This window comes from Nonomuraea sp. B5E05 (assembly GCF_039880665.1).
In the GTDB taxonomy this organism is placed as follows: domain Bacteria; phylum Actinomycetota; class Actinomycetes; order Streptosporangiales; family Streptosporangiaceae; genus Nonomuraea.
Genome location: NZ_JBDPMJ010000002.1, coordinates 282900 through 513585 on the forward strand (window position 1 = coordinate 282900; position 230686 = coordinate 513585).

Consider the following 230686-nt stretch of genomic DNA (forward strand, 5'->3'; position numbering starts at 1 on the left):
GGCGAAGCCCACCGGCTCGCCGGAGGCGATCCGCAGTTGCGCCGCGACGAGGTCGACGCCGAACACGGCTTCGGTGACCGGATGCTCCACCTGCAGGCGGGTGTTCATCTCCAGGAAGAAGAACTCCCCCGTGCGCGGGTCGACGAGGAACTCGACCGTGCCCGCGTTGCGGTAGTGCACCGACTCACCGGCCGCAACGGCCGCCTCGGCGAGCGCGGCTCGCAACGTGCCGTCGAGCCCGGGCGCCGGCGCCTCCTCGAGCAGCTTCTGGTTACGGCGCTGCACCGAGCAGTCGCGATCGCCGAGTGCGATCACACGCCCGTCCGCGAGGCCGAGGATCTGCACCTCGACGTGCCTCGCGCTGGGCAGATACCGCTCCACGAAGATTCTGTCGTCGCCGAACAGCCGCATCGTCTTGTCGATCAGCGACTGGTAGGCCCTGGCCGCCGCCGCCCGATCATGCGCGACGACCATGCCCATGCCTCCGCCCCCGGCCGACGCCTTCATCATCAGCGGGAAGCCGACGGACTCAGCGGCCTCATCGACCTCATCGAGGCTGCGGACCGCGCCGGGCGAGCTGGGCAACACGGGCACGCCGGCGGCGGCGACCCTGGCCCTCGCCTCGATCTTGTCCCCCATCGCGGCGATGGTCTCCGGCTCAGGCCCGACCCACCCGCAGCCGGCGCGGAGCACGGCCGCGGCGAAGTCCGCGTTCTCGGAGAGGAAGCCGTAGCCGGGGTGGACCGCCTGCGCTCCGCTCTCCCGCAGCGCGGCGAGCACGGCGTCGGCGTCACCGTAACCGGCGGTCGTGCCGGACACGAGCTCATAGGCCTGATCCGCCTCGCCGACGAAGGGCAGGTCCTTGTCCACGGGGGAATGAACGGCGACCGTGCGCACGCCCAGCCCGCGCGCGGTGCGGATGATCCGGCGCGCGATCTCGCCACGGTTGGCGACGAGCAACGAGTCGATCAACGTTCCTCCTTGTGTGCCCGGCCGCTCGCGGCGGCCGTCACGCGGTCCAGCATTCGCTGACGAAGGCGGTGCTCCTCGACCGCCTCTCCGGTCGAGCACAGCCGGAATCGAACACCGTCACCAGGGCGTAGCTGCCCCGCGACGGACAGGCCCGCGGTCGTGACGACCGCGAGGATCGGATAACCGGCGGTGATGCTGCGTCCCCTGTGCAACACGATCAGCTCCTCGGACGGAGTGAGCTCCACCGCCCCTATCGCGACGCCGCGGGAGGTCAGCTCGCCGGGCATGGACAAGGGTGGAAGCTCGCCGTTCAGCCTGATCCCGACGTGGTTGCTTCTCGTGTCCACGACGTACGCACCGCGCAGGATCTCGTCCCGTACGCCGGCGAAGGCGTCCCATTCCGGTCCGGTGCAGACGGGCAGGGTCGCCGGGTCGCCGTAGGTGGCGACGAAGCCGTCCGGCAGTTCGGGCTCCATGCAGGCCTGGCGGGGAGACGGGACGAAGGGGATCTCGTCGCCGCGCCGGAGGCGAGCGCCGAAGCCCAGCGCCGGGTCGGGCGCCACGCTGCCGAGGAACGCCGGCACGTCGAGCCGCCCGCGCACCCCCACATAGCAGCGCAGCCCCTGCCGGATGTCGCGGATCTCGATGTCGGCGTCCGCCGGGACGGTCGTCGCGCGCCACTGGCCGATCGGCTGCCCGCCGACCCGCACGTTCGCGACGGCACCGGTCACCGCGATGGTCGTGCCGGCCGACACCGAGAACGTGAACGGCATCGCGGTGATCTCGAGCAACGGGTTCGCCGGGGAGTTGCCCAGCAGCGCGTTGGCCGCCCGCGCCGAGTAGGCGTCCGCGGCTCCGTTGCTGGAGACCCCGAGACGTGCCGTGCCGCTGCGGCCGAGGTCCTGCACCGAGGCTATGCCCGCGCGGCGCACGGAGACGCGGTCACCCATGGCTCACCCGCACCGCGGTTCCGCGCAGGTCGTGCCATTCGTCGGCGGTGATCGCCTCGAAGCGGATCTCGTCGCCGGGGCGCCAGGGCACCAGCGGGTCCGCGTCGATGTCGATCAGCCGGAAGGGGGTGTGGCCGATGATCTGCCAGCCGCCCGGCCCGTCCATGGTCTTCACGAAGCCCTGCGTGCCCGCCAGCAGAACGGCGCCCGCCCGCACCTTGGGCCGCGGGCTCCGCTGCCGCGGCACGGGCGCCGGCAGGTCGGGCCCGTCCATCATGGGCCCGCCTATCGGGCCGGCCAGGCAGCGCACGCGGTAAGGGGCGCGCGTGTGGCATTCGATCAACGCGGCGGGCGACAGGCCGAGCGACGCGGCCAGCGACTCGAGGTCGGGGCCGTGCTCGCCGCCGTAGCAGGTCGGCAGCACGAACCGGCGTACGGGGGGCATGGACGTGCCGTCCATGCGGGACAGTTCGCCGACGAGTTGCTCCACGCGGTGGCGTACCGAGGGGTAGTCCGTGACGACGCAGTCGAACTCGATGAGGACATGCCGGTATGTCGGTATGGAGTTCAGCACTCCGGGCACCGGACGGTCGTCGACGGCCCGGCCCAGCAACTGCGTGGCCCGCCAGACCTCGTCCTTCGTCCCGCCTGACAACTCCACCAGGACGGCCGAGTCACCGAAGGGGTCGACGCGCGCGGCAATGCTCATCGGCTGCCCAGGCCCTCGACGGCGATTCCGGCGTCGTCGAAGGCGCGCCGGACCCCACGGGCCAGCTCGACCGCACCGGCGGTGTCGCCGTGCAGCAGGATCGTGTCGCAACGGACCGGCACGTCCTTGCCGGACACCGTCCGAACCACCTTCTCGGTGACCATGCGGATCGCGCGGGCGATGACCTGGTCCCTGTCGTGGATGACGGCGCCCGGGACGTGCCGGGGGACCAGCTCTCCGTCATCGCCGTAGGCCCGGTCGGCGAAGCCGGAGAAGCCGCAGGCCAGCCCGCGCTTCTGCGCGGCGTCGGTCAGCCCGCCCTCACGGGTGACGATCCTGAGCGCCGGGTCGAAGTCCGCGACCGCACTGGCCACGGCGTCGGCGTAGTCGGACCGTTTTCGCGTGAGGTTCCCCAGCTTGCCGTGGGGCGAAAGATGGGTGAGACGTGCGCCGTTCGCGCGGACGAACGCGGCCAGCGCGCCCAGCTGGTAGAGGACGTCGGTGTAGACCTCGTCCGGCGTGCAGTCGATCGCACGCCGCCCGAAGCCCGCGAGGTCGGGAAAGCCGGGATGGGCGCCGATGTCGACACCGTTCTCGACGCAGCGCCGCACCGTGCGGTTCATGATGCGGGGGTCGCCGGCGTGAAACCCGCAGGCGACGTTGGCCGAGCTGACCACCTCGAGCATCGCGGCGTCGTCGCCCATCGTGTAGGCACCGAAACCTTCGCCCAGGTCGGCGGCGAGATTGATTCGAGTCGGCACGCTGGAAGCCTCCTTCTGGCCAATGCTTGTCACCCCGGCGCGGCAACGGTCGACGAGGTAGGCTCACGTACCCACCGGATACTTATAGTATACCGATGTATACAGCTTCTGCCAAGAGTGTCGGAGCTCCTGAACAGCGCAGCGAGCCGGCCGGGCCATCACGGGGGTGTGGCGCACGACAGTATGTATACCGTCGTGCGCAGGGCGGGGCGGCCGATGATCCTGGGGTGCAGGCCGACCGACATCATCCGCGGGTGCCGCGCGCTCTCGGCCAGCAGGATCGAGATCGCCGGTCGGTGTGCCCGGCGCCAGAAGGACGACCCCGGAACGGGCAGCGGCGGCCGTCAGCAGCGAGGTGGCCGTGTTACTCAGGCCCGGCCCGTGCGTCGCGCTCGCCACTCCGGGCTTGCCGGAGAACCGCGCGTAACCGTCGGTTATGGCGACGGCGCTCGTTACGTTTTTCACATTCTCGCGTATGGCATGCAAGTGTACGCAGATGAATTCACAGCCCACAACAGTTGCCCGCCCGAAATCGAGAAACCTTCGTCGTACTGGCTATATAGGCTTCTGATCGATACGTTCGACACCTTCGCCGCACGGCCGCTAGAGCCGCGATCACCCTCACGCGCCGACCGCTCCGCCAGCTGGCAGCTTTAGTGAGTACGGTTGTGTACACAGGTACACTGAGCGCTCAAAGGCCGGCACGAGTGTTCGCCTCCCCCGCGATGCGCTCCCGGTCGCACCACCGCTCCACCGCCGGCTGACGAACCCGGGCCGACCAGAAAGGCTCCCTCCATGGACAATCAGGCAGATGTCATCGTCGTAGGCACCGGCAACGCCGGGTTCTGTGCCGCGCACGCGGCCGCCCGGCGCGGCGCGCGCGTGCTCATGCTCGAGAAGGGGCCGGCAGGAGCGATCGGTGGCAACACCTACTTCACCGCCGGCGCGATCCGCACGACGTATGAGAGCCTCGACGAGCTGACGCGGCTGGTCGTGAGCGACGAACGCCACTCCCGCACCGACATCGCCCCGTACACGACCGCCGACTTCGGCAGCGACATGGCCCGTGTCACGCTCGGGCGCTGCGATCCCTCCCTGACCCACACGATGGTGCACGACATCGCGGACGCCCTGCGCTGGATGCGCGATCTCGGAATCCGCTTCCGCCTCCAGTACGAGAGGCAGGCGTACGAAGTAGACGGACGCTACCGGTTCTGGGGCGGCCTGCCGCTGGCCGTCGTCGACGGCGGAAAAGGGCTGGTGGCCCAGCATCGGCTCATCGCCGAGCGGGAAGGCGTCACGATCCGCTGCTCGGCCGCCGTGGACCGGTTGCTGCGCGATGCCGGCGGCGGGGTCATCGGCGTGGGGGCCGGCGACGAGGAGTTCCGTGCGAGCGCGGTCGTCCTGGCCGCCGGCGGCTTCCAGGCCAACCGGCTGCTGCGCGCCCAGTACCTCGGCCCGAGCTGGGATCTCGCCAAGGTGCGCGGCACGCCCCACAACACCGGCATCGCCCTGATGGCCGCGCTGGACGCGGGCGCCCAGCCGGCCGGCCACTGGAGCGGCTGCCATGCGGTGGCCTGGGACTCCAACGCTCCCGAGACCGGTGACTTCGAGCTGACCAACCGGCACACCAAGCAGTCGTATCCCCTGAGCATCGTCGTCAACACCGAGGGCAAGCGCTTCCTCGACGAGGGCGCCGACCTGCGCAACTACACCTACGCCAAGTACGGCTCCCAGATCCTGCTCCAGCCGGGCGCCCGCGCCTTCCAGCTCTTCGACGCCAAGACGGCGCCGCTGCTGCGCGAGGCGGAATACCAGGTCCCCGGCGTCACGCGGTTCGAGGCGAACTCGATCGGCGAGCTCGCCGAGCTCGCCGGCATCGACGCCGCGGGGCTGGCAGGCACGGTCGAGGAGTACAACGCAGCGACCCGGCCGGGGCACTTCGACCCCTCCGTCAAGGACGGGCTGAGCACGGCCGGGCTCCACCCCCCGAAGAGCAACTGGGCCCTTCCTCTCGACGAGCCGCCCTACCTGGCCTACGGCGTGACCTGCGGCATCACGTTCACCTTCGGCGGGGTCAAGATCGACGACTCCGGACGCGTACTCGACCAGGAAGGCGAGGCGATCACCGGGTTGTTCGCCGCGGGAGAGATGGTCGGCGGTCTCTTCTACCACAACTACCCGGGCGGCAGCGGCCTGGCGGCAGGCACGGTGTTCGGCCGCAGGGCGGGAACGGAAGCGGCCCGGTCGGCCGCCGCGCCGGCGGCGGCCACCTGACGGTCACCGGTCCCGGCGCTGCCGGCGCACGTTCGCATGCGCCCATGCCGGGACCCATGCCGGGACCCATGCCGGGTCAGTACGCCTCGGCGCTGCCGTTCACGCGCAGCTTGCGCCGGGCCCGGTCGTAGAAGGTGGTGCCCAGCCGCACCACCTGGGCCGCCCCCGGCCAGGCGGCGACCGTGACGCGGTCACCCGGGCACAGGTCCCCGACCACGGCCCCGTCGACCTCGACCGCGAGCCGCCCGCTGGTGGGCAGCACCTGGAGCGTCACCTCCTCGTCGGCGGGCAGCACCAGGGCCCGGTTGAAGGCCGAGTGGGCGGCGGAGGGCACGACGAGCACGGCCTCCACGCGGGGCGACACGATGGGCCCGCCGGCGGAGAAGCTGTAGGCGGTGGAGCCGGTGGAGGTCGCCACGATCACGGCGTCGGCGGCGAAACGCACGAAGTCGCTGCCGGCCGGGCTCACCGCGATGCCGGCCAGCCCCTCTCCGGGGATCCGTACGAGGGCGATGTCGTTGAACGCGGTCACGTCCGCGCCCCCGACCTTGCTCCTGATCGCCATGCGCGGCTCGATCGTGTAGCGGTGGTCGTCGATCGCCGACAGCGTCTCTGCCAGCTCGCTCACGTCGATCTCCGCGAGGAACCCGAGCCGCCCCACGTTGACCCCCAGGATGGGCGTGCGCCGCCCGGCGAGCAGCCGCATCGTGCGCAGCATCGTGCCGTCGCCGCCGAGCCCGACCAGCAGGTCGGACCGCTCGACGAGCGTGTCGGCGTCGACCGGCACGGCGCTGCAGTCGATGCGGCCCACCTCCTCGGGCAGGCCGAGCACGGTGGCGTCGTTGCCGGCCGCCCAGCGCAGGATGGTGTCGATCGCCTTCCTTGAGTCGCGCTGGGGGTGCAGCACCAGCCCGACCGTCGTGACCATGCCCATGGGGCCACCCTAGGTCAGCGGTCGAGGCAGGGGCGTTTCGGGTCGAACACCCAGTCCTTCACGAGATACCGCATGGCCACGGCGTCGTCGCGGGCGCCGAGCCCGTGGCGGAGGTAGAGCTCGTGGGCCTCGTCGAGGGCCGCGCGGTCGAGTTCGACGCCGAGCCCGGGGGCGGTGGGCACGTCGATGGCGCCGTCCACGATCTTCAGCGGCCTGGTGGTGAGGGCCTGGCCGTCCTGCCAGATCCAGTGGGTGTCCAGGGCGGTGATCTCGCCCGGGGCGGCGGCTCCGACGTGCGTGAACATCGCCAGCGAGATGTCGAAGTGGTTGTTGGAGTGCGAGCCCCAGGTCAGGCCGAAGTCGTGGCAGAGCTGGGCGACCCTGACGGAACCGGACATGGTCCAGAAGTGCGGGTCGGCGAGCGGGATGTCGACGGCGTTCGCGCGTACGGCGTGCGCCATCTCCCGCCAGTCGGTGGCGATCATGTTCGTGGCGGTGCGCAGGCCGGTGGCGCGCCGGAACTCCGCCATCGTCTCCCGGCCGGAGAAGCGGCCCTCGGCCCCGCACGGGTCCTCGGCGTAGGCGAGCACGCCGCCGAGCCCCGCGCACAGCCGGACGGCGTCGGCCAGCAGCCAGCCGCCGTTGGGGTCGACGGTGATCCGTGCCCCGGGGAACCTGCCGGCCAGCGCCCTGACCGTCTCGATCTCCTCCGCGCCGGGCAGCACCCCGCCCTTGAGCTTGAAGTCGGCGAACCCGTAGCGCTCCTGGGCGGCCTCGGCCAGCGCGACCACCGCGTCCGGGGTCAGGGCCTCGCGGCGGCGCAGCCGCGACCAGGCGTCGTCGCCGCCGTCATCGACGCGGTAGGGCAGGTCGGTCCTGCCCGGGTCGCCGACGTAGAAGAGGTAACCCAGCATCGGCACCCGGTCGCGCTGCTGCCCGTCGCCGAGCAGCTCCGCCACCGGGACGCCGAGGTGCTGGCCGTGCAGGTCGAGCAGGCTGGACTCCAGCCCGGTGACCGCGTGCACCGTGGTGCGCAGGTCGAAGGTCTGCGCGCCCCGCCCTCCGGCGTCCCGGTCGGCGAACCGGGCGGCCACCGAGCGCAGCAGGCTGCGGTGGCGCGCCACGGGCTCGCCGGCCAGCAGCGCGGCCGCCTCCTCGACGGTGCGGCGGATCGCCTCGCCGCCCGGCACCTCGCCGAGGCCCGTGCGCCCGTCGGAATCGGTCGTGATGACGACGTTGCGGGTGAAGAACGGTCCGTGGGCGCCGCTGAGGTTGAGCAGCATGCTGTCGTACCCGGCCACCGGGACGACCTCGACGCTTCGGATGGTGGGAGACACCGGCGGGAACCCTCTCAGCTGATCTTGTTGACGAGGGCGGTCAGCTCGGCGAGCTCGTCCTCGGTGAGGTTCTGCAACGGCGGCCGCACGGGCCCGCCATGGCGTCCCGCGGCGGTCAGCCCGGCCTTGATGATGGACACGGCGTACCCCTTCTGGCGGTCGCGGATGTCCAGGTAGGGGACCACGAACTCCCTGATGCGGCGGTAGACCGCCTCCCGGTCCTGGGCGCGGACGTCGGCGTAGAAGTCGAGCGCGTACTGCGGGACGAAGTTGAAGATGGCCGAGGAGTACGTGCTCATGCCGAGCTGGAGCAGCGGCAGCGCGAAGGTCTCCGCGGTCGGGAGGCCGCCGATGTAGGCCAGGCGGTCGCCGACGCCGGCGTAGATGCGGGCGAGGTTCTCGATGTTGCCGACGCCGTCCTTGAAGCCGACGAGGGTCTCGTTCCTGTCGGCCAGGATCTCGACGGAACGGTCGGTCAGGACGGCGTTGGCGCGGCTGTAGACGACCACGCCGAGCCCCGTGCTGCGGCAGACCGCGCTGACGTGCTCGATCAGACCCGCCTGACCGGCCTCCGTGAGGTAGGGGGGCATGAGCAGCAGCCCGTCGGCGCCCGCGGCCTCGGCGGCCTGGGCCTGCGCGACGGCGTTGGCGGTGCCGCCGGTGGCGGGGGCCACGACCGGCAGCCTGCCGCCGACCTCGTCGACCGCCGCGCGGACCACCTGGTCGATCTCGGCGGAGGTCAGCGAGAAACCCTCGCCGGTGCCCCCGGCGGTGAACAGGCCTGCCACGGGGAAGCTGCTCAGCCAGGCGAGGTGCTCGCGGTAGCGCGCCTCGTCGAACTGGAGGTCCTCGGTGAAGTGGGTGACGGGGAAGGACAGCAGGCCGCTTTTGAGCTGGGTCGCGAGCTCTTGCGGGGTGAAGCTGGGCATGGCGGTCCTTTGCTTTGCATGCGGCCGTGGGATCCCCCGTGCGCCGCAGGTCAGGTCTGTTGCCGCCAGGCTAGAGAGCAGGGGCGATTCCTGTCCAAGTGCATTTTCGTATCCGGCGATGCCATCAGGGCATCGAAGACCGGTCCGGGAGCGAGGCGCTCAGATCGGGCAGCAGGTCGAGCACGCGCCAGAGCGCGGGGTTGGTCGAGTCGCGGTCCCAGATCACGTGCAGCTCGACCGGCTCGCCCGTGGCGTTCTCGTCGCTCTCCAGCGGATCTCCGCCGCCGCGCGCCAGCTCGCAGAAGGTGACGCCGTCCACGCCGAGCGAGCGCGCGCTGGCGGGCGCCAGCGCGACGCCGCGTCCGGCCGCCACGAGGAGCACCGCGGTGAGGATCTGGTGCACCTGCTGTTCGATCCTGGGGTGGGCGTTGGTGAGGAAGTGCACGGTGAGCTCGTGGAAGTAACGCGACTGCACCGGGTTGTAGCTGATCACCGGCAGGCCGTCGAAGTCGTCGGGGACGAGCGGCCGGCCGAGAGCGGCGAGCGGATGCCCGATGGGCAGCACGGCGCACAGCGGCTCGCGGAAGACGACCCGCGAGTCGAGCGTGGCGATGTCGAACGGCGGGCGTGCGAGCCCCAGATCCAGCTCGCCGCGGAGCAGGCCGTCGACCTGCCCGGCGGTGACCCGTTCGTGCAGGATGACGTCGATCTCGGGCAGCTGCTCGGACAGCCTCCGCAGCAGCGCGCCCAGCATGCTGATCGCCGAGACGGCCGTGAAGCCGAGCCGCACGGTGCCGGCGGCGCCGCTGGCGATCCTGCGCGCGCGGTCACCCGCCGTGTCGACGAGCGTGAGCATGCGACGCGCGTCGTCCAGGAAGGAGCGGCCGGCGTCGGTGAGGACCACGCGCCGGTTGTCGCGTTCCAGCAGGGTCACGCCGACCACCCGCTCCAGCTTCTGGATGTGGCGGCTGAGCGGAGGTTGGGTCATGCGCAGCCGATCAGCGGCCCGGCCGAAGTGGAGCTCCTCGGCGACTGCCACGAATGCCCGGATCTGATCAAGTGTTGGCGTGATGCGGAAAGAGTATCACTTGATACCGAATTGAGCCTGGACAGGCATCGAAGCTGGTCCCTAGTCTCCGGAGACTACAGGGAACGGAATAAAACCCCATCTGACGTCCGTCTGAATCCCCGCTTCCGCTCCCCACGCGCACCCCACGCGGGGCATCGCCCGCACGAAGGAGAAGTCCATGCCGGCATCCCGGACAGCCCCCCGCCGCGTTCTCGCGGGAGTCCTCGGCACCGTCGCCGCCATCGCGCTGACCGCGTGCGGAGGGGTCAAGACGACCTCCACCGGAGGTGACGGCGGCGAATATCCGTGCTCGGCGTCCTGCTGATCTCGTCGGTGGGCAACGGCCACAAGCTCAAGGCCATCATCGCCGCCTGCGCCGGGCTGCTGCTCGCGACCGTGGGCCGCGACACCTTCACAGGCGCGGAGCGCTTCACCTTCGACAGCCTCAACCTGGCCGAGGGCATCGACTTCGTGCCGCTCGCCATGGGCCTGTTCGGGCTCAGCGAGATCCTCTACCACATCGAGGAACGCCACAACCAGGTCCACTCCCCCGCCAAGGTCGCAACGTCTGGCCGTCCCGCAAGGACCTCGGCCAGTCCAAGGGCGCGATCGGGCGGGGCTCGCTCAGCGGCTTCTTCCCCGGAGTCCTGCCCGGCGGCGGCGCGACGTTGTCCTCCCTGGCCGCGTACGCGTTCGAGAAGCGGCGCGCGAAGCGGCCCGAGCGCTTCGGCAGGGGCGCCGTCGAGGGCGTGGCCGCGCCGGAGACCGCCAACAACGCCGCCGCCACCTCGTCGTTCATCCCGCTGCTGACCCTCGGCATCCCGGCCAACGCCACGATGGCCCTCATCTTCGGCGCGCTGCTCATCCAGGGCATCCAGGCGGGCCCGCAACTCCTCGCCCAGCACCCCGACGTCTTCTGGGGCGTCATCAACTCGATGTACATCGGCAACGTCCTGCTGCTCATCATGAGCATCCCCATGGTCGGCGTCTTCGTGCGGATCCTGCGGGTCCGGCCCGCGATCCTGGCGCCGATCACGGTGCTCATCACGCTGCTCGGCGCGTACACGGTGAACAACCAGGTCTACGACATCTTCCTGGTCATCGTCTTCGGCCTGCTCGGCTACCTGATGAAGAAGCTCGGCTTCGAGCCGGGACCGCTCGTGCTGGCGTTCGTGCTCGGTTCGATGATCGAGAACTCCTCGCGGCAGTCGCTGCTCATCTTCGGCGGCGACCCGACCGGCTTCTTCACCCGCCCGATCTCGGGCACGGTGCTCGCGCTGGTCCTGCTGGTCGCCCTCCTGCCCCTGATCCGCCCCCTGATCCGCCCCCTGATCCGCCCCCTGATCCGCCCCCTGATCCGCCCCCTGATCCGCAAGGCCGTGCGCCGCGAACCCGCCGGGGAACCGGCCGGGCGCGCGGACGACTCCGTGGAGGAGAACACGCGATGACCACCAGCGCCGGACACCGGACGCCGGACGGAGACCCTGCCACGGGCGGCCGGGTCAGCCGGGTCTCCGTCACCCCCGTCGCCTTCCGCGACCCGCCGCTGCTCAACGTCGTCGGCGTGCACCAGCCGTTCGTGCTGCGCGCCATCGTCCAGGTGCACACGGACGCCGGGCTGGTCGGGCTCGGGGAGACGTACGCCGACCGGGCCCACCTCCAGCGCCTCGAAGCCGTGGCCGCCGCCCTTCCCGGCCTCGACGCGTTCGACCTCAACGGGCTGCGCCACGCGGTCGTGACGGCGCTGGGTGCGTCCACCGGCGGCGCGGGAGCCAGCTTCGGCGGCATGCTCGACCTGTCGAGCGCGGTCGACACCGTGGCGGCGCCCTTCGAGGTGGCCCTGCTCGACGTGCAGGGCAGGGCACTCGGCCGCCCGGTCAGCGACCTGCTCGGCGGCGCCGTACGCGAGCGCGTGCCGTACTCGGCGTACCTGTTCTACAAGTGGGCCGGCCATCCGGACCGGGACGACGACCCGTGGGGCGAGGGCCGCACGCCCGAGCAGATGGTCGCCCAGGCGCGGCGCATGGTCGACGAGTACGGCTTCGGCGCGATCAAGCTCAAAGGCGGTGTGTACGAGCCCCGCCACGAGATCGAGACCGTCGAGGCGCTGGCCGCGGCGTTCCCCGGGCATGCGCTGCGCATCGACCCCAACGGCGCCTGGACCGTCGAGACCTCGGTCGAGGTCGCGGGCCGACTCTCCGGCGTGCTCGAGTATCTCGAGGACCCCACGCCGGGCATCGACGGCATGGCGGCCGTCGCCCGGCGCAGCGACCTGCCGCTCGCGACCAACATGTGCGTCATCGCCTTCGAGCATCTCCGGCCCGCCGTCGCCGCCGGCGCCGTGCAGGTCGTGTTGTCGGACCATCACCTGTGGGGCGGCCTGCGGCGCTCGGCGCTGCTGGGCGGCATCTGCGAGACGTTCGGCATGGGCCTGTCGATGCACTCCAACTCGCATCTCGGCGTGAGCCTGGCGGCGATGACGCACCTGGCCGCCGCGACCCCCAACCTCACCTACGCCTGCGACACGCACTACCCGTGGAAGGCCGAGGAGGTCATCAGGCCGGGGGTGCTGGAGTTCCGCGACGGGAGCGTGGCCGTGCCGACCGGGCCGGGCCTCGGCGTGGAGCTGGACGAGGACGCGCTCGCGGCCCTGCACGAGCAGTACGTCACGTGCGGGCAGCGCGGCCGCGAGGACACCGCCTACATGCGGACGGTCGTGCCGGACTTCACGCCCAACACGGCCCGCTGGTAGCTAGGGCGCCTGCAGCCGGGCGCGCGAGTTGGACAGGTGCAGCCGCATCGCGGCCCGCGCCGCCGCCGCGTCCTGGTCGGCGACGGCGCGGTAGACGTTCTCGTGTTCGAGCGTCACCCGGGTGAGGTGGGTGGCGTCGGAGACCGTGTAGCCGTGCGCCAGCCGCGTGCGCGGCAACATGATCATCATGGGGCCGAGCGAGGCGAGCAGGTCGGAGTAGAACCGGTTGCCGGAGGCCAGCGCGACCTTGAGGTGGAACCGGAAGTCGGCCTCGACGGCGTGGCCGGGGTGCCGGTCGGAGCTCCCGAGATCGACAAGGGCGCGTTCGATGGCCTTGAGCTGCAGGTCGGTGCGGCGCTCCGCGGCCAGCCCCGCCGACTCGGACTCGACCCCGATGCGGAAGTCGATCATGTCGAGGACATCGCGGTGCGTGCGGACCCGCGAGGCCTCCACGGAGAACGGCGCGGGGGCGGGCAGGTCGAGCACGAACGAGCCGCGGCCCTGGAAGGTCTCGACGAGCCCTGCCGCCTGCAGCCGTGAGATGGCCTCGCGGACCACCGTGCGGCTCACGCCGAACTCCTCGACCAGCGAGGACTCGGTCGGCAACTTCTGGCCGGGGGCGATCTCACCGGCCAGGATGCGGGCCTTCAGCCGTTCGACGAGCTCATGGGCGAGGCCACGCCCGGTGTCGCGATCGAGCTTTCTGTCCGGCGGCACGGGTGACAATCTACCCGCCCGCCGCGCGGAACTCGACGGCGTCGAGGCGCCAGGCCGCGGCCTCGTCCGCGACGCTGAGCCCGAGGCCGGGCCGGTCGGGGACCCGCATGCGGCCGCCCTCGATCGTGAGCCGCTCGTTGAACAGCGGCGACAGCCACTCGATGTGCTCGACCCAGGAGTCGCGCGGATGCGCGGCGGCCAGGTGCACGTGGATCTCCATCACGAAGTGCGGCGCGATCTGGAGGCCGGCGTGGTCGGCCAGCGCGGCGACCTTGAGGTAGGGGGTGATGCCGCCCGCGCGGGGCACGTCGGGCTGGAGGACGTCGCAGGCGCGCAGGTCGATGAGGCGCACCAGGTCGGGGACGCTGGAGAGCATCTCGCCGGTGGCGATGGGGGTGTCGAGGGCCTCGGCGAGCCGGGCGTGGCCTTCGGCGTCGTACGCGTCGAGCGGCTCCTCGATCCAGACCAGCCCCAGCTCCTCCACCGCACGCCCGAACCGCAGCGCCGAGTGGCGATCCCACTGCTGGTTGGCGTCCACCATGAGCGGAACGCCCTCGCCCAGATGCTCACGCACCGCCGCCAGCCTGCGCAGATCCTCCCGCATGTCCGGCTGACCGACCTTGATCTTGATCCCGCCGATGCCGCTCTCGATCGACTCCGAGGCCCGCGCCTTGACCTCCTCGATCGGGGCGTGCAGGAACCCGCCGGAGGTGTTGTACGTCCTGACCGAGTCGCGATAGGAGCCCAGCAGCTTCGCCAGCGGCAACCCCGCCCGCCTGGCCTTCAAATCCCAGAGCGCGATGTCGATCGCGGCCAGGGCCTGAGTGGCCACGCCCGAACGCCCGACGGACGCCCCCGCCCACAACAGCATGTCGTAGATCCTGCCGACGTCGGACGGGTCCTGGCCCAGCAGGCGCTCCCCTATCTCCTTGGCGTGGGCGAACTGGGCGGCGGTGCCGGCGCGGGTGGTGTAGGAGAAGCCCAGCCCTCCCAGGCCGCCGGCCGTGGTGACCTCGCAGGTCAGCACGTCGACCCGGGACAGCGGGCGCTGGCGTCCCGTGGCGACCTTGGCGTCGCTCACGGGGGACGGCAGGGGCACGGCGTAGCGGCGGAACCGTACGGACTCGACGCGGTCGCCCGGCGGCATCACGGTCACGCCCGCCCGAACTCGACGCTGTCGACCACCCAGGCGCGGCACTGCTCGCTCAGCGTGAAACCGAGACCGGGACGGTCGGGGACGATCATGCGGCCGTCACGGGTTTCCAGACGCTCGTCGAACAGGGGGTTGAGCCATTCGAAGTGCTCGACCCACGGCTCGCGCGGGTAGGCGGCGGCCAGGTGGAGGTGGATCTCCATGGCGAAGTGCGGCGCGAGGTGCAGGCCGGCGTGGTCGGCGAGGGTGGCCAGGCGCAGGAAGGGGGTGATGCCGCCGACGCGCGGGGCGTCGGGCTGGATGATGTCGGCGGCGCGGGCCTCGATGAGCCGGACGTGCTCGGCGACGCTGGAGAGCATCTCGCCGGTGGCGATGGGGGTGTCGAGGGCCTCGGCGAGCCGGGCGTGGCCTTCGGCGTCGTACGCGTCGAGCGGCTCCTCGATCCAGACCAGCCCCAGCTCCTCCACCGCACGCCCGAACCGCAGCGCCGAGTGGCGATCCCACTGCTGGTTGGCGTCCACCATGAGCGGAACGCCCTCGCCCAGATGCTCACGCACCGCCGCCAGCCTGCGCAGATCCTCCCGCATGTCCGGCTGACCGACCTTGATCTTGATCCCGCCGATGCCGCTCTCGATCGACTCCGAGGCCCGCGCCTTGACCTCCTCGATCGGGGCGTGCAGGAACCCGCCGGAGGTGTTGTACGTCCTGACCGAGTCGCGATAGGAGCCCAGCAGCTTCGCCAGCGGCAACCCCGCCCGCCTGGCCTTCAAATCCCAGAGCGCGATGTCGATCGCGGCCAGGGCCTGAGTGGCCACGCCCGAACGCCCGACGGACGCCCCCGCCCACAACAGCATGTCGTAGATCCTGCCGACGTCGGACGGGTCCTGGCCCAGCAGGTTCTCCGCGACCTCCTTGGCGTGGGCGTACTGCGCGGGGCCGCCCGCCCGCTTGGAGTAGCTGAAGCCGGTGCCGCTGTGACCCTCCTCCGTCGTGATCTCGGCGAACAGGAAGACGATCTCGGTCATCGGCTTCTGCCGGCCGGTGAGGACCTTGGCGTCGCTGACGGGGACGGCCAGCGGGAGCGTGACGGAGGAGAGCGAGACGTGGCGGATCTGGTCGGCGGCCATGGCGGTCCCAAGGGTCGGCTTGCTGAAGTCGCTCGTCATCATACGAATCTAGAAGTCGTATGACAACATGGCATCGGTGTGCGCCGATCTTCGATAACGTCGCGTTCATGCGGCTTCATGTGGGATGCGCGATGTGGACCCACGCGCGCTGGCAGGGACGGCTCCTGCCCGCCGGGCTTCCTCCGGGTGAGCGCCTGCGCGCCTACGCGACCTGGTGCGACGCGGTGGAGGGCAACACGACCTTCTACGCCACCCCGTCGAGGAGCACGGTGGAGTCGTGGGCCGGGCAGACCGGCCCCGGCTTCCGCTTCGTCGTCAAGCTGCCCAAGGCGATCACCCACGAGCGCCGCCTCACCGGCGCCGAGGAGGATCTGCACACGTTCCTGGAGGCGATGGAGCCGCTGGGCTCGCGGATCCACGCGCTCTGGCTGCAGTTGCCCGGCTCGTTCTCGCCTGCCGACCTCGGCGCCCTCGCCGCCTTCCTGCACCGGCTGCCCCGCTCGCACCGATACGCCGTCGAGGTGCGGCACCGCGCGTTCTTCGAGGACGAGCGGTCGCAACGCCCGCTCGAACGCCTGCTGGCCGGCTTCGACGCCGAATGGGTGCCCTTCGACACCACCGTGCTCTTCCAGAGCCCGCCCACCAGCGACGCCGAGCGCGACGCGTGGACGAAGAAACCGCGCGTGCCGCGCCGCACGCGCGCCCTCACCGCCCACCCGATCGTGCGCTACCTCGGCAGGGACGACGAGGCGCGCACGATCGACGGCTGGGGCCCGTGGGCCGGCACGGTGGCGGGCTGGCTGCGCGAGGGGCGCTCGCCGACCGTGTTCATCCACACGCCGGACAACGCGGACGCCCCGGCGCTCGCCCGCCGCTTCCACGACGACGTACGCGCCCGCGTACCCGAGCTGGAGCCCCTGCCGGAGCCGATGCCCAGCGAGCCGCTGACCCTCTTCTGAACACGTCCCGCCCGTTACGCGGCTCGCCCCGCGTGTCCACGCGCCGGACGGCAACCTGCGGGGGTTCCACCTCTTCACGTTCAACGAGCTCGGGAAGACCGAGTCCTGGCGGCGCGGGACGCTGGCCAGAGCCGGGCAGCCCTTCGGCAGCCTGGAGCTCCCATGACCGCCGCGGCAATGGCCCGGTCCGCCGGGCAGTGCCTCTCGCGTCACCCGTGCCCGACCATGCGGATCCTCTCCCCCGAGCTGTGCAAGCACCTCGAGGGCAGGGCCAGCTTCAAGGGCGCGCGGCCCTACCGGCAGGCGTACGAGCGCGGCGTCAAGCTGGTCGGCGTCACCGCGCACTACGTCACGGCCGAGGAGTGCCGGGCCCGTGCCCACCGGCGGGCGGCCCGGGGGCGGCGCGGCGGGCGGCCAGGCGGTCGGGATCCGGCCAGCGTACGGAGTGCGCCCAGCCCGCGCGCTCGAACCAGCGGATCAGCCGCGCGCTCGGGTCGATCTGGCCCTTCAGCACCCCGTGCCGGGCGCAGGCCGGCTCGACGTGGTGCCAGTTGTGCCAGCCCTCGCCCAGCGTCAGCATCGCCACCCACCACACGTTCGACGAGCGGTCCCTGACAGGGAACGGCCGTTCGCCGAACGTGTGCGCGACGGAGTTCACCGACCACGTGACGTGGTGCACCACCGCGTAGCGGACCAGGCCGCCCCAGAAGAAGGCGGACCAGGCGCCCTCCCACGACATCGACCACAACCCGCCTGCCGCCGCGGGCAGCACGAACGACAGCACCACGACGGCCGGGTAGGCGGCGTCGAACCGCCGGACGTCCGGATCGGCCAGCAGGTCCGGCACCCAGTGGCGCCTGCTGGAGCGCCGGCGCGCGGTGAAGAACCAGCCGACGTGAGCGTGCGCCATGCCGCGCAGCAGGGCCAGGCCGCCGTCGCCGTAGCGCCACGGCGAGTGCGGGTCGCCCTCGCGGTCGGCGTACTTGTGGTGGCGCCGGTGCTCGGCCGCCCACAGGGAGACGGGGCCCTCGACGGCCATGCCGCCGGCGAGCATGAGCGCGACCCGCAGCGGCCTGCGGCACTTGAAGGCGCGATGGGTGAAGAGCCGGTGATAGCCGATGGCGATCCCGAAGATGCTCACGAGGTACATCACGACGGCGATGACCAGGTCGCGCGGGCCGATGCCCCACCCCCACACGGCGGGCACGGCGACGGCGAGGAGCAGCACGGGCAGCACCACGAGGACGACCAGGTAGACCGCTCGGCGGCCGGTGGTGAGCGTCACCGTCTCCGAAGTGCCCGAGCCCGCCCGCGGGGTGGGTAACGCGTTCACAGTGCCTCCGTGATCGGTGCAGACGACAGGGCCTCCCCATTGATGACCGGCCCCCGGGGCTCCGGCAATGGCCTGGAAGTGACGAGCACGTCACCAAGAGGAGTCAAAACACTCCGCACGGTAGCAGCAACATTCTGTCTAGATTGTGGCTACACAACGTGATGATCTCTGTTCGCTCCGGCCTCAGCGGAAGGTGGGCAAACGGCATGGGTGCTGCCGATCAGGCGACCACGAGCGGCCATCTGGAGAGATACGACGAGGCGCTGGCCCGCGACCCGATGGCGGCGCTGGGGCTCGTCCAGCAGTGGATGCGCACCGAGTGGCGCACCCTGTTCGCCGAGCTGCGCGAGCGGCGGCCCGTCTTCGTCACGCCCGCCTTCACGGTCGTGACGCGCTTCGCCGACGTGATCGAGGTGCTCTCCCAGGAGTCGGTCTTCTCGGTCCGCGCCTTCGGGCCGCGCCTGGACGCCGCGCTGGGCGGCCCGTACATGCTGGGCCGGGACGCCACCCCGATGAACTGGCGGGACAAGGGCCTGATGCGGGTCATGCTCGACCCGGGCGACACCGCCCGGGTGCGGGCGCTCGCGGGGCGCCTGGCCGACGAGGCCCTCGACGCCGCGCTGCCGAGCGGCCGCGTCGAAGCGGTCCACGCGCTGTTCCGCCACGTCGCCCTGGGCGTGTGCGCCGAATACTTCGGGCTTCCCGGGCCTGACCCCGGCACCCTGTCGCGCTGGACGCGTTCCATCGTCACCGACGGCTTCGCCAACTACGCGGGCGACCCGGCGATCCAGGAGGAGTCGGTGCGCGCGGGCGCCGAGATGACGGCCTACCTGCGCGACCGGCTCGCCGAACTCCGGGCCGCGCTGCGCGCCGGGCGTGACCTGCCGGACGACGTCTTCACCCGGCTCGCCCGTACGAACCTGCCTCCCGGCCTCGGCCTGGAGGACGACGAGCGCATCGTCATCAACATGGCTGGCCTGCCGCTCGGCTTCGTCGAGAGCGGGCCAGGAGCCATGGCCGAGGCGGTCGAACAACTGCTCCTGCGCCCGCAGGTGCTGGCGAAGGCCGCCGAGGCCGCCGCCGACCCCGCCGGCTTCGACCCGTACGTGTGGGAGGCGCTGCGCTTCAACCCGTTCTTCAAGCTGCTTCCCCGCATGTGCGAGCGCGCCCACGTCCTGGCCGCCGGCACCCCGCGCGGCACGGTGATCCCCGCGGGCACGCTCGTGCTCGCCGCGCCTGCCTCGGCCATGTTCGACGCGGACGTGGTGCCGGAGCCCGGCGAGTTCCGCCTCGACCGGCCGCGCCACCACCATCTGTTCTTCGGCCACGGTCACCACTCCTGCCTGGGCGTGCACCCCGCCGCCGCGGTGGTCTGCGAGGTCGTACGCCGCCTGCTGCTGCGCCCCGGCCTGCGCCCTGTCCCGCCGCCGGAAGGGACCCTCGTCCGATCGGGCGGCATCTTCCCCGACCGGTTCGTTCTCGCGTTCGGCCCCGCGGGCCAGGAAGGGTGACGATGGCGACGAGCACGGCGCGCAGCGCCGCAACCGACGGGGTCGTCAACCGGCTCAGGTTCCTGGCGCTGACCGGCGGCAGGCCTGTCTGGGACGTCGTACAGGCCGTCCCGGCGCTGCGGCGGCGGGTCAACGCCGCGCTGATCGACAGCGCGATCCGGGAGATGCCGCCCCGGCCCGAGCCGCTCAGCACGATGGCCGGCTACACGTCGTGGCCCTCACTGACCGACCGCACCTACAGCGGCAGGCACCTGCCCCCGCTCCCCCTGCCCGAGGCGAACCGGCCGGCCCCCGAGCGCGCCGCCGACCTGTTCGCCCGTGGCGACACCATGATCCCCTGCCCGCGCTCCTCCGTGTTGTTCGCCTACTTCGCCCAGTGGTTCACCGACGGCTTCCTGCGCGGCGACACCAACATCCCGCGCGATCCCCGTAAGAACACCTCCAACCACCACATCGACCTGAACCAGCTCTACGGCCTGGACGAGACGGCCACGGCGGCGCTGCGCACGTTCGACGGGGGCCTGCTCAAGAGCCAGACCATCAACGGCGGGGAGTTCCCGCCCCACCTGTGCGAGAACGGCAAGATCAAGCCGGAGTTCGCCCCGCTGAGCGTGATCCGCTTCGACGAGCTCACCGACGCGCAGCGCGACACCCTGTTCGCGACGGGGAGCGACCGGGGCAACATCCAGATCGGGTTCACCATGCTCACGGTGCTGTTCCTGCGCGAGCACAACAGGGTGGCGCGGCTGCTCGCCGCACGCCATCCGCGCTGGGACGACGAGCGCGTCTTCCAGACGGCGCGCAACATCCTCATCGTGCTGCTGATCAAGCTGGTGGTCGAGGAGTACATCAACCACATCACCCCCTACCACTTCCGGTTCACCCTCGATCCGCGGCTGACGGCGATGCTGGCCCACGCGCCCTGGCACCGCGAGAACTGGGCCTCGGTGGAGTTCAACCTCGTCTACCGCTGGCACAGCCTGATCCCGTCCCGCCTGTCGGTGGGCGGTCGTGACCTGCCGATGGCGCAGACCATGGCCGGCGGCGCGCTGATCCCCGAGCCCGGCCTCGGCCGGCTCTTCGAGGACGCCTCCCTCCAGCGCGCCGGGCGCATCGGCCTGTTCAACACCGACCCGCTCCTGAGGCAGGTCGACGTGGCCAGCATCGCCGACTCGCGGGTGCTCGGCCTGGCGCCGTACAACAGTTACCGGCAACACTGCCGCTTTCCGCGGGTGCGCCGGTTCGAGCAGGTCTCCGGCGACGCGCGGGTCAGCGGCGCGCTGCGCGACCTCTACCGCGACGTCGACGACCTCGACCTGTACGTCGGCCTGTTCGCCGAGGAGCCCGGCTCGCCCGACGCCATCCTGCCGCCGCTGCTCACGAAAATCATCGCCATCGACGCGTTCTCCCAGGCGCTGACCAATCCCCTGCTGGCCCCGAGGGTGTTCAACGCCGCGACCTTCTCCCCGGAGGGCATGCGGATCATCGCGACCACGAGAACGTTGTCGGACGTGCTGCACCGCAACGTCCCGGAGGACCCGCGCCCCCGTTTCGTCAGCATGACCCGGCGGCCGCCCCGGTGACCGCCCCGGAGAACAGACCGGAGAACAGACCGTCCAGCAGAACGGCGGACGCGCCGGAGGGCGGACCGGGCAGCGGGACGGCGGACGCGCCGGTGGGCGGCGGGGCGGGAGCCGCGGGCGGGCCGCTGCGGGGGGCGGCCCGCGAGCTCGTCGACATCGCCATCGCCATCAGGCAGGCCGGAGTGCACGCCACGGCCGCGCTGACCGACGGCGCCCTGCTCACGGCCATGCCCCACGCCCCCGCGGCGGGTCTCCTGGCCCACCGCACGCTCCTGCACGCCCTCACCGACGGCGAAGGGCTCGGGTACGCGCCCGCCGGCGGCCGGGTGGGCACCCTGGCGGCGCGGCTGGGCGCGCTGGCGGGCCAGGAGAGCCTGGCCGTCCGCGTGCTGGCCACCTCGCTGCGCCTGCGCATCGCCGCCGTCGCCACCGAGCACCCTGAGCTGGCGCGCGACCCGCTCATCGTCCGGCTCGTCGAGGCGGCCGCCGCCGACCGCGATCTGGAGGCCGTACGCGCGCTGCGCGCCCTGCTCAAGGACCGCGGCGTGGTACGCGCGCTCAGCCAGATCGCCCCGGTCTTCGGCGAGGTCCTCGCCCTGCGGGCACTCCTGGACGAGAACCCGCTGAACGACCGCACCGCCTGGCTGATCGCGACCGGCACCGGCCACGCCACCGCCGACCCGATCACCGGCATCAGCAACCGGGCCGTCGCCGCGCTGGACACGGGGGCGGGCGCCGCGCGCAGGACGGGCCTGACCGCGGCCGAGACCGCCCGGCTCGGCTCCGAGGCGTCGCTGCTCGGCTTCCTGCGCAACATCAGCGTGCTCGGCACGACGGGCCGGGTGCTCATCCAGAGCGTCGAAGGCCCCGACGGGGTCGTGCGCCACGTCGTCCAGGCGCCCGGCATGCGCGCCGGGCGCCCCGATCACGACTCGCCCCAGGACCTGCTCGGAGCCTTCAGCAGCACCGTGCTCGACAGCAACCCGTACAGCCGCGCGCTGGCCGCGGCCGTACGCGACTACGGCCTGCCGCAGGGCGCCGAGGTGGCCCTCATCGGTCACAGCGCGGGCGGCGCGGCCATCATGAACCTGGCCCAGGACGCCGGGTTCTGCGCCCGCCACACCGTCACCCACGCCGTCGCCGTCGGCGCGCCCGTCGACTTCAAACGGCCCGCCGACCCTCGCACCTGGGTCGCCAGCGTCACCAACCAGCACGACATCATCCCCACCCTCGACGGGCAGGGCGCGGGAGCCTGCTTCGACCTGCACCCCGACTGGTACGTGGTGGACTACTCCGACGCCACGCACCTGTTCCCGCTCTGCCACGGCATCGACCGCTACATCGCCAACCTCGCCGAGGACCTGCCCGAGGCCCGTGACCTGATGGACGCGCGGCTCGCGCCGTACCGGGGGCCGGTCGTGCGCTCGCAGGCGTACCGGCTGTTCGACCACGCGCCGCGCCCCGGCGGCTTCCCCTTCCTCACCGTGCCCACCCACGCGGTGGACGGCCCTGACGGGCCGGTCGAGCTGCCGATCAGGTGCGAGGACGGCAGCGCTCTGACGGCGTACTTCGCCGCCGACACCGCCGCGGTCGCACGCCTGCTGCACGGGACGGGCCTCGGCCGGGCCGTCGGGGTCGCGGGCCGCGCGCTCGTCACCGTGCACGCCTCCTGGAACCGGCGCACCAGCGTGGGCGGCTACCGCGAGCTCCACGTCGGGCTCGTCGTGGCGGACCCGTGGCGCCCCCGGCCATCCCGCCTCGGCCTGCTCGGGGGTGCGGACCTGCTGCGCAGGGCCGACCGGCGGTGTTCGGGCGCTTTCATGGCGGGCTCCGTGGTCGACACCGCCGCCGTCCACGCCGTGGCGCCGAGAGTGTGGGGCGCCTGGCCGTACCTGGCGCCGCTGGAGTTCGGGCTCACCGCCAGGAGCGTCCGCGTCGCCGTCGGCGGCCCTGACGACCGGCTGCTCACCCTGCACGGCCTGCTCGGGCCCGGGCTGCCCGTGAACGCCCCCGACCTGGTCGGCTACGCGCGGGGAGCGGCGGGCGAGAGGCTGCGCTCCTGCGCGCGCGCCCGCGGGCGCGCGCGCCTGCACCCCCTTCCCCGGCTGCGGCTGGCCGTTCAGCCGGGGTCGGCGCACCCGCTGGCCGGCCGGCTTCGCGAGCTGGGCCTCGACGGTGCCCGTCCGCTGCTGTGCCTGTCGGCCGGCACCCGCCAGCTGCTTCAGGACGCCGCCGTACCGTTGCCCGCCCCCTGACCATCCGGAGGAGCCATGCCGGCCGATCCCGCGGTGATCGCCGCCCACGCCAAGGTCCTGCAGTCCGACGCCCGCGCGCTCGCCGACTGCGCCGAACGCCTGCGGACGATCGGGGCGAGGTTGGAGGCCGACGGCATCGCGCCTCCTTGGTTGCGCGAGGCGGTCAACGCCCACCTCGCCGCCTGCACCGCCGCCGCCGCGGACCTGAGCGCGGCGGCGGCCCACCTCGGCGGCTACGCCGGTCGGGCGCGCCGCTGACGGGCCGCGCTCAGCTCGCCCCGTGGACAGCGGCCCGTGCTCAGATCGCCTCGTGGACGGCGCGGGCGGCGCTCAGCCCTGACTCCAGGGCGCCCTCGATCCACGCGTGCCACAACGAGCAGTGCTCTCCGGCGAAGTGCACGCGGCCCTCCGGCGCGATGATCGCGTCATGCAGGCTGCTCTGCTGGTGCGGCTCGAACAGGGCGAAGGCGCCGGCCGCGTAGGGGTCGTTGTACCAGGCGTGCGTGACCCCGAACTCGAAGTGGTCGTGGATCTCCGGGTGGATCTTCGCGACGTCTTCCAGGGCCTGGTCGATCCGCTTCTGCGGCGGCATCGCGCCCCACCGCAGCGCGTCCTGGCCCCAGGTGTAGCTGGCCAGCAGGACCGAGCGGTCCTCGCCGGGAACCGGGTGCGAGGGATAGCAGACGCGCCGGATCGGCAGGTCGGTGACCGTGGTGCCGCCGACGATCCCGTCGGTCTGCTCCCAGAACGCCCGGCGTACCTGGAAGAGGATCTTGGTGGAGGCGTTGTAGTTGAGCTCGCGGATCGCGCGCTGCTTGCGGCGGGAGAACGCGGGCCTGGTCTCGATGTCGCGCAACACCGAGAACGGGATCGTGCAGATGGCGTGGTCACCGGTGAGCGTCGTCCGGCCGGAACCCGATCTGACGTGCAGGGTGACCGCGCGGTCGTCCTGCTCGATGGCGGTGACCTCGTGGCCGAACCTGATGTGGGCCTTGAGCTCCTGGTAGAAGGCGGCCGGCAGCCGGTCGGCGCCGCCCTCGATCTCCTGCATGTCCTCGAACGCCCGCCCGATGATCTCGCGGAACTGCTCGATGATCGCCGCGTTGAGATTGGACTCCCTGAAGCTCATCACGCCGTAGAGCTCGATGGCCCCCTCGGAGAACCCGCGCTCACGCAGGAAGCTGCGGATGGAGTAGCGGTCGTACTCGGCGCAGATCCGGTCGAGCGCGTCCTCACCCTCCTGCGCGTACAGATCGTGGATCTCCTGCGTGGCCGTGCGCCACAGATCCTCGTAGGTGCGGCCGCGTTCGTGCTCGGCCAGGTCGAAGTCGACGAGCCCGGGGTCGGCGTTCAGCTTCCCCATCGTGGTCCTGACGCCCTGGAGGTAGGCGAGGGCGCTGGGGTTGCCCATGACGAACGGGCGCAGGGTCAGACCGAACTTCGCGCAGTAGGCGAGGGTGAGGTCGTGCACGCGGGGGATCCGCATCGCGCCCGCCTCGGCGTACAGGCCGGGGGCGAAGCCGCGCAGGGTGAGCACGCGCCCGCCCACCCGCTGCTGCGCCTCCAGGACGACGGGCTCGTGCCCCTGGCGCATCAGCTCGTAGGCGGCGACCAGCCCGGCCATCCCCGCTCCGATGACGAGCACGCGCTTGCCGGGGCGGCCTCCGCCGGCAAGCCCTTGCTCGGCCGTGGCGACCACCTCCGCCGGCACCCTGAGGTCGTGACTCGGTCTCGGCGCTCCCGCGTCGGCCGGCTCCGGCATGGCCGCTGACTCCATCCACACTCCTTCATGGTCACGCAAAGAACATCCATGCTCACGCAAAGCGATGATACTCGCCGACGGTCGATCTCCTGGAGTGCTCGGTCGCGGGCGAGGCGGGTCACAGCTTCGGCCAGACGTGGGACCCCATCATCTAGGCCAATATGGGTGATTGCAGCATGTGAGGCCGGATGTGCCCCACAATGGTGTGATGGCACACCCGCAGCAACCCCCGCCCCATGGGCCCTGGGGGCAACAGGGGCAGCAGGGGTACGGGCCGCCATCAGGCCAGGGCACCCCGGCGCCCGGATACGGTCCCCCTGGCCACCAGCAACACGGCCAGCCCGGTCACCCCGGCCGGCAGGGTCCCGGGCCGCACCCCGGTCAAGGCGCCCCGCCGCCCGGCTACGGGCAACCGCCCGCCCAGGGGCCTACGCCGTACGACCCGGGCGCGGGCCAGTACGGCCAGAACCCGGGCGGCCAGGACCCCGGCCAGTACGGTCAAGATGCGGGCCAGTACGGCCAGGGCGCGGGTCACGGCCAGGGCCGGCCGCCTTACGGCCAGAACCCGGGACAGTACGGCCAGGGCTCCGGCCAGCAGTACGGCCAAGGGCCTGGACAGTACGGCTACGGCAACCAGGCGGGTGCGCCGCCCTACAGCTCCCCGCCGCCGGGCGGCCGGAACAACAACGCCGTGCTCATCGGCGTGATCGTCGTCCTGTCGGTGCTCCTCCTCGGCGGCGGCGCGTTCGGCGCGTACAGCTATCTCAACACCCCCGGCCCCGCACCCACCACCATCGCCCAGCCGAGCACCTCACCGTCCGCGCCACCCACCTCCGCGCCACCCACCTCCGCGCCACCCACCTCCGCACCGCCGACGGCCACGCCGACCGACACCCCTGAGCCTTCCAGCACGTCCAGCGACAGTCCGGACACGCCGCTCGACCACACCGAGTTCGACGACTGGAACTTCTCCCTGAAGGGCGAGAAGTACGCGGCGCGCAAGGTCGGCGGCTGGACGTACGACTCGTGCGACCCGGTGGACGCCGAAGGCGTGATGGCCGACAACCACTGCGAGAGCGCCGTCCAGCTCGCCTACACCGCCTACGGAGGGAACCTCAAGGCGGTGCAGATCATCCTGGCGTTCCCCTCCAGCACCGACGCCAGGAACACCGCGAAGCGGCTGAAGAACACCGCCGACAAGAACGTGGCCTGGCGCAGGAGCAGCGCCCACAGGAGCTACTCGTACGGCAAGATCTACACGGGCGCGTACGTCAAGCACCTGGTCATCACGATCGTCACCGCCAACTCGTCGGCCAAGTCGAAGGCCGGGAAGTTCCACACGGCCATGCAGACCGACCGCGGCGTCTACTTCTTCATGGGCCGCCAGAGCGAACGGCCCGTCACCAGTTAGCCCGGGGCCCCGACGTCAGACGAAATCGGCAGCCGTCATGCCCGCCGGATGTCCGGGCGGCCACTGCACGAGCTCGATCCTGTGGCCGTCAGGATCGGTCAGCCATGACGTCCGTATCCCCGGCCCCGGCTCCGCCGGCGGCCCGGCCGTGACGCCCCTGGCCGCGAGCTCGGCGATCGTGGCCTCGAGGTCGTCCACCTGGACGACGAGGTGGTTGACGGCGCTGACGTCCTTGACCGGTCGTGCGGGGTCGTGCACGAGCTCGAGGCTGACGAACGGGTCGTCGGGCAGCTTGAGCATCGTCAGGCTGCCGAACCCCGTCTCGGGGACCCGGCCGAGTTCGGCGTACCCGAGCGCGGTGTAGAAGGCGAGCGAGCGTTCCAGGTCGGTGACCCGCAGCCCGAGGTGCAACATACGCATGCCGGGCAGACTAGCGCCGGCGAGGGCCACGATCGCGCCCGTCAGGGACTGAACGGTGCGTCCGGACTCGTGGCCCGCTGCCCGGCGGAGGACGAGGCGGCGGTCACGACCGCCACCCCCTCGACGGACAGGACCTGGCGGCCTGATCTCAGCCCGGCCCAGCCGCCGGCGACCGGACGAAGCTCGTCGACCTGCTGTGCCCCTGGATACGGCACGATGCGGGCGATCTCGACGACGTCGCCTGTCACCGGCCCCGCCCGGCGCACCATGACGTCGAGCGCGGCGGGGGCGATTCCGTGCTCCGGCGGGAACGGCGACGTCCACAGGTCGGCTGCGGTCACCGTGGGCAGCGCGTCTCCCGCGCCGAGGACCAGCCCTGACCAGTCCAGCCGGCCGCCGGAAGGGGCCACGCCGTGCGTGACCGTCGGCGGCATGGGCTGCGGAGGCACCGGCGGCGACGACCTGTAGAGCAGCCGCAGCGACGCGGCCGTCTCCCCGGTCTCGGCCGTGATCGTGACCTGGACGCTCCAGCCTTGCTCCGTGGTCTCGCCCAGCGCCCGGGTGGTGAACCGGCTACCGCTCGGGGCCAGGATCAGCGCGGGCAGCCGGACCTTCACGTCCCGCGCCTCGGCCAGGTGCTGGGGCGGGCGGTCCGGCGGCACGACCCAGTCGGCGACCGAGCACGCCTGCTCGATCAACACCGAGATCGGCAACGCGGCACGTCCGTCGACGGTGAACTCGGCCAGGCACGGATGAGCGCCCGGTGTGTGGACCACGCTGCTGCGCAGCTCGCGAGACGGCTCGAACAGCTCGACCGCACCCAGGAAGTGCGCGAGCCCGTGCAACCTGGGCAGGTCCGGATGCCCGGTGAAGAGCCTGAAGCCACGGAGCTGGGTGGGCACCAGCGCGCTGCCGATCTGGCCGATGAACATGACCTCCCCGGTGCCGCCTGAGCGCAGTTCGCGGATCCACCGCCTGACTCCCTCAGCCGGGTCGACAGTGGACACGTAGCGGACCGCCGCGTCATAGTTGGCGATCACCCCGAGCCGCTCCCAGGTCGGCCAGCACAATGTCTGCACAGGCAGCCCGTGGGTGTTGCGCGCCCAGAACCCGAGCCTGGTCAGGGCCTCGTTGCCCGCGGCGTAGTCGATCTGCCCGATCATGCCGCCCATCCGCCCGGCCAGCGAGCCGACGTTGCAGAACACCTTGACCGTGTCCCGCCGCGCGCGGAGCACCGCGCGGGTGAGGTTGGCGAAGCCCGTCACCTTCACGTCGACCGTTCGGACCACCTCTTCCGGGCTCTTGTTGTCGAGCCTGGTCGGCAGGTCGATGCCCGCGTTGTGGATGATCACGCTGGGCTCGGGGATGCGGGCGAACAACGCGTCGACCTGTTCCGGCCGCACGCAGTCGCACGGCTCGTAGGTGATGCGCAGGCCGTCCCGCCGGGCAGCCGCCAGGTTCGCGCCGACCTGCCGCAGCTCGGTCTCGCGTTTGAGCGCGGCGCGTACGTCCCGCAGTTCCCTGGCGGTGCGGGCGGAGCGCACTCTGGCCCGGCAGTACTCGGAGTAGCCGGCGTCGTCCATGGTCAGCCAGCGGGCGTCGGCCGGAAGTTCGCCGCGGCCGGTCACCACGATCCGGCAGCCGAACTCCTCCGCGACCCCGCGGGCCAGCGCGAAGCCGACGCCACGGGCGCCTCCCGAGATCAGCACCACGTCATCGGAACCCAGCTCGACGCGGGGCGGCGGTTCCGGGCTCGGCCGCGCGGCCAAGGCATGGCGGACCCCCTGCCGGTAGCCGATCTCGAACAGATCCCAGGCCGCCAGCTCGGCCGTCAGCAGCTCCGACAGGCGGGCCTGCCCGGCGGCGTCCACGTCCAGGACTTTCACCGCGAGGTTGGGCAGCTCGCGGGGCAGGCACTTGGCGAATCCGGCCCAGATCCCGCCCAGCGGGGAGCCGATCGGCCCATCGTGGTAGCCCATCAGCCCGCCCATGGCGGTGACGGCGACGTAGCAGGACCGGTCGGCGCGCGGGTCGGCTCCCCAGGCACCGTATCTGCGCTGCACCATCCGGGTCGTCCTGGCCAGCGCGTCCCGCCATTCCCCGCCGTCGAACCGGTAGGGGACGCCCACGACGTTCAGGTCGACGATCCCGTCCCAGTCGTCCCGCTCGGGTTCGCGGCCGGGCACACAGAGGTCCGCGTCGAGCGCGCTCGCCACCTCTGCGGCCAGCTCCGCGTCGGAGCCGATGACCAGCAGCCGCCGCGCCACGGGGGTGGAAGGCGGAAGCGGGTGCGGCACAGGCTCCCAGACCATGCGGTGAACGGGCCGGACGAAGGAGTCGGTGTCGAAGGACACCAGGTGCGGGCGGACCGGCTCGGGGGTCGTCACGTCCGCTCCTGCACGACCGCGGGGATCCCGCCGCTGGGGAACAGGGTGACGTAGTGTCCGCTGCGGACGGTGTGCGTGCCGGAAAGCCGCAGCCGGTAGCGCTGCGACAGCATGGCCACCGCGGTCACCAGCGTGGCCATCGCCAGCCCTTTGCCGATGCACATGCGCCGCCCGCCGCCGAACGGCAGGAAGGCGTGCTTGTGCCGCTTGCTCTGGGTGTCGTCGAGGAAACGCCGGGGATCGTAGGTCTCCGGGTCGGACCAGTGCTCGGGTGAGCGGTGCGTGCCGTACACGCTGAGCAGGACCGTCGTCCCCGCCGGAACCTCGCGACCGGCCAGGGAGTCCGGCTCGACGGCGTCGCGGGGGAACTGCCAGACCGGCGGGTGCAGGCGCAGCGCCTCGTTGATCGCGGCCGTGGTCTGCACCAGGTCGCCCAACTGATCGGGGGCGGGCGCCTGTCCCCGGAGCACCTCGTCCACCTCGCGCTCGACGGCGCGGCGGGCCTGGGGGTGCCTGGCCAGCTCGTACATGGTCCAGGCGAGCGCCTGGCCGGTGGTGTCGGAGCCGGCCAGCAGCAGGGTGCGGAGGTTGTCCGACACCTCGGCCTCGGACAGGCCGGCGCCGAGCAGTTGACCTGCGGCGTCGTCGCCGTACTCGCCGCCGGCGCGGCGTGAGCGGATCACCCCGTGGATGATGCCGTCGAGCACCCGGTTCGCCCACCTCCGTTCGCGGTGGTGCCGGGTGGGCACGAAGGCAGGGATCATGGTGGGCAACGCCATGATCGTGCGGTTGTAGATGACCTTGTTGGCGATCGCGGAGGCTCGTGCGTAGTCGGTGCCCGACAGGTCTCGGCTGATCAGCGCCATGCCCAGGACCCTGGAGGCGACGTCCATCAGGTCGGGCGCCACGTCCACGACGACGCCGGAGTCCGCGTGCGCCGTCCAGCGGCGGATGATCTCCTCGACGGCGCCGACGGCTTCGCGCGCGTTGCCGCGGACGCGTTCCGGGCTGAACGCGGGCTGGACCGCCCTGCGTGGCCTGCGCCACTGGTCGGTGTCGAGCGTCAGCAGACCGGAGCCCATGACGCCGGAGAATCCGCGGTAGAGCTTGCCCCGCACATAGTTGTCCGGGTTGGTACGCAACACCCGCTCGATCGCCTCTGGCTCGGTGACCTGCACGAACGGGATGGGCAGCTTGACCGACACGACCGAGTCGCGTTCCTGCATGCGCAGGGTGTAGGTCAGCGGGTCCCTGAAGTAGGAGATGGCGTCACCGATCACCGGCAGCCCGGCAGGGCCGTGGGCGACAGGGCAGGTTCCCTGGCGTGTCATGAGCGCTCCTCGCGGTCGAATCGTTCCCTGTCGACGTATTCGCCGGTCTCCTGGTCCACGTAGCCGACGATGGCGCCCGAGATGTCCTTGACCTGGAGCAGCACCTCGCCGTCGGCGGCCACCGCGATCGCCCGGTTCTCGGGCTCGGGATCCTCCAGGTCGAGGTCGACGGGGGTGACGTAGAGCTCGACCGGTTCGGCCAGCGCGGCGAGCGTCAGGTCGGTGTGGCCGCCGTACAGGTCGATACGCCGGACCGTGCGCGGAATCGCGACGGGCGTCCAGCGGTCCGCGACGGTGTGCAGAACGGCCACGCGCACCAGGCCGTCCAGCGAGACGGAGGGGACGAGCAGGCCGGGGAACCAGCGTCGCAATGCGGGCACGTCGAGCGCGAGCCGCCCTCGCCGTCCCAGCGGGTGCGTCCGGGTGTCGGTGGTCGACCGGAACACCTCGCGCAGGAGCACGTCCGACCCTGGCACATGGTAGGGGTCGCGGAGGGGCTTGCCGCCGTGCTCGTCCCAGTGCGTCCACCTCGGGCCGGGTACGGGAGCGTCGCGCAGCCGTACGGTGACCGAGAAGTGCAGCCTGTCGCGGGCGACGGTGACGCCGTTCGGCGCCACCACGTCGCCCTGCACGCGGACGGCGACCACCGACTCGCGCTCGTCGGTGCGCAACAGCGTGGCGGTGAGCCGTTTGACCTCGGGCCGGTCCTTCCGGTAGATCCGCAGGAACGACTCCAGCCGCAGGTCTTCGAAGACGACCGGGACCCGGTTCGGCACCAGTGACACCGCGGCTTGCGCGGCCAACTCGGGCACGAAGGTGCCAGGCAGGGTCGGATAGCCGTTCACCTGGTGAAACTCCAGATAACCGTCCCTGTCGAGGGTGAACGTACGCTCGGCGACCAGCTCCGTGGTGTCGCGGCGCAGCACCGTGTCGATGTACGGCAGCGCTCGCACCTCGCCCATGCAGAAGTCCAGGAACTCCGGACGGATGCCCCTGACGAGCTCGCGTTCCTTGTCGCCCAGGAACACCGTGGCCGGCGCGTCCCGCACGGCGCTCAGCTCGGTGAGGAAGTGGTCGACGCCTTCCTCGGTCGGCATCGGGGTGTACGCGTCGATCTCGTCGAGGAAGGCCCGCATCAGCGGGGTGGCGCCGAGCCCGACGTCCCGCCAGAGGGTCCAGCCGATGGTGAACTCGTTCTCGGCGCTCATCGCGGCCATGTTGAGGAAGTCGTTGGCCGCGGCGTAGTCGGTCTCGCCGCGCTGGCCGGTCAGCCCGATGAACGAGCCGAAGTTGCACCAGCGGCGCGGTTCCCGCCCGCGCAGCGCCTCCTTGAGGTTCAGGTACGTGTGCACCTTGAGGTCACGCACCGCGCGGAAGTCGGCGACCGACTTCGCGGTGACATCGGAGGCCCGGTTGGTGCCGGCGATGTTGAGCAGGAGGTCGATGGGGCCGCTCACAGCGTCGACGGCCCGCCGCACCGCGGCCGGGTCCCGCAGGTCGCAGCGCAGGTAGCGGACCCGCCCGGGCCCGGACAGCCGTTCCAGCTCGGTGAGTGTGTCGCGGACCTGCCGCTGCTCGAGCAGCCGGTCGTACCTGGCGTTCGCCTCGGCCACGCCGACCCGGTTCGGCCCGTTGAGCCGGGCCCTGATGAACGTGCTGCGCTCGGGCAGCTTCTGGGAGTCGCCGGGCGGCTCGGAGCTGCCCAGGATCACGATGCGCGGGCGGTGTCGCACGGCCAGCGCCGTGAGGATCGGTGCGCCGATGCCGCGCGCCCCGCCCGCGGCCACCACCAAGGAGTCCTCGCTCAGCGCCGGCATCCCGTCCGGCGTCGCCTCGGCGGGCACCGCTCGCGGGGTGAGCCGGCGACCGCCGGCGTGATAGGTCACCGGGAGGAGCTGGGCGGCGCCCAGCTCGGCGCTCACTGTGGCCAGCACCTCCTCCAAAGGCGCCGCCTCGTGCACGGTGGCGAGTACGCAGGTGTCCGGCAGCTCCAGCGCCAGGCTCTTGACCAGGCCCGTGAACAACCCGGTGAGGGGCAGCGGCACCCCCGCCGCGGTGACGCCGCCCACCACGCTCACGACGAACGAGCCGCCCGCCAGGCGCGGCGCGCACTCCTTGGCCGTCATGAACGTGCGCTCGTGCAACTCGAGCAGCTCCCGCACCCGGTCGGACCACCGGTCCTCGCGCAGGCTGGGGTCGGTGGCGTCCACCAGCACCCGTACGTGCCGGGGTGCCTGACCGTCCTGGTGGGCCAGCGCGGCGCGGAATGCGGCGGAGTTGGTGAGCACCACCGCGTCCTCCGGGATCGCGGGCGGGGCGGAGCGGACGGGCCTGCGCGGGGCGGGCGCCAGCTCGATCACGTGGCGGTCCAGCAGAGGAGCAGCTTTCTGCTGCCTGCTGAGCCGGATCACCCGGGGGCTCGACAGCCGGTCGGCCCTGAGCTCGATCGTCGTCTGGCTCTGCTCGCCGCTCAGGAAGGCGATCAGCTCGCGCCCGCCCTGCGCGCCCAGGAAGTTCGGGCGGGTCATGCGATCGCCTCCAGCATCTCCTTCACGGCGGACTCCACGGACACCTCGGCGAGCACCGGGAGACCCTCGGCCAGCGCCAGCGACTTCCGGGTGATCGCGAACAGGAACGTCCCCTCGCCGATCTCCCCGCTACCCAGCAGGCGGCCCCAGGACGCAAGACTGTTGCCGTTGCTCCCGGCGACCAGGACCACGTCCACGTCGCCGGAGTCCAGGTAGCACTCGGCGACCTCGAAGGCGTCGGCGAGCGACGCTCCGCCGCCGTCCACGGCGATGTTGAGCCCACGCAGGTCGAAGTAGCTGCACAGCCGCGCCGGGATGACGTTGGGCATCTCGCCGGGGAAGGAGTCCTCGTCAGGAGCGGCGATCAGCCCGGTGACGCGTTCACGCAGTTCCCGCGCGTTGGGGACGGCTTGGCGGTCGAGCTCGTCCAGGTGGGCGCGGATCGCGTAGAGGACCGCGTTCCTGGTGGGCCCGGTGTGGCCCACCACCACCCCGGTGGTACGGCTGTGCCGCCGGCAGAATTCGCGCACCCGGAGGTCCATCCGGTGCATGCACTCGATGATCATGAGCTGGGTGCGGTCGGTCGCCCGGATCGTGGAGGCCGGCAGGCGCAGCCGGGCGAACGGCGGGCTCGGGTAGCGGTCGCCGAACGAGTTCGGCAGGATGTTCCTGCCCTGCGCCCACTCCGCGACCTGCGCGTTGCCCTCGGCGCCGGGCACGTGCGCCGACCAGTCGACGATCACCATGGGCTCGCCGGTTCTGGCCCCGTAGCCGGCCTTGCCGCGACAGTCCGGCCGGAACTCCTGGATCAGCATGTGCGCGTTGGTGCCGCCGAAGCCGAAGCCGGACACGGCCACGGTGCGCGGCCGGTCGGGCCGCGCCGGCCAGGGCACAGGTCGCGCGGGGATCTCCAGGTTGCACGACTCCAGGCCGAAGCTGTCCGGGGCCGCCGAGAAGCGGTGCTGGGCGGGGATGACCTCGTGCCGCAGCCCCAGAAGGGCGTGGATGACCGACACCACCCCGGCCGCCCAGCCCGTGTGGCCGATCAGGGACTTGTTCGAGGTCACCTGCACCGGATGCGTCCCGGTGTAGGCAGCGCGCAGGCTCAGGAACTCGGCCTCGTCGCCCGCAGGGGTTCCGGTGGCGTGCGCGATCACCCAGTCGACGTCTCCGGCTTCGACGTGCGACTTGGCCAGTGCGCGGGCGACGGCCAGTTCCTGGCCCGCGCTGGACGGCGCGTAGATGGCCTTGCCCTTGCCGTCGGCGGACAGGCCGACCCCGGCGATCAGGCCGTACACGGTGTCGCCGTCGGCAAGGGCCCTGGACAGCCGCTTCAGCACCACGGCGCCCGCTCCGTCGGAGAACAGCACGCCGTCGGCGGTCCTGTCGAGCGCGCGCACCTCTCCGCTCCTGGACAGCCCGTACAGCTTGGAGAACAGCACCGACCCGCTGGGGACCAGCGCGAACGCTCCGCCGCACACGGCGACGTCGGCGCGGCCGGACAGCAGGTCACGCAGTCCCAGGTCGATCGCGTACAACGAGGACGAGCACGCCGTGTCCACCATGAGCAGCCGGGTCCCCGCAGGCAGCAGGCCCTCGATGGCGCTGGCGCCGATCCGGTGCGGGAACGGCTGCGATCGGTTGGCGTCACCGTGCCACAGCACGGAGTCGGGAACCTCACCCAGTTCCTCGCGGATGAGCGCTTCCTGCAGGTGCTGGCTGCCGTCGGGGGTGAAGCCGAAACAGGCGGTGTACGTGTCGCCGTCCCGCCTGGCCACGCCCTCCAGCGCCTGGTGAACGCTGTGCCTCAGCCACAGCGTGGTGAAGTCGAGCCCGTCGTCCGGCTGCTCGGCGGCCAGCTCGGAGTGCGGCGTGAAGCCGGTGATGAAGCCCGAGCGACGCTGGTAGCTCTTGTCGGCGGCGCTCGGGTCTTCGTCGTGGAAGCCCGCCATCGACCAGCGATCGGCCGGGACGTCGACGAACAGTTCCGCACCCTCCATGAGCAGCGACCAGAACGCGTCCGGGTCACTGGCCCCCGGCACGGCCAGCCCCATGCCGACCACCGCGATCGGATCCGCGTCCTGATCGGAGTACGCCTCCGGTTCGGCTCCTGGCTCCGGTTCCGGCACCGGTTCCGGTTCCGGTTCCGGTCCCGGTTCCGGTTCCGGTTCCGGTCCCGGTTCTGGTCCCGGCTCCGGGTCCGGGGACGTGGCGCGGCGCTGCAACGACATGCCGCCGTCCGCCACCACGGTCTGCCCGGTGATCCATCCCGCGCCGGAAGAGGCCAGCAGCAGGACCAGGTCGGCCAGATCCTCCGGAGTGGCCAGCCGCCCCAGCGGGGTGGCCGCCACCAGATTGGCGCTCACCGACTCGAATCCCGGGAACATACGGCCGACCGGATTGTCCATGAGCGCGACGGAGGCGGTGTTCACGCGGATGCCGTCCGGGGCGAACTCCGCCGCCAAATAGCGGGTCAGCGCCTCCAGAGCCGCCTTGGACAGCCCGATCGGCAGGTAGTTGGCCGGGGCGTACAACGCGCCGAGCGAGGAGACGTTGACGATGCAGCCCGCGCGGGATCGGGCCAGCAGCGGGCGGGCCGCCCTCGCGCACCAGAGCGCGCCCTTGACGTTGACGTCGAACGCCTGGTCCAGGTGCTCCTCCGTCAGCTCGTCCCAGGCGGCGAACGTCCCGCCGGCGGCGTTGTTCACCAGCAGATCCAGCCGTCCGTGGGTGGCGTCGACCTGGTCGAACATCCGCCGGACCTGGTCCGGCTTGGCCACGGACGCCCTGATCACCTCGACGCCGTCGCCCAGGTCGGCCGCGAGGGTCCTGGCCTCGTCGTACGAGTGGAAGCAGTTGACGACCACCTTGGCTCCGGCCTCGGCGAGCGAGCGTACGATGCGCGCGCCCACGCTGCCCGCGCCGCCGGTGACGAGAGCGACACGGCCCTGGAAGCCCCTCATGTCGTGCCCGCCCTGGCAAGCGAGTCGATGACGAAGTCCACCACTTGGCCGAACGTCCGGTAGTCGGCCATCCGCATGTCGTCAGGCGGCGGGCCCAGCTGGAACAGCACGCCGAGCCTTCCCATCAGCTCCACCCGCTTGACCGAGTCGACGCCGAGGTCGGCCTCCAGCTCGGCGCCGTCCTCGAAGACCTCCTCGGGGTACTCCAGCGTGGTGGCGTAGAGATCACGTACCCGGGCGGCGACCGCTTCCCTCGCCGGTGGCCCCGCGGACGTCTCCACCGGCGGCGTCGGCGCGGGCGGCACGGACGTCCGCTGCGTCGGAACGGACGCGAAGGGCGTGCTCGTCTCCCGCGGCGGTGTCGCGGGAGACGTGCCCGTCTCCGGTGTCATGGCCGCGGGCGCGGGCGGGTTCGCGGCGGTCGCGCCGGTGTGCCGGGCCGTCCGTGACTCGGCTGCGGGGGCCAGGTACTGTCCGGTCTCGCGGAGCGTGTCCAGGTCCGGCAGCAGCGGCGTGTGCACGGAGGCGGCCGGCTCAATCGAGCGGACCAGGGAGGTCAGCGCGCGCCCCGCGCCCACTTCCACCCAGACGCCGGCGCCCGAGCGGTGCAGCCGCTCCACAGTGGGCCCGAACCGCACCGGTGTGACGAGGTGCGAGGCGAGCAACTCGCCGAGGTCGTCGGAGTCACGGTAGTAGCGGCCGAGCACAGGTGAGAAGACCGGAACGCGCAGGGGCCTCCTGCTGTATCCGCTGAGCCGGCTGGCCAGTTCCTGCCGCGCCTGGGCGAGCAGCGGACTGTGGAACGGATGCGGCGAGTGCAGTGCGGTTGACGGCAGCCCGATCGCGGCGGCGATCGTCGCCGTGCGGCGCAGCGCGTCGGCCGTCCCCGTGACCACCGTCTGTCCCGGCCCGTTGTCCACCGCAACGACTGTGCCGGAGGTCGGGAGCAGATCGAGGATGCGCTGGGCCCGGTCGGGCGCGCAGCCCAGCGCCAGCAGCCCGCCCCCACTGGTGTCATGCTCCCGCAGCACGGTGATCCGGTGGCAGAGGATCTCTGCGCCCTCGGCGACGTCCAGCGCGCCACCGGCGACCAGGGCCGCGATCTCGCCGAGACTGTGCCCGACGAGCACGCTGAACCTCGCCCCCTGATCGGACAGCGTACGAAAGGCCGCGACCGACGTGGCGAAAACAGCGAGTTGCAACACGTCCGGCGCCGCATCAAGCAATTGGCCGGCGGTATTATCGGAGAAGGCCTGGCTCAGACCTTTTCCGATAATGCCGTCGGCCACCGCGTCAATGGTTTCGATCGCCTGAGCGGCCTCGGGATCATGCGCGCGTAACCGAGCTAAAGCACCCGGAATATATGCCCCCTGGCCTGGGAAAAGACCAACAACAATCTCAACGGAGCTCAGCATTATGATCCCCCTAAGAGCACGGTGTCGACGAGATTCCCATTCCTGGGATTGGCGTTGCATATTCCGCGTGCGAGCTCGATGAAGCCAAGGCTAATCGCGCTCGTACAGCGCGGACACCCCTAAACCATGCGCCGAATCAGGGGTGATCGCGAGGCTGCGGAATGGGCATCGGGCACGTCCGGCGGCGTTCCACTGGACGCTCACCGACGGCGACATGACCGCCTTCGCCTTGTCGGACCGCCTGGCCATCTTGATAGGTCACGGCATGCCCACTGGCAGCTTGTTTCTCTGACCGCATCCGTCCTGGATCCCGCATGAGACGAACGCGGCGTGCGGGACCCCAGCCGGGTCCCGCACGCCGCGACGTCCCCAGCGCCTCAGGTCCCTGCCCGCGGTGGATCCGGGCGCGGTCGAGGGACCGCTCGGCCGGGGGCGTCTAGAGGTTGAAGCCGCCCGAGATCCCGATGTTCTGAGCGGTGACCCAGCGGCTCTCGTCGGAGACCAGTGCGGCGATCATCGCGCCGATGTCGTCGGGTTCGCCGGCCCGGCCGAACGCGGTTTTCGCGGCGAGGGCCGAGACGACCTCGGGGAACCGGGTGAAGGCGTCGCCGCCGAGCCGGGTGCGGGTCGGACCGGGTGAGACGGCGTTGACGCGGATGCCTCTCGTGGCGAATTCCTTGGCCATGTACCGGGTCAGCACGTCAAGCCCGCCCTTCATCGACGCGTAGGCCGAGTAGCCGGGCTCCAAGCCCGCCGTACCCGACGAACTGCTGCTCGTGTTGACGATGGCCCCGCCGTCCGCCATCAGGGGCAGCAGCCGCTGCGTGAGGAAGTACGGCCCCTTGAGCAGGACCCGCATGAGCCTGTCGAAGGTCTCCTCGGTCGTGTCCTCGATCAACGACATTTCGGCGTGACCGGCGTTGTTCACCAGGTGGTCGAAGGTGTCGCGCTGCCAGGTGTCGCGCAGCACGCCGGCCACCGTGTCGCGGAAGGCCGCGAAGGTGCCGACATCGCCGAGGTCCAGCGGCAGCGCGACGGCCCTGCCGCCCTCCTTCTCGATGGCGGCGGCCGTATCCAGCCCTGCTCGCGCGTTGGTGCCGTAGGTCAGGATGACCCCGGTTCCGCGCTTGGCGATCTCGATGGCGGCGCTCTGTCCGATGCCGGAGCTGGCGCCCGTGATGACGGCGACCTTCATGGTGTGTTCCTCCTGCGTACGTGTCCGTGCCTGAACAACAAGGCGGCGCCATGCGGCGGGGGCGGGGTCTCGGGCGAGCCGATCGGTGCCCGGTCCGTGGCGGTGGTGGAATGAGGTGATTCCATTCAACCGGCTTGACCTGCGAGAACGTTAGAACGATCCTCGCCCGTACTTGCACGATCCTCTCGCGTACGGGAACCATGCCCCGGAATCGTGTTGCAATGGCCACATGCGGCTCGAAGAACTCCGCGATCAGCTGGCCCGGCATGCCCGGCCCGACTGGACCACCGCCATCGACGGTGTCCTCGTCTCGAAGATCGACCGTTCTGACCCGCCGGCGCTCTCGATGTCCGGCACGGTGCTGGCGGTCATCGCCCAGGGCGCCAAGCGCCTCGCGCTGGGCGACCGGATCTTCGAGTACGGCGCCGGACAGTACCTGGTAGCGTCGGTCGACCTGCCGATCACCGGCCAGTTCCTTCAGGCGAACCCCGAGCAGCCGGCGCTGGGCTTCGGGCTCACCCTGGAACCGTCCGCCGTCGCCGAGTTGCTGCTGGCGGCCGGGCCTGGCGACCTTCCCCCCACCGGTGGCGGCGCGTCGCCGGGGATCGCCGTCAGCGACGCTCCGGCCGAGTTGCTCGACGCGGTGGTCCGGCTGCTGCGCCTGCTCGACGAGCCTCGCGACCGGGCCGTGCTGGCCCCGCTGATCAAGCGCGAGATCCTGTGGCGCGTGATCACCGGCGAGCAGGGTGCGACGGTCCGCCAGCTCGGCCTCGCCGACAGCGGTCTGAGCCACATCTCCCGTGCCGTGCGCTGGATCCGCGAGCACTACGCGCAACGCTTCCGGGTCGAGGACGTGGCGAGGCTGTCCGGCATGAGCGTCTCGGCCTTCTACCGCAACTTCCACGCGGTGACCGCGATGAGCCCCATCCAGTTCCAGAAGCAGATCCGGCTGCAGGAGGCCCGGCTGCTGCTCGCCGTCCACCCGAACGACGTCACGGGAGTCTGCCACCGGGTCGGCTATGACAACCCGTCACAGTTCAGCCGGGAATACCGCCGCCAGTTCGGCATGCCCCCCAGCCAGGACGCCGCCCGCCTGCATCACGCCGCGCGTACCCCTGCGAGTGTCCTCCCCTGAGCCGTCTCGGACGGGTGCTCCTCGCGTGTGACCTCGGAAGGGCGCGTCAGATGGGGGCGACGGGCCCGCCTCGCAGGATTCGGCGGAAACTGTGCTTCCGGGCAGATCACACGACACCCGCCAGCAGCAGCCCCGCCAACACGATCAGGGCGACGGCGAGGACGCCGAGCAGGAGCCAGGCGATCGGATGGCCGAGGTTGAGGGTCCACGATGAGGAGCCGAGACGATCGTGCACGAGCAGGGCCGGATCGCGGCGGTTGACGTAGACGGCGCCGGCCAGGAACCAGTGGTGGTCGTCGTCGCGCTGGCCGAGCCCCGAGTCCTCCTGCTCCTCGCCCGGCAGGGCGGGCAGCCGGTGCCCGGCCTGGCCCACCCTGATCTCCCACGTCACCCAGCCGCCCACCAGCACGACGAGGGGGGCATAGACGGTCACCTGCCAGACGATCGTGGGAGGGACGATCTCCCACAGGTGCAGCGCCCCGAGAAGCAGGCTGAGGTTCAGGCAGGCCGCGCTCAGCAGCGACATCACCGCCATGCCGCGCAGGTAGACGCGGTAGCGGCGGGCCGAGCCCTTGGGCCTGGCGGCATCGAGGTCGGGACGGGCGCGCAGCACGACCAGGACCACGGCGACGACGATCAGGATGAGGGCGAGCTGGAAGATCACCGGCTGGAACGCGCTCAGCACGGTCGTGGGCTCACGCCGCGCGGGTTCGGTGGCGTACCCGAACAGCGGTGGCAGCGTGGCCGGCAGGGTGCCGTAACGCGCCCAGCCGATGCCCGCGGTGAGGAGGACGACGGCCAGGGCGGGAAGGGCCCACGGCCACGGCACCCGGACCGGGTCGGTACGGAAGGTGGTGTCCACGGCGACGCCCTGGCGTCGCTCGGCAGCCCACCCTCCGGTGAGCTTGGCGGTGCGGATCATGCGATGGGCGCGGTGGAACACCAGCACGTCCAGGACCGCCAGCACCGACGTGGTGACGCCGATCCCGGCGGCGGACCGCGTGACCAGCAGCACCGGGATCGTGACCACCGCGACGAGCGCGCCCGCCGCCACGGTCAGGCGCGCGTAGGAACGACGCGCGGCGATGACGGCCGGATCGTCCACCCGCTCGGCGCTCACGCGCACTCCGAACGGCAGGGTGGGCCTGGCCAGCGCGGGAAGCACCAGCACCAGGGCCGTGACCAGCGCGATGACGACCAGGCCGGTGCAGAGGATCACGATCATGTGTGCTCCTCGAAACCCAACAGCAGCGCCTCGCACCGGCGCAGCACCTCCTGCCGGGTCATGCCCTGAACGGTGGCCTCCGCCAGCAGCACGCGCACGCGTTCCTCCCAGTCGTCGATGAAGGCCGCCTCGGGCGGTCCGGTCGTGGCGTCCCGCCGTACGACCGCCCCGCTCTTGCGGTTGATCCGGATGACGCCCTCTGTCGCAGGAGGTCGTAGGCCTAGGCCTTGTTCACGGTGTGGAAGTTGATGCCGAAATCGGCGGCCAGTTGCCGCGTGGAAGGTAACGGATCACCTTCGCCCGCCTGCCGTCTGGCGATCCCCTCCACGATCCGGTCCCGGATCTGCTGATAGATCGGGACCTCGCTGTCAAGGTCAAGGGTCAGCTGCACGTCGTGACCGCCTGCGCCGGTTCCTGTCGGCGCACGCCTTCACCGTCTACGTCATCCACCCGGCCGTCCTGGTCGGCCTGGGCTACGCCCTGAGCGGCGTGGAGGCGCCCGCGATCGCGAAGGCCGCGCTGCTCACCGCCATCGGACTGCCGCTGTGCTGGGCGACGGCATACCTGGTGCGCGCCCTGCCGGGAGCCCGGAAGGTGCTCTAGACCGTACGTGTGCCCGAAGGCTGAGTCACGCCCTGGAACGCATGGAACCTGATCCCAGGCAGCCGGCTCGCCTCTCGATCTGGCTTCAGCATCGCCTCGATCAGCATTCGGCGCATGCAGGCTTCTCGCGTCCTGCAGTCCCACCCATCGCAGCACCATGGTGCATGAGCTGATGTTTTTCATGCGTTAAAAAATTGCATTCAATGCTGTTTTATGGCGATGGAGCTCGGAAGGAGCCAGAACATGCCCGAACTGACCCTGCCCACCGTCCGCCAGCGCCCGCTCGACCCGCCCGACGAAGTCACATCACTCCGGCAACAGGGGGCGATACACCGTCTGACGTTCGCCGACGGCCACCAAGGCTGGCTCGTGACCGGCCACACGGCTGCCCGCGCGGTCCTGGCGAGCCCGCACTTCAGCAACCGGCCGGAGGGAGCGCACCCGGTGATCCCGGCCCGGATGGAGCTGGTCAAGGAGTTCCGGGTCCCGCCCGGGTTCTTCCTGCGCATGGACGCCCCCGAGCACACGCGCTTCCGCAAGCTGCTGGCCGGGCACTTCACCGTACGCAGGATGAAGCTGCTCGAACCCAGGATCGAGGAGACCACCAACGCCTGCCTGGACGAGATGGAGGCCGCCGGCGGCACCATGGACCTCGTGCAGGCGTTCGCGCTGCCGATTCCGTCGCTGGTGATCTGTGAGCTGCTCGGGGTGCCGTACGAAGATCGTGCGCAGTTCCAGGAGGACTCCAACGTCCTGGTCAACCTCGAGACCAAGGCCGACGACGCCCGGGCGGCGATGCGGCGGATCTGGGCCTACCTGGGCGCACTCATCCAGCACAAGCGCAAGGAACCGGCCGACGACCTGCTCAGCGGACTCGTCGAGAGCGGAGAGCTGAACGACGAGGAGCTCGCCGGGGTCGGGGTCCTGCTGCTGGCCGCCGGACACGAGACGACCGCCAACATGCTGGGCCTGGGCACCTACGCGCTGCTCACCAACCCCGACCAGCTCGCCGCCATGCGCGACGACCCCTCGGCCGTGGACAACGGCGTCGAGGAACTGTTGCGCCACCTCACGATCATCCACCCCGGCCCGGTACGCACCGCGCTGGAGGACACGGAGATCGAGGGCGTCGCCATCGAGGCGGGCGAGAACGTCGCCATCCATCTGCCCGCCACCAACCGCGACCCCTCCCGCTTCCCCGACGGCGAACGGCTCGACCTCACCCGGCCCGCCGGCGGGCACCTCGCCTTCGGCCACGGCATCCACCAGTGCCTCGGCCAGCAGCTCGCCCGCGCCGAGATGCGCATCGCCTACCCTGCGCTGCTGCGGCGCCTGCCTGGCCTGCGCCTGGCGGTAACACCCGAGGAGGTGCCGATGCGCTCGGACATGAGCATCTATGGAGTGCACCGCCTCCCTGTAACCTGGTAGGTCGTGAAGATCCCCGACTCCGGCGGATCGACGGTGACCGGTGACCGGACCGGGAACGACGAAAGCCCGTCATCTTGGAGAACTCTCCAGATGACGGGCTTTGCCCTACCGTCGGGACGACAGGATTTGAACCTGCGACCCCTTGACCCCCAGTCAAGTGCGCTACCAAGCTGCGCTACGTCCCGGTTGTGTCGGCCGCCCCCTGCGGGGCGGGACGTCATAACCTTAGCGCACATCGAAGGTGCACGCGTACACGGAGAGCGGGAGCGGAGGGGGCCGGTGGGGCGTAAGCCGACCATTGATCGGGATGAGCTGGCCAGGCTGGTCGCCGAGGGGAGGAGCGTGCAGGAGCTGGCCGCTCACTTCGGTGTCAGCACGTCCGGGGTGTTGCAGGCCAAGCGGGCCGCCGGGCTGGCCAAGCCGATGCTCGACCACCGCGCCGCCGTCCCGTGGAAGCTGGCCCGCGCGCACGTCCAGTCAGGGCCCGCCACCAATCTGCGTAATCTGTCGGCGGCCGCTCAGGGGAAGCCGCCGGCGTCCGACCGGCTGAACACGGCGCTGCGCTGGGCGCAGCGGCTGGTGGACGAAGGGCTGGACGTGCGGTACGACGCCGATGCGGGATTCAGCGAGGTCCCCGCTTCACCAGCGGGCTCACATGTCGCAACGGTGCTGGCCGCGGCGCGAAGGGCGCTCGAAGCCAACTGAGGGCAAAAGTTTCGGCACGGCTCTACCGGGAAGTCGCTGGTCTCGACAAAGAGACCGGAGGCGAACATCATGACCACCTACATCTGGGTGGCCGTCGTCGTCATCGCGGTGGTGGCGCTCGCCGCAGTTGCCTACGTCGTGCAGCAGCAGAAGCGCCGTAATCATCTCCGTGAGCGTTTCGGCCCCGAGTACGAGCGCATAGTCGCAGACCATGACAACCGCCGCGACGCCGAGCAGGAGCTGCTCGACCGCGAGCAGCGGCATTCCGAGCTCGACATCCGTCCCCTGCCGCAGGAGTCGCGAGAGACGTACGCCAACCGGTGGACCGAGGTGCAGGAGCGCTTCGTGGACGCGCCGGGCTTCGCGGTGACCGAGGCGGACCAGCTGGTCACCGCGGTCATGGCGGAGCGGGGTTATCCGACGGAGGACTTCGAGCAGCGGCTGTCCGACCTGTCGGTGGGGCATGGGGAGACCCTCGATCACTACAGGGCGGCTCACGAGATCAGCGGGCGGGCGGCCAAGAAGCAGGCCTCCACGGAGGAGCTCCGGCAGGCCATGGTCCACTACCGCGCGCTGTTCGAGGAGCTGCTGCACGAGACCACGCGAGGACGGTGAGGGTGATGAGGAACAGCCACGATGAGCTGAAGGTGCCGTCGCAACGCGCTGACGGGGTCCGCGGCGACGACCGTGACGACGACCGTGACGACGACCGGGCGGTCGCGGACCGCAGGCCCGGCGAGGAGGCCGGAGGGCCGGTCGCCGGCCGTCCCGAGAGCACGGGGCGCTCCGACGGCCGCCCCGAAGGGCTGGAGCGCTCCGCCGACGCGTACGACTCCGCCGTTCCCGGCGCTGCCCCTTCGGCCGAGCCGGGTGACGACGCCGCCCACCGGGACCCGTACGCGAGGACCGGCGGCGACATGCCGGCCGGGCCCGGCCCGGTCGACGTCCAGGCCGCGCCCGAGGAGGTCCCGGCGCACGCGGCTCCCCAGGACGTCGTCCTGTTCGACCAGGACCCCACTCAGGTGCAGGCGCGCTGGCGCGATCTGCAGGCGTCGTTCGTGGACGACCCCGGCGAGGCCGTACGGCGCGCCGACGGTCTGCTCGGCGAGGTGGTGGAGTCGTTCACCAGCAGCCTCACGAGCCGCACGGACGCCCTGCGGGACGGCTGGAAGGACACCGGTGCGCAGGACACCGAGCATCTGCGGCTGGCGCTGCGCGACTACCGGAACGTCCTGGAGCGCCTGCTCGCCCTGACCGGTGCCCCCGGCCAGGGCACCGGTCAGGCGCCCGGACAGACGCACGACCAGGGCCACAGCCACGGGATGAGGTGATCTGACATGCTCGCGATAGTCGCGGCGATCGTCTTCGGGCTGGGCTTACTGCTCGACCTGCTGGGCGTGAACATTCCCGGAGGAGTCTCCGGTATGACGTTCGTCCTGCTGGGGCTGACCCTGCTGGCTCTGCACCAGGCGGGCATCGGCACGGCGAGCGTACGCAGCTCCGGCAGCTGGCGTGGCCGCGCCAGGCGCTGATGGCGCGCGGTCCGCGCGCCGCCCGGGTGATGTGGCGGCGCGCGGTGTCGCGCGTCGCCCTTCCCCGGGTCACCCCTTGCCGGGGAAGCGCATGACGACGCTGCTGCCGGTTTCTCCGGCGTGCACGGTCAGCTCCGCGGAGAGCAGGCGGGCCACCCAGAGCCCCATGCCGCCCACGGCCCCCGGCAGGGGTCCGGGTTTCCAGGTGCCCTTGTCGTGAACCTCGACGACCAGGTCGCCGCCGGCCGCCCAGGTGCGCAGGAGGGCCTGATCGCCGCCGTGGGTGACGGCGTTGGTGGCGATCTCGTTGATCGCGATGACGAAGTCGGCGACGGCGTCCTCCGCCATGCCGGCCTCGCGGGCCTCCTCTTCGGCGAACTGCCGGACCTGGGGCAGGTCCGGCAGCCGGAAGCGTAGTCGTTTCACGGGCGCGCCGGGGGGCGGGCCCGTGTGGCCCGGCTGGGGCTCCACGTCCTCGTTCACCCGGCGACCGTCCCCTGTTCAGCCGACGAGTTCGGCGCGTAGTTGATCGAGTACTTTGCGCAGGATGCGTGACACGTGCATCTGCGAGATCCCGAACTCGGCGGCGATCTCGGCCTGCGTCATGTTGCCGAAGAAGCGCAGCAGCAGGATGTGCTTCTCCCGGGAGGGCAGGGCGTCGATGAGCGGCTTGACGGCCTCCCTGTCGACCATGGTGCTCAGCGTGTCGTCGTCCTCGGGGATGACGTCGCCGAGCGAGGCCGCGTCGTCGTCGGTGCCGAGCGGGGCGTCGAGCGACAGGGTGCTGTAGGCGGCGGAGGCGTCGAGCGTGAGCAGGACGTCCTCTTCGGTGATGTTCATCTTGGCCGCCAGTTCGGCGACGGTGGGCGACCTGCCGAGGTCCTGGCTGAGATCGGCGACGAGCCTGTTGAGCTCGGAGCGGCGTTCCTGGTAGAGGCGCGGCACCCGGATGGCCCAGGTGCGGTCGCGGAAGTGCCGTTTGACCTCACCGGTCATGGTCACGACCGCGTAACCCCTGAACGCGTGCCCGAGGCTGGGGTCGAAGCCGTTGACGGCTTTCATCAGACCAACATATGCGGCTTGGAGAAGGTCCTCCAGTGGTTCGCCCCGGTAGCGGTATCGCCTGGCGATCTCCATGGCGAGCGGACGGTGCATTTCGACGATGCGCTCGCGCAGCCGCTCGCGGTGGCTGCTGGAGGTGCTTTCCCTGACCATCTCGGCCAGGAGCTCTTCCGCGCTCATCTCCTCGAGGATGTACTCCTGCACAGCCATGGCTGCTCCTCGTATGGCTCGCAGGCGGCCTCCACCCAAGCGAAAAAGCCCAGGCAGAGGCACGCCTCGCTCAACTCTCGAGACGGAAGCCCTCTGCTGGACCTCGCGAGAAGTGTCCCCCGTGCCGCCAGAAGTATTCCTCTCTGGCGTGGTGACAGTAGGGTTGCTCCGTGACAATGCCGGAAAACGGCGACGGGCCCGCGGCGGCTCTGAGCCTGACGTCATCGACCGTCGATTCGGTCACCGTGGTGCGGGTCGATGGCGTGCTCGACGCCACGACGCGCGAGCAGTTCGCCGACTACCTGTCGTTGGCGGGCACCGACCTGATCCTCGATCTGGCCGGAGTGACGTTCATGGACTCGCGCGCGCTCGGCCTGATCGTGCACCACTGGCAGACGAGTCTGGCCTCGAGCGCGAAGTTCGCGCTGATCGGGGTCGAATACTCCAAGTCGAAGGTGATGTGGATCACAGGGCTGGCCCAGCGCCTGCCGATCTACGACACGCTCGACGACGCCCTGGCCGCCATCGGGTGAGGCTCAGCCCTTCGACTTGCGCTGGTGCTCCTCGACCAGGAGCCTGGCCAGGTCGGCCACCTTGACCTGGTGGTGCTGGGAGATCCTGCGCAGTTCCTCGAAGGCGGCCTCGGCCGTGCATCCGCTGGTCTGCATGATGATGCCCTTGGCCTGGTCGATCACCGACCGGCCGGCGAGGGCCTCCTGCAGCTGGGCGGCGTCCGTACGCACCTCGTCGAATTCCGAGAGGTTGGCCATGGCCACCCCGAGTTGCTCGGTGAGCATGTCGGAGAGCGAGTGGGCGCCCTGCGGCGAGAACGCGCCGGGGCGCACCGAGTAGAGGCCGACGACCAGCACGGCGGGCGCCACGTCGATGGGGACGGCCAGCACCGAGCGCACGCCCCAGCGGGTGGCCAGCGCGTCGTAGCGCGGCCAGCGGGTCTCGGTGAGCACGTCGGCGACGGTGGCCCGCCCGCCGCTCTGCCTGGCCTCGGTGGACGGCCCCTCCCCCAGCTCGTGCTCGCCTTCGACCAGCATGATGAGCTCGCTGTGCGAGCCGGAGACCAGGACCCGGTGGTCGCGCCAGTGCTCGGCGGAGGCTCCGGAGCAGCCGGGCACTCCTGCGGTCAGCGCGGTCGTCAGGCCGCGCAGCACGCTCTCTGTCGAGGTGTCCTCACCGAGGCGGCCCAATGCCGCCAGGTCACGAGCGAGTCCGGGGGTGAGCATCGCGGTGGATTCCATCAGAGCCTCCTGAGGGGACCGTCGCCTTCAGGCGATGGGGGAATCGGAAGCGGGAGGGCCGCCAAGGCCCGGGCGTTCGGTGACAGAACCCCAGACACCGTCGCCTCCTGCGGATAGGATGGTGCTTGTGCTTTCGGGCATCGGTCAGGGCTTGGCCGTCGTCTCCCGCGCAAGCGGGGCGAGAAGCCGCTTCCTTCAGGGAGCGGAGGAGTCACAGCAACAAGCCTCTACCCCTTATGGCTAGCATTATCCCGCGTGGCGTAGCGTCAGACCATGACCACGCCGGACTTCGAACACGCGCTGGACGCGCTGGCCGGGCGCGTCTCATCGCTGCGTGCGGCGAGGGCCGCCTATCCCTCGGACCTCGCGCCCACGCTGGACGCGGCGCTCGCGGAGCTCGACACCGCCACCGAGCTGCTGGCCGAGGCCAGGGAGCAGTTGCGCAAGTCCCCGAAGCGGGGAGGGGCGAAGAAGGACGGCGGCGCGCAGCGCGAGCTGAAGTTGCTGCGCCAGGTGTTCAGGGCCTTCCCCGTGCCCGTCATCGTGCTCGACGGCGGCGGCGTGGTGCGGCGGATCAACCCGGAGACCTCACGGATGCTGGGCAGCCCCGACGGCTACCTGGTGGGCCGGTCGTTCCCGCTGCTGGTGGACGTGTCGCGGCGGGCGGCGTTCCGGTCGCACCTGACGTCGGCGCTGCAGACCGGGCAGCCGTCGGCGTTCGAGACCCGGCTGGCGCACCAGGGGCGCACGCACACCGTGCAGCTGGCGATGATCAGGCTGACCATGCCGGGCGAGCCGCAGCAGATGGTGGCGGCGATCGCGCTGCCGATCGAGGTGCAGTTGCCCGAGCCGGGCGCGCGCAGGCCCGAGCAGTCCGACGGAGCGCTGCTGCTGGCGGCGGCCAAGCGGCAGGACCTGCTGGTCAAGATGGCCACGTTGCTGCTCGACGAGGAGGCGCTGCGGCGTCCGGTCGCGCTGCCGCGGGCGACGCGGCTGCTGGCGGCCGAGTGGGCCGACTGGGTGATCGCCGACGTGGTGCGCGACGGGGTGCCGCATCGTTCGGCCGTGATGGCGCCGAAGGACCAGCCTCTCGGTGAGCTCGTCCGCCAGGTGGAGTCCGCCGACCCGGCGACCAGCCAGGTGGTGCTGCAGGTTCTCGACCGGGGCTCCGGCGTGGTGCACGAGATGGTCGAGGACGAGACGTTGCTCGGTTTCTGCGCCGACGGACCGGTGCTGACGGCGATGGGCGCGAGCTCGCTGCTGAGCGTCCCGATCGGGGGCGCCGACGGCGTGCTGACGCTCGTACGCACGCACGACAGGCAGCCGTTCGCGCTGGCCGACCTGGCCGTCATGCAGGAGGTGGGGCTGCAGCTGGGCCTGGCGGTGCGCGCGCAGAGCAGTTTCCAGAGCCGCGCGCGGGCGGCCGACGCGCTGTCGGCGAGCGTCGCGCCGCGCAACCTGCCCGACATCCCCGGCTACGAGGCGGCGGCCGTCTACCACCCGGGGTCGTCGGTGGGCGCGGAGTTCTACGACGTGTTCCCGGTCGCCGGCGGGTGGGGGTTCGCGTTCGGCGGCGCGGCGGGCAAGGGCGAGGAGGCCGCGTCGGTCACCGCTATGGTGCGGGGCGGCCTGCGGGTGCTGAGCGTCTGGGAGTCCGACCCCGACCTGGTGATGCGGAAGGTCAACGAGGCCCTGGTCGCCCAGGGTTCCGGCCTGTTCGTGATGGCCGTGGCGGGGTTCGTGCAGGGCCGTACGATCCGGCTGTCGTCGGCGGGGCACCATCCGGCGGCGCGGGTGCGCAACGACGGCACCGTGCGCTTCGTCGCGGGCGGCGGGGTGCCGCTGGGCATCGCGGCCGAGGCGGAGACGCAGGTCGAGACGCTGACGGTCCCCCCTGGCGAGACGCTGGTGCTCTATTCGGAGGGCCTGGTCTCCTCCAGGAACGCCGGGGGCGAGCCGTACGGCGACGAGCGGCTGGCCGACGTGCTCGGCCGGTGCGCGGGCCAGTCGCCGTCCACCGTGGTCAAGGCGGTGGAGGCGGACCGGCACGCGTTCTCGGAGGGCCAGGTGTGGGATGAAATCGTGGTGTTCGCGCTCCGAGGTGTCTGATCTGTAGGGGTTTGCGTTTGCGCCGAACCTGGGTATGGTCGATGCAGAACGACGTGCCTAAGACGCAGGCACACCTTTGAAGCTTTTCCACGCTGGGGTGTGCCATGAATATCGCGATCGTCGCTTCGTCCAACGGAAACCAGCGCCACCGCATCATGTCGGTCGCACGTGAGCTGGGGCGCGAACACCACGTCACGATCTACTCCCGCCGTGACGACGCCGAGGGCAAGCCCAGGACGCGGGTGGCCCCGGGAGTCACCCTGGAGCACATCGACGTGGGCCCTGCCTGTGATCTTTCCGCTGACGACGTCGTTCCCTACCTCAACGACGTCGGCGCCCACCTGAAGAAGCGCTGGCGCCAGGACAGGCCCGACATCATCCATGCCCACTCGTGGACCAGCGGCCTGGCCGCCGTGGCGGGCGCCAAGGGGCTTGACGTGCCGGTCACGCAGACGTTCCACACGGTCGACATCGCCCACCAGAAGCTGGAGCGGGCGCTGGGCCGCCGGGCCAACGCGGTCATCGCCGGCTCGGGTGACGAGGAGTCGGCGCTGATCCGGCTCGGGGTCCCCCGCCACAACATCGCCATCGTCCCCTACGGGATCGACACCGAACGTTTCCAGCGTCGCGGCGCGGTCGCCACGAAGGGCTCGCGCAAGCGGCTCCTGCACGTCGGCCCTCTCTCGACCGAACGCGGCGCGCACACCATCGTGCGGGCGCTGCAGGGTCTCGGCGACGTGGAGCTGGTCATCGCCGGCGGCCCCGACCCCGAGGAGCTGGAGAACGACCAGGACGCGCAGCGCCTGCGGGACCTGGCCGAGCAGCTCGGCGTGGCCGACCGGGTCACGCTCCTCGGTCAGGTGAAGCGGACCTCCGTACCGAAGCTGATGCGCAGCGCGGACGCCGTGGTGTCGGTGCCGCGGGAGGCCGTCACGGGGATCGTCGCCCTGGAGGCGATGGCCTGTGGCGTGCCGGTGATCGCCTCGGCCGTCGGCGCCCACCTGGACTCCATCGTCGACGGCGTCACCGGCCTGCTGGTGCCGCCCGACCAGCCGGCGCGCACCGCGCGCCTGGCACGCGAGCTGCTGTGGGACCCGACGTTGCGGACCGCGCTCGGCTACGCGGGGGCCGACCGGGCGCGCTCGCGCTACTCCTGGGAGCGGGTCAGCCAGGAGCTGGTACGCGTCTACGAGGCGGCCTGCGCCTGACACACCCCCATCACTCCGGCAGGCGGCGCAAGCCGCCTGCCGGCACCATGTCGGGAGCGTTGTGTGACGAAACTGACTGATGTGACGGATGGGGTGTTATCAGAGCGAAATCTTTGCTTCGATGGAGCGCATGTCCCAACGCAGTCCGATCTTGGCGGCCGCGGCGCTCGCATGCGTCGCCGCCCTCCCCCAGACCGCGCAGGCACAGACGACGCGCTGGGGCGACCCGGTCCTCGTGGAGAACTTCAACGGCTCGTCGATCAACACCAAGAAGTGGATGATCTACCACTCCCCCCAGGCCGAGCGGAACCCCCGCACCGGCAAGGCCGCGTCCATCTCGAACGGCGTGCTGCGCCTCAAGGGCGGCAGGTACGGCGGCAAGGACCTGTCGGGCGGCGTGGCCACCCGGCTCGCGCAGGAGTACGGCCGGTGGGAGGTCAGGTTCAAGGCCGAGGCGGGCGCCGGGTACACGCCGGTGGCGCTGCTGTGGCCGACGCGGCAGGGTGAGGGCGACGGCTACGCCGAGGTCGACTTCGCCGAGATCGTCGACCCGAAGCGGCAGGGCGGCGGCATCTTCGTGCACGACGGGCACAGCCGGGCGCGCAAGACGCTGAAGGCCGACTTCACCAAGTGGCACACGGTGGCGGTCGACTGGCTGCCGGGCAGGCTGACGGTCTGGCTGGACGGCGAGAAGTACTGGGACTACCGCGGCGCGCACGTGCCCAACGGCCGCCGCATGGGCCTGGCGCTGCAGAACGACGTGGTGTGCGAGCCCCGCTGCCGCGACTCCTCCACGCCCCGCACCGTGTCGATGTACGTCGACTGGGTGAAGGTCTACCGGGCGTCCTGACCGCTCAGCCTGGCGGCCTTGAGACCGAGGTGCACGGCCAGGCGGTCGTCGCCGTCCGACAGATCCCTGTGGGTGAGGCGCTCGGCCTTGCCCAGTCGGTAGTAGAGCGTCTGGCGGTGGATGCCGAGCTCGGCGGCGGTCTTCTGGGCGTGGCCGCCGCGGTCGAGATAGGCCTCCACCGTGTGGGCCAGCTCCCCGTCGAGGGCCGCGGTCTCGGCCGCCAGCTCGCGCAGGTCGGACGGGCCGAGCCGGGCCAGCAGGCGGTGCACGCCGAGGTCCTCCCACCGGGCGACCGGCGCGTGGCGGGGGAAGTGCTCGGCGATGCGCAGGGCGTGGCGGGCCTCGCGCCAGCTCAGCCAGGCCTCGCCCGGGTCGTTCCGTGGTCCGCCGACGCCGGCCGCGGTGCCGTACGCGCTCTGGAGGGTCTGCGCGACCTCGCCCGCGAGGTGCGCGGGGGCGAGGAGGGCGACGGGTGAGCCGGCGCGGGCGAGCACGCCGCGCGGCAACGTCCAGAGGGCGGCCACGCGCTCGTGCGACTCGCGTACGGCGACGGCCGCGACCGGCCCGGGAACCTCGATGGCGGCCTCGGCGCGCTCCTCGGGATCGGGCGAGAACAGGCCGAGCAGCCCGCGCCCGACGTCCTGCCGGCTCCTGGCCTCCTGGGCGAGCACGGCGGCCGCCCTGGCGACGAGCGGCGCGACGGCGTGCAGGGTCGCGTCGCCCAGCTCGCCCGAGTCGAGCAGCCACAGGTAGCCGTAGGTGACGCCGCGGTGGCGCAGCGGCCAGCAGACCCTCGCCAGGACCTGCAGCTCGGCGTCCGCGGGGATCCGGACCGGGCCATCGGCCCCGGCGATGCCGTAGCGCTCGAAGTAGTCGCGCACCTCGCCCGTCGCGCGCCTGCGCAGGATGGACTCCTGGCGGACCGTGTCGATGGCGCCGTGCTGCGCGCCGTAGGCCAGCAGCCGGAACGAGCGGTCCTCCAGCGTCGCCGACGCCCCCAGCCGGGCGGCGATCTCGTCGACGATCTCTTGCAGGTCTGCCGATTTGTGCATGTGTATGACAGCCTGCCACATCCGGCGTTACGCGCGTCGATGGCCCCCGCTGAGCTGGGTTTTTAGACTGAACGCATGCTCCGTCAACTGCTGCTCACCGCCTCCAGGAGCGGTGCCGTCCGCCGCGCCGTGTCGGGCTTCCCGCTCACCAGGAGAGTGGTCGGGAGGTTCGTCGCCGGAGAGGGTGTCGAGGAGGCTCGCGACACGGTCGAACGGCTGCGCGACACCGGGCTCGCCGTGACCGTCGACCATCTCGGCGAGGAGACGCGCGACGCGCGGGCCGCGGCCGCCACCACGGACGCCTACCTCACCCTGCTCCGCGCGATCAGGCCGCTGGAGCTCGGCGCGAGGGGCGAGGTGTCGGTGAAGTTGTCGGCACTCGGGCAGCGGTTCGACGAGACCATGGCGCTGGAGCACGCCCGCGAGATCTGCGCCGCCGCCGCGGTCACCGGCTCGGCCGTCACGCTCGACATGGAGGACCACACCACCGTCGACTCCACCCTGGCCGTCCTGCGCAAGCTGCGCGAGGACCATCCGTCGACGGGCGTGGCGATCCAGGCCTACCTGTTCCGCAGCGAGCAGGACTGCCGCGACCTGTCCTCGGAGGGTTCCCGGGTGCGCCTGGTCAAGGGCGCCTACCGCGAGCCCGCCTCGGTCGCCCACCAGGGCCGGACCGCCGTGGACAAAGCGTACGTACGATGCCTGCGCATCCTCATGGCGGGGAAGGGTTACCCCATGGTGGCGACGCACGACGATCGCATGATCGCGATCACGGAGCTGCTCGCCGACCGGTTCGGGCGGACGATCGGCGACCACGAGTTCCAGATGCTCTACGGAATCAGGACAGACCTGCAGGAGGCCCTGGCGGGGGCCGGCCACACGGTCCGCGTGTACGTGCCCTACGGCGACGACTGGTACGGCTACTTCATGCGCCGTCTCGCGGAGCGCCCGGCCAACGTCGCCTTCTTCCTTCGTGCCCTTGGGGGTAAGTAAATGGATGCCATCAGCAACGTCCCCGTCCCCGCCAACGAGCGGGTGTACGGCTACGCGCCCGGCAGCGCCGAGCGGACCACGCTGGAGGACCGCATCAAGGAGCTGGCCGGGTCGCAGATCGACCTGACCATGACCATCGGAGGCGAGCAGCGCCTCGGCGGCGGCGCTCCCATCGACGTGGTGCAGCCGCACAACCACGCCCACGTCCTGGGCCGTACCAACGACGCTACGGCTCAGGACGTGCAGGACGCCGTCGACAGCGCGCTGCGGGCGGCGCCCGCCTGGCAGGCGCTGCCGTTCGACGAGCGGGCCGCGATCTTCCTGAAGGCCGCCGACCTGCTGGCGGGGCCGTGGCGGGCCACGATCAACGGGGCGACCATCCTGGGCCAGTCGAAGTCGGTGCACCAGGCGGAGATCGACGCCGCCTGCGAGCTGATCGACTTCCTGCGGTTCAACGTGTCCTACGCGCGGCAGCTCTACGCCCAGCAGCCGAACTCGTCGCCCGGCGTGTGGAACAGGATGGAGTACCGCCCGCTCGAAGGGTTCGTGCTGGCGATCACGCCGTTCAACTTCACCGCCATCGCCGGGAACCTGCCGACGTCGGCGGCCCTGATGGGCAACGTCGTCGTCTGGAAGCCGTCGCCCACCCAGCAGCTCGCGGCGCACTACACGATGCGGCTGCTGGAGGCCGCGGGGCTCCCGCCCGGCGTCATCAACCTCGTCACCGGCAACGGCCAGGCCGTCTCGGAGGTGGCGCTCGCCCACCCTGCGCTGGCGGGCATCCACTTCACCGGCTCGACCGGCACGTTCCAGCACCTGTGGCGCACGATCGGGGCCAACATCGCTTCCTACCACGGCTATCCGCGCATCGTCGGCGAGACCGGCGGCAAGGACTTCGTGCTCGCCCACCCGTCGGCCGACCCCGACGTGGTCTCGACGGCGCTGATCAGGGGCGCGTTCGAATACCAGGGGCAGAAATGCTCGGCCGCCTCGCGGGCGTACGTGCCGCGCTCGGTCTGGAACCGCATGCGCGACGACTTCGTCTCCGTGACCGAGTCGCTGAGCGTGGGCGACGTGGCGAGCGACCTGTCGACGTTCATGGGCGCGGTCATCGACGGGCGGGCCTTCGCCAAGCACAAGGAGGCCATCGACCGGGCCAGGGCGTCCTCGACCATCGACGTGCTGACCGGCTCGTACGACGACTCCGTCGGCTATTTCGTGAAGCCGACCATCATGGAGTGCGCCGACCCGGCGGACGAGATCTTCGTCAAGGAGTACTTCGGGCCGATTCTCGGCGTGCACGTCTACGACGACGGCGACTTCGACGCGGTGCTCGACCAGATGGAGGGCATCGCCCCGTACGCGCTGACCGGGGCGGTCATCGCCCAGGACCGCTACGCCATCAAGGCGGCCAGCGACCGGCTGCGCTTCGCGGCGGGCAACTTCTACGTCAACGACAAGCCGACGGGCTCCGTCGTCGGCCAGCAGCCGTTCGGCGGCGCGCGCGCCTCGGGCACCAACGACAAGGCGGGCTCGATCTTCAACCTGATCCGCTGGGCGAACGTCCGCACGATCAAGGAGACCTTCGTCCCGCCGACCGACCACCGCTATCCGCACATGGGCTGATCGTCCTCCGAACGCCCCCGGCCACCGCGTGTGCCGGGGGCGTTCGTCGTGCGGGGGGCCGGACGGATGGCGTGATCTGCAATGGATGTGTCGTTGACGCCACCGTGCCGCGCGACCAGCATGAAAGCATGCAGCGACGCATCCTGGTGGTCGTCTTTCCGGGCTTCCAACTGCTCGACATGGCCGGGCCCGCCGACGTGTTCGCGACGGCGGCCCTGATCGCGCGCGGCGGCTACCGGGTCGAGGTGGCGGCCGTGGGCGGTGGCTCCGTGCCGGCGGGAAACGGCGTCACCGTCATGGCCGCGCCGCTCGGCGAGGTCGAGGGGCCGGTCGACACGCTGCTGGTGGCGGGCGGGTGGTCCGTGCCGCAGCAGATCGCGGACGGCGAACTGGTCGCGCAGGTCGCCCGGCTGGCCGGCTCCGCCCGGCGGGTCGCCTCCGTCTGCAACGGCGCGTTCGTGCTGGCCGAGGCCGGGCTGCTGGACCAGCGGCGGGCCACCACGCACTGGCTGGCCGCGGACGAGCTCGCGGCCCGCTACGCGTGCGTCGAGGTGGACCCCGATCCGCTCTACATCGAGGACGGCCACGTCTGGACGTCCGCGGGCGTCCTGTCCGGCGTGGACCTCGCGCTGGCGCTGGTGGCCAGGGACCACGGCCACGAGCTGGCCCGCGACGTCGCCCGCGGGCTCGTGGTCTACCTGCACCGGCCGGGCGGGCAGAGCCAGTTCAGCACGCCGATGCGGGCCATGACGCCGCGCAGCGAGCCGATCAGGGAACTGCAGGCCCACATCGACGCCAACCCCGCGGCCGACCTCAGCGTGGCCGCGCTCGCCGCGCTCGCCGGCATGAGCGAGCGCCACTTCTCCCGCGTCTTCACCGAGCAGACGGGCCTGTCACCCGGCCGGTACGTCGAGCGCAGCCGAGCCGACGCCGCCAGGCGGCTCCTGGAGGTCACCGGTCACCCGCTGGCCACGGTGGCGAGGGAGTCAGGGCTCGGGACGCCGGAGACGCTCTACCGCGTCTTCCGCCGCCACTGGCGGATCTCACCCGGCGACCACCGTCGCCGGTTCCAGTCGAAGGAGAGTTGACCATGCAGGTGGCCATCCCGCTCTATCCCCGTTTCACCGCACTGGACGCGGTCGGGCCGTACACCGTGATGGCCTTCGCGCCGGGCTGGACGGTCACGTTCGTCGCGGAGGAGCCCGGCCCCGTCACCGACGACCAGGGCACGCTCACGCTGGCCGCCACGGCCTCCTACGCCGACATGCCCAGGCCCGACGTGATCGTCGTCCCTGGCGGCCTCGGCACCCTGGACGTCATGGGCGACACCGCGCTGACCGGCTGGATCCGGCAGGCGCACGAGCACACCATGTGGACGACCTCGGTGTGCAGCGGCTCGCTCCTCCTGGGCGCGGCGGGGCTGCTGGAGGGGCTGAAGGCGACCACGCACTGGGCCCTGCTCGACTTCCTCAAGCAGGTCGGCGCCCAGCCGGTCAGCGAGCGTGTGGTCACGGAAGGCAAGATCGTGACCGCGGCCGGGGTGTCCGCGGGCATCGACATGGCGCTGACGCTGCTGGCGCAGGCCACGGACGAGGCGACCGCGCAGAGCGTGCAGCTGGTGATCGAGTATGATCCGCAGCCGCCCTTCACGAGCGGCTCGCCGAAGACGGCGCCCGAGGGCGTGGCCGAGCGCGCGCTCCGCCTTCTCGCCTGACCGGCGCGCGGGCGCCGCCGTCCCGCCTTGGGGACGGCGGCGCCCGAGTGCGAGCCCGGGTCGTGCGCCCTCCACGTGCGCACGTGTCAGGCACTCTCCTCGCCCGCGCCCAGCGGGAGCAGCGCTCTACCCGACCGCCGTCCTGTGGGGCCTGGTGGGCGCCGCCTGCGTATGCCTGGCAGCGGTCGGGGTGGTGTGGCGCGCTGTGTCGGAGCGAATTTCTAGGCCGTTGACCAGCACACCCGCACATTCCGACATATCCAGATCACGTTAGGCACCCTAAGGCCTGTGTTGAGGTGACATGATTATCCCCGAGCTTGAGGGGATGGTATGCGGGAGATCGGCGGACGGTACCTCCTGAACGAGGAGGCCGGTCGTGGGGGTATGGGCGTCGTCTGGCGCGCGTTCGATCAGCTCCTCCACCGTACGGTGGCGCTTAAGGAGTTGACCTTGGCCGGCGAGGCCGAGATGGTGCGCCGCCGGGTGCTGCGTGAGGCCAGGATGGCTGCCGGGCTGACGCACCCCAACATCGTCACGGTGCACGACCTGATCGAGGAGGGCGGCAAGCTCTGGATCGTGATGGAATATCTCGACGGGCTCTCGTTGCACCAGTTGCTCTCCCAGGTGGGCACACTGCCCGCGCAGTCGGTGGCGGCCATCGGCCAGCACCTGCTCGCCGCGCTGCGCACCGCCCACCAGGCCGGCGTGCTGCACCGCGACGTGAAGCCGGCCAACGTCATGCTGACCGGTGACCGGGTGGTGCTGACCGACTTCGGCATAGCGACCGCCGAGGGCGACATCCGCATGACGACGTCGCGGCGTCTGCGCGGCACGCCCGCCTTCATGGCGCCCGAGCGGCTGCACGGCGGGCCGGCCAGCAAGGAGGCCGACATGTGGTCCTTCGGCGCCACCCTCTACAGCGCCGTCGAGGGCCAGCCTCCCTATCCGGGTCAGGACGCGGCGACCGTGCTCGGCATGGCCCGCAGCGGGCCCTATCCGCCGCCGCGGCGGGCGGGCGTGATGCGCCCGCTGATCGAAGGGCTGCTCCACCATGACCCCGTGCGCCGCTACACCCTGGAGCAGACGGCGGGTTTATTGGCGGGCATGCGCGCCAGCGCCTACCAAGCAGCCATCTGACACCCCCGCTCCGATCACCGGGCGGGGGTCACGCGCGTCGGCGGTCAGTCCTTCTTGGCCCGGGCCTCCGCCTCGGCCGCGTCCATGGCCGCCGCCTCCTCGGGGGTCGGCGCGGTGCCGCCGAGATGGGCGGGCTGCCACCACACGCCCTGCGGCACCTCCGGATAGGTGCGCTGCGCCCGGTCGACCAGCTCCGACAACCGCGCGTGCAGGTCCGTCACGTGATCGCTGACGTTCTCGCCGCGCTTGGGGTGCATCGGCTCGCCCACCAGGATGGTGAGCGGCACGTGCCGCTGCAGGAGCTTCTTCGGCCGCCCCTTGGTCCACAGCCGCTGGCTGCCCCACAGCGCCACCGGGATCACCGGCACCTTGGTCGCCTGGGCCATCCGGATCGCGCCGTTCTTGATCTCCTTGACGGTGAACGACCGGCTGATCGTGGCCTCCGCGAAGACGCCCACGATCTCACCGGCCTTGAGCATGCGCAGCGCCGTCGCGTACGAGCCCGCGCCCGCCCCCCGGTCGACGGGGATGTGGTGCATGCCCCGCATCAGCGGGCCGGAGATCCGGTGCTCGAACACGTCCTGCTTGGCCATGAAGCGCACCAGCCGCTTCGACGGCTGCGCGGCGAACCCGGCGAAGATGAAGTCGAGGTAGCTGATGTGGTTGCTCACCAGCACCGCTCCCCCCGTCTGCGGCACGTGTTCGGTCCCTTCCATGTGGAAGCGGATGTCGAGCACACGAAAGAGGGTCCGCGCGGCGGCGATCACCGGCGGGTACACGATCTCAGCCATGACCAGAAGGTAGCTGTTCAGGCGGGTCTCACGGTAGTCGGGGCCCGAGGCGCCGGGTGACGCCGCTCCTGGCCGCGGCCCGGGCGCGCGTGCTCGCGTGGGCGCCGGGCGGCCTCCGCCCGGGCGCCCACGCTTGCGTGGTCGTCAAAACGGGCAGATGTACACACCATGAAGAAGCTCATCAACGCTGCGGACTCCGCCGTCGAGGACGCGCTGAAGGGCATGGCCGCGGCCCATCCCACGCTGCGGATCCGCGACCAGGTGGTCTACCGGGCCGATGGCCCGCGCCGGGGAAAGGTCGGCCTGGTGTCGGGAGGTGGCTCGGGGCATGAGCCGCTGCACGCCGGCTTCGTCGGGTACGGCATGCTCGACGCGGCCTGCCCCGGTGAGATCTTCACCTCACCGGTGCCCGACCAGATCATCGAGGCGACCAAGGCCGTGGACGGCGGCGCCGGCGTGCTGCACATCGTCAAGAACTACACCGGCGACGTGCTCAACTTCGAGATGGCCGCCGAGCTGGCCGAGGACGTCGAGGTGGCCAGCGTGCTGGTCGACGACGACGTGGCCGTCCAGGACTCGCTCTACACGGCGGGCCGCCGGGGCACCGGCGCGACCCTGTTCGTCGAGAAGATCGCGGGGGCGCTGGCCGAGGAGGGCGCGCCGCTGGACGACGTGGCCGCCGTGGCCGGCGCGGTCGACGAACGCAGCAGGTCGTTCGGCATCGCGCTGACCTCGTGCACGACGCCGCACGCGGGCAAGCCGACGTTCGACCTGCCGGAGACGGACGTGGAGCTGGGCATCGGCATCCACGGCGAGCCCGGCAGGGCCAGGGTGCCGATGGCGCCGGCGCGCGAGCTGGCGGCCACCGCCATGGACGCGGTCCACGGCGACCTGCCGTTGCAGGGCGACCTGCTCGTCATGGTGAACGGCATGGGCGGCACGCCCCTCATGGAGCTGTACGTGGTCTTCGCGGAGGTGGCGGCGTACGTGAAGGGCAAGGGAGCGCGGATCTCACGGTCACTGGTCGGCAACTATGTGACGAGCCTCGACATGCAGGGCTTCTCCGTCACCGTCTGCCGGCTCGACGACACGCTGACCCGCCTGTGGGACGCCCCGGTCGACACGCCGGGCCTGCGATGGTGACGTCTCCGGTCCGCGCCGGAGCGCACCGTGCGGCAAACGATTCGCCAGGACACCTGTGGAAGGGAGGGAGCGCGGACTCCCCCGCCGGCTGAGGCAGGCGGGGCGCTCCGCGCGCATCCGATGGACACCGACCTGTTCGTGGCCTGGTTCGAGGAGACGGCCCGGCTCGTACGCCGCGACCGCGACCGCCTGACCCGGCTCGACGCGGCGATCGGCGACGCCGACCACGGCACCAACCTCGACCGCGGGCTCACCGAGGTCTGCAAGGCGCTCACCGAATGGCCGCCCGAGTCGCCGGTGCAGGTGCTGACCTCGGCGGGCACGGCGCTGATCCGCCGCGTCGGCGGCGCTTCCGGGCCGCTGTACGGGTCGGTGTTCCGGCAGATGGGCAAGGTGCTGGAGTCGCCGGTGACGCTGGCCGGCTTCTCGGCGGCGTTCGAGGAGGGCGTCGTGGCGGTCGAGCGGCTGGGCAAGGCCGCGCCGGGCGACAAGACCATGGTGGACGCGCTGGCGCCGGCCTCGCGGGCCCTGGCACTGGCCGTACGCGACGGGGTGGGGGTGCGCGAGGCGTTCGAGCAGGCGGCACGGGCGGCCGCGGAGGGGGCCGAGGCCACGATCCCGATGCAGGCGCGCAAGGGCCGTGCCAGCTACCTGGGTGAGCGCAGCATCGGGCACGAGGATCCGGGGGCGGCGTCGTCGGCGCTGTTCATGGCGGCGCTGGCGAACGTGGCGTCATGACGGGCCGCACGGGAGACGCCAGGGCCGGTCACACGGGAGGCGCCAGGACCACGGACGCGGAAGGCACCACGACCGGTGAGGCGGGAGGCGCCAGGGCCGGGCACAGTGGAGGCGTGACGGGGCGGACACGGGTGTGCGCCGCTGGTGGGGTGGCGTGATGGTGGGGCTGGTGCTGGTCTCGCACAGTGCCGGGCTGGCGGCGGAGGCCGTGGCGCTGGCGAAGGGGATCGCGGGTGCCGGGGTGCCCGTCGCGGGGGCCGGGGGCACGGAGGACGGCGGTCTCGGCACGAGCGTGGACCTCGTCGAGGAGGCGGTGCGCGGCGTCGACCAGGGGGACGGGGTGGTGCTCATCCCCGACCTGGGCAGCTCGGTGCTGACCGCCCGCCTGCTTGAGGAGGACGGGCGCATCGTGGTGGCGGACGTCCCGTTCGTGGAGGGCGCGATCGCGGCCGCGGTGGCGGCCGGCGCTGACGCACCACTCGCCGACGTACTCGCCTCGGCCGAGGAGTCCCGCACCTTCCGCAAGCTCTGACCCGCCGGCCCAGCCGTGGGAGGTCCCACGTGACCGCCCATGGGAGGCGTGGGCGGTCAGTGGGACTTGAAGGCGTTCTCCAGCCACCAGGAGGCGTGGTCGCGGGTGATCTTGGCGTGGACCAGCAGCGGACGTTCCCGGGAGCCGTTGAGCCAGGCGGCCACGCCCGCCAGGTCGGCCTGCTCGGTGACCGTGACCGCGTCGAGCCCGTGCCCCCTGGCGATGGCGGCGAAGTCGGCGGGCGGGAAGGTGACCGTGCCCAGCGGGTGCCCGTGGGGGCCGAAGTGGTGGACCTCGGCGCCGTACGCCTCGTCGTCGTAGATCACGATCACCATGGGCAGGCCCAGCCGGACGACGGTCTCGAGGTCGGCGAGGCCCATGAGGGCGCCGCCGTCGCCGAGCGCCGCCACCGGCAGCCGGTCGGGGCGGGCCACGGCCGCGCCGATCGCGGTCGCGAGGCCCAGCCCGATCGACTGGAACGCCTGGGTGAAGCAGAACCCGAATTGGTCAGGGACATCCATCAGCATTGAGGGGTATCCCATGAAATTTCCGGAATCGGGAGAGACGATCCGCTCGTGCGGCAGCAGGTCGTCCAGCCCGATGGTGAGCGTCCTCGGGTCGATCCGGCCGCCCGCGCTCTCGTCGGCGTACGGGACGTCCCGCCAGCGCCCCTCGGCCTGGATGCGCCGCCCGATCTCGGGCGAGCGGTAGCCGCCCGCTTCGGCGACGCGGGCGGTCACGGCTCTCGCCACGGCCGCCACGTCGCCGACCACGCCGAGGTCGGGGGACGTGTACGCCGTGAAGACGCCCGGGTCGAGATCGACCTTCACCACCTTCGTCCCCGGCGAGATCAGGCCGCCGTGGCCGGTGGTCCACATGTTGAGCGCGCATCCCCATCCGACGACGAGGTCGGCGCCCCTGATCAGCTCGGTGGCGAGCGGGGTGGCGAAGCCGCCGCTCACGTCGAGGTCCCAGGGACTGCCGCGGAACAGGCCCTTGGCCACCGCGGAGGTCGCCAGCAGCGCGCCCACCCGGCCGGCCAGCCCTTCGAGCTCGTCACGCCCGTGCCGGGCTCCGCGCCCGGCGATGAACACCGGCCGCCGGGCCGCGCCCAGCAGCCGCGCCAGGTCGTCGAACGCCTCGCCGTCCTCCGGCCGGTCCGCCGCCAGGGCGGCGGGCGCGGATGTGGGCCCGAATGTGGGCCCGGTGAGCGGCCGTACGGCGTCATCCCAGGTCGAAGGGGGGCCGAAGGGGGCGGCCTGGACGGGGAGCGGCAGGTTCAGCAGGACCGTACGCCGCTCCTCCACGGCCACCCGGAAGGCCTCGGCGGCCTGGGCGACCGCGGTGCCCGCCGAGGTGACCCGCATCGGCACCGCCCCCACTGCCGTGGCCAGCGCGTCCTGGTCGACGTGGAAGTTGGAGCGCACGTCGGTGGCCTCCCCGGCGAGCACGATGAGCGGCGTACGGCTCTTGGCCGCCTCGGTGATGCCGGTCATCGCGTTCGTCAGCCCCGGGCCCTGGTGCACCGACACCACCGGGACGCGCCCGCTCATGCGGGCGTACGCGTCGGCCATGGTGGCGGCCCCGCCCTCGTGGCGGGCGGCGATGTAACGCACGCCGTGGGCCACGAGCGCGTTGGTGACGTGGAAGTTGCCGCTGCCGACCACCCCGAAGGCGGTCTCGACCCCGCAGGCGGCCAGGGCGCGGCCCACGGCCTCCGCGACGATCAACGTTCGACCAGGGCGAGCACGCGCACCGGGCTGCCGGAGCCGCCCACGATGGGCAGCGGCGGCGCGAGCACCACGGCCCCGGTCACGGGCAGGCGGTCGAGGTTGCGCAGCTGGGTGAGCCCGTATTTGCCGGCGCCGAGCAGGAAGGAGTGGCAGGGGAAGGGCGGGGTGAAGGAGTGGGCGGCGCCCGCGTCGGTGCCGACGGTCTCGACGCCGAGCCCGACGATCGGCGTCTCGGCGGCCAGCCACTCGGCGCACTCCACGGAGATGCCGGGCGTGTGGGAGCCGTTCAGGAAGTCGTCCTGGTCGCCGGAGCGGGTGTCCCAGCCGGTGCGGTAGAGCAGCCAGCCGCCGTCGGGGAGCGGGCCGTTGGCGCGCTCCCACTCCTTGACGTGGTCGATGCCCAGCAGGAAGTCGGGGTCCTTCGCCGCCTCGTCGGCGAAGTCGAGCACGACGGCGGGCGCGATCAGGCTGCGCGGGGGCACCTGGGAGACGTCCTCGCCGTCGCGCCCGGTGATCCAGTGCACGGGCGCGTCGAAGTGTGTGCCGGTGTGCTCGCCGGTGTGGATGTCGTTCCAGTACCAGGCGGGGCCGCGGTCGTCGTAGTGGCTGATCTCCTCGAGAGAGAAGCGGATCGTGTTGCTGAACGGCTCGGGCAACTGGAGGATCGGCGTCTGCGACGACAGGGGCGCGGTGAGGTCGACCACCTCGATCGCACCGCCACGCACACCGTCGACCAGGCTCTTCAACACCGACATGACCTTCTCCTTCGTGGGGCTGTGCGCATCCTCCTACGCACGCCCTACCCGCGCAAACCTGCCATGTTCAGCCCTGAACAGGGTCATACAGGAGTCCACTCCGCGCATCCGCCGGTCTGGAACGCCTTGTCCGTGGCCTCGATGGTGACCGTGGCGGCGCCCGTCGGCATGCCGGTCGCGATCACATCGCCGTCCGCGCTCCTCATGCGGGCCCAGTAACACATCGTGAACCCGGCCGCCGGCCCGGACGTTCTGTAGGTGCCTGGCTGGACGTCCCTGCCCACGACGAGGGTCCGCAGGGACGCGGGATTGCCGGCCGGCGCGGTGCTCGCGCCGCCGGTCTGCGCGGGCCCGGTCGGCGCGGGCCCTGTCTGCGAGGGAACGGGCTGCGAGGGAACGGGCTGCGAGGGAACGGGCTGCGAGGGCGCCGTCTCGGACGGCGCGGGCTGCGACGTGGCCGTCCGGGTGGGCGCTGTGGGCCCGGGCGCGCCCGTCACCTCGGTCGTCACCGTGATCCTGGGCGGGGGCGCGTCCGTCGACGTGCTCGCGCCGAATCCCACGAACACCCCCAGCAGGAACCCGAGAAGGGCGGCGAGCCCCGACACGAGCAGGATGATCGTCGGACTGCTCGTCGCCCGGGGATACTCAGGTGGAGGAGGCCCGTACATCACGGACCAAGCGTCCCATCACTGTCAACGATGCAGATAGTCGACGAGCGACGCCTTCTCCGTCTCCAGCTCCTCGATCGCGCTCTTGACCACGTCGCCGATGCTGACGATGCCCACGAGCCGGCCGCCGTCGACCACGGGCATGTGCCGGACCCGCTCGGTGGTCATGGTGCGCCGCAGCGACTCGACGTTCTCGCCGGGGCCGACCGTGTGGACCTCGGTGGTCATGATCGCGGACACGGGGAGGTCCAGCACCATGGCGCCACGGTCGTGGAGGCGGCGTACGACGTCGCGCTCCGACACGATGCCCTCGATGACGGCGCCGTCGCCGGAGACCACGACGGCCCCGATGTTGTGCTCGGCGAGCTTGGCGAGCAGCTCCCGCACGGTCGCCGCCGGGGTCACGGTCGTGACCTCACTGCCCTTGTCGCGAAGGATCGTCCCGATGAGCATCTGCATCACCTCTGCACCTCAGTGTTCCAACCACTGCGCCAAGGCAAACTGCCCGCCGAGGAAGGAGTCAAGCGCTCACGTAGGCTGCCTGCCATAGAGCACGTCCGGCACGAAGGGGACCGCCGCATGACCGAGCCGCTCAACATCGGAAGCCACGACCTGCCCGTCACCGACGAGCTGGCCGCGTTCATGCGGACCGGCTGGGGGCCGGCCCGGCGGGACGACGTGCGCGCGCGGCCGATCGCGCCGTGGGCGGCCAAGCGCCGCGCCGCGCTGGCCGCGCGCTTCCCCGGCGAGCGGCTCGTGATCCCGTCGGGCACGCTCAAGGTGCGCAGCAACGACAGCGACTACCGGTTCAGGCCGCACAGCGCGTACTCCTACCTGACGGGCGCGGGAGAATCCGACGACGTGCTGGTGATCGAGCCGTCCGGCGAGGCGGTGTTGTACGTCAGGCCGCGCGCGTCGCGCGAGGAGGGCCAGGAGTTCTACCGTGACCGCCGCTACGGCGAGTTCTGGGCCGGTCCCAGGCCGGACCTGGCGGAGGCCGAGGAGCTCTACCAGTTGCGCTGCGCGCACATCCGCGATCTGGAGCTGGAGGGCCGCCCGGCCAGGGTGCTGCGCGGCGTGGACGCCGCAGTGGATGCCGCAGTGGATGCCGCAGTGGATGCCGCAGGGGACGCGCGGGGGACGCGCGGCGACGCCGAGCTGGCGTCCTTCCTGTCGGAGATGCGGCTGGTCAAGGACGAGTGGGAGCTGGGCGAGCTGCGGCACGCCGTGGACGCGACGGCACGCGGATTCGAGGACGTGGTCCGCGCGCTGCCGCGGGCGCTCGGGCACCCGCGCGGCGAGCGTTACCTGGAGGGCGTGTTCGGGCTGCGGGCGCGGCTGGAGGGCAACGCGACCGGCTATGACAGCATCGTGGCCGCCGGGTCGCACGCCTGCGTGCTGCACTGGATCCGCAACGACGGCCGGCTGTCGCCCGGCGACCTGCTGCTGATGGACGCGGGCGTCGAGGCCGACACGCTCTACACCGCCGACGTCACCCGTACGATTCCGCTGTCGGGACGGTTCAGCCCGATCCAGCGGCAGGCGTACAAGCTGGTGTACGAAGCGCAGACGGCGGCCATCGCCACGCTCAGGCCGGGGGCCCGCTTCCGCGACTTCCACCTGGCGGCCATGCGCGTCATCTGTGACGGCCTGCGCGACTGGGGCCTGCTGAAGGGCTCCACCGACGCGCTCATGGACAGCGGCCTCTACCGGCGTTACACGCTGTGCAGCAGCGGCCACATGCTCGGTCTCGACGTGCACGACTGCGCGCGTGCGCGGGCGGAGGTCTATCTGGACGGCGTGCTGGAGGAGGGCCACGTGCTCACCGTGGAGCCCGGCCTGTACTTCCAGCCCGACGACCTGACGCTGCCCGAGGAGCTGCGCGGCATCGGCATCCGCATCGAGGACGACCTGGTCGTCACCGCCGGAGGCGCCACCCTGCTGTCCGGCGGGCTGCCCCGTCACCCGGACGAGATCGAGTCCTGGATGGCCACCCTGGCGTAACGGGCCGGTCACGTTTCGTGCGGAGCTGACAAGGTGTGAGCTGCGTCTCATACCTTTTCCTCAAATTACCGGCAGAGCATCGACTGCTGGACAACCCGTCAGTAGGGTGACTGATCCGTAGGCGGCGGAGGTGGTCAGCTGATGGCCTTGTCCGGGTTCGTCGGACGTAGGGCCGGGTCGGTGCTCGGCCAGGTCGGTGACCTGTTCGTCATCGTTCTGGAGGGGCTGCGCCGCAGCTGGGACGTGCGCCGCTGGTGGTGGGAGTTCGTCGACCAGTGCTGGTTCCTGGCCCGCGTCACCAGCGTGCCCGTGCTGCTCGTCTCCCTGCCGCTCGGCGCGACCGTGGCACTCCAGGTGGGCGAGCTGGCCTGGCAGCTGGGCGCGGGCTCGGCCACCGGCAGCGCCGTCTTCGTCGGCCTCATCCGCGAGGTGGCGCCGCTGGCCAGCGCGCTGCTGATCGCCGGCGCCGGGGGCAGCGCGATGACGTCCGACATCGGTGCGCGCAACATTCGCGACGAGCTGAGCGCGATGGAGGTCATGTCGGTCAACCCGATCCACCGGCTGGTCACTCCGCGCATGTGGGCGGCCAGCACGATCGCGGTGTGCCTGTGCCCGCTGGTCATCCTGGCGGGCGCGAGCGGCGGCTACTTCTTCAACGTCATCGTGCAGGGTGTCACGCCGGGCGCGTACTTCGACGGCGCGCTGTCGCTGGTCGTCGCCTCCGACCTGTACGTCACCCTGTTCAAGGCGTGGATCTTCGGGTTCATCGCGGCGGCGGTCGCCTGCTACAAGGGCATGACCTGCGCGACCAGCCCGGTCGGCGTGGGCCGGGCGGTCAACCAGTCGACCGTGGTGACGTTCATGCTGGTGTTCACGTTCAACTACGTGATCTCCGCCGTCTATTTCCTGGCCTACCCGCCGAGGTCGCTCTGATGGCCATGACGCGCACGGCAGGTCCCAGGCTCGCCTTACGTGGCCGGGACATCGCCGAGCGGTTCGCGACGCTGGCCGACTGGCCGCTGTTCGTGTGGAAGGTGCTCTTCTACTCCGTACGCGACGTGGTGTTGCGGCTGAAGTACGCCAAGGTCGTCGTCCGGCAGGTCAGCGACGTCGTGGTCGGCGTCGGGGCGACGGTCATCGGCGGCGGCATGATCTTCGTGGTGTTCACGATGGCGTTCGTCGTGGGCGCGACCGTCGGCCTGCAGGGCTACCAGGGGCTGCAGGCGATCGGCGCCGAGTCGTTCATGGGCCTGGTGGGCTCGTTCGCCAACGTCCGCGAGATCACCCCGATCATCGCCGCCACTGCGCTCGCGGCGCAGGTGGGCTCGTCGTTCACGGCGGAGCTGGGCGCGATGCGCATCTCGGAGGAGATCGACGCGCTGGAGGTGATGGGCATCAACGCCTTCACCTACCTCGTCTGCACCCGTGTGGTGGCGGCGCTGCTGGCGCTGATGCCGATCTATCTCATCGCGTTGTTCGCCAGCTTCTTCGCCACCCGGCTGATGTGCACGGCGCTCTTCGGGCTGGCGCCCGGGGTGTACGACTACTACTTCTACCTGTACCTGCCGGTCAGCGACATCGTGTTCAGCGTCGCCAAGGTGGGCGTGTTCGCCTTCGCCGTCATCGTGATCCACTGCTTCTACGGCTTCCACGCCACCGGAGGGCCGGTGGGCGTGGGCGTGGCGGCGGGGCGCGCCATCCGCCAGTCGATCGTCACGATCGTGCTGCTCAACCTGCTGCTGTCGTACCTGTTCTGGGGCGGCGGGGGCAACATCCCGCTGACGGGGTGAGCCGGTGAGCCGATCCGAACTCTCCCTCCCCGCCCGGGCCGGCGTCGCGCTCGCCGTCCTCGTGGTGCTCGCCGCGGCCACGCTGTACGTCGTACGCACCGCCACCGAGATCAGCGGCACCAGGATCGACGCCGTGTTCGCCCGGGCCGGGCAGGGCCTGGACACCAACTCCCCCGTCAAGATCCGCGGCATCACGGTCGGCGACGTGACGAGCGTGGCGCTGGACGCCAAGGGCGACGCCGTGGTGACCATGCACGTCGAGCCCGGCGTCAGGGTGCCCGCGTCCACGGTCGCCTCCGTCGAGCCGACGTCGGTGTTCGGCCCCAAGTACGTCAACCTCAAGCCCGGATCCGGCGAGACCACCGGCCCCTACCTGAGCGGCGGCGCGGTCATCACCGACACCGAGGGGCCGCTCGACCTGTCGGACACGCTCGGCGCCGCCTACCGCGGCCTGGACGCCGTCGACCCTCGCGAGGTCACGGTCATCGTGCACACCCTGGCGAAGGGACTCGACGGGAAGGGCGAGCACCTGCGCGAGCTGATCGGCGACGCCGGCGACCTCGTCGGCGTCGCGCACCGGCACCGGGACCGGGCCAGGCGGTTCCTGCGCGACGGCGCCCTGCTCGGCACCACGCTGTCGGACAAGGGCGACGAGATCGTCGGGATCGCGTCCGACGTGAACGTGATCACCCCCGATCTGCTGGAGCGGGCCGGCAAGGTGCGCGCGCTGCTGCAGGAGGTCACCTCGGTCAGCGGCCAGACCGCGCACGGGCTGGCCGAGCACCGGCGCAACCTGCGGGCCGGCGTGCAGTCCGGCGAGCGGGTCGCCGCGCTCATCTACGCCCAGCTCGGGCTGGCCGGTGACGGCGTTCGCGGCCTGAACCGGCTGGTCGACCTGCTCAACGAGCTGATCGAGGCGCCGGGCCCGGGCGGCACCCGTCAGCTCCAGGTGGAGGCGTTCGTCGCGACCGACGTCTGCGAGCTGATCGTCGGCGTCTGCGGCCCCACCGACGGGAGGCGCTGATGGAGCGCACCCGCCGCTGGTGGACGTTCGTCAAGTTCGTGCTCTTCGTCGGCCTGACCGTGGCGCTGATCGTGGTGATCAGCGTGCAGATCGCGCGGGTGAGCACGGGCGGCGGCTACCGGCTCGTCGCCACCTTCGACGACGTGTCAGGGCTGGTGGAAGGCGACCAGGTCAAGATCGCCGGCGCGCCCGTCGGCCAGGTGGACACCATCCGGGTGGTCGACGGCCGGGCCGAGGTGACCATGGAGGTACGGGACGCGGTCAGGGTGCCCGCCGACACCGAGGCCGCCGTCCGCTGGCGCAACGCCATCGGCCAGCGGGTGATCTACCTGCTGCCCGGCACCGCGCCCGGCATGTTGCCGCCCGGGTCGCGCATCGCGCGTACCTCCTCGCTCGTGGACATCGGCGAGCTGGTCAGCGACCTCGGCCCGCTCACCCGGAGCCTCGACCCCGACCAGATCAACCAGCTGCTCACCGCCGCCGCCACGTCGCTCAAGGGCAACGACAGGAACATCCCGAGGCTGCTCGACAACGTCAACGCCATCACCACCACGGTCAACGCGCGCAAGAAGACCATCGAGCAGCTCCTGCGGGACTACGCCACCGTCACCGGCGTGGTCGCCAGGCGTGACAAGCAGCTCGAGCAGCTCGTCGACAACCTCGTCACGCTGACGGAGGCGTTCGCCGACAACCGCGAGCTCATCGACGACGCGCTGGTGGAGCTGTCGGCGACCGTGCGCACCTCCAACGAGGTGCTCGGCAAGAACGCCGACGAGCTCGGCGCCCTGGTCGACAACCTGTCCGGCCTGACCGGCGGCATCAGGAGGAACGTGGACGCCATCGGCAGGACGGTCCGCACCTTCCCGCCGCTGTTCACCCGCGCCCGCTCCACCGTCGACCGCGGCCACTACTTCATCACCGCGGTCCCATGCGTGGCGCTGGGGCCCGCGCCCTGCCCCTACCCGATGAAGAAGCCGCCGCCGCTGCGCAACACCCGGGTGCAGAGCACCAAGGACCTCCGGAAGCTGCTGGTGGGCGACTGATGGCGCTCAAGTCCTTCCGCGACCGCAACAAGATCGCCGTCGGCCTGGTGTCGGTGGCCACGCTCGCCACGCTGCTCGTCGCGACCTTCCTGGTCGGCAACCTGGGGCTGCTGGAGAGCGGCTACCACATGTCCGGGATCTTCGTGGACTCCGGCGGCGTGCGCACCGGCAACGACGTACGGGTGGCGGGCGTGCGCGTCGGCAAGGTCACCGAGGTGCGCCCCGACTACACGCGCGGGCACGTGGTCGTCACCTGGAAGGTCGACAGCGACGTCCGCCTCGGCCGCGGCACCCGCGCCGACATCGCGCTGTCCAACCTGCTCGGCGGCCGCTACGTCAAGCTCACGGGCCCTGTCTCGCCCCCGTACCTCGACCAGCTGCCCGAGGCCCAGCGGCGCGTCCCCGTGACGCGGACCGGCGTGCCCACCCTGATCAACGACGCCATCAACGACGCGACCCGGCTCGTCGAGCGGCTCGACACCGACGCCGTGGACGAGCTGCTCACCGAGCTCGGCAAGATCGACACGTTCAAGCGCGGCCGCGTCACCCGGCTGCTGGAGAACGTCGGCGACCTGTCGGACACCATCAGCAAGAGCGAGCCGCAACTGCGGCGGCTGCTCGACAACGGCACCAGGATCATGAAGGTCATCGAGAGGAAGGACGAGCAGCTCGCCCGGCTCGTCGACGCCATCGAGGTCATGCTGGCCGAGCTGCGCCACCGCCGCGCCGAGCTGCGCACGCTGCTCGGCGACGGCAGCGACCTGGTACGCAGCACGACACGCCTGATCGAGCGGCACGAGAAGAGCCTCGTGCGGGTCCTCGACGACAACGCGGCGATCACCACCAGGCTCGGCGACGACAACAAGCAGCTCAACTCCCTGCTGGCGTGGGCGGGCCCGACGTTCTCCGGCCTGTCCACGATGGGCGGCCAGGGCCCGTGGCTCGAGGCCATCGCCACGGGCCTCGGCCCCATCAACCCCGAGGTGCTCGCCGCCATCGCCAAGGACAGGAGGGCCGCCCGATGACCCGGCTGGTCACGGCGCTGCTGGCCTGGGCGCTGCTGGCGTCGGGCTGTTCCGTGCTGGGCGCGGAGCCGTACCGGCTGGAGGCGATCTTCAGCAAGGCGCCCTCCCTCTACGAGGAGGCGCGGGTGAAGGTGATGGGGCTCGACGCCGGGTACGTCGACGACATCCGCATCGAGGGCGACCGCGTACGGGTCTCCCTCCGCGTCGACCGCCACGTACCGCTCCCCGCGGACGTCAAGGCCGTGGTCGCGCCGCAGAACACGCTCGGCGAACGCAACGTCGTGCTCTATCCCCCCTGGAAGCCCGGCGACCGGCGCATCCAGCCGGGGACGACGATCCCGCTGAAGCGCACCGAACTGCCGGTGGAGATCGACGACGCGCTCGACGCGTTCACCAAGCTGACCGACGCGCTCGACGACGAGAAACTCGGCGACGTGGCCGGCGACCTGGCCGACGGGGTGAGGGGACGCGGCAGGACCATCGGCGACGCCGTCTCCGACACCTCCAAGCTCACCGGCGTCCTGGCCGAGCAGGACCAGCAGCTCGTCGCTCTGGCCAAGGGGCTGAACCGGCTGGCCGCCGGCCTCAACAAGCGGGAACGCCAGGTGACGGGCGCGATCGACTCCTTCGCCGAGGCGAGCGCGATCCTGGCGGAGGAGCGGCGCCGGCTGCGCGGGTTCGTCTCAAGCATGGCCGGCTTCGTCCGCCGCGGCGACGTGATCATCGAGCAGTACGCGCAACGGCTCCCGCAGGCCGCGAGCACCCTGGCCGAGCTGGTCCTCACGGTCAGGGCCAACAGCGCGTCCGCGGCGCAGGCCGTCAAGGGCGCGGCCGACTTCGCCGACGTGATCATCGACTCGTGGGACAGGAAACAGCACGTGCTGAAGATCCGCGTCGTGCTCAACGCGCTGACCAGAGCCTGGCTGACGCCGCTGTTCGACTCGCTGAACCTGGGCGACGTGCCGTGCCTGCCCGCCGGGCTGAGCAACTGCCCCTACCAGAGGAGGCCGCGATGAGGGCCGCCGCGCTGGCCGGGCTGCTCGTGTTGTCGCTCACGACGTCGTCGTGCTCGCTGCGGACGCTCGGCGCGACCACCGGCGACCTGACCCTGCACGCCGTCTTCGACGACGTGCAGAGCCTGGTGGCGGGGCACAGCGTGCAGATCTCCGACGTACGGGTGGGTACCGTCACCGGCATCCGGCTGCAGGGCTACCGGGCCAGGGTGACCATGTCGATCACGTCGGAGCACCGGCTGCCGGAGGGCAGCACGGCCACCGTGGCCAAGACGTCCGTGCTGGGCGAGAACTACGTGCTGCTCGCCCCGCCCAAGGGCAAGGACCTCGCCACGGGGCCGTACCTGAGGAGCGGCGCCACCATCGCCGACACCTCGGTCGAGCCGGACATCGAGCAGGTCACCGCCAAGGCCGGGCCGCTTATCGAGGCGCTCGGCGCGCAGGACGTGAACGCCATCCTGGACGCGGCCTCGACCGCGTTCGCCGGGCAGGGCGACGACGTCAACAAGCTGATCAGGCAGACGGCCGAGGTCACCGACGCCTACGCCGCCGCCCGCCGCGACCTGGGCACCAGCATCGACGCCCTGGCCGAACTCGGCGACGACCTCGCCAGGGGCAGCACCGAGCTGGACCGGCTGCCGGGCACCCTCGCCTCGGCCACCACGCGCATCGCGCACGGGCGCGAGCACGTGAAGAAGACCATCGTCGCGCTGACCAAACTGGCCAAGGAGGCCAACCTCACCGTCTATCCGCGGCACGCCGCTCGGTTGCGCACGCTGCTGCGGGAGCTGGCGGCCATCTCCTCGGCGATGCAGCGCGGCGGGGAGGACCTGAAGGCGCTGGTGGCCGAGCTGCAGACGTTCATCGACGCCCCGCCGATCACGGTGAACGGGCAGGTGCTGATCTATCTGTGGCTCAAGGGTGTGCTGCTGCCCCAGCGGCGCGACGCCGACCGGCCGGCGCTGCCGAACAGGATCGAGGACTTCCGCCTGCTCCTGGAGCCGCCGCGATGAGCCGGCGGATCTACCTGAACCTGGGGTTCTTCGTCGTTCTGGGCGTCGTCATGACGGTGTGGGCGTTCAGCACGATCATCCGGCTCGACGCCATCGAGCGGCCGTACCGGGTGTCGGCCGAGTTCGTCTCGTCGCCCGGTCTCGTCCGCGGCTTCGACGTGGCCTACCTGGGCGTCCGGGTCGGCAAGATCGGCGACGTGCGGCTGGCGCCCGGCAAGATCGTCGTCGGTCTCGACATCGACCGGGAGGTCCGGCTGCCGAAGGGCGTCTCGGCCGAGGTGCGGCGCAGGTCCGCCATCGGGGAGCCGTACGTGGAGCTCTCGCCGCCCGCCACCGGGGCTGGCGGCCCGCCGCTCGCGGCCGGTGACACGATCACGCTGGCCAGGACGTCGGTGCCGCTCGACTACAAGAAGTTGTTCGAGGGCGTCGGCAAGCTGCTCAACGCGGTGCCGCCCGAGGACGCCAAGGCGATCACCCACGAGCTGGCCGTCGCCCTCGACGGCCGGGCGCCGGCCATCAGGCGCATCATCGACGACGCCCACACTCTGACCGGCACCCTCGCCGACAACACCGAGGTGCTCGACGAGCTGGCGGTGCAGCTCACCCGGCTCACCCACACGCTGGCCGGCAAGCGGGGCGAGCTGGCCTCCGGCATCACCGATCTCAGCACGGTGACGGCCGCCCTGCGCGCCTCCCGCGCCGACCTGAACACCTTCCTGGACCGGGGGCCGGGCGTGTTCGGGCAGCTCGACGAGGCCGTCCGGCGGTCGAGGCCGGGGTTCTCGTGCCTGCTGACCGCGGCGGGGCTGCCGCACAAGCCGGTCTTCTCCCCCGAGACCGAACGCAACGTGCACCACCTGCTGAGCAGCATGCCGACCGCCTTGAGCCTGGCCGACGACATCAGCGACCGGCGCGGCGACACCGTGTACGGCCGGGCGTCGTTCATCTTCAGCGTCCCTGGCGGGCCGGAGCCCGCCGAGGAGTACGCGCGGGCGGCCGGGCCGCCCACCGTGCCGAAGCTGCGTGCCTGCCCGGACCGAGCGCCCGTCTCCGACACCTCCGGGGACGGCGCCCGCTCCGGCCGCGACCGGTCCGAGCGAGATCGCCTGGACGCCGCCGCACGACCGGACGGCTCGGCTCGGCCGGACAGCACCGGACGGCCGGACGCCTCCGCACGGCCCGGCGGCACCCCACGACCGGACAGCGCCGGACGGCCGGCTGCCTCCGGACGGCCGGGCGCCGGGGACACCGTCAGGCCGGGCAGGAGCCCGCAGCCCGCACCATCGTCCAGTGACGTGGCCGCCACCGGCGTCACGTCCCCTGACCCGCCGAGCACCGCCCCCCTGATCGCCGCGATCTTCCTCGCCGTAGTGGCCTTCGGCGGCATGGCGGGCTGGATCGCGGCAGGTCGGGCCGCCCGCCGTGAGGAGTCACGATGACCACCGAGCAGGACCTCTCCGCAGCCCTCCGCACCGACGAGGCCCGTCCGGAGACCCCACTCGCCGACGCCCCGCCTCCGAGCACCACCCCGGCCAAGACCGCACCACCCGAGGCCGCGCCACCCGAGACCGCGCTGTCCGAGACCACGCCACCCGAGACCACGCCACCCGAGACCGCGCTGTCCGAGACCACGCCACCCGAGACTCCACCATCCGAAACCGCGCCGCCCGAAACCGCAGCAGCCGGGACCGCGCCGTCCGAGGCCGTGACCGCGGCGGATGGCGAGCCCGCCCGGCGGGGCACCGCGGAAGCCGCAGACGGCGAGCCTGATGCTCAGGAGCAGGAGCAGGAGCAGGCGGCAGACGGCGGGCGGCGGGACGTCGCCGTGGCCGGGCGCCTCTCCAGGGCCCGCGTGTGGTGGACGCTGGCGGCCATGGTGGTGGCCGCGATCGCCGCCACGGCCGTCCTGCAAGGCATCTCCGCCGCCCAGGCCCGCGACGCCCGCGCCGCGCTCGAGGCCGAGCGGGCGCTGCGCCTGGAGGTGTCGGGAGCCGCGGGCGCGTTCAGCAAGGCTCTGCTCAGCTACGACTACCAGGACCTGCAGACCACCCGCTCGGCCCTGGCCGCCCAGGCCACGGGCGACTTCCTGAGCACCTATGACGCGGCGTTCGGCGGCGCGATGGCGCAGGTCATCGTCAAGCTCAAGGCGACCTCGCAGGCCACGGTGCGGGAGGTCTACCTCGCCGACGTGGACGAGGCCACCGCGCACGCCATCGTGGTCGTCGATCAGCAGGTGAACACCTCGGAAGCGATCCGCTCGGTCAAGGACTCGCACCTTAAGATCTCTCTTGTGAAGGAGAAGGGCACCTGGAAGATCCACGACGTGACCGTGCTCGGCGCGTCCTCGGAGGACCAGTACACCCTCGACGGCGACGAGAAGAAGAAGGACTGACGATCGGCCCTTTGGCGATGGGCGGCCGCCCCGACGAGGTGCGAGCCCCCGATGACTGGCTGACCGAGGTGGAACGCGAGCGGGCGGCGCGGTTCAGGTTCGAGGCTGACCGTGACTGCTTCGTCGCCGCGCACCTCCTCGTACGCGTCTGCGCCGCCGCCGTGCTCGGCGTCGAGCCGCGCGAGCTGACGCTGCTGCAACACTGCCATCTGCACGGCCCAGGGCACGGCAGGCCCTCCATCGAGCAGGCCCCGGAGCTGGGGGTCAGCTTCAGCCACACCCGCGGTTACGTGTGCGCGGCCGCCGGGCCGGGCAAGGTCGGCGTGGACGCCGAGCACGTGCCGCCGGGGCCGCTGGACACGTTGCTGGCCGACCGGGTGCTCAACCCGCGCGAGCGCTCGCTGGTCACCGGCAACGACGAGCTGATCAGGCACTGGACGCGGAAGGAGGCGCTGATCAAGCGCGGCGAGCTGACCATGGACAAGCTGCGGGCCTGCGAGGACGATCTGTCGGGCCGGCATCTGCTGGAGTGGAGCGTCGGGCCGGACATCAGGGTGGCGGTCATCACCGACGCCCCCGCGAGGAGGGCGCCCCTCCCCGAATAGACTGGACGCATGTTCTACCGGAAGCCTCTTGAGGAGCGCATCGCCGACCGCATGGCGCAGCGTAAGCCGCTCGAAGAGGGCAAGACCTTCGAGCACGGACCGGCCAAGTTCGTGTTCGTGTCGCTGATCGTCGCCGTCGTGCTGATGCACGTCGTCGGCGTCGCGATCGTCATGGCGTTCAGCTGAGCGGTCCACTGGGTCGCGGCCTGGCCGATGAGAGCCCCCGCGCGAACGAGATGCCCTCGAACACGAACGAGGCCGCCAGCACGATGTGCGCCGGGGTGAGGTTCGACAGGTCCTCGCCGTGACCGATCTCGTGCAGGCCCTTCGCGATGGAGAACCCCCCGCCCACCAGGCCCGCGACGAGTTTCGCCAGAGCGATGGCGAGGTTGGCCGCGGCCGCCACGAGCACGGTGCGCAGGCTCTCCCCCTTTCATGAAGTACGACTTTACGTGCGCTAGATTGGGGATCATGAGCGCGCCTCGCTGGCTTTCTCCCGCCGAACAGCGTGCCTGGCGCACGCACCTGGCGCTGCACAGGCTGCTCATGCACCGGCTCGACCGCGAGCTCCAGGAGTTCTCGCTTACGGTCAACGACTACGAGATCCTGGTCAACCTCTCCGAGAGCCCCGGGCGGCGCATGCGCATGAGCGACCTGGCCGACGCGACGATCCAGTCACGCAGCCGGCTGTCGCACCAGATCTCCCGCATGGAGGCCAAGGGCCTGGTCACCAGGGAAGACTGTCACGACGACCGCCGGGGCACGTTCGCGGTGCTGACCGACGAGGGGTGGGAGACGATCCAGCGGGTGGCGCCGTTCCACGTGGCCAGCGTGCGCGAGCACTTCGTCGACCGGCTCACCGACGACCAGCTCGAAACGATCGAGGCGGCCTACGCGCCGATCGTGGAGCAGCTGAAGAAGCTGCGCTGACACCCAACCGATATCGGCGAGGGTGCGCGGACCTCCGTACCGCTCGCTACGATCCGCTCATGCTCAGAAAGCTACTGATCGTGGCCATGCTGGCGCTGGCGGCGGCGTGCTCGTCCGGCGGTGACGCCGGCGAGTTGCCCGCGGGGCCCGAGCTGATGAAGAAGGCCTCCGAGGCCATGAAAGCCGTCAAGTCGGCCACCTTCTCGATCGCGACCGAGGGCGAGCCGAAGGTGCCGGTCAAGAAGGCCGACGGCAGGCTCACCGCCGCCGGAGACGCCGACGGCACGATCACGCTTGCCGTGCTGGGCACCCTGCAGGAGGTCAGCTTCGCCCTGGTCGGGGAGACCGTGCACTTCAAGGGCCCGACGGGTGGCTTCCAGAAGATGACCCGGCAGCAGCTGGCGCAGTTCTACGACCCTTCGGTGATTCTCGAGCCGACCAAGGGCATCGCCCAGTTGCTCGCCTCGGCCACGGATCCGAAGGTCGAAGGCGTGGAGGACGGCGCCTACCGCGTCGCCACGACGTTCCCGGGGCAGGTCGTCGGCCAGATCGTTCCCGGCGTCACGCAGGGCGTCACCGGCAAGGTCTGGCTCGACCAGGGTTCCAGCCGGCTCACCAGGGCCAGCCTGCCGTTGCAGGGCGGCACGGTGACGGTGTCGTTCAGCGACTACGACGCGCCGGTCACGATCACCCCGCCCGCCGCGAAATGAGGCGCGCCCGCCGGGTCGTGCTCGGCGCGGGCGGCGCGGTGGTGCTGCTGGCCGCGCTCGACGCGTACGTCGTGGTGACGGTCCTGATCGACATCGCCGAGGACGTCGGCATCCCGCTGAACCACCTGGAGCGGGCCACGCCGATCGTGACGGGTTTCCTGCTGGGCTACGTCGCCGCGATGCCGCTGCTCGGCCAGCTCTCCGACCGCTACGGCCGGCGGCCGCTGATCCACGCGTGCCTGGCGGCGTTCGCCCTCGGCTCGGTGCTGACGGCGCTGGCGGCCGGAGAGGTCATGGTGGTGGCCGGGCGCGCCGTCCAAGGGGTGGCGGGCGGGGCGCTGCTGCCGATCACGATGGCGCTCATCGGTGACCTGTGGGACGAGCACGAGCGGCCCGTGGCCTTGGGGGCGGTGGGTGCGGCCCAGGAGCTGGGCAGCGCGCTCGGGCCGCTGTACGGCGGGGTGCTGGCGTTGGTCCCCAGCACCGTGGTGGCGGGGGTGGAGCTGGGGGGCTGGCACGCCATCTTCTGGATCAACCTTCCCCTCGCCGCCCTCGCGGCCGTCGCCGTGCACCTCACGGTCCCCGGCGGCCCCGTACGCTCCGCCCGGACGGCCACCGTCCCCGCGGACGCCACGGATGCGGGACGGCTCCGCGCGGGCACGGCCGCAGGGCGGTCGCTCCCCCCGCAGGCGACCGAAGCAGGCGACGCTCCCGCGGACCCGACCGCAGGGGGATCGACGCCCGCGCGAGCAGAAGCGGGCGACGCCCCCACCGGCACCCCACGGAGGCGATTCGCCGCCGCGGGCGCTGCTGGGCGGGTGGATGTCGTCGGCGGCGGGCTGCTGGCGCTGGCGCTCGGGCTGCTGGTGATCGGCCTGTACAACCCCGACCCCGCCAAGGCCGTGCTCCCCCCGTGGGGCCTGCCCGTGATCGCCGCCGGCACGCTGGCGGCCGTGATCTTCGTCTGGTGGGAGATCCGCTCCCCCGTCCGCCTGCTCGACCTGTCCGGCACCCGCAAGGGCCCGCTGCTCGCCACCCTCGCGGTGAGTTTCCTGGCCGGGGCCGCGCTGCTGGTGACCATGGTGTTCGTCCAGTTCACCGCCCAGACGCTGCTCGGCGCCGACGCGTTGGGGGCGTCACTGATCCTGGCCAGGTTCCTGGCCGCGCTGACGGTGGGCGCGCTGCTCGGCGGGCTCCTGGCGCGCAGAACGGGCGACCGGGCCGTGGCGGTGGCGGGCATGGTGCTGGCGGCGGCCGGCTACTGGCTGATGAGCCGCTGGCCGCTCGACCTGGAGAGCGCGGGCCTGCTGATGGACCTCCACCTGGTCGTCGCCGGGCTGGGCCTGGGGCTGGTGATCGCGCCGGTGTCGTCGGCGGTGTTGCGGGTGAGCCCGGCGGCCCGGCACGGCGTCGCCTCGGCGGCGGTCGTGGTGGCCAGGATGATGGGCATGCTGATCGGCATCGCGGCCGTGTCGGCGTGGGGTTTCTACCGGTTCCAGTCGCTGACCGCCCACCTGGACACGCCGCTCCCGTTCGGCGTGGACGCCGCGACCTACCAGCGGCGGTTGGCCGACTACACCGCGAAGGTGCAGGCGGCGCTGCACGTCGAGTACACCGAGATGTTCCTGGTCACGGCGTTCATCTGCGTGCTCGGCGCGGGCGTCGCGCTGCTCATGCCGTCCATCGCCCGGGCCCGCTGAGGGGCCCGGGCGATGGACGGCGGGCGATGGCGGCGGGCGGGCTACGGGGAGAGGCGGTGCAGGTCGCGGGGGAAGGCGGTGGTCTGGCGTATGTTGGCGGCGCCTGTCAGCCGCGCCGTCCACCGTTCAAGCCCCAGCGCGAACCCGCCGTGCGGCGGCATCCCGTGTTTGAAGGCCTGCAGATACCCTTCGTACGCCTCCGTCCCCTCACCCCGGGCGGCCAGCGCGGCGACGTAGTCCGCGTACGCGTGCAGCCGCTGCCCGCCCGTGACCAGCTCCAGCCCTCGGAACAGCAGGTCGAACCCGTTGGAGTAGCCCGGCCTGGCGGGGTCGGGGTGGGTGTAGAAGGGCCGTTTGGCCATCGGGTAGCCGGTGACGAAGAGGAACTCCGACCCGTGTTCGCGCAGCGCCCACTCCGACAGCCGGCGTTCCTGCGCGGGTGACAGGTCGGGCTCCTCGGAGGACGTCAGCCGCTGGGCGTCGGTGAAGTGGACGGCCGGGATCTCGGCGGGCACCTCGGGCAGCGTGGCGCCGAGCAGGGCGGCCGCGGAGGCGGCGCGGCGGCGTACCGACTCCAGCATGCCCGCCACCGCCTCGCGCAGCACCGCCATCACGTCGCGGTGGTCGCGGACGAAGCCGAGCTCGGCGTCGAGGCTGGTGTACTGGGCCAGGTGGCGTACGGTGTCGTGCGGCTCGGCGCGGAAGACGGGCCCGACCTCGTAGACCCGCTCGAACACCCCGACCATCGCCTGCTTGTAGAACTGCGGCGACTGCGCCAGGTAGGCGGGCCGGCCGAAGTAGTCGATGCCGAAGACGTTCGCGCCGGACTCGGTGGCCGAGCCGACGATCTTCGGGGTGTGGATCTCGGTGAAGCCGAGCCCGTCGAGCGTCTCGCGGAACCCGGCCACGCTCGCGGCCGCGATCTCCAGCGGCGCCCTGAGGCGGGGGTGCCGCAGCGCGACGGGCGCGTGGTCGAGGATCGTCGGGAGCGTCGCGCCCGGCTCCGGCCGGTAGAGGTCGAACGGCGGCGCCGCGCACGGCTCCGCCAGCACCTCGATCTCCGGCGCGACCAGCTCGAACCCTCCGGGGGCCTGCGGGCTGGCCGTCACGGTGCCGGTGACCTCGACGACGCTCTCCTCGCCCGGCAGGTCGCGCGCGGTCACCGCCTGGGCGAGGCCGGTGCGGTCTCTGACGACGAGGAAGGACACGGACTTCAGTTGCCGGCGGCGATGGACCCAGCCGGCGATCGTCACTCGTTGCCCGGCGTGCTCAGCGAGCTCCGCCGACATGACACGAGAGATCATCACAACTCCTCACGAGGAAATGCATGATCCCTTGGGAGTGCGGGGGAGAAGGGAGCTCCCGGTGCCACCGCACTTTCGCCGCCCCTGGTCGAGGCGGCCTCGAGGACCCGATGACGCTGGTCAGGCGGCGGGGCATTTCCTCCCCGCACTCGGGAGTGTCTTCGCCAGAGGTGCACGGGACCGCCTTCACAGCTGCCGGCGGCTCTCTCGGCCCGTGCGGGACCTCGGCTACTCGTCTCCGTCGACGTTTGCGGTCGATCCTACGAGCCCGCGGAGGGGACGGCAAAACCTTTGCCGCCCCCGGCGCGCTATCGGTCCTTCTTCGAGCGCTTCTCCCGGATCTTCATCGTGACCTCGATCGGCGACCCGGCGAAGCCGAACTCCTCGCGGATGCGGCGCTCGACGAAGCGGCGGTAGGTGTCTTCGAGCCAGCCCGAGGTGAACAGCACGAACTTGGGCGGCTCCACCGACGCCTGCGTGGCGAAGAGGATCTTCGGCTGCTTGCCGCCCCGCACCGGCGGCGGCGTCTGCTGCACCAGCTCGGTCAGGAACGCGTTGAGCCGGGCCGTCGGCACCCGCGTGGACCACGAGTCGAGTGCCTTCTCCAGCGCGGGGACCAGCCGGTCGACGTGCCGCCCCGTCTTGGCGGAGATGTTGACGCGCAGCGCCCACGGGGTGCGTACGAGCTGGCGGTCGATCTCCTTCTCCAGGTAGTAGCGGCGGTCCTCGTCGACCAGGTCCCACTTGTTGAAGGCGACCACCATCGCCCGCCCCGACTCGATGACCAGGCCGATGATGCGGAGATCCTGCTCGGTGAGCGGCTGGCTGGCGTCGATCAGCACGATCGCCACCTCGGTGCGCTCCAGCGCCGCGCGCGTGCGCATGGCGGCGTAGAAGTCGGCGCCCTGCAGCTCACGGTCGCGCCGCCGGATGCCGGCCGTGTCGACGAAACGCCAGGTGCGCCCGCCCAGCTCGACCAGCTCGTCGACAGGATCGCGGGTGGTGCCGGCCATGGGGTCGACCAGGACCCGCTCCTCCCCCGCCAGCTTGTTGAGCAGCGAGGACTTGCCGACATTGGGCTTGCCGAGCAGGGCGACGCGGGCGGGCCCGCGCTCGGCCCCGAACGTCACCTCAGGCGTCTCCGGGAGCGCGTCGAGCACCACGTCGAGCAGGTCGCCGCTGGAGCGGCCGTGCAGGGCGGAGACGGGATAGGGCTCGCCGAGCCCGAGCGACCACAGCGCGGCGGCCTCCAGCTCCAGCTGCTGGTTGTCGACCTTGTTGGCGGCCAGGATGACCGGCTTGCCCGACTGCCGCAGCACCGAGCCCACGGTCTCGTCGGCGTCGGTCGGACCGACGGTGGTGTCGACCACGAACACGATCACGTCGGCCAGTTCGGCCGCGATCTGGGCCTGCTCGGCGATGCGCAGGTTCATCCCGGTCGCGTCAGGGTCCCACCCTCCGGTGTCGACCACGGTGAAGCGGCGGCCGCGCCAGTTGGCTTCGTAGGTGACGCGGTCGCGGGTGACGCCCGGCACATCCTCGACGACCGCCTCGCGGCGGCCGATGATGCGGTTGACCAGCGTGGACTTGCCGACGTTCGGCCGCCCCACGATGGCGACGACCGGCAGCGGCGCGGCGTCGCCGTGCTCGGTTATCTCAAGATCGTCGAGGTCGGCCTCGACCCAATCCCCCGTTGACACGATGTTTCGTCCTTAGTGAGTACCGCACCTGCTCGTCAGGTGCGCTCGCGAATGCGGTCGCCGCCGGGCCCGCTCGGGCCCGTCTGCTCGGCGACCAGTCTCAGCACCTCCGCGATGACCTCGTCGAGGCTCATGGCGGTGGTGTCGAGCTCGACGGCGCCATCCGCCATCGAGAGTGGGTCGGCCTTACGTGTCGAGTCGAGGGTGTCACGCCTGGCCATGGCCTCCTGCTGCGCCTGAACGGTCGAGCCGGCCAGCTCCGCGCTGCGCCGCAGGGCGCGTGCCTCGGCGCTGGCCGTCAGGTAGATCTTGACGGCGGCGCCGGGGCAGACGACCGTGCCGATGTCGCGGCCCTCGACCACGACGCCACCGTCGCCGATGATCTCCCGCTGCCGCGCGACCAGGCGGGCGCGCACCTCGGGGACGGCGGCGACGACGGAGACGGCACCGGTGACGTCGGCCTCCCTGATCGGCCCCGCGACGTCGACCTCGTCGACATGGATCGCCGGGCTGTCGGGGTCGGTGCCGGAGACGATCAGCGGCTCGCCGCAGCGGGCCGCGATCGCGCCGGGGTCGGCCAGATCGACGCCCTGCCGGAGCATCCACCAGGTCATCGCGCGGTACATCGCCCCGGTGTCGAGGTAACGCAGGCCCAGCGCGCGGGCCACTCCGCGCGAGACGCTCGACTTGCCCGACCCCGAAGGGCCGTCCATGGCGACGACCAGACCGGTCACGGTCTCTCCCTCTTCACGTTGTTCCACCCGACTTGAAGAGGCTACAGCCTCCGGCTCGGTCGGCGATCCAGCTTTCGAGCGGGCCGAGCGGCAGCCCGACCGGCAGGTGGGGACGGCATCGACTGGGTTCGCCCTCATTCGCCTGCCAGAGACCTACGGCTCGGTCGTGTTCACGGTCACCGATTCCTGGCGGTGAACGTGAGGTGCGTGACGCCGGACGGCGTGGAGACCGCTTCGATGTCGTACGCCTCCTCCAGCGACTCCAGGCCGTCCCAGAGCCGGACGCCGCGGCCGAGCAGGATCGGGATCTGGACGACGTGCAGGTGATCGACAAGCCCTTCGGTGAGGAAGTCGCGTATGACGGACGGGCCGCCGCCGAGGCGCACGTCCTGGCCGCCGGCATGAAGGTCGCCGACGCCGAAGGACTGGAGGCGGTCTCCATGCAGCGCGTCGCCGCCGAGCTCGGCCTCACCAAGATGGCCCTCTACCGCTATGTCAACGACAAAGCCGAGCTGATCGCCGTCATGATCGAGGCCGCGGTCGGCCAAGCCCCCGACCTGAGCGGGGTCTCGGGATGGCGGGCCAAGCTGGAGGAGTACGCCCGCCAGCTGTCGGCCGCCTGGCGGCTGCACCCCTGGTTGCCGTCGATCACTGTCGGCGACCGCGTCATGGGCCCGCGCGAGGCCGCGTGGCCGGAGAGCGCCCTCAGCGCCCTGGCCGGCACCCCCCTGACCGAGCACGAACGCCTGAACGCGATCACGCTGGTGTCCAGCCACATCCGCGCCACCCACGCGGCCGCCAGCCCCGGCACCCAGACCTGGACGGACGGCAACGCCGCCCCGATCATGCGCGACCTGCTGCTTCTCAACGCCGACCGGTTCCCGCTGCTCGCCACCACCCATGCCACCTCCACGGCCACGACGACCCAGGAGTTCGGCCTGCACGCCATCCTCGACGGTCTCGAACACGCCATCACCCGGCGCACCCGCCCAGGCCCTGATCAGGACTAACGACCGCCGCCCCGGTAAGTGACCGGGTGTGACAGGGACGGACAACGCACGGGTCACCGTCGTCGTGGCCAGTAAGGATCGGCTGCGGGCGCTGGCCCGTTCGCTCCCGAAGCATCCGCGCCCGGTGATCCTGGTGGACAACGGCTCGACCGACGGGACGGCGGGATTCGTCAGCCGGCACTTCCCCGACGTCCGGCTCGTGGAGCAGGGCACGAACCTGGGCGCGCCCGCCCGCAACATCGGCGTCCGGATGGCCGCGACGCCGTACGTGGCCTTCGCCGACGACGACTCCTGGTGGGCGCCCGGCGCGCTGGAACTGGCCGCCGACGTGCTGGACGCCCATCCCCGGCTGGCCGTGCTCGGCGCGCGCGTGCTGGTGGGCCCCGAGGAACGGCTGGATCCGGTGTCGGAGCTGATGCGTCACTCGCCGCTCGGCATCGAGCCGGATCTGCCGGGGCCGAGCGTTCTGGGGTTCCTGGCGTGCGGGGCGGTGGTGCGCAGGGAGGCGTTCCTGAAGGCGGGCGGCTTCGACGACGTGATCTTCTTCTTCGGGGAGGAGGAGCGCCTGGCGGTCGACCTGGCCGCGAAGGGGTGGGGGCTGGCGTACGTGGACGACGTCGTGGCCCACCACCACCCGTCGCCGGCCAAGGACCCGCGTGGCAGGCAGGCGCTGGCCCTGCGGAACGCCGTGCTCACCGCGGTGTTGCGCCGCCCGTGGCCGGTGGTGGCGCGGCGGGTGCTCGACGCCCTGCGCGCGGGACCCGCCGGGTGGAGGGGGCTGCGCACGGCCGTACCGCGCCTCCCGGGGGCGCTGGCGGAGCGGCGGGAGTTGCCGCGCGCCGTGGAGCTGGCACGACGGCGGCTGGAGCGGGCCGGCGGCTGAGCGCGGGCGTGCTTTGAACTTGAACTCGTGATGTCGGGTGGCGCGAGCCTTGGTTCCCTGTCAGCGTGGGCCGAGGCACGGTAGCTGTCTCATGGGCAGACTCGTTGTCACCGCGGCTGGGTTGGTGGGCGTTGCAGCCAGTTGAGCGTTGACGCCGATTGAGGTGGCAGGGGACTGTCGGTGGCTGGTGACAGGATCACCGGCATGGTTCTCGTACGTACGACTCCGCCGCGGCCTGTCGAGGTGACCGCGGTCTTTCCTGAGCTGGCTCCGTTGGCGCGTCCTGCGATTCGGCTGCATCCTCGTCCCGCGTCGCCTTCGGCAGGGGAAAGCTCGGTCGGGGGACCGGTGCTGTGGCCGGCCGAGGAGCCGTGGCCACACTGCGAAAGCGAGCACCTGGACAGTGGGTTCCGCCGGTCGCCGGCAGACGTACGGCTGGAGAGGCGCAGACTGGCCCGGCTTCACCATGATCCCCATGGTCCCGAGTTCACGACCGAGGAGGAGGCGATCAAGGAACAGAATGCCGCGAGGCTCGCGAAGCGACTCGACGCCGGCCCTCCCTGGCCCGCGGAGTGCCCGGTCCCCATGTTGCCCGTGGCTCAGCTGTATCTGCGCGACATACCCCTGTTGCGGCCGCCCGGAGAGACCGATCTGCTCCAGATCCTCTGGTGTCCTTACGACCACGCTCCTGATTGGAAGCCCGCGACTGCAGTGTTCTGGCGGTCCGCCGCCTCGGTCGTCGATGTCCTCGCCACGCCACCGGAACCGTATGAGGCGAACTACCCAGGCTATGTGCCGGAGCCCTGTCTGCTGGCACCAGAAGCAATCACCGAATACCCCAACAGCCTTGAGCTGAGCCCGGAGATGAGGCTGGCGGTGGGCGACTGGAGCAGATGGCAGACAGCCGGCGTGGGCGTGGACAGCTCGTACGCGGATTATCCCGAGGAGTTCTATGACGGCAATCTGGCTGACGCTCCCGGATGGAAGGTCGGGGGCTGGCCGCCATGGGGCCGCACTGACCCGTACCGCCGATACTGCACTGTCTGCGACGCTGAGATGGCCCCGCTGCTGACCATCGCCTCCTTCGAATGGGACGGTGGTGAGCGACGCGGCTGGGCGCCGTACGAAGACCAAGCCGCCGCCTACGCTGCCGGTCATCGCGCCGGCCAGGACCCGGCGCAGCCGACGAAGGTCGAAGTGGGCAGCACGGACAATATGCAGCTCTACGTTTGCCCGACCTCTCCCGAGCATCCACACACCGACCTGATCCAATGAACTGTCGGGCCTGTCACACACCCGCCCGTGAGGACTCCCCCTGGCGCCGTACTTCCAGGCAGCAGCCCAGGAAGGCGACGCGATGATCATCTGGCTGGACTGACACTGCCCCAAGCTCGATCCCAGGGTGGACTGCCCAATTCTCCGTCACGGACGTTGAGCTCCTGATGTGCGGTCGGTGATCAAGGGCTGATCGTCAGTCCTGTCTCGGTGAGGCTGCCGTCTATGGGGTGGCTGCGGTACTGGACGTGGCGGAGGCCGCTTCGGACGCGCTGCATGAGGTGCTCCGGGGTGGTGAAGGCGACGTTGGAGAGCCATCCGCGTCGTAGCAGGGACCAGATGCCCTCGACGGGATTGAGGTCGAGGTCGTAGGGCGGCAGGGAGTTACGCACGACTGCGCGCCGCGGTCCAGACCTGCCGGCAAACTCTGCTGGGATCGGGCGCCGAAACGGTTCGGACCCGCATACGTCATGATGACCACATGACTGACATATTGAGGTACGCCGCTTTCACCACCACTCCCACCGGCGGCAACCCCGCCGGAGTGGTCTTGGACGCCCGGGAGTTGTCAGACGCGGAGATGCTCGCCATCGCCGCCGAACTCGGCTACTCCGAGACGGCCTTCTTGCACCCCATGGATGAGCGCCAGTACCGGATCCAGTACTTCAGCCCGCTGAGCGAGGTCGCCTTCTGCGGCCATGCGACGATCGCCGCCTCGATCGCGCTCGGCGAACAGATCGGCCCCGGAACCGTGAACCTTGCTACCCAGGCGGGCGCGGTCCCGGTGGAGATCGCCGCGGATCCGACCGGTGGGCTCATCGCCACCTTGACCAGTCCGCCGACCTCCACCCGCCAAGCCTCCGAGGAGGAGACACGGCCCGCGTTGGCCGCACTGGGCTGGTCGGCCGACGATCTGGACCCCGACTACCCGGTGCACGTCGCCTCCGCCGGCAACGACCATCTCGTCCTGGCCGCGTCCAGCCGGAGCCGTCTGGCCGATCTCGACTACGACTTCGATGCCCTCGGCAAGGTCATGTCCGACTTGGGATGGACTACCATCCACCTTTTCTGGCCCGAATCCCCCGCCGTCTTCCACGTCCGCAACCCGTTTCCGCCCGGTGGGGTGGTCGAGGACCCCGCCACCGGTGCCGCGGCCGCCGCCTTCACCGGGTACCTGCGTACGCTGGGACGTCTCGAAGATGACACCGCTCTCACCATTCACCAGGGCGTCGACATGGGGCGGCCCAGCCTTCTGACGTGCTCCACCATTCCCGGCGACTCCCGTGTCAAGGTCTCGGGCACCGCGGTGCCCATTCGTTGACGCGCTCCCCGGCGAAGGCCGGGGATTCAGCCCGTGCCGCGCGTGCGGCACCTCTGCGGCTTCCTACACCGGGTCCTGCCCTCCGCTAGGCGGCGGGTCTTACGGTTCCTCCGCAGGCGTTTAGCCTGTCCGCCCGCCCGGCGGCCAGGATGTTGATCGCGGCGTTGACGTCCCGGTCGTGGGCCGCCCCGCACGGGCAGGCCCAGGCCCGGACGTTGAGCTGCATGGACTCGGCGAGCACGCCGCAGGCCGAGCACAGCTTGCTGCTGGGGAACCAGCGGTCGATCTTCACCAGGGCGCGGCCGTACCGGGCGGCCTTGTACTCCAGCATGCTCACGAACGCCGACCATCCGGCGTCGTGCACGCTCTTGGCCAGCCGGGTGCGGGCCAGGCCCTTCACGGACAGGTCCTTTACGACCACCGCTTGGTTCTCGCGGATGATCCGGGTGGAGAGCTTGTGCGTGAAGTCCCGGCGCGCGTCGACCACCTTCGCATGCGCCTTGGCGACGCGGGCGCGGGCCTTGGCGCGGTTGCTGGACCCCTTCGCCTTGCGGGACAGGGCCTGCTGCGCCTTGCGCAGGCGGCGTCCGGCGCGGCGCAGGAACCGGGGATTGTCGATCTTCCGGCCGTCCGAGAGCACCGCGAAGTGCGTCAGCCCCAGGTCGATGCCCACCTCGGCGGCCGTCTCCGGCAGCGGCTCGATGCCCGCCTCGACCACGAACGAGGCGAAGTACCGCCCGGCCGCATCCTTGACCACGGTCACGCTCGACGGCTCGGACGGCAGGCGGCGGGACCACTTCACCGTAACGTCGCCGATCTTCGGCAGGCGCAGTTTCCCGCCCGCTGTGATCGAGAATCGGGCGTTGCGGGTGAAGCGGATCGCCTGCCGATGGTCCTTGCGGGACCGAGAACGCGGCGGGGCCACCTTTGGCCCTTTCCGCTGCCCGGCCCGCGAGGCGAAGAAGTTGCGGTAGGCGGCGTTCAGGTCGGCCAGCGCCTGCTGGAGCACCACCGCCGACACCTCGCCCAGCCAAGCCCGCTCCGGGGTCTTCTTGGCCTCGGTGATGACCCGCTTGGACAACGGCGAGGGCAACCACGTCCACCTGCTGGTGCACTTCCCGCCGAAGGTCGCCCTATCCCGGCTCGTCAACTCGCTGAAAGGGGTGTCCTCCCGGCGGTTGCGACAGGAGTTCCCCGAGCTGGCCCGCCACTACTATCGGGCGAACACGTTGTGGTCGGGTTCCTACTTCGCCGGGAGTGTGGGCGGCGCTCCGATCACCGTCCTGCGCCAGTACATCGAGCAGCAGAACCGCCCGGTCTGAGCCGGGTAGACACTGAATCGCCCGGGGGCGACTGATCTGCTCCGACATGTAGGCCAGCCTGGCCTTAGGACGCGGGCCAGATTCACGCCACGCTGCTCGCCGCCGGCCACGATATGTGGCTCGCGCTGGAAGAGCGCTGGTACGAGCGCGCCGTCGATGCCGTGGGCGTGCGCCAGTTCGCGGTGCAGGACCCGGACGGCTATCTCCTGCGCATCTCCCAGCACCTGGGGACCCGCCCCCGATAGCCGCCCACGTCACCGAACGCCGGACTCGAACTTTCGTACGGGCCGAGAACCGCTGAAGCAGTCCTGGAATCCCTCACCGGACATCGCCGACGGATTCCGGGCGGATGACACTAGGGAACCTGCCAGCCTCGTTCGCGCAGGGCCTCGGAGAGCGTGGCGGCCGCGTCGGGCTCCACCGACAGCTCGGCGATGCCCAGCGGCAGCCCGGGTGCGTGCTCAAGGCGCACGTCCTCGACGTTGACGCCGACCTCGTCGCACACCTGGAACAGCCGGGCCAGCTGGCCGGGGCGGTCGCCGATGACGACCTGGACGACGGCGTAGGAGGAGGCGGGGCCGCCGTGCTTGCCGGGGATACGATCGTGGCCGACGACACCCCGCTTGAGCAGCTGCGTGATCTCGCCGGTCGCGGTGCCGTCGCCCTCGGCCAGGGCCCGCAGCGCGCTCGCCGCGTCGGCCAGGTCGTGCGCGACGGCTTCCAGCACCTCGGCGACCGGGGAGGCGTTGCCCGACAGGATGCCGAGCCAGAGCCCGGGGTCGCTGCCCGCGATCCGGGTGACGTCGCGCACGCCCTGTCCGGCCAGGCCGAGGGCGACGTCGGTGGCGTCGGCCAGGCGCGCGGCCACGGCGGAGGCCGCGACGTGGGGCGCGTGGGAGACGACCGCGACAGCACGGTCGTGGTCGGTGGCGCTGACCTCGACCGCGTTGGCGCCGCACAACTCGATCAGGCGCAGCACGGCCGCCTTCGCCTCGGGGTCGGCCTCCTCCGTGGGGCACAGCGCCCACGGCCGGCCCAGGAAAAGGTCGTCCCTGGCCGCCCCCGGGCCGGACTTCTCGCGGCCGGCGAGCGGATGGGAGGCGACGTAGGCGGACAGGTCGCAGCCGAGCTGCGCGGCCCGGTGGATGGGCTCCGCCTTGACGCTGGCGACGTCGGTGTAGAACCTGGCCGCCTGGAGCCGCTGCAGCTCGAGCAGCTCGGTCGCCACGTGGGCGGGAGGCACCGCGATGATCGCCAGGTCGGCCTGCTCGGTGGCCCGGCCCTCCTGCGGCCCCGCTTCCGCGATGGCCTGGCCGCCGGGCCGGGCGGGGTGCGGGCCGCCGGGCCGCCACTCCTCGCCCGCCCCGAGCTCCCGTGCCAGCCGTACGGCTCCCTGATCGCGGTCGGCGAGCAGCACGCGCACACCGCGCTTGCGCAGCGCCAAAGCCGCGGAGGTGCCGATGAGACCGGTGCCGACGACGAGCACGGTGCGAAGTTCCATCTGGTGTCCTGATTTATCGGGCCATTGGGATAGCCAGTATCTCGTTATGTGATGCCCGGTCGCTCACTGCGCGATGTCCTGCCGCAGCGCCACCGCGCCACGCAGGTAAACATGCTGGATCTCGGCCCTCGGCCGGTCGGTCTCCACGTGGGCCATGAGCCGCACCACGCGGGGCAGCGCACCCGGCACAGCGATCTCGGTGCAGCAGATCAGCGGCACCTCGTGGAAACCCAGCTTCCGCGCCGCGAGCGCGGGAAACTCGGCGGTCAGATCGGGCGTGGCCGTGAACAGCACGCTGATCACGTCATCCGGGGTCAGCTCGTTACGCTCCATGATCGCGCTGACCAGCTCGGTCGTCCCTTCGATGATCGAGCCACGGTCGTCGGCGTCCACCTGGATCGCCCCACGAATCGCGCGCACCATGTGGTCAGTCCCCTTCCCTAACCGGGAGAGCCCGCGCGAGGATCGCACGGGCTCCTTCTTCCGGCCAGGTTACAGCTTCACGGCGGCGTAGAGCTCGCCGACCTCCTTCAGGCTGAGCGCCCGGATGGTGCCCGGCTTCGTACGGCCCAGCTTCACCGGACCGAACTCGATTCTGGCCAGGTCGATCACCCGGTGGCCCGCCACCTCCAGCATGCGCCGCACGACGTGCCTGCGGCCCTCGTGCAGCACGACCTCGACCAGCGCCTGCTGCCCGTGCTCCTGCACGACGGTGAAGCTGTCGGCCTTGACGATGCCGTCCTCCAGCTCGATGCCCTGCTTGAGCCTGCGGCCCAGGTCACGCGGGATCGGCCCGGGTACCTTGGCCCAGTATTTCTTCTGCACCCCATAACTCGGATGCGTCAGCCTGTTGGCCAGCTCGCCGTCGTTGGTGAGCAGCAGCAGGCCCTCGGTCTCGGTGTCGAGCCTGCCCACGTGGAACAGCCTCGGCGCCAGCTCCTCGACGTAGTCGGCCAGGCACGGGCGGCCCTGCGGGTCGTCCATTGTGGAGACGACGCCGATGGGCTTGTTGAGGGCGTAGTAGACCAGGTCGGGGGCGGTGGGGATGCGCTTCCCGTCGACGTGGATGACCTGCGTCGCGGGATCGACCTTGGCGCCGAACCTCCGTACGACCTGGCCGTTCACCGTGACCCGGCCCTCGCCGATCATCTCCTCGCAGGCCCTGCGGCTGGCGACGCCCGCCTGGGCGAGCACCTTCTGCAGCCGCACGCCGTCAGGGACCTCGGTGGTGTCGCGCTCGTCGGAGTAGCCCTCAGGGTAGAAGTTCCGGTCGCGCAGGGGCTGGCGGGCCGCCTTCACCCGATCGTGCTGGGGGCTGCCGTAGCCATTTCCGCCGCCGCGCCTGCCTCCGATCGTCTGGACGTCGTCCCGCCGGGGAGCACGACCTGTACGCCCGGCGTCGCGCCCGGTGCGGGCATCGCCGTCGCGCCTGCCGTAGCGGGACCTGGTGGACTCGGTGCCCCGGGGAGCGGCCTCACGGCGCCCGCTCCTGTCGGCCCGGAAGCCGCCGCGCTCCTCACGCCGCTCGCCTCCGTAACCACCCCGGTCGGACCTGCCGCCCTGTTCGGAACGGTAACCGCCACCGCGCTCATCACGCCGCTCGGACCCGTAACCACGCTCGGAACGGTAACCGCCGCCACGCTCGTCACGCCGCTCGGACCGGAAACCACCACCGCGCTCATCACGCCGCTCGAACCTGTCGCCGCGCTCGGAACGATAACCGCCGCCACGCTCGTCACGCCGCTCGGACCGGTAACCACGCTCGAACCTGTCGCCGCGCTCGGAACGATAACCGCCGGCGCGCTCGTCACGGCGCTCGGAACGGTGGCCTCCCCGGTCGCCACGTGGGCGCTCAGCACGTCCGTAACGATCCTCGCGGCCATCGCGCTGGTAACGGTCGTCGCGGTTGTAACGGTCGTCGCGGTCGCCGCGTGTGGAGCGGTCGCCGCGCGTGGAGCGGTCGTCGCGAGTGGAGCGGTCGTCGCGTGTGGAGCGGTCGTCGCGAGTGGAGCGGTCGTCGCGGCCGGCTCCGCGCGAGTAGCGGCCGCCGCCGGCGTCGTCGCGCCCGGCGGGCCTGCCGTACCGGGCGCGGGTGCCGCCCCGGTCGGCGCGGAGGGAGTCGCGGGAGGGCCGGGAGTCGCGTACGGAGTCACGACCGCGGCCACGGTCGTCGCCCCGGAAGTCGTCACGGCGAGAGGAGTCTCGGGAGTCTCTTCGGCCGGTCCCACCACGGAAGTCGTCGTCACGCCGGGAGTCGCCACGGGCGTCGTCGGAGCGGAAGGCGGGACGCCCGCCACGGCCGGAGCCGCCCGTGCGTCCACGACCGCGTCCATCACCGGACGGGGTGCTGCGCCTGTTGATCACTTTGTTGTCTCCTCGAGGTTTTCCACGTCGTCGGGGAGGAAGGGCGCGAGCTCGGGGAGCTCGCTCAGATCCCGTAGTCCCAGACGTTCAAGGAAGTATGAGCTTGTCCGGTAGAGCACCGCTTGGCTCTCCGGGTCGGTGCCGGCCTCTTCGACCAGCCCCCTGGCGACGAGTGTGCGCATGACACCGTCGCTGTTGACGCCGCGTACGGCGGCGACGCGGGAACGGCTCACCGGTTGCCGGTAGGCCACGACCGCGAGTGTTTCGAGCGCGGCCTGGGTCAGCCGCGTCTGCTGGCCGTCGCGTACGAACCTTTCGACCAGCGGCGCGCAGTCGGCACGCGTGTAGAAACGCCAACCACCCGCCACTTCTCTCAAGTCGAAACCCCGTCCGGTGGCGGTGTATTCCGCCGCCAGTCCACGCAGCGCCCCGGCGACCTCGTGGGTGGGCCGTTCGAGCACCTGAGCCAGGGTCACCTCGGCGACCGGCTCGTCAACGACAAGCAGGATAGCCTCCAGCGCCGCCTCGAGCCTCGGCCCCTCCCCCGGCTCGGCTTCCACCGCGGGTCCGGCAGCGGCGTCCAGGCCGTGCCCGTCGTCGGGTGTCAGGTCGCCGTCTCCCGTGGCCAGGGTGAGTCCCAGGTCCTCGTCCGGTGCCAGGTCCTCATCCGATCCCAGGTCCTCGTCCGGCCGCGTGCCCGCCCTGGACGGCGTATCGTCCTGGGACGGCGTCTCCCCACGGACGGGCCCGCCCCTCTGGACCACCGGCTCGCCCAGGCGCGGGGTGTCGTCCGCGACCCGCGCCTCCGCAGACAGCGTGTCGTCCGCGACGGACGTCTCCGCACGAGACGGCGTGTCGTCCTGGGCGAGCGTGTGGTGGTCCGTGACCGGCGTCTCGGCGCGGGATGGCGGGTCGTCCTGGGGCGGGTCCTCGTGGGGCGGTGGCTGGTCGTCGGGTGGGGAGGTCTCCGCCTCCGGAGCGCCGGGCTGGATGAGGGAGCCGGGGAGGGTCATCCAGGCGGGCAGCGGCGGCTCCGAGTCGGGAGACTTGCGGGGGTTGGGCAGTGGGTTGTCAGTCATGGGATGGTTTCTCCGCGGATTCCTCGTAGTCGTCCCCCACCGCGACGTCGCCGTCGTCGGCGCCCGTCCAGGTGACGTGCAGGTCGCCCAGCGGCTCGACCTGCTCGAACGTGACCGCCGACTCCCGGAACAGCTCCAGCACGGCCAGGAAGCGGGCGATGACCTCGAAGGTGCCCTCGCAGTCGGCCACCAGCGCCCTGAAGGTGGCCCGCCGGAGGCGCCGCAGGTGCATGACCAGGATGGCCGCCTGCTCCTTGACGCTCGCCAGCGGCTGGTAGATGTGCCCCACGTTGACCGTGGGCGGCAGCTTGGGCGTGAAGGCCCTGGCGGCGATCTTGGCGAGTTCTTCGGGCCCGATGCCCAGGATGAGCTCGGGCAGCAGGTCGGCGAACTGCGGCTCGAGCGGCACCGTACGGGGAAAGCGCAGGGACTCCTCGGCCATCCGCCCGGCGAAGATCTTCGCGACCTCTTTGTACGCTTTGTACTGCAGCAGCCGCGCGAACAGCAGGTCCCTGGCCTCCAGCAGGGCCAGGTCTTCCTCGTCCTCCACCTCGCCCGACGGCAGCAGCCGGGCCGCCTTGAGGTCGAGCAGCGTGGCTGCGACCAGCAGGAAGTGGCTGGTCTGGTCGAGGTCCCACTCGGGGCCGCGGGAGCGGATGTAGGCGATGAACTCGTCGGTGACCTTGGAGAGCGAGACCTCGGTGATGTCGAGCTTGTGCTTGGCGATGAGGCCGAGAAGCAGATCGAAGGGACCCTCGAAGACGTCCAGGTGAACCTGGAACCCCTGGGGCTCGGTCTGCTCTGCGGTCACCTGGCCATTGTGGCAGGCGCGGGCCAGCGCGAGAGCACTTCGCGCGCCAGCTCACGGTAGGCGTTGGCGCCGAGGGACGAGGGGTCGAACGTGGTGATCGGCTCGCCGGCGACGGTCGCGTCGGGGAAACGCACCGTGCGGTTGATGACGGTGTGGAACACCTTGTCGCCGAACGCGTCGACCACGCGGGCCAGCACCTCACGGCCGTGCAGGGTGCGGGCGTCGTACATGGTGGCGAGCAGGCCCTCGATCTCGAGGTCTTCGTTGAGCCGCTCCTGGACCTTGGAGATGGTGTCCATCAGCAGGGCCACGCCGCGCAGCGCGAAGAACTCGCACTCCAGCGGCACCATGACGCCATGAGCGCACGTGAGCGCGTTGATGGTGAGCAGGCCGAGCGACGGCTGGCAGTCGATGAGGCACACGTCGTAGTGCGGCAGCAGCGGCTTGATCACGCGGCCGAGCACCTGCTCGCGGGCGACCTCGGTGACGAGCTGCACTTCGGCGGCCGACAGGTCGATGTTGCTCGGCAGCAGGTCGAGCCCCTCGACGCCGGTCTCGAGCAGGACGTCCTCGGCGGTGACGCCGCGCTCCATCAGCAGGTTGTAGACGGTCAGGTCGAGCTGGAGCGGGTTGATGCCCAGGCCGACGGAGAGCGCGCCCTGCGGGTCGAAGTCGACCAGCAGCACCTTGAGCCCGTATTCGACGAGGGCCGCGCCCAGGTTGATGGTGGTCGTGGTCTTGCCGACCCCGCCCTTCTGGTTGACCATCGCGACCACGCGCGCCGGGCCGTGCACGTCGGGCACCACCGGCTCGGGGAACACGGGTCTGGGCCGCTGCGTGGGCCCGAGGTTGACGCCGTTGGAAGGCGCGTTGGTCTTCGTGTCGCCCCAGGGGTTGTCGGGGGTCCCCGGGGTCGAACCCTTGGTCGTCACAGTCACCAGCTCGAACCTCCCTGACGATCCCGAACCGGACCGTCCGGACGGACACTATGGCGTCACCACTTAACGCGGCAAGGCGGCACGCCGAGGGTGCCGCACACCGCAAAGACTATAGATCACTGCCGGGCCCGTGGATGCGCCGCGGCGTAGACCTCGCGGAGCTTGTCGACCGTGACCAGGGTGTAGACCTGAGTGGTCGTCACCGAGGCGTGGCCGAGCAATTCCTGGACCACCCTAACGTCCGCGCCGCCGTCCAAGAGATGAGTTGCGAAGGAATGTCGGAGAACGTGGGGAGATATCTTTTTCAGCCCGGCTCGTTCGGCGGCCGCGTGGAGCACCTCCCACGCTCCCTGCCTGGTCAGACGGCCTCCCCTGGCGTTCAGGAAGACGGCCGGCGTGCCGCGCCCGTGGGCGAGCAGGCCGGGCCGGGCGCGGACGAGGTAGGCGTCGAGGGCGGAGCGGGCATAGCGTCCCAGCGGCACGACGCGGGTGCGGCCGCCCTTTCCGCGCAGGCGCACCTGCTCGTCCTCGAAGTCGTCCACGGCCAGACCGACGGCCTCCGAGATGCGGGCGCCCGTGCCGTACAGGACCTCCAGCAGGGCGCGGTTGCGCAGCGTGAGGGGCGCTCCGTCCGGGCCCGAGGCGGCGATGAGACGCTCGACCTCGTCGACGGCGATGGCCTTCGGGAGCCTGCGCATCGGGCGCGGCGGGCGTACCTCGTGGGCGGGGTCATGGGCCGTCACGCCTTCGCGCAGGGCGAAACGGTGCAGCCCGCGCACGGCCGACAGGGCGCGGGCGGCGGAACTGGCGACGAGCGCCGGGTGTTGCCCGTCGCCCTCGCGCAGCGCGGCGAGGAAGGCCAGGACGTCGGCCTCGCCCACCTCGTGGAGCTCCAGCCGCCCGCGCGCCCGCAGGTGTTCGGAGTAGCGGCGCAGGTCACGGCGGTAGGACGCGAGCGTGTTGGCAGCCACGCCCTGCTCCACCGCCAGATGGGCGAGGTAGCTGGAGAGCACGGCCTCCACGATCGGTCCTTCCGTCACGCCTCCGGGGCGTCGGCGGGGCGCAACAGGGCGAGTCCCTCAACCGAAGCCGCGTACGCGGCGAGGATACCGGCCACGGCCGGGGAATTGTGGATCATTCCCATGAGCGCCTTTTCTACCGCGTCGGGCAGAGGGATCCATTCGACCGGCATGTCGATTTCTTCGTGCCGGTGCACGAAGCCGTTCTCCTCGTCGGGGATCTTGGTCAGGTCGCGGGCCAGGAACACCCTGATGCGCTCGTCGCTCATGCCGGGCGAGGTGCGCAGGTCGATGAGCGTGTGCCAGGTGGCGGCGCGGTAGCCGGCCTCCTCGGCGAGCTCGCGCGCGGCCGCGTCGACCAGCGGCTCGCCCGGCACGTCGCGGATGCCGGCGGGCAGTTCCCACATCAGGAGGCGGGTGGGGTGGCGGTATTGCCTGATGAGCAGGACGCGGTCCTGGTCGTCGAGCGCGAGCACGGCGACGGCCCCGGGATGGACCACGTAGTCGCGCTCGGCCGCCTCGTCGGGCGGCATCCTGACGGTGTCGGTGACCACCTTGATGATGTGGCCCTCGAACCGCTCCTTCGTCTCGAGCACGTCCCACGACTCGGGCGTGTCCCTGATCACGCCCGGCACGCGCCGGTCGGGCGAACCGTCGCCGCCGGCGGTCACTGGCCCACCGTCGTCGCGCTTACGCGGCCGTCGGCGTAGGCCAGGGCCGCGCCGATGAGGCCCTTGAACATCGGGTTGGCCCGAGTGGGCCGGGAGCGGAACTCCGGATGCGCCTGGGTGCCGATGAAGAACGGGTGGATGTCGGGGGGCAGCTCGGTGTACTCGACCAGGCGGCCGTCAGGCGACACACCGGAGAAGACCAGGCCGACCTTCTCCAGCTGCTCGCGGTAGGCGTTGTTGACTTCGTAGCGGTGGCGGTGGCGCTCGTCTGCCTTGGCCACGCCGCCGTAGAGCTGCCGGGCGAGGGTGCCCTCGGCGAGCTTGGCGGTGTAGCTGCCCAGCCGCATCGTGCCGCCCATGTCACGCTCGCCGGCGACGACGTCCTCCTGGTCGGCCATGGTGGAGATGACCGGGTGCTTGGTGTCGGGGTCGAACTCCGTGGAGTTGGCGTCCTCGACGCCCGCCATGTTGCGGGCGGCCTCGATGACCATGCCCTGCATGCCGAGGCAGATGCCGAGCAGCGGGATCTTGTTCTCGCGGGCGTGGCGGATGGCGCCGATCTTGCCCTCGATGCCGCGCACGCCGAACCCGCCGGGGATCAGCACGCCGTCGACGCCGTCGAGCTCGCGCGCGGCGCCCTCGGGGGTCTCACAGTCGTCGCTCTTGACCCACCGGATGTTGACCCGCGCGTCGTTGGCGAACCCGCCGGCCCGCAGGGCCTCGGTCACCGAGAGGTACGCGTCCGGCAAATCAATATATTTCCCCACAAGGGCGACAGTGGCTTCCCTCGCCGGGCGGTGCACGCGGCGCAGGAGCTGCTCCCACTCCTTCCAGTCGACGTCACGGAAGGGCAGGCCGAGCCGGCGCACGACGTACGCGTCGAGGCCCTCGGAGTGGAGCACCTTGGGAATGTCGTAGATCGAGGCCGCGTCCACGCAGGAGACGACGGCGTCCTCGTCCACGTCGCACATCAGGCTGATCTTGCGCTTGATCGACGTCTGCACGGGCCGGTCGGAGCGCAGCACGATCGCGTCCGGCTGGATGCCGATGCTGCGCAGCGCGGCCACGCTGTGCTGCGTCGGCTTGGTCTTGAGCTCTCCCGAGGGCCCGATGTACGGCAGCAGCGAGACGTGCAGGAAGAAGACGTTGTCGCGCCCCACCTCGTGCCTGATCTGCCGCACGGCCTCCAGGAACGGCAGCGACTCGATGTCGCCCACCGTGCCGCCGACCTCGGTGATGACGACGTCCACCTCGGGACCGGCCATGCCCCTGATCCGGTCTTTGATCTCGTTGGTGATGTGCGGGATGACCTGGACGGTGTCGCCCAGGTATTCGCCCCGCCGCTCCTTGGCGATGACGTTGGAGTAGACCTGCCCGGTGGTGACATTGGCCGAGCCGTGCAGGTCGGTGTCGAGAAACCGCTCGTAGTGGCCGACGTCGAGGTCGGTCTCCGCGCCGTCGTCGGTGACGAAGACCTCGCCGTGCTGGAACGGGTTCATCGTGCCGGGGTCGACGTTGAGATAGGGGTCGAGCTTCTGCATGGTGACCCTGAGACCGCGCCCTTTGAGCAGGCGACCGAGGCTGGATGCCGTGAGGCCCTTGCCGAGACTGGAGGCGACACCGCCGGTGACGAACAGATGCTTGGTTTGCGATGCGCTGCGCAAAGGGGCTCCCGTGGCTCGAGGTGTGGTCGAAGTGTCCACGGGCTCTCAGGATATCAAACAACGCCCCTCACATGGGCGAACGGCATGACCTGAGGGTAACTTTGGACTCTATGTCACTCGTACGGCGGGCAACGGGCGCGCTGATTCACCGTGTCTACCGGGCGATCCGCCGCGCGGGCGCGATCACTCCGGCCGTTCCGGCGGGCCACCGGTTCCGCCGGCTCGGTGATGGGGTCAGCATCGCGTTCCCCCCTGGCGCGATCTTCGGCGAGCAGTGGATCGAGGTCGGCGACCACACCCTGATCGGCGAACGGGTGTCGCTCTCGTGCGGCATGGGCCCCGGCGTGGACCTCGGCCCGGGATCGATCCTGCGCATCGGAGGCGGCTGCTCGATCGGCCGGGGCACGCACATCGTGGCCCACCAGTCGATCGACGTGGGCGACGACGTCTTCACCGGCCCGTACGTCTACATCACCGACCAGAACCACGTCTACGACGACCCCGACGTGCCGATCGGCAGGCAGTGGCCGCGCAACAGCCCGGTCTCGATCGGCTCGGGCTCGTGGCTGGGCGCGGGCGCGATCGTCCTGCCCGGCACGAGGCTCGGCCGCCAGTGCGTGGTGGCCGCCGGGGCGGTGGTGCGCGGCGAGTTCCCCGACCACAGCGTGGTGGCCGGGGTGCCGGCCAGGCGGGTACGCGGTTACACGCCCGAGTTAGGCTGGCACGCCCCCGACGTCGTCCTGGCCGACAGCGGATCCTGATCTGGACCGAACATCGTTCTGACGGTTAGCGTCACATCATGCGAACCGCCATCTGCGAACGCCTGGGCATCGAGTTCCCCCTGTTCGCGTTCAGCCACTGCCGCGACGTGGTGGCCGCGGTGACGAACGCGGGCGGCTTCGGGGTGCTGGGCGCGATCGCGTACTCGACCGACCAGCTCGACACCGAGCTCACCTGGATCGACGAGCGGGTGGGCGGCCGGCCGTACGGCGTCGACGTGCTCGTGCCGGGCAGGGTCGACGCCTCCGCGCTCGACCGGCGCGCGCACCTCATGGACTTCATCCCCGAGCGGCACCGCGACTTCGTCACCCACCTGCTGTCCAAATACGGCGTGGGCGCGGCCCCGCAGCCGATGACGGCGGTGGCCGACGAGTTCGGCCGGCGGGTGACGGCGTCGGGGGCGACGGGGCTGATCGACGTCGCGCTCGAACACCGGATCGGGCTGATCGCCAGCGCTCTGGGCCCGCCGCCGCCCGAGATGGTGGCCAGGGCCAGGGAGGCGGGCGTGCCGGTGGCCGCGCTGGTCGGCACGGTCGAGCACGCGCGCAGGCAGGTCGCGGCGGGCGCGGACCTCATCGTGGCGCAGGGCACCGAGGCGGGCGGGCACACCGGCGAGATCTCCACGATGGTGCTGGTGCCGCAGGTCGTGGACGCGGTGGCGCCGGTGCCCGTGCTGGCGGCGGGCGGCATCGCGTCGGGGCGGCAGATGGCCGCGGCCATGGCGCTCGGCGCGGACGGCGTGTGGTGCGGCTCGGTCTGGCTCACGACGGAGGAGGCGGAGACCCCGCCCGCGGTCAAGCGCAAGTTCCTGGCGGCCTCGTCGCTGGACACGGTCAGGTCCAGGTCCCGTACGGGCAAGCCGGCCAGGCAGCTCCGGTCGGCCTGGACCGACGAGTGGGACTCCAGCCAGGAGAGCCCCGGCCCGCTGGGGATGCCGCTGCAGCTGCTGGTGGCCGAGGGGGCCATGGCACGCATCGCGGCGGCGGCGGAGAAGGGCGAGCCGGGGGCGGTGGAACTGGTCAACTACTACGTCGGGCAGGTCGTGGGCCAGCTCGACCAGGTCAAACCGGCCCGGCAGGTGGTCTACGACCTGGTCGGCGAGTTCGGCGAGGCGGTGGAGCGGCTCAAACACCTGTCCGGGTGAAGCCCGTGGAAGCCGGTCGGCGAGAATGGCGCCCGGCGGCTCGTGGTCACGCGCCACACTTCTTCACACGAGGACGGGGACACCATGGGCAAGACGTACGACGGCATCACCGGCCGGTTGCGGGCGTTCATCGAGGCGCAGCCCGTGTTCTTCACGGCGACCGCGCCACTCGCCGGCGACGGCACGATCAACCTCTCCCCCAAGGGGGTGAGCGGTTCACTGGCGGTTCTCGACGAGCTGACGGTGGCCTACCTCGACTTCGCGGGCAGCAACGCGGAGACCGTCGCCCACCTGCGCGAGAACGGCCGGATCACCGTAATGTGGTGCGCCTTCCAGGGGCCTCCGACCATCGTGCGGGTGCACGGGCGCGGCGAGCCCGTCTTCAGGGACGACCCCCGGTGGGCCGAGCTGACCGCCCACTTCCCCACGGTCGACACCAGCGTGCACGGGCTGCGCGCGATCGTGGTCGTCCACGCCGAGCTGATCCGCGACACCTGCGGCTTCGCGGTCCCCCTCATGGCGTACGAGCAGGATCGCGACCTGCACGCGAAGCGGTTCGCGCGGGAGGACGACGAGTCGCTCAACGCCTATTTCTCCGGCAAGGAGCACGTCGCCACCAGTATCGATGGTTTGCCGGGCTTGCCGTTGCCCCTGCCCCCTTCGGGTCCGTAGGAGGCCGTCAAGGGCTGAGCGGGCTACGATGCGCGTGTGGTCGGGACACCGCCTCAGCTGGAGCGCGGCACCGGCGTCCCCGCGCACGTGCAGATCGAGCGGTGGCTGCTCAAGTCCATCTCCAGCGGCGAGCTGGCGCCGGGCGACCGGCTGCCCGGCGAGCGCGAGCTGGCCGGGCGGCTCGGCGTGAGCAGGATGACGCTCAGGCAGGCGCTGGCCACGCTCGAACGCGACGGCGTGCTCGTCAGGACGCCCGGCAGGGCGGGCGGCGCGTTCGTGGCCGAGCCGCGCATCGAGTGCGACCTGACCGGGCTGACGGGGTTCACCGAGCAGATGCGGCGGGCGCACCTGCGGGCCGAGGCGCGCATCCTGGTGGCGGCGACGGTGCCCGCCCCCGCGGCGGTGGCCAGGGCGCTGCGGGTCGCTCCCGGCTCGCCGGTGCACGAGGTGGCCAGGGTGCGCTCGGCCGGCCGGTCGCCTGTGGCGCTCGAACGCTCCTACTTCCCCGACCTGCCCGGCCTGCTCGACCAGGACCTGACCGGCTCCCTCTACGCGCTGCTGGCCGGCCGCTACGACCTGGCACCGCGCACGGCGGTCGAGCGGCTCGACCCGGTGATCGCCCGTCCGGCCGAGGCCGCGGAGCTGGGCACCACGCCGGGCGCGCCGCTCATGCTGATCGAGCGCACGGCGTACGCGGCCGGCGGCATGGCCGTGGAGTTCGCCCGCGACCTGTTCCGCCCCGACCGGGTGCGGATCTCGGTGCGCAGCGGCGTCACGGAACCAGCGGGGTCCTGACCACGGCGCCCGGCACCCAGGTGCCCTCGACCTCGATCTCCACCCCGGCCCCCGGCCCGACCGGCAGGTACGCGTAGGCGATCGACCGGCCGGCGGTGTAGCCGTACCCGCCGGAGGTCACGCGGGCCAGCACCTGGCCGTCCACCCGGACCGGCTCGTTGCCGAGCGCGACCGCCCTCGGGTCGCTCAGCGTCACGCAGCGCAGCCGCCTGCCGGGATCGGGGTCGAGAGCGTCCCCGCCGAGGAAGTCCTTGTCCGGCTTGACGCAGAACCCCAGCCCCGCCTCGTACGGCGTCGTCTCCGGCCCGATGTCGGCGCCCCACACCCGGTAGCCCTTCTCGAGCCGCAGGCTGTCGATGGCGCGGTAGCCGCAGGCCGCCATCCCGTGCGGCTCGCCCGCCTCCCACAGCGCCTGCCACAGCGCGAGGCCGTACTCGCTGGAGCAGTAGAGCTCCCAGCCGTGCTCCCCCACGAACGTCACCCGCAGCGCCAGCACCGGCACGTCGCCCACGGTGAGCTCCCGTGACGACATGAACGGGAAGTCGAGCGGGTCGGGGGTGAGGCCGGACAGGATGTCGCGGGCGCGCGGCCCCCACAGGGCGAGGCAGGCGTACTGGCCGGTGACGTCGGCGATCCTGGCGGTCGAGCCCGTGAGCGCGGCCTGCTTGCGCAGCCAGCCGAGGTCGTGCGTGCCGCACGCGGTGCCGGTGACGATGAGGAACTCCTCCTCGCCGCGCCGGGTGACGGTGAAGTCGCACTCGATGCCGCCGCGCCGGTTGAGCGCCTGGGTGTAGGTGACGGCGCCGACCTCGCGGGCGACCCGGTTGTCGCACACCCATTCCAGCAGGTCGGCCGCGTCGGGACCGGTGACCTCGATCTTGGCGAACGAGCTCTCGTCGAACAGCCCCGCGGCCGTGCGCGTGGCCCGGTGCTCGGCCCCGGTCGCGGGCGACCACTCGCGTCCCGCCCAGCCCGCGGGGCGCTCGCCGCCGTCCCCGTCGGCCTCGTTGGCCGCGTAGTGGTTGACCCGCTCCCAGCCCGCCTTCTCGCCGAAGACGGCCCCGTGCCGCTGGTGCCACGCGTACGCGGGCGAGACCCGCAACGGCCGTCCGGCCGACCGCTCGTGGCCGGGGTAGCGGATGTCGTAGTACGTCTCGTAGTTCTCGACCGCGCGCTTGATCGTGTACGACGGCGAGCGGTAGTGGCGGCCGAAACGGCGGATGTCCATGTGCCGGACGTCCATGGCGGGCTCGCCCTCGACGATCCACTCCGCCATGACCTTGCCGATGCCGCCGGCGCCGGCGATGCCGTGGGCGCAGAACCCGGCCGCGACGAAGAACCCGCCCACCTCCGTCTCCCCCAGGCAGAACTCGTTGTCGGGGGTGAACGCCTCGGGCCCGTTGATCAGTTTGCGGATGCCGACGTCGGCCATCGCCGGCACGCGGATCCTGGAGTTGTCGGAGATCTCCTCGAATCTCGCCCAGTCCTCGGGCAGGAGGCGGCCGTTGAAGTCGGGCGGCACCGCGTCGAAGGTGTCAGGACCGGCCGTCCAGGGCGCGCACGTGCGCTCGTAGCCGCCCATGACCAGGCCCTGCACCTCCTGCCGGTAGTAGACGAGCAGGTCGGGGTCGCGCAGCGTGGGCAGGCCCTGGTGGTCGTGGAAGGCGTCGGTCACCACGTACTGGTGGGACATCGGCACGATCGGGACGCGCACGCCGGCCATGCGCCCGATCTCGGCGGCGAACATGCCGCCGCAGTTGACCACGATCTCGCAGTCGATGTCGCCCTGGTCGGTGCGCACGCCGGTGACCCGGCCGCGCGCGGTGGTGATGCCGAGGACGCGCGTCTTGGTGCGCAGCCTCGCCCCGCCCTCGCGGGCGCGGGCGGCCAGCGCGTAGCAGAGCTGGGAGGGGTCCACCTGCCCGTCCGTGGGCAGGTACGCGGCCCCCACGACGCCTTCGGGGTCCATGAGGGGGAACAGCTCGACGGCCTCCGCCACCGAGATCTCCCGCAGCGGGAGCCCGAACGTGCGCGCCCAGCCGATCTGGCGGCGGATCTCCGCCATGCGCTCGGGCGTGGAGGCCAGCTTGATGCCGCCGCACTCCGTCCAGCCGGCGTCGAGGGTGCGGTAGAGCTCGACGGAGTACTGGTTCATCCGGGTCAGCGTCGGGTCGGCGCGTAGCTGTCCGACCAGGCCCGCGGAGTGGAAGGTGGAGCCGCTGGTGAGCTCGTCCCGATCCAGCAGGACGACGTCGCGTTCGCCTATTTGGGTGAGGTGGTAGGCGACGGACGTGCCGCCCACCCCACCACCGATGATCACGATGCGGGCCGAGTCGCTCATGGTCGCGAGGCTAACCGCCGTACCATAAAAGGTCTAGACCGTTTAGGCCGGTGGAGCTAGCATCGACCATGGCCGTTGCCCAGGTCCTCGATCGCATCCCCCTGCTGTCCGGCGTGCCACGAGCCGTCGAGGAGCTGCCAGGGGGGTTGACCAATCGCAACTATAAGGTGACCACGCCCGGCGGCACGTATGTCGTGCGCGTGTCGGCCAGCGACGGCGCGCTGCTGGCCATCGACAGGGACGCCGAGCACGCCAACTCGCTGGCCGCGGCACGCGCCGGGGTCGGTGCGCCGGTGCACGCCTACCTGCCCGGCCAGGGGGTGCTGGTGGTGGGCTACCTCGATGCGCGCACGTTCACCGAGGCGGATCTGCACGATCCGGCCAACCTGCCGAGGGTGGCGGAGGTGTGCCGGCGGCTGCACGCCGGGCCGCGGTTCGTGAGCGACTTCGACATGTTCGACGTGCAGCGGCGTTACCTGGAGATCGTTCAGGAGCGCGGCTTCCGGCTTCCGGCCAGATATCTCGATTTCATGCCCATCATTGCCGAGATCCGGAAATGTCTGGCTATACGGGATGAAGGCACGGTTCCGTGTAACAACGACCTCCTGCCCGGCAACATCCTCGACGACGGCCGGCGCCTCTGGCTGATCGACTACGAGTACGCCGGCAACAACGACCCCTGTTTCGAGCTCGGCAACGTCTGGAGCGAGTCCGACCTGCCGCCCGGCCACCTGGAGACGCTCGTCACCGCGTACTACGGCCGCCCGCTCCGCCACAAGATCGCCCGCGCCCGCCTGCTCGGCCTCATGTCCAAGTACGGCTGGACGCTCTGGGCCTCCATCCAGGACAGCGCGAACGCGAGCATCGACTTCGACTTCTGGTCGTGGGGGATGGAGAAGTACGAGCGGGCGGTGGCCGAGTTCACCGGTCCCGCCCTCGCGGGCCTCATGGACGACGCGGCCCGGGCAGACTAGGGGCATGCTCGCCGCTCTGACCGGTCTGGGCCTGTCCACGGCCGCCGGGCTCAACGCCTACATCCCGCTCCTCGTCGTGGGCGTGCTCGCCAACTTCACCGACGCCGTGAAGCTCCCCGACGGCTACGCCTGGCTGTCCAACTGGGGCGTGCTCGCCGTGATCGCGGTGCTGCTGATCGCGGAGACGGTCCTCGACAAGGTCCCCGCCGTCGACAGCGTCAACGACGCCATCCAGACCGTGATCCGCCCGGCGTCGGGTGGCGTGGTGTTCTCCGCCACGAGCGCCGCCGCCGAACTCGACCGGTCGACCTGGATGGCCGAGCACCCGTGGGCCGGATGGTTGCTGGGCATCGTGATGGCGCTGGCCGTCCACGTGATCAAGACGACCGCCCGGCCGGTGATCAACGTCGGCACGGCCGGGACCGGCGCGCCGGTCGTCAGCACGGCGGAGGACGCGGGTGCGCTCGGCATGAGCCTGATCGCGATCTTCCTGCCCGTCCTGGTGATCGTCGTGCTCCTGCTGCTCGCCGTCCTGAGCTGGTGGCTGATCAGGAAAGTACGCCGCCGCCGCGCCCGCAGACGGGCGGCCGGAGCCCTTCCCCCTGCCTGAGGCGTCCCCCGGCCCGAGGCCGCCCCCGGCCGGACCCCGGTCCGGCCAGCGGGCCCGTCACTAGGCCCGTCACCGGCCGGTCACGTGCGCAGGCGGGCCACCCACCCCTCCACCAGGTGGACGAACTCGGCGGCCCGTTCCTCGTGCAGCCGGTGGCTCGAACCCTCCCAGCACACCACCTTCGAGGCCGGATCGCTCAGCAACCCGGCCTCCCAGCGCGCCCGGCCCGGATCCGACCAGATCGACAACACCGGGCACCGCCTGCGCGCCAGATAGTCGTCGGAGGCCGGCCGCACCCCGATCGCGTCCGGACCGGTGAACATCGCCTCGAACGCCTCGGCCAGCACGTGCGGCGGCATGGCGTGCAGCCGGCGTTTGTGCCAGCGCCTGACGACGGCGGGGGTGGCGGCGTTCGTGCACCACTCGTCGATCTGCTCGGCGGCCGCGTGCGCGTGCTCGCCACGCAGGCCCGCGATCATCTGGGGGAAGCCGGCGGCGACGTCCGCCGTCATGCCGTAGCCCGGGTCGACGGCGACGATCCCGCGCACCTGGCCGGGATGTTCGACGGCGAGGATGGACACCACCTGGGCGCCCATCGAGTGCCCGGCCACGGTCGCCCGCGGGATGCCGAGGTGGCCGCCGAGCAGGGCGTGCAGGTCCCCGGCCATCGCGCGGGGCGTGTTGCCCGTCTCAGGAACCGACGAGTAACCGTGGCCGCGCAGGTCGACGGCGATCACGCGGTGCCGGGCGGCCAGCGCGTCGATGTGCCACGACCACTGGTGCGAGTCGGCGCCCCACCCGTGGACGAGCAGCAGCGGCGGCCCGTCACCGTCATCGGTGTAGAAGAGCCGGACATCCTCCCCCACATCGGCGTACGGCATCGGCCTACCGCTTCCCTTCCGGCCGTTCCTCGTCCGGCCCGTTCCCGTCCCGCGGGCCCTCGTCCTGCCGGTTCCCCTCCATGCGGCTTCTGTCAGGGCGGAGCAGCAGCGCGGCCTCCCCCGCCGTCAGCCCTCCGTCGACAGCCAGTTCGGCCCCCGTCACGTACGAGGCCGCGTCGGACAGCAGGAAGGCGATCGTCTCCGCGACCTCCTCCGGCTCCCCCCAGCGCCCGGCCGGGGCCAGAGGGAAGGTGCCGTCGCCGGACACCGCGCCCAGCGGCTCGGTCATCGTTGTGACGATCATCCCGGGATGCACGGAGTTGACCCGGATGCGGTGCCGGCCGAACTCCAACGCCGCGATCTTGGTCAGCCCGCGCACCCCCCATTTCGAGGCGCCGTAACCGCCCGTGCCGGGCAGGGCGCTGAGGCCGGCGACCGACGACAGGTTCACGATCGCGCCGCCACCCGACTCCCGCATGGGCCCCACCACCGCCTTGAGACCAAGGAAGACGCCGAGCAGGTTGACCCGCAACACGTTCTCGAACTCCTCGGCCGACTGCTGCTCGATCATCAGCATGGTGGCGATGCCGGCGTTGTTCACCAGCCCGTCGAGCCGCCCGTGTTCGTCGACCGTCTGGGCGACCACCGCCGCCCACTGGTCCTGATCCCGCACATCGTGGGCGACGAACCGGGCGTCCAATTCCTTGGCCGTGGCCGTACCCTCGTCGACCAGCACATCCGTGAGGACCACCCGCGCCCCCGCCGCGGCACACCGCCGCGCTGTCGCGGCCCCCATCCCCCTCGCGCCACCAGTGACGATCACAACCTTGTCCTCAAGCACCGCCCTGTTCCCTTCTGCCGCACAACGCCTCTGGTCGCGTCGCCGGCAGGCGTGACCCGCCGCCCGGCGACCGATGCCGATGGTGAACTGAAACACAGGCCAAACTGATCGATCAAGAGCGGCTCCGGCCAGGCACCCCAGAGCCGCCCGGCCGGACTATCCTTCACATCAACAACCCCGACAGGAGGTGGCGGAGATCAGCGAAATCCTTCTCATCGCCCTGGTGATCCTGGCGTTCCTCCTGTTGCTGGGCGGCGTCGGCATCTACGTGCTGGTCAAGCTGGGCAAGAAGGCCGCCGTCAAGGCCAGGGAGGCCACGACGCGGATCACCACGCACGTCAACGCGATGGGCACGGGCGAGGCCGCCGAGGTCGAGCGCCTCCGGCTCGACCTGCGCCGCGAGATGTCCCTCACCCGCCAGGCCGTCGACCAGGCCCAGCGCCAGGGGTGGGGCCTGGGCGACCTGCCGAGGATCATGGCCGACCTGACGAAGCATGTCGACACGCACGACGAGCAGCTGGCGATGTTCGCCCAGCAGCAGCGCGTGTCTCCCTACGTCGACCACGTCACGCTCGACCGGCTCAGGCAGCACCAGGCCACGCTGACGGCCACGTGCGCCCGCATCCGCACCGGTCTGCTCAATGACCAGGTCCACCACACCGCGTCGGGCATCGCCGATCTGACCTCCCGCACCGACCTGGAGATCGAGGCCCGGCGCCGCGACCCCGACCCGCTCGACGAGATCGACGACCTCTACCGCCGCACGATGGAGGAACGCAGGAACGAGCCCTGACCATCGCTCGTTGTGACACAATAGATGCGTCGCGTGAGCTTCGCTGAGGAGGCATTCCGATGACCACGGCCCTCCCGGAGTGGTTCTACCCCGGCCCTCCCGGTGGCTGGACCGCCGACATGCTCGATCACCTCCCCCCCGACGCGCCACGGCACGTCGAGCTGATCGATGGGTCACTCATCATGATGTCGCCGCAGACCGCGTTCCACCTCTATGCCATCAGGCTGTTCGAGAGCTCTCTCAAACCGCCGGCACATCTGGCGGTCATTCGCGAGATGACGGTTACGCTGGGCATGCGTCAGCGTCCGGAGCCAGACATTCTCCTGGTCAAGAAATCAGCGATCGGCGCGAGAACCATTTCTTTCCGGCCAGAGGATGTGCACCTCGTGGCTGAAGTGGTGTCAGAGGAATCCATGGAGAGGGATCGGACCACCAAACCGATCAAATACTCCAACGCCGGCATCAAGCACTTCTGGCGCGTCGAACAAGAAGACGGCCTGCCCGTGGTGTACACCTTCGAACTTGAGCCTGCGGTCAAGGCCTATGTCCCTACGGGCATCTATCGCAAGCGCCTACAGCTCAACGTGGGATTCGAGGTGGACCTCGATCTCACCTTGACATGGCCACCCGCCTAAGGGCCGCTGCCCCACTCCCCGAAGATGACCGCGGCCAGCTCCGCCTCGGAAGCGCCCTTGCCCACCATGGCCTTGGTGGCCTGAGCCTGCTCGACGGTGGGCAGCCGGCCGTCCAGGAGCACGGGCAGGGACAGGCGCCGCAACAGCACCTCCGACGCCGAGATCCCGTGCGGGCGGCGCGTCACTGCCACGTTGACCCGCAGCGCGTGCTCGTTGCCCGGCGGCACGCCCGGGCGGTCGATCTCGATGGCCGAATAGCGGAAACCGTTGGCCAGATCGCAGGGGGCGCACCCCGCCGGGCCCCTGCTGAGCCGGCCGCCGCACTCCGTGCAGGTCAGGCGGTCGTACGCGGCGTCCACCACGCGCCACGCATGCCGGTCCGGTTCGTCCACGACCATCTCGGCGATGAGCCGCTCGCCGGGCGGCTCCGGAGTGCCGAACTCGCGCTCCAGGAAGGCGCGCCAGCCCTCCTCCACGATCTCGTCGACCAGACTCGCGCACCGGGCACAACCATGGGCGCCGGCCGGCTCCTACTGCCCGCACTCACCGCACCGTCGCATGCCCGCAAGGTACACGCCCATCCGGCCGTACCGCACCGCGATATCCGGCCCCGCCTGCACGTGCCGGCGGCATCCGCCCGCATCGCGACGTGCCGTTTATTCGGTTGCGGCGCTCGGGGTGGACCGGCATACTCGGGGCGAGTCGATCGCTGCGACGCGAAGGGAGGGTGAGACCGTGATGACGATTGTTCGCGTGCCGTTTTCCGCGTCCTCACACCTTCCCACCGGGCGTTCGCTGACCTGACCGACGAGCCGGTGGGCCTCACTTCTGGAGCAATCCCACCGTGCCCAAGCACTCGCAACACCGCCGCCGCGGCAAGTACGCCCTCGACGCCGACGACATCGCCTGGCTGGAGAGCACCTCCTCGAGCATCTCACCGGGCACCTCCTCCGAGCCCGGCGACGGCCCTCCCGAAGGTGATCGCTGGTCCACCTGGGACCAGAGCACGCCCACCGAGAAGGGCCCCCGGCCCTACCCCGACTGGCTGGTCACCGAACTGGCCGCGGTCGACACCGAGCACGGCGTGCTCAAGACCGGCAAGGAAGCCGACGTCCACCTGATCTCGCGTGGCGTGCCCGGCACCGACCGCGAGTGCCTGCTGGCCGCCAAGCGCTATCGATCCGCCGACCACCGCCTGTTCCACCGCGACGCCGGCTATCTGGAGGGACGCAGCACCCGCGAGAGCCGGATGAACCGGGCCATGGCCAACCGCACCGCCTTCGGCAAGCAGGTGATCGCCGCCCAGTGGGCGGTGGCTGAGTTCGCGGCCCTGTGCCGGCTGTGGCAACTCGGGGTGCCGGTGCCGTATCCGGTGCAGATCGTCGGGACGGAGATCCTGGAGGAGTTCGTCGGCACGCGGGACGGCTTCGCGGCGCCGCGGCTGGCCCAGGTGTCCGACGACCTGGACGACCTGTGGGAGCAGCTGGTCACGGCCATGGTCACCCTGGCCAGGGAAGGGCTGGCCCACGGGGACCTGTCGCCGTACAACCTCCTGGTGCACGAGGGCAGGCTGGTCATCATCGACCTTCCGCAGATCGTGGACGTGATCGCACATCCGGCGGGCCCGTCGTTCCTCGACCGCGACGCGCGCAACGTCGCCACCTGGTTCGCCGCCAAGGGCGTCGCGGCCGCCGACCCCGACACCCTCGCCGCCCTCCTGCGGGAGGAAGCCCGGATGTGACCACCCCCGTCGCGGCCGGGGCCTGCCCCGACCCGCTCCCTCCCGGTGCCCGTGGTCACCGGGAGGGAGCGGGTCGGGCCGTCGGCGCGTGGCGCCACCGCCACGGGGTTCGGCTATTCGACGCCTGCCTCGCGCATGTCGCGCAGTTCGCGCTTGAGCTCCTTGATCTCGTCGCGCAGCCGGGCGGCCACCTCGAACTGCAGGTCGGCCGCGGACTGGTGCATCTGCTCGGTCAGCGAGTCGATCAGGGACTCCATCTGCGCCCTGGGCATGTCGCCGGCGATGGCCTTGGCGTGCTGACCGGCCTGCCGGGCGGCGAAGCCCGGCACCGGCGCCTTGCCGCGCGACTGCTGACGGCCCCCGCCGAGCAGCCGGTCGGTGTCGGCGTCCTCGCGCTGCAGCGAGTCGAGGATGTCGGCGATCTTCTTGCGCAGGGGCTGCGGGTCGATGCCGTTGGCTTCGTTGTAGGCGATCTGCTTGGCCCGGCGCCGGTTGGTCTCGTCGATCGCCCGCTCCATCGACGGGGTGATCTTGTCGGCGTACATGTGGACCTGGCCGGAGACGTTACGGGCGGCACGGCCGATGGTCTGGATCAGGGACGTCTCCGAGCGGAGGAAACCCTCCTTGTCGGCGTCGAGGATCGACACCAGCGAGACCTCGGGCAGGTCGAGGCCCTCGCGCAGGAGGTTGATGCCGACGAGCACGTCGAACTCGCCGGTGCGCAGCTCGCGCAGCAGCTCGATACGGCGCAGCGTGTCGACCTCGCTGTGGAGATAGCGGACCCGGATGCCGAGCTCCAGGAGGTAGTCGGTCAGGTCTTCCGACATCTTCTTGGTCAGCGTGGTGACCAGGACGCGCTCGTCGCGCTCGGCTCGCTCGCGGATCTCGTGGACCAGGTCGTCGATCTGGCCCTTGGTGGGCTTGACCACGATCTCGGGGTCGACCAGGCCGGTCGGGCGGATGACCTGCTCGACGACCTCGCCCTTGACCCGGCCCAGCTCATAGGGCCCCGGAGTGGCCGACAGGTAGACCGTCTGCCCGATGCGCTCCAGGAACTCCTCCCACTTGAGCGGCCGGTTGTCGAGCGCCGACGGCAGCCGGAACCCGTGCTCGACCAGCGTGCGCTTGCGCGAGGCGTCGCCTTCGTACATGGCGCCGATCTGCGGCACGGTCTGGTGGGACTCGTCGAGCACCAGGACGAAGTCTTCGGGGAAGTAGTCGAGCAGCGTGTTGGGAGCGCTGCCGGCCTCGCGGGCGTCCATGTGGCGCGAGTAGTTCTCGATGCCGGAGCAGGTGCCGATCTGGCGCATCATCTCGATGTCGTACGTCGTGCGCATGCGCAGCCGCTGCGCCTCCAGCAGCTTGCCCTGGCGTTCGAGCTCCGACAGGCGTTCGGCCAGCTCCGCCTCGATGCCCGCCACGGCGGCGGCCATGCGCTGCTCACCCGCGACGTAGTGGGAGGCCGGGAAGATGTAGAGCTCTTCGTCTTCGGTGATGACCTCGCCGGTCAGCGGGTGCATGGTCGAGAGCTTCTCGATCTCGTCGCCGAACATCTCGATGCGCACGGCCAGCTCTTCGTATTTTGGGATGATCTCGATCGTGTCGCCGCGCACCCGGAACGTGCCCCGCGTGAAGGCGAGGTCGTTGCGGGTGTACTGCATGTCGACCAGGCGGCGCAGCAGCTGGTCGCGGTCGACGTCCATGCCGACGCGGAGCCTGGCCATGCGGTCGACGTATTCCTGCGGCGTGCCCAGGCCGTAGATGCACGACACGGAGGCGACCACGATGGTGTCGCGCCGGGTGAGCAGCGAGTTGGTCGCCGAGTGGCGCAGGCGCTCGACCTCGTCGTTGATCGAGGAGTCTTTCTCGATGTAGGTGTCGCTCTGCGGGACGTAAGCCTCAGGCTGGTAATAGTCGTAGTAGGAGACGAAATATTCGACCGCGTTGTTCGGCAACATCTCGCGGAGCTCGTTGGCGAACTGCGCGGCCAGGGTCTTGTTGGGCTGCATCACCAGCGCGGGCCGCTGCAGCCGCTCGATCAGCCAGGCGATCGTGGCGGTCTTGCCCGTGCCGGTGGCGCCCAGCAGGACGCTGTCCTTCTCCCCGGCCTTGACGCGGTGCTCCAGCTCGGCGATGGCCGTCGGCTGGTCGCCGGAGGGAGTCATCTGGGTGACGACCTCGAAGGGCGCCACCTTCCGCTGCAAATCTGTGACCGGTCGCATGCTGCCCACTGTAGGCGGCCGGACCGACAGAAAACGTCAAGCGGACCGCTCGCCGATCCTGGGGAAAGGGCTGGTGGAGAAGACCACTTCGACGGGCACCTCGAAATAGCCGGCGATGCGCAGCGCCAGGTAGAGGCTGGGGCTGTACTCGCCGCGTTCGAGATAGCCGACGGTCTGGTAGTGGACTCCGAGGGCCTCGGCGAGCTGCCTGCGGGTCACGTTCCGCTCCGCGCGCAGCAACGCGATGCGGTTGTAGACGGTCTCGCTCATCGAACTCCCTGCGCGCATCCCCGACGTAGCACGTCCCCTACATAAGCAGCACACCTGCTACGAACAGCCATACATATGTGACGCCGCATTGCAAGCGAACAGTAAGTCATTCCCGATACGGTCGGAATCGCCTGTAGCGGAAAAGGAAGGTCCAATGTCACGTCCCAGAGAGGCACTACGCCAAGCAGGTCAGGGCATCGCCCAAGCGATGGCGCAAGGGGGTGACGTACGCCAGGCGATGGGTCAGGCCGCAGAGCAGTTCGCCGGCCAGATGGGGCCCCAAGGCGGACAGGGCCAGGCCCCGGGCTTCGTGCTGAACCCGCACGACTTCGCGGCGGCCCGCGACGGCGGCGCCTCCATCGGCACCCTCATCGAGGCCAGGACGGCGTCGCTGAACGAGGCCGGCGAGATCGTCAACCGCAGCTTCACCGACAACGGCATGCACGTCATCTCGCCCGTGGTGATCCCCAAGGGCAGCACCGCGAAGGTGCTCGTGCCCCTCGTCATCCTCGTGGCGCTCGGCCTGATCGGCGCCCTCGGCAACGTCATCCCCAACACCGACCTGATCTTCGGCCCGCACTACTGGTTCGTGCTGGTCCTGGCCGCCGTGTTCCTGTGGTGGCGGCGCAGCGTGGTGATGGTGCCCGAGGGCTGTAAGGCGCTGATCACCAAGTTCGGCAAGCTGGTGCACATCGCGGACCCCGGGCGGGTGACGCTGTTCAACCCGTGGAAGCGGGTCAGCTACATCGTCAACACCACGCGCGAATACCCGTTCAACGCGCCGATCAGCGAAGCTCCGACCCAGCAGGGCGTCAAGGCGAGCGTTGACCTGTTCTTGCAGTTCAGGATCGAGAACCCGGCCGAGTTCATCTTCGTGCTCGGCTCGGTCAGCGGCTTCCAGTCGAAGCTCCAGAACGCCATCAGCGAGGTCACCCGCTCCCTCATCTACGCCCAGCGGGCCGAGGAGATCTACGACCTGGTGGGCGAGAGCACGCTCGGCATGCTGGAGAGCCTCAACCAGCAGTTCCTGCCCGCCGTACGGCTCACCGACGTGAACATCACGCACGCCGAGCCCTCCAGCCAGGAATACCGCATGGACCTGGCGGCCCCCGAGATGGTCCGCGTCGCCAAGGAGGCCTACACCTACGAGTACGAGCTGAACCTGCGCAAGGAGCAGAACGAGGGCGACCTGATCAAGGAGCTGGCCGGGCTGCAGGAGACGCTGAGCGCCATCCAGGCCGAGATCGCCGGCTACCAGGCCCGCATGGACACCGCGCTCGAACGCGCCACCCACCAGGCCACGGCGCAGGCCAGGCAGCGGCTGGTCGAGGCCGAGTCCACGGCCAACGCCAACGCCGCGCTCCTGGAGGCCCAGGCGCTGGACATCAGGGCGCTGTCGGCCGCGGAGGCGCCCGAGATCCTCGACTACCGCTTCCAGCAGGACCTGCTGACCAAGCTGGAGTCCGTCTCGACCCGGCTGCCGCAGGTGGTGCAGGTGGGCGAGCAGACCGACATCGACTTCCTGGCCCTGGCGCAGCAGCTGGTGGGCGGGGAGGGCGCGGTGCTGTTCTCCCCCGAGGACATGGCCGCCATCCGCTCCAGGCTCGACGAGATCGGCGCGCGCGTGGCGGGCCGGGAGGATGAGATCGTCGCCCTGCTCAAGAAGGCCGCCGCCGACGTGGGCGAAACCGTGGAGACTCCGGAGCCCGACCCGGAGCTCGATCAGACCGTCGAACGCCTCCTGCCGGGCGGACGGGCCCAGGGAAGTGAGCTCCTGTGAGCAGAGAGCCGAACCGACGCGTGCATGAGGAGCTGAGCGACCGATGAGCAGGGAGCGAACCCGACGCAGTGAGCGGAGTGGAGGGCCGAGGAACGAGGCACTCCGCGGAGCGAATGAGGAGCTGGTGAGCGACCGATGAGCAGGGAATTCTCGAAGATCAAGGAGTCGCTGGCCTCCTGGAGCGAGATCCGCCAGCTGCTGCGCGGCGGCGAGCAGGGCCAGCTCGTCCCCGTCGTGATCCCCAAGGACCGCCGCGGCTTCGCCTGGATGGCGCTGGTGTTCCTGGCGCTCTACTGCGCCGGCATGGCCGCGCTGACCGACCTCACGATCATCGCCGCGCTCGCGGCGCTGGTCTTCCTGGCCCTGGCGCTGGTCACCATGTGGCGCAAGGCGATCATCGAGATCGAGGAGGGCACCACCGGCGTGCGCAGCCGTTGGGGCGCCATCACCAGCACGCTGCCCCCTGGCCGCCACTACCTCTGGCTGCCGTGGGACCGGGTGGACGCGGTCGTCGACACCTCGACCGAGATCCCGTACTCGGCGCCGATCGTGGCCTGCCCCACGGCCGAGAACGTGCCGCTGAAGTCGATCGAGTTCTTCCTGAAGTTCCGCATCGTGGACCCGGTCGCGTTCGTCCGCACGATCGGCGCGGGCAACTTCGACCTGGTGCTCTCCAGCGCGGTGCAGGACGCGATCAGGCAGCGCAGCCGCAGAGTCCAGACCGAGCGCGCGTACGACCTGCGCGGCTCCGACGTCGGCGACATGCAGGACGCGCTCAACCGCCAGCTCGGCAGGTACGGCGTGCGCATCACGGGCGCCAACATCCCCGACGTCCAGCTGCCCGACCAGTACCAGCAGCACCTGTCCACCCGGGAGAAGGTGGCCAAGGAGATGTCGGCGTACGAGCGCGAGTGGGAGCTGACCCGCAAGCGCCGCATCGACACCCTGCTGATGGAGATCGAGCGCTCCAAGAAGACCCGTGACGCCCGCGTGGTCGAGGTCAAGGCCGCCCACAACACCGCGCGCAAGGACGTGGCGCGCATGCTGGAGGAGCAGGAGACCGAGGCGCAGCGGGTGACGTGGGAGATCGAGGCGCGCGGCAGGGCCGAGCTGACCGCCGCCGAGAACGAGGCCAAGGCGCTGCGCCGGCTGGCCGAGTCGTACCGGGACAACCGGGCCGTGCTGCAGTACGAGCTGGCCCGCAAGCGCCTCGACGTGGGCGCCAAACTGGCGGAGAACGCGCCCCAGCCGCTGGTCGTACGCACCCAGCAGGGGCAGTCGGACTCCGCGCTCTCCACCCTCCTCCTGGCCCAGCTGCTTCCCCGCATCTCGGGCACGGGCTCCGGCCAGAACGGCCACACACCTTCCGCATAGGAGAACCCCCATGGTGTTCCGCAAGTTGATGGCCGCGTTCGGCGCGGGCGTCGAGGTTGACACGGTGCTGGCCAACACGGGAGTGCGCCCCGGCGAGCTGCTGCGCGGGGTCGTCCACTTCCGCGGCGGCAAGGCGGACTACAAGGTCGAGGGCATCCACATCGACCTGACCGCGGTCGTGGAGGTCGAGTCGGGCGACAACGAGTACAAGTCGACCTACAGCTTCCTGCGCCAGCAGGTCTCGGGGCCGTTCCAGCTCGCCGCGGGCGCTCAGCACCAGCATCCGTTCGAGCTGGCGATCCCGTGGGAGACGCCGATCAGCGCGATCGCGGGGCAGCCGCTGCGCGGGATGAGGCTGGGCGTGCAGACGGAGCTGGCGCTGGCGGGCGCGCTCGACAAGGGCGACCTCGACCCGCTGTTCGTCAGCCCGCTGCCCGTCCAGGAGCACGTGATCGCCGCGCTCGACCGGTTGGGCTTCCGGTTCAAGAAGGCCGACCTGGAGCGCGGCACGCTCTACGGCTCGACGATGCCGTTCTTCCAGGAGATCGAGTACTACGCCGGCGGCACGTGGCGGCGCCACTTCAACGAGCTGGAGCTGACGTTCATCGCCGGGCCCGGGAAGATGGACGTCATCCTGGAGGCCGACAAGCGGGGCGGCTTCCTGACCTCCAGCCATGACGCCTACAACCGGTTCACCATCCGCTACGACGATCCTCCCGGCGCGGCGGACCAGGCCCTGGAGCGCGGGCTGGAGAAGATGGCCCGCCACCGCGGGTGGTTCTAGGCCCGCGTCACGGCCAGCAGGTGACCGCTGGCCCCCAGGAGCGACGGCTCGCACTCGACCTTGCGGGCGGCGTCGAGCAGCAGCTCGCGCCGCCCGTCGTCGTCCAGCCAGGCGTTCACGTCGCGTGCGGCGCAGCACGTCGCGGGTGCGGTGGAACTCCAGCCTGCCGCGCCCCTCGCGCAGCCTGGTCAGCTCTCCGCCGCGCTCGTAGTAGGCGCGGACTTCCGGATCCATGATCATGCCGCCGGATCCTACGTCGGGCCGCGATCCGGGTTCGAGGTGTTTTCCGCCCGGTCCGGCTCTCCCACGGGTGTCTGAGGAGAAGTCCGCACCTGTTGTGTGCCGTATGCCGATGAGTTCCGCCGCCGTGGGAGGTCTATTCAGAGGGTGCCGGCGAACGGCACGTGTGGGAGGAGCCCGACATAGGACGGCCCAGCAGGTCTCCGGCCACGGCCGCCACGTGCGGGGCGAGGTCGCCGAGGCCGGCCTCGGCCAGCGCCGGGGTGGCCACGACCGAGCGCAGGATGCCGATGCCGACCAGCCAGGCGCTGAGCAGCTCCGCCCGCAGCGCCGCGTCGTCGCCCTCGGCAAGCTCCTCCAGGGCCCTGACGTACGTGTTGCAGACCTCCTCGCGGATGCGCTGCCTGGTGTCCTCGTGGGCCGAGGAGCGCAGCATGGCGACCAGCGGGTGCTCGCCGCCGTAGCGGGTCCAGTCGGCGAACACCACCGAACGCACCATGCGGGCGACCAGCTCCTCCTCGGGACCGTCGAGCAGGTCGGCTGGAATGTCGGCGGGGATGTCGGCGGCGACCTCGTCGAAGAGCCGCTTCTTGTTGCCGAAGTAGCGGAAGATCAGGCCGGCGTCGACGCCGGCGTCCCCGGCGATGTCGCGCACGCTCGTGGCGTCGTAGCCCTCGCGGGCGAAGCGCAGCCTGGCGGCCTCCAGCAGGCGCGCTCTGGTGGCCTCCCGGTCTCTCTTGCGCACGCCGGGCTCCCTTCGTAGTCATCGACCGTTGACATTGTACGGCCATGGTGTGTTACGTTCCCTCAAGTCAGCGTTCGATGACTTGAGGGACAAAATATGAGGACATATGTCGTGTCGGGTGGCACAGCCGGTATGGGGAGAGGGTTGGCCCGCCACTTCCTGCGGCGCGGCGACCAGGTGACGATCGTCGGCAGCGACCCCGCGAAGGGGCGGCGGTTCCTCGACGAGGCGGCCCGCGCCGGGGCCGGCGACCGGGCCGCGTTCGTCCAGGCCGACCTGACCTCGGTCGCGGAGAACGTACGCGTGATCAAGGAGATCACGGCGCGGCACGACGCGCTGGACGGGCTCGTCCTCACCGCGATGCGGCACTTCCCCGGCCGGGTGGTGACGCCCGACGGCTTCGAGGCCACCTTCGCGCTCTACTACGTCAGCCGCATGGTGCTCAGCTACGGGCTGACCGGCCTGCTGGAGAAGGGCGCGGATCCGATGATCGTCAGCGTGTGCGGCGTCGGCGTCACCAAGGGCCGCATCCACTGGGACGACCTGTCGCTGGAGAACGGCTTCGGCCGCATCAAGGCCGTGCTCCAGGGAGGCCGAGCCGCCGACCTCCTCGGCGTCGCCTACGCCGCCGACCATCCGGACGGGCGTACGCGCTTCCTCCTGCACCACCCGGGCTTCACCGACAGCGGCACCGACAGCCTCGGCGGGCCGGCCAAGGCCGTCATCAAGGTGCTGGCCAGGATCTTCGCCCAGCCGGTCGAGAAGAGCATCGAGCCGATCATCGAGCTCATGGACGACCCGCCGGGCCGCGGCCTGCTCGCCTACGACCGGCGCGCGCCGGTCGACCCGTCGCTGCCGACCCTCGACCCGGGGGACGCGCGCCGCCTGCACGAGCAGACCGCCCACCTGCTGCGGCCGTGAGGCTCAGTACACCTCGATCCGGTCCATGCTGATCACGGTGCTGCCCGAGGCGGGGTTCTTCTCCCCTGTGACGCGGACCCGCAGGGTGTGTGTGCCACGCGGCAGGACCGGGCTCAGGTAGTTGAGCTGCTCACCGACCCGGATGCCGCTGTAGTAGTCGACGCGCTGCTCGGGACCCCCGTCGACGGAGATCGCGGCGATGCCGTTGCCGCGGTCGCGCACGCTCAGCAGGGCCACCCTGGTCCCGGTGAAGGTGACGGTGGCGGTCGCGCCGGTCTCGCCGCTCCAGTGGTCGTTGCTCCAGAAACACTGGTTGCCGCAGCCGGAGCCCGACTGCCACGTGCCGGCGTACGACACCTGCGGGTCGAAGTCGTTGATCACCGAGGTGGCCGCGCCCGGGTCGCCGGACGGAAGGTCCTGGGTGGCGCCGGCGGCCAGCGGGCGGCCGAAACTGGGCGTGCCGTCGGCGTTCCAGGTGAACTTCTGCACGCGGGTGGTGCGGAAGTCGTAGGTGTAGGTGCTGGTGTTCTTGCCGTGGTAGGCGATCCAGTCCTCGGTGCCGTCGGGCGAGCGGAAGAACGAGTGGTGGCCCGGGCCCCACACGCCGGTGGAGTCGTTGCGCGAGAACACCGGCCCGGGATGCTGCCTCCAGTTGGCCGCCCCCATCGGGTCGGCGCCGTCCGCGATGCTCTTCATCCACAACTGGTAGTCCGGCTTTCCGGTGTCGCAGGTGGAGTAGGTCAGGAACGTCCTGCCGTTGCGGTAGAGCGGGGTCGGCCCCTCCCGCACCTCCGTGCAACCACCGTCGGCGGGGATGGCCACCCGGCCGCCGGTCACCGTCCACGGGTTGCTCATGCGGGCGATGTAGAGCTGCGCCGGGCCGCCCATGCCGCGGCCCGGGCCCGCCCAGACGAAGTACTGCTGACCGTTGTGCGTGATCGGCTCGCCGTCGATGGCGTACTCGCCGAAGTCCGCGATCTTGGCCTTGAAGGTGTACGGGCCCATCGGGTCGTCGCCCGCGGACTCCAGGACGTACATGCGGTGGTTGGCGTCGACGCCGTCGGAGGCGGTGTAGTAGACGTACCAGCGGGATCCGACGTGGCGGAAGGCGGGCGCCCACATCTGGGTGTTGCGGCTCGGGTCGCTGTCGCGCCACACCACCTGCTCGGGCGCCGACAGCAGGGTGGCCAGGCTGGGCGACTTCCAGATGCCGATCCGGTCGCCGCGCGTGGTGGCCACGTAGTAGTTGCCGTCGTGGTACATCAGGCTGGGGTCGGCGCTCGGATTGACCGGGTTGCGGAACGTCCGCGTCGCGGCGCTCCCCGCGGCGGCGCCGGGGAAGACCCCCATGAGCGCGATGAGGACTGCGGTTAAGACTGCGGGCAAGCGCGGCATCGGGGGTCCTTCCACGAAACCTGTCGGGTGATCTTTCCGATGGTCATGGATCGTGGTCAGCCCGTCAACGCCCATCGTCCCCGGTTACCACTCCGGGACGGCGGGCTCCTGTCGTGCCGGGCACGGGCGGGAGCCACCTGCTCGTGCTCAGTCGCGGCCGGCGCGCCTCGTCAGCTCGTGCCAGACCTCGGCCACGCGGGTGTCCAGCTCGTCCAGGGAGCCCTCGTTCGGCACCACGATGTCGGCCGCCGCCAGCCGGTCCTCGCGGCTCGCCTGGGCGGCGATGCGGGCCCTGGCGTCGGCCTCCGGCATGCCCCGGTGCTCGGCGAGCCGCCTGACGCGCACCTCGTCGGCCACGTCGACGACGATGACGACGTCGTACATGGCAGCCAGGTTGTTCTCCACCAGCAGCGGCACGTCGTAGACCACGATCGCGTCGTCAGGCGCCTGGCTTCGCAGCTCGGCCACCCGCTCCCCCACCAGCGGATGGACGATCGCGTTGAGCTCGGCCAGCCGCTCGGCGTCGTTGAACACGATGGACCCGAGCCGCTCCCTGTCGAGCGAGCCGTCCGGGCGGAGCACCCCCTCGCCGAACGCGGCGACCACCTTGGCCAGGCCCGGCGTGCCCGGCTCGACCACCTCGCGCGCGATCTTGTCGGCGTCGATCACCATGGCGCCCCTGGCCGCGAGCCGCTTGGACACCTCGCTCTTGCCGGAACCGATCCCGCCGGTGAGCCCTGTCGTCAGCACGCGCACGAGCCTATCGACCGGAGCGGAGCCATGGGAGAGGCGCCCGCGCCCGACCGCCCCGACGGGGGGTGCCGACGGGGGGTGCCGATCACCTCGGGTCCGCGGGCCTGCGCAGGTGCACCAGCGTCAGGTGGTCGTCCATCCGCTCCCGGTGCGTCTCCCGATAGCCGAGGCGACGGTAGAGCCGCACGTTGCCCTCCGACAGGTGCCCCGTGAACAGGTCGAACGCCGACGCCTCCGGCACCTCCTCGTGCAGGGACCGCAGCAGAGCCGTGCCCAGCCCCTGCCCCTGGCGGTCGGGCGCGACCACCAGCCGGCCGACCACGCACGTGGCGCCCGACAACTGCCCGCGCACCGCGCCGACGATCCTCCCCGCGTCGAGCGCCTTGAGCACGACGGCGCCCTCGATGGCCTTGCGCATCTGCTCCAGCGACTCGACGAGCGGCAGGATGTACGGGTCGCCGTAGAGCTGGGCCTCGCTCACATAGGCCGCCCGCTGCACGGTGAGAATCTCACCCGCGTCCGCGGCCACCGCCCGTTCGATCAGCACGCGCAGCACCCTACCCGGCTGTCGCGCCTCGCGGGTTCATCGGATACCTCCAAGGAGACCCCCGCCTTCAGGCGGGGGAGGAATCGGTTTCCTGCGGAGCAGAGCAGGGTGAGGCGATTCGCCGCCAGGCGGACCGCCGTATGGAACACACACACGATTGTTAGCTGATCGTGCGGTAGGATGTGAGGCGTGGCGCAGATCGTGAAGCGGGCCTACAAGTACCGCTTCTACCCGACCCCCGAGCAGGCCGAAGAGCTTGCCCGGACGTTCGGCTGCGTCCGCCTCGTCTACAACAAAGCCCTGGAGGAACGGACCCGCGCCTACACGCTGCAAGGCCGTCGCGTCTCCTACGTGGAGTCCTCGGCCGCCCTCACGGTGTGGAAGCGCAGCGGAGACTATGACTTCCTGTCCGAGGTGTCGTCGGTCCCTCTTCAGCAGGCGCTTCGCCACCTCCAGGCCGCGTTCGCGAACTTCTTCGCCAAGCGGGCCAAGTACCCGACCTTCAAGTCCCGCAAGAAGTCGCGGGCGTCGGCCGAGTACACCCGGTCGGCGTTCCGGTGGCGCGACGGCGCCTTGACGCTGGCGAAGATGGACGCCCCGCTGGCGATCGCATGGTCGCGCCCCCTTCCTGAGGGTGCGGAGCCGTCCACGGTGACCGTCTCGAAGGACGCTGCGGGGCGCTGGTTCGTGTCCCTGCTGGTCGAGGAGGAGATCAGCCCGCTGCCGCCCGTCGCGGAAAACGTGGGGATCGACGCTGGGATCACGGCGCTGGCCACACTCTCCACCGGCGAGAAGATCGTCAACCCTTGTCACGAGCGCCGCGACCGGCGCAAGCTGGCCAAGGCTCAGCGGGCTCTCGCCCGCAAGGAGAAGGGGTCGGCCAACCGGGCCAAGGCCCGCCTGAAGATGGCCCGCGCTCACGCCCGCGCTCACGCCCGCGTCACCGACCGTAGAAGGGATCACCTGCACAAGGTCACGACACGGCTTGTTCGCGATAACCAAGTGATCGCCGTGGAAGACCTGACCGTCCGCAACATGGTGAAGAACCACAGCCTGGCCCGCGCCATCTCCGACGCCTCCTGGCGCCAGATGCGCTCCATGCTGGAGTACAAGGCCGCCTGGTACGGGCGCACGCTCGTGGCCGTGGACCGCTGGTTCCCCTCCAGCAAGCTGTGCTCGGCGTGCGGAGCCTTGCAGGACAGAATGCCGTTGCATGCCCGCGCATGGCAGTGCGCCTGCGGCGCGGCCCATGACCGGGACGTGAACGCGGCCCAGAACGTGCTCGCCGCCGGGCTGGCGGAGAGCTGAAACGCCTGTGGAGCTGGTGTAAGACCTCAACGAGAGTCCTCTCGGACGGGCAACCGGCGCTGAAGCAGGAACCCTCACGGGCGACCGTGGGAATCCCCCTCCTTCAGGAGGGGGAGGATGTCAAACCGTCCACCAGGGCTCCCCTGCAGGCGGTGCCGCGGGCGGGCAGCGTGCCCTTGACGAAGTAGTCGTGCACGCGGGTGCGCAGGCAGGTGGCGCGGAGCTTGCGTACGCCCTGCAGCAGGTAGGCGTCCTGCCCGTCGCCGTGCCACAACACCACCGCGCCGGGGATCCGCCTGGCCGCCCGTGCCGCGCCGGAGGCGGGCGCGTCGATGTCCAGCCGCCCGATCCCCACCAGCACCCGCGTCCCCGCGGACAACGAGGACGGCCGGGACGGCTGGGACACTGCGGAGGAGGGCCGGGACGGCTGGGAGGGTCCTGTGCCCGCCAGACCCAGGCACCGGCCGGCCTCGTGTCTCCCGCTCATCCACCCCACGCGGGGCGCGACCGCGCGCAGCCTCTCTTCCATGGCGAGAAAGCCCCGGTATCGGGGCATGGCGGACACGAAGTCCTGGCACATCATCATCCGCAGCGTCGCCGTCCCATGACCGCCGCCTGTGGCGAGTCCGCTCAGCGGGCCGTTCGACGGCGGCCGAGGCGCGTCGTCCGCGCCCGCCGACGCCGGAGAGCCCGGGGAAGCCGGGGACGGAGAGGTCGGGAACGGAGAGGTCGGGAACGGAGACCCCGGGGACGGAGACGCCAGGGACGCCAGTGGGCGGGCGTCGCCGGATCTGGCCGCCGACAGAGCTCGGGCCAGTTCGGGCCAGCGTGCCGGGGTGAGGCCGGCGTACACGGCGGCGACCAGCCGCCGGGCGCTCACCTCGCTTCGCGGCCCGGCAGGCAGCGGCACGCGTCCGGCCAGGTCCTCGAAGACCGACACGGCGTCGTCCTCGCCCAGCGGGCAGCCCAGCCGGCCCCGGCACCAGTCGCGGAAGGCGTACAGCTGGCGCTCCACCGCGCGGGCCCTTGCGGTCATCCGCCGCTCCAGCCCGGGTTCGGTGAGGCCGGGTACGCCTTCCAGGTACATCCGCCCCACGCGACCCGGGAACGACTCCGCGTACGCCTGCCCGTAGACGGCCCCGTAGGAGTTGCCGAAGTAGCGCAGCCGCGCCTCGCCGAGTGCGGCCCGCAGGGCGTCGAGGTCGCGGGCGACCTGCCAGGACGTGAGCCGGGTGGCTCCCGCGGCGGCGCGGCAACTCCTGCCGTAGGCGGCGTTGGCGCGGGCGTGGGCGCGCCAGCCGGCCGGGCCCCGGGACAGCTGGAGGCGCAGCACGTCGGGGGGCGGCACCGCGCATCGTACGGCCGCCGCGCTGTCGTGGTCGCCGGACCCGCGCGCCTCCATGATCACGACGTCGAACCACCGCGCCAGCTCGCTCACGGTGTCGGGCCGCGCCCGCACGTCCTGGATGGAGGACCCCGCACCGGTGTTCACGACCAGGTGGCCGCGACTGCGCCGCGGGTCCCGCGCGGGCATCCGGGCCACGTCGATCTCGGTACGGGCTCCGCCCGGCCTGGCCCAGTCGGCGGGCACGGACAGTTTGGCGCACCGCAGCCCGTCTCCGCAGTCCCACCAGGCAAGCCCCCGCCGTGCCCCGCCCGCCTGCCGCGGCGCCGCGCGGCCACCGCCCGCCTCCAGGACCACGCGGGCGCCGCTCACCACCGGCACGGCAACCGTCCCATGGACCTCCGGCGCGACCCGCGCATGGCCCGCGCCGACCGCTTCCGGTCCGGTGAGTACGCCACCCGCGCCGGCGACCGCCAGAGCGGTCGTCATCCGCAACATCCGCTGACCCATGCCCACCGCGTCGCTCCTGCAGAGTAGTGCCGACAGCGCAGGTCAGCAGTCTGACAGCGCCCCGCGGGCCGGTGGACGGCTTCGCCGAAGGCCGCCGGGGAAATCTCCGGCGGCCTCCGCGGATCGTCCGGAAAGCGGCGCGTATGCCCGCCACCAGGGAGTCCGGCGCCGCCCTGCGACCATGTGGCTGGGGCTGTGCGCCTCTCCCCAGTAGACGATGTCGTTGCCGTGTTCGGCGATCCGCCGCAGCACCGCCGGCCCGCCGTGTGTCACCCCGGTCGGCACGGCGCGCTGGTCGATGGGCAGGCCCGCGGCGCGAGCGTCACCGTCGCGGCCCGGGGCGTGAGCCGGAGGACTGCGTACCGGAAGTGGTGCGGGGTGTACCCGCGAAGTCGCCCGCAGACGAAGAACCCCGCACGGTCATCCGTGCGGGGTTCTTCGTTCAGGCCAGGGATCGAGCCGTGGCCTTCAGTGAAGCGTCAGCTCTGGCCGCCGGCGAGCTTCTCGCGCAGGGCCGCGAGCGCCTCGTCAGAGGCGAGCGCGCCGCTGGCGGGAGCCGACGACGAGCCGCCACCCGACTGGGCCGGGGAGTCGCCGCTGTAGGACGAGGGAGCGGCCTCGCCGGCCTCCGCCTCGGCCTTGCGGGCCTCCTCGATCTGCTTCCTGTGGGCCTCGAAGCGCTGCTGGGCCTCGGCGTACTGCCGCTCCCACTCCTCACGCTGCTTGTCGAAGCCCTCGAGCCACTCGCCGGTCTCCGAGTCGAAGCCCTCGGGGTAGATGTAGTTGCCCTGGTCGTCGTAGGTGGCCGCCATGCCGTAGAGGGTCGGGTCGAACTCGACCTCGGCGCCGACACCCTCGTTGGCCTGCTTCAGCGACAGGCTGATGCGACGGCGGTCGAGGTCGATGTCGATGATCTTGACGAAGATCTCGTCGCCGACCTGGACGACCTGCTCCGGGATCTCCACATGGCGCTCGGCCAGCTCGGAGATGTGGACCAGGCCCTCGATGCCCTCCTCGACCCGGACGAACGCGCCGAACGGCACCAGCTTGGTGACGCGGCCCGGCACGACCTGGCCGATCTGGTGGGTGCGGGCGAACTGCTGCCACGGGTCTTCCTGGGTGGCCTTGAGCGACAGGGAGACGCGCTCGCGCTCCATGTCGACGTCGAGGACCTCGACCGTGACCTCCTGGCCCACCTCGACGACCTCGGACGGGTGGTCGATGTGCTTCCAGGACAGCTCGGACACGTGGACCAGACCGTCGACGCCGCCGAGGTCGACGAAGGCGCCGAAGTTGACGATCGACGAGACGACGCCCTTGCGGACCTGGCCCTTCTGGAGGGTGTTGAGGAACGTCTGGCGAACCTCGGACTGCGTCTGCTCGAGCCAGGCACGGCGCGACAAAACCACGTTGTTGCGGTTCTTGTCGAGCTCGATGATCTTGGCTTCGAGCTCGCGGCCGACGTACGGCTGCAGGTCGCGGACACGCCGCATCTCGACCAGGGACGCCGGGAGGAAGCCACGGAGGCCGATGTCGAGGATGAGACCACCCTTGACGACCTCGATGACGGTGCCGGTGACGATGCCGTCCTCGTCCTTGATCTTCTCGATCGTGCCCCAGGCGCGCTCGTACTGGGCGCGCTTCTTGGACAGGATCAGGCGACCCTCTTTGTCCTCCTTCTGGAGAACCAGGGCCTCGACGTGTTCGCCGACCTCCACGACGTCAGCAGGGTCGACATCGTGCTTGATCGAAAGCTCGCGCGAGGGAATGACACCCTCGGTCTTGTAGCCGATATCGAGAAGGACCTCGTCTCGATCGACCTTGACGACGGTGCCCTCGACAATGTCGCCGTCGTTGAAGTACTTGATGGTCTCGTCGATCGCTGCGAGGAAGGCTTCCTCGGACCCGATGTCGTTGACCGCTACCTGCGGGGTGCTCGAGGTGGCCTCAGTGCTGGACGTCATGTGTGGAATTGCTCCGAACGCGGACAGGATGTCGATGTGGCGGATGCGCGGCAGGCCCTCTTCCGCATCAAGCCGAGGAATGACGACATCGACGTGACCGAGCGCGAGCCCGCTCCGTCTGAGGCGCGCGCGAGCCCACAGCGCAGCGATCAGCATATGAGACCTTGGCCACGGGGTCAATCCAGGGAGGCGTCAGTACGCGATGACCTGGAGCCCTCGCTTGGCCACGATATTACCGCGAAGTTTCTTCGGCATGGAGATCCGGTCGGGGTCGCCGTCGGAGACGTAGCGCTCACCAGGGTGCTTACGCAGCCAGTCGAGCCAGTGTTGCGAACACCACTTGCGGCACTCGCCCTTCTTGGCGTTGCTCTGGATGCGCTGGATCGCCCCCCGGTCGAATTTTTTCGCGTAGGGCGAAAGCGACGGCTCGGCTCCGGCGAGGAACACGCCTGCGAAATCATAACGCGTGCCGTCCCACGCCCCGACCCGAGCGGGCTTCTTCCCACGGGGCAACGAGCCGTACGGCAGCGCCATGGTCCTGGAGGACGGCACGCCGAGCTTCTTGAGCAGGCGTTCGAGCCGGACGATCTGCTCGCGCACCTTCTTCCGCTTGATCGTCCGCAGGTCGGGGTGGCTCCAGGTGTGGTTGGCGACCTCGTAGCCATGGTCGACCAGCCACCGCACCGCCGCCGCCTGCGACGGGCTGTCGCGCAGCCCGAAGGGTTCCTTGTTGATCCAGAACGTGGCGACGGGCCGGAAGGACGGGTGTTTCCTGGCCACCTCCTGGATCACGGCCACGGCCGTGTCCGCCGCCGGGTTGCCCGTGGCGTCGAGGGTGAAGTGGCTGGGGTGACCGTCGTCGAACGTGAGCACCACGGGGAACCTCCCCGCGGGGACCCGGATGTCGCCGGTCACGAACTCCCTGGCGGTGATCGGCACGTAGCCCTCCTTCGCCAGCCGCTCCAGTTCCTTCCTGAGCTGGGCGGGGGTCCTGTCGATGGAGGCCCGCCGTTCGGCGACGATCCGGTGGTACATCAGGACCGGCACCAGGCCGGCCTCGTTGGCGCGCACCTGACGGGCGAACTCGGGCGTGGACACGACGCCGGGCGGCTGGCCCACCGGCGACGGGCTGGGTGGCGAGCTGGGCGGCGGAGGGCTCTCGCCGACCTCGGCCGCGTCGTCGGGCCGCGCGTGCGGCCGCGGCTCGTCCGGTAACAGGCTGAGCCCGACGATGGCCACCATTATCACCACCACGTTCGCAACGCCGATGATCCGCGTGAGGGACGCTGGTAACCGCACAGAACTCCCGGGCCGCTCGGGTGAGAAACACGATCAGGCTAGTGCAGATCCCCCACGGCGGGCGGCCCTCGACGTCAGTGGCCGGATCAGCGCCCAGGTCAGTGGCCGGCGTCCTCCCAGGTGCGCCCGACGCCCACGGAGACCTCCAGCGGCACGCGCAGGTGGTAGGCGGCGTTCATCTGGTCGCACACGAGCTGCGTGAGCGGCTCCAGCTCTCCGGGCGCCACCTCGAACACCAGCTCGTCGTGGACCTGCAGCAGCATCCGGGAGGCCAGCCCTTCCTCGCCGAGCGCCTGGCGCACGTGCAGCATGGCGACCTTGATGATGTCGGCCGCCGAGCCCTGGATGGGGGCGTTGAGCGCCATGCGTTCGGCCATCTCGCGGCGCTGGCGGTTGTCGCTGGTGAGGTCGGGGAGGTAGCGGCGGCGGCCCATGATGGTCTCGGTGTAGCCGTCGGCGCGGGCCTGCTGGACGATGGCGTGCAGGAAGTCGCGCACGCCGCCGAACTCGGTGAAGTATTCCTCCTTCAGCGCCCGCGCCTCGGCCACCGGGATGTTGAGCTGCTGGGACAGCCCGAAGTCGGACAGGCCATAGGCCAGGCCGTAGTTCATCGCCTTGATGCGGGCGCGCAGCTCGCCGTCGATCTGCTCGGGCGGCAGGTCGAACACCCGGGCGGCGGTGGCCTGGTGGAAGTCGTGGCCCGACTCGAACGCCTCGATCAGCGACTCGTCGCCCGACAGGTGGGCCATGATGCGCAGCTCGATCTGGCTGTAGTCGGCCGTCAGCAGCGTCTCGTAGCCCTCGCCGACCACGAAGCCCTGCCGGATGCGGCGGCCCTCGGCGGTGCGGATCGGGATGTTCTGCAGGTTGGGCTTCTCCGACGACAGCCGGCCCGTGGCGGCCATGGTCTGGTTGAACGTGGTGTGGATGCGCCCGTCGTCGGCGATCTCCTTGATCAGGCCCTCGACGGTGATGCGGAGCTTGGCCTGGTCGCGGTGGCGCAGCATGATCGTGGGCAGCTCGTGCTCGGTCTGGGTGGCCAGCCAGGCGAGCTGGTCGGCGTCGGTGCTCCAGCCGGTCTTGATCTTCTTCGTCTTGGGCAGGTTGAGCCGGACGAAGAGGATCTCCTGCAGCTGCTTGGGCGAGCCGAGGTTGAACTGCTCGCCGACCGAGCGGTGCGCCTCCTCCACGGCGTGCTTGACGGCGGCGCCGAACTCGGCCTCAAGGCCCGCGAAGTATTCGCTGTCGACGGCGATGCCGGCGCGCTCCATCTCGGCCAGCACCGACAACAGCGGCAGCTCCACGTCGGTCATGAGCTGGGTGCCGCCTCTCCCGGCCAGGAAGCTCTCCAGGGCGTCGGCCAGCTCGCGCACGGCGTGGGCGCGCAGCGCGAGGTCCTTGGCCGGCGCGTCCTCGTCGTCGCCGAACAGCGCGGCCTGCCCGTCGGACTCCTCCTCGGCGCGCAGGTCGCGGTTGAGGTAGCGCCTGGCCAGGTCTTCCAGGGCGAACGTGCGCTGCCCCGGCATGGCGAGGTAGGCGGCCAGCGCGGTGTCGCAGCTCAGGCCACGCAGCTCCATGCCCTGCGCCCAGAGGGCCAGGATGGGGCCCTTGGCGTCGTGAACGGCCTTGGGCCGGGCGTCGTCGCCCAGCCAGGCACGCAGGGCCGTCTCGTCGGCCTCGGTGAGCTTGACGAGGTCGATGTGGGCGGCCGTGCCGTCGGGCGAGGCGATGGCGACGGCGTCGACGCGCCCGCCGCCGCTGCCGTAGGAGCCCTTGAACGCCAGGCCCGCGCGGCCGGCGGGCAGCGCCGACAGCCAGCCCGCGACGCGGTCGGGGCCGAGCAGCACGGTCTCCACCTCGAAGCCCTGCTCGGGCTCCTGCTCACCGGTGCCGAGCACCTTGAACACCCGCTCGCGCAGCTCGCCGCGGATCTGCAGGGTGTCGAACAGTTTGTTGATCTCCTCGCGCTCCCACGTGCCCTGGCTGAGCGCGCCGGGCTCGACCTCCAGCGGGACGTCGCGCAGCAGCTCGGTGAGCCGGCGGTTCATCAGCACCTGGGCGACGTGCTCGCGCAGCTTGTCGCCGACCTTGCCCTTGACCTCGTCGACCCGGTCGACCAGCGCGGTCAGCGAGCCGAACTCGCGCACCCACTTGGCCGCGGTCTTCTCCCCCACGCTCGGGATGCTCAGCAGGTTGTCGCTGGGGTCGCCGCGCAGCGCCGCGAAGTCGGGGTATTGCGCGGGCGTCAGACCGTATTTCTCCTGGACCGCCTCGGGCGTGAACCTGGTCATGTCGCTGATGCCGCGCCGGGTCATCAGAACGGTGACGTTCTCGTCGACCAGCTGGAGCGCGTCGCGGTCGCCCGTGACGATCAGAACGTTCATCCCCTCCGCCGAGGCGCGGGTGGCCAGCGTGGCGATGAGGTCGTCGGCCTCGAAGCCCGCCTTGGACAGCCGCGGGATGCGCAGCGTGTCGAGCAGCTCGAAGATCAGCTGCATCTGCCCGCGGAAGTCTTCCGGCGTCTCGCTCCTGTTGGCCTTGTAGTCGGAGTATTCCTCATGGCGGAACGTCGGCTCCGACCTGTCGAAGGCCACCGCCACGTGGGTCGGCTGCTCGTCGCGCAGGATGTTGGTCAACATCGAGGTGAACCCGTAGACCGCCTCGGTGTGCTGACCGTCGGTGGTCATCAGGTTGGCGTCCTTGAGCGCGTAGAACGCGCGATAGGCCAGGGAATGCCCGTCAAGCAGCAACAGGCACGGGCGGCTGGGGGTCACTTCACTCTTCGGCACACCCGCAGCCTAGTCTGCGTCTGCGACAGAAACCTGAGCTCGGAAGAGTGGAGGCGTCCCTTTGACACAGACCAACCCCATGGATGTAGCGATGGTCGGCGACATGCACGCGGGCACGCTTCCCGAGCGGATGGGCATCGAGTTCCTCGAGGCCACGCCGGAGCGGGTGACGGGCCGGATGCCGGTCGAGGGCAACACGCAGCCGTACGGGCTGCTGCACGGCGGGGCGTCTGTGGTGCTGGCCGAGACCCTGGGCTCGGTGGCGGCGGCCATCCACGCGGGGCCCGACCGCATCGCCATGGGCATCGAGATCAGCGCCACCCACCACCGCTCCGCGACCTCCGGCCATGTGACCGGCGTGGCGACCAGGTTGCACGCCGGCCGGACGCTGGCGACGTACGACATCGTGATCAGTGACGAGCAGGGGCGTCGCGTGTGCACCTCCCGCCTCACCTGCATGCTGCGCGACCGCTGACACATCGGTCACTTCCGTACAGCCTTTGCGCGCGCCCCCCGCGGGTCGCTACGGTTGACCGAACAGAGCCCCGCGGGGAGGCTCAGTAGAAAACGTGTACGGCCGGGGAAGCCTTACACGGCCCCAAAGGCCGCCCCGCGGGCTCGTCAACACCCACATGCGATCGTTATTCCATCGTTTTCCCTCATGCCAGGCGTCTCCCTCGATTTAGCCCCTGACCTGCCTCGTTGGATTCTCACATCAGTGACACACGCATGTCACTAATTGGTGACGAACGATACTGAAACGGGCGCACCCGGAATAAGCTCCCGCCATTGCATCCCAGTTGTGCCTGCGATGCGCGCGTGTCGAGATGGAGGGGCACAACCCCGCCTTGACCTATTTTCGAGGGAGCACCATTGCGCAGAGCCGTGATCGCGTTCACGGCCTTCCTGGGTGGACTCATCTTCCTGCTCGCCGGCCCGGCCCACGCGGGGCCGGCCGACTGCCAGGGCTTGAGGGGAACACTCAACTTCCAAGGCCAGCCAGTGAACGGCGCCAGAATCTCCGTGACCACCGAGGACGGCAAACCCGTCTCGGAGGCCACCACCGACGCTCAGGGCAAGTGGGATGTCCAGGTCGAGGACCCGGGCAGGTACAAAGTCACCCTGGATCCCAGCAGCCTGCCGCAGAACGCCGAGCCGCGGGGCGGCACGAACGTCCGCACGCTGAGCGTCCATGAGGGCAACTGCTCCACCGCCCTCTTCCCCCTCCAGCCGAAGGGCGCCGGCCAGGACCAGGGGCAGCAGAGCGACGACAACAGCGCGTTCTGGACCCGCGCCGCGCAGCTCACCTTCGAGGGGTTCAACCTCGGCCTGATCATCGCCCTGGCCGCGCTCGGCCTCTCGCTCATCTACGGCACGACCGGCCTGACCAACTTCGCCCACGGCGAGCTGGTCACCCTCGGCGCGATCCTCGCCTACGGCTTCAACGCGGGCATGGGGCTCGGCCTCATCCCCGCCGCCGCCATCGCCGTCATCGTCGCCGGCCTGCTCGGCTACCTCCAGGACCGCTTCTTCTGGGGGCAACTGCGCAGGCGCGGCACCGGCATCATCGCCATGATGATCATCTCGATCGGCGTCGCGCTCTTCCTGCGCTACCTGTTCCTCATCCTCTTCGGCGGCCAGACCGAGGCCTACACCGAGTTCAACGCGCAGCCCGGCGTGCAGGTGGGGCCGATCTCGGCCGCGCCGAAGAACTTCGTCGCCATGGGCATCGAGCTCGTCGTGCTGATCATCGTCGGCATCGCCCTGCTGCGCACCCGCACCGGCAAGGCCGCGCGTGCGGTGGCCGACAACCCGGCGCTCGCGGCGTCGTCCGGCATCAACGTCGACCGGGTCGTCCGGATCATCTGGACCTCGGGCGGCGCCATCGCCGCGCTCGCGGGCATCATGCTCGGCCTCTCCCAGAACCTGAAATACACGATGGGGCAGGAGATGCTCCTGCTCATCTTCGCCGGTGTGACGCTCGGCGGGCTCGGCACCGCGTTCGGCGCGCTGATCGGGTCACTGGTGGTCGGCCTGTTCATCCAGGTCTCGACGCTGTGGGTGCCGCCGGAGTTGAAGAACGTCGGCGCTCTCGCCGTTCTCATCATCGTGCTCCTCGTCCGGCCGCAGGGCATCCTCGGCCGCCGCGAGCGGATCGGCTGATCGGGGGAGGATCAGAATGGACTGGATCACGATCTTCAGCACCACCATCAAGGCCGCGGTCGGCGTCGAGACGGTGCTGTACGGCATCGCCGCCATCGGTCTCAACATCCACTTCGGCTACACCGGGCTGCTCAACTTCGGCCAGGCCGCGTTCATGGGCGTGGCCGGCTACGGCCTGGCGGTCACCGTCGTCGTCCTCGGCATGCCGTTCTGGGTCGGCATCATCTTCGGCCTGATCGCCGCGGTGATCCTCGCGTTCCTGCTGGGCATACCGACGCTCCAGTTGCGCGCCGACTATCTGGCCATCGTCACCATCGCGGCGGCCGAGATCGTCCGGCTCGTCTTCCGCTCGGTGCAGTTCAAGGACGTCTTCGGCGGCTCCGACGGCCACCGCGGCTTCACCGAGGGCTTCTACGCGCTCAACCCCTATCCCGCGGGAAACTACGGCTTCAATCTCGGCCCCATCCCGCTGTTCTTCAACCACCGCACGATGTGGGTGATCACCGTCGGCTGGGTGCTGATCGCCCTGGCCTGTTTCGTGGTGCACCTGCTGATGAAGAGCCCGTGGGGTCGCGTGCTCAAGGCCATCCGCGAGGACGAGGACGCCGTGCGCAGCCTGGGCAAGAGCGTCTTCTCGTACAAGATGCAGGCGCTGGTGCTGGGCGGTGTCATCGGCTGCATGGGCGGCTTCATCTATGGTCTGGGCTATGCCTCGGTGCAGCCTGACGTGTTCGGCACCGAGACGACGTTCTACATGTACACGATGGTCATCCTCGGCGGCGCGGCCCGCGTGCTCGGCCCGGTCATCGGTTCGATGCTCTTCTGGGTCCTGCTCGTGCTCATCTACGGCGTGCTCTCCGAGGCCGTCCGCGTGGGGTACATCACCTTCATGGACACCAACCAGGTGGGCGCCCTGCGCTGGATCCTGGTCGGCGCCGGCCTGATCCTGTTGCTTGTCTACCGGCCACAGGGCATCTTCGGTGACAAGAGGGAGATCGCAATCGATGCACGCTGAGACCACGAGCACCGACCGCAAGGCCGCCGCCCTGGCCGCCTTCAAGGACCTGGCACGCGATCCGGGCGTGCCCAAGCCCGACCCCATCCTCGTGGTGGACCACGTCGTCCGCCGCTTCGGCGGCCTGACCGCCGTCGACGTCGGCCACGTGGAGATCCAGCGCGGCTCCATCACGGCGCTGATCGGCCCCAACGGCGCCGGCAAGACCACGTTCTTCAACCAGCTCACCGGGTTCGACAGGGCCGACGCCGGCTCGTGGACGTTCAACGGGCGGTCCATGAACGGCGTTTCCGCCCACAAGGTGGCCAGAAGCGGCATGGTCCGCACGTTCCAGCTCACCAAGGCGCTTTCGCGCCTGACGGTGCTGGAGAACATGCGCCTCGGCGCCCAGCGGCAGAAGGGCGAGAACTTCTGGCAGGCGCTCGTGCCGCGCCTGTGGCGTGCCCAGGAAGACGAGATCACCGAACGGGCCGAGGAGTTGCTGGCCCGCTTCAAGCTCGACGCCAAGCGCGACGACTTCGCCGGATCGTTGTCCGGCGGCCAGCGCAAGCTGCTGGAGATGGCCCGCGCGCTCATGGTGAACCCCGAGCTGGTCATGCTCGACGAGCCCATGGCGGGCGTCAACCCGGCGCTGACCCAGTCGCTGCTCGGCCACGTCAAGGACCTGCGCGAGCAGGGCATGACGGTGTTGTTCGTGGAGCACGACATGGACATGGTGCGTGACATCAGCGACTGGGTGATCGTCATGGCCCAGGGCGCGGTCATCGCCGAGGGCCCGCCCTCGACCATCATGTCCGACGAGCGTGTGATCGACGCCTACCTGGGCTCCCACCACGACGCGCCCCTGTCCGAGGGCGAGCTGGAGGCCCAGCTGCAGGAGGCTGAGGCGGCACTGGAGGCCGAGATCGAGGAGGAGACGCAGAAGTGAACGCCGGCCCAGAGTCGAAGGCGGCCGTCACCGACCGCAGCGCGCATCTGGAAGGCGCCGAGGACGCCGTGCTCCGATGCGACGAGCTGATCGCCGGCTACCTGCCAGGCGTCAACATCCTCAACGGCTCCGACCTCTACGTCAAGGACGGCGAACTGATCGGCATCATCGGCCCCAACGGCGCCGGGAAGTCGACGCTGCTCAAGGCCATGTTCGGGCTGGTCAACATCCGCAGCGGCACGGTGCTGCTGAAGGGTGAGAACATCACGAACATGAAGGCGCACACACTGGTCGCCCGCGGGGTCGGCTACGTCCCGCAGACCAACAACGTCTTCCCCAGCCTCACCATCGAGGAGAACCTCGAGATGGGCGCCTTCCAGACGCCGGGGAAGTTCAAGGAGCGCTTCGAGTTCGTCGCCGAGTTGTTCCCCGCGCTCAAAGAACGGCGCAAGCAGCGCGCCGGCTCCCTGTCCGGCGGCGAGCGGCAGATGGTGGCGATGGCGAGGGCCCTGATGACCGAGCCCTCGGTGCTGCTGCTCGACGAGCCGTCCGCCGGTCTGTCGCCCAAGCTGCAGGACCTGGTCTTCATCCAGGCCCAGCAGATCAACAAGGCGGGCGTGACGGTCATCATGGTGGAGCAGAACGCGCGCCGCTGCCTGCAGATCTGCCACCGCGGCTACGTCCTCGACCAGGGCCGTAACGCCTACACCGGCACCGGACGGCAACTCGCCAACGACCCCAAGGTCATCGAGCTCTACCTCGGCACGCTGGCCAAGGCGTAGATCCAGCGATCGTTCGCGAAAACGGCGAAGGGGCTCCCGGCGAGCCCCTTCGCCGTTCTTTAATGATCGCTGTGAAACGTATGGCGACAGTCGCGCTCATGCTCCCCGTCCTGCTCGCCGGATGCCAGGACGCCGCCTCGTCGGCGGGAAAGTACAGCACCGGAGGCGATCCCACCGACAGCCCCTGCGCCCGCGTGGTGTCCGCCATCGGGTACGCGGGCCTCATGCTGGGCCCGAAGGGCCAGGAGGAGCGCCAGCACTTCGAGGACGCCCTGACCGGCCGCCTGGCGGAGGTGCACGGCATCACGCGGGAGTTCGGCGGCCGGCTGCCCGGCTCGCTGAGCGGGGCCGTGGAGACCGTCGAGACGACGACCGCGGGGCTGTCCAGGAACGACGTGCCGCGTGAGCGGCGGGTGGCGCTGCTGAAGAGCTACCGCGCGGCCGCCGACCGGATCGTGGCCGGCTGCGCGTGAAAGCAGAAGGGCCCGGTCCTGACGACCGGGCCCTTCTCCGTCACGCGGGTGCTGGTCAGCCCTCGATGTTGCCGGTGCGGTATTCAAGCGCCTTGACCGGGTACTTGTTGTCGTCGGCGTACTGGTAGATGCCGATGGTGGCGACGGCCGGGTCACCGGCGTCGTTGAACTCGACCGGGCCGCTGACGCCGTCGTAGTCGATGTCCTTGCCGGCCTTCAGCAGGTCGACGCACTCCTTGAAGTTCTTGCACTTCTCGCCGCCCTTGCTGACCTCGGCCAGCTTGGCCGCGATGTCGGCGCCCGCGTCGCTCTTGGCGGCCTCGGCGGCCAGCGCGATCAGGTTGGCCGCGTCGTAGGACTCGGGAGCGTACGTGAAGTCCTCGAGCTTCGGGTCGACCTCCTTGAGGTTCTTCCTGAACTCGTCCGGGGCCGAGGCGCCGGGGTAGGTGCCCTTGACGCCCGTGAGCGTGCCCTTGGGCATCTTCACGTAGTTGGTGTTCGACATGTTGCCGTCGACCATGTACCACTTGTGCTTGCTGGACGGCATGCCCTGCTTGACGAGCTCGCCGATGACCTTCGCGGTCTCCTCGAAGCCGATGAGGACGATGCCCTTCGGGTTCTTCGCCTTGATCTTGGCGATGTCGGCGGAGAAGTCGGGCGCCTTCGGGTCGTAGTCGACCCGCTCGACCACCTGGGCGCCGGCGTCGGTGACGGTCTTCTCCACCTGGTCGGCCAGGCCGGTGCCGTACGAGTCCTGCATCGCCATGATGGCGACCGTGTCGTTGCCGTCGGACACCACGAGGTCGCCCAGCACGCGGCCCTGCAGCTTGTCCGGCGGCGCGGTGCGGAAGTAGAGGCCGTTGTCCTTGATCGTGGTGAACTTGTCGGAGGTGTTGGCGGGCGAGAAGTGCACCACGCCGGCACCCGTGATCTTGTCGATCACCGACTCCGACACCGACGACGACGCGGCGCCGATGATGGCGTCGGCCTTCTGCGCCAGCAGCTTGTCCACCGACTGGGACGCGATGTTGGTCGTCGTGTCACCCGAGTCGGTGTCGAACTTCTCGACGGGCTTGCCGAGCACTCCGCCGGCCTCGTTGATCTCCTTGAGCGCGAGATCGACGCCGGCGAACTCGGGCGGGCCGAGGAAGGCCAGCGAACCGGTCTGCGGCAGCAGCGTGCCGAGGGTCAGCGTGCCGTCACCCTTCGCCGCGGCCGGCGCCGACGAGGATGAGGCGGGCGCGGCACTTTCGGAGGTTTGCGTGGCCGTGTCGCCGCCACCACCGCAGGCTGTCAGGGCCAGGCTGGTGGCAGCCGCGACAGCCAGCGCCCGTCCCACGGGAGCAATGCGGATCATGAAGTGTCTCCTTCATTTCAGGCCGGGGATCCGTCAGCACCGCCGAACGTTCCCGATCGAATGACGGAAACGTACAAAACTGTCGCATGCTCCAACCAGATGCCGCGAGGAACTGTCGGCACTTGGATGCGGAGTCGTAATCAGTCCTCAACTTACGGGACCTGCGGAAGCAGGCTTATTGTGCGTCAGGTGAAGCGTATTGCCACATTCTTCGCCGTGGTGGCCCTTCTCGCCGGGTGCGGCTCCACCGGGGCGACTTCCGGGGCGGCTTCCGGGCCGTCTCCCGAGGCTGCCTCGGCCCCGCCCGCCGGCGTCTCCGTCACGCTCGGGCAATGGCGTTCCGACGAACCGGCACACCGGCTTCAGGTGGCCGTGCGCAACACCCGCGACACCTCCGTCTATTTCGCCGACGTCCAGCTGGTGACGCCGTCTTTCCGTACGGTGCCCGCGAGCCAGGCCGGCGCCGCCATCGGCAGGACCGAGCGCACCGATCTGCCCATCCCGTACGGCGCCGCCAACTGCTCGCCCGACGGCCTGCCCCAGGTGCGGCCCGCCACCGTCGTGGCCCATCTCCGTACCGGCTCGGAGCCGCTGCGCAAGGTCGCCTTCGAGCTGCCCCACCCCGACCCGCTGCTGGCCAGGCTGCTGCGCGACGAGTGCTCGGAGTTCCTCATCAAGCAGGCCGTGAACATCTCGTTCGGCCCGGACTGGACGGAGTCCGGCAAGGTCATGCGCGGCGACCTGGTCGTCACCCGGCGCGGCGCGGGAGCGGTGACGCTGGCGGCCATGGGCGGCACGACGCACTACAACGTCGCCTACGACGGCCGGCGCCTCGGCCTGCTGCGGGCCACGGAGCAGCGCCTGGAGGTGCCGATCGAGCTCACCCCCGCACGCTGCGACGGCCACGCGTTCGGCGAGGCCAAGAAGGCCTTCCAGTTCCCCGTGCGGGCCGGCATCGACGGGGGCGAGGAGCGGGTGGTCGTCGTGGCGCCGCCCAAACCGCTGCAGGACCGCCTGATCGGCTACGCGTTCAGGGCGTGCGGCTTCGGCCGCTGAGGGACCCGCTGGACGCCGGGTCGCTCAGCGGCCGGACCCGGGCTCAGCCCTCGATGTCGCCGGTGCGGTACTCCAGCGCCTTGGTGTCGTAGGTGTTGTCCTCGCCGTACTGGTAGATGCCGATGGTGGCGACCGCCGGGTCACCGGCGTCGTTGAACTCGACCGGGCCGCTGACGCCGTCGTAGTCGATGTCCTTGCCCTCCTTCAGCAGGGCGGCGCACTCTTTGAAGTTCTCGCACTTCTCGCCGCCCTTGCTGACCTCGGCCAGCTTGGCCGCGATCGACGCGCCGGAGTCGTCCTTCGCCGCCTCGGCGGCCAGGGCGATCAGGTTCACCGCGTCGTACGACTCCGCCGAGTACGTGAAGTCGTCGAGCTCGGCATTGAGCTTCTTGAGTTTCTTCCTGAAGTCGTCAGGGGCCTCGGCGCCCGGGATGGTGCCCTTGACGCCCGTGAGCGTGCCCTTGGGCATCTTCACGTAGTTGGTGTTCGACATGTTGCCGTCCACCATGTACCACTTGACCGTGTCGGCCGACAGGCCCTGCTTGACCAGCTCCGCGATGACCTTTGCGCCCTCCTCGAAACCGATCAGCACGATCGCCTTCGGGTTCTTCGCCTTGATCCGCGCCACGTCGGCGGAGAACTCCGGCGCCTTCGGGTCGTAGTCGACCCGCTCCACGACGCTCGCCCCCGCCTCCTCGGCGGTCTTGGTGACCTGGTCGGCCAGGCCGGAGCCGTAGGAGTCCTGCATGGCCAGGATGCCGATGGTGTCGTTGCCGTCGGCGGCGATCAGGTCGCCCAGCACACGGCCCTGCAGCTTGTCCGGCGGCGCCGTACGGAAGTAGAGGCCGTTGTCCTTGATCGTGGTGAACGCGTCGGAGGTATTGGCCGGCGAGAACTGCACCACGCCGGCGCCCGTGACCTTGTCGATGATCGACTCCGACACGGACGACGACGCCGCGCCCACGATCGCGTCCACCTTCTGCGCCAGCAGCTTGTCCACCGACTGCGACGCGATGTTGGTCGTCGTGTCACCCGAGTCGGTGTGGACCGTCTTGACCGGCTTGCCGAGCACGCCCCCGGCGTCGTTGATCTCCTTGACGGCCTGGTCGACGCCGGCGAACTCGGGCGGGCCGAGGAAGGCCAGCGAACCGGTCTGCGGCAGCACCGTGCCGAGGGTCAGCGTGCCGTCGCCCTTCGCCGCGGGTGCCGAGGACGCGGCGGACGTCGACGCCGGCGCGGACTGCTGCGCCGACGTGCCGTCACCACCGCCGCCACAGGCCGTCAGGGCCAGGCTCGCCGCGGCCGCGACGGCCAGCAGGCGTCCCGCTGGAGCAATGCGGATCATAGAAAAGACTCCCCCAATCTCAGCGAAGGAACGTCCCCTTCGCCGGGTTCTCCGAGCTCAGCATGCCTCTCGGAAGGGACAAAAGGGGGTTGTTACCCGGCTTTTATACTGATTCGTAATGTCCTAAATACCCATAGTAATGGGATGTTTCACCACAGTTACGGACACTTCACACAAGGAACGGCCCTGACCCGAAATTTCGGGACCAGGGCTGGAATGATGGGGAAGGTGGGGCGTAAGGGAATGCGGAGACCGCCCGCCGACCGCGCCGTGACCGGCGGCCCGCCCCGCAGGCTCCGATGCGACGGGCACACCATGTGGCGCGGGCGCCTCAGCCCCGCTCGGCCGCGTCGTCTATAACGATCTGGGCAACCTCACGCATGCTCAGCCGCCGGTCCATCGACGCCTTCTGGATCCACCGGAAGGCCTGGGGCTCGCTCCAGCCGTGCTGCGCCATCAACTGCCCCTTGGCCCGCTCGACCAGCTTCCGCGTCTCCAGCCGCTCCGACAGGTTGGACACCTCGGCGGCCAGTGCCACCATCTCCTCGTGCCTGCTGACCGCCATCTCGATGGCCGGCACCAGATCAGCCTTCGTGAACGGCTTGACCAGATAGGCCATCGCCCCCGCGTCCCTGGCCCGTTCGACCAGGTCACGCTGGGAGAAGGCGGTCAGGATGAGGCACGGCGCGATGCGCTCGCCCACGATGCGCTCGGCCGCGGAGATGCCGTCGAGCACGGGCATCTTGACGTCGAGAATGACGAGGTCGGGTTTCAGCTCGGCGGCCAGCCGGATCGCCTGCTCGCCGTCACCGGCCTCGCCCACGACGACGTAGCCGTCCTCCTGGAGCATCTCCTTGAGGTCGAGGCGGATCAGGGCCTCGTCTTCCGCGATCACTACTCGCCGCTGCGTACTCACGAGCGCAAGAGTACAGACGTCCGGTAGATTAGATCCACGCTGGCACCCGTTGCTGATCATCTTCAGCGGTGGAACGCGGCGTTGATCCGGACAAGTCCGGAAATCAGCCGGAATGATGGAATGGCAGACATGGACGCCTCAAAAGCGTCTGCTCGAAAGGGCGTGCGGGTTCGAATCCCGCTTCCGGCACTCCATCCACACGCGACGGCTCCATCTGCCGGGGCCGGCGCCCCCTCCATGCAGGTCCGGTCCCCGCGCATCGCCTGCGCCGGGCTGGCCGCGTGCGGGAACGCGTCGACACACTCAAGCCGTCCACCCGATCAGCAAGGGCCGCGTGATGCGGAGGCCGGGGGTGCGGGCACCGTTCGGCCGTCATCCGGGCTGCTGGGGTTGGACATATCGGGTGCCCTAAACTGGCGCGCTGACAGGGACGCATGATCATTGGAGTGCCGCATGGCTACGCTCTCCGGACAGGATGACGATCGCGAGATCATGGCCGCGATCAACGGCAAGGTCGACCAGATGGTGCGGGAGTCCTTGGCGGCGCGGGACCGCGATCGGGTGATCGCCGGGGCCGGCGAGAGCGACGACGGGATGATCAGGGCGAAGGCCGACGCCGACGGCGCGATCGTTTCGCTCGCTCTCGATCCGCGCGTGATGCGGCGTGACGCGGACCGTCTCGCCGAGGATGTGGCCGCGGTGCTCAGCGCGGCGCAACGGGACGCGCGGCGGCAGGCACGGGAGATCCTGGACGGCGCCGCCCTTTCCTCGATCACGTCCGACCGGCTCGGCGAGAGCCTGGCGACCGACCGGGACGGGCGGGCGGTGAGCGACGTTCTCCGCCGCATCCTGGAGATGTCCGGCTCCGGCGCCGTGGCGGAGGAGGACGAGCGCCGGGTGCCCGATTTCCTGGAGAAGCGGTACGACGAGCTGGAGAGCGTGGTCGGCACAGGCGCTAATGCGTCCGGGCACGTCACGGCGACCGCGGACGCGCACGGACGCGTCCGCGAGATCAGCATCGGGGCCCGTGCCATGCGGCTGGACAGTCACGTGCTGGCGGAGGAGGTTCTGGCGGCCGTCCGCGACGCCCGGCGCGCGGTCGTCGCGAAGGCGGAGGAGAAGGTGCTCGACGCCTTCCCGGATCTCGATCCAGGAGCCGGCGCCGACGTCGTGTCCCCGGATGACCGCCCGCGCCCGCGCCGGTGACCTGGGACGGCGCCCCGTGTCACGCTGGTGAGGCGCCGTCCGGGTCGCCCCTAGGAGACCTTCTCCTTCTCGAGTTCCGGGATCACCAGTTGCTGGCCTGGGGACAGGTGGCCCTGGTCGATGCCGTCGAGATGCCAGTTGGCCTGCTGGAGGAGCGACACGTAGCGCTCGCTGCCGTATTCGCGCCGAGCGATCGCCGACAGCGTGTCGCCGCCCTGCACCGTGTGTGTGGTGGCGCCGACCGGTTGCCTGGAGCCGGATCGCGGTGATTCGGCGTTGGAGCCGTGATCCCAGTTCCGGTAGTCGGGGATCGTCAGGTCGACGGGCTCGCTCTGGCCTCGGGGGACCAGGGTGTAGTTGATGGTCCCCGGGAGGAGGCCGAGGATGCGGCCCTTCCAGAAGGGGTTCAGGTTGAGGAAGGCGTTGACCGGCCCGATCTGCCTGGCCCGGTAGGTGAGGCTGTTCTTCGGGAGCCAGATCTTGGTGCCGTCGCTGAGCTTCATCTGGGCGAGATGGGAGCCCTTGGGAGTCGCGTAGCGGACGTTGGTGGCCGACATCGCGCTGCCCGCATTGGCGGGCCCGAGTTTCTTGACTCCCCATTTGTCCGCCCTGCGCCAGGCGAGGTGCTTCAGGCCGGTCGCGTCACGGAGCAGTCCGTAGTATCCGGCGCCGAAGACCGCGCTGACGCCTCCGACGATGACGCCGTCCTTGAGCGCGGCGCCGAAGCTCTTGTTCTCGAACATCATGCTCAGCGCGGTGGCGGCGCCGGCGTTGATGCCGAGTTCGAGCGCCATGTTGAACCCGAGGGGGTGGGCCTGCGCGAATCTGGTGACCGAGCCGAGCCTCTTCATGAGCGAGAAGGCGCCGCCGAGGCCAAGGAGGAAGGACAGGGTGCCCAGCATGCCCGGGGAGACCGAGAAGGGATCTTCGACGCCCCGTCCGGCGTTCGCCAGCGAGGAGTTGACGTAGTTGGCGCCGACGACGCCGATCCCGTTCTTCATGAACCCGCTCAGCACCGAGCCGCGTCCGGCCACGCTCGTTCCGAACCCCTTGCCGAGCTGCTTGAGTCTGGCGCGCAGGAGTTTGATCACCAGCATGGCGCGCTGCTTGAGAGCCTTCGCCATCCGCACGAGGAAGGCGCGTACCGCCGGGTTGAGGATCGCCGCTCCGGCCATGATGACGCCGATCGCCGCGAGCGTCTGCAGGGTGCGCTTGACGAGGTGCTTGGACCTGTGGGTCTCCTCGACGGCGTTGCCGAGGATCTCGGCGGAGTGTTCGGAGCGCGCGGCCCACTGTTCCAGGGTCTGGGCCTGATCTGTCCCGCCGCCAGAGGGATTGACGTGTCTCGTCCAGGCCGCGTGGTAGGTCTGGGCGGCGTCTCCGCCCCACCGCGCCTTCTTGACGTCGTCCTCGACCGCGTCGATGTCGGGCTGCAGCGCCCGGAGCCGGCGTGCTGTCTCCTCGCACGCCTGCTGCATCTCGAGGAGCTTGCGCTCGTAGTCGTCGCCGAGGCCCAGCAGGTCGAGGGTCGCGTTGAACGTCACGGACAGGGTGCCGGGATCGGGCAGCTCGACGTTCTCGCGGAAGGGGGGCGGGTCATCGGGCGGGAGGAGACGCTCGCTCCAGCCGTAGTTGGCCGCGGAGTACTTCAGATTGGCTCCGCAGTTGGTCAGAGCGCTGCCCCGCCGGTACATGGAGTCGGACAGGTCGCGGAAGAACTGGTTGTAGCCGCTGGCGAGTTCGGCCGCGCCGTCCTGGATCAGGGCGTACGTGTTGACGTCGCCCTTCGCGTGTGTGACGAACGACCTGCGGATCTCGGCGAGGCTGTCGCCGGCGTCCTGGCTTCTCAAGCCCGCCCGCTTGAGATGCTCAAGACCCTCCGGACCGGCGTAGCTGAAACCACTACTGGCCATGCACTTCCTTATTGACTTCGACGACATGGCCGCTCGACGGGATCACCGCCGCGGTCTCGTGCCGGCACGGCTCCGCTGAGGAGGGGCGGCTTGTTCGGCCGTAATCCGCTAGACATTAGTTGATCAGCAATCTTTGGGTCAACTGCCCTTTTGCCACCTGACGCCGGTCGTTTCACGACATTTTCTGCAGGTTGCAGCCGCCCCAAGGAGCGCACATGGCCGTCGCACGTATTGTCTTTTAGGTTAGGCTTACCTAATTAGGCCTATCACAGGAGGCGCACATGCGGGTCGCGATGTTCGGCTACCAAACGTGGGGACACCGTACGTTGCAGGCACTGCTGGAATCCGGCCACGACGTGGTGCTCGCCGTGACACACCCCAAGAGCGAGCACGCCTACGAGAAGATCTGGGACGACTCGGTGGCCGATCTGGCGGCCGGGCACGGCGTTCCCGTGCTGCTGCGCTCCAGGCCGGACGACGAGCTCGTCACCGCGCTCAAGGAGGCGGCGCCGGACATCATCGTCGCCAACAACTGGCGCACCTGGATCCCGCCGGAGATCTTCGGGCTGCCCCGCCACGGCACGCTGAACGTGCACGACTCGCTGCTGCCCGCCTACGCCGGCTTCTCGCCGCTGATCTGGGCGCTGATCAACGGGGAGGATGAGGTGGGCGTCACCGCCCACCTCATGGACGAGGAGCTGGACGCCGGCGACATCGTGCTGCAGCGCGCCGTAGGCGTCGGACCCTCCGACACGGCCACGGACCTGTTCCACAGGACCGTCGCGCTGATCCGCCCGATCGTGCGGGACGCGCTCGCGCTCATCGAGAGCGGCCGGGCGGCCCCCGTCGCCCAGAACCGGTCGAAGGCGAGCTTCTTCCACAAACGGTCCGTCGAGGACAGCCGCATCGTCTGGAGCTGGCCGGCGGAGGACATCGAGCGGCTGGTGCGCGCGCAGTCCGATCCGTACCCGAACGCCTTCACCTTCTACAGGGGTGAGCGCATCCGCGTGCTGAAGGCGTCCGTGTCGAAGGGTCTGTACGGAGGGACCCCCGGCCGGGTGTTCATCCGGGAAGGCGACGGAGTGGTCATCGTCGCCGGCCCGGAGGCTCGAAGGGGGCGTGGCCACGGGCTCGTGATCGAGCAGGTCCGCACGGAGTCGGGTGCGGACCTGCCCGCCACGGAGGTCTTCCGCACGATGGGCGGCTATCTCACCGACCGGTGACCTGGGTGGCCGAGCCGCTGCATCTTCAGCTCCCGTGATCAAAGTTAGGTAATGCTATCCTAAGTTCCATCCCATCGCCTGGCCAGAAGGACCGCAGATGATCAGTTTCCGCGCGCTCCGGCGAGCCTTGATCAGCACCGTGTCAGGCGTCCTCCTGGCGGCTTCGCTGATCTCCTGCTCGGCGGGAACGCAGGCCGGGGCGCCGCGGGCCGCCGCGTCCGCCGATCCCGCCTTCCCGGTCACCATCGACCACAAATTCGGCAGCACCACGATCGAGGCCAGGCCGTCCCGCGTCGTCACCGTCGGATGGAACGATCAGGACTTCGCGCTCGCGCTGGGCGTGGTGCCGGTCAGCACGCGCGCGTGGTTCGACGAGTACACGAGCTTCCCGTGGGTCAAGGCGGCGCTGGGCGGCAGGCAGCTGTCCACGTTCTCGGCGGAGCTGAACTTCGAGGCCATCATCAAGCAGCGGCCCGACCTGATCATCGCCATCTACGAGACCGTCAACAAGGAGACGTACGACAAGCTCTCCCAGATCGCGCCCACGGTGATCCAGTCGGGCGACCACGCCGACGAGCAGACCCCGTGGGACGTCCAGACGCTCACCACGGGCAAGGCGCTGGGCAGGTCCGCCGAGGCGCAGGCACTCGTCGACAAGGTCAACGCGAAGATCGCCGAGGCGAAGAAGGCGCATCCCGAATTCGCGGGGAAGGTCCTCGTGGTGGACTTCGGGCCGGAGAACGGGCAGCACTGGCTGATCCCGGCCCGCGACCCGCGCCGCGCGCTGTTCGACGCGCTCGGCTTCGCCGCCCAGAGCGAGTCGGAGGAGATCAGCGAGGAGCGGCTCGACCTGCTCGACCGGGACGTGCTGTTCGTCAACGGCGCGACCAAGGCCACGATGCTGGAGTCGCCGGTCTTCTCCCGCCTGAAGGTGGTCAAGACCGACCGCACGATCTACACGGACTTCTCCACCCCGCTCGGCGGCGCGCTGTCCTACAGCGGGCCGGACGCCCTGCTCTACGCGCTCGACGTGCTCGTGCCGCAGCTCGCGAACGCCGTCGACATGGACCCCTCGACCCCGGTCAAGGACCTGTCCGCCGTCACATGAGGCGGGCCAGCAGCGGTCCGAGGATCTCCAGGGTGCCGGCGTCCAGCAGTTCGGAATGCCGGCACCCCACCGCGACCACGCGCAGCTCCCCCGCCACGTACGGTCTCCAACGCTCCGAGGCCGCGCCGGTGAACCCCTGCTCGGGCACGGTCGCGTCGACGAAGAGCACGTCGCCGGGATAGACGTCGTACGTGGCCCGCTCCATCATGCGGTCCCCGGCCAGATAGCTCTCCACGACCCGCTCGATCTGCTCGTCCTCCAGCGCCGCGACGCCGTCGCCCACGCCGCGCAGGAAGGCGACGGCGTCGGCGGCGGACATGCGCGCGTCCGGCACCCGGTACCCCATCTCGGCCAGCAGCGCGGCGACGTCGCCCGCGACTCCCGGCACCTCCACCGGCGTGTCGAGCATGCCGAGGAGGTGGATGTCGCGGCCCTCGGCCGCCAGCCGCACCGCCACCTTGTGCGCGACCGCGCCGCCGAACGACCACCCCAGCAGGGCGACCGGACCCTCCGGGGCCACCCCGGCGATGAGGCCCGCGTACTCCGCTGCGAGGTCGTCCATGGTCGCGGGCAGGCCGCCCTCGCGGCTCAGGCGGGGCGACTGCAGCCCGTACAGCGAGACGTCCTCCGGCAGGTGGCGCTTGAGCGGGGCGAACGGCCAGCTCAGCCCGCTCGCGGGCGGGAAGCAGAACAGCGGCGGCCGGGTGCCGTCGCCCGGCCGCAGGGTCAGCAGTTCCGCCATGGCGTCGGACGTGGGGACGCCGCCGCTGATCCGCCTGGCCAGGGCGGCCGCGGTGGGAGCGGCGAACAGGTCCGCGACCGGGATGTCCGCGCCCAGCCGGGCGCGCAGGGCGGCCGTCAGGCGTACGAGCAGGAGTGAGTGGCCGCCGAGGGCGAAGAAGTCGTCGTCCACGCCGACGGAGCCGGCCGGGCCGACGCCCAGCACCTCCGCCAGGACGGCGCAGACCTCCGCCTCGGTACGCGTGCGCGGCTCGGCACCGGTGGCCGCCGGCGCGACGTCCACCTCGGGCAGGGCCGCGCGGTCCACCTTGCCGTTCGGGGTGAGCGGCAACTCGTCGAGGACGACGACCGCGGCGGGGACCATCCAGGAGGGCAGCCGCCGCGCGAGATGGTCGCGCAGCGCGGGAGCGGGGGCGGTGACGTACGCGACGAGCCGGTCCCGCCGGGCGGCGACCGCGACCCCTGACACGCCTGGGCAGGTCGCCGCGACCGCCTCGATCTCGCCCGGCTCGATGCGGAATCCGCGCACCTTGACCTGCTGGTCGGCCCGGCCGAGGAACTCGAGCTCTGCACCGGCGCTCCAGCGGGCGAGGTCGCCGGTACGGTACATGCGCCCGCCGGTGAAGGGGTCGGCGACGAACCTGGACGCGGTGAGAGCGGGGCGGCGCAGGTAGCCCCGGGTGACCTGGGCGCCGCCGAGGTACAGCTCACCGGCGACGCCGGGAGGCGCCGGGCGCAGCGCCGGATCCAGGACGTACGCGGTCGTTCCCGGCAGTGGCCGTCCGAGCGTGGGAGGCTCGTCCCTGTGGACGGTCGCGGCGGTGGCCCACACGGTCACCTCGGTCGGGCCGTACACGTTGGTCACGGAGGCGGCGCGCGCGGTCAGCTCGCGGGCCAGGACGGGCGGCAGCGCCTCGCCACCGACCAGGACGCGCACCCCGCTCAGGTCGACGCCGGGCACATCGACGCCGGGCCGATCGGCCCGGGCCGAATGGACGTCGAGCGACAGCGTGGACCACAACGACGGCGTGGCCTGCATGACGGTGATCCGCTCCTCGCGGAGCAGCTCGGCCAGCAGGTTCGGGTCGCGTACCTGCGCGTCGGAGGCCAGCACCACGCAGCCCCCCGCCTGCAGCGGCCCCATCAGCTCCAGGACGGAGATGTCGAAGGAGAGCGTCGTCACGGCGAGCAACCGCTCGCCCGGCCCGGCCACCGGGAGGGCGCCGAGGAAACACTCCAGGTCGTGCTGGGTCACGACCACGCCCTTCGGGCGGCCGGTGGAGCCGGAGGTGTAGATGACGTACGCGGCCGAGCGCGGGTCGCGAGGCGGCGGATCGAAGGACGCGGGCCCGCCGCTGAGCGTGATGCCCTCGGGGAAGAGCTCGCGGGTGCGGTCGTCCACCACGATCGCGGCCGGTCGCGCGTCGGCCACCATGAAACGCAGCCGTTCGGCGGGGAACGCGGGGTCGAGGGGGAGGTAGGCGGCCCCCGCCTTGGCCACGCCCAGCACGGCCACCAGCAGCCCGGCCGAGCGCGGCAGAGCGATCCCGACGAGGTCGTCAGGGCCGAGGCCGCCGAGCCGGGCGGCGAAGGCGTCGGAGGCGGCGTCGAGCTCGGCGTAGCTCATCGTCTCGCCCTCGAAGACGCAGGCGTCCGCGTCGGGAGTGCGCCGCGCCTGCGCCGAGAAACGTTCGTACCACAGGGGCCCGCCGGCCCGCGGCGGCCCGCCGTCCTGCCACCGGGCCAGGTCCGCCCGGTCGCGCGCGGCGAGCACGCCTGCGATCTCGACCGGCTCGTCCGGCCGGGCGGCGACCTCGCCGAGCAGGACGAGGAGTCGCTCGACGAGCCGCCGCGCCGTCTCGGGGCGGAACCGGCCGGCGTCGTACTCGAGGATCACCTCGAACGGCTCTCCGTCGACGAAGGTGACGTTCAGGTCCACCTTGGGATCGGCGGCGACCGCGGGCGCCTCGACCACCGGCAGGCCGAGCAGGGTGTCGCGGCCGGCCGGCCGGTGCAGGTAGCCGAGCATCACCTGGAACAGCGGGTTGCGGCCCTGCGCCCGCGCCGGGTTGACCGCCTCGACCACCTGCTGGAAGGGCAGGTTCGCGTGCTCGAACGCGGCCAGGTCGCTCTCGCGCACCCGGCGGAGCAGCTCGGTGAACGTGGGCGAGCCGGACAGGTCCGTACGCAGCACGACCGTGTTGACGAAGAACCCGACGAGGTCGCCCAGCGCGGGGTCGGCGCGGCCCGAGGTGGGGGTGCCGATCGGGATGTCGGCGCCGGCGCCGAGGCGGGACAGCAGGGTGGCGAGCGCCGCGTGCAGCACCATGAACATGCTGGCCGACTCGGCCCGTCCCAGCCCGCGCAGCGCGTTGACCAGCTCGGGCGGCAGCTCGGCGGTCACCTGCCCTGCGGGCCGGGAGCCGCGGGCTCGCGAGGCCCTGTCAGTGTGCAGGTCAGTGTGCAGGTCAGTGTGCAGGTCGGCGGGCAGGGCGGCGGGCAGGTCAGCGGGCAGGGCGGCGAGTGTGTCGGCGGGCAGGGTGATCTCGGTGGGCAGTCCGCGCAGCCGCCGTTCCCAGTAGGCGCGGTCGTCGTCGTGCCGGTCGTCGAGCCGCAACCAGAGCGCGTAGTCGGCGTACTGCACGGGCAGCGGCTCCCAGCCGGGGGCGTGCCCGGCCAGCCGGGCGGCGTAGGCGGTGCCGAGGTCGCGCAGCAGCGGGCCGTCGGACCACTCGTCCATCGCGATGTGGTGCATCACCAGGGCCAGCACCGTGTCGCCGGTGTTCTGCTCCTCGATCAGGGTGGCCCGCAGCGGCGGTTCGGCGGCCAGGTCGAAGGGCCGGGCGAGCGCTTCGGCGAGCGCCGGACCGGCGGTGGCGCAGCGGACGACGGCCAGGTCGATGCGGGGCTCGGCGAGCACCCGCTGGGCGGGCCCCTCGTCGATGACCGTGCGCAGGACCTCGTGCCTGCCCGCCAGGTCACCGAGCGCCGCCCGCAGCGCGGCGGCGTCGACGCCTCCGCGCAGGCGGACGAGCAGCGGGTAGGTGTAGGCGGTCGAGGCCGGGTCCAGCTGCTGGAGCAGCCACAGCCGCTCCTGCGCGGGCGACAGCGGCACGCGGTCTGGGCGCGGCCGGCGGACGAGCGCGGGCCTCGCGGTCCCCGCCGGCGAGTCCGCCGCCAGACCCGCCGAGAGGCCCGCCGACGCACCCGCTGCTGAACCCGCCGAGAGGCCCGCCGATGCACCCGCCGAGGGGCCCGCCGGCAGGCCGGCGGGTGGAGCCGCCACGTCCGCGAGGCGGGCGGCGAGGCGGGCGGGGGTACGCGCGTCGAACAGGTCGCGCAGCGACAGGTCGGCGTCCGTGGCGGCGCGGACGAGGCCGATCAGGCGGATGGCCAGCAGCGAATGGCCGCCCCTGTCGAAGAAGTCGTCCTCGGGCCGCACCTCCTCGCCGTCGCCGAGGGCCTGGCGGAACAGCGCGCACAGCAGCCGTTCCCGCTCGTTCGCCGGCGGCCGGGAACCGGAGGTGAGCGCACGGGGCGCCGGCAGCGCGGCGGCGTCCAGCTTGCCGTTGACGGTGAGCGGCAGCGCGTCCACGACCGCGTACGCCGCCGGCACCATGTGGCCGGGAAGCACGGCCTTCAGCTCGCGATGCACCTCGGCGGCCAGCGCGTCGGCGTCCCCTGGGCGGTCGGGGACGAGGTAGGCCACCAGCCGCTTGCCTCCCGCCTGGTCGGGCACGGCGAGCACGGCGCTCTGGTGGACGCCCGGCCGGGCGGTGACGGCGGCCTCGACCTCGCCCGGCTCCACCCGGTGGCCGCGGATCTTGACCTGGTCGTCGGTGCGGCCGAGGAAGTCGAGGTTGCCGTCGCCGCGGACGCGGACCAGGTCGCCGGTCCGGTACATGCGCCCGCCGGGCACGAACGGGTCGGCGACGAACCTCCCGGCGCTCAGCCCGGGGCGGCCGAGGTAGCCGCGGGCCAGCCCGGCGCCGGCGATGTAGAGCTCCCCGACGGGAGCCGGGCGGAGGAAGGCGTCGAGCACGTAGCAGCGGGTGTTCCGGATCGGCCGCCCGACCGTGGTGGTGGCGCTGTCGGCGGTGCCCGCGCCGAGCGTGTTGATGGTGTACTCGGTCGGTCCGTAGAGGTTGTAGCCGTGCACGCCTTCGGCCTCGCGCAGCTCCGACCACAACGACTGGGGCACCGCCTCGCCGCCCAGGAGCACCAGGGGCGGCCGGTGGGGCCCGTCGAGGAGTCCCTCGTCGAGCAGGTGCCGGGCGTAGGTGGGCGTCACGTTCACCACGTCGACGCGGTGGCGGTGGCAGTAGGCGACGAGCGCCGTGGCGTCCCTGCGCAGCTCCTCGTCGCAGATGTGCACGTGGTGGCCCTCGACCAGCCACAGCAGCTCCTCCCACGACATGTCGAAGGAGAAGGAGACGGTGTGGGCGATGGTGAGGACCCGGCCGCCGGCCGCCGCGACCGTCGGCGTGAAGATCGCCTCGCGGTGGTTGAGCTGCATGTTGGTCAGGCCGCGGTACGGCGTGACCACTCCCTTGGGACGGCCGGTGGAGCCTGAGGTGTAGATGACGTACGCGGGATGGTCGAGCCGTCCCGCCGTGCGGGGGACGTCGACCGGGCCGGTGGGCCCCGACACGTCGTCCAGGAGCAGCCCGGCCACGGGGTGGGAGGCGAACCTGGGCGCCACCCCCCGCGTGGTGACCAGCAGGACGGGCCCGGCGTCGGCCAGCATCGCGAGCAGCCGCTCGTCGGGGTGGTCGAGTTCGAGCGGCAAGTACGCCGCCCCGGTGCGGAGCACGGCGAACAGCGCGGCGACCATGTCGACGGAGCGGGGCACCGCGAGCGCGACGATCTTCTCCGGCGCCGCGCCCCCGGCCAGCAGCGACCGCGCGATCTGGTTCACCCGCGCGTCGAGCTCGGCGTAGGTCAGGGTCCGGTCCTCGAAGGTGAGCGCGGGCCGGTGCGGGGTCCTGCCGGCCTGGGCCGCCAGGAGGTCGGCGATCGTGTCCTCGCCGACGGGCCCGGTGACCCCGTCCATGGAGGTGCTCTCCCCCGCCGGGAGCAGCGGCACGTCGGCCACGGTCGCCCGGGGGTCGGCGGTGAGGCGGAGCAGGACGTGCTCCAGCCGGGCCAGCAGGGCCTGCGCCTGCTCCCGCGCCACGACGTCTCCCCGGTACTCCAGCCGCAGAGTGAGCCGCGCGCCGGGGGTGACCACCCACGTGAGCGGGTAGTGCGTGGCGTCCACGCTGGACACGCCGACGACGCCGTGCGCCTCCTCCAGGTCGGTGAAGGTGTCGTCGTCGAGGAAGTTCTGCAGCACGTAGAGGCTGTCGAACAGGGCGTCGCGGCCCGCCGCCCGCTGGATGTCCCCGAGCCCCAGATGTTCGTACGGCATCAGCTCCACGCGCTCGGCCTGGACCCGCGTCATGACGTCCAGCGCGCTCTCGCCGGGGGCGAGCCGGACCACGGCCGGCACGGTGTTGAGGAACACCCCGATCACCGACTCGATGCCGTCCAGCTCGCTCGGCCGCCCGGCGACCGTCGTGCCGAACACGGCGTCGCGGCGGCCCGACGCGTGGGCCAGCACCATGCCGAGGGCGGTGGTGAGCATCGCGTTGAGCGTCACGCCGCAGCGGCGGACCTGGTCGGTGACCTGCCGGGTCCGCTCCTCCGTCAGCCGCACCGACAGGCTGGTCGCCGGCACGGGCGCGGTACCCGCCGCCGCCGGGAACAGGACGGTGGGCTCCACGCCGGCCAGGGCCCGCGCCCACGCGCTGCCCGCGGCCCCGGCGTCCTGGCGGGCCAGCCAGGCGAGGTAGTCGGTGAACGTCGCCCCGCCCGTGGGGAGGGCGCCGCGCTCGCCGCGGGAGTCGTACAGGGCGAACAGCTCGCGCAGCACCAGCTCGCGCGACCAGCCGTCCCACAGCAGCAGGTGGTACGTGAGGAGCAGGCGGTCGCGCCCGCCCGGCAGGTGGACCACGGTCAGGCGGCACAGCGGCGGGCGGGCCGGGTCGAAGGGCCGCCCGCGGTCCTCCGCCATCACCTCGGGCAGCCCGGAGCCGTCCGCGGACAGGTCGACCACGCCGACGGCGGCGTCGAGGCCGGCGCCGACCACCGCCACCGGACGGTGCCCGTCGCCGGCGGTGAAGCCGAGACGCAGCGTGGGATGGCGGTCGAGGAGGGCCGCGTACGCCAGGCGGAGGGCCGGCAGGTCGAGGCGGGCGGCGAAGTCGAAGGCGTTCTGCGCCACGTACACGTCGGCGTCGCCGGCGTAGCGCGCCTGGAAGAACAGCCCCTCCTGCAGCGGCGACAGCGCCCACTGCTCCGGCCCGGCCTGACGGCCCGTGGCCAGGTCGCGCAGCGCGGCGCCCCAGCCGTCGGCGATCATGCGGGCGTCGTCCGCGCCCAGCCCGCCCTCCGCGTACGTGAACACCGCGTGCAGCTCGGGACCGTCCGGGGTGTCGTGGCAGGCGACGTTGATCTCCAGCAGGTACGGGGTTCCCAGGTCCGGGCCGGGGGCCACGCGCAGCGCCCCGGTCTCCGGCGCGGTGTCCCAGTCGCGCGTCACCCCGGCCGGGAACCTGCCGAGGTAGTTGAACAGCAGCTGGGGCGTGCCGAGCCGGGCGAGCGCGGCGGCGGTCCGCGGGTTGCAGTACCGCAGCAGCCCGAACCCGAGCCCTCCGTCGGGCGCCGCCCGCACCGCCTCGCGCACCTCGCCGGGCGTTGCCCGGCCGCCGGGCAGGCGTACGGGGGCGATGGCGGTGAACCAGCCGACCGTCCTGGACAGGTCCGCGTCGCCCGTGCGGCCGTGCCGTTCCAGGTCGAGCACCAGTGGCGCGTCCGTGTCCAGGCGGCGCGCGGAGCGCCAGCGGGCGACCGCGGCGTGCAGCGCCGCGACGAGCGTCCCGGTGACGTCCTCTCCTTGTGCGGCCGGGACGGTGGTGAGCAGCGGCTCCGTCACGTCGGGCGGCAGGCGGAGCACGTGGTCGCGGGTGGCCCCCACGGTCAGCCCGAGGGCGGGGGCGGCCGGGTCGAGCTCGCCCCCCGGCCGCAGCGTGTCCGCCCAGTGCTCGAACTCCGCCAGCCTGGCCGCCTGGGCGGCGTTCTCGGTCAGCGCCCGCGCGTGGGCGCGCAGGGAGGTGGCGACCGGGTCGAGCACGGGACGCTCCCCCACGGCGACGGCGTCCCACGCCTGCCGCAGGTCGTCGACGAGGATGTGCCAGGACACCCCGTCCACGGCGAGGTGGTGGGCGACGATCAGGAGCCGGCCCTGCCGGTGCGGTCCCCGGTCGAACCACACCGCCTGGAGCATCCGGCCGGCGTCCGGGTCGAGCCGGTCGGCGGCGGCGTCGGACTCGGCTGCGATGAGCGCGCGCAGGCCTTCCTCGTCGTGCCCGGTCGCGTCGACCGCCAGCACGCCGGGCTCCGGCGGGTCGCCGGCCGGACGGGCCTCCAGCGACCACAGCAGCGGCGAGGGCCTGCTGAGTTCGAGGCGGAGCGCGTCGTGCCGGTCGGCCAGCGCGCGGATCAGCCGGACGACCTGCTCGCGCGTCATGCCCGGCGGGGTGCGGAGCAGTTCGGCCTGGTTGAGCCGGGAGATCGTGCCGCCCAACTCGGCCAGCCGGTGCACGATCGGCATGAGCATGATCTCGCCGACGCCGTCGGACGCGGCGTTCTCCGGTGCGGCGGGCTCGGGCCCGGAGCTCAGGGCGCGGGCGAGGGCGGCCGGGGTCCTGCGTACGAACACGTCCTGCGGTGACAGGTGCAACGCGCGGCGCCTGGCGAGGTTCACCAGCTGGATGGCGATGATGCTGTCACCACCGAGGTGGAAGAAGTCGTCGTCGGGGCCGGCCGCGTCCACCTGCAGCACCTCACCGAACAGCGCACACAGCGCCGCCACCGCGTCCCCGCCGGCCGGCGCCGTCGCGGAGGTCGCGGTGCGGGCGGTGGGTGCCGAGGCCGATGTCCGGGCGGCGGGCGTCGTGAGCGGGACGGCGGCCAGCGCGTCCCTGTCCAGCTTGCCGTTGACCGTGAGCGGCAGCGCCTCCAGCGGGACGACGGCCGCCGGGACCGCGTACGAGGGCAGCGACCGGGACAGGTGCGCCCGCGCCGCGTCCGCGTCGATCCGCGTGCCCGGCCGGGCGACCGCGTAGGCCACCAGCCGCCGGCCTTGCCGGTCCTCGCGCACGGCCGCCGCGGCGCCTGCGACGCCGTCCAGCGCCAGCAGCGCGGCTTCGATCTCGCCGAGCTCGATCCGGTAGCCGCGGACCTTCACCTGCTGGTCGGCCCGCCCCACATGGACGAGGTCGCCGCCGGGAGTCCGGCGCGCGAGGTCGCCGCTGCGGTAGAGGCGGCCGCCCGGGGTGAAAGGGTCGGCCACGAAGCGGGCGGCGGTCAGCGACGGGCGGCCGAGGTAACCGCGGGCCAGCTGGTCGCCGGCGACGTACACCTCGCCCGTCACCCCCGGCGGGACCGGCTGCAGGTAGCGGTCGAGCAGGTGGACGCCGAGGCCGGGCAGCGGCCCGCCGATCGTGCTGGCCGGCTCGCCCCGGGTGTCGTCCTGGGTCAGCTCCCTGAAGGTGACGTGCACGCAGGTCTCGGTGATGCCGTACATGTTGACCAGCCGGGCGGCCGGGTGGCGGCGCTGCCACGACGCCAGGCGGGCGGGGTCCAGCGCCTCGCCGCCGAAGACGACGTACCGGAGGGCGAGCTCGCCCAGCCCCGCCTCCGCCAGCGGGTGGAACGCCGACGGGGTCTGGTTGAGCACGGTCACCCGCTCGCGCTCCAGCAGGCCGAGGAACCGCCGCGGGTCGCGGGCCACCTCCCTGTCGACGACGACCAGCCGCCCGCCGTGCAGCAGCGCGCCCCACAGCTCCCACACCGAGAAGTCGAACGCGGCGGAGTGGAACATCGTCCACACGTCCGCGTTCCCGAAGTCGAACAGCTCGCCGGCCGCGGCGAACAACGACAGGACGTTGCGGTGCGTCACCTCGACGCCCTTGGGCGTCCCCGTCGAGCCGGAGGTGTAGATGACGTACGCCGTGTTGTCCGCGCAGGCCGGGGTGAGAGGGGCGCCTGCCTCCCTGTCATCCGGCCCGTCATCCGGCCCGTCGTCCGGCCCGTCGTCCAGCAGCACGACGGGTACGCCGGTCCAGGGCAGTTCGGCCAGCGTGGCGGGCTCCGTCAGCAGGCACGCCGGCGCGGCGTCGTCCAGGATGAGGGCCAGCCGGGCGGCCGGGGCGTCGAGGTCCAGCGGCACGTAGCAGCCGCCCGCCTTGACGACGGCGAGCAACGCGACGACGAGGCCCGTCGAACGCGGCAGCGCCACGGCCACCCGCGACTCGGGCCCCACTCCCCTGGCGGCCAGGACGCGGGCCAGCCTCATGGCGGCGGCGTCCAGCTCGGCGTGGGTGAGCGAGGTGTCGCGCCAGGTCACGGCGGTCGCGGTGGGCTCGGGCCGGGCGGCGGCGTACGCGTCGGCCAGCGTCCCCGCCACGGCGGTCGAGGATGCGAGGAGCGCCGCGGCGGCCCGGGAGGCGGCCGGCACAGCGGAGGGCTGGGACAGGGCGGCCTCGTGTTGGGCGCCGGTGAGCAGGGCCAGCCGCGAGACCGGCGTGTCCGGGGCCGTGACGAGCTGGTCGAGCACCCGGGTGACGAGGTCGAGCAGGGTCCTGGCGCGTTCCTCCCCGACCAGCTCCACGTCGTACTTGATCTCCAGGGTGAGCCGCTCGCCGGGGAAGGCGACCAGCGAGACCGGGTAGTGCGGCGAGTCCGTGCCGGTGAAGCCGCGCAGCGCCAGCCCCGGCCGCTCGCCTGCGCGCGCGGCGGGGAAATTCTCCACCACGACCATGGTGTCGAAGAGCTCGCGGACGCCCGCGAGCCTGGCCAGCTCGGCCAGGCCGACGTGCTGCGCGTCGAGCAGGTCGCCCTGCTGCCTGTGCAGGCGGTCGGCGATCTCCCCCAGGGTCTCCTCTGGCCGCCAGGACATCGGCACGGGGATGGTGTTGATCAGCAGGCCGACCACGCTCTCGACGCCGGGCAGCCGCCCGCCGCGGCCGGACACCGTGGAGCCGAAGACCGCGTCGTCCCGCCCGAGCAGCCGGCCCAGCAGCAGGCCCCACGCCGCGTGCACGAGGGTGCTCAGCGTCACGCCCCGCTCGCGGGCCGCGGCGGCGACCGGGCCGGCGGGCAGCCCGCCGTGGACGCGCGCGTGCCTGGACACCGTGTACGTGGCCGGGAACAGGCGCGTTCCGGAGCCGATTCCGGCCAGCGCGGCGGCCCACGCCTCGCGGGCGGCGGCCCGGTCCAGGCCGGCCACCGCCTCCACGTGGTCGCGGAACGTCACCACGGGCGCGGGCAGCGCGGCGCCGCGCTCGTAGACCTCGACGACGTCGTCGAAGACCAGCGGGTACGACCAGCCGTCGGCGACGATGTGGTGCATGGTCTCCACGAGCCGGTGGTCGGTGTCGCCGAGCGAGACCAGCGCGTAGCGCAGCAGCGGCGCGGCCGCCAGGTCGAACGGCTCGGCCAGCTCGGCGGCGGCCAGCTCGGCCAGCCGTTCGCGGGCCTCGTCCGCGTCCAGCCCTCTCAGGTCGGCCGTGCGCCACGGCACCTCGACGGAATCGGCGATCACCTGGACCACCCGGCCGTCGGCCAGCTCCTGGAAGCTCGCCCGCAGGGCGTCGTGGCGGTGCACCGTCGCGGTCACCGCCCGGCGCAGCGCCGCGGGGTCGACCCGGCCGGACAGCTCGGCCACCTGCTGCACCACGTAGGTGTCGGTGTGGCCGGCGCCGAAGGACGCGTGGAAGTACATGCCCTCCTGGAGCGGCAGCAGCGGCAGGACGTCGCGGGCGCCGGCGAACCGGTCGACGTCCTCCTGCGTGAGCGCGACCAGGGGGAAGTCCGACGGGGTGTGCCCGGCCAGGTCGCCGCAGCGGGTCAGGGCCGTCAGCGCGGCCAGCCACAGCCCGGCCAGCTCGGCGACCTCCCCGTCCGCCATGACGCCGGACGGCCAGGACAGCGTGGCCGAGAACGAGGGCCCGTCCGGTCCGTCCTGGGCCAGGGCGTTGATCTCCAGCCCCATCGCGGGGTTGTCCGGGTGGACGCCCTCGCGCAGGGTGCCGCCGCCGGCGGCGAAGCGGCCCAGGTAGTTGAAGAGGATCTGCGGCGGCTGCGGGAGATCGAGCCCGTCGAGGTGGCGCAGGACGCCGTGGCCGAGCCCCTTGCGCGGCACCGCGCGCAGCTGCTCCTTGACGGCCTTGGCGGCCCTGGCCAGCGCCGGGCCGGCCGCGGTGACCTCGTCCCAGCTCAGCGGCCCTGGATCGAGGCGTACGGGGTGGATGGCGGTGAACCAGCCCACGGTCCGCGACAGGTCGGCGCCGCCGGCGAGGTCGCCGTCGCGGCCGTGGCCTTCGAGGCTGAGGAGCACGGCGGAGCCGTCGCCGCGCCCGTGCGCGCGCCGCCACCGGGCGAGCGCGACGGCGAAGCCCGTCAGCAGCACGTCGTTGACGCCGCCGTGCATCGCGGCGGGCACGGGGCCCAGCAGGGCCGCGCTCGTCTCCACGGGCAGGGACACGGTGAGCGACCGGACGGTGGCGGCCGTGTCGACCGCGGGGTCCAGCGGGCGGGCGCCCATCGGCGGATCGTCGGTGGCCAGGACGTCGCGCCAGTAGCCGGCCTCGTCCAGGAAGGAGGGACGCGCGTCCTGGATCGCCGACGCCCAGGCGCGGAAGGACGTCGGGACCGGGTCCAGCGCGGGGTCGCGGCCGGCCGCGAGGTCGGTCCAGGCGCGGGCGAGGTCGTCGGCGATCACGCGCCAGGAGACGCCGTCGATGACCAGGTGGTGCACGACCAGCAGCAGGTGACCGGGGTTGGGGCCGGCGTCGGACCAGACCGCTTGCAGCATGATCCCGCGCTCCGGGTCCAGCCGCCCGGCCACCTCCTCGGTGTCCTCCCCGGCGTGGGCTGCCTCCTGCCGGGTGCAGAGCGCGGACGCGTCGAACCCCTCCGGCGGCGGCACCGACAACGTCCACGCGCCGCCGTCGCGGTCGAGCCGGGCCCGCAGCAGGTCGTGGCGGACGCAGAGCGCCTGTACCGCCCGTTCCACCTGCCGTGCGCCGAGGCCGGCGGGGACCGGCAGGACCATCGACTGGTAGAAGCGCTCCAATGGCGTGCGGGCCAGCATCGTCTCGGCGAGCATCGGAGTGAGCGGCACGGCCCCGGTCGCGGGCACGCCGGGATCGTGCGTCTCCCCCGGCTGCGGGTGCGGGAGGGCGGCGGCCAGCGCGCGCACGGTGCGGCGGCGAAAGACGTCGCGCGGGGTGAGGTTCATGCCCGCCTTGCGCGCCCGGCCCGTCACGGCGATCGAGGAGATGCTGTCGCCGCCGATGGCGAAGAAGTCGTCGTCGGCGCCGACCTCGGCCAGGCCGAGGACCTCGGCGTAGATGGCCGCCAGGGCCTGTTCCCGCTCACCGCGCGGCGCCTGCCGCGCGCCGCCGCCGGGCGCGACGGGCTCGGGGAGCGCCGCCACGTCGAGCTTGCCGTTGACGGTGAGCGGCAGCTCGTCCACCACCCCGTACAGGGCGGGGACCATGTAATCGGGCAGCCGTTCGGCCAGCGCCGCGCGCAGGACGGCGGCGAGCTCGTCGCGGGCGCCCCCGGGCGCCGGGATCACGTACGCGACCAGCTTCTTCAGCCCGGGCACCGCGGGGTCGGGGCGGGCGACCACGGCGGCCTGGCGCACCCGCGGATGAGCCGACAGCGCCGACTCGACCTCGCCGAGCTCGACCCGGTATCCGCGGATCTTCACCTGGTCGTCGACGCGGCCGAGGAAGTCGAGGTTGCCGTCCTCGCGCCGGCGTACGAGGTCGCCGGTGCGGTACATGCGCCCGCCGGGCACGAACGGGTCGGCGACGAAGCGGGCGGCCGTCTGCCCGGGGGCGTGCAGGTAACCGTGGGCCAGGCCGGCGCCCGCCACGTGGAGCTCGCCGATCACGCCCGCGGGCACGGGGCGGAGCCACCCGTCCAGCACGTACGCGCGGGTGTTCCAGATGGGACGGCCCACGGTCGGGGTGGCGCTGTCGCGGGTGCCCGCGCCGAGCGTGTTGATCGTGTACTCGGTGGGCCCGTACAGGTTGTATCCCTCGGGGCCGTCCGGCTCGCTCAGCCGGTCCCAGACGCTCTCGCTGACGGCCTCGCCGCCGAGCAGCACCAGGCACGGGGCGTGCCCGCCGTCGAGCAGGCCCTCCTCGAACAGCAGGTGGGCGTACGTCGGGGTGACGTTGACGACGTCGATCCCGTTGGCCTGGCAGTACGCGACGAGCGCGGTGGCGTCCCTGCGCAGCTCCTCGTCGCAGATGTGCACCTCGTGGCCCTCGACCAGCCACAGCAGCTCCTCCCACGACATGTCGAACGAGAACGACACCGTGTGCGCGATGCGCAGCCGCCGCCCCCCGGTCCGGCGCGCGGTCGGGCCGAAGATCTCGGCCCGGTGGTTGAGCTGCATGTTGGTCAGCCCGCGGTAGGGCGTCACCACGCCCTTGGGCCGGCCGGTGGATCCGGAGGTGTAGATGACGTAGGCGGGCAGGTCGCCCGGCACGTCCACGGTGAGCGGGCCCGCGGCGAAGCCGTCCAGGTCCGGGAGCACGCACCGCCCGCCGAGCCGCCGCTGCTGCTCGGCCGGCGCCGAGTCCGGGTCGGCGCAGACCAGGAGGACGGGCCGGGCGTCGTCGAGCACGGCGGCAAGCCGGTCGAGCGGATGGTCGAGCTCCAGCGGCAGGTAGGCGGCGCCGGCGCGCAGGACGCCGAAGAGCGAGACGACCATCTCGACGCCGCGGGGCAGCCCGAGCGCGACGATCGTGCCGGGGCCCGCGCCCTGCGAGCGCAGCAGCCGGGCGCACTGGTTGATCCGGCCGTCCAGCTCGGCGTAGGTCAGTCGCCGCTCCCCGAAGACGAGCGCTACGTCGTCGGGGCACGCGCGGGCCCGCTCGGCCAGCAGGTCGGCGATCGTCGCCGTGCCGATCGCATGCTCGGCCGCCGCCCACTGCCGGGCCAGCTCGTCGCGCTCCTCGTCGAGCGTCAGGTCGAGCGCGCCGACCGGCACCGCGAGGCCGTCGGCCAGCGTCGCCAGCAGCCGGGTGAACCGGCGCACCATCCGCCGGGCGTCGCGTTCGGGCACGTCGGGCCGGTACTCCAGCTTGATCCGCAGGTTGGCGCCGGGGGTGAGCACCCAGGTGAACGGGTAGTGGGTGCTGTCGGTGTAGTCCACGCCGACGATGCCGTGCTCGCGTTCCAGGTCGGTGAACGTGGTGTCGGTCAGGAAGTTCTGCAGCACGTACAGCGTGTCGAACAGCTGCTCCCGGCCGCACGCGCGGTGGATGTCGCCGAGGCCGAGGTGTTCGTGCGGCGCCAGGTCGACGCGGTCGTCCTGGGCGCGGCGGGCGAGGTCGAGCACGGTGGTGCCGGGCGAGGGCGCGACCCTGGCGGGGACCGTGTTGAGGAACAGGCCGATCACGTTCTCGATGCCGGGCAGCTCGGCCGGGCGGCCGGCCACGGTCGTGCCGAACACCACGTCCTGGCGGCCCGACTCGTAGCCGAGCAGGATGCCGAGCGCGGCGGTCAGCAGCGCGTTGAGCGTGACGCCGCCGCGGGCCGCCTGTTCGCCCAGCCGCGTGGTGACCTCGGCGGGCAGCGCGGCGAGGACACGTTCGGACGGCACCGGCTCGCGGCCGGCGGCCTCCGGTGCCAGGACGGTCGGCCCGTCGACCCCCGACAGGGCCGCCCGCCAGGCGGCCGCGGAGGCGTCGCGGTCTCGCGTGCCGATCCAGGCGAGGTAGTCGGCGAACGTGCTCTCCGCCGGGGGGAGCGCGGCGCGCGTGCCGCCCGAGCCGTAGAGCGCGAACAACTCGCGCAGGACCAGCTCGCGCGACCAGCCGTCCCACAACAGGAAGTGCGAGGTCAGCAGGAGCCGGTCGCGCCCGTCCGGCAGGCGTACGACGGTCAGCCTCACCAGGGGCGGGCGGGCCAGGTCGAACGGCTCCTCCCGGTCGGCCCGCGTCACCGCGTCGAGCCGGCCGTCCTGCTCCGTCAGGTCGACGACCCGTACCTCGGCGGGCACGTCGGGCGCGATGAGCTGCGCGCCGCCGTCGGCGGCGAACCCCGCGCGCAGGGTGGGGTGGCGGCGCAGCAGCGCCGCGAAGGCCTTCGTCATGGTGCGGACGTCGACGCGCCGGTCGAGGTCGAAGACGTTCTGCGCGATGTAGGTGCTGCTGCCGTCGGCGAAGGCCGCCTGGTAGTAGACGCCCTGCTGGAGCGGCGACAGCGGCCAGAGCTCGCCCTCCGCGCCCCGCTCGGCCGGCGGCTCCGCCTCCCGCAGGGACGCGGCGAGGGCGGCGGGCGTGCGCAGGCGGAACACGTCCCGGGTGGTGAGCTCGACGCCGTCCTTGGCGAGCAGGCTGACCAGGCGGATGGCGAGGATGCTGTCGCCGCCGACGGTGAAGAAGTCGTCATGGACGCCCAGGCCTTCGACGCCGAGCAGGGCGCCGGCCCGGGCGCAGATCCTCGCCTCCTCGGCGGTCCGCGGCCGCCCGCCCCTGACGCCGGGTTCGGGGTCGGGCAGCGCGCGGCGGTCGCGCTTGCCGTTGGGCAGCACGGGCAGCCGGTCCAGCACCGTCACCGTCGCGGGCAGCAGGTAGGCAGGCAGGTCGGCGCGGAGCAGCGCGCGCAGTCCCTGGGGGTCCAGTTCCTCCCCCGGAGCGGCCACCACGTAGGCGTGCAGGGCCCCTCCCCGCACCGCCACCGCCGCGTCGCAAACCCCGGCCCGGCGCATCAGCGCGGCTTCGAGCTCGCCCGGCTCGACCCGGTAACCGTTGATCTTCACCTGGTCGTCCGCCCGGCCGAGGAACTCGACCCGCCCGTCAGGCGTCCAGCGGCCGAGGTCTCCCGTGCGGTAGAGGCGGGCGCCGTCGCCGAACGGGTCGGCCACGAACCGGTCCGCGGTCGTCCCCGACCGGCCCAGATAGCCGCGGGCGAGCTGCGCGCCGCCGACGTAGATCTCGCCGGGCGCGCCGGGCGGCACGAGCTGGAGCGCGGAGTCGAGCAGGTAGAGCCGCGTGCCCGGCACCGGCCTGCCCAGCGTCACCGGCTCTTCCGGGTCCACCTCGCCCTGGAGCACGTCTCCCGCGACCTCCGACGAGCCGTAGGAGTTGACGATCCTGGCCTCGGGCGACGCCCGGCGCAGGGAGCGTACGCAGGCCCGGCCGAGCGGCTCGCCGCTGCAGATCCAGCGGTCGAGCGCGGTGAGCCGCTCGGGCGCCGTGTCGGCGAGCGCCGCGGCCAGGCTCGGTACGGCGAGCAACTGGGTCGCCCCCGACCGCTCCACGAGCCGGGCCAGCACCGTCCCGTCCGTGGCCTCGCCGTCGCCGGCGATGACCGTCGTCGCCCCGGCGACCAGCCCGCCGAGCAGCTCGGTCGTACCGTCGATGAAGCTCAGCGAGCTCTTGGCCAGCCGCACCCGCGCATCCCAGGCCGCCGCCGCCCAGACGAGCCGGTTGGCGAGCGCTCCGTGGGTGCCCACGACCGCCTTCGGCCGGCCGGTCGAGCCGGAGGTGTAGACGACGGAGACCGCGTCCGGCGGGGTCACGGGCGTGCCCGTCGCGGCCTGGCCCGCGGCGGCGGCCCGGACGGTGAAGGACGGCAGGTCGTGCGGGGGCAGCGTCCTGGCGTTCGCCTCGTCGGTGAGCAGGCAGGCCGGGCGCGCGTCGCCGAGCATGAATTCGATCCTGGCCGCCGGGTAGCCGGGGTCTACGGGCAGGTAGGCGGCTCCGGCCCGCATGACGCCGAGCAGGGCCGCGGCCGTGTCCGCCGAACGGCTCGTCGCCACCGCGACGATGTCGCCGCGCCGTACGCCGGCCGCGGCCAGCGTGCCGCACACCCGCCGGGCCCGGTCGTCCAGCTCGGCGTAGGTGAGCGTGACCCCTGCGGACATGACGGCGGCACGCCCGGGGTGCTCGGCGACCTGGCGGGCGAACAGGTCCAGCACGGTGGCGCCCTCACCCACCCCGGCGCTGGCTCCGCTTCCGGCGGCCAGGAGGTGCCGGCGTTGCTCGCCGGACACCAGCTCCACCCGGCCGCACGTCAGCGTGGCGTCGTCGGCGAGGGCGGCGAGCAGCCTCTCGTACTGCCCGATCAGCAGGTCGGCCGAGGTCGCGGAGACGAGCCGCCGGTCGTGGGTCAGCGTGAGCACGATCCGATCGCCGGGCTTGGCCATCAGCGTCACCGGATAGTGGGGCGCCTCGATCGTGTCGATCCCGGCGATCGCGAGGTCGCCCTGCTCCGTGGAGGGCTCCGTGGAGGGCTCCGTGGAGGGCTCCGGGTAGTTCTCGACGACCACGAGCGTGTCGAACAGCTCGGCCACGCCCAGGCGGCGGTGCAGCGCGGCCAGCGAGACGTGCTCGTGCTCCATCACCTCGCGTTGCGTACGCGCGAAGCGGCGCAGCACGTCGGCCAGCGGGTCGGCCGGCTGCCAGCGCACCCTCGCCGGCACGGTGTTGATCAGCAGCCCGACCATCGCGTCGATGCCCGCCGGCTCGGAGGACGCGCGGCCGGACACGGCCGAGCCGAACGTGACGTCGTCGCGCCCGGTCAGCCGCCCGACGAGGATCCCCCAGGTGGCGGCGAGCACCGAGCCGACGGTGAGCCCGTTTCCCTGCGCCCATGCCCGCAGGCGGTCACCGAGATCGCCCGGCACCTCCCGCCGGACGCGACCGAACCCGCCACCGGTCCGGCTGCCGGGCCCGCCGAACGACTCAGCCGTCATGCCGGCCTGCGGGCCGGCCAGCGCGTCGGACAACATGGTCGGTTCCCGCACGCCGGACAGGGCCTCGGCCCACGCCTCGATCGCGGTGTCGGTGTCCTGCGCCGCGAGCATCCTCAGGAACTCCCGGTAGGGCGGCGGCTCGGGCAACGGCCTGTCCTCGTAGAGGGCCAGCAGGTCGCGCAGGAGCAGCGGCACCGACCAGCCGTCGGCGAGGATGTGGTGCACGGTGTGGACGAGGGCGTGCCGCCGCGACCCTAGCTTCACCAGCGCGAAACGCATGGCCGGCGGCCGGGCGAGGTCGAACGGCGCCGACCGCTCGGCCGCGGCGATCTCCTCCAGGAGGGGCTGGGCGAGGTCGACGTCGCTGAGGTCCTCGCTGCGCCACGGCACCTGTGCACGGTCGGCGATCACCGACACCACCTGCCCGTCGCCGGTGGTGCGGAAGGCCGCGCCCAGGTTGGGGTGGCGGCCGAGCAGCCGTTCGGCCGCGGTGCGCAGGCGCTCGCCATCCAGCGGCCCGGTGAGCTCGATGATCTGCTGGACGACGTACGGGTCGCTGCCTGGGTCGAGGGTGGCGTGGAAGTACAGGCCGCTCTGCAGCGGCGAGAGCGGCAGCACGTCCTTCAGCCCCGGCAGGTCCGCCTCGATGGCGCTCACGTCGGCCTGTTCCAGCTGGACGAGCGGGAAGTCGGACGGGGTGTGCCCGGTGACCGTGTCGCTGGTGGCGATGTCGGTGAGGGTCTGCGTCCACAGCGCGGCCAGCTCCCGTACGCGGCCGGCGTCGAGCACGCCCGCCGGCCAGCTGAACGTGGTCGTCAGGACCGGCCCGCCGGCCGTGTCGACGGCGACGGAGTTGATCTCCAGTACGCGCGGCAGCGGCATGCGCGGATCGCGCCGCTCGACCACGATCTCGCCGCCGCCGGCAGGCGCCCAGTCACCGGCGCTCTCCTCGGGCCGGTCGAAGGCCCGGTGGTCAGCGCGGTCAGAGGGCCGGTCGGAGGGCCGGTCGGCGGCTGGGGCGCCGTCGAAGCGGCCGAGGTAGTGGACGAGCACCTGCGGCGTCACGGCCAGGTCAGGGCGCGGCCCGTCCCCGAGGTAGCGCAGCACGCCGTAGCCGAGCCCGCGTTGCGGCACCCGGCGGAGCTGTTCCTTGACCGCCTTGACCGCCTCGCCCGGCGTCCCGGAGCCGGGGTCGATCACGGCGGGGAACAGGGTGGTGAACCAGCCGAAGGTACGCGAGAGGTCGGCGTCGCCGACGGCCTCCTCCTCCCGCCCGTGCCCCTCCAGCTCCAGCAGCACCGCCGAGCCGGCGCCGCGCCAGCGGCCCAGGGCGCGCGCCGCGGCGGCGACCAGCACGTCGTTCACCCCGCCGTGCACGGCGGCGGGGACCGGGCCGAGCAGGCGGCCGGCGATCGCGGCGGGGATCTCGACCGTGAGCGACTGCTCCGTGGCGACCACGTCGCGCCGCGGATCGAGCGGCCGCTCGCCGATCATCGGGTCGGGCGCCGCCGCGGTACGCCGCCAGTGGTCCTCGCCGGCGCTGAAGTCGCACTCCCGCAACCGGGTCGCCCACTGCCGGAACGAGGTGGGCGTCTGGGGCAGTTCGACGGGACGGCCCGCCCGCGCCGCATGCCACGCCTGGGCGAGGTCCTCCAGGAGGATGCGGAGCGACACGCCGTCCACGACCACGTGGTGGACCACGATCGCGAGCCGCCCCTGGGCGCGCGCTCCGGCGTCGAGCCAGACGAGGTCGAGCATGCGCCCACCGGCCGGGTCGAGCCGCCCAGGGGCGGCGGCGACCTGCCGTTCCAGGTCGTCCGCGGTCTCGACGCGGGTGATCACCTCGGCGGCCCTGGGCTGCCCCGGTGGCTGCCCCGGTGGCTGCCCCGGTGGCTGCCCCGGTGGCTGCCCCGGTGGCTGCACTGTGAGCGTCCAGCGGCCGGTGCCGGTCGTCCGCGCCCGCAGCAGGTCGTGGGCGGCGAGCACCGCGTCGATCATGCGCTCCAGCTGGTCGCCGGTCAGCCCGGCGGGCGTGCGTACGGTCATCGACTGGAAGAAACCGTCCATCGACGGCCCGAGGTCCTGGAGCCACTCGGTGATCGGCGTCGGCGGCACCTCCCCGACCCCGCTCACCGGGGGCGGCGAAGCGGCGCCGGCGCCGGTGCCGACGTCGATGAGCGTGGCCGCCAGCGCGGCCGGGGTGGGGTGGGCGAACAGGTCGCGCGGGCGTACCGTGAGCCCGGCACGCCGCGCCTGCCTGACCACGCCGATCGCGACGATGCTGTCGCCGCCCAGGGCGAAGAAGTCGTCCTCGGCCCCCACCTCGGCCACACCCAGGACCTGCGCGAAGACCTCACACAGGACGCGCTCGCGCTCGGTGCGCGGCGCGCGCGTGCGGGGCGCCGCGGGTTCGGCCGGCCGGGGCAGCGCCTGCCGGTCCACCTTCCCGTTGGCGGTGACGGGGAAGCGGTCGAGGACGACGTACGCGTCCGGCACCATGTAGGCCGGCAGCCGGCCGGCGCACCAGTCATGCAGTTCCGCGGCGGGGACGGCGTCGTTCGACCTCGCGTACCCGACGAGCCGCCGCCCGTTCTCCCTCACCACGACGGCGGCCTGCCGCACCTTCGGGTGGGTGGCGAGCGCGGCCTCGACCTCCTCCAGCTCCAGCCGCATGCCGCGGATCTTCACCTGGTGGTCGGCGCGGCCGACGAACTCCAGCGAGCCGTCGGGGGCCCACCTGGCGAGGTCGCCGGTCCGGTACATCCGGGAGCCGTCCGCGGCGAACGGGTCGGCGACGAACCGGCCGCCGGTGAGCGCGGGCGCGTTGATGTAGCCGCGGCCGAGCAGGAACCCGGCGGCGTACAGCTCGCCCACCGTGCCAGGGGGCACCTGTTCCAGGCGTTCGTCGAGCACGTACAGCCGTGTGTGGGGGTTGGGGCGGCCGATGGAGGTCGCGATGCGCTCGGCGGTGTCGCGGTAGATGACGTGCGAGACGCCGATGGTGGCCTCGGCCGGGCCGTACCCGTGGTAGAGGGTCGTCGAGAGCTGGCCGCGGAAACGGTCGAACAGCTCCGGGGTGAGCACCTCCCCACCGCACCAGACGTGCTTCAGCCCTGACAGCAGCGAGGTCCCGCGGGCCATCTCCAGCAGGACGTCGAGCATCGACGACACGAGGTAGACGAACGTCACGCCCTCGCGGGCGATCAGGTCCAGCAGGTACTGCGGGTCGCGTTCGCCGCCGGGCTCCGCGATCACCACGTAGCCGCCGGAGACGAGCGGCAACAGGATCTCGTTGACGGAGATGTCGAACGACAGCGGCGCCTTGAACAGGGACGCGTCGCCAGGACCGAAGCCGAGGATCTCCTCCACCTGCCAGAGCAGGCGGTGGCTGATCGCCTCGTGACGGATCATGGCGCCCTTGGGGGTGCCGGTCGAGCCGGAGGTGAACATCACGTACGCCAGCCGGCCGCCCTGGACGGACACGGGCGGCGGCTCGGCGGGCTCGTGGGCGTACCGCCAGGAGCCCAGATCCACCTCCCGCACGCCCAGGGTGCGGGCCGCTCCCGCCTCGGCGCTGACCTGGCGGCGGCGCGCCCGCGGCCAGGCCGGGTCGACGGGCACGAACGCGCCGCCCGCCACCACGATCGCCAGTACGGAGACGACCATCTCGGCGGATCGCGGAGTCGAGACGGCGACGACCTCCTCGGGGCGCAGCCCCTGCTTGTGCAGGTGCTGCGCCAGCTGGAAGACGCGAGCGCCGAGTTCCTCGTACGTCAGCCGCACGCCGGGCGCGACGACGGCCGGCGCCTGCGGGGTCCGGCGCACCTGGTCGATGAACAGGTCCGCGATCGTGGTGATCCTGGCGGGAGAGTTCGCTTCCATGGCTGCCTAACGTGATGACGACGTGGGGGTGCGCGCTTCCCAGGCACGCCAGAGCTGCGCGTACCGGCCGCCCGCGGCGACCAGCTCCTGGTGTCGGCCCTGCTCCGCGATCCGGCCGTGCTCCAGGACGACGACCCGGTCGGCGGCGGCGGCCTGGGTCAGCCGGTGGGCGACGATCAGGGTGGTACGTCCCCGCGTGGCCGCGGCGGCGGACTCCTCCAAGGTGCGCGCGCCGAGGCTGCCCGCCTCCGCGGTGGCCTCGTCGAGGATGGCGATCGCCGGGTCGACGAGGATCAGGCGGGCGAGTGCGAGTTGCTGGGCCTGGGCCGTGGTCAGTTCGTGGCCGCCCTCGCCGACGACCGTGTCGAGACCGTCGGGCAGGGCCGTCGCCCAGTCCAGCGCGCCGACGGCGGACAGCGCGGAGGCGATCTCGCCCGGCGACGCCCCCTGCCTGGCCAGGCGCAGGTCCTCGATGAGAGGGCCGGCGAAGACGTGCACCTCCTGGGTGATGATCGCGACGTGCGCGCGCAGCCGGTCGGGCGGCAGCGCCACGCCGCCGACGGACACGGTGCCGCTGCCGGGGCGCAGGATGCCCGCGGCGATCGCCGCGAGCGTGGACTTGCCCGCACCCGTGGATCCGACCAGCGCGACGCGGGCGCCGGCGGGCAGGCTGATGGAGACGCCGTGCAGCACCTCCGGCCCGCCGTCGTAGCCGAAGCGCACGCCGGACAGCTCCAGCCCGGCGCCGGCCGCCCCGCCCGCGCCGCCGCCGCCGCCCGGACGGTCCGGGCCGTCGCCGGGGTCCGGCGCGAGGTCCACCACGCCGACCAGCCGGGCCAGGCTCGCCGCCGCCGCCTGCAACTCGTCGAACGTGAACAGCAACATGCCGATGGGGTTGAACAGGCGGTGGAACAGCACGGCCGCCGCGGCGCTCTGGCCGACGGTGGCGGCTCCCGACCGGACGAGGAGGAAACCGACCACGAGGATCGCGGCCAGGCCGAAGAACTCCGCCCGGTTGACCCGGCCGACGAAACGGGTGAACAGCGTGAAAACCGACAGGGAGATGTCGTGCACCCGGTGCGAGGCGTCGCCGATGTCGCGCAGCCGGCGCTGCTCCAGCCGGTAGGCGTGCACCGTGCGCACACCTTGCATGTTCTCCACCAGCAGTTGCGAATTGCCGGCCACGGCGTGCCGCTCGGCGGCGTACTTCGGCGCCGCCCGCGGCAGGTACCACCGCAGCGCCGCGACGTAGAGCGGGACGGCGACCGCGCCGGCGAGCCCGAGCCGCCAGTCCATCCCGGCCATCGCCACGATGCTCAGCACGCCCAGCAGGAAGGCGGAGATCATCGTGGGGATCACGCTGGTGGCGGCCTTGCCGATCGAGGCGGCGTCGGTGCCGACCCGTGACAGCAGATCTCCCTTGCCGACCCGTTCCAGGGTGGTGACGGGCAGGCTGAGCGCCCTGGCCACCGTACGTTCCCGCAGGTCCGCGAGCATGTGCCCGCACACCCGGCCGATCAGGTACGTGGCCGTGCCGGTAGCCGCGCCACCGGCGACGGCCGCGGCCACGATGACGACCGCGATGGGCACGATCGCCGAGACCGGCGCGTGCTCCCTGACGCGGTCGACGAGGGTGCCCAGGGCGTACGCGGGCACCACCGACGCGGCGGCGCCCACGACGCCCACCAGCGCGGCGAGCGTGCCGCCGACCCATCGCGCGCGGAGTTCGAGCCGCAGCCACGCCCAGGTCCTGCGGGCGTCGGCGACGGGCAGCCTGTCTGGTCCGGTCATCGCAGCACCGCCCGGTTGTAGTCGTCGTCGGTGACGGCCAGTTCGGCGTGGGTGCCCTCGGCGGCGATCCGGCCGCCGTCGAGGACCACGACCCGATCCGTCATGGCGAGCAGGGCCGGGCTGCTCGTCACCACCACGGTGGTGAGCCGCCCGGAGCCGGGGTGGCGCAGGGCGCGCAGTCCGCGGGCGATCTCGTGCTCGGTCACCGCGTCCACGGCGGTGGTGGGGTCGTGCATGACGAGGATCGCGGGGCGTGCCGTGAGCGCGCGGGCCAGCGCCAGCCTTTGCCGCTGCCCGCCCGAGAGGCTGGCGCCCCGCTCCGCGACGACGTGCGTGAGGCCGTCGGGGTGGGCGGAGACGACCTGGCCGGCGGCGGAGGCGGCCAGCGTGGCCTCGTCCAGCGGGCCTCCGGCGGTCACGTTCTCCTCGATCGTCCCGGTGAACAGGTCCGTGACGTGGGGTTCCACGAGCATCGCCCGGCGGGCGTGCTCCGGGTCGAGCCGCGCCAGGTGCGTGCCTCCGACGAGGACGCCGCCCTCGTACTCGCCGGGCGCCACCCGGCCGGACAGGATCTTGACCAGTGCCTCCCCTTCGGCGGAGCGGTGGGGCACCACGCCGACGAATTCGCCGGGGCGCACGTGCAGGTCGACCCCGTCCAGCGGGCCGTACCTGAGCGCCCGCAGTTCGAGGCCGGGTGAGCCGGTGTCGAGCGTCTCCGTGCCCTCTGGCAGCAGCGCGGGCGCGTCGAGGACGGTGGCGACACGGTCGGCGGACGCCCTGGCCTCGGCGACCCAGCCGGGCACGACGGCGAGTGTGCCGATGGGCTCCATCAGGAACTGCGCGAGGCCGATGACGGTGATGAGCTCGCCGACGGTGATCCTCTGGTTGAGCGCGAACCATCCGGCCAGGATCGCGATGCCGCCGGCCAGGAGCGCACCGCCGGCCGTGGAGGCGGACAGGTACGCGCCCTGGGTGCGCGCCGCGCGTAACGCGGCCCGCAGGGAGCGCCTGCTGACCTCGTCGTAGCGGCCGGCCGCCGCCCGCTCCGCGCCGATGCCGCGCAGCGGGCGCACCCCGCTGACCAGGTCGGCCGCCAGCGAGGTCGCCTCCCCTGCGAGGTCCTGCTGCTCGGTGACCCGCTTGGTGATGAGCGGGGTGGCGGCCTGGAGCCCGAGGAGTACCACGGGGGTTCCGGCCAGCACGGCCAGCCCGAGTTGCATGTCGATCACCAGCAGCGCGACGGCGCTCACCGCGGTCGCCGTCACCGCCCCCGCGACGCGCGGCACGTAGTCCAGCAGGTAGGAGGTGTTGTCGGTGTCGGTCGTGGCCACGGTGAGCAGGTCACCGGCACGGCGGTCGGTCCTGATCCCGCGCGGCTGCATGATCTTGGATGCCACCTCGACGCGCAGCAGGTGCGCCTCGTCCGCGATGGCGCGCATCAGCCGGCGGGCGCCGAAGCGGTAGGCCATGCTCAGCACGGTGAACAGGCCGGCCAGGGCGGCCACCCAGAGCACCAGTGCGCCGCCGTCCCCCGGGCCGATGGCCTGGTCGACGATCACCCCGATGAGGATCGGCACCAGCGACTCGCAGACCTGGTGCAGGCTGATCAGGCCGGTCCCTGTACTGAGCTGCCACCGGTTGCGCGTCACCGCGCGCCACAACACCCGCCTGCCGGTCATGGGCCGCGTCACTGGTCGGCGGCCATGCTCTCGCGCAGGCTCCTGGGCCGCAGATCCGTCCAGTGCTCCTCGACGTAGTCCACGCACTCCTGGCGCTTGCTCTGGCCGCCTTCACCGAAGACCACCCGCCAGCCCCGTGGCACCTCCTTGAACGTCGGCCACAGGGAGTGCTGCTCCTCGTCGTTCACCAGCACGTAGAAGGTGCCGTTCTCATCGTCGAAGGGATTGTTGGACATCGTGACTCCTGACTGCGTGGTGGGATCGGGGGATGACCAGCGGGGTGTGGGTCTCCGGGTCGTCGATGATGCGGCAGGGCAGGCCGAACACGTCCTCGATCAGCTCGGCGGTGACGATCTTCCGGGGGTCGCTCTGCGCCACGACGGCGCCCGCCTTCATCGCGATGATGTGGTCGGCGTACCGGCAGGCCTGGTTGAGGTCGTGCAGGACGGCCACCATGGTGTTGCGCTGCTCCCGGTTCAGGCGGAGGCAGAGTTCGAGCAGTTCGATCTGGTGGGCGATGTCGAGGAACGTGGTCGGCTCGTCGAGCAGCACGATCGAGGTCTCCTGGGCGAGCACCATCGCCACCCAGACGCGCTGGCGCTGGCCGCCGGAGAGCGTGTCGACGAGCCGCCCGGACAGGTCGGTGACACCGGTGGCCGCCATCGCGCTCACCACGGCCGCCTCGTCCCCGGCCGACCACTGCCTGATCAGGTTCTGGTGCGGGTGGCGCCCTCGTGCCACCAGGTCGGCCACGGTGATGCCGTCGGGCGCGATCGACGACTGCGGCAGCAGGCCGAGCCGCCTGGCGACCTCCTTGGCCGGGTAGGAGTGGATGTCCCTGCCGTCCAGCACGACCTGTCCCGCGGACGGCTTGAGCAGCCGCGAGAGCGCTCTGAGCAGGGTGGACTTGCCGCAGGCGTTCGGGCCGACGATCACGGTGAGGGCGCCGTCGGGGATGTCGACGCTGAGGTGCTCGCTGATCGGCCGGTTGTCGTAGCCGAGAGTGAGATCCCTGGCGCTCAGTCTCATGAGCTCGCCTTCCGCATCGGCCTGGCCAGCAGCCAGGCGAAGTAGAGGCCGCCGAGCGACACCGTCACCACTCCCACGGGAAGCTGGGTGGGGGCGAACGCGCGCTGGCCGAGCCAGTCGCTCGCGGTCAGCAGCAGCGCGCCCATGGCCGCCGAGGGCGCCAGGGCTATGCCGGCCGTACGCGTGAGCAGGCGGGCCAGTTGGGGGGCGGCGAGCGCGACGAACGAGACAGGTCCCGCGGCGGCGGTGGCCACGGCGGTCAGCGCGACGCCGACGACGAGATAGAGCAGCCGGGCCCGTTCGGTGCGCACGCCGAGCGCGGCGGCGGGCTCCTCGCCCATCGCCAGCAGCGACAGGCGCGGCCCGAGGGCCAGCAGGCATCCGGCGAGCAGCACGACCGCGGCGGCCACGGGCGGGACGTGCTCCCATTTCACCGTGTTCAGGCTGCCCTGTCCCCAGATCGCCGCGGCGACCGCCAGGCGCAGGTCAGCCTTGATGACGAACCACTGGTTCACGGAGGCGAGGACCGCGCTGATCGCGATCCCCACGATGATGAGCCGGAACCCCTGCACGCCCTGCCTGTACGCCAGCAGGTAGACCACCAGGGCGGCCGCGAGCCCGCCGATCAGGGCGCCCGCCGCGGTCTCGTAGTAGCCGCGGCCGACCAGCACCATCGTGACCAGCACCCCGGTGTAGGCGCCGGTGTTGAACCCGATCACGTCGGGGCTGCCGAGCGGATTGCGCAACAACGACTGGAAGACGGCGCCGCTCAGTCCGAGCGCCGCGCCGATGAGCAGGGCCAGCAACACGCGCGGCAGCCGCCACTCCACGACCACCAGGCGCGTCGCGCCCGGCCCCTGCCCGGCCAGTGCCTGGAGCACCTCGCCCGGCGGCACCTCGAACTCGCCGGTGCCCAGCCCGAGCACCGCGACCGCCGCGGCCGCGAGGCCGAGCGCGGCGCAGACGAGCGCCGTGCGTGCGCCGAACCTGACGGATGCGCGGGGCCGGCGCACGATGACGACCCGGTGACCGAAGTCCACCCCGCTCACGGGCTCGTCACCGCCCGCCGGCGGATCAGCCAGATCAGCACCGGCGCTCCCAGGAACGCGGTGACGATCCCGGCCTGCAGTTCGGCGGGGCGGATCAGCACCCGGCCCGCGATGTCCGCGCCGAGCAGCAGGATCGGGGCGCAGATCACCGTGTACGCGAGGATCCACCGCTGGTCGGGCCCGACGATCCGGCGGACGGCGTGCGGCACCATCAGGCCGATGAACCCGATCGGGCCCACCGCCGCGGTCGCCGCGCCCGTCAGGAGCGCCACCGAGATCACTGACAGCACGCGTGTCCGGGTGACGCCGGCGCCCAGCGAGCGGGCGAGGTCGTCGCCCAGCGCGACGGCGTTGAGCGAGCGGGCGGCGGCGAACGCCAGCACCAGGCCGGCCAGGATGAACGGCGCGACCGCTTCGGCGATGGGCAGCGGCCGGCCGCCGAGCGTGCCGACATCCCAGAAGCGCAGGTAGTCGAAGGCCCGCGGCTTCAGCAGCCGGATCGCGGCCGAGACGCCCTCCATGACGGCGCCGAGCGCCACGCCCGCGAGCGTCAGCCGGAGCGGCGTCGCCTCTCCGCGCCCGATGGAGCCTAGCGTGGAGACGAGCACGGTGGCGAAGGCCACCCCGGCGAACGCGAACCACACGTACGACCAGATGGAGGTCAGGCCCAGGACCCCGATCGCGAACACGACGAAGAGCGCCGCTCCCGCGTTCATTCCGAGGAGCTGCGTGTCCGCCAGCGGGTTGCGCGTCACCGCCTGGATGACCGCTCCCGAGACGCCGAGCGCGGCTCCCGCCAGCAGCCCCAGCACGGTCCTCGGGACCCGCAGCTCGCGCACGATCGCGTGGTCGTCGGTGTCCGCGACGTGGGCGAACGCGTCCCAGACCGTGCCGAGGCCGATGGTCCTGGTGCCGACGGCGATGCTCAGGAGACACGTGGCGACCAGCGCCGCCACGAGCACGAGCAGCCAGCCGCTCCGGCCGGCGTCGCCCGCGGCGACGCCCGCCGGCCGGTCCGTCGGTGCGGCCGGCCGGCGATCGGAGAGGATCACTATGTCGCCGCCCTGGCCCGCGGCGTGTGGCCGGCCAGCAGCGAGTCGCGGATCTCGCCGGCCCGCACGGCGGTGGCGGACAGGAGCGTCGAGGTGAGGCCGTGGGTGTGTTCACCCGCTCCCTGCAGGTAGATGCCCGCCGACACGTGCGCGGGCGCCTCGACGCGGTAGTCGCGGCCTATCCTGAGCCGGTCCTCGTCGTCGCGCAGGCATAACTTGGCGGCCTGGCCGAGGACGGTGCCGATGTCCTGGGGCCGGTAGCCCGTGGCGTGGACGAGGAGGTCCGCCTCGAGCACCTCGTGCTCTCCGGTGGGCAGATATTCGACCGTGACGTCGAGCCGGTCGTCCCGTTCGCCGACCTCGCGGATGCGCGAGGCGCGCAGGACGCGCAGCCGCTCGCCGCCCTGGACCTTCTCCCGGTACATGGTCCGGTAGAGGGACTCGATGAGGTCCATGTCCACCACGGAGTAGTTGGTGCCGCGGTGGTAGTCGAGCAGGGACTGCTTGACGGCTGACGGAGCGCCGAAGAACGTGTCCACGGCCTCGGGATCGAAGATCTGGTTGGCGAAAGGGCTATCATCGGCGGGGGTGTAGCCGTATTTGGCGATGACGGCGCAGACTTCCGCGTCGGCGAAGGTGCGGTGCAGGTAGTCGGCCGTCTCGGCCGCGCTCTGGCCCGCCCCGAGCACCACGGCCCGCCGCACCGGGACCCCGGCCTCCTTGAGGGCGGCCACCCGGGGCAGCAGCTCGCTGTTGTGCCACACCCGGTCGGAGACGACGGTTCCCGGCGGCAGGTGCGGCTCCAGCCCGGTGGCGACGCAGAGGTTACGGGCCCGCCGTACGGTGGTGTGCCCTGGACGCTCCGCGTCCGTGCTGATCACGTCGTACGCGGGGACGCCACCGCCCGCCGCGGTCACCGGCTCGACGGACACGACCTCCTCGGCGTACGCGACCAGGTCGCGCACCCGCTCGGCCGCCCACTCGAAATAGGCGTGGAACTCGATCCGCAGCGGGAAGAGCGTCTTGTGGTTGAGGAAGTCCACCAGTCTGCCGCTGTCCTTCAGGAAGCACAGGAAGCTGAAATCGCTGGCGGGGTCGCGCAGGGTGACCAGGTCTTTCAGGAATGACACCTGCATGGTCGCGTCGTCGAGAAGCATCCCCTTGTGCCAGCCGAAGCCGGGTTGCTTCTCCAGGAACCGCATGTGGACCCGTTCGGGTGCCGGGACCCGGGCGTTGTGCTCCCGCAAGGCGATCGCCAGCGCGAGATTCGATGGGCCGAAGCCGATTCCCAGGATGTCGTAGGTGCCGTTGAGTCTGCTCAGCAGTGTCTCCACCGAGGCATCGCCTCCCTCTGCGGCCGATGCTAGATTAGGTTAGCCTTACCTTGCAAGGAGGGCCGCCGACCCCCGAGGCGGGGGTCGCGGGCCGGGGTCCAGCGAGCCGGGACCGGCGGACGACCGGCGCGGAAAGGGACGGCGGGTGGCTTTTCGGAACCGCTCCCACCGGGAATGACCGTCATCAAGATCGATGAAGACGGGGGTGGGCGCATGCCGTTGGACGTGGCGGCACGGGAGGCGTTCCTGGCGGAGCCGCACATCGCGAGCCTCGCCGTGGAGGCCGGCGAGGGGCGGGGGCCGCTGAACGTACCCGTCTGGTACGACTACCGCCCCGGCGGCGAGATCCGGTTCCTGACCGACGGCGACTCGGTCAAGGCCCGGCTGATCGCGAAGGCGGGCAGGTTCTCGATACTGGTACAGCGGGTCAGCCCCACCTACCGGTACGTGTCGGTGGAGGGGCCGCTGGTGCGCTCCGACCCCACGACGCTGGAGGATCTGACGCGCATCTCGGCGCGTTACCTGCCGCCCGACGCCGTGTCGGGTTACGTGCAGGGCTCCGACCTGCACGCGCTCGTCACGTTCAGGATGCGGCCAGAACACTGGCTCTCGGCCGACCTCGGCGCCCTGAGCTGAGCAGAAACGGTATTTTTGGCCCCGTGACTGCTATCGATCCCACCTCGACCGGCGCGTTCGGCGTCGGCCTCGCGACCATCGCCTCCGACGGCACCGTGCTCGACACCTGGTTCCCCGCACCCGAGCTGGGCGACGCGCCCGTTTCGGGCACCGAGCGGCTCCCCGCCGGCGAGGCCGGCGAACTGGCGGGGCTGACCGGGCCCGACGAGGCGCGGGGCGTGGAGGTGGTCGCGGTGCGCACCGGCATCGCCAAGCTCTCCGAGGCCCCCGTCGACGCGCACGACGTCTACCTGCGACTGCACCTGATCTCCGCGCGCCTCGTCAGGCCGCACGGCGTCAACCTCGACGGCATCTTCGGCCTGCTGGCCAACGTGGTGTGGACCGACGCGGGCCCGTGCCCGGTGCCGGACTTCGAGCGGACCCGCCTGCGGCTACGGGCCAGGGGCGCGGTGACGGTGTACGGCGTCGACAAGTTCCCGCGGATGGTCGACTACGTGATGCCGTCCGGCGTGCGCATCGCCGACGCCGACCGGGTGCGCCTGGGCGCGCACCTGGCGAGCGGCACCACCGTCATGCACGAGGGCTTCGTCAACTTCAACGCCGGCACGCTGGGCGCCTCGATGATCGAGGGCAGGGTCTCGGCCGGCGTGGTGGTCGGCGACGGCTCCGACGTGGGCGGCGGCGCGTCGATCATGGGAACGCTGTCGGGCGGCGGCAAGCAGGTCATCTCGATCGGCGAGCGCTGCCTGCTGGGCGCGAACGCCGGCATCGGCATCTCGCTGGGCGACGACTGCGTGGTGGAGGCCGGGCTCTACGTGACGGCGGGCACGAAGGTCGCCCTGCCCGAGGGCCGGGTGGTCAAGGCCGCCGAACTGTCGGGGTCGAACGGCATCCTGCTGCGCCGCAACTCCCAGTCGGGCGCGGTGGAGGCGGTGCCTCGCGAGGGCGGCACCATCGAGCTCAACGCCGCCCTCCACGCCAACTGACCCGACCATATAAAGGCTTTCTTCCTTTACGGCTGCGCCTGGTCCAGTCACCCGCCGCAGGTGGCTGAACCAGGCGAAGCCGTAAAGAAAGAAAACACATCACGGCACCCCGTGAACTCACGTAATCACTCAGCCGACTGGTCCCTGACTGCGCATTCGTCGTAGGTCCGGGGACGGATGGGTGGGAGCGATCGCGGCCGTGCTGGTTCGATCAAGGACGGTTCGACTCCGTCGGGCCAGACGGTGTTGTCATCGACAACTACCCGCTTCAGGGAGGCGCCGGTCAGCACGGCTCCGCTCAGAGTGGCTCCGCGAAGATCACTGTAATCGAGGCGGGCGCCACGCGGGTTCGCGTTACGCAGGTCGGCTCCGCTCAGATCGCGGGGCAGAACAAGGGAAGGCAGCAGGCGTCCTCGCCTGCCTGCCTGCTGCAGCACAATGAACCCCACGGCCGCTCATTGATGATCAGGTGCTCGACAAACCCAGATCGTCGATGAGCGGCCGCCTGCGCATGGGCATTGTTACAAGATCGCGACAGCAGTATGGACCCACGGGATCCTCCTGCTTCACTGTTCAAAAGTGAGCCGAGAACCGAAAAGTCAGTGCGCGTGGGACACGGCGGATCCGATGGTGTGGACGCGCAGGGCGTTGGTTGAGCCCGGGGTGCCGGGAGGCGAGCCGGCCACGATGACCACCTTGTCGCCCTTCTCCAGCCGTCCCGACGACAGCAGCGAGGCCTCGACCTGCCGCACCATGTCGTCGGTGTGGTGGACGAACGGCACGTGGAACGTCTCCACCCCCCACGTCAGCGAGAGCTGCCCCCGCACGTGGGGCGCCGACGTGAAGGCCAGCAGCGGGATCGGCGAGCGGTAGCGGGCCAGCCGCCGGGCCGTCTCGCCCGACATCGTGAACGCCACCAGCGCCTTGGCCCCGACGATCGCGCCGACCTCGGCCGCGGCCCTGGCGATGGCGCCGCCGGTCGTCTCCGGCATGCGCTCCAGCGTGTGGGTGGCGTGCAGGGAGTGCTTCTCCGCGGCGCAGGCGATGCGGTCCATCGTGGAGACGGCCTCGATCGGGTAGTTGCCGACGGAGGTCTCGCCGGACAACATGACCGCGTCGGCGCCGTCCATGACCGCGTAGGCCACGTCGGAGGCCTCGGCGCGGGTGGGGCGCGGGGAGCTCATCATGGAGTCGAGCATCTGGGTGGCGACGATGACCGGGCGGGCCTTCTCGCGGCACAGCTCGATGATGCGCCGCTGCACGATCGGCACCTGCTCGAGCGGCAGCTCGACGCCGAGGTCGCCGCGGGCCACCATGATGCCGTCGAAGGCCTCGACGATGTCGGGGAGGCGGTCGACGGCCTGCGGCTTCTCGATCTTGGCGAGCAGCGGGAGGCGCACGGCCTCCTGCTCCATGATGTTGCGCACGACGTCGGCGTCGGACGGGCGGCGGACGAACGACAGGGCGATCATGTCGCACCCGGTGCGCAGCGCCCAGCGCAGGTCGGCTTCGTCCTTGTCGGTCAGCGCGGGCGCGCTGACGTTGACGCCGGGCAGGTTGAGGCCCTTGTTGTCGGAGATCATGCCGCCGATGACGACGCGGGTGGCGATGCGGTCGCCGTCGACGCGGGTGGCCTCGAGCACGAGGCGGCCGTCGTCGACGAGGATCGTGTCGCCGGGGCGCACGTCGTTGGGCAACCCCTTGTAGGTGGTGGAGACCTGCTCGCGGTCGCCCGGCACGTCTTCGGTGGTGATGGTGAAGACGTCGCCGAAGCCCAGCCTGACGGGGCCTTCTTCGAACGTGCCGACACGGATCTTGGGGCCCTGCAGGTCGGCGAGCACGCCTACACCGCGGCCGAGGTCGGCCGCCACCTCCCTGACCCGGTCGTAGACCTCTCTGTGCAGGTCATGGTTGCCATGACTGAGGTTGAACCGTGCCACGTCCATGCCGGCGGCGATCAGCTCGTGCAGGCGTTCCTTGGACGATGTGGCGGGGCCGAGAGTGCAGACGATTTTCGCGCGACGAGTCACGAGTCCTACCTTAATTGGTACAGACCACTTAACAGTCACTGACGACGGAGAACGTACCCGCAGAAGGCGAACAGAACGAGAACGGCGCCCCCTGGACGGGCCAAGTTCGGGTACTCGTCAGACTCTCAGGGTTCGACGGTCGCGGCCTTCCAGGCGTCCACGATGCCGTGGCCGTAGAAGCCGTTGTCCGCTTTGTCGCCCTCGCACTCGTGCGTCTCGGTCTTGTTGTAGATCTTGTAGACGTGGCGGCGGGGCGTCGGGCACGTCTTCTGGGTCGCGGTCTTGTAGAGCAGTCGCTCGGTGGTGGCCGGATCGAGGTGGAGCCCGCCCTTGCCGGGCTTGCCGAAGCGGCTGATCAGGATCGCCGCGACCCCGGTGGCGTGCGGCGAGGCCATGGAGGTGCCCTCCAGATACCGGTAGTACGAGCAGCGGCCGTCCTTGCAGTCCTTGACCACGTCCGCGCCCTTGGGGTTGCCCTTGGCGTCGATGCGCCCTGACGCGCGCAGCACGTGCTCGGGTGCGGCGGCCAGGATCCCCCGGTCGGCCCTGGCGCCCTCACCGTCGAGGATGTCGCCTCCGGGCGCGGCCAGGTCGGTCTGCTCGACGCCGTAGTCGCTGTAGATCGCCTTGCGTCCGGAGGGGCCGACGGCGGAGACGGAGATGACGCCGGCGGACTCCGCGGGCACGTTGATGCAGGAGTTGTCGATCTCGCGCTTCTTCTCGTCGCCCTTCGGGTAGCCGGGGCTCTGGTCGTCGATCTCGGGATGGCCGAGGTCGGTGCCGCCGTTGCCGAGGGCGGAGATGAGCGTCACGCCCTTCTTCCTGGCGTAGTCCAGGGCCCGCTGCATGCCGGTGATGACGGCCTGCTGCTCCAGCTGCTGCTTCTTGGTGTCGGCCGGATTGGCCTTGCAGTTGAACAGCCAGGGGTCGACGTAGTAGCTCATGTTCACGACGTCCACGCCGATGTCGGCGGCGTAGGCGAGCGCGTCGAGGCTGGGCCTGAGGAAGAAGAACCCGGAGTCCTGGCCGGCCCTGAGGTTCACGATCTGCACGCCGGGCGCCACTCCCGCGATGCCGATGCCGTTGATCGGGGAGGCGATCGTGCTGGCGACGTGGGTGCCGTGGCCGTCGTCGTCCACGTCCGCGGGGTCCTTGCAGCCCTCGGCCTCGCAGGGGCCGTCGAGCGTCTCGCCGTGCCGGTCCTTGGGCCGGTCGGTGACGAAGTTCCGGCTCAGCTCGCGGTTGAAGTTGGGGGCGATGTCGGGGTGCTTGCCGTCGACGCCGGTGTCCATGACGCCGACCAGGACCTTCTTGGTGCCGGGGGCCTTGGAGTTCGCGCGGTCCGCGCCGATCATGCGCATGTCCCACTGGCGGCCGGCGAGCGGCTCGGCCGCGCTCTTGGTGAACGACGACGCGTCGGGGAAGGCCGCGGGCCGGGCCGCCTGATGAGTGCCCTGGCGAGCCGTGGCGTAGCCGATGCGCCGGTCGGCGGACACGCCCACGATGGCCTGGTCGGCGCCCACGCCCTCGGCGAAGCCGCCGCCCGCGCCCCTGGCCAGCAGGTAGCCGAGCCTGGCGTCCTCTCCGACCGTGGTGCCGCCGGCCCGTTCGACGGCGTTCACGGCCTCCGCGTGCCGTCCCGCCGCGTAGAAGACGAGATAGTCGTTCTGGGGCGTGGCCGGTCTGTGGGGGGCCGCGGCCGGCGGTGCGCAGGCCGTGAGCGCGACTGCGGCGGCGAGCGCCATCGTTCCGGAGGCGACTCGCCACATGGTTCCCCCGTTCGCTGACCGGCCGTGAATCCGCATCTTCCCGACAGTCAACCAGCGATGCACCTTAGTAGTGAAATTTCGGTCGATAGGGGGAGAAGGTGGGTCAATACCCCCAGCACCGCGCGGCACGTGACGGCGCCGCCGGTCAGCACGCCGCTGGCCGGCGGCGGCCACGGGACGACGCCGAGACCCATCTCGCGAGCCATGGGGATGAGGTCGCGCTCCACCGTCCCTTCGACCGGGCTGTCCTCGATCCGCAGGGCGATCAGCGGCGCTGTGAGCCGACCCCCGGCCGGCGGCTGGTCATCTACCGCGCCGCCGATCCCGCCTCCCAGCGTGTCCACGCCGTGGCCCGCGCGGCCGGCCCTGTGGACGCCCTCAGCTCACGCTGAGCGCACGGATCCGGGGCCGCCTCGCGGGCGGCCCCGGGCGGTGCCGTCAGACCAGCGGGCGGGCGGTGGGCAGGATCGGGTACGGCAGCGCCGTCTCCCCCGTCAGGAACCGGTCCACGCCCGAGGCCGCCGCGCGGCCCTCGGCGATGGCCCAGACGATGAGCGACTGCCCGCGCCCCATGTCGCCCGCCACGAAAACGCCGTCCACCTTGGACATGTACGTCTTGTCGCGCGAGACGTTGCCCCGAGCGTCGTAGAAGCCGTCACCGGCGACGGCGGCGAGGTCCTGCAGCAGGGCGCCCTTCTCCGGGCCGAGGAAGCCCATGGACAGGGTGACCAGCTCGGCCGGGATCTCGCGTTCGGTGCCGGGGATCGGCTTGAACCCGTTCTGCGGCCCCTCGACCTCGACCAGCCGCAGCGCCCGCACGTTGCCGTCGGCGTCGCCGGCGAACTCGGTGGTGGAGACGGCGTAGACCCGCTCTCCCCCGCCGTCGGCGAGCTCCTCGTGGGCGCTCTCCATCTTGAACAACATGGGGTACGTCGGCCACGGCTGGTTGCCCGGCCTGGTCGCCGGCGGCTGGGGCATGATCTCGAGCTGGGTGACGGACTTCGCGCCCTGCCTGATCGCCGTGCCGATGCAGTCGGCGCCGGTGTCGCCGCCGCCGATCACCACCACGTGCTTGCCCTCGGCCGAGATCGGTGACCGGTCGAGGTCGCCCTCCTGGACCTTGTTGGACAGCGGCAGGTATTCCATGGCCTGGTAGATGCCCTTGAGCTCGCGCCCGGCCACCGGCAGGTCACGCCACTGGGTGGCGCCGCCCGACAACACCACGGCGTCGAACTGCTCGCGCAGCTCGGCGGCGGTGATGTCGACGCCGACGTTGACGCCGGTGCGGAACTCGGTGCCCTCGGCCCGCATCTGGTCGAGACGGCGGTTGATGTGCCGCTTCTCCATCTTGAACTCGGGGATGCCGTAACGCAGCAGGCCGCCGATCCTGTCGGCCCGCTCGAACACCACCACGTCGTGCCCGGCCCTGGTGAGCTGCTGGGCGGCGGCCAGGCCCGCGGGCCCCGAGCCGACGACGGCGACCTTCTTGCCGGTCCTGACGGCCGGGGGCTGCGGGGTCACCCAGCCCTCGGCGAACGCCCGGTCGATGATCTCGACCTCGACCCGCTTGATCGCCACCGGGTCGGAGTTGATGCCGAGCACGCACGCCGCCTCGCACGGAGCCGGGCAGAGCCTGCCGGTGAACTCAGGGAAGTTGTTCGTGGCGTGCAGCCGCTCGATCGCCTCGCGCCAGTCGGTGCGGAAGACGAGGTCGTTCCACTCGGGGATGAGGTTGCCGAGCGGGCAGCCGTTGTGGCAGAACGGGATGCCGCAGTCCATGCAGCGGGCCGCCTGCCTGGTCAGCTTGTCCTGCGGGAAGTCCTGGTAGACCTCGCGCCAGTCGCTGATGCGGACGTCCACGGGGCGGCGCGCCGGCAGCTCCCGGTCGTGCGTGAGGAAACCCTTCGGGTCAGCCATTCGGTTACGCCTCCCTTAACCCTGAACAGTGGTTGACAAGCACAGCCCGCCATGGCGGCACGGCTCATTACGGCGGGTCATGACTGCACCGCGGCCGCCATGACGGCCTCGTCGACGTCCCTGCCTTCGATGCGGGCGGCCTCGGCGGCCTCCAGCACCCTCTTGTAGTCGGTCGGCATGACCTTGCCGAACCTGCCGAGCGCGGCGTCCCAGTCGGCGAGCAGTTGCTTGGCGACCGGCGAGCCGGTCTCCGCGAAGTGCTTCTCGACGGTCTCCTTGAGGAACTCGGCGTCCTGCTCGGTGAGCGCCTCGATGGCGACCATCTCGCGGTTGACCCGCTCGGGCTTGAGATCCAGCAGGTACGCGACGCCGCCCGACATGCCGGCCGCGAAGTTGCGCCCGGTCGGGCCGAGCACCACGGCCTTGCCCCCGGTCATGTACTCGCAGCCGTGGTCGCCCACGCCCTCGACGACCGCCGTGGCGCCGGAGTTGCGCACGCAGAAGCGCTCGCCGACGACGCCGCGGACGAACACCTCGCCGGACGTGGCGCCGTACAGGGCGACGTTGCCGGCGATGATGTGGCCGTCGAGCGGGGCCGCCTCGTGCGGCCGGACGGTGATCCGCCCGCCGGACAGACCCTTGCCGAGGTAGTCGTTCGCGTCTCCGGTCAGCCTCAGCGTGATCCCGCGCGGCACGAACGCGCCCAACGAGTTGCCCGCCGAACCGGTGAACGAGATGTCGATGGTGTTGTCGGGCAGGCCCTTGCCGCCGTGGCGCTTGGTCACCTGGTAGCCGAGCATGGTGCCGACCGTGCGGTTGACGTTGCGGATGGGCAGCTCCAGCGTCACGGGGGTGCCGTTCACGAGGGCGCCCTCGGCGAGCTGGATCAGCGTGTTGTCGAGGGCGTGCTGGAGCCCGTGGTCCTGCTCGACGACGCGGCGCAGCGCGGTGCCCGCGGGCAGCTCCGGCCGGTGCAGGATCGGCGACAGGTCGAGCCCGCCGGCCTTCCAGTGGTCCTCGGCCGCCGTCGTGTCGAGCAGCTCGACGTGCCCGATGGCCTCGTCGAGCGAGCGGAAGCCCAGCTCGGCCAGATGTTCGCGGATCTCCTCGGCGATGAACTCGAAGAAGTTGACCACGAACTCGGGCTTGCCGGTGAAGCGCTTGCGCAGCTCGGGGTTCTGCGTGGCGACGCCCACGGGGCAGGTGTCGAGGTGGCAGACCCGCATCATCACGCAGCCGGAGACGACGAGGGGCGCGGTGGCGAACCCGTACTCCTCGGCGCCGAGCAGCGCGGCGATGATGACGTCGCGGCCGGTCTTGAGCTGGCCGTCGACCTGCACGACGATGCGGTCGCGCAGGTCGTTGAGGAGCAGCGTCTGCTGCGTCTCGGCCAGGCCGAGCTCCCACGGGGCGCCGGCGTGCTTGAGCGAGGTCAGCGGCGAGGCGCCGGTGCCGCCGTCGTGGCCGGAGATGAGCACCACGTCGGCGTGCGCCTTCGACACGCCCGCGGCGACCGTGCCGACGCCGACCTCGGCGACCAGCTTCACGTGGACCCTGGACTCCGGGTTGGAGTTCTTCAGGTCGTGGATGAGCTGGGCGAGGTCCTCGATCGAGTAGATGTCGTGGTGCGGCGGCGGCGAGATGAGGCCGACGCCGGGCGTGGAGTGCCGGGTCTTGGCGATCCACGGATAGACCTTGTGGCCGGGCAGCTGGCCGCCCTCGCCGGGCTTGGCGCCCTGGGCCATCTTGATCTGCAGGTCGGCCGCGTTGACCAGGTATTCGCTGGTGACGCCGAAGCGCCCGGAGGCCACCTGCTTGATGGCGCTGCGGCGCGCCGGGTCGTAGAGCCGCTCGGGGTCCTCGCCGCCCTCGCCGGTGTTGGACTTGCCGCCGAGCCGGTTCATCGCGATGGCGAGCGTCTCGTGCGCCTCCATCGAGATCGAGCCGTACGACATCGCGCCCGTGGAGAAGCGCTTGACGATCTCCGAGGCGGGCTCGACCTCCTCGATGGGGATCGGCGTGCCCTTGCGCAGCTTGAACAGGCCGCGCAGGGTCATCAGCCGCTCCGCCTGGGAGTCGACGAGGTTCGTGTACTCCTTGAAGATCTCGTAGCGGCGGGTCCTGGTGGCGTGCTGCAGCTTGAAGACGGTCTCGGGGTTGAACAGGTGCGGCTCGCCCTCGCGCCGCCACTGGTATTCGCCGCCGACCTGAAGGTTGCGGTGGGCGTTCGGCACGCGCGGGTAGGCGTGGCGGTGCCGCAGCTCGATCTCCTTGGCCAGGACGTCGAAGCCGACGCCGCCCAGGCGCGAGGTGGTGCCGGTGAAGCAGGAGTCGATGACCTCCTGGCTCAGGCCGAGCGCCTCGAAGATCTGGGCGCCGGTGTAGGAGGCCACCGTGGACACGCCCATCTTGGACATGACCTTGATGACACCCTTGCCGTAGGCCTTGATCAGGTTGCGGACGGCCTTGCGCTTGTCGAGCTGGAGCGCGCCCGAGTCGACGAGGTCCTCGACGGTCTCGACGGCGAGGTAGGGGTTGACCGCGCCGGCGCCGTAGCCGATGAGCAGCGCCATGTGGTGGCACTCGCGGGCCTCGCCGGTCTCGATGACCAGCCCGATCTTGGTGCGGGTCTTCTCCTGGATCAGGTGGTGGTGCACCGCGCCGGTCAGCAGGAGCGCCGGGATCGGCGCCAGCGTCTCGGACGAGCCCCGGTCGGACAGCACGATGACGCGCGCGCCGCCGGCGATCGCCTGGGACGCCTCCGTCCTGATCTCCTCCAGGCGCCGCAGCAGCGCCTGGCCGCCGCCGGCCACGTCGTAGAGCCCGCTGATGACGTACGGGTGGAAGCCGGGCAGGTCACCCTCGTCGTTGATGTGGATGATCTTGGCGAGCTCTTCGTTGTCGAGCACCGGGTACGGCAGCACGAGCTGGCGGCACGACGTGGGGCCTGGGTCGAGCAGGTTGCCCTCGGGCCCGAGCGTGCTGGCCAGCGAGGTGACCAGCTCTTCACGGATGGCGTCCAGCGGCGGGTTCGTGACCTGCGCGAACAGCTGCGTGAAGTAGTCGTACAGCAGGCGCGGCTTCTCGCTCAGCACGGCCACGGGCGTGTCGGTGCCCATGGAGCCGATCGGCTCGGCACCGGCCCTGGCCATCGGCGACAGGACGACGCGCAGCTCTTCCTCGGTGTAGCCGAAGGTCTGCTGCCGCCTGATGAGCGCCTCGTGCGTCGGGATCTCGCGCTGTCGTGCGGGCAGCTCCTCGAAGCGGACCAGGCCCGCGTGGAGCCAGTCGGAGTACGGCAGCTCGGCCGCGAGCTCGGCCTTGATCTCGTCGTCCTCGATGATCTTGCCGCGGGCGGTGTCGATGAGGAACATGCGGCCCGGCTGCAGGCGGCCCTTCCTGACGATGTCGTCGGGCTTGAAGTCGAGCACGCCGGCCTCGGAGGCCAGCACGACCAGCCCGTCGGCGGTCACCCAGAAGCGACCCGGGCGCAGGCCGTTGCGGTCGAGCACCGCGCCGGCCATGGTGCCGTCGGTGAACGTGATCGAGGCGGGGCCGTCCCAGGCCTCCATCAACGTGGAGTGGAACTCGTAGAATGCCCGCCGCGCGGGGTCCATCTCGGTGTGGTTCTCCCACGCCTCGGGGATCATCATGAGCACGGCGTGGGGCAGGCTCCGGCCGCCGATGTGCAGCAGCTCAAGGGCCTCGTCGAAGCTGGCGGTGTCGCTGCCATCCGGGTCGCAGATGGGCAAAAGTCGTGAAATATCGCCAGGAATGTCGGCGGACTTCAGCATCGCCTCGCGCGCCCGCATCCAGTTGCGGTTGCCCTTGACCGTGTTGATCTCGCCGTTGTGGGCGACGTAACGGTAGGGGTGGGCCAGCGGCCAGCTGGGGAACGTGTTGGTGGAGAACCGCGAGTGCACCAGCGCGATCGCGGTCGCGTAACGCTCGTCGCTCAGGTCGGGGAAGAACGGCTCGACCTGGTCGGGCGTGAGCATGCCCTTGTAGACGATCGTCCTGGCCGACAACGAAGGGAAGTAGACGTCGGCCTCGTGCTCGGCGCGCTTGCGCAGGCAGAACGCGAGCCGGTCGAGCTCCAGCCCTTCCACCCCGCCGGGTCCCGACACGAACAGCTGGGCGAAGTGCGGCATGACGGCCCGGGCGCTCGGCCCGGGAAGAGCGCGGTCGACGGGCAGCTCCCGCCAGCCGAGCACGGTGAGGCCCTCCTCGGCCGCGATCTCCTCGATCAGGCCGACGGCGACGCGCCTGGCCTGCGCGTCGATCGGCAGGAAGGCGATGCCGGACGCGTAGGCGCCGGCTGCGGGCAGCGCGAACGGCACGGTCGCGCGGTAGAACTCATCGGGGATCTGCGTCAGGATCCCGGCTCCGTCGCCGGTGTCCGGCTCGCTACCCTTGGCCCCCCGGTGATCGAGGTTGCACAACGCCGTCAGCGCCTTGACCACGATGCCGTGACCACGGCGTCCCGCGACGTCGGCGACCATGGCGACACCGCAGGCATCGTGCTCGCTGGCGGGGTGGTAGAGGCCCTGAGGCTCGGGGAACCCGAGGTGGGCAGCAGGCATTTAATCCCTCCCGTCGTCATCGTCTGTCTCGAACTGCTCTACAGGCGGGGACGACGTTGGCCCTGCTGCGTATCGTGGGTAGAGGTTACAACACCCTGCCGGAATGGTGCCCGCCACGTCCGCATTGCGAACATTCGGGCTGGTCCAGCATCCGAACTCTCTATCCCAAACTCTGGGGGAGGCCCGTGTCATTCCCGGTTCGGCGCACCTGTATGCGGCAAAGATGACGATTTTCTGCCGGCCCCGCTCGGCGGGTGGCTCGCCGGCCGCGCTGCGCGAGCGTTCCGGCACGCTCCTGGCCCCTCGATAGGGTTTGCCCATGGACCGTGACGGGGTGGAGCGCCTGCTTCGAGAGGCCGGGGCCGACAGCAGGCGGCTGAGGCACGCGCTGGCGCTCGTGTGCGACGGCCAGTGGTGGAGGCTCGCCGGCCTGGTCCGCGAGACCGCCACGTCGAGGCGCACCATCGAGGCGCTGCTCCGCGAGCTGCCGCTGGAGCGATTGGGCGACGCCTTCCGCGTGCCGCTCATCAAGGCCTCCGCCTTCCAGGACCTCTTCGCCGTCGCGCCGCCACCGGAAGACCCGGTCGCCCACCTGCTCCCCCACTACTCCGCCGCGCTCGACCGCCTGAGCGCCCTCATCGCCGGCGCCCCGCGCGCCCGCCACGTCCTCGACCACGTCGCCGCCACGCCCGAGACCGTGCTGCGGCGGGCGCTGCTGCTCGGCGCCCGGTTCTGGCTGCCGGGCGCGCGCCTGCTGTGCGTGGGCGACCACGACCTGACCTCGCTGGCCGTCAAGCTCGTCCACCCGGAGACCGAGGTCACGGTGGCCGACATCGACGAGCGCATCCTGGCCTACATCGACGCTCAGGAGCTCGGCGTCCGCACCCGCTGGGCCGACCTGCGGCTCGGCCTGCCGGTTTCGGCGAAGGGACACGACCTGGCGCTCACCGACCCGCCGTACACGCCGGAGGGCGTCGGCCTGTTCGTGGCGCGCGCCGTGGAGGGGCTGAAGGACGACGGGCGGGTGCTGCTGGCCTACGGCGCCGGCGAGCGCGTGCCCATGCTGGCGTTCAAGGTCCAGCAGGCCCTGGCGGACCTCAACCTCGCCTACGAAGCCATCTACCCCGACTTCAACCGCTATTTCGGCGCGGAGGCCATCGGCTCGGCGGCCGACCTGTACATCCTCCGGCCCACCAGCAAGACCCGCCCGGCCGTGACGTCCCGCCTGAGCCGCCAGGCCACCGCCATCTACACCCAAGGCCCACAAGCCATAGAAAACGCCCACAAGGGCATCTCAGCCCCAGAGAGGGGCATTTCAGACTTCGAGCCCGACCTGCTGGTGGGCGAATGGCCCAAGGAGCTCACCCAGCCCCGGGTCAAGGTGTCGACCTGGCTCGCCAAGCCCTACGCGGCCGCCTCCGACCGCGTGGCCGTCGCCCTGCCGCCCGGCCTGGAGGCAGCGCTCCCCCGCCTGCTCCTGGCGACGCGCGCCTGCCACGTACGCGTCCTGGGCGCCGGCCTGCCGTCCCTGCCCGGCGTGCTGTCCGCCGTCTACACGTCGAGCGCCGGCGAGGACATGCTCGACGCCGTACGCCTCCCGCAGCCCGGCGACCCGGCGGCCCGCGTGCTGCGCAGGATCCTGGACAACGGTCACGCCAAGCTGGCCAACACGTGGCGCGAGGCCCTCATCGCGGCGGCCCGCGAGCAGGGCGCCACGCTCACCAAGAACGACGCCAGGGCCCTCATCCGCGAGGCGGCCCCCTGGGCGGAAGACCTGACCCCGCTGGAGGCGCCGCTGCACCGCCTGTCCAGCCTCCCGGAGGCGGTCTCCGCAACCGTCACGTCCCTGACCACGACCTCCCCCGCCCCCACGTCCCCCGGCACCACCTCCTGACCCGCTTTCCCAGGCGCTCAGCTTCCCCCGACGCCACTTCCCGCAGACCCGCTGCTCCCGGCCCAGGCCCCGCCCCCCCACCGGCGCGCAGGTCCTCACCGGCCAGATGGCCGGCACCGCCACCCAGACATGCGCGGCATCCCTGACCGGCGCCAACCGAACACCATTGGCCCGCGCCCACGGTCGAGTCCGCGGCTTTCAGCGTCGCCCGGTGGCAGCACGGCGTTCTTCCAGAGGCGGAGCGCCGAACACCCGCCCCGAACCGAGGCCCGCCCCAGCCGGAGTGCGGCTATGCACCTGAAATACAGCACCAGACCGGTTCAGGCACCGTTTCGAGGTCAGGTGGCGGCGACGACGCGATCCTGGACGACACGGCCCAAGCCGTCGAGTGCCACCAGCGCCGCGAGGAGTTCCTGCGCGGGCGCGGAACCGCCGACCCAGCTCACCGTTACGTAGTGGCCCATGGCACGCACCTGCGCGCGGCTGCCGGCGGCCTCGAAGGCGATGCCCTGGCGTACGAACCCGTCCTCGCCCAGGGCCGACACCAGCGCGTCGGCGGCTCGCCCGTCAGCCATGTTGAAGATGACGAACTGGCCCGTGCTCAGGTTGCCCTTGTAGACGCCCTGGAGCGCCTGCGTGCAGCCTGAGGCCGAGGCGCCCCACAGGACCTCGTCGCAGTCGGTGAACTGCTGGGTGCTCTCCAGCCGCATGGCCCCCAGGGTCTTGACGGCGGAGGTGAAGACCTCCTGCTGAGTGAGCGGGGCGGCGTCGTTCTTGCGGTCGTCGATGGACGCGTAGAAGGCGGAAGTGGGCTCGGCGTGGAAGGCCGACGGGCGGGGTTCGTCGCGGCGCAACCACCACCAGCCGCCCGCGGCGATGGCTACCAAGGCGGCGATCACAACGGGGATGACGAGACGACGTGACATCAGGCCGACGGCCCCGTGAGCGAGACGACCCTGCGGTAGACGGGCTTCTCCGCACCGCGCAACGCCAAGGTCAGGGAGACGAAGTCGTCCTTGGCGGTCGGTTCGGCGCCGTCGGTCCTGCCGAGCCAGACAAGGCCGACATAGTGCCCCAGCGCGTAGCCGCCCGCCTCGGAATAGCCTCCCGCGGGGAAGGACGCCTTGGAGGAGGGCAGGGGGATCGTCCACCCGCCCCGGTAGTCGGTCTTCAACGACTCCACCAGGGCGGCGGCCGACTTGCCGTCCTTCAGGTTGAGCAGCGTGTACTGGCCGACATAGCGGCCGTCGGAGCTGACGTACAGGCCACGGGCGGCCTGGCTGCATCCGGCGTCGGAGACCTGTTCCACCACGGTCTCACCCCACAGAGCCGCCGAACAGTCGGCGTCGAGTTGCTTGGCGACCAGCTTGAGCTTGAGCTTCTTGGTGACGGAGAGCTGCTTGTGGCCGAACATCTCCTTCTTCGTCAGCGCGCGCTTGTCCTTGGTCCTGTCGGTCAGCGGGGCGAACAGTTTGGGCGAGCTCCAGCCGTGGAAGATCCGCGGCAACGTCGAGCCGGGCGCGACCACGGCGGCACTCCTGCGCTGCTGAGGCGTGTACTCGCCGATGGAGCCCACGGCGAACACCAGCCCCGTGCCACCGGCCAGCACGCCCACGACCGCGGCGATGATCACGAGCAACCGCTGCTGATCAGGACGCAGGCCCCAGGCGGTGAGCAGCGGGAACTGCCAGTCGGACGGAGGGGTACGCCGCCGCTTGCGCGAGGACGTGCCCGCCCCCCGCCCAACGGCCGCGGCCTCGCCCGTGCCGCCGTCCTCCTGCAGCGGCCATCCGGCGCCGCCCCGGAGCTTGACCCTGCCCCCGGACCGCCCGGCACCCCTGCGCCCTTCCGACCGGCCACCATCCTCAACACCGCCGGGCCGCCCACCGTCCCTACGGCCCCCGGTTCGACCGGCATCCTCGCCGCCGGGCTGGCCGGGACCGCGGCTGTCCTCGCGGAACCAGCCGGCACCGCCGCCTCCTGGTCCTGGCTGCCCGGTGCCGCTGTGGAAGCTCCCGCCCGCTGGCTCTCCGCCGAACGGCCCGGTGCTGGTGCCAGGTCCGAAGTGGCCGGTGCCCGGATCGCCGGAGAGTGGGTCGGCGGCGGCCCGGCGGGCCGACCTGCGCCCTCCACGCGTACGGGCCGACCGGCCGCCGTCGCCCTCCCCGCTCGCCGCAGCGGGCCAACCGCCGCTGGATTGGCCCGCGGGCCGGTCATCACCGTCCGCTGACCGGCCACGGGAGTACGTGCCATCGGGTTCGGGGGGCACCTGCTGCCTGCGGCCACGTACCCGCGCCCTCCGGCCGCCACGGGAGCCCACGGACCGGTCCGCACCATCCGCGTGCGTGCCCTCCGCCCCCGAGAACGACCCCGGGCCCTGCGCACCCGCCGCAGGCCAGCCATCGCCACGACCCTCCGCCGCAGGCCACTCACCGCTACGCCCACCCGCGGCGCGGGGGCCGGGGCCCTGGGGGTCGGCTGCGGGGCGGGCACCGTCGCGAGGGCTTCGTGAGGGGTTGCCGGAACCGGGCGCGGCTCTTCTGCGGGCCATCACAGCACCTCCGCCCCGATCAGGTTGCCCACCGCGAACGTGACCGCGGCGGCCACCCCGCCCACGACGAGCTGCCGCAACCCGGAATACCACCAGTTACGGGCGGTCACCGTCGAGACGAGCGCGCCCGCCGCGAACAGGGCCACGCAGGAGATCATCGCCGACACCGTCAGGCTCTGCACCCCGACGAGGTACGGCAGCAGCGGCAGCACCGCCCCCAAGCTGAACGACAGGAACGACGACACCGCGGCCAGCGACGGCGACGGCAGGTCGCCAGGGGCCACGCCGAGCTCGTTACGGGTGTGAACCTCCAGCGCCTGCTCGGGGTTCTGCGAGATCTGCCGGGCGACCTCGGCCGCCAGTTCCGGGGACACGCCCCTCTCGACGAACGTCTGCGCCAGCTCGGCGCGTTCGTCGTCGGGGTGACGGGCGAGCTCGCGGCGTTCGACGGCGATCTCGGCCTGGGCCAGCTCGCGCTGGCTCGCCACCGAGACGTATTCGCCACCCGCCATGGACAGCGCGCCCGCGGCGAGCCCGGCGACGCCGGCGAGTGAGATGACCTTGGTGTTGGCGGTGCCGCCCGCGACACCCGCGATCAGCGCGAAGTTCGACACCAGACCGTCCATCGCCCCGAACACCGATGGCCGCAACCAGCCTCCGGTGACGTCGCGGTGCTGGTGGTGCGCCTCCGCGCGACCGCTCATCGCGCGTTCTTCCCCTTCGTCGCGGCCTCACCGTCAGGGATCTCCGCCGGCTCGCCGGGCGCCGGGTCATCGACCTTCGGCCCGTGATCGGCCTCGCCGCCGTCGGCCGCGTCGGCCCCGGCCGCGTCGCTCCGGGCCGCGTCGCTCCGGGCCTCGTCAACCCCGGCCGTGTCGCTCCGGGACGCCTCAGCCCGGGGTGCGTCGTCCCCCGCCGGGGAGGTTTCGTCGGAGGGCGTCGCCGTTTCCGCACCGGGCTCGCCGGACGTGCCGCCGCCGGAGCCCTCCGCCGGCGGGTCAGAAGCGTCGCCCGAGGACGCCGGGGAAGGGGCGTCGGGCGAGCCGGGGTCGGCCTGACCGGACACGTGCGCCGGATCCGGAAGGTCGGACAGGGGCACGACGATCTCTTCGCTGTCCTTCCTCCTCGTCGCCCAGAGGTAGACCAGCGCGCCCACGAACAACACGACCGACGTCCACTGGTTGATCCGGAGCCCGAGGAAGGTCACCGCGTGATCGACCCCGCCGACCGGGTCGATGCGCAGCCCTTCGATCCAGAACCTGCCGAGCGTGTAGCCGGCGACGTAGAGGGCGAACAGCCGGCCGTAGTGCAGCATGAACCGCCGCCCGGCGAACAGCAGCGCGAAGCCGAGCGCGATGTCCCAGATCGACTCGTACAGGAACGTCGGGTGGTAGAGGACCCCGGGCTCTCCCCCGTGGTCGGCGTCGATCTCCAGGCCCCACGGCAGCGTGGTCGGCGAGCCGTACAGCTCCTGGTTGAACCAGTTGCCCCAGCGGCCGATGCCCTGGGCGAAGGCGATGCCGGGCGCGACCGTGTCGGCGACGGCGCCCATGGAGATGCCGCGCTTGCGCACGGACCACCAGACGCCGACGCCGCCGAGCGCGACCGCGCCCCAGATGCCGAGACCGCCCTCCCAGATGAACAGCGCCTGGATGGGCTCCTTGATCGCGCGGCTGCCGAAATAGGTCTGCCAGTCGGTGATGACGTGGTAGAGGCGGCCGCCGATCAGACCGAAGATGACCGCGGGAACCGCGATGTCGATGATCGTCCCCTGCTGGCCCCCACGAGCGCGCCAACGCCGCTCGCTCAGCCAGACGGCGACGATGACGCCGAGCACAATGCAGAGCGCATAAGCCCGGATCGGGATGATTCCGAGATACCAGACCCCTTGGGAAGGGCTGGGAATCGAGGCAAGGGGCATGTCACGTGAGGGTAGCGGAAGCGCGGCTACTTGGCCGCCTTCGTAATCTCTTCGCGCAACTCTTGTGGACTGAAGAGTACCCCGTTGTCTATTTCTGTGCCGTTCAGTTTCACGGTCGGCGTGTGGTCGAGCTTCTGCTCATCGCTGACCTTCTTGCTGTACGACAGCTGCGCCTGGGCGTGCTTGCCCGAGGTGACGCACTGCTCGAACCCCGGCGACGTGACCCCGGCGTCCTTACCCCACTGCACGAGTTGCTCGGGGGTGAAGCCCGGCTCGGTCTCCGACGGCTGGTTCTCGAAGAGCAGGTCGTGGAAGGCCATCCACTGCTTGCCGTCGGCCACGCAGCGGGAGGCGCTGCCGGCGCGTACGGAATTGGACTTGGTCGGCTCCTGCGAGAAGATCGTGATGGGGTGGTAGACCACCTTGGCCAGGCCCTCGGCGGCAAGGTTCTTGAACGTCTGCCCGCTGACCCGCTCGAGCTCCTTGCAGGCGGGGCACTGGAAGTCCTCATAGATGTCGACCACGGGCGCGTTGACGCCCTGCTTGGCCATCACGGCGGCGCCGTCGGGCTGCACCGTGATGGGTGCGAGCGCGCCGGAGGCCTCCTCCGATTGGGAGGTGCTGGCCGCATACCACCAGCCGGCTCCGACCGCGGCCACCGCCACCACTCCGGCGGTCACGTAGGTCACGATCTTCCTGCGTCGCTCCTGGGCACGAGCGGCGGCCTGCTGTTCCTTGATCTTGTCACGCGCTGACTTCGACATGGTCTTCGTCCGCTGCCCCTTGCTCATCCTTCGTCCTCCACATCACGAGTATCGCTCCCCAGGCCGAGTGCTCCGTCGAGAGCGAAACGGCCCGGCGGGAAACGCGTGATCCAGGCGCCGAGAAGCACGAGGCCGAAGTCACGCAGGATGTCGAGCAGGTAGGTGGGCTCCTGCCCCTTTCCCAGCTGGCCGCCGCCGCCGAAGCAGCCGCAGTCGATCCGCAGGCCGTTCGCCCAGGCCCAGGCGATGCCGAAGACGAACGCGAACATGAGCAACCCCGCGACCACCGCGGCCACCCTGGTCAGCAGACCGACGACCAGCAGCACGCCGACCACGATCTCCAACATCGGCAGGGCGTAGCCCACCGGGACGGCGATCGACTCGGGCAGCAGCTGGTAAGCCTTGACCGCCACCACGGAGTCCGTCGGGTTGCCGATCTTGAGCGCACCCGCCGCGATCAGCACTCCGCCCAGGACCAGCCGGGCGACGACCGTCACCCAGGGTATCGCTGACGTAGCTCGATGTGACGGTTGCGACGCGGCCACGGGTCATCTCCTCTTTCTCTGTGCCGAGATGGGCACAGTACCGGTTCCCATCCGATCACGTTCACGATAAGCGTCGGCTAAGCCGCTTCCTCGTTCAGGCTCTCCGAGTTGCGTGTTTTACTTGGATGAGTTAAAAATTACTCATGCGAGTAAAGCGGGAGGACTCGGTGACGAGCTCCGCGCGGCGCGCACAGATCGTCGCCGCGACCATCGCCACGATCGCCGAGCTCGGCTATCGGCAGGCGTCCTTCTCCAGGATCGCCGAGCGGGCCGGGCTCAGCAGCACCCGGCTGATCTCCTACCACTTCGACAGCAAGGACGAGCTGATCGGCAAGGCCATCGGCACGATCTACAGCGAGCTGGCGGCGTTCATGACCGCGCGGGTGAGCGCCGCGACCACGCCGGGCGCCGCGCTCGAGACCTACATCCGCTCGCTGGTGGAGTACATCGCCGGCCACCGCGCCGAGATGCGCGCCGCCACGGAGATCTTCCTCAACTTCAGGCCGGAAGGCGGTTCCGCGGCGCAGGACGCGGCCACCGACCTGTCGGTGCTGGCCCACGTCGAACGCGTCCTCGTCCGGGGCCAGGAGAGCGGCGAGTTCGGCGCGTTCAACACCCGCGTGATGGCGATGGCGATCCAGCGGTCGCTCGACGGGCTGCCGTTCCTGCTGGAGGCCGACCCGGACGCCGACCTGGCGGAATATGCCGACGAGCTGGCCGGGCTGTTCGCCAGGGCTGTGCGGCCGTGAGCGCCAGGACCAGAGGGCTGCTCACCCTGGCGGTGGACGTGGGCGTGCCCATCGGCCTCTATTACCTCCTGCGCGCCGCCGACGTCGGCTCCTACGCCGCATTGCTGATCTGCTCGTTCATCCCGGGCCTCAGCGTCGTGTCCGATCTCGTACGCCGCCGCAGGCCCGACAGGATCGGCCTGTTCATGACGACCATGATGCTGATCGGCGCCGCGGTCTCGCTGCTCGTCGACGACCCGCGGCTCCTGCTGGCCAAGGACGGCTGGTTCATGGCGGTCGGGGGCCTGTGGTTCCTGGCCAGCGCGCGCGGCGGCAAGCCGCTGGGATTCGTGTTCACCCGGCTCCTGCTCGAAGGGCGGGTCGGACCCCGCGAGTCGTGGGACGTGCTCTGGGAGCGGCTGCCCGGCTTCCGCCGGGTCTGGCGGGTGGCGACCGTCATCTATGGGCTCGGCCTGATCGTCGACGCCGGCGTGCGGGTGGTCATCGCCCACACCCTGCCGATCGACGTCGTGCCCGGCCTCAGCGCCGTGCAGTATGCCGTCTGGCTGGTGCTGATGCAGGTCGCCCTCAACCTCTATCTGGTGCCCAGCGGCGTCTACAACCCTTATTCCAAGCTCTACGCCGGCCTCCGCCACGCCTGAAACCCTCCCGGCGTCAGCGGTCCCGAAGCACCACCGGCCCTGAAGCACGGCCGTCGTCAGCGGCGCACACCCTTGGCCATGTCTTTCGCGAGGACGGCGATCGACTCCCGGCCCGCGGCCTCGTCGGGGGCGTCGAGGATGCGGCGAATGAACGCCGACCCCACGATGACGCCGTCGGCGTAGGCCGCCACCTCGGCCGCCTGATCACCGGTGCCGACCCCCAGGCCCACGCACACCGGCAGGTCGGTGTGGGCGCGGGTGCGCTGCACGAGGCCCTCGGCGGCGACGTTGACGCTCTCTCTGGCGCCCGTGACGCCCATGAGCGAGGCCGCGTAGACGAAACCCGTGCAACAGTCGACGACGGCCTTGATGCGCTGCTCCGTCGAGCTGGGCGCCACCAGGAACACGGTGTCGATGCCGGCGCCCGCCGAGGCGGCCCGCCACGGCTCCGACTCCTCGGGCGTCAGGTCGGGCGTGATCGTGCCCGCGCCGCCCGCGTTGGCCAGGTCGCGGGCGAAGCGCTCTGCGCCGTATTTGTCGATGGGGTTCCAGTAGGTCATGACGAGCGTGGCGGCACCGGTCGCGGCGACCCCCTCGACCGTGCGCATCACGTCGGCGATGCGCGTGCCATTGACCAGGGACCTGTGCACGGCGTCCTGGATGGTGGGCCCGTCCATGAGCGGGTCGGAGTAGGGGAGGCCGATCTCGATGACGTCGCAGCCGGCCTCCACCAAGGTCGTGGCGGCGGCGATGGCGCCGTCCTTGGACGGGAAGCCCGCCGGCAGGTAGCCGACGAGCGCGGCCCGGTTGTCCGCCTTCGCCTTGGCGAAAACCGTCTGAAGAGTCGTCATGTCTGTCCGTTTCGAAGGTCGAGTCTCACCATGATGCCCTGCCGCGCGCCCCGCCCAGAATCCTCCGCGCCGATGAAGGCCCGGGGTGTCGCGGGAGGCCGCGCGGTGAGCGGCCCGGCGCAGACCGTCAGCGGTCCGCGTGGTCCCGGCGGCCTCGGCGGCCCCGGCCTCTCAGCGGTCTCGAAGGTCTCCGAGGGCTCGGAGGTCTTGAGGCCTCGGAGGGTCTCAGAGGTTGAAGTATTTCATCGCCGTGCCCATGTCCTTGTCGCCGCGGCCGGAGAGGTTGACCAGGATGGTGGCCTCCGGGCCGAGCTCGCGGCCGAGCTCCAGCGCGCCCGCCAGGGCGTGGGAGGACTCGATGGCGGGGATGATGCCCTCGGTCCTGGCCAGCAGGGAGAACGCGGCCATCGCCTGATCGTCGGTGACGCCGTGGTAGGTGGCGCGGCCGGAGTCTCTTAGCCAGGCGTGCTCGGGGCCGACGCCCGGATAGTCGAGCCCGGCGGAGATCGAGTGGGACTCGATGGTCTGGCCCTCGTCGTCCTGCAGGACGTAGGTGCGCGCGCCGTGCAGCACGCCGACCGAGCCCGCGGTGAGGGTGAGCGCGTGCTCGCCGCTCTCCAGGCCGCGCCCGGCCGCTTCGTAGCCGTGCAGTTGCACGCCCTCGTCGCCGATGAACGCGTGGAAGGCGCCGATCGCGTTGCTGCCGCCGCCGACCGCGGCGCACACCGCGTCGGGCAGCCGGCCGGTCAGCTCGAGGATCTGGCGGCGGGCCTCCACGCCGATGATGCGGGCGAAGTCGCGCACGATCTCGGGGAACGGGTGCGGGCCCGCGACCGTGCCGAAGAGGTAGTGGGTGGTGTCGACGTTGGTCACCCAGTCGCGGAACGCCTCGTTGATGGCGTCCTTCAGCGTCTGCGAGCCGTTGGTCACCGGCACCACGGTCGCGCCGAGCAGCTTCATCCTGGCGACGTTGAGTGCCTGGCGCTCGCAGTCGACCGCGCCCATGTAGATGACGCACTCCAGGCCGAGCAGGGCCGCGGCGGTCGCCGTGGCCACGCCGTGCTGGCCGGCGCCGGTCTCGGCGATCACCCGCTTCTTGCCGAGCCGCTTGGTCAGCAGCGCCTGGCCCAGGACGTTGTTGATCTTGTGTGCGCCGGTGTGGGTGAGGTCCTCCCGCTTGAGCACGACCCGGGCGCCACCGGCCTGCTCGCTGAAGCGCGGCACGTCGGTCAGCGTGGTCGGCCGGCCGGCGTAGGTGCGCAGCAGGTGGTCGAACTCGCGCAGGAACTGCGCGTCGTTCTTGGCCTTCTCGTAGACCGCGGCCACCTCGTCGAGCGCCGGGATGAGGGCCTCCGGCACATATCGGCCACCGAAGATGCCGAACTTGCCGTGCACGTCGGGATCGTCGCCGTGCGCGCCGTTGCCCGCCAGGTCGGCGGCGGTCAAAATGGAGCCTTCGTGTGCCACTGCTATCCCTCTGCTGAGTGGTCGGGTCGCGTCGACGGATGGGCGCCGGCCGTCACCAGCGCCTCCACGGCCTTGCGCGGGTCCTTGCCGGTGACCAGGCTCTCCCCCACCAGGACGGCGTCGGCGCCACCTCTAGCGTAAGCGAGCAGGTCATGCGGGCCACGCACACCCGACTCGGCGATTTTGATCACATTATCGGGGATCTTCGGCGCCAGCTTCGCGAACACGTCGCGATCGACTTCGAGTGTCTTCAGATTGCGGGCGTTGATCCCGATGACCCGGGCCCCCGCGGCGACCGCTCGCTCGAGCTCGTCCTCGGTGTGCACCTCGACCAGCGGGGTGAGCCCGATCGACTCGGCCCGCTCGATCAGCGACACCAGCGCCTCCTGCTCCAGGCAGACGACCATCAGCAGCGCCAGGTCGGCGCCGTAGGCCCTGGCCTCCCACAGCTGGTAGGAGGTGAGGATGAAGTCCTTGCGCAGGATCGGGATGTCGACCCTGGTGCGGACCGCGGCCAGGTCGTCGAGGCTGCCCCCGAACTTGCGGCGCTCGGTCAGCACGCTGATGACGTGGGCGCCGCCCGCTTCGTAGTCGGCGGCCAGCGCCGCCGGGTCGGCGATCGCGGCGAGCGCGCCCTTGGACGGGCTGGACCGCTTGACCTCGGCGATCACCGAGATCCTGTCGCCCCCGAGCGCGGCCATCGCGTCCCTGGCCGGCCGGGCCCGCTCGGCTCGTTGCTTGAGCTCGTCCATGGACACGGCCTGCTGGCGTGCGGCGAGGTCGGCGCGCACCCCGTCGAGGATGCCGTCGAGGACACTCGGCCCTTCCGTCCGCTCACTCACGCGCTTGGGGTCCCTCCGGTCGACAGTGGGGGTGGTGGAGAGTTCGCCTCGCGTACGCTCTCCGCCTTGTCCTGCGATGGTATCGGCCCCAGCGGGGGCACCTCACCACCGGCCCTGCCTAGGGGGCGAGGAACGCGCCGACAGGCAGATTACGGACGACCCAGTAGACCATGACGACCCCGATGAAGGCCCACAGCCACGCCGGATGCGCCAGCGTCGTGCGTCTGGGCCGGCCCTGCCAGGCGCGCAGCACCCATCGCCCCCACCAGAACAGCAGGAACGGGATCATGGCCACGGCGAGCGGGTTGAGCCCCAGCGCGGCGACCGGATCGAGATGCGCGAGGGCGTGCATGGTGCGCATGGTGCCGCAGCCTGGGCAGTAGAGGCCAGTGAGCCACAGGAACGGGCATGTCGGATAGTGCCCGGGCTCATTGGGGTCGACCACGCCGACGAAGGCGAACGCGGCGCCCACGCCCGCCGCAACACCGAGCGGCGCGAGCAGGCGCCTGGCGCGACCCGTGTCACGCCGCCCGGCTGTTGCGATGCTCATGCTTTCAGTATCCGCCTTCCAGCGCACTGCCCGCCGTCACACCGGCTCAGTACGTCGAGTACGAGTACGTGGACACGCTCGCGGCCAGGATGAAGAAGATCACAATGTACGCGATGATGCCGATGACGATGCCGATGGCCCCGAAGATCAGGCTGCGCTTCCACCACGTCTTGGCCTCTTCCGCGGCCTGCATCGCACCCTGGTAGTCGCCGACCTGCCACTTCGAGTTGACCTGCGACGACTTGACGAGCGCCACGATGCCGAGCGGCAGGCAGCAGAACAGGGTCGTGAGGATGGCCGGGACGAGCTGGTTGTCGGGCGGGTTGCCACCGCCGCCGTAGCCACCGCCGGGGGGCTGGCCGTAACCGCCGTCGCCGTAGCCGCCGCCGCTGGGCGGCTGCTGGCCGTAGCCACCGCCGTAACCACCGCCGCTCGGCGGCTGCTGGCCATAGCCGCCGCCGCTGGGCGGCTGCTGGCCGTAGCCACCGCCATAGCCCCCGCCGCTCGGCGGCTGCTGGCCGTAACCGCCGCCACCGCTGGGAGGCTGCTGGCCGTAGCCACCGCCACCGCTGGGAGGCTGCTGGCCGTAGCCACCGCCACCGCTGGGAGGCTGCTGGCCATAGCCGCCGCCGGGTGGCTGGGCGCCGTAGCCACCGTCGCCCTGGTTTCCGTAACTCATGCTAGTGACCCCTCATGTCGTCATCTCGAGTCCAGTTCGCGCGGCAGCCTAGCGAGAAACCATCTTCTACGTGGATCAACACCGATTTTGCGGAAAATTCGTAATCGGACCGCAAGCACGCCGTCACGGTCCGGCTACACACGCCGCGAGTGACCTACTGGTATTCCACCGTGCTGCTGGCGGTGCTGGCGAGCCCGATGAAGGAAAGGAGCATACCGCCGAAAATCAGCCAGCACAGGAGCCAGATCACCACCGTGATGTACGACGTGACGAGACCGCCGATGGCCATGCCCGAGCCCTCCTCTCCGGTGCGCTTGATCCGGCTGAGCGCGACATGCCCGAGGATGACGCCGGGGATGCTGGTGAGACCGCAGAAGACCAGGCCGATGATGCCAAGGACGAGCGAGGCCACCGCCATCCCGTTGGTGGACCTGGGCTGCTGGTAGCCGTAGCCCTGCTGGGGGTAGCCACCGTAGCTCGGGGGTTGCTGGGCGTAACCGCCGCCGTAGCTCGGCGGCTGCTGGCCATAGCCGTAGGGCTGGTCCCCGTAGCTCGGCGGCTGCTGACCGTAGCCACCCCCGCTCGGCGGCTGCTGACCATAGCCACCCCCGGGAGGCTGTGCGCCATAACCTCCGCTACCGCCCTGATCCCCGTAGCTCATGAGCCGGCTCCCTCAACGTCCGTGGCGAGTTGCAACGGCAGCTTATTGAGGAAACGTTTGCCGGGCGCACACAGGTTCAGAACAGTGGAGGTTTCGTAACCGGCTCAGCGCTCGTCGGTGGGGTCGTCTCCGCGGTCGAGCGCGTCCCACAGTGTCCTGTCGTCGGCGCGCGCCGACGACGCGCCCGCCGTCCGGTCGTAGCGGGCGGACATGCCCGCCCACCGGCCGCCACGCACGACCGCCAGCACGCCCCCGGCCATCACCAGGACCGCTCCGACGACCGTCACGGCGGGCCAAAGCGGCGCGATCTCCCAGGACAGCCCGGTGGCGCCGGACAGCACGTTGTCCTCGCGCAGGCGCGCGGTGACGGTGCCGCCCGACAGCGCCGCCCACGTCGCCGCCGCGGCGCCGGCCCCGCACAGGGCGAGCAGCACCCCGACGGCCCGGCGGCCCGCGCCCTTGGTGGCCAGCACCGCCACCACGCCGGCCAGCCCGGCCAGCGCCACAGGGGTCAGCACGGGGCTCAGCTCGCCGCCGCTCGGGGCCCGCGCCGCGGCGCCGTCTCCCAGGACCGTCACCCATGCCTGGCCTGCGCCCCACAACACGAGCACGCAGCCCAGGGCCGTCATGACCACCCAGCCCCACAACTCCCCGCGCCTGGAAGTCCGCGCCTCGGGCTCCATCCGCTCTCCTAGCTCGGCGCGAGCTCTAGCGGGTCGGCGTCGAAGCAGGTGCGATCACCCGTGTGGCACGCCCCGTCGACCTGGTCGACCTTGACCAGGATGGTGTCGCCGTCGCAGTCGAGCGCCACGGACTTGACCTGCTGGACGTGACCGGAGGTGGCGCCCTTGACCCAGAGCTCCGCCCGGCTGCGGGACCAGTAGGTGGCCCTGCCGGTGGTGAGCGTCCGATGCAGCGCCTCGTCGTTCATCCAGGCCAGCATGAGCACCTCGCCGGTGTCGTACTGCTGGGCGATCGCGGGGACCAGGCCGTCGGGATTGCGCTTCAACCGTGCGGCGATCTTGGCGTCGAGGGACATGCAGCCCATTCAACCAGCTCGTGCCGCCGCCCCCGCCACCGGCGCGAGCCTCAGGCCAGGGCTTGGGAAAGGGTGTCGTAAATGGGGAAGAGCGGCGCCAGGTTGGTCCTGCGCAGCCGCCGGAGCACCTGCCCTGGGGGTGCCACCAGAGCCATCGTGCCGTCCCTGTCGCGCAGCGTGGCGAGCGCGCGCACCAGGACGCCCAGCCCCGTCGTGTCGATGAAGCTCAGGCCGCTCAGATCGACCACCAGCCGGGGGACGTGCTCCGCCACGGCTTCGTCGAGGCATTTCCTGACCTCGGAAACGTTGTCGACGTCGACCTCCCCCGCCAGGCTCACCACCACAAGATCCCCGTGTCGGCGTCGCGTCATCTCCAGCACATCCGCGCCCATGCTCCTCATGACCCTTCCCGTGGGCGGCCCCGCCGAAAAGGTACACCTGCCAGCGACGCGTCACAGTGGGTTTTACCGAGAATGCGGTACGTGATGGCGTGGAGCGGAGTAATTTCGGTTTCCCGAGCCTGCCGTGGGAGGGCCGTCGTGGTGCACGTCGCAGGCTCCGCTCCCCGATCCCGCCGGGTCTTCCGCGGGCCGGCCTGGGTGCCCGAGCACGGGCTGATCGGGGCGGGCGGGTCCGCCGTGGTCCTGCGGGCGCGCGGTGGATAGACAGGTGCTCCGCGTCAGCTTCTCGCGGGGGCACATCACGGGGCTGCGCAGGACCGTGACCGAGCACGCCGCCGGCGAGGGACTGGCAGGCGGGCGGCTCGAGGACTTCGTGCTGGCGGTCAACGAGGTCGCCACCAACGCGGTGGTGCACGGCGGAGGCCACGGGCGGTTACGGCTGTGGACGCGGGACGGGCGCCTGTGGTGCGAGGTCGCCGACGACGGCCCCGGGCTGCCGCCCGGGTGGATGGGCGACACGCGGCCGCCCAGAGGGTACGAGTTCCGGGGGCGGGGCCTGTGGCTGACGCGCATGGTGTGCGAGCACCTCATGATCGTGTCGGGGCCGCGTGGCACGACCGTGACGTTCGCCGCGGCCACACCGTGACCAGGAGCGCCCTCGAGGGCCTGCGGACGGCCGGATGGGAGCCCGGAGGCACGAGCCGGCGCGGCGGCCGGTCACGAGTGGGCGGCCGAGATCCACGAGGCGTGCAGGTCGGCGTACACGCCCGGCCGGCCCGCCAGCTCCGTGTGGTGACCCCGCTGCACCAGCCGGCCCCCGTCGAAGACCAGCACCTCGTCGGCGTTCTCGGCCGTGGACAGGCGGTGCGCGATAGAGATGGCGGTGCGGCCGCGGGTGACGCCCTCGAGCGCGCGCGCCAGCCGTACCTCGGTGGCCGGATCGACCGCCGAGGTGGCCTCGTCGAGCAGGAGCAGGTCGGGGTCGGCGAGGTAGGCGCGAGCCAGGGCGACGAGCTGGCGCTCGCCCGCCGACAGTGACTCGCCGCGCTGGCCGACAGCCGTGTCCAGGCCCGCGGGCAGGCCGTCGAGCCAGTCGGTCAGGCCCAGCTCGGTCATCGCGAGCCGGATCTCGTCGGTGGTGGCGGACGGCTTGCCGTAGCGGATGTTCGCCTCCAGCGTCCCGTCGAACAGGAAGCCGTCCTGGGGGACCATGACGATGCGCTCGCGTAGCGAGGAGAAGCGGATGTGGCGCAGGTCGTGGCCGTCCACGGTGACGCGGCCCGCGCCCGGGTCCATGAGACGCGTCAGGAGCTTGGCGAACGTGGTCTTGCCCGACCCCGTCTCCCCCACGACCGCGACACGCGAGCGCGGCGGGATCTCGAGGGTGACCTCGCGCAGCACGGGCGCGCCGCCCGGGTAGGAGAAGTGCACGTCCTCGAAGGCGACCGAGATGGGGCCGCGGGGCAGCTCCACACCCTGGTCGCCGGGGTCGGCCACGTCCGGAGGGGTGTCGATGACGCCGAGGACGCGCCGCCAGCCCGCGACGGCGTTCTGGGCCTCGTTCAGCACCTCGGTGGCGGTCTGGAGCGGCGAGACGAACAGGGTGATCAGGAACAGGAACGCCACCAGCTCGCCCTGCGTGATCTCGCCCGACATCCCGAGCCGCACGCCGAGCAGCACGATGCCGGCGATGGCGACGGCCGCCACGATCTCGGTGAGCGGGAAGACGAAGCCGACGATGGTCTGCGCCCTGGTCTGGGCGCGCCTGTTGGCGTCGACCGCCTGGTCGACGCGCTCGGCCGTACGGCGCTCCGAGGCGTAGGCCCTGATGACGGCGGCGCCGACGACGGACTCGCTGACCGCGGCCAGCATGTCGCCGGTGCGCTCGCGCACGGTCGTGTACGCCCGCGACAGCAGCCTCTGGAAACGCGGCAGGGCGATCATCAAGGGGATGAAGCACAACCAGACGAGCAGGGTGAGCTGCCAGGAATAGACGAACATCAGCACCGTGGCCACGAACAGCTGGCCGAACGCCACGATGATCATCAGCCCGCCCCACTGCATGAACGTGCTGATCTGGTCGATGTCGTTGGTGACGCGCGAGACCAGGGATCCGCGGCGCTCGGTGTTCTGGGTGAGCACGGACAGGTCGTGCACGTGCCGGAACCCGCGCACGCGCAGCGTGGCCAGGGACGACTCCGTCGCCTTGTAGAGGCGGACGTTCATCACGTAGCCGGCGGCGGCCGTGAGCAGCACCGCGCCCGCGCAGACCAGGATGGCCCGGGTGATGTACGCGGTGTCCGGGGCGCCGGTCTTGAGTCCTGTGTCGATCGTCTGCTGGACGGCGATCGGTACGATGATCTTGCCGATGGTCGCGACGACCGCCAGCAGCAGCGTGACCACCAGCCCCTTGCGGAACTCCGGAGTGAGCGAGAGCCCATGCCGGATGGTGGCCAGCGCGGAACGTTCGGAGTTGCCTCGGATGACCTCGGCCGTCATGCGCTGACTTCCTCTTCTTCTCCGGCCGGCACGTCGATGGCGGCGCGCTCGGCCTCCTCACGCTCGTAGGCGGTCACCAGGTTGCGGTAGCCGGCGCAGCGGCTGATCAGCTCGTCGTGCGGGCCGCGGTCGACGACCCGGCCGTGGTCGAGGTAGACGACCTCGTCGGCGAGGGCGATGGTCGCCATCCGGTAGGCGACGACCACGACGGTGGACGCCTCGGCCGCGTCCCGCAGCCCGTACAGGATCTTGGCCTCGACCTGGGGGTCCACGCTGGAGGTGGCGTCGTCGAGGATGAGCAGGCGCGGCCGGCGCACGACCGCGCGGGCCAGCGCGAGGCGCTGGCGCTGGCCGCCGGACAGCGAGGTGCCGCGCTCGCCGACGCGCGTGTCGAGCCCGTCGGCCAGCAGGCCGACGAACCCGTCGGCCTGCGCCAGCCGCAGGGCCGCCCGCACGTCCTCGTCGCCGGCGTCGAGGCCGAGCGTGATGTTGCCGCGCACGGTGTCGTCGAACAGGAACGTCTGCTGCGGCACCAGGGCGACCGATGCGGCGATGCCGCCGTGGGCCAGCTCCCGGACGTCCACGCCGTCGAGCAGCACCTGCCCCTTGTCGGGGTCGACGAGCCGGACGAGCAGTTGCACGAGCGTGGACTTGCCCGACCCCGTGGGGCCGACCAGCGCGACGGTACGGCCGGCGGGCACATCGAAGGTCACCTCGTGCAGCACCTCGGCCTCCCCGTAGGAGTAGGAGACGTCGCGGACCTCGAGCGCGGCGGGCGCGGTCGAGGTCGCGGCGGCCTGCCCGTACGCCATGGAGCCGCTCGCGTCCAGCACGGCCTGCACCCGCTGCCAGCCGACGACGCTGCGCGGCAGCTCGGCCAGCACCCAGCCGAGCGCCCTGATCGGGAAGGCCAGCAGCGTGAACAGGTAGGCGACCTGCACCAGGTCGCCGGAGTCGATCGAGCCGCCGGACAGCCGGGCGGAGCCGACGCCCAGCACCGCGAGCACGCCGATCGTGGGCAGGGCCTCCAGCATCGGGTCGAACAGCCCGCGCACCCGCCCGACCGCGATGTTGGCGTCGCGCAGCTCGTGGGCGCGCCGCTGGAACCGCTCGGTCTCCAGGTCCTCCCTGCCGAGGGTCTTGATGACGAGCGCGCCGTCGAAGCTCTCGTGCGCGATCTCGCTGACCTCGGCGCGCAGTTGCTGGGCGCGGGTGGCGAGCGGGCTGAGCTTGCGCTGATAGACCAGGTTGAGTACGGCGATCGCCGGAAATATCAGGAAGCCGACCAGCGCCAGCACAAGATCCGTGAACACCATCGCGACCGCCGCCGTGACCAGCATGACGATCACGCCCACGGCCATCGGCAGCGGCGCCAGCGGCGCCCAGGCGGCCTCGGCGTCGGCGCTGGCGTTCGACAGCAGCTGCCCTGTCGGGTGCCGGTGGTGCCACGACAGCGGCAGCCGCAGGTACTGCTTGGTCACGTCCCTGCGCGACCTGGCCTGCATGCGGTACTGCAGGATGCCGGCCAGGATCCGCCGGCCCGCCACGCCCAGCGCCTTGAGCAACGCCGTGCCCAGGATCAGGAACGTTCCCGTCCACAACGCGCCCGCGACGGCGCGGCCCTCGCCGAAGGCCGGCAGCACGACGTTCTGGGTGGCCCACCCGAGGGCCCATGCGGAGGCGACGGTCATGCCCCCGTAGACGGCGCTGGCCAGCACCGCCAGCGTGAACACCGCCTTCTCTGTGCGAATGGCCACCCCAAGGACCCGTAGTCCTTGGCGCATCACGGCCGAGGTGACCTTGCTCGCCACTCGGTTGGGTCCTCTCATCGCGGCATTTCTACGTATGTCACTATCACCCCTGATCATCTCGTTATTCCCGCGGGTAGGGTTGCCCGTGTGACTCACGCTCGTGGCGAACGCACCGCGCTCTGCGACCTGCTCGACCGGCTCGGCCCCGACGCCCCGACGTTGTGCGCGGGCTGGAGCACCTACGACCTGGCCGCGCACCTCGTGCTGCGCGAGCGCAGACCCGACGCGATGGGCGGCATCGCGCTCCGGCCGCTCGCCGGCTACACCGCCTCGGTCCAGAACGCGCTCAAGGCCAGGCATCCCTATCCCGAGCTGGTCGCCAAGGTGCGCGAGCCCGGCGGCGTGTTCCGGCTCGTGAGAGCCCTCGACCAGGCCGTCAACACGATCGAGCTCTTCGTGCACCACGAGGACGTCCGCCGCGCGCAGCCGTCGTGGGAGCCGCGCGAGCTGCCCGCGGAGCTGGAGGAGGTCTTCTGGAAGCGGCTGTCGTCCGGCGCCAGGCTGATGTTGCGCAGGGCGCCGGTGGGCGTGGTGCTGCACCGGCTGGGCGGCGGAGTGCTGCTGGCCGGCCCGCGCGGAGGCCCCAAGGTCGAGGTCACCGGCAGGGCCGGCGAGTTGCTGATGTTCTGCTTCGGACGGCAGGCGCACGCGAAGGTGGAGCTCACCGGCACGCCAGAGAACGCCGAACGCCTGCGCGAGGCCCCGCTCGGCATGTAGCCGCGCGCCGATGGCGCAATTCCCGGCGCCACAGGCGCTCGCACCTCGTCTCCAGCCCTTACCATGGCAGAGGAAAGAAGCCCCCCGGTTAAGATCATGGACATCTTCATAGAAGATGCCACTGATCGCCCAGATCCGGGTATATACGGCTGGGAATGGACTGCAGGAGGCCCCCCATGCAGGTCAAGAAGGTGATCACCTACGTCGCCGTCGCGTTCGTGGTCTTCTACCTGTTCACCCGGCCGGCCGAAGCCGCCGCCGCGGTCAACGGTGTGTTCGACGGAATTCTTCAGGGAGCCAATCAGTTGGCCACGTTCTTCTCAAGTGTTCTGACCTGACCCCTACGGTCCTGTCTGCGTCAGGTGCTTCCAAGCTCCGCCGGATCGTGTTACGCAGGCAGGATGAGAGATCGCCCGAGCGGCACCACGATCCATCAGCTCGGCGCCACCGCGCGGCGCGTCCTCGAGCGAGCCGAGCTCGAGGGCATCGAGCTGGTCCGTTTCCTGTACGCCGACCACGGAGGCGTGATCCGTGGCAAAGCGGCGTCCCGGTCACGGCTGGCCGAACGGCTCAACAGCGGCATCGGGCACACCGTTGCCATGATGGCGATGAACATGCTCGACCAGCTCCAGGACGTCGAGCACATGGGTCCGGTGGGCGAGGTGCGCATCGTTCCCGACACCGCGACCTACGTCACGTTGCCGCACGCGCCGGGCGCGGCGACGATGCTGTCCGACCTGCGCCTGCCCGACGGCTCCCCGTGGGGCGCGTGCCCCCGGACCTTCCTCAAGGACGCCATCGCCGAGCTGGCCACCGAGGGTTACACGCTGGTCGCCGCGTTCGAGCCCGAGTTCACGCTCGGCCGCCGCCTGCCCGACCCGTCCGGCGGCCCCGACCGCCTGGTGCCCATCGACGACTCGCTCTGCTACGCGGGCACCGGCTTCGACACGGCCCACGACTACACGATCACACTCATCCGCGCCCTGGAGACGCAGGGCCTGCGCGTCGAGCACTGCCATCCCGAGCTGGGCCCCGGCCAGCAGGAGCTGTCGGTCCACCACGCGCCCGCGCTGCGGGCCGCCGACAACCACGTCCTCTACCGCGAGACCGTGCGCGGCGTGGCCATGCGCATGCAGCTGTGGGCCTCGCTGGCGCCCAAACCGCTGGCCGACCAGGCCGGCAACGGTGCCCACCTGCACCTGTCGCTGTGGCGCGACGGCCGCAACGTCTTCGCCGGCGACGGCGAGGCGCGCGACGGCTTCATCGGCGGCCTGCTCGCCCACCTGCCCGCCCTCACCGCGCTGACCTGCGGCAGCGTCAACAGCTTCCGCCGCCTGGCGCCCCGCATGTGGTCGAGCGCGTACGCCGTCTACGGCCCCGACAACCGGGAGGCCGCGGTCCGCGTCTGCTCCCCCCTCGGGGAGACCGGGGAGCCCAACCTGGAGCTGAAGCCGTCCGACTCCTCCGCCAACCCGTACCTGTCGCTGGGCGCCGTCATCCACGCGGGCCTCGACGGCATGCGGCGCAAGCTCGACCCGGGCGAGGCCGTGGACGTCGACCCCGACACCCGGCCCGGCCGGTATCCGCGCCTGCCGTCGTCACTGGACGAGGCGCTCGACGCGCTGGAGGGCGACGAGGTGCTCATGGAGGCGCTCGGGCCGCTGCGGTGCGACGCGTATCTTGCCGTCAAGCGGTCCGAGGCGGCCGCGTTCGCCGCCGAGGACGCCTCCTACGAGCTGTTCCACCACCTCCGGGCGTTCTGACGCGCTAGCGGACCGGGTGGCCCGCCATCCGGAGCGTCTCCTTGACCTCGGAGATCTTCAACGTGCCGAAGTGGAACACGCTGGCCGCCAGCACCGCGTCGGCGCCCGCCGCCACCGCCGGAGGAAAGTCCTCCAGGCGGCCGGCGCCGCCGCTGGCGATCACCGGCACGCGCACGACGGCCCGGACCGCGCGCAACATCTCCAGGTCGTAGCCGTCGAGCGTGCCGTCGCCGTCCATCGAGTTGAGCAGGATCTCGCCCACGCCGAGTTCCTCGCCGCGCGCGGCCCACTCCACCGCGTCGATGCCGGTGCCGCGGCGGCCGCCGTGCGTCGTCACCTCGAAGCCGCTCGGGGTGCCGGGCGCGCGGCGGGCGTCCACGGACAGCACGACGCACTGGGCGCCGAACCGCCGGGACGCCTCGGTGAGCAGCTCGGGCCGGGCGATGGCCGCGGTGTTGAGCGACACCTTGTCGGCGCCGGCGCGCAGCAGCCGGTTGACGTCGTCGACCGTGCGCACGCCGCCGCCCACGGTGAGCGGGATGAACACCTGCTCGGCGGTCCTGCGCACCACGTCGAGCATGGTCTCGCGCTCGCCGGACGACGCGGTGATGTCGAGGAAGGTCAGCTCGTCGGCGCCCTCCTCGTCGTAGCGCCTGGCCAGCTCGACCGGGTCGCCCGCGTCACGCAGGTTCTCGAAGTTGACGCCCTTGACGACGCGCCCGGCGTCCACGTCGAGACAGGGAATGACTCTTACCGCCACGGTCATGCTCGCAGTGCCTCTATTTCGATCTCGACCAGCATCCTCGGGTCGACCAGCCCGGCCACCCGTACCCCGGTGCAGGCGGGGCGCACCTCGCGGAAGACGTCGTGGATGGCCCGCCCGACGGGGTCGAAGTGGCGCTGCTCCACGACGTAGTAGCGGACCATGACGACGTCCTCGCGGGTCAGGCCGCCGGTCGCGACGGCCGCCAGCGCGATGTCGATCGCGGTCAGGGCCTGCTCGTAGGCGTCGCCGAGGTGGCGCACCTCTCCTTCGACGGTGGCCGTGCAACCGGACACGATCACCCGGTCACCCGCGATGACAGCGCGGGCGTAACCGTACCTCTCCTCCCAGATGCCACCCGAGAACACCCTCCGCCCGGTGTTTTCCATGCCGATGCTGCTGACGCTCATCCCGCCCCCTCCTGGCACAGCTACACGCGTACCGCGGCAAGTGCTTCTTCCAGCGTGAACGCGTGAGCGTAAAGGGCCCTGCCCACAATGGCACCCTCCACTCCGTCGGGAACGAGAGAGGAGAGCGCGATCAGGTCGTCGAGGCTCGACACGCCGCCGCTGGCCACGACCGGCCGGTCGGTGCGGGCGCAGATCTGGCGGTAGAGCTCGAGGTTGGGGCCCTGGAGCATGCCGTCCTTGGTCACGTCGGTGACGACGTAGCGAGGGCAGCCGTCGGCCTCCAGCCGGTCGAGCACCTCCCACAGGTCGCCGGCGTCTTTGGTCCAGCCGCGGGCGGCCAGCGTGGTGCCGCGCACGTCGAGACCCACCGCGATCCGGTCGCCGTGCTCGGCGATGATCTTCCGGCACCAGCCGGGGTTCTCCAGGGCGGCGGTCCCGATGTTGACCCGGCGGCAACCGGTGGCCAGCGCGGCGGCCAGCGAGTCGTCGTCGCGGATGCCGCCGGACAGCTCGACGTTCACGTCCAGCTTGCCGATGACCTCGGCGATCAGCTCGCGGTTGCCGCCCCGGCCGAACGCGGCGTCGAGGTCGACCATGTGGATCCACTCGGCGCCGGCGTCCTGCCAGGCGAGCGCGGCGGCGAGCGGCTCGCCGTGGCGGGTCTCGGTGCCGGCCTCGCCCTGGGTCAGGCGTACGGCCTGGCCACCGGCCACGTCGACGGCGGGCAGCAACTGCAACGACATCAGATCCTCCGGTCGAAGGCGAGGGTCACGACAACGGGTGTGAGCAGCAGGGACAGGACGAGGACACCGAAGCTGAGCGGCGGCGAGCCCCAGACCAGCCAGACGATCACCTGCACGAGCAGGAGCCCGAGTGCCACCACGGCGTTCTGGGCGCGGCGGCGGCGGGCGAGCAGGCCGCTCTGGCGGGCGATCCGTGCCGGGCGCGGGATCACCCGGCCCAGGAACGCACGGCGGCGGGCCCGGCGCGCCTGCCGCAGCTCGTTGGCCCGGATAGCGCGGGCCCGCTCCGCCTCGCGCTCGGCCCGCCGCCGGGCGCGTTCCTTGCTCACCTGACCTCCCGGCCCACTCGCCCGCTCACAGCGTGCCGAGCCAGTTGCGGAGCAGGGTGGCGCCGGCGTCGCCGGACTTCTCGGGGTGGAACTGGGTCGCCATGAGAGGGCCGTTCTCCACGGCGGCCACGAACGGAACGCCGTGCTCGGCCCACGTGACGAGCGGATCGGAGAAGCCGTCGCCCGCCTGCAGCTCCCACTCGCGCACGCCGTAGGAGTGGACGAAGTAGAAACGGGTGGCGGGGTCGAGCCCGGCGAACAGCACGCTGCCGGCCGGCGCCTTGACCGTGTTCCAGCCCATGTGGGGCAGGACGGGGGCGTCGAGCCGGCCCACCGTGCCCGGCCACTCGCCGCAGCCCTGGGTCTCCACGCCGTGCTCGACCCCCCGGGCGAACAGGATCTGCATGCCGACGCAGATGCCCAGCACCGGGCGCCCCCCGGACAGGCGGCGGCCGATGATCTGCTCGCCGCGCACGCCCTTGAGACCCGCCATGCACGCCTCGAACGCGCCGACGCCCGGCACCACCAGCCCGTCGCAGGAGAGCGCGGCGTCGAAGTCGGACGTCACGGTCACATCGGCGCCGGCCCTGGCCAGCGCGCGCTCGGCCGAGCGCAGGTTGCCCGACCCGTAGTCGAGCACCACCACGTCCTTGCTCACCACCACAGCACCCCCGCCGTGATCGCCATCGCCGCGCCGAACGCGCAGATCGCCGCACCGAGCTTAAGCCCCTGCTTGGCGAGGGAGAACACCCCGCCGATGAGAAACAGCCCGAGGAAGACCAGCACGCCGGCGATGAGGTTTTCGGTCATAGGACGCCCTTGGTGCTGGGCACCCCCGTGGCGCGGGGGTCGAGCTCGGACGCCTCGCGCAGGGCCCTGGCCAGGGCCTTGAACTGGGACTCCACGATGTGGTGGGCGTTGCGGCCGTAGGGGACGTGGACGTGCAGGCAGATGGCGGCCTGCGCGACGAACGACTCCAGGATGTGGCGGGTCATCGTCGTGTCGTATTCGGGGCCGATCATCGGCGCCATGCCCTCGGGCTCGGAGTGCACGAGGTAGGGGCGGCCGGACAGGTCGACGGTGACCTGGGCCAGCGACTCGTCCAGCGGGCACGACGCGCTGCCGAACCGCCTGATGCCCGACTTGTCGCCCAACGCCTCGCGGAACGCAGCTCCCAGGGCGAGCGCGGTGTCCTCGATCGTGTGGTGCGAGTCGATGTGCAGGTCGCCCTCGGTCTTGACCGTCAGGTCGAACAGGCCGTGCTTGCCCAGCTGGGCCAGCATGTGGTCGTAGAAGCCGACCCCTGTCGACACCTCGACCCGGCCGGTGCCGTCGAGGCCGACCTCCACCAGGACCGAGGTCTCCTTCGTAACACGCTCGACGCGGCCGACGCGACTCACAGCACTCCTTCCAGGGCGGCGCGGAACGCCGCCATCTCCTCGCCGGTGCCGATCGACACCCGCAGCCATTCTGGCGGGCCCACCTCGCGGATGAGCACTCCGCGCTCCAGCAGGCCCTCCCACACCGCGCGCCGGTCGGGGAAGCGCCCGAACAGCACGAAGTTCGCGTCGGAGTCGGCCACCCGCAGGCCCTTGGACCGCAGCCACGCCACCGTGTCGTCGCGTTCGCGCCGCAGCGCGTCGACCGTGCCCAGCAGCTCGGCGCGGTGCCGCAGCGCCACGCGCGCCGCCGTCTGGGTGAGCGTGGACAGGTGGTACGGCAGGCGCACCAGCAGCAGCGCCTGCACCACGGCCGGGTGCGCGGCGAGATAGCCGAGCCGGGTGCCGGCCATGGCGAACGCCTTGGACATCGTCCTGGTGACGATCAGCCGCGGGTGGGCGGGCAGCAGGGTGAGCGCCGACGCGGTGCCCTCGCGGGCGAACTCCGCGTAGGCCTCGTCGACCACCACCACGCCGTGCGCGGCGGCGAGGACCGCCTCGATCGTGGCCAGCGGCTGGGCCGTGCCGGTCGGGTTGTTGGGCGAGGCAAGGAACACGATGTCGGGCCGGTGCTCCTCGATCGCCGCCACGGCCTTGCCGGGGTCGATCGAGAAGTCGGACTCGCGGCTGGCCTGGATCCACTCGGTGCTGGTGCCGCTGGTGATGATCGGGTGCATCGAGTAGGAGGGCTCGAATCCGATGGCGGTGCGGCCGTGGCCGCCGAACGCCTGCAGGATCTGCTGGAGCACCTCGTTGGAGCCGTTGGCGGCCCACACCTGCTCGCTCGTCAGGCCGTGGCCGAGGTAGGCGGCCAGGTCGGCGCGCAGGGCGGTGGCGTCTCTGTCGGGGTAGCGGTTGAGCTCGCCCGCCTGGGCCCGCACCGCCTCGGCCAGGTCGTCGACCAGCCGAGGCGAGGGCGGGTAGGGGTTTTCGTTGGTGTTGAGCCGGACCGGGACGTCGATCTGGGGCGCGCCGTACGGCGTCTTGCCCCTCAGGTCGTCGCGGATGGGCAGGTCGTCGAGGTTCACTCGGTCTCCGTGGGCACTCGCCAGTCGAAACGGGCGCGGATCGCGGCGCCGTGCGCCGGCAGGTCTTCGGCGTCGGCCAGCACCGACACATGGGCCGCCGCTCCCGCGAGCGCCTCGCGGGAGTAGTCGACGACGTGGACGCCGCGCAGGAACGACTGCACCGACAGGCCGCTGGAGTGGCAGGCGCAGCCGCCCGTGGGCAGCACGTGGTTGGACCCGGCGAGGTAGTCGCCGAGCGAGACGGGCGCGTAGGGGCCGACGAAGATCGCACCGGCGTTCCTGACGCGGGCGGCGACGGCCGCGGCGTCGGCAGTGTGGATCTCCAGGTGCTCGGCGGCGTAGGCGTCGACGACCTTGAGGCCGTCGTCGACGGAACTCACCAGCACGATGCCCGACTGCCTGCCGCTCAGCGCCTCGGTGATGCGCTCGGCGTGCCTGGTCGCGGAGACCTGCCCCGGCAGCTCCTTCTCGACCGCGTCGGCCAGCTCGGCGCTGGTGGTGACCAGCACGGCGGCCGCGATCACGTCGTGCTCGGCCTGGCTGATCAGGTCGGCGGCGACGTGGACGGGGTCGGCCGTCTCGTCGGCGAGGATGGCGATCTCCGTGGGACCGGCCTCGGAGTCGATGCCGATGCGGCCCTTGAGCAGCCGCTTGGCCGCCGCCACATAGATGTTGCCCGGGCCGGTGACCATCGTGGCCGCCGGGCACTCCTCAGTGCCGTAGGCGAACATGGCCACCGCCTGCGCCCCGCCGGCCGCGTGGACCTCGTCGACGCCGAGCAGCGCGCAGGCGGCCAGGATCGTGGGGTGCGGGAGCCCGCCGTGCTCCTTCTGCGCCGGGCTAGTCACGGCCAGCGAGCCGACGCCGGCCTCCTGGGCGGGCACGACGTTCATCACCACGCTGGACGGATAGACCGCGCGGCCGCCGGGGACGTAGAGGCCCACGCGCTCGACGGGCAGCCACCGCTCGGTCACCGTGCCGCCGGGCACGACCTGGGTGGTGACGTCGGCGCGCCGCTGGTCGCGGTGGACGAGCCTGGCCCGCCTGATCGACTCTTCCAGCGCCGCCCTGACCCTGGGGTCGAGCTCGCGCAGCGCCCTGTCGAGGGCCTCGGCGGGGACGCGGGTGGCGGTGATCTCGACTCCGTCGAACCTGGCGGTCAGCTCCCGTACGGCTGCCGCCCCACGATGGCGCACGTCCTCGCAGATGGGCCGCACCTTCTCCAGGGCGGCCTCGACGTCGAGCTCGGCGCGGGGCAGCACGTCGCGCAGGTCCGCGGGAAGCGAACCGCGCATGTCGATACGGGAAATCACCATCACAGTTTACGGAGTCCGGGCGGCGGATCCCCATCCGTCCACCATGCGGACTTCTCGGGCGACCTTCCGGGCGGAACGTGTGACGGCCGCGGGGCGGCGCTCGCCGAAGCCGCGCCCGCGGCCGCCGTCACCCCGGACCGGGCCTGCCGGGGCGGGGGCCATGGCCGTCACGGGGGCACGGCCATGGCCGGGGAAAGCCAGAGCTCCTCCTAACTGCCCCGGTCGGACCATCATTAACGCGCCATGCCCGGAAATCTCATGACAAGGGAAACTTAACGTTACGGACCTTTACGCCGCCCGCGTGTCACGGACCCCGCACGGCAGGGCCGTACGCCGCCTCCCCACCACGAACCGGGCGAGATGTTTCATATCTCTTGTCCTGTATGTCCGGTTCATTTACTCTCTCCGGCATGGGACAGTGGCACGGCCCCGGCGGCATCCTGGTCGAGGCGATCATCCTCGATGATCGCCCGCTGTTGCGCGTCACCCACCAGGTCAACGGCAGAAGCTACCTGCGCGGCTACTGCGCCACCGTCGCCGAGCTCGGCGAGCACGGCGTCGACCTGGCCGACCTCGTGGAGAACGCGCCCCTTGACCATCTGTAGACCCCCGTCGGCCACTGCCGGCCCAGCGAAGGGGGTACGGCCTGCACCATGGTCCGGCTGCCTGCCTACAGGCCCATGCTGGCCCAGCTCGGCACCCTGACCGCCGTCCAGGGCCCGGGCTGGGCCGTGGAGATGAAGTGGGACGGCGTACGCGCGCTCGCCTACATCGAGGACGGCCACGTACGCCTGATGTCGCGCAACGCCAAGGACATCACCCCCGCCTACCCCGAACTGCAGCTCATGGGAGACGCCACCGGCCGGCGCGCGGCCGTCGTCGACGGGGAGATCGTCGCGTTCGACGAGGCGGGACGGCCCAGCTTCGAGGCGCTGCAACCCCGGATGCACCAGCGCAATCCGCGGATCGTGGCCGAATTGGCCAGAACGGTGCCGGTGACGTTCATGGCGTTCGACATCCTGCATCTCGGCGACCACGCCGTCATCGCGCGCCCGTACACCGAGCGCAGGGACCTGCTGGAGAGCACGCTCACGCCCGGCTACCGGTGGCAGGTGCCCGTCTGGTTCGCCGGCGGGGCCGCGCAGGCGGTCGACTCCTCCCGCCGCCTCGGGCTCGAAGGGGTCGTGTGCAAGCGGATGAACTCGCCGTACCGGCCGGGCCGGCGCAGCGCCGAGTGGACGAAGGTCAAGAACGTCAGCACCGCCGAGGTCGTGATCTGCGGGTGGAAACCGGGCGGCGGGCGGCGTTCCGGCACGTTCGGCTCGCTGCTGCTCGGCGCATACGACCCGCGCGGGCGGCTGCGGTTCGTGGGACACGTCGGCACCGGGTTCACCGAGGCCATGCTCCGCGACCTGCACGACCGCCTGACGCCGCTGGAGCGGCGTGATCCGCCGTTCGACGAGCCGCTGCCGCGCGAGGACGCCCGCGACGCGCGCTGGGTGGATCCACGGGTGGTCGGCGAGGTGCAGTACGCCGAGGTCACCGGCGACGGCAGGCTGCGCCACCCGTCCTGGCGCGGCCTGCGCCCCGACCGCGAGCCGTCCGAGGCCCGTACGGCCGGAATCGCTCCGCCGGGGACGGACGCGGCCGCGGGCTGACCGTGCGACAGGGAAACCCGCAAACTACACTTCGTTTACAAATAGTGACTTAGAGTGATCTGAGGTATCGACGTGTCCGGGAGGGGCGCTGTGCCGAAGACACTGGTCATCGTGGTGGCCACGCTGGCGTGGCTGTCCCTCGCGCCGGCCCCGCCCGCCGTCCGCACGGTCACCCCCATCCGGCCGCCCGCCCAGGCGCAGGCACGTTCCGGCGCCGTGTCGTCACCGCCCATGCGCCCGGAACACGCCGTGCGCTACTGGACCGCCGAACGGCAGGCCGCCGCCGACGCCGCCGGCCCGCCGGAGAGCTCCGCGGGAAAGCGCGGAGCACCACCGGCCGCACCACCGGCCCCACCACCGGCCCCACCACCGGCCCCACCACCGGTAGGGACGGCGAACCTAGCAGGGGCGCGGCGGCACAGCGTACCCGCGTCCAAGCGACTCACTCCGGGCAGCGACGCCAACGGGTACGCCCGCGTACGGCGGCCGTACACGAGCGCGGCCACCAGCCGGATCACCGGCAGGCTCTTCTTCGTCAACTCCGGCGGGCACGGCGACTCCTGCAGCGCCTCCGTCGTCCGCTCGGCCGCGGAAAAGCTCGTGGTCACCGCCGCCCACTGCGTCTACAGCGTTCCCGCGGGCGCCACGACCGGCCGCTGGCACCAGCGCTTCGCGTTCGTCCCCGCCTACGACGGGCGGGCGGCCACGGTGAAGAAGCGCGAGCCGTACGGGCGGTGGGGCGGCCGGCGAGCGTGGAAGCCCGACGGCTACACCGGCCTGACCGGCGGCGACTGGAACTCCGTCTACGACATCGCCCTCATCGAGGTCGGCACCCGCAAGCGCACCCTCCAGAAGGCCGTCGGCGCCTTCACCCCGATGCGCAGCCAGGGCGGCAGGCACACGATCGCCACCATGGGCTACCCCGGTGTGCTCGGCAGGCAGCCGTACGACGGCCGGGACCAGCTCTGGTGCCTCGGCCGCACCCACCAGGCCACCGGCATGGTCCTCGGCGCCACCCTGCCGGCCGCCCTGCCGGCCGCCCTGCCGGCCGCCCTGCCGGCCGCCCTGCCGGCCGCCCTGCCGGCCGCCCTGCCCGTCGCCCCGGCCGAAGCCCGCCGCTCCGCCACGACCTCGCGTCCGGGCCGGCTGGAGACGCACAACTGCCACCTGCACAAGGGCCACAGCGGCGGGCCGTGGCTCGTCCAGGGCACCAGAGACCTGGTCGGGGTGCTGTCGGCGGGCAAGGAGGACGGCTACGCCGCAGGGAACGCCGTCGCCAACGCGCTCAACGCCGAAGGCTACGGCGCCATCGTCCGCCAGGCCGATCCGCGAGGTGTGTACGACGCCCTGTCGGTCAAGCTCAGAGGGCCCGGACGACCGGTCAGGCGTGGCTCCCCCGTCACCGTCACGGCCACCGTCACGATGCGCGGCCTGATGGCCGCCGCCCAGGTCCCCGTCACGCTCACCCTGTCGGCCGGGGCGACCCTCACGGCGACCCGTGGCGCCACCTGCGTACGCGAACCCGCCAAGGCCTCCTGCACGATCGCCACGATCCACCCGCGCCGGCCGGTGCGCATCACGGCCACGATCGCCGTCGCCCGGGACGCCCGCACACCCCTGCACGTCGTCGGGCACGTGGCCTCGACCGCCCTCGACCCCTCGCAGAAGGACAACGCCGGCACCGTACGGCTCAAGACCCGGCCCTGAGGCGGCGCGCCGGGCGGGGCAGGTACGCCGGGTGGGGCGTCAGGTGGCGGGGTCGAGGGCGGGATCCTTGAGCGTGCGCGCCAGCAGCCAGGCCAGGACGGGGAACACGATCAGGCACGCCAGCGCCACCCGCAGCGTCGCCGCCTCCGCCACCGCGCCCACCAGCGGGCTGGCCAGGCCGCCGACGCTCACCGCCAGCCCCAGGGTCACGCCGCTGGCCGTGCCGACCCGGCTCGGCAGGAAATCCTGCCCCAGCGTCACATGCAGCGAGAACGGGGCGTACAGGGCGATCGACGAGGCGGCGACGAAGGCGTACGCGACCGGCCCTGGAACCAGAACCACGCCGGCGACGGCGGGGACCGCCAGCAGGTAGGCCAGGCCCATCGTGCGCACCCGGCCCCAGCGGGCCGCCAGCCGGCCGCCGAGCACCGTGCCCACCGCCCCGCCGGCGAACAACACGAACAGCGCCACCGCCCCGGCCGCCCCTCCCCCCATGTAGAGGGCCACGAAGGCGCTCAGCCCGACGTACACGACCGAGCGGAACACGATCACCAGCGTCAGCCGGGCGAACGACGGCCAGTCGTCCCGGCGGGAGACCGGCGCGGCCGCCCGCGCCACGGGACCGGCCCCTGACAGCGCCCGGATCGCCGGGAGCGTCATCACCGCCCCCAGCACCGCCGGCGCCGCGAGGAACGGCGACGCGCCGAGCCCCCACACCGCCAGCAGCGGCGTCACCAGTACGGGAGCACAGGCGAAGCCCAGCGTCCCGCCCAGCGAGAACCAGCTCATCCGGACGTGGCTGCCCTCGCTGGCGACCCTGGCCAGCCGCGCCGACTCCGGATGGTAGGCCGCCACGCCCAGCCCGGACAGCGCCACCGCCAGCCAGGTCAGCACATAGGAGTCCGTCACGCCGCCGAACGCCACCCCGGCGCCCGCGACCACCATGCTCACCGGGATCAGCCACGGCATCCGCCACCGGTCGGTCAGGACGCCGAAGAGCGGCTGCACGATCGACGACGACAACGTCGCGGCCAGCACGATGCCGGAGACGGCGACGTAGCCGTACCCGCGCCCGGCCACCAGGAAGGGCACGAGGGCGGGCACCGCGCCCTGGTAGAAGTCGACGGTCGCGTGGCCGGCGGCGAGCGAGGGGATCCTGTTCACGCTCCGATCCTGTACATGGCGAGACTGGCGCGCTTCCGATAAATTGCCAATCCATGTCGGAGATCCGCCACACGCCCGAGGCGCCCACCGGCCGGCGGCCCCTGGCCCCGGGCGCGGGCATCGACGCGCACCGGCACGACACCCACCAGATCGTGTACGCCTGCCGCGGCGTGCTCTCCGTCACCACCGGCTCGGGCATCTGGGTGGCGCCCGCCAGCCGGGCCATCTGGATCCCGGCCGGCACCGTCCACGAGCACCGCGCCCGCGGCGACACGGACCTGCGGCTGGTGGGGCTCTCCGACAACCCGCTCGGCCTCGACCGCCCCGCGGTGCTCGCGGTCGGCCCCCTGCTCCGCGAGCTGATCATCGCCTGCACCGGCGACGACGGCCCGGTCGGCGGCGAGCGGGAACGGCTGCGTGCCGTGCTGCTCGACCAGCTCAGGCGCGCACCCGAGCAGCCGCTGCACCTGCCCGCCGCCCGTGATCCCCGGCTGGCCGCCGTCTGTGAGGCCCTGCACCGCGACCCCGCCGACGGCCGGCCCCTGGCCCGGCTCGCCGTCCAGGCCGGCACCAGCGAGCGCACGCTGGCCCGGCTGTGCCGCCGCGAGCTCGGCATGAGCTTCCCCCAGTGGCGCACCCAGCTCCGGCTGCACCACGCGCTGCTGCTGCTCGCCGACGGCGTCTCCGTGACCGCCGTCGCCCACCGGTGCGGATGGGCCTCGGCGAGCGCCTTCATCGACGTGTTCAGGCGGGCGTTCGGGCACACCCCCGGCCGCGCCTTTACACTGTAGATTCGCTACAATCGGATGTCGTGAGTAGTTCGAAAGGCAAGGGCGGCACCCCGGCCACCGTGGCGCTGACCAAGGCCAAGACCGCGTTCACGCTCCACCCCTACGCACACGACGCCTCCGCGCAGGCCTACGGGGAGGAGGCCGCCGACGCGCTCGGCGTGCCGTACGAACGCATCTTCAAGACCCTGGTGGCGGAGGTCGAGAGCGGGCTCGCCGTGGCGGTCGTGCCGGTGTCGGGCAAGCTCGATCTCAAGGCGCTGGCCAGTGCCCTCGGCAGCAAGCGGGCGGCGATGGCCGACGCCGCCAAGGTGGAGCGGGTGACCGGCTACGTCGTCGGCGGCATCAGCCCGCTGGGCCAGCGCAAGCAACTTCCGACGGTGGTCGACTCCTCGGCCCTCGACTTCGAGACGATCTTCTTCTCGGCGGGCAGGCGCGGCCTGCAGATCGAGACCGCGCCCGACAACCTCGTCACGCTCACTCGTGCCGTCACGGCACCGATCGGCAAGACCGGCTGAGCGCTAGTTCCGCCGCCGGGGCCGGTCACGGTGGCGGCCGTCGTGCCGGTCCCGGCCCGGCAGCGTGACCTCCACCCGCCGCGGCCTGCGCCCGAGCAGCCACTCGAAGAGATGGCGGGGCCTGCGGGCGTGGCGGTCGCCGCGCCGGCCCTCACGCCGCTCCTCCTCGGCCAGCGCCTCCTTCAGACCCGGCGTGTGGCCGCCACCGAAGCGGGACATGTCCGGCCCCGGGAATCCGCGCGGCTCGACCTCGCGCAGCGCGGGCCGCATCGACTCCACCCAGATCGGCCCCGGCAGCGACGCCCCCTGCACCGAGCCGTAATAGCGGTCACCGATCCGCACGCCCGTCAGCGGGAACCGGTAGGACCCGCGGATGTCCCCGACACTGACCGCCCCGGCCAGCGCCGGCGTGTACCCGGCGAACCACGCCGAGGTGTAGCCGTTGTTGGTGCCCGTCTTGCCCGCCGCCGGGCGGCCGATGCCCTGGCCCCTCATCGTGCCCTCGGTGAACACCCCCTGCAGCACGTAGTTGACGGCGTCGGCGACCGGCCGCTCGATGACCTGCTCGCACGAGGGCGGCACGTGGGTGCGCCGGCCGTCCCTGCCGACGATCTCCACGATCGCCAGCGGCCGGCAGTAGCGGCCCCGCGCGGCGAACGTCGCGAACGACGCCGCCACCGTCACCGGGTCCATCTCGTTGACGCCCAGGGTGAACGTCGGCACCTCCTTCAGCGGCTCCCCGTCGGCCCTGACGACGCCGAGCGACCTGGCCGTCTTCACGACGTTGCAGAGGCCGACCTTGCGCTCCAGCATCATGAAGAAGATGTTCACCGACTTCCAGGTGCCCGTCTCGATGCTGTGCGGGCCGCCCTCCCCCTCGCCGCTGGCGTTGAGGATGCGCGTGTTCGGGTCGTTCACGGGCCGGCCGGCGCAGTCGCGGTAACCCTGCCCTGGCACCAGCGCCCCCGGCGTCTTGAAGCCGTCGCCGAACCGCCACCCCTGCTTGAGCGCCGTGGCCAGCGTGTAGGCCTTGAACGTGGAACCGGCCTGGAACCCCTGGCCGCCGCCGTGCGCCGTGTCGGCGGGCAGGTTGAAGGTGGTCTTGGGGCCGTTCTTGCGGTTGCCGGGGTTGCGGCCGAACCGCTTGCTGGCGGCCATCGCCCTGATCCGCCCCGTGCGCGGCTCCACCATGGCCTCGGCGGCCACCTCGGTGTCCTCCGGCGACACGTACCGGCGGATGGCCTGCTCGGCGGCGTGCTGCGCGATCGGGTCGAGACTCGTCCTGATCACCAGCCCTCCCCTGGCCATGCGCCTGCGCCGCTCGGTGGGGGTGTTGCCGAAGACAGGGTTCGACAGCAGCTCGCGCTGCACGTACAGGCAGAAGAACGGATACGCGCTCTGCGCGCAGCCGCCGGGCTCCGGGCGCAGCCGCAGACCCAGCGGCGCGTTCTTGGCGTCGGTCGCCTGCCGCTGCGTGATCAGCTTCAGCCCGGCCATCCGGTCGAGCACGAGGTCGCGCCGAGCCTTCAACCGCGCCCGGTGCTCCCCTCCGAGCGAAGGATCGGTCGAGTACGGCATCCGCACCGCGCCCGCCAGCGTGGCCGCCTCTGTCAGGGTCAGCCTGGAGGCCGAGGTGGAGAAGAAGCGCCTGGCCGCCGCCTCCACGCCGTGCGCGCCGGCGCCGAAGTAGGCGATGTTCAGGTAGCGCTCGAGGATCTCGTCCTTGCGGTACTTCTCCTCCAGCGCCAGCGCCAGCCGCAGCTCGGTGATCTTTCGCGCCAGGTTGGGTGCGCGCGCCTTGTCGCGTTCCGCCTCCGTCCGCGCGCCCTCGACCAGGATGTTCTTGACCAGCTGCTGGGTCAGGGACGAGCCGCCCTGCCGGATGCCGCCCGCCTGGGTGTTGGTGAGCAGCGCCCGCAACGTGCCCCTGACGTCGAGCCCGCCGTGCTCGTAGAAGCGGGCGTCCTCGATGGCCACGATCGCCTGGCGCATCACCGGGGCGACCGCGCCGAGCCCGACGTTCGTCCTGTTGGCCTCGTAGAACTGGGCGAACTGGCGGCCGTCCTTGTCCAGCAGCCTGGTCACCTGCGCGAGCGGCTCCTCATGCGGAGCGGGCGGCAGGTCGAGGAACGTGTTCGCGACGTTCTTGGCGGCCATGCCACTCCCGCTGACGGCGGGCACGGCCAGTGCCGCCGTCAGCACTCCACCGAGCGCTCCCGCCAGTCCGAGCGCACCGACGGATCTGAGTACGGTCACTTAGACGATCTGCAACGCCCGGATCGACGGCAAACGCCCGCCCGTGATCCTTTACCGTTTCCTGCGGATGTCCAGACCCAGGGACGCGAACTGCTCGAACGGCCGGTGATAGCCCCGCTCGATGTGGTGCACGCCGCGCAGCGTGGAGGGCCCGTCGGCCACCGCGGCCGCCAGCACCGCCGAGAAGCCCGCCCTGATGTCGGGCAGCGTCACATCCGCGCCCTTGAGCTGGGACACGCCGCGCACGACGGCCGAGTGGCGGGCGTTGGTGTCGTGGTAGCGGCAGGCGGGCCCGCCCAGGCACTGGTCGAACACCTCGATCTCGCAGCCCATCCTTTGCAGCGCGGGCACGTACACCAGGCGGTTCTCGAAGACCGTCTCGTGCAGCACCGACATGCCCTGGCTCTGCGTGAACAGCACCATCAGCGGCGTCTGCCAGTCGGTCATGAAGCCGGGATGGGTGTCGGTCTGCACGGCGGCCGCGCGCAGCCCCTCGGGCGGCGCGGTCGCGCACAGGTACTCGTCGTTGATGTCGAACTGCGCGCCCATCCTGGCCAGCGTGGTGATCGCGGTGACCAGGCGATCCTGCGGGCAGCCGTGCACCCGCACCTCACCCTGCGTGATCAGGCCCGCCGCCAGGTACGAGAACGCCTCGATGCGGTCGCCGTTCAGCCACGTGGACGCGCCGCGCAGCCGTTCGACGCCCTCGATGACGATCCTGCGGTCGGGCGAGAGCTCGATCCTCGCCCCCATCCGCTGCAGGAACAGCGCCAGCTCCACCACCTCGGGCTCCATCGCGGCGTTCTTCAGCACCGTCTTGCCCTCGGCCAGCACCGCGGACATCAGCACCGTCTCCGTGGCGCCCACGCTCGGGTAGGGCAGCTCGATCCGGGTGCCGTTGAGCCGCTTGGCCTTGGCGAAGATGCCGGCGTCGCCCACCTCCACCTCGGCGCCCATCGCGCGCAGGGCCTCCACGTGGAAGTTCACCGGCCGCCGCCCGATCGGATCGCCGCCGACCAGCGGCACGAACGCCTCCCCCGCCAGGTGCAGCAGCGGGCCCAGCATGAGGATGGGGATGCGGTTCAGGCCGGTGAACGCGTCGGGCACCCGCGGCTCGATCTCGGGCCCCTGCGCGATCCTGATCTCCGTACGAGAGATCTCCACATCGATGCCGAGCGCCCGCAGCATGGCCGCCGTGATTTCGACCTCGCCCACCTCGGGCGCGTTATGGATGCTGCTCTCGCCGCTGCCCAGCATGGCGGCGACCATGTGCTTGGACACGCCGTTCTTGGAACCGCGCACCTCGACGTCTCCCCGGAGCGGACCGGAGGGCTCTATCAGCCAGACCTCTTCTGCAATCACGAAGTGAGCCTAACCGGGGGATACCATCAAGCTGATTCGGACGCACATGTGAAGGGGAGTGGCGTGACGAGGGAAGTACGCGCTTTTGCGGTAACTGTCCTCACACTCGCTGCTCTCGGGGTGGCCGCGGGGCTGCTCTGGTCAGGCGTTTCCCCACGGGCCCCGTACACCGTCACGGAGGGTGGCGAATCCGTGCTGGCCGATCCGTCCACGCAGGCCCTGATCGCGGCGGACGGCTGGTTCGCGGTGATCACGGGCGGGCTGGGACTGCTCTGCGGCGGGGTGGCATGGTTCGCGGCCCGCCGGTTCATGCTGCCGGTGCTGCTCGGGCTCGGCGTGGGTGGGGCGCTGGGGGCGCTGCTGACGTTGTGGGCCGGGTCGACGTTCACCATCGGAGCCGTCATGGTCGAGGCCGCCGTGTTGCCCGATGTCAAAGTCGTCCCGGGGGCGCTGGCGCTGACCGCCCCTGGCGTACTCGTGTTCTGGCCGCTGCTCGCGGTGGGGCTGTTCGGGCTGCTCGAGGGCATGCACGGATACCAGGAGTCGCCGCTGCGGCACCCGTACGGCGACCTGCCCTGAGACCGGCGGGCACCGGTCACCCGCGCCACGGCGGCCAGGCCGTTGCGCGGACCCTTCACCACGGCGGACGTTGCTGAGCCGCCCGGCACATCGGCAGGCGGCTCCGGCCGCGGTGAGGAGCCCGCCCCTCAGAGCGGGGGGCGGCGACGGCCGTGGCCGGTGGCCCGCTCGAAGGCGCGGGCGACCCGCAGGACCCGGGCGTCCTCGAACGGCCGTGCGACGATCTGCACCCCCACCGGCAGGCCGTCCGTCGTGAACCCGGCCGGCACGGACGCCGCCGGCGCGTGAAGGACGCTGATCCAGTAGGCGGAGCGCATCCACGCGAGATAGTCGGGAAGCCGCTCGCCGTTGATCTCGCTGACGTGGGGCTGCTCGATGGGGAACGGCGGCACCTGGCTGACCGGCGCGATCAGCACGTCGTAGGTGTCGAAGAAGGCGGCCATGCGCTGGTAGAGGCGGCTGCGGGCACGCTCGGCCGCCGCCAGGGCGGCCCCGGTGACCTCACGGCCCCGCTCGACGTTCCAGGCGGTGTTGGGCCCGAGGCCGCTCAGGTCGCCGAAGGACAGCGCGTAGTTCCACGCCCGGTAGGTCCTGAACGCCTCCTCCGCGCCGGAGAGGTCGAGCTCCACCTCCTCGACCCTGGCTCCCAGCCGTTCGAACACGGCCGGGGCCGTCGCGGTCACCGCCGCCGTGCGCGGGTCGACCGGCAACCCACCCAGGTCGGGGCTCCACGCCACCCGCAGGCCCGCCACGCCCTCCTCCGGCTCCGGAGTGAAGCCCTCCCTGATCGAGTAGGGGGAACGGCGGTCGAACCCGGCGATGGCCGAGAACATCAGCGTGAGGTCGTCGACCGTCCTGGCCATGGGCCCCTGGACGGACAGCGTGTACCAGGCGGCGGTGTCGGACACGGCGGGCACCCGGCCGGGGGTGGGGCGCAGGCCGACGACGTTGCAGAACGAGGCGGGGTTGCGCAGCGAGCCGCCCATGTCGGACCCGTCGGCCAGCGGAACCATGCCGGTGGCCAGGGCGGCGGCGGCCCCACCGCTGCTGCCTCCGGCGGACTTGGACAGGTCGTAGGGGTTTCTGGTGGCACCGAACACCTCGTTGACGGTGTGCGAGCCGGTGCCGAACTCCGGGGTGTTGGTCTTGCCGACGGTGATGGCGCCGGCGGCGCGCAGCCGCTCGACGACCAGGTCGTCCTCGGCCGGCACGTGGTCGGCGAACAACGGCGAGCCGTAGGTGGTGCGGATGCCCGCGGTGTCGACGAGGTCCTTGTGCGCGACGGGCAACCCGTGCAGCGGGCCTTTCGGCTCGGCCGCGTCGGCCGCCCTGGCCGCCTCGATCGCCTGGTCGGCGACCAGGGTGACGATGGCGTTGACGTGCGGGTTGACCTGCTCGATGCGGTCGAGGCAGGCCTGGAGGACCTCCACGGCGCTCACCTGCCTGGTCCTGATCAGGTGGGCCAGCTCGGTCGCGGTCAGGTAGTGCAGTTCGCTCACCCTGCGATCCTGCCCCATGGGCGGCCGCGAGACGACGGCAAGGGTCGCCGGAGTCAGGCGGCCAGACCCTCCTCCTGCCGCCGTCGCCCGGCCAGGAGGATCACGCCGCCGGCGGCGGCGAGCGCGCAGGTGATGATCACGAGCTGCACACCGAACGCGACCTCCTGAACCGGCAGCACCCGGTTGCCGATGTGCAGGCCGAAGTGCACGCCGACCGCCATCCACACCGTTCCCGTACGCGCCCGCGCCGCCCCGCAGGCGAAGCCGAGCGCGATCGCCTGGACCACGTAGAGCAGGCGCTCGGCGACGGTGTCCGCCGGGCTCTGCGAGATGATGTGCAACGCGCCGAACACCACGGAGGTCACCGCCAGCACCGCCACCGGCGACAACCGGTCCGACAGGGTGTCGAACAGGTGCCCGCGCCACAACAGCTCCTCCGGGAAGGCCTGGCCGAGCAGGGCGAGGACGATCCCGAGCGGCAGGTACGGCAGCGCCGGCCGTACCACGTCCCAAGGCACCCACGCGGCCACGCCGAGCGCCACCGACACCAGGCTCGACACGGCCACCGCGAGCGCGCCCGCCACCACGCCTGCGAGAAGGTGCGGCACCGCCGTCCGCGGCCGCGCGAGTCCCACGCCGCGCCACGGGCGGCGGTGCAGGAAGCGGCGGACCAGATAGATCAGCACGAACGCCGCCAGCGTGATCCCGGCCGTGCCGAGCAGCCGGTAGAGGGGATGATCGGAGTCCAG

198 protein-coding genes, 2 tRNA genes and 3 pseudogenes (2 of these 203 only partly in view) are annotated in these 230686 nt (G+C 71.4%); 92 read left to right on the forward strand and 111 right to left on the reverse strand.

The window, feature by feature from the left end; genetic code table 11:
- The 4 genes in view from ABGB01_RS04705 to ABGB01_RS04720 are tightly spaced (each overlapping or abutting the next) and all read right to left on the reverse strand, a layout consistent with a single transcriptional unit that may run on beyond the window.
- Window positions 1-972 carry the 5' portion of a biotin carboxylase N-terminal domain-containing protein gene (locus ABGB01_RS04705; RefSeq protein WP_347770652.1) on the reverse strand. It extends 375 nt beyond the left edge of the window, so only the first 972 of its 1347 coding nucleotides appear in the window; its start codon is at window positions 970-972; its stop codon lies off the left edge, out of view.
- On the reverse strand, window positions 969-1922 hold the full coding sequence (locus ABGB01_RS04710; RefSeq protein WP_347770654.1) for a hypothetical protein: 954 nt from the start codon (window positions 1920-1922) through the stop codon (window positions 969-971). Before ABGB01_RS04710 ends, ABGB01_RS04705 begins: the two co-directional genes overlap by 4 nt.
- Window positions 1915-2631, reverse strand: a complete 717-nt coding sequence (locus ABGB01_RS04715) for a carboxyltransferase domain-containing protein (RefSeq protein ID WP_347770656.1) — start codon at window positions 2629-2631, stop codon at window positions 1915-1917. Before ABGB01_RS04715 ends, ABGB01_RS04710 begins: the two co-directional genes overlap by 8 nt.
- Window positions 2628-3392 (reverse strand): 5-oxoprolinase subunit PxpA, encoded by a 765-nt coding sequence (locus tag ABGB01_RS04720; protein WP_347770658.1) that lies wholly within the window; start codon window positions 3390-3392, stop codon window positions 2628-2630. Before ABGB01_RS04720 ends, ABGB01_RS04715 begins: the two co-directional genes overlap by 4 nt.
- 795 nt (window positions 3393-4187) lie before the next feature.
- Here ABGB01_RS04720 and tcuA point away from each other — a divergent pair.
- Window positions 4188-5669, forward strand: a complete 1482-nt coding sequence (tcuA, locus tag ABGB01_RS04725) for an FAD-dependent tricarballylate dehydrogenase TcuA (protein WP_347770660.1) — start codon at window positions 4188-4190, stop codon at window positions 5667-5669.
- Window positions 5670-5745: 76 nt separating this feature from the next.
- Here tcuA and ABGB01_RS04730 read toward each other — a convergent pair whose 3' ends face one another.
- The 4 genes from ABGB01_RS04730 to ABGB01_RS04745 form a co-directional block, all read right to left on the reverse strand.
- Window positions 5746-6603 (reverse strand): NAD(+)/NADH kinase, encoded by an 858-nt coding sequence (locus ABGB01_RS04730; RefSeq protein WP_347770662.1) that lies wholly within the window; start codon window positions 6601-6603, stop codon window positions 5746-5748.
- A 14-nt stretch (window positions 6604-6617) separates the two neighbouring features.
- On the reverse strand, window positions 6618-7940 hold the full coding sequence (locus ABGB01_RS04735; protein WP_347770664.1) for an enolase C-terminal domain-like protein: 1323 nt from the start codon (window positions 7938-7940) through the stop codon (window positions 6618-6620).
- Window positions 7941-7954: 14 nt separating this feature from the next.
- Window positions 7955-8869: a 5-dehydro-4-deoxyglucarate dehydratase gene (kdgD, locus tag ABGB01_RS04740; protein ID WP_347621375.1), complete on the reverse strand. Its 915-nt coding sequence runs from the start codon at window positions 8867-8869 to the stop codon at window positions 7955-7957.
- 124 nt (window positions 8870-8993) lie between these two features.
- Complete coding sequence (locus ABGB01_RS04745; RefSeq protein ID WP_347771240.1) at window positions 8994-9941, reverse strand: LysR family transcriptional regulator; 948 nt, start codon at window positions 9939-9941, stop codon at window positions 8994-8996.
- A 175-nt stretch (window positions 9942-10116) separates the two neighbouring features.
- On the opposite strand from ABGB01_RS04745, the gene ABGB01_RS04750 reads away from it, so the two are divergent.
- The 4 genes and pseudogenes from ABGB01_RS04750 (at window position 10117) to ABGB01_RS04765 (ending at window position 12690) form a co-directional block, all read left to right on the forward strand.
- The gene (locus ABGB01_RS04750; protein ID WP_347770667.1) at window positions 10117-10263 is read left to right on the forward strand and encodes a hypothetical protein; all 147 of its coding nucleotides are present in this window, start codon (window positions 10117-10119) and stop codon (window positions 10261-10263) included.
- A gap of 8 nt (window positions 10264-10271) precedes the next feature.
- Window positions 10272-10430: pseudogene (locus ABGB01_RS04755) on the forward strand (tripartite tricarboxylate transporter permease); the annotation flags it as partial.
- 116 nt (window positions 10431-10546) lie between these two features.
- Complete coding sequence (locus ABGB01_RS04760; protein WP_347771242.1) at window positions 10547-11386, forward strand: tripartite tricarboxylate transporter permease; 840 nt, start codon at window positions 10547-10549, stop codon at window positions 11384-11386.
- Window positions 11383-12690, forward strand: a complete 1308-nt coding sequence (locus tag ABGB01_RS04765; RefSeq protein WP_347770669.1) for an enolase C-terminal domain-like protein — start codon at window positions 11383-11385, stop codon at window positions 12688-12690. Before ABGB01_RS04760 ends, ABGB01_RS04765 begins: the two co-directional genes overlap by 4 nt.
- On the opposite strand, the gene ABGB01_RS04770 is transcribed toward ABGB01_RS04765, so the two are convergent.
- Genes ABGB01_RS04770 through ABGB01_RS04780 form a run of 3 tightly spaced genes read right to left on the reverse strand, consistent with a single transcriptional unit; the run spans window position 12691 to window position 15687 of the window.
- Window positions 12691-13407, reverse strand: coding sequence for a FadR/GntR family transcriptional regulator (locus ABGB01_RS04770; RefSeq protein WP_132597708.1), 717 nt, complete (start codon window positions 13405-13407; stop codon window positions 12691-12693).
- Between the two features lie 10 nt (window positions 13408-13417).
- A complete protein-coding gene (locus ABGB01_RS04775; protein ID WP_347771244.1) occupies window positions 13418-14554 on the reverse strand; it encodes a mandelate racemase/muconate lactonizing enzyme family protein in 1137 nt (378 codons plus the stop codon).
- Between the two features lie 5 nt (window positions 14555-14559).
- Window positions 14560-15687 carry a mandelate racemase/muconate lactonizing enzyme family protein gene (locus ABGB01_RS04780; RefSeq protein ID WP_347771246.1) on the reverse strand — a complete coding sequence of 376 codons (1128 nt, stop codon included), beginning with the start codon at window positions 15685-15687 and terminating at the stop codon, window positions 14560-14562.
- A gap of 107 nt (window positions 15688-15794) precedes the next feature.
- On the opposite strand from ABGB01_RS04780, the gene ABGB01_RS04785 reads away from it, so the two are divergent.
- Both ABGB01_RS04785 and purU read left to right on the forward strand, forming a co-directional pair.
- Entirely contained in the window at window positions 15795-16646 is an 852-nt protein-coding gene (locus ABGB01_RS04785; RefSeq protein WP_347770671.1) for a DUF72 domain-containing protein, read from the forward strand.
- Between the two features lie 225 nt (window positions 16647-16871).
- A pseudogene (gene purU, locus ABGB01_RS04790) lies at window positions 16872-17006 on the forward strand (formyltetrahydrofolate deformylase); the annotation flags it as partial.
- Here the strand turns inward: purU and ABGB01_RS04795 are convergent.
- Window positions 16996-17979 (reverse strand): acyl-CoA desaturase, encoded by a 984-nt coding sequence (locus tag ABGB01_RS04795; protein WP_347770673.1) that lies wholly within the window; start codon window positions 17977-17979, stop codon window positions 16996-16998. The pseudogene purU and the gene ABGB01_RS04795 sit on opposite strands and share 11 nt — an antisense overlap.
- Window positions 17980-18185: 206 nt before the next feature.
- On the opposite strand from ABGB01_RS04795, the gene ABGB01_RS04800 reads away from it, so the two are divergent.
- From ABGB01_RS04800 to ABGB01_RS04815, 4 genes are all read left to right on the forward strand, one after another.
- A complete protein-coding gene (locus tag ABGB01_RS04800; protein WP_347770675.1) occupies window positions 18186-19490 on the forward strand; it encodes a cytochrome P450 in 1305 nt (434 codons plus the stop codon).
- A gap of 2 nt (window positions 19491-19492) precedes the next feature.
- Window positions 19493-21073: a peroxidase family protein gene (locus ABGB01_RS04805; protein ID WP_347770677.1), complete on the forward strand. Its 1581-nt coding sequence runs from the start codon at window positions 19493-19495 to the stop codon at window positions 21071-21073.
- 92 nt (window positions 21074-21165) lie between these two features.
- Complete coding sequence (locus ABGB01_RS04810) at window positions 21166-23328, forward strand: hypothetical protein (protein WP_347770679.1); 2163 nt, start codon at window positions 21166-21168, stop codon at window positions 23326-23328.
- A 15-nt stretch (window positions 23329-23343) separates the two neighbouring features.
- On the forward strand, window positions 23344-23586 hold the full coding sequence (locus ABGB01_RS04815) for a hypothetical protein (RefSeq protein WP_347770681.1): 243 nt from the start codon (window positions 23344-23346) through the stop codon (window positions 23584-23586).
- Window positions 23587-23626: 40 nt separating this feature from the next.
- Here the strand turns inward: ABGB01_RS04815 and ABGB01_RS04820 are convergent, their stop codons facing one another.
- Complete coding sequence (locus ABGB01_RS04820) at window positions 23627-25105, reverse strand: FAD-dependent oxidoreductase (RefSeq protein WP_347770683.1); 1479 nt, start codon at window positions 25103-25105, stop codon at window positions 23627-23629.
- A 193-nt stretch (window positions 25106-25298) separates the two neighbouring features.
- Here ABGB01_RS04820 and ABGB01_RS04825 point away from each other — a divergent pair, with 193 nt between their 5' ends.
- Window positions 25299-26501: a hypothetical protein gene (locus tag ABGB01_RS04825; RefSeq protein ID WP_347770685.1), complete on the forward strand. Its 1203-nt coding sequence runs from the start codon at window positions 25299-25301 to the stop codon at window positions 26499-26501.
- Window positions 26502-26516: 15 nt separating this feature from the next.
- Here ABGB01_RS04825 and ABGB01_RS04830 read toward each other — a convergent pair whose 3' ends face one another.
- The 7 genes from ABGB01_RS04830 to ABGB01_RS04860 all read right to left on the reverse strand — a co-directional run bounded on the left by ABGB01_RS04830 (window position 26517) and on the right by ABGB01_RS04860 (window position 38740).
- Window positions 26517-26921: a VOC family protein gene (locus ABGB01_RS04830; protein WP_347770687.1), complete on the reverse strand. Its 405-nt coding sequence runs from the start codon at window positions 26919-26921 to the stop codon at window positions 26517-26519.
- A 41-nt stretch (window positions 26922-26962) separates the two neighbouring features.
- The gene (locus ABGB01_RS04835; protein WP_347770689.1) at window positions 26963-29308 is read right to left on the reverse strand and encodes an SDR family NAD(P)-dependent oxidoreductase; all 2346 of its coding nucleotides are present in this window, start codon (window positions 29306-29308) and stop codon (window positions 26963-26965) included.
- Complete coding sequence (locus ABGB01_RS04840; protein ID WP_347770691.1) at window positions 29305-30639, reverse strand: cytochrome P450; 1335 nt, start codon at window positions 30637-30639, stop codon at window positions 29305-29307. Before ABGB01_RS04840 ends, ABGB01_RS04835 begins: the two co-directional genes overlap by 4 nt.
- Window positions 30636-33167, reverse strand: a complete 2532-nt coding sequence (locus ABGB01_RS04845) for an SDR family NAD(P)-dependent oxidoreductase (RefSeq protein ID WP_347770693.1) — start codon at window positions 33165-33167, stop codon at window positions 30636-30638. Before ABGB01_RS04845 ends, ABGB01_RS04840 begins: the two co-directional genes overlap by 4 nt.
- Window positions 33164-36130, reverse strand: a complete 2967-nt coding sequence (locus ABGB01_RS04850) for an SDR family oxidoreductase (protein WP_347770695.1) — start codon at window positions 36128-36130, stop codon at window positions 33164-33166. The genes ABGB01_RS04845 and ABGB01_RS04850 overlap by 4 nt, the downstream gene beginning before the upstream one ends.
- Window positions 36127-37605 carry an acyltransferase domain-containing protein gene (locus ABGB01_RS04855; RefSeq protein WP_347770697.1) on the reverse strand — a complete coding sequence of 493 codons (1479 nt, stop codon included), beginning with the start codon at window positions 37603-37605 and terminating at the stop codon, window positions 36127-36129. Before ABGB01_RS04855 ends, ABGB01_RS04850 begins: the two co-directional genes overlap by 4 nt.
- Window positions 37606-37981: 376 nt before the next feature.
- Window positions 37982-38740, reverse strand: coding sequence for an SDR family oxidoreductase (locus ABGB01_RS04860; RefSeq protein ID WP_347770699.1), 759 nt, complete (start codon window positions 38738-38740; stop codon window positions 37982-37984).
- Window positions 38741-38969: 229 nt separating this feature from the next.
- Here ABGB01_RS04860 and ABGB01_RS04865 point away from each other — a divergent pair, with 229 nt between their 5' ends.
- The gene (locus tag ABGB01_RS04865; protein WP_347770701.1) at window positions 38970-39875 is read left to right on the forward strand and encodes an AraC family transcriptional regulator; all 906 of its coding nucleotides are present in this window, start codon (window positions 38970-38972) and stop codon (window positions 39873-39875) included.
- 106 nt (window positions 39876-39981) lie between these two features.
- On the opposite strand, the gene ABGB01_RS04870 is transcribed toward ABGB01_RS04865, so the two are convergent.
- Window positions 39982-41100 carry a hypothetical protein gene (locus tag ABGB01_RS04870; RefSeq protein WP_347770703.1) on the reverse strand — a complete coding sequence of 373 codons (1119 nt, stop codon included), beginning with the start codon at window positions 41098-41100 and terminating at the stop codon, window positions 39982-39984.
- Between the two features lie 220 nt (window positions 41101-41320).
- Window positions 41321-41491, reverse strand: coding sequence for a GntR family transcriptional regulator (locus tag ABGB01_RS04875; RefSeq protein ID WP_347770705.1), 171 nt, complete (start codon window positions 41489-41491; stop codon window positions 41321-41323).
- Between the two features lie 455 nt (window positions 41492-41946).
- On the opposite strand from ABGB01_RS04875, the gene ABGB01_RS04880 reads away from it, so the two are divergent.
- Window positions 41947-43131 carry a cytochrome P450 gene (locus ABGB01_RS04880; RefSeq protein ID WP_347770707.1) on the forward strand — a complete coding sequence of 395 codons (1185 nt, stop codon included), beginning with the start codon at window positions 41947-41949 and terminating at the stop codon, window positions 43129-43131.
- A 111-nt stretch (window positions 43132-43242) separates the two neighbouring features.
- Here ABGB01_RS04880 and ABGB01_RS04885 read toward each other — a convergent pair.
- Window positions 43243-43316 (reverse strand) — tRNA-Pro (locus ABGB01_RS04885).
- A gap of 94 nt (window positions 43317-43410) precedes the next feature.
- Between ABGB01_RS04885 and ABGB01_RS04890 the strand changes: the two genes are divergently transcribed.
- From ABGB01_RS04890 to ABGB01_RS04905, 4 genes are all read left to right on the forward strand, one after another.
- Window positions 43411-43836: a hypothetical protein gene (locus ABGB01_RS04890; RefSeq protein WP_347770709.1), complete on the forward strand. Its 426-nt coding sequence runs from the start codon at window positions 43411-43413 to the stop codon at window positions 43834-43836.
- Window positions 43837-43905: 69 nt separating this feature from the next.
- A complete protein-coding gene (locus ABGB01_RS04895; protein WP_347770711.1) occupies window positions 43906-44451 on the forward strand; it encodes a hypothetical protein in 546 nt (181 codons plus the stop codon).
- Window positions 44452-44456: 5 nt separating this feature from the next.
- Window positions 44457-45167 (forward strand): hypothetical protein, encoded by a 711-nt coding sequence (locus tag ABGB01_RS04900; protein WP_347770713.1) that lies wholly within the window; start codon window positions 44457-44459, stop codon window positions 45165-45167.
- 6 nt (window positions 45168-45173) lie between these two features.
- Window positions 45174-45368 carry a hypothetical protein gene (locus ABGB01_RS04905; RefSeq protein ID WP_347770715.1) on the forward strand — a complete coding sequence of 65 codons (195 nt, stop codon included), beginning with the start codon at window positions 45174-45176 and terminating at the stop codon, window positions 45366-45368.
- Window positions 45369-45437: 69 nt separating this feature from the next.
- On the opposite strand, the gene ABGB01_RS04910 is transcribed toward ABGB01_RS04905, so the two are convergent.
- Both ABGB01_RS04910 and ABGB01_RS04915 read right to left on the reverse strand, forming a co-directional pair.
- A complete protein-coding gene (locus ABGB01_RS04910) occupies window positions 45438-45851 on the reverse strand; it encodes an ATP-binding protein (protein ID WP_347770717.1) in 414 nt (137 codons plus the stop codon).
- 18 nt (window positions 45852-45869) lie between these two features.
- Window positions 45870-46640 (reverse strand): SigB/SigF/SigG family RNA polymerase sigma factor, encoded by a 771-nt coding sequence (locus ABGB01_RS04915; RefSeq protein WP_132507965.1) that lies wholly within the window; start codon window positions 46638-46640, stop codon window positions 45870-45872.
- A 176-nt stretch (window positions 46641-46816) separates the two neighbouring features.
- Between ABGB01_RS04915 and ABGB01_RS04920 the strand changes: the two genes are divergently transcribed.
- The gene (locus tag ABGB01_RS04920; protein ID WP_347771248.1) at window positions 46817-47173 is read left to right on the forward strand and encodes an STAS domain-containing protein; all 357 of its coding nucleotides are present in this window, start codon (window positions 46817-46819) and stop codon (window positions 47171-47173) included.
- Window positions 47174-47176: 3 nt separating this feature from the next.
- Here the strand turns inward: ABGB01_RS04920 and ABGB01_RS04925 are convergent, their stop codons facing one another.
- On the reverse strand, window positions 47177-47893 hold the full coding sequence (locus ABGB01_RS04925) for a GAF and ANTAR domain-containing protein (protein ID WP_347621402.1): 717 nt from the start codon (window positions 47891-47893) through the stop codon (window positions 47177-47179).
- 273 nt (window positions 47894-48166) lie between these two features.
- Here ABGB01_RS04925 and ABGB01_RS04930 point away from each other — a divergent pair, with 273 nt between their 5' ends.
- The 3 genes from ABGB01_RS04930 to ABGB01_RS04940 all read left to right on the forward strand — a co-directional run bounded on the left by ABGB01_RS04930 (window position 48167) and on the right by ABGB01_RS04940 (window position 52060).
- On the forward strand, window positions 48167-50002 hold the full coding sequence (locus tag ABGB01_RS04930) for a SpoIIE family protein phosphatase (protein ID WP_347770720.1): 1836 nt from the start codon (window positions 48167-48169) through the stop codon (window positions 50000-50002).
- Window positions 50003-50106: 104 nt separating this feature from the next.
- Window positions 50107-51210, forward strand: coding sequence for a glycosyltransferase (locus tag ABGB01_RS04935; protein ID WP_347770722.1), 1104 nt, complete (start codon window positions 50107-50109; stop codon window positions 51208-51210).
- Between the two features lie 130 nt (window positions 51211-51340).
- The gene (locus ABGB01_RS04940; RefSeq protein WP_347770724.1) at window positions 51341-52060 is read left to right on the forward strand and encodes a glycoside hydrolase family 16 protein; all 720 of its coding nucleotides are present in this window, start codon (window positions 51341-51343) and stop codon (window positions 52058-52060) included.
- Here ABGB01_RS04940 and ABGB01_RS04945 read toward each other — a convergent pair.
- Complete coding sequence (locus ABGB01_RS04945) at window positions 52045-53112, reverse strand: helix-turn-helix domain-containing protein (protein ID WP_347770726.1); 1068 nt, start codon at window positions 53110-53112, stop codon at window positions 52045-52047. The two genes, ABGB01_RS04940 and ABGB01_RS04945, sit on opposite strands and share 16 nt — an antisense overlap.
- A gap of 75 nt (window positions 53113-53187) precedes the next feature.
- Between ABGB01_RS04945 and ABGB01_RS04950 the strand changes: the two genes are divergently transcribed.
- The 5 genes from ABGB01_RS04950 (at window position 53188) to ABGB01_RS04970 (ending at window position 58582) form a co-directional block, all read left to right on the forward strand.
- Window positions 53188-54105: a proline dehydrogenase family protein gene (locus ABGB01_RS04950; protein ID WP_347770728.1), complete on the forward strand. Its 918-nt coding sequence runs from the start codon at window positions 53188-53190 to the stop codon at window positions 54103-54105.
- The gene (gene pruA / locus ABGB01_RS04955) at window positions 54106-55731 is read left to right on the forward strand and encodes an L-glutamate gamma-semialdehyde dehydrogenase (protein ID WP_347770730.1); all 1626 of its coding nucleotides are present in this window, start codon (window positions 54106-54108) and stop codon (window positions 55729-55731) included.
- Window positions 55732-55859: 128 nt separating this feature from the next.
- Entirely contained in the window at window positions 55860-56819 is a 960-nt protein-coding gene (locus tag ABGB01_RS04960) for a DJ-1/PfpI family protein (RefSeq protein WP_347770732.1), read from the forward strand.
- Between the two features lie 2 nt (window positions 56820-56821).
- Window positions 56822-57445, forward strand: coding sequence for a DJ-1/PfpI family protein (locus ABGB01_RS04965; protein ID WP_347770734.1), 624 nt, complete (start codon window positions 56822-56824; stop codon window positions 57443-57445).
- Between the two features lie 330 nt (window positions 57446-57775).
- Window positions 57776-58582 (forward strand): serine/threonine-protein kinase, encoded by an 807-nt coding sequence (locus ABGB01_RS04970; RefSeq protein ID WP_347642898.1) that lies wholly within the window; start codon window positions 57776-57778, stop codon window positions 58580-58582.
- A 44-nt stretch (window positions 58583-58626) separates the two neighbouring features.
- Here the strand turns inward: ABGB01_RS04970 and ABGB01_RS04975 are convergent, their stop codons facing one another.
- A complete protein-coding gene (locus tag ABGB01_RS04975; RefSeq protein WP_347770737.1) occupies window positions 58627-59373 on the reverse strand; it encodes a lysophospholipid acyltransferase family protein in 747 nt (248 codons plus the stop codon).
- 168 nt (window positions 59374-59541) lie between these two features.
- Here ABGB01_RS04975 and dhaK point away from each other — a divergent pair, with 168 nt between their 5' ends.
- The 4 genes from dhaK (at window position 59542) to ABGB01_RS04995 (ending at window position 61786) form a co-directional block, all read left to right on the forward strand.
- A complete protein-coding gene (gene dhaK / locus ABGB01_RS04980; protein WP_347770739.1) occupies window positions 59542-60516 on the forward strand; it encodes a dihydroxyacetone kinase subunit DhaK in 975 nt (324 codons plus the stop codon).
- Between the two features lie 120 nt (window positions 60517-60636).
- Complete coding sequence (gene dhaL, locus ABGB01_RS04985) at window positions 60637-61254, forward strand: dihydroxyacetone kinase subunit DhaL (RefSeq protein WP_347770741.1); 618 nt, start codon at window positions 60637-60639, stop codon at window positions 61252-61254.
- Entirely contained in the window at window positions 61251-61412 is a 162-nt protein-coding gene (locus ABGB01_RS04990) for a hypothetical protein (protein ID WP_347770743.1), read from the forward strand. Before dhaL ends, ABGB01_RS04990 begins: the two co-directional genes overlap by 4 nt.
- Window positions 61412-61786 carry a phosphoenolpyruvate--protein phosphotransferase gene (locus tag ABGB01_RS04995; protein WP_347770745.1) on the forward strand — a complete coding sequence of 125 codons (375 nt, stop codon included), beginning with the start codon at window positions 61412-61414 and terminating at the stop codon, window positions 61784-61786. The genes ABGB01_RS04990 and ABGB01_RS04995 overlap by 1 nt, the downstream gene beginning before the upstream one ends.
- A 56-nt stretch (window positions 61787-61842) precedes the next feature.
- Here the strand turns inward: ABGB01_RS04995 and ABGB01_RS05000 are convergent, their stop codons facing one another.
- From ABGB01_RS05000 to ABGB01_RS05015, 4 genes are all read right to left on the reverse strand, one after another.
- Window positions 61843-63516: a thiamine pyrophosphate-binding protein gene (locus ABGB01_RS05000; RefSeq protein WP_347770747.1), complete on the reverse strand. Its 1674-nt coding sequence runs from the start codon at window positions 63514-63516 to the stop codon at window positions 61843-61845.
- Window positions 63513-64274, reverse strand: a complete 762-nt coding sequence (locus tag ABGB01_RS05005) for a cyclase family protein (RefSeq protein ID WP_347770749.1) — start codon at window positions 64272-64274, stop codon at window positions 63513-63515. Before ABGB01_RS05005 ends, ABGB01_RS05000 begins: the two co-directional genes overlap by 4 nt.
- Window positions 64275-64357: 83 nt before the next feature.
- Entirely contained in the window at window positions 64358-64879 is a 522-nt protein-coding gene (locus ABGB01_RS05010; RefSeq protein WP_347770750.1) for a hypothetical protein, read from the reverse strand.
- Window positions 64880-64966: 87 nt separating this feature from the next.
- On the reverse strand, window positions 64967-65395 hold the full coding sequence (locus ABGB01_RS05015) for a CBS domain-containing protein (protein WP_347771250.1): 429 nt from the start codon (window positions 65393-65395) through the stop codon (window positions 64967-64969).
- A gap of 126 nt (window positions 65396-65521) precedes the next feature.
- On the opposite strand from ABGB01_RS05015, the gene ABGB01_RS05020 reads away from it, so the two are divergent.
- The 12 genes from ABGB01_RS05020 (at window position 65522) to ABGB01_RS05075 (ending at window position 77037) form a co-directional block, all read left to right on the forward strand.
- Window positions 65522-66946, forward strand: coding sequence for an aminopeptidase P family protein (locus ABGB01_RS05020; protein ID WP_347770752.1), 1425 nt, complete (start codon window positions 65522-65524; stop codon window positions 66944-66946).
- Window positions 66947-67087: 141 nt separating this feature from the next.
- Window positions 67088-67879, forward strand: coding sequence for an ABC transporter permease (locus ABGB01_RS05025; RefSeq protein ID WP_165974487.1), 792 nt, complete (start codon window positions 67088-67090; stop codon window positions 67877-67879).
- Window positions 67879-68736 carry an ABC transporter permease gene (locus ABGB01_RS05030; protein ID WP_347770755.1) on the forward strand — a complete coding sequence of 286 codons (858 nt, stop codon included), beginning with the start codon at window positions 67879-67881 and terminating at the stop codon, window positions 68734-68736. Before ABGB01_RS05025 ends, ABGB01_RS05030 begins: the two co-directional genes overlap by 1 nt.
- A gap of 4 nt (window positions 68737-68740) precedes the next feature.
- Window positions 68741-69760 carry an MlaD family protein gene (locus tag ABGB01_RS05035; protein WP_347770757.1) on the forward strand — a complete coding sequence of 340 codons (1020 nt, stop codon included), beginning with the start codon at window positions 68741-68743 and terminating at the stop codon, window positions 69758-69760.
- On the forward strand, window positions 69760-70803 hold the full coding sequence (locus ABGB01_RS05040; protein ID WP_347770759.1) for an MlaD family protein: 1044 nt from the start codon (window positions 69760-69762) through the stop codon (window positions 70801-70803). Before ABGB01_RS05035 ends, ABGB01_RS05040 begins: the two co-directional genes overlap by 1 nt.
- Window positions 70803-71828, forward strand: a complete 1026-nt coding sequence (locus tag ABGB01_RS05045; protein WP_347770761.1) for an MlaD family protein — start codon at window positions 70803-70805, stop codon at window positions 71826-71828. Before ABGB01_RS05040 ends, ABGB01_RS05045 begins: the two co-directional genes overlap by 1 nt.
- A complete protein-coding gene (locus tag ABGB01_RS05050; RefSeq protein ID WP_347770763.1) occupies window positions 71825-72844 on the forward strand; it encodes an MCE family protein in 1020 nt (339 codons plus the stop codon). The genes ABGB01_RS05045 and ABGB01_RS05050 overlap by 4 nt, the downstream gene beginning before the upstream one ends.
- On the forward strand, window positions 72841-73854 hold the full coding sequence (locus ABGB01_RS05055; protein ID WP_347770765.1) for an MCE family protein: 1014 nt from the start codon (window positions 72841-72843) through the stop codon (window positions 73852-73854). Before ABGB01_RS05050 ends, ABGB01_RS05055 begins: the two co-directional genes overlap by 4 nt.
- Entirely contained in the window at window positions 73851-75293 is a 1443-nt protein-coding gene (locus ABGB01_RS05060) for an MCE family protein (protein WP_347770767.1), read from the forward strand. Before ABGB01_RS05055 ends, ABGB01_RS05060 begins: the two co-directional genes overlap by 4 nt.
- Complete coding sequence (locus tag ABGB01_RS05065; RefSeq protein WP_347770769.1) at window positions 75290-76246, forward strand: hypothetical protein; 957 nt, start codon at window positions 75290-75292, stop codon at window positions 76244-76246. Before ABGB01_RS05060 ends, ABGB01_RS05065 begins: the two co-directional genes overlap by 4 nt.
- Window positions 76247-76263: 17 nt before the next feature.
- Window positions 76264-76851: a 4'-phosphopantetheinyl transferase superfamily protein gene (locus tag ABGB01_RS05070; protein ID WP_347771252.1), complete on the forward strand. Its 588-nt coding sequence runs from the start codon at window positions 76264-76266 to the stop codon at window positions 76849-76851.
- A 9-nt stretch (window positions 76852-76860) separates the two neighbouring features.
- Window positions 76861-77037, forward strand: coding sequence for a hypothetical protein (locus ABGB01_RS05075; RefSeq protein ID WP_165974486.1), 177 nt, complete (start codon window positions 76861-76863; stop codon window positions 77035-77037).
- Here the strand turns inward: ABGB01_RS05075 and ABGB01_RS05080 are convergent.
- On the reverse strand, window positions 77030-77263 hold the full coding sequence (locus ABGB01_RS05080) for a hypothetical protein (RefSeq protein ID WP_347770771.1): 234 nt from the start codon (window positions 77261-77263) through the stop codon (window positions 77030-77032). The genes ABGB01_RS05075 and ABGB01_RS05080 overlap by 8 nt on opposite strands.
- Before the next feature lie 59 nt (window positions 77264-77322).
- Here ABGB01_RS05080 and ABGB01_RS05085 point away from each other — a divergent pair, with 59 nt between their 5' ends.
- From ABGB01_RS05085 to ABGB01_RS05095, 3 genes are read left to right on the forward strand one after another with little or no spacing between them, the layout of a single operon-like run.
- Entirely contained in the window at window positions 77323-77781 is a 459-nt protein-coding gene (locus ABGB01_RS05085) for a MarR family transcriptional regulator (protein ID WP_347621430.1), read from the forward strand.
- A gap of 59 nt (window positions 77782-77840) precedes the next feature.
- Complete coding sequence (locus tag ABGB01_RS05090; protein WP_347770774.1) at window positions 77841-78491, forward strand: LppX_LprAFG lipoprotein; 651 nt, start codon at window positions 77841-77843, stop codon at window positions 78489-78491.
- Window positions 78488-80191: an MFS transporter gene (locus ABGB01_RS05095; RefSeq protein WP_347770775.1), complete on the forward strand. Its 1704-nt coding sequence runs from the start codon at window positions 78488-78490 to the stop codon at window positions 80189-80191. Before ABGB01_RS05090 ends, ABGB01_RS05095 begins: the two co-directional genes overlap by 4 nt.
- 41 nt (window positions 80192-80232) lie before the next feature.
- On the opposite strand, the gene aspS is transcribed toward ABGB01_RS05095, so the two are convergent.
- The 4 genes from aspS to ABGB01_RS05115 all read right to left on the reverse strand — a co-directional run bounded on the left by aspS (window position 80233) and on the right by ABGB01_RS05115 (window position 84315).
- Window positions 80233-81495, reverse strand: a complete 1263-nt coding sequence (gene aspS / locus ABGB01_RS05100) for an aspartate--tRNA(Asn) ligase (protein ID WP_347770776.1) — start codon at window positions 81493-81495, stop codon at window positions 80233-80235.
- A gap of 308 nt (window positions 81496-81803) precedes the next feature.
- Window positions 81804-83195 (reverse strand): ribosome biogenesis GTPase Der, encoded by a 1392-nt coding sequence (gene der / locus ABGB01_RS05105; protein ID WP_347770777.1) that lies wholly within the window; start codon window positions 83193-83195, stop codon window positions 81804-81806.
- A 35-nt stretch (window positions 83196-83230) separates the two neighbouring features.
- Window positions 83231-83929 (reverse strand): (d)CMP kinase, encoded by a 699-nt coding sequence (gene cmk / locus ABGB01_RS05110; protein WP_347770778.1) that lies wholly within the window; start codon window positions 83927-83929, stop codon window positions 83231-83233.
- A 176-nt stretch (window positions 83930-84105) separates the two neighbouring features.
- Complete coding sequence (locus ABGB01_RS05115; RefSeq protein WP_347770780.1) at window positions 84106-84315, reverse strand: dihydrofolate reductase family protein; 210 nt, start codon at window positions 84313-84315, stop codon at window positions 84106-84108.
- 15 nt (window positions 84316-84330) lie between these two features.
- On the opposite strand from ABGB01_RS05115, the gene ABGB01_RS05120 reads away from it, so the two are divergent.
- The 3 genes from ABGB01_RS05120 (at window position 84331) to ABGB01_RS05130 (ending at window position 87097) form a co-directional block, all read left to right on the forward strand.
- The gene (locus ABGB01_RS05120) at window positions 84331-84939 is read left to right on the forward strand and encodes a TetR/AcrR family transcriptional regulator (RefSeq protein WP_347770782.1); all 609 of its coding nucleotides are present in this window, start codon (window positions 84331-84333) and stop codon (window positions 84937-84939) included.
- 28 nt (window positions 84940-84967) lie between these two features.
- Window positions 84968-85822, forward strand: coding sequence for a glycosyltransferase (locus tag ABGB01_RS05125; protein WP_347770784.1), 855 nt, complete (start codon window positions 84968-84970; stop codon window positions 85820-85822).
- A 594-nt stretch (window positions 85823-86416) separates the two neighbouring features.
- Window positions 86417-87097 carry a hypothetical protein gene (locus ABGB01_RS05130; RefSeq protein WP_347770786.1) on the forward strand — a complete coding sequence of 227 codons (681 nt, stop codon included), beginning with the start codon at window positions 86417-86419 and terminating at the stop codon, window positions 87095-87097.
- 182 nt (window positions 87098-87279) lie between these two features.
- Here the strand turns inward: ABGB01_RS05130 and ABGB01_RS05135 are convergent, their stop codons facing one another.
- The gene (locus ABGB01_RS05135; RefSeq protein ID WP_347770788.1) at window positions 87280-87489 is read right to left on the reverse strand and encodes a hypothetical protein; all 210 of its coding nucleotides are present in this window, start codon (window positions 87487-87489) and stop codon (window positions 87280-87282) included.
- 89 nt (window positions 87490-87578) lie between these two features.
- Between ABGB01_RS05135 and ABGB01_RS05140 the strand changes: the two genes are divergently transcribed.
- Window positions 87579-88418 carry a PhzF family phenazine biosynthesis isomerase gene (locus ABGB01_RS05140; RefSeq protein ID WP_347770790.1) on the forward strand — a complete coding sequence of 280 codons (840 nt, stop codon included), beginning with the start codon at window positions 87579-87581 and terminating at the stop codon, window positions 88416-88418.
- An 85-nt stretch (window positions 88419-88503) separates the two neighbouring features.
- Here ABGB01_RS05140 and ABGB01_RS05145 read toward each other — a convergent pair whose 3' ends face one another.
- Window positions 88504-89499 (reverse strand): transposase, encoded by a 996-nt coding sequence (locus tag ABGB01_RS05145; RefSeq protein ID WP_347770792.1) that lies wholly within the window; start codon window positions 89497-89499, stop codon window positions 88504-88506.
- Here ABGB01_RS05145 and tnpA point away from each other — a divergent pair.
- Window positions 89498-89740 (forward strand): annotated as a pseudogene (gene tnpA, locus ABGB01_RS05150) (IS200/IS605 family transposase); the annotation flags it as partial. The gene ABGB01_RS05145 and the pseudogene tnpA overlap by 2 nt on opposite strands.
- A 355-nt stretch (window positions 89741-90095) precedes the next feature.
- Here tnpA and ABGB01_RS05155 read toward each other — a convergent pair.
- The 9 genes from ABGB01_RS05155 to ABGB01_RS05195 form a co-directional block, all read right to left on the reverse strand.
- A complete protein-coding gene (locus ABGB01_RS05155; RefSeq protein ID WP_347770794.1) occupies window positions 90096-91241 on the reverse strand; it encodes a prephenate dehydrogenase in 1146 nt (381 codons plus the stop codon).
- Window positions 91242-91304: 63 nt separating this feature from the next.
- Complete coding sequence (gene aroH / locus ABGB01_RS05160) at window positions 91305-91664, reverse strand: chorismate mutase (protein WP_132606764.1); 360 nt, start codon at window positions 91662-91664, stop codon at window positions 91305-91307.
- Between the two features lie 69 nt (window positions 91665-91733).
- Window positions 91734-93605 (reverse strand): pseudouridine synthase, encoded by a 1872-nt coding sequence (locus tag ABGB01_RS05165; RefSeq protein WP_347770796.1) that lies wholly within the window; start codon window positions 93603-93605, stop codon window positions 91734-91736.
- Window positions 93602-94165, reverse strand: coding sequence for an SMC-Scp complex subunit ScpB (gene scpB, locus ABGB01_RS05170; RefSeq protein ID WP_347771254.1), 564 nt, complete (start codon window positions 94163-94165; stop codon window positions 93602-93604). Before scpB ends, ABGB01_RS05165 begins: the two co-directional genes overlap by 4 nt.
- Window positions 94166-94676: 511 nt before the next feature.
- Window positions 94677-95495, reverse strand: a complete 819-nt coding sequence (locus ABGB01_RS05175; protein WP_347770798.1) for a segregation/condensation protein A — start codon at window positions 95493-95495, stop codon at window positions 94677-94679.
- On the reverse strand, window positions 95492-96433 hold the full coding sequence (locus tag ABGB01_RS05180; protein ID WP_212746156.1) for a ParA family protein: 942 nt from the start codon (window positions 96431-96433) through the stop codon (window positions 95492-95494). The genes ABGB01_RS05175 and ABGB01_RS05180 overlap by 4 nt, the downstream gene beginning before the upstream one ends.
- Before the next feature lie 116 nt (window positions 96434-96549).
- Window positions 96550-97473: a site-specific tyrosine recombinase XerD gene (locus ABGB01_RS05185; RefSeq protein ID WP_347770801.1), complete on the reverse strand. Its 924-nt coding sequence runs from the start codon at window positions 97471-97473 to the stop codon at window positions 96550-96552.
- Window positions 97470-98123 carry an NUDIX hydrolase gene (locus ABGB01_RS05190; protein ID WP_347770803.1) on the reverse strand — a complete coding sequence of 218 codons (654 nt, stop codon included), beginning with the start codon at window positions 98121-98123 and terminating at the stop codon, window positions 97470-97472. Before ABGB01_RS05190 ends, ABGB01_RS05185 begins: the two co-directional genes overlap by 4 nt.
- Window positions 98120-99787 carry a CTP synthase gene (locus tag ABGB01_RS05195; RefSeq protein ID WP_347770805.1) on the reverse strand — a complete coding sequence of 556 codons (1668 nt, stop codon included), beginning with the start codon at window positions 99785-99787 and terminating at the stop codon, window positions 98120-98122. The genes ABGB01_RS05190 and ABGB01_RS05195 overlap by 4 nt, the downstream gene beginning before the upstream one ends.
- A gap of 110 nt (window positions 99788-99897) precedes the next feature.
- On the opposite strand from ABGB01_RS05195, the gene ABGB01_RS05200 reads away from it, so the two are divergent.
- The 4 genes from ABGB01_RS05200 to ABGB01_RS05215 all read left to right on the forward strand — a co-directional run bounded on the left by ABGB01_RS05200 (window position 99898) and on the right by ABGB01_RS05215 (window position 103178).
- Window positions 99898-100548: a DapH/DapD/GlmU-related protein gene (locus ABGB01_RS05200; RefSeq protein WP_347770807.1), complete on the forward strand. Its 651-nt coding sequence runs from the start codon at window positions 99898-99900 to the stop codon at window positions 100546-100548.
- A gap of 38 nt (window positions 100549-100586) precedes the next feature.
- The gene (locus ABGB01_RS05205) at window positions 100587-101711 is read left to right on the forward strand and encodes a nitronate monooxygenase family protein (protein WP_347770809.1); all 1125 of its coding nucleotides are present in this window, start codon (window positions 100587-100589) and stop codon (window positions 101709-101711) included.
- 84 nt (window positions 101712-101795) lie between these two features.
- On the forward strand, window positions 101796-102383 hold the full coding sequence (locus tag ABGB01_RS05210) for a pyridoxamine 5'-phosphate oxidase family protein (RefSeq protein ID WP_347770811.1): 588 nt from the start codon (window positions 101796-101798) through the stop codon (window positions 102381-102383).
- A 36-nt stretch (window positions 102384-102419) separates the two neighbouring features.
- On the forward strand, window positions 102420-103178 hold the full coding sequence (locus ABGB01_RS05215) for a GntR family transcriptional regulator (protein WP_347770813.1): 759 nt from the start codon (window positions 102420-102422) through the stop codon (window positions 103176-103178).
- On the opposite strand, the gene ABGB01_RS05220 is transcribed toward ABGB01_RS05215, so the two are convergent.
- Window positions 103156-105519 (reverse strand): FAD-dependent oxidoreductase, encoded by a 2364-nt coding sequence (locus ABGB01_RS05220; RefSeq protein ID WP_347770815.1) that lies wholly within the window; start codon window positions 105517-105519, stop codon window positions 103156-103158. The genes ABGB01_RS05215 and ABGB01_RS05220 overlap by 23 nt on opposite strands.
- Window positions 105520-105587: 68 nt before the next feature.
- Between ABGB01_RS05220 and ABGB01_RS05225 the strand changes: the two genes are divergently transcribed.
- Both ABGB01_RS05225 and ABGB01_RS05230 read left to right on the forward strand, forming a co-directional pair.
- A complete protein-coding gene (locus ABGB01_RS05225; RefSeq protein WP_347770817.1) occupies window positions 105588-106493 on the forward strand; it encodes a choline/ethanolamine kinase family protein in 906 nt (301 codons plus the stop codon).
- 4 nt (window positions 106494-106497) lie between these two features.
- On the forward strand, window positions 106498-107103 hold the full coding sequence (locus tag ABGB01_RS05230; RefSeq protein WP_347770819.1) for a DUF4126 domain-containing protein: 606 nt from the start codon (window positions 106498-106500) through the stop codon (window positions 107101-107103).
- A gap of 80 nt (window positions 107104-107183) precedes the next feature.
- Here the strand turns inward: ABGB01_RS05230 and ABGB01_RS05235 are convergent, their stop codons facing one another.
- Window positions 107184-107984, reverse strand: coding sequence for an alpha/beta hydrolase (locus tag ABGB01_RS05235; RefSeq protein ID WP_347770821.1), 801 nt, complete (start codon window positions 107982-107984; stop codon window positions 107184-107186).
- A gap of 4 nt (window positions 107985-107988) precedes the next feature.
- The gene (locus tag ABGB01_RS05240) at window positions 107989-108825 is read right to left on the reverse strand and encodes a glucose 1-dehydrogenase (RefSeq protein WP_347770823.1); all 837 of its coding nucleotides are present in this window, start codon (window positions 108823-108825) and stop codon (window positions 107989-107991) included.
- A 187-nt stretch (window positions 108826-109012) separates the two neighbouring features.
- Between ABGB01_RS05240 and ABGB01_RS05245 the strand changes: the two genes are divergently transcribed.
- A complete protein-coding gene (locus tag ABGB01_RS05245; protein WP_347770825.1) occupies window positions 109013-109618 on the forward strand; it encodes a hypothetical protein in 606 nt (201 codons plus the stop codon).
- Window positions 109619-109677: 59 nt separating this feature from the next.
- A complete protein-coding gene (locus ABGB01_RS05250; RefSeq protein WP_347770827.1) occupies window positions 109678-110253 on the forward strand; it encodes a Uma2 family endonuclease in 576 nt (191 codons plus the stop codon).
- Here the strand turns inward: ABGB01_RS05250 and ABGB01_RS05255 are convergent.
- Window positions 110250-110729, reverse strand: a complete 480-nt coding sequence (locus ABGB01_RS05255; protein ID WP_347770829.1) for a hypothetical protein — start codon at window positions 110727-110729, stop codon at window positions 110250-110252. The genes ABGB01_RS05250 and ABGB01_RS05255 overlap by 4 nt on opposite strands.
- A gap of 368 nt (window positions 110730-111097) precedes the next feature.
- Here ABGB01_RS05255 and ABGB01_RS05260 point away from each other — a divergent pair, with 368 nt between their 5' ends.
- A complete protein-coding gene (locus tag ABGB01_RS05260; RefSeq protein WP_347770831.1) occupies window positions 111098-111994 on the forward strand; it encodes an RIO1 family regulatory kinase/ATPase in 897 nt (298 codons plus the stop codon).
- Window positions 111995-112107: 113 nt separating this feature from the next.
- On the opposite strand, the gene uvrB is transcribed toward ABGB01_RS05260, so the two are convergent.
- Window positions 112108-114216, reverse strand: coding sequence for an excinuclease ABC subunit UvrB (uvrB, locus tag ABGB01_RS05265; RefSeq protein ID WP_347770833.1), 2109 nt, complete (start codon window positions 114214-114216; stop codon window positions 112108-112110).
- 36 nt (window positions 114217-114252) lie between these two features.
- The gene (locus ABGB01_RS05270; protein WP_347770835.1) at window positions 114253-114486 is read right to left on the reverse strand and encodes a helix-turn-helix transcriptional regulator; all 234 of its coding nucleotides are present in this window, start codon (window positions 114484-114486) and stop codon (window positions 114253-114255) included.
- A 154-nt stretch (window positions 114487-114640) separates the two neighbouring features.
- Here ABGB01_RS05270 and ABGB01_RS05275 point away from each other — a divergent pair, with 154 nt between their 5' ends.
- The 3 genes from ABGB01_RS05275 to ABGB01_RS05285 all read left to right on the forward strand — a co-directional run bounded on the left by ABGB01_RS05275 (window position 114641) and on the right by ABGB01_RS05285 (window position 118424).
- Complete coding sequence (locus ABGB01_RS05275) at window positions 114641-116266, forward strand: SPFH domain-containing protein (RefSeq protein ID WP_347770837.1); 1626 nt, start codon at window positions 114641-114643, stop codon at window positions 116264-116266.
- A gap of 135 nt (window positions 116267-116401) precedes the next feature.
- Window positions 116402-117640 carry an SPFH domain-containing protein gene (locus ABGB01_RS05280; RefSeq protein ID WP_347770839.1) on the forward strand — a complete coding sequence of 413 codons (1239 nt, stop codon included), beginning with the start codon at window positions 116402-116404 and terminating at the stop codon, window positions 117638-117640.
- 10 nt (window positions 117641-117650) lie between these two features.
- Window positions 117651-118424, forward strand: coding sequence for a sporulation protein (locus ABGB01_RS05285; RefSeq protein WP_347770841.1), 774 nt, complete (start codon window positions 117651-117653; stop codon window positions 118422-118424).
- Here ABGB01_RS05285 and ABGB01_RS05290 read toward each other — a convergent pair.
- Together ABGB01_RS05290 and ABGB01_RS05295 are read right to left on the reverse strand one after the other, a co-directional pair.
- Window positions 118421-118543, reverse strand: a complete 123-nt coding sequence (locus tag ABGB01_RS05290; RefSeq protein ID WP_347770843.1) for a hypothetical protein — start codon at window positions 118541-118543, stop codon at window positions 118421-118423. The two genes, ABGB01_RS05285 and ABGB01_RS05290, sit on opposite strands and share 4 nt — an antisense overlap.
- Before the next feature lie 257 nt (window positions 118544-118800).
- Window positions 118801-119409 (reverse strand): TetR family transcriptional regulator, encoded by a 609-nt coding sequence (locus ABGB01_RS05295; RefSeq protein ID WP_347770845.1) that lies wholly within the window; start codon window positions 119407-119409, stop codon window positions 118801-118803.
- A gap of 96 nt (window positions 119410-119505) precedes the next feature.
- Here ABGB01_RS05295 and ABGB01_RS05300 point away from each other — a divergent pair, with 96 nt between their 5' ends.
- Complete coding sequence (locus ABGB01_RS05300; protein WP_347770847.1) at window positions 119506-120330, forward strand: SDR family NAD(P)-dependent oxidoreductase; 825 nt, start codon at window positions 119506-119508, stop codon at window positions 120328-120330.
- 3 nt (window positions 120331-120333) lie between these two features.
- On the opposite strand, the gene ABGB01_RS05305 is transcribed toward ABGB01_RS05300, so the two are convergent.
- The 3 genes from ABGB01_RS05305 to ABGB01_RS05315 form a co-directional block, all read right to left on the reverse strand.
- Window positions 120334-121716, reverse strand: coding sequence for a glycoside hydrolase family 43 protein (locus ABGB01_RS05305; RefSeq protein ID WP_347770849.1), 1383 nt, complete (start codon window positions 121714-121716; stop codon window positions 120334-120336).
- Window positions 121717-121872: 156 nt separating this feature from the next.
- The gene (coaE, locus tag ABGB01_RS05310; protein ID WP_347770851.1) at window positions 121873-122475 is read right to left on the reverse strand and encodes a dephospho-CoA kinase; all 603 of its coding nucleotides are present in this window, start codon (window positions 122473-122475) and stop codon (window positions 121873-121875) included.
- An 88-nt stretch (window positions 122476-122563) separates the two neighbouring features.
- Window positions 122564-123022 carry a GNAT family N-acetyltransferase gene (locus tag ABGB01_RS05315; protein WP_347771256.1) on the reverse strand — a complete coding sequence of 153 codons (459 nt, stop codon included), beginning with the start codon at window positions 123020-123022 and terminating at the stop codon, window positions 122564-122566.
- A 192-nt stretch (window positions 123023-123214) separates the two neighbouring features.
- Here ABGB01_RS05315 and ABGB01_RS05320 point away from each other — a divergent pair, with 192 nt between their 5' ends.
- Entirely contained in the window at window positions 123215-124333 is a 1119-nt protein-coding gene (locus ABGB01_RS05320; protein ID WP_347770853.1) for an RNA-guided endonuclease TnpB family protein, read from the forward strand.
- Between the two features lie 103 nt (window positions 124334-124436).
- Here the strand turns inward: ABGB01_RS05320 and ABGB01_RS05325 are convergent, their stop codons facing one another.
- The 4 genes from ABGB01_RS05325 to polA form a co-directional block, all read right to left on the reverse strand.
- Window positions 124437-126188 carry an alpha/beta fold hydrolase gene (locus ABGB01_RS05325; protein WP_347771258.1) on the reverse strand — a complete coding sequence of 584 codons (1752 nt, stop codon included), beginning with the start codon at window positions 126186-126188 and terminating at the stop codon, window positions 124437-124439.
- A 479-nt stretch (window positions 126189-126667) separates the two neighbouring features.
- Entirely contained in the window at window positions 126668-128152 is a 1485-nt protein-coding gene (gene rpsA / locus ABGB01_RS05330) for a 30S ribosomal protein S1 (RefSeq protein ID WP_347770855.1), read from the reverse strand.
- Between the two features lie 192 nt (window positions 128153-128344).
- Window positions 128345-129394, reverse strand: a complete 1050-nt coding sequence (locus ABGB01_RS05335) for a polysaccharide deacetylase family protein (RefSeq protein WP_347770857.1) — start codon at window positions 129392-129394, stop codon at window positions 128345-128347.
- A 155-nt stretch (window positions 129395-129549) separates the two neighbouring features.
- Window positions 129550-132240 carry a DNA polymerase I gene (polA, locus tag ABGB01_RS05340; protein WP_347770859.1) on the reverse strand — a complete coding sequence of 897 codons (2691 nt, stop codon included), beginning with the start codon at window positions 132238-132240 and terminating at the stop codon, window positions 129550-129552.
- Window positions 132241-132319: 79 nt separating this feature from the next.
- Between polA and ABGB01_RS05345 the strand changes: the two genes are divergently transcribed.
- From ABGB01_RS05345 to ABGB01_RS05370, 6 genes are all read left to right on the forward strand, one after another.
- Window positions 132320-132715, forward strand: a complete 396-nt coding sequence (locus tag ABGB01_RS05345) for a hotdog fold thioesterase (protein WP_347770861.1) — start codon at window positions 132320-132322, stop codon at window positions 132713-132715.
- A gap of 398 nt (window positions 132716-133113) precedes the next feature.
- A complete protein-coding gene (locus tag ABGB01_RS05350) occupies window positions 133114-134403 on the forward strand; it encodes a branched-chain amino acid ABC transporter permease (RefSeq protein ID WP_347770863.1) in 1290 nt (429 codons plus the stop codon).
- A gap of 16 nt (window positions 134404-134419) precedes the next feature.
- Entirely contained in the window at window positions 134420-135418 is a 999-nt protein-coding gene (locus ABGB01_RS05355) for a branched-chain amino acid ABC transporter permease (protein ID WP_347770865.1), read from the forward strand.
- Window positions 135408-136346 carry an ABC transporter ATP-binding protein gene (locus ABGB01_RS05360; RefSeq protein ID WP_347770867.1) on the forward strand — a complete coding sequence of 313 codons (939 nt, stop codon included), beginning with the start codon at window positions 135408-135410 and terminating at the stop codon, window positions 136344-136346. Before ABGB01_RS05355 ends, ABGB01_RS05360 begins: the two co-directional genes overlap by 11 nt.
- Window positions 136343-137128, forward strand: coding sequence for an ABC transporter ATP-binding protein (locus ABGB01_RS05365; protein ID WP_347770869.1), 786 nt, complete (start codon window positions 136343-136345; stop codon window positions 137126-137128). The genes ABGB01_RS05360 and ABGB01_RS05365 overlap by 4 nt, the downstream gene beginning before the upstream one ends.
- 98 nt (window positions 137129-137226) lie before the next feature.
- A complete protein-coding gene (locus tag ABGB01_RS05370) occupies window positions 137227-137601 on the forward strand; it encodes a hypothetical protein (protein ID WP_347770871.1) in 375 nt (124 codons plus the stop codon).
- Between the two features lie 55 nt (window positions 137602-137656).
- Here the strand turns inward: ABGB01_RS05370 and ABGB01_RS05375 are convergent, their stop codons facing one another.
- The gene (locus ABGB01_RS05375; protein ID WP_347770873.1) at window positions 137657-138958 is read right to left on the reverse strand and encodes an ABC transporter substrate-binding protein; all 1302 of its coding nucleotides are present in this window, start codon (window positions 138956-138958) and stop codon (window positions 137657-137659) included.
- Between the two features lie 189 nt (window positions 138959-139147).
- Between ABGB01_RS05375 and ABGB01_RS05380 the strand changes: the two genes are divergently transcribed.
- Window positions 139148-140014 (forward strand): hypothetical protein, encoded by an 867-nt coding sequence (locus tag ABGB01_RS05380; RefSeq protein ID WP_347770875.1) that lies wholly within the window; start codon window positions 139148-139150, stop codon window positions 140012-140014.
- A gap of 43 nt (window positions 140015-140057) precedes the next feature.
- On the opposite strand, the gene ABGB01_RS05385 is transcribed toward ABGB01_RS05380, so the two are convergent.
- Complete coding sequence (locus ABGB01_RS05385) at window positions 140058-141359, reverse strand: ABC transporter substrate-binding protein (protein WP_347770877.1); 1302 nt, start codon at window positions 141357-141359, stop codon at window positions 140058-140060.
- Window positions 141360-141690: 331 nt separating this feature from the next.
- On the reverse strand, window positions 141691-142335 hold the full coding sequence (locus ABGB01_RS05390) for a response regulator (protein WP_347770879.1): 645 nt from the start codon (window positions 142333-142335) through the stop codon (window positions 141691-141693).
- A gap of 46 nt (window positions 142336-142381) precedes the next feature.
- On the opposite strand from ABGB01_RS05390, the gene ABGB01_RS05395 reads away from it, so the two are divergent.
- Window positions 142382-142464 (forward strand) — tRNA-Leu (locus tag ABGB01_RS05395).
- A 264-nt stretch (window positions 142465-142728) separates the two neighbouring features.
- Window positions 142729-143481 carry a YbaB/EbfC family nucleoid-associated protein gene (locus ABGB01_RS05400; RefSeq protein ID WP_347770881.1) on the forward strand — a complete coding sequence of 251 codons (753 nt, stop codon included), beginning with the start codon at window positions 142729-142731 and terminating at the stop codon, window positions 143479-143481.
- Between the two features lie 50 nt (window positions 143482-143531).
- Here ABGB01_RS05400 and ABGB01_RS05405 read toward each other — a convergent pair whose 3' ends face one another.
- The gene (locus ABGB01_RS05405; protein WP_347770883.1) at window positions 143532-145394 is read right to left on the reverse strand and encodes a LysM domain-containing protein; all 1863 of its coding nucleotides are present in this window, start codon (window positions 145392-145394) and stop codon (window positions 143532-143534) included.
- Between the two features lie 281 nt (window positions 145395-145675).
- On the opposite strand from ABGB01_RS05405, the gene ABGB01_RS05410 reads away from it, so the two are divergent.
- Window positions 145676-146617 carry a methionyl-tRNA formyltransferase gene (locus ABGB01_RS05410; protein WP_347770885.1) on the forward strand — a complete coding sequence of 314 codons (942 nt, stop codon included), beginning with the start codon at window positions 145676-145678 and terminating at the stop codon, window positions 146615-146617.
- Between the two features lie 97 nt (window positions 146618-146714).
- Window positions 146715-147725, forward strand: coding sequence for an ABC transporter substrate-binding protein (locus ABGB01_RS05415; protein WP_347770887.1), 1011 nt, complete (start codon window positions 146715-146717; stop codon window positions 147723-147725).
- Here ABGB01_RS05415 and ABGB01_RS05420 read toward each other — a convergent pair.
- From ABGB01_RS05420 to ABGB01_RS05455, 8 genes are read right to left on the reverse strand one after another with little or no spacing between them, the layout of a single operon-like run.
- Entirely contained in the window at window positions 147718-170178 is a 22461-nt protein-coding gene (locus ABGB01_RS05420; protein ID WP_347770889.1) for an amino acid adenylation domain-containing protein, read from the reverse strand. The genes ABGB01_RS05415 and ABGB01_RS05420 overlap by 8 nt on opposite strands.
- Before the next feature lie 6 nt (window positions 170179-170184).
- Window positions 170185-171969, reverse strand: a complete 1785-nt coding sequence (locus ABGB01_RS05425; protein ID WP_347770891.1) for an ABC transporter ATP-binding protein — start codon at window positions 171967-171969, stop codon at window positions 170185-170187.
- A complete protein-coding gene (locus ABGB01_RS05430) occupies window positions 171966-173648 on the reverse strand; it encodes an ABC transporter ATP-binding protein (RefSeq protein ID WP_347770893.1) in 1683 nt (560 codons plus the stop codon). The genes ABGB01_RS05425 and ABGB01_RS05430 overlap by 4 nt, the downstream gene beginning before the upstream one ends.
- An 8-nt stretch (window positions 173649-173656) precedes the next feature.
- Window positions 173657-173884 (reverse strand): MbtH family protein, encoded by a 228-nt coding sequence (locus ABGB01_RS05435; protein WP_347770895.1) that lies wholly within the window; start codon window positions 173882-173884, stop codon window positions 173657-173659.
- Window positions 173859-174677, reverse strand: a complete 819-nt coding sequence (locus tag ABGB01_RS05440) for an ABC transporter ATP-binding protein (RefSeq protein ID WP_347770897.1) — start codon at window positions 174675-174677, stop codon at window positions 173859-173861. The genes ABGB01_RS05435 and ABGB01_RS05440 overlap by 26 nt, the downstream gene beginning before the upstream one ends.
- Window positions 174674-175726: an iron chelate uptake ABC transporter family permease subunit gene (locus tag ABGB01_RS05445; RefSeq protein ID WP_347770899.1), complete on the reverse strand. Its 1053-nt coding sequence runs from the start codon at window positions 175724-175726 to the stop codon at window positions 174674-174676. Before ABGB01_RS05445 ends, ABGB01_RS05440 begins: the two co-directional genes overlap by 4 nt.
- Window positions 175723-176778, reverse strand: coding sequence for an iron chelate uptake ABC transporter family permease subunit (locus ABGB01_RS05450; protein WP_347770901.1), 1056 nt, complete (start codon window positions 176776-176778; stop codon window positions 175723-175725). The genes ABGB01_RS05445 and ABGB01_RS05450 overlap by 4 nt, the downstream gene beginning before the upstream one ends.
- Window positions 176778-178112, reverse strand: a complete 1335-nt coding sequence (locus tag ABGB01_RS05455) for a SidA/IucD/PvdA family monooxygenase (RefSeq protein ID WP_347770903.1) — start codon at window positions 178110-178112, stop codon at window positions 176778-176780. Before ABGB01_RS05455 ends, ABGB01_RS05450 begins: the two co-directional genes overlap by 1 nt.
- 213 nt (window positions 178113-178325) lie before the next feature.
- On the opposite strand from ABGB01_RS05455, the gene ABGB01_RS05460 reads away from it, so the two are divergent.
- Together ABGB01_RS05460 and dapD are read left to right on the forward strand one after the other, a co-directional pair.
- On the forward strand, window positions 178326-178748 hold the full coding sequence (locus ABGB01_RS05460) for a pyridoxamine 5'-phosphate oxidase family protein (RefSeq protein WP_347770905.1): 423 nt from the start codon (window positions 178326-178328) through the stop codon (window positions 178746-178748).
- A 23-nt stretch (window positions 178749-178771) separates the two neighbouring features.
- A complete protein-coding gene (gene dapD / locus ABGB01_RS05465) occupies window positions 178772-179734 on the forward strand; it encodes a 2,3,4,5-tetrahydropyridine-2,6-dicarboxylate N-succinyltransferase (RefSeq protein ID WP_347621485.1) in 963 nt (320 codons plus the stop codon).
- A gap of 599 nt (window positions 179735-180333) precedes the next feature.
- Here the strand turns inward: dapD and pyk are convergent.
- The 5 genes from pyk to gltB form a co-directional block, all read right to left on the reverse strand.
- The gene (gene pyk, locus ABGB01_RS05470) at window positions 180334-181764 is read right to left on the reverse strand and encodes a pyruvate kinase (RefSeq protein WP_132508412.1); all 1431 of its coding nucleotides are present in this window, start codon (window positions 181762-181764) and stop codon (window positions 180334-180336) included.
- Between the two features lie 125 nt (window positions 181765-181889).
- Window positions 181890-183533: a S8 family serine peptidase gene (locus tag ABGB01_RS05475; protein WP_347770908.1), complete on the reverse strand. Its 1644-nt coding sequence runs from the start codon at window positions 183531-183533 to the stop codon at window positions 181890-181892.
- Window positions 183534-183580: 47 nt separating this feature from the next.
- Window positions 183581-183877 (reverse strand): hypothetical protein, encoded by a 297-nt coding sequence (locus ABGB01_RS05480; RefSeq protein WP_347770910.1) that lies wholly within the window; start codon window positions 183875-183877, stop codon window positions 183581-183583.
- Between the two features lie 94 nt (window positions 183878-183971).
- On the reverse strand, window positions 183972-185450 hold the full coding sequence (locus ABGB01_RS05485) for a glutamate synthase subunit beta (protein WP_347770912.1): 1479 nt from the start codon (window positions 185448-185450) through the stop codon (window positions 183972-183974).
- Between the two features lie 77 nt (window positions 185451-185527).
- Window positions 185528-190033, reverse strand: coding sequence for a glutamate synthase large subunit (gene gltB / locus ABGB01_RS05490; protein ID WP_347770914.1), 4506 nt, complete (start codon window positions 190031-190033; stop codon window positions 185528-185530).
- Between the two features lie 319 nt (window positions 190034-190352).
- On the opposite strand from gltB, the gene ABGB01_RS05495 reads away from it, so the two are divergent.
- Window positions 190353-191927 carry a bis-aminopropyl spermidine synthase family protein gene (locus ABGB01_RS05495; protein ID WP_347770916.1) on the forward strand — a complete coding sequence of 525 codons (1575 nt, stop codon included), beginning with the start codon at window positions 190353-190355 and terminating at the stop codon, window positions 191925-191927.
- A gap of 338 nt (window positions 191928-192265) precedes the next feature.
- On the opposite strand, the gene ABGB01_RS05500 is transcribed toward ABGB01_RS05495, so the two are convergent.
- The 6 genes from ABGB01_RS05500 to ABGB01_RS05525 form a co-directional block, all read right to left on the reverse strand.
- Window positions 192266-192853: a hypothetical protein gene (locus ABGB01_RS05500; RefSeq protein WP_347770918.1), complete on the reverse strand. Its 588-nt coding sequence runs from the start codon at window positions 192851-192853 to the stop codon at window positions 192266-192268.
- A complete protein-coding gene (locus ABGB01_RS05505) occupies window positions 192853-194247 on the reverse strand; it encodes a hypothetical protein (RefSeq protein WP_347770920.1) in 1395 nt (464 codons plus the stop codon). The genes ABGB01_RS05500 and ABGB01_RS05505 overlap by 1 nt, the downstream gene beginning before the upstream one ends.
- Before the next feature lie 230 nt (window positions 194248-194477).
- The gene (locus ABGB01_RS05510; protein WP_347770922.1) at window positions 194478-195182 is read right to left on the reverse strand and encodes a VIT1/CCC1 transporter family protein; all 705 of its coding nucleotides are present in this window, start codon (window positions 195180-195182) and stop codon (window positions 194478-194480) included.
- Complete coding sequence (gene lgt, locus ABGB01_RS05515) at window positions 195179-196399, reverse strand: prolipoprotein diacylglyceryl transferase (RefSeq protein ID WP_347770924.1); 1221 nt, start codon at window positions 196397-196399, stop codon at window positions 195179-195181. Before lgt ends, ABGB01_RS05510 begins: the two co-directional genes overlap by 4 nt.
- 26 nt (window positions 196400-196425) lie before the next feature.
- Window positions 196426-197190, reverse strand: coding sequence for a thioredoxin domain-containing protein (locus ABGB01_RS05520; RefSeq protein WP_347770926.1), 765 nt, complete (start codon window positions 197188-197190; stop codon window positions 196426-196428).
- Entirely contained in the window at window positions 197187-197660 is a 474-nt protein-coding gene (locus ABGB01_RS05525) for a MauE/DoxX family redox-associated membrane protein (protein ID WP_347770928.1), read from the reverse strand. Before ABGB01_RS05525 ends, ABGB01_RS05520 begins: the two co-directional genes overlap by 4 nt.
- Before the next feature lie 191 nt (window positions 197661-197851).
- On the opposite strand from ABGB01_RS05525, the gene ABGB01_RS05530 reads away from it, so the two are divergent.
- On the forward strand, window positions 197852-198457 hold the full coding sequence (locus tag ABGB01_RS05530) for a TetR/AcrR family transcriptional regulator (protein WP_347770930.1): 606 nt from the start codon (window positions 197852-197854) through the stop codon (window positions 198455-198457).
- Window positions 198454-199098 carry a VC0807 family protein gene (locus ABGB01_RS05535; protein WP_347770932.1) on the forward strand — a complete coding sequence of 215 codons (645 nt, stop codon included), beginning with the start codon at window positions 198454-198456 and terminating at the stop codon, window positions 199096-199098. The genes ABGB01_RS05530 and ABGB01_RS05535 overlap by 4 nt, the downstream gene beginning before the upstream one ends.
- A 56-nt stretch (window positions 199099-199154) precedes the next feature.
- On the opposite strand, the gene trpA is transcribed toward ABGB01_RS05535, so the two are convergent.
- The 9 genes from trpA to ABGB01_RS05580 all read right to left on the reverse strand — a co-directional run bounded on the left by trpA (window position 199155) and on the right by ABGB01_RS05580 (window position 205558).
- Complete coding sequence (gene trpA, locus ABGB01_RS05540; protein ID WP_347770934.1) at window positions 199155-199949, reverse strand: tryptophan synthase subunit alpha; 795 nt, start codon at window positions 199947-199949, stop codon at window positions 199155-199157.
- Between the two features lie 225 nt (window positions 199950-200174).
- The gene (trpB, locus tag ABGB01_RS05545; protein WP_347621659.1) at window positions 200175-201380 is read right to left on the reverse strand and encodes a tryptophan synthase subunit beta; all 1206 of its coding nucleotides are present in this window, start codon (window positions 201378-201380) and stop codon (window positions 200175-200177) included.
- Between the two features lie 38 nt (window positions 201381-201418).
- Window positions 201419-202258 carry an indole-3-glycerol phosphate synthase TrpC gene (gene trpC, locus ABGB01_RS05550; protein WP_347770936.1) on the reverse strand — a complete coding sequence of 280 codons (840 nt, stop codon included), beginning with the start codon at window positions 202256-202258 and terminating at the stop codon, window positions 201419-201421.
- 118 nt (window positions 202259-202376) lie between these two features.
- The gene (locus ABGB01_RS05555) at window positions 202377-202808 is read right to left on the reverse strand and encodes a DUF2752 domain-containing protein (RefSeq protein WP_347621498.1); all 432 of its coding nucleotides are present in this window, start codon (window positions 202806-202808) and stop codon (window positions 202377-202379) included.
- A gap of 46 nt (window positions 202809-202854) precedes the next feature.
- The gene (locus ABGB01_RS05560; RefSeq protein WP_347770939.1) at window positions 202855-203487 is read right to left on the reverse strand and encodes a CD225/dispanin family protein; all 633 of its coding nucleotides are present in this window, start codon (window positions 203485-203487) and stop codon (window positions 202855-202857) included.
- A 154-nt stretch (window positions 203488-203641) separates the two neighbouring features.
- Window positions 203642-204148 (reverse strand): DUF4190 domain-containing protein, encoded by a 507-nt coding sequence (locus ABGB01_RS05565; protein WP_347770941.1) that lies wholly within the window; start codon window positions 204146-204148, stop codon window positions 203642-203644.
- Between the two features lie 104 nt (window positions 204149-204252).
- Window positions 204253-204831: a Trp biosynthesis-associated membrane protein gene (locus ABGB01_RS05570; RefSeq protein WP_347770943.1), complete on the reverse strand. Its 579-nt coding sequence runs from the start codon at window positions 204829-204831 to the stop codon at window positions 204253-204255.
- 8 nt (window positions 204832-204839) lie between these two features.
- Entirely contained in the window at window positions 204840-205187 is a 348-nt protein-coding gene (gene hisI, locus ABGB01_RS05575) for a phosphoribosyl-AMP cyclohydrolase (RefSeq protein WP_347642793.1), read from the reverse strand.
- A gap of 50 nt (window positions 205188-205237) precedes the next feature.
- Window positions 205238-205558: an STAS domain-containing protein gene (locus tag ABGB01_RS05580; RefSeq protein WP_347770946.1), complete on the reverse strand. Its 321-nt coding sequence runs from the start codon at window positions 205556-205558 to the stop codon at window positions 205238-205240.
- A gap of 168 nt (window positions 205559-205726) precedes the next feature.
- On the opposite strand from ABGB01_RS05580, the gene ABGB01_RS05585 reads away from it, so the two are divergent.
- Window positions 205727-205852: a hypothetical protein gene (locus ABGB01_RS05585; protein ID WP_347770948.1), complete on the forward strand. Its 126-nt coding sequence runs from the start codon at window positions 205727-205729 to the stop codon at window positions 205850-205852.
- Window positions 205853-205856: 4 nt separating this feature from the next.
- On the forward strand, window positions 205857-206234 hold the full coding sequence (locus ABGB01_RS05590) for an ATP-binding protein (protein ID WP_347770950.1): 378 nt from the start codon (window positions 205857-205859) through the stop codon (window positions 206232-206234).
- Window positions 206235-206305: 71 nt separating this feature from the next.
- On the opposite strand, the gene ABGB01_RS05595 is transcribed toward ABGB01_RS05590, so the two are convergent.
- Both ABGB01_RS05595 and ABGB01_RS05600 read right to left on the reverse strand, forming a co-directional pair.
- Window positions 206306-208087, reverse strand: coding sequence for an ABC transporter ATP-binding protein (locus ABGB01_RS05595; protein ID WP_347770952.1), 1782 nt, complete (start codon window positions 208085-208087; stop codon window positions 206306-206308).
- Complete coding sequence (locus tag ABGB01_RS05600; RefSeq protein ID WP_347770954.1) at window positions 208084-209916, reverse strand: ABC transporter ATP-binding protein; 1833 nt, start codon at window positions 209914-209916, stop codon at window positions 208084-208086. The genes ABGB01_RS05595 and ABGB01_RS05600 overlap by 4 nt, the downstream gene beginning before the upstream one ends.
- 69 nt (window positions 209917-209985) lie before the next feature.
- On the opposite strand from ABGB01_RS05600, the gene ABGB01_RS05605 reads away from it, so the two are divergent.
- The 3 genes from ABGB01_RS05605 (at window position 209986) to ABGB01_RS05615 (ending at window position 212378) form a co-directional block, all read left to right on the forward strand.
- Window positions 209986-210615, forward strand: a complete 630-nt coding sequence (locus ABGB01_RS05605; protein ID WP_347770956.1) for a TIGR03085 family metal-binding protein — start codon at window positions 209986-209988, stop codon at window positions 210613-210615.
- Between the two features lie 176 nt (window positions 210616-210791).
- Window positions 210792-210953, forward strand: coding sequence for a hypothetical protein (locus ABGB01_RS05610; RefSeq protein ID WP_347621509.1), 162 nt, complete (start codon window positions 210792-210794; stop codon window positions 210951-210953).
- A gap of 63 nt (window positions 210954-211016) precedes the next feature.
- A complete protein-coding gene (locus ABGB01_RS05615) occupies window positions 211017-212378 on the forward strand; it encodes a glutamine synthetase family protein (protein ID WP_347770958.1) in 1362 nt (453 codons plus the stop codon).
- A 4-nt stretch (window positions 212379-212382) separates the two neighbouring features.
- Here the strand turns inward: ABGB01_RS05615 and hisF are convergent, their stop codons facing one another.
- From hisF to hisD, 9 genes are read right to left on the reverse strand one after another with little or no spacing between them, the layout of a single operon-like run.
- Window positions 212383-213144 carry an imidazole glycerol phosphate synthase subunit HisF gene (hisF, locus tag ABGB01_RS05620; protein ID WP_132637079.1) on the reverse strand — a complete coding sequence of 254 codons (762 nt, stop codon included), beginning with the start codon at window positions 213142-213144 and terminating at the stop codon, window positions 212383-212385.
- A complete protein-coding gene (locus ABGB01_RS05625) occupies window positions 213141-213551 on the reverse strand; it encodes a Rid family hydrolase (RefSeq protein WP_347770961.1) in 411 nt (136 codons plus the stop codon). The genes hisF and ABGB01_RS05625 overlap by 4 nt, the downstream gene beginning before the upstream one ends.
- Before the next feature lie 20 nt (window positions 213552-213571).
- Entirely contained in the window at window positions 213572-214294 is a 723-nt protein-coding gene (priA, locus tag ABGB01_RS05630; protein WP_347770963.1) for a bifunctional 1-(5-phosphoribosyl)-5-((5-phosphoribosylamino)methylideneamino)imidazole-4-carboxamide isomerase/phosphoribosylanthranilate isomerase PriA, read from the reverse strand.
- Complete coding sequence (locus tag ABGB01_RS05635; protein ID WP_347770965.1) at window positions 214294-214623, reverse strand: hypothetical protein; 330 nt, start codon at window positions 214621-214623, stop codon at window positions 214294-214296. Before ABGB01_RS05635 ends, priA begins: the two co-directional genes overlap by 1 nt.
- Before the next feature lie 25 nt (window positions 214624-214648).
- Window positions 214649-215281 (reverse strand): imidazole glycerol phosphate synthase subunit HisH, encoded by a 633-nt coding sequence (gene hisH / locus ABGB01_RS05640; protein WP_347770967.1) that lies wholly within the window; start codon window positions 215279-215281, stop codon window positions 214649-214651.
- Window positions 215278-215433 carry a hypothetical protein gene (locus tag ABGB01_RS05645; RefSeq protein WP_347770969.1) on the reverse strand — a complete coding sequence of 52 codons (156 nt, stop codon included), beginning with the start codon at window positions 215431-215433 and terminating at the stop codon, window positions 215278-215280. The genes hisH and ABGB01_RS05645 overlap by 4 nt, the downstream gene beginning before the upstream one ends.
- On the reverse strand, window positions 215430-216023 hold the full coding sequence (gene hisB / locus ABGB01_RS05650) for an imidazoleglycerol-phosphate dehydratase HisB (protein ID WP_347770971.1): 594 nt from the start codon (window positions 216021-216023) through the stop codon (window positions 215430-215432). The genes ABGB01_RS05645 and hisB overlap by 4 nt, the downstream gene beginning before the upstream one ends.
- Window positions 216020-217090, reverse strand: coding sequence for a histidinol-phosphate transaminase (locus tag ABGB01_RS05655; RefSeq protein ID WP_347770973.1), 1071 nt, complete (start codon window positions 217088-217090; stop codon window positions 216020-216022). Before ABGB01_RS05655 ends, hisB begins: the two co-directional genes overlap by 4 nt.
- On the reverse strand, window positions 217087-218403 hold the full coding sequence (gene hisD / locus ABGB01_RS05660; RefSeq protein WP_347770975.1) for a histidinol dehydrogenase: 1317 nt from the start codon (window positions 218401-218403) through the stop codon (window positions 217087-217089). The genes ABGB01_RS05655 and hisD overlap by 4 nt, the downstream gene beginning before the upstream one ends.
- 413 nt (window positions 218404-218816) lie before the next feature.
- On the opposite strand from hisD, the gene ABGB01_RS05665 reads away from it, so the two are divergent.
- The 3 genes from ABGB01_RS05665 (at window position 218817) to ABGB01_RS05675 (ending at window position 221771) form a co-directional block, all read left to right on the forward strand.
- Complete coding sequence (locus ABGB01_RS05665) at window positions 218817-219011, forward strand: hypothetical protein (RefSeq protein ID WP_347770977.1); 195 nt, start codon at window positions 218817-218819, stop codon at window positions 219009-219011.
- Between the two features lie 48 nt (window positions 219012-219059).
- Window positions 219060-220064: a non-homologous end-joining DNA ligase gene (gene ligD, locus ABGB01_RS05670; RefSeq protein WP_347770979.1), complete on the forward strand. Its 1005-nt coding sequence runs from the start codon at window positions 219060-219062 to the stop codon at window positions 220062-220064.
- 90 nt (window positions 220065-220154) lie between these two features.
- Window positions 220155-221771: a hypothetical protein gene (locus ABGB01_RS05675; protein ID WP_347770981.1), complete on the forward strand. Its 1617-nt coding sequence runs from the start codon at window positions 220155-220157 to the stop codon at window positions 221769-221771.
- A gap of 39 nt (window positions 221772-221810) precedes the next feature.
- Here ABGB01_RS05675 and ABGB01_RS05680 read toward each other — a convergent pair whose 3' ends face one another.
- Entirely contained in the window at window positions 221811-222935 is a 1125-nt protein-coding gene (locus tag ABGB01_RS05680; RefSeq protein WP_347770983.1) for an MFS transporter, read from the reverse strand.
- A gap of 53 nt (window positions 222936-222988) precedes the next feature.
- On the opposite strand from ABGB01_RS05680, the gene ABGB01_RS05685 reads away from it, so the two are divergent.
- Both ABGB01_RS05685 and ybaK read left to right on the forward strand, forming a co-directional pair.
- Window positions 222989-223726 (forward strand): helix-turn-helix transcriptional regulator, encoded by a 738-nt coding sequence (locus ABGB01_RS05685; RefSeq protein ID WP_347770985.1) that lies wholly within the window; start codon window positions 222989-222991, stop codon window positions 223724-223726.
- Between the two features lie 20 nt (window positions 223727-223746).
- Window positions 223747-224241 carry a Cys-tRNA(Pro) deacylase gene (ybaK, locus tag ABGB01_RS05690; protein WP_347770987.1) on the forward strand — a complete coding sequence of 165 codons (495 nt, stop codon included), beginning with the start codon at window positions 223747-223749 and terminating at the stop codon, window positions 224239-224241.
- 3 nt (window positions 224242-224244) lie between these two features.
- Here the strand turns inward: ybaK and ABGB01_RS05695 are convergent, their stop codons facing one another.
- Entirely contained in the window at window positions 224245-226497 is a 2253-nt protein-coding gene (locus tag ABGB01_RS05695; protein WP_347770989.1) for a transglycosylase domain-containing protein, read from the reverse strand.
- Window positions 226498-226548: 51 nt separating this feature from the next.
- On the reverse strand, window positions 226549-227859 hold the full coding sequence (murA, locus tag ABGB01_RS05700) for a UDP-N-acetylglucosamine 1-carboxyvinyltransferase (protein WP_347621526.1): 1311 nt from the start codon (window positions 227857-227859) through the stop codon (window positions 226549-226551).
- Window positions 227860-228051: 192 nt separating this feature from the next.
- On the opposite strand from murA, the gene ABGB01_RS05705 reads away from it, so the two are divergent.
- On the forward strand, window positions 228052-228438 hold the full coding sequence (locus ABGB01_RS05705) for a hypothetical protein (RefSeq protein WP_347770991.1): 387 nt from the start codon (window positions 228052-228054) through the stop codon (window positions 228436-228438).
- Window positions 228439-228566: 128 nt separating this feature from the next.
- Here ABGB01_RS05705 and ABGB01_RS05710 read toward each other — a convergent pair whose 3' ends face one another.
- On the reverse strand, window positions 228567-229937 hold the full coding sequence (locus ABGB01_RS05710) for an amidase (RefSeq protein ID WP_347770993.1): 1371 nt from the start codon (window positions 229935-229937) through the stop codon (window positions 228567-228569).
- A 53-nt stretch (window positions 229938-229990) separates the two neighbouring features.
- Window positions 229991-230686: the 3' portion of a type II CAAX endopeptidase family protein gene (locus ABGB01_RS05715; protein WP_347770995.1), read on the reverse strand. It continues 93 nt past the right edge of the window; the window shows 696 of its 789 coding nt (coding positions 94-789); the start codon falls outside the window, past its right edge; the stop codon is at window positions 229991-229993.

Coding starts and splice junctions, on each gene's coding strand:
- ABGB01_RS05485 (WP_347770912.1), bottom strand. CDS start 185,450: ATGGCTGACCCGAAGGGTTTCCTCACGCACGACCGGGAGCTGCCGGCG.
- ABGB01_RS04780 (WP_347771246.1), bottom strand. CDS start 15,687: ATGGCCGCCGACCAGATCCGCCACGTCTCGCTCTCCTCCGTCACGCTC.
- ABGB01_RS05210 (WP_347770811.1), top strand. CDS start 101,796: ATGGGCAAGACGTACGACGGCATCACCGGCCGGTTGCGGGCGTTCATC.
- ABGB01_RS04970 (WP_347642898.1), top strand. CDS start 57,776: ATGCGGGAGATCGGCGGACGGTACCTCCTGAACGAGGAGGCCGGTCGT.
- ABGB01_RS05045 (WP_347770761.1), top strand. CDS start 70,803: ATGGCGCTCAAGTCCTTCCGCGACCGCAACAAGATCGCCGTCGGCCTG.
- ABGB01_RS05520 (WP_347770926.1), bottom strand. CDS start 197,190: ATGAGCAAGGGGCAGCGGACGAAGACCATGTCGAAGTCAGCGCGTGAC.
- ABGB01_RS05500 (WP_347770918.1), bottom strand. CDS start 192,853: ATGTCACGTCGTCTCGTCATCCCCGTTGTGATCGCCGCCTTGGTAGCC.
- ABGB01_RS05285 (WP_347770841.1), top strand. CDS start 117,651: ATGGTGTTCCGCAAGTTGATGGCCGCGTTCGGCGCGGGCGTCGAGGTT.
- ABGB01_RS05665 (WP_347770977.1), top strand. CDS start 218,817: ATGGGACAGTGGCACGGCCCCGGCGGCATCCTGGTCGAGGCGATCATC.
- ABGB01_RS05595 (WP_347770952.1), bottom strand. CDS start 208,087: ATGACGGCCGAGGTCATCCGAGGCAACTCCGAACGTTCCGCGCTGGCC.
- priA (WP_347770963.1), bottom strand. CDS start 214,294: ATGTCGTTGCAGTTGCTGCCCGCCGTCGACGTGGCCGGTGGCCAGGCC.
- ABGB01_RS05205 (WP_347770809.1), top strand. CDS start 100,587: ATGCGAACCGCCATCTGCGAACGCCTGGGCATCGAGTTCCCCCTGTTC.
- ABGB01_RS04880 (WP_347770707.1), top strand. CDS start 41,947: ATGCCCGAACTGACCCTGCCCACCGTCCGCCAGCGCCCGCTCGACCCG.
- ABGB01_RS05090 (WP_347770774.1), top strand. CDS start 77,841: ATGCTCAGAAAGCTACTGATCGTGGCCATGCTGGCGCTGGCGGCGGCG.
- ABGB01_RS05005 (WP_347770749.1), bottom strand. CDS start 64,274: ATGTCGGTGTTGAAGAGCCTGGTCGACGGTGTGCGTGGCGGTGCGATC.
- ABGB01_RS05155 (WP_347770794.1), bottom strand. CDS start 91,241: ATGGAACTTCGCACCGTGCTCGTCGTCGGCACCGGTCTCATCGGCACC.
- ABGB01_RS04775 (WP_347771244.1), bottom strand. CDS start 14,554: ATGCCGCCGGGCGACCGCGTCGAGTCCGTACGGTTCCGCCGCTACGCC.
- ABGB01_RS05230 (WP_347770819.1), top strand. CDS start 106,498: ATGCTCGCCGCTCTGACCGGTCTGGGCCTGTCCACGGCCGCCGGGCTC.
- aroH (WP_132606764.1), bottom strand. CDS start 91,664: ATGGTGCGCGCGATTCGTGGGGCGATCCAGGTGGACGCCGACGACCGT.
- ABGB01_RS04975 (WP_347770737.1), bottom strand. CDS start 59,373: ATGGCTGAGATCGTGTACCCGCCGGTGATCGCCGCCGCGCGGACCCTC.
- ABGB01_RS05475 (WP_347770908.1), bottom strand. CDS start 183,533: ATGTGGCGAGTCGCCTCCGGAACGATGGCGCTCGCCGCCGCAGTCGCG.
- ABGB01_RS05685 (WP_347770985.1), top strand. CDS start 222,989: ATGTCGGAGATCCGCCACACGCCCGAGGCGCCCACCGGCCGGCGGCCC.
- ABGB01_RS04840 (WP_347770691.1), bottom strand. CDS start 30,639: ATGACACGCCAGGGAACCTGCCCTGTCGCCCACGGCCCTGCCGGGCTG.
- ABGB01_RS05410 (WP_347770885.1), top strand. CDS start 145,676: ATGCGGGTCGCGATGTTCGGCTACCAAACGTGGGGACACCGTACGTTG.
- ABGB01_RS05560 (WP_347770939.1), bottom strand. CDS start 203,487: ATGAGTTACGGAAACCAGGGCGACGGTGGCTACGGCGCCCAGCCACCC.
- ABGB01_RS04960 (WP_347770732.1), top strand. CDS start 55,860: ATGCAGCGACGCATCCTGGTGGTCGTCTTTCCGGGCTTCCAACTGCTC.
- ABGB01_RS05070 (WP_347771252.1), top strand. CDS start 76,264: ATGGGCGGCCGCCCCGACGAGGTGCGAGCCCCCGATGACTGGCTGACC.
- ABGB01_RS05300 (WP_347770847.1), top strand. CDS start 119,506: ATGAGGACATATGTCGTGTCGGGTGGCACAGCCGGTATGGGGAGAGGG.
- ABGB01_RS05355 (WP_347770865.1), top strand. CDS start 134,420: ATGGACTGGATCACGATCTTCAGCACCACCATCAAGGCCGCGGTCGGC.
- ABGB01_RS04870 (WP_347770703.1), bottom strand. CDS start 41,100: ATGATCGTGATCCTCTGCACCGGCCTGGTCGTCATCGCGCTGGTCACG.
- ABGB01_RS05055 (WP_347770765.1), top strand. CDS start 72,841: ATGAGGGCCGCCGCGCTGGCCGGGCTGCTCGTGTTGTCGCTCACGACG.
- ABGB01_RS05460 (WP_347770905.1), top strand. CDS start 178,326: ATGCCGTTGGACGTGGCGGCACGGGAGGCGTTCCTGGCGGAGCCGCAC.
- ABGB01_RS04830 (WP_347770687.1), bottom strand. CDS start 26,921: ATGCGTATGTTGCACCTCGGGCTGCGGGTCACCGACCTGGAACGCTCG.
- ABGB01_RS04895 (WP_347770711.1), top strand. CDS start 43,906: ATGACCACCTACATCTGGGTGGCCGTCGTCGTCATCGCGGTGGTGGCG.
- ABGB01_RS05200 (WP_347770807.1), top strand. CDS start 99,898: ATGTCACTCGTACGGCGGGCAACGGGCGCGCTGATTCACCGTGTCTAC.
- ABGB01_RS05270 (WP_347770835.1), bottom strand. CDS start 114,486: ATGAGCGAGACCGTCTACAACCGCATCGCGTTGCTGCGCGCGGAGCGG.
- ABGB01_RS04950 (WP_347770728.1), top strand. CDS start 53,188: ATGCTCCGTCAACTGCTGCTCACCGCCTCCAGGAGCGGTGCCGTCCGC.
- ABGB01_RS04920 (WP_347771248.1), top strand. CDS start 46,817: ATGCCGGAAAACGGCGACGGGCCCGCGGCGGCTCTGAGCCTGACGTCA.
- ABGB01_RS04865 (WP_347770701.1), top strand. CDS start 38,970: ATGCGGCTCGAAGAACTCCGCGATCAGCTGGCCCGGCATGCCCGGCCC.
- trpA (WP_347770934.1), bottom strand. CDS start 199,949: ATGACGACTCTTCAGACGGTTTTCGCCAAGGCGAAGGCGGACAACCGG.
- lgt (WP_347770924.1), bottom strand. CDS start 196,399: ATGCCCCTTGCCTCGATTCCCAGCCCTTCCCAAGGGGTCTGGTATCTC.
- ABGB01_RS04825 (WP_347770685.1), top strand. CDS start 25,299: ATGGCACACCCGCAGCAACCCCCGCCCCATGGGCCCTGGGGGCAACAG.
- ABGB01_RS05075 (WP_165974486.1), top strand. CDS start 76,861: ATGTTCTACCGGAAGCCTCTTGAGGAGCGCATCGCCGACCGCATGGCG.
- ABGB01_RS05435 (WP_347770895.1), bottom strand. CDS start 173,884: ATGTCCAACAATCCCTTCGACGATGAGAACGGCACCTTCTACGTGCTG.
- ABGB01_RS05495 (WP_347770916.1), top strand. CDS start 190,353: ATGGACCGTGACGGGGTGGAGCGCCTGCTTCGAGAGGCCGGGGCCGAC.
- ABGB01_RS04710 (WP_347770654.1), bottom strand. CDS start 1,922: ATGGGTGACCGCGTCTCCGTGCGCCGCGCGGGCATAGCCTCGGTGCAG.
- hisI (WP_347642793.1), bottom strand. CDS start 205,187: ATGTCCCTCGACGCCAAGATCGCCGCACGGTTGAAGCGCAATCCCGAC.
- ABGB01_RS04715 (WP_347770656.1), bottom strand. CDS start 2,631: ATGAGCATTGCCGCGCGCGTCGACCCCTTCGGTGACTCGGCCGTCCTG.
- ABGB01_RS05400 (WP_347770881.1), top strand. CDS start 142,729: ATGGCTACGCTCTCCGGACAGGATGACGATCGCGAGATCATGGCCGCG.
- ABGB01_RS04940 (WP_347770724.1), top strand. CDS start 51,341: ATGTCCCAACGCAGTCCGATCTTGGCGGCCGCGGCGCTCGCATGCGTC.
- ABGB01_RS05050 (WP_347770763.1), top strand. CDS start 71,825: ATGACCCGGCTGGTCACGGCGCTGCTGGCCTGGGCGCTGCTGGCGTCG.
- ABGB01_RS05235 (WP_347770821.1), bottom strand. CDS start 107,984: ATGCCGTACGCCGATGTGGGGGAGGATGTCCGGCTCTTCTACACCGAT.
- ABGB01_RS05250 (WP_347770827.1), top strand. CDS start 109,678: ATGACCACGGCCCTCCCGGAGTGGTTCTACCCCGGCCCTCCCGGTGGC.
- ABGB01_RS05425 (WP_347770891.1), bottom strand. CDS start 171,969: ATGACCGGACCAGACAGGCTGCCCGTCGCCGACGCCCGCAGGACCTGG.
- aspS (WP_347770776.1), bottom strand. CDS start 81,495: ATGATCTCTCGTGTCATGTCGGCGGAGCTCGCTGAGCACGCCGGGCAA.
- ABGB01_RS04800 (WP_347770675.1), top strand. CDS start 18,186: ATGGGTGCTGCCGATCAGGCGACCACGAGCGGCCATCTGGAGAGATAC.
- ABGB01_RS05580 (WP_347770946.1), bottom strand. CDS start 205,558: ATGACGCGACGCCGACACGGGGATCTTGTGGTGGTGAGCCTGGCGGGG.
- ABGB01_RS05275 (WP_347770837.1), top strand. CDS start 114,641: ATGTCACGTCCCAGAGAGGCACTACGCCAAGCAGGTCAGGGCATCGCC.
- ABGB01_RS05140 (WP_347770790.1), top strand. CDS start 87,579: ATGACTGACATATTGAGGTACGCCGCTTTCACCACCACTCCCACCGGC.
- ABGB01_RS04900 (WP_347770713.1), top strand. CDS start 44,457: ATGAGGAACAGCCACGATGAGCTGAAGGTGCCGTCGCAACGCGCTGAC.
- ABGB01_RS04990 (WP_347770743.1), top strand. CDS start 61,251: ATGACGGGCCGCACGGGAGACGCCAGGGCCGGTCACACGGGAGGCGCC.
- ABGB01_RS04935 (WP_347770722.1), top strand. CDS start 50,107: ATGAATATCGCGATCGTCGCTTCGTCCAACGGAAACCAGCGCCACCGC.
- ABGB01_RS05440 (WP_347770897.1), bottom strand. CDS start 174,677: ATGAGACTGAGCGCCAGGGATCTCACTCTCGGCTACGACAACCGGCCG.
- ABGB01_RS04820 (WP_347770683.1), bottom strand. CDS start 25,105: ATGGAGTCAGCGGCCATGCCGGAGCCGGCCGACGCGGGAGCGCCGAGA.
- ABGB01_RS05415 (WP_347770887.1), top strand. CDS start 146,715: ATGATCAGTTTCCGCGCGCTCCGGCGAGCCTTGATCAGCACCGTGTCA.
- ABGB01_RS05020 (WP_347770752.1), top strand. CDS start 65,522: ATGACCGAGCCGCTCAACATCGGAAGCCACGACCTGCCCGTCACCGAC.
- ABGB01_RS05555 (WP_347621498.1), bottom strand. CDS start 202,808: ATGAGCATCGCAACAGCCGGGCGGCGTGACACGGGTCGCGCCAGGCGC.
- ABGB01_RS05610 (WP_347621509.1), top strand. CDS start 210,792: ATGCAGGTCAAGAAGGTGATCACCTACGTCGCCGTCGCGTTCGTGGTC.
- ABGB01_RS05220 (WP_347770815.1), bottom strand. CDS start 105,519: ATGAGCGACTCGGCCCGCATCGTGATCATCGGTGGTGGGGTGGGCGGC.
- ABGB01_RS04930 (WP_347770720.1), top strand. CDS start 48,167: ATGACCACGCCGGACTTCGAACACGCGCTGGACGCGCTGGCCGGGCGC.
- ABGB01_RS05430 (WP_347770893.1), bottom strand. CDS start 173,648: ATGACCGGCAGGCGGGTGTTGTGGCGCGCGGTGACGCGCAACCGGTGG.
- ABGB01_RS05345 (WP_347770861.1), top strand. CDS start 132,320: ATGGATGTAGCGATGGTCGGCGACATGCACGCGGGCACGCTTCCCGAG.
- ABGB01_RS05375 (WP_347770873.1), bottom strand. CDS start 138,958: ATGATCCGCATTGCTCCCGTGGGACGGGCGCTGGCTGTCGCGGCTGCC.
- ABGB01_RS05570 (WP_347770943.1), bottom strand. CDS start 204,831: ATGGAGCCCGAGGCGCGGACTTCCAGGCGCGGGGAGTTGTGGGGCTGG.
- kdgD (WP_347621375.1), bottom strand. CDS start 8,869: ATGCCCAGCTTCACCCCGCAAGAGCTCGCGACCCAGCTCAAAAGCGGC.
- ABGB01_RS05530 (WP_347770930.1), top strand. CDS start 197,852: ATGCGAGTAAAGCGGGAGGACTCGGTGACGAGCTCCGCGCGGCGCGCA.
- ABGB01_RS04765 (WP_347770669.1), top strand. CDS start 11,383: ATGACCACCAGCGCCGGACACCGGACGCCGGACGGAGACCCTGCCACG.
- ABGB01_RS05615 (WP_347770958.1), top strand. CDS start 211,017: ATGAGAGATCGCCCGAGCGGCACCACGATCCATCAGCTCGGCGCCACC.
- ABGB01_RS04915 (WP_132507965.1), bottom strand. CDS start 46,640: ATGGCTGTGCAGGAGTACATCCTCGAGGAGATGAGCGCGGAAGAGCTC.
- ABGB01_RS05025 (WP_165974487.1), top strand. CDS start 67,088: ATGGCCTTGTCCGGGTTCGTCGGACGTAGGGCCGGGTCGGTGCTCGGC.
- ABGB01_RS05085 (WP_347621430.1), top strand. CDS start 77,323: ATGAGCGCGCCTCGCTGGCTTTCTCCCGCCGAACAGCGTGCCTGGCGC.
- gltB (WP_347770914.1), bottom strand. CDS start 190,033: ATGCCTGCTGCCCACCTCGGGTTCCCCGAGCCTCAGGGCCTCTACCAC.
- ABGB01_RS04965 (WP_347770734.1), top strand. CDS start 56,822: ATGCAGGTGGCCATCCCGCTCTATCCCCGTTTCACCGCACTGGACGCG.
- ABGB01_RS04995 (WP_347770745.1), top strand. CDS start 61,412: ATGGTGGGGCTGGTGCTGGTCTCGCACAGTGCCGGGCTGGCGGCGGAG.
- ABGB01_RS05060 (WP_347770767.1), top strand. CDS start 73,851: ATGAGCCGGCGGATCTACCTGAACCTGGGGTTCTTCGTCGTTCTGGGC.
- ABGB01_RS04860 (WP_347770699.1), bottom strand. CDS start 38,740: ATGAAGGTCGCCGTCATCACGGGCGCCAGCTCCGGCATCGGACAGAGC.
- ABGB01_RS05095 (WP_347770775.1), top strand. CDS start 78,488: ATGAGGCGCGCCCGCCGGGTCGTGCTCGGCGCGGGCGGCGCGGTGGTG.
- dhaL (WP_347770741.1), top strand. CDS start 60,637: ATGGACACCGACCTGTTCGTGGCCTGGTTCGAGGAGACGGCCCGGCTC.
- ABGB01_RS04925 (WP_347621402.1), bottom strand. CDS start 47,893: ATGGAATCCACCGCGATGCTCACCCCCGGACTCGCTCGTGACCTGGCG.
- ABGB01_RS04785 (WP_347770671.1), top strand. CDS start 15,795: ATGCGGCTTCATGTGGGATGCGCGATGTGGACCCACGCGCGCTGGCAG.
- ABGB01_RS05385 (WP_347770877.1), bottom strand. CDS start 141,359: ATGATCCGCATTGCTCCAGCGGGACGCCTGCTGGCCGTCGCGGCCGCG.
- ABGB01_RS05030 (WP_347770755.1), top strand. CDS start 67,879: ATGGCCATGACGCGCACGGCAGGTCCCAGGCTCGCCTTACGTGGCCGG.
- ABGB01_RS05325 (WP_347771258.1), bottom strand. CDS start 126,188: ATGGGTCAGCGGATGTTGCGGATGACGACCGCTCTGGCGGTCGCCGGC.
- ABGB01_RS05420 (WP_347770889.1), bottom strand. CDS start 170,178: ATGGAAGCGAACTCTCCCGCCAGGATCACCACGATCGCGGACCTGTTC.
- rpsA (WP_347770855.1), bottom strand. CDS start 128,152: ATGACGTCCAGCACTGAGGCCACCTCGAGCACCCCGCAGGTAGCGGTC.
- ABGB01_RS05065 (WP_347770769.1), top strand. CDS start 75,290: ATGACCACCGAGCAGGACCTCTCCGCAGCCCTCCGCACCGACGAGGCC.
- ABGB01_RS05390 (WP_347770879.1), bottom strand. CDS start 142,335: ATGATCAGCAACGGGTGCCAGCGTGGATCTAATCTACCGGACGTCTGT.
- ABGB01_RS04750 (WP_347770667.1), top strand. CDS start 10,117: ATGCCGGCATCCCGGACAGCCCCCCGCCGCGTTCTCGCGGGAGTCCTC.
- ABGB01_RS05280 (WP_347770839.1), top strand. CDS start 116,402: ATGAGCAGGGAATTCTCGAAGATCAAGGAGTCGCTGGCCTCCTGGAGC.
- ABGB01_RS05510 (WP_347770922.1), bottom strand. CDS start 195,182: ATGAGCGGTCGCGCGGAGGCGCACCACCAGCACCGCGACGTCACCGGA.
- ABGB01_RS05565 (WP_347770941.1), bottom strand. CDS start 204,148: ATGAGCTACGGGGATCAGGGCGGTAGCGGAGGTTATGGCGCACAGCCT.
- ABGB01_RS05335 (WP_347770857.1), bottom strand. CDS start 129,394: ATGGTGGCCATCGTCGGGCTCAGCCTGTTACCGGACGAGCCGCGGCCG.
- ligD (WP_347770979.1), top strand. CDS start 219,060: ATGGTCCGGCTGCCTGCCTACAGGCCCATGCTGGCCCAGCTCGGCACC.
- ABGB01_RS05225 (WP_347770817.1), top strand. CDS start 105,588: ATGGCCGTTGCCCAGGTCCTCGATCGCATCCCCCTGCTGTCCGGCGTG.
- ABGB01_RS05120 (WP_347770782.1), top strand. CDS start 84,331: ATGAAGGTCGCCGACGCCGAAGGACTGGAGGCGGTCTCCATGCAGCGC.
- ABGB01_RS04805 (WP_347770677.1), top strand. CDS start 19,493: ATGGCGACGAGCACGGCGCGCAGCGCCGCAACCGACGGGGTCGTCAAC.
- hisF (WP_132637079.1), bottom strand. CDS start 213,144: ATGACCGTGGCGGTAAGAGTCATTCCCTGTCTCGACGTGGACGCCGGG.
- ABGB01_RS04855 (WP_347770697.1), bottom strand. CDS start 37,605: ATGCAACGCCAATCCCAGGAATGGGAATCTCGTCGACACCGTGCTCTT.
- ABGB01_RS04730 (WP_347770662.1), bottom strand. CDS start 6,603: ATGGGCATGGTCACGACGGTCGGGCTGGTGCTGCACCCCCAGCGCGAC.
- ABGB01_RS05040 (WP_347770759.1), top strand. CDS start 69,760: ATGGAGCGCACCCGCCGCTGGTGGACGTTCGTCAAGTTCGTGCTCTTC.
- uvrB (WP_347770833.1), bottom strand. CDS start 114,216: ATGCGACCGGTCACAGATTTGCAGCGGAAGGTGGCGCCCTTCGAGGTC.
- ABGB01_RS05625 (WP_347770961.1), bottom strand. CDS start 213,551: ATGAGCGTCAGCAGCATCGGCATGGAAAACACCGGGCGGAGGGTGTTC.
- ABGB01_RS04850 (WP_347770695.1), bottom strand. CDS start 36,130: ATGAGGGGCTTCCAGGGCCGTGTCGCTCTCGTCACCGGCGGCGCGGGC.
- dhaK (WP_347770739.1), top strand. CDS start 59,542: ATGAAGAAGCTCATCAACGCTGCGGACTCCGCCGTCGAGGACGCGCTG.
- ABGB01_RS04945 (WP_347770726.1), bottom strand. CDS start 53,112: ATGCACAAATCGGCAGACCTGCAAGAGATCGTCGACGAGATCGCCGCC.
- ABGB01_RS05360 (WP_347770867.1), top strand. CDS start 135,408: ATGCACGCTGAGACCACGAGCACCGACCGCAAGGCCGCCGCCCTGGCC.
- ABGB01_RS04815 (WP_347770681.1), top strand. CDS start 23,344: ATGCCGGCCGATCCCGCGGTGATCGCCGCCCACGCCAAGGTCCTGCAG.
- pruA (WP_347770730.1), top strand. CDS start 54,106: ATGGATGCCATCAGCAACGTCCCCGTCCCCGCCAACGAGCGGGTGTAC.
- ABGB01_RS04845 (WP_347770693.1), bottom strand. CDS start 33,167: ATGACCCGCCCGAACTTCCTGGGCGCGCAGGGCGGGCGCGAGCTGATC.
- tcuA (WP_347770660.1), top strand. CDS start 4,188: ATGGACAATCAGGCAGATGTCATCGTCGTAGGCACCGGCAACGCCGGG.
- ABGB01_RS04905 (WP_347770715.1), top strand. CDS start 45,174: ATGCTCGCGATAGTCGCGGCGATCGTCTTCGGGCTGGGCTTACTGCTC.
- ABGB01_RS05015 (WP_347771250.1), bottom strand. CDS start 65,395: ATGCTCATCGGGACGATCCTTCGCGACAAGGGCAGTGAGGTCACGACC.
- ABGB01_RS05600 (WP_347770954.1), bottom strand. CDS start 209,916: ATGAGAGGACCCAACCGAGTGGCGAGCAAGGTCACCTCGGCCGTGATG.
- ABGB01_RS05370 (WP_347770871.1), top strand. CDS start 137,227: ATGCTCCCCGTCCTGCTCGCCGGATGCCAGGACGCCGCCTCGTCGGCG.
- ABGB01_RS05645 (WP_347770969.1), bottom strand. CDS start 215,433: ATGACCGAAAACCTCATCGCCGGCGTGCTGGTCTTCCTCGGGCTGTTT.
- ABGB01_RS05405 (WP_347770883.1), bottom strand. CDS start 145,394: ATGGCCAGTAGTGGTTTCAGCTACGCCGGTCCGGAGGGTCTTGAGCAT.